Below are 230,686 nucleotides of genomic sequence, written 5' to 3' on the forward strand. Positions count from 1 at the left end.
AACGCCAGCGCCCTTTCCAGATGACCGGTACAGCTTCCATGTGAAGGTTTATTTCGGTCCCAAGTGCTCTACTTCGGCAGGTTGCCCAATCGCATCGTGCAGGGACTCAGGCTCGATGGTGGAGCCTATCAGACGGGCCGACCTCGACATGAAGGCAACGGTGGATGCCGGCGGGGTCGCGAAACAGGACACCGCGCTCCGGTATGCCGTCGGGCAGGCCTTCCACAACACCTCGCAATTCACGCTCCGCGACCTCCGGGCGCGGGCCGGAAGGCAACAACCCCAAGACCGACTTCGTAGACTACCTTGACGGTTTCTCGTCCAACGTTCAGGACATCCTCGACAACTTCCACTCCCGGAACCAGAGCCCGGTCCGATCCGTTCGGGTTCGCTGTTTCTGGAAGCTCGCGTCGCTGATCTCGTCGGGCACCAGAGAGCCAGACGGATGTGCAGGCACCATTGGCACCGCCGATTCGTCCTCGGTGCCCGGTCCAGCGGCCGGTTGTGGTCCGTCGGGCCACTGCCTTAGACTCGAATGGTGACCGTACGCATCGAGGACGCTGCGGTGAGGATCCTCTGGTTGACGGCTCTCGCCATAGGTTGGCTTGGCTGCGCGACGCAGACGATTGCACCCGACTCGACACCGTCGGCCAATGGATGGCGCGGCCTCGTGATAGCGCCCGAAGCCCGTTGCTCGCCATACGACCGGGGCGACTACGCCTACCCCGCCTCGGTTGAAGCCGAGATCGTCGCGCTCTTGGGCGGCATCTGGTCCCCCTACACGGGGGAGAGGTTCGCGTCCGACCGCGAGACGGACATCGAGCACATGGTCGCGCTCTCCGAAGCGCACGATTCCGGCGCATGTACATGGTCGATCGAGCGTCGACGGGCGTTTGCCCGAGACCTGGACAACCTCACGCTTGCCGACCCGGACACGAATCGCCGTGACAAGGGCGCGCTCGACGCGGCGGATTGGCTGCCGCCGCGCTCCCGGTGCTGGTTCGCCGCCCGCGTGCTGGCTGTCCGGCTCGAGTGGATGTTGTCGATTGATCGCCGCGAGGCGGCGTCTCTGGAGAGCGTCCTGTCAAGGTGCTCGGCCAGCTCTCAACGGCAGCCGGATCCACCCCTTCCGTAGGGTCATGCTGTCGGTGGCGGGAGGATCGGATGAAGGATACGGACGCGTTCGGTACCACGCGTATCGGGCGCGTGGTCTTGGCTGCGCTGTTCATCATCATGATTGCGATGATGATGCCAATGTTCATCCGGGTAGTGACCGGAGGAAGCTGAGGCAAGGCTGTCAGCCCCGTCTTTCGTGCGGGGCGAATCTCATGTCAATGGCGGGAGCATTACAGCAATCTCAGGGAGCGGGGGCAACCTCCGCAGGTAAGCTAGGCAAGCGTGGGTTTGCTTGCGTTCGATGTACCGGCCCCCGCATCGTTTCGGGTGTTTCCCCGCGAGGTGCGCGGGGGCGGGACGTTGGGACCGGAGGGAAGATTGCCTGGACACAAGACCGAGATACCCGAACGGATCGCGGCGGCGCTCCCCAAGGGCTGGCGCGACCGGATCGATCGAGCGGCGCGAGGGGCGGACACAAGCCCGGCCGATTGGCTGCGGGGCCTGATCCGGAAGGGGTTAGAGCCGAGCGAGCGGGCCGCGAGGCGGAAGGCGGGCGGGAAGGGGAAGGGGGAGGCGTGGGCCGTGATCGGCGCGGGAGTGGCGCTCGCGGCAACGATTCTCCCGGCCCCTCTCGCTGCCCAAGAAACCGACTTCGGGAGCGTCCCCATAAGAGAGTTGTCCAGCCTAGAAACGTTCGAGCGCTTTCAACTCCTGACGAATTGTGCGCCGGTGGCCGTCCTTGATTTGGGGCAAGCGGAGGTTGTGCGGCGGGCCATGACGAGCCGCCTGCGAGCAGCGCGAATCTATAATCCGGCAGAGGCCAACAATTCGTTGTTTTTCCTGTCCACCAAAGCTACGGAGGTGAGCGGCGGCGTCCACGTCGAGACAGAATTTTTTCAATCCGTCGTTACCAGCGCAGGAATTTTGGGGAAGGCTGTCACATGGAGAACTTCCGTGGTTGTCACGAACTTCGACGCCGCCGGGGTGGTGGCCCAGGCCGCCGAGCACGTGGCCCAGCATATGGACGAATTCATCGACGACTACCTACGGGTCAATGAATGCGGGCAGTGACGGCCGGGACGCTGGACGTTCGCGGGCTGTCGGGCTCTACCCTGTGGCCATCCCTCCGGACGTGCGGCGGGTGCGCTGGCGCGACGGTGACGACCGCGACCGCGAGGCGGACGTGTCCGGCCCCGAGGAAGCGGCGGACGTGCTCACGGCGCACGGGTTCGAGACACGGCGGCGGGTTCCGTGAGCACGAGGGAACCTGTACCGAATCCGACCGGCGCGCCCGGGACCGTGGAGGGACTTCTGGGGAAGACATCCGCGAGTGGCTGGCGTGACGGCGGACGGGCTGGGAGCCGCTCTAAGGAGCTTCGAGGGGCCGGGGGCTCCGACCCTATTACCCCCGGCGCGGGAAACGCGGAATCCCGCCCGGTTCTGGCCAGCGACAGCGATTCCGTGGCTTCCCCGGACCCCGAGGCGGCCCCCGAGGCGGCCCCGAAACCCGTTCTAAGGCCTCCGAACGGCGAAAACTCGCCGGATTCGGGAGGGGGCGTCGGAGGTTTTCGGCGGCGGCGGATCGGGCGTGGGATGCGATCCTCTTCGAGCTTGAGGCGGCCGACCCCGGTGCGATCCTGTTTCGGGTGGGCGATTGCGTCGCGGTGATCGAGCGCCAGGGGCGATGACCCCGTGACGCGCTGGCGTCCGCGAAAGAGGCGGGCATCGTCGCCCATGACGGTTGGGACCTGATCTGGATTGAGCGGTGCATCTGCGGGGTGGGCCGAGCCGGCCAGGAATCCGTTGCACGGGTGTCTCACGCCCACACGAATGACTATCCCAAGTGATCCACGGGATCGGCGACCCCCTTGAATCGCGTGCAACCACACGGATTTCCGGGATCGGTGGCCGGGGACGTACCGTATCAGAACACACGGCTCGTCGAGGAAGTGCCAATAGGCATTGAAAATGTCAGGGTCCGAGCGCTGCCCCGCGGAGGGAGTATCCATGTCAAGTGAACCGGACTTGATTCTCGATGGGTCCGCTCCCGCCCTCGGCTGCTCCGTGGCTTCATTATGCGTTATCGCTCCCCCCACTTGGCATGGCGTCGGGGAGGTGGGGCAGCAGTACTCTCGCGGAGGACACGGCGTCCAGATGCGGTCTTGCTGCACGAGGGCGTTGGCGAGCACGAGGAGCTTCCGCATTACGGCTGTCAGAGCGACCTTCGACGGCTTCCCGCGGGCCGCGAGCGCCTCGTACTTGCGCTTGAGGTCGGAATTGTGCTGACCGCAACCAGCGCGGGCATGTAGAGCAGTCGGCGGACGTGGTGCCTTCCGCCTTGGATGAAGCCGCGTCCCTTCCAGCGTCCAGACTCGCGGGTGACGGGGGCGAGCCCGGCGAGGCTGGCAGCACGCGGCCCTGTGAGCGAGCTCAGTTCCGGCATGTGGACGATCAGTCCTGCGGCTGTAATGTCCGAGATCCCTGGGATGGAGGTCAGGATCTCGGCCCGGCGCTCCAAGGTCTTCTCCTCCCCGGACCGACGCCGGAGTTCGGCGTCGATGAGCTTCAGCTGACGTTCGATCTGTCTCAGCTTCTGCCCGTTGAGCCGCTTACCCACTGGCATGCGCAAGTGCTTGCCGCGGTTGATAGTGGCAACCCGGTCCTCGCGGAGTCCGTCGCGGTTTTGCTGGAACTCGGCGAGGTCGCGCTGTCCCTCCGATCACGCCTCGGTCGGGCGCAGATCCTCGATGGCCGCCGCCATGGTCGCGAGCATACGGGCGTCGACGGCATCGGTCTTGGCGCGTCGGCCGAGCGAGCGGGCGAAGGACCGGACCTGGAAGGGGTTGATCGCGCATAGGTGGAGTCCGGCCTTCAGGAGGGTATCCTCAAAGTCGCGCTGGCCGGGTCCGGTCGGTTCGTACGCGATCCGATCCAAGCGATCAGGCCACGGAGGCCGGCCCCGTCGTTCGGGAACCGAGATGCTCGCCCCTCCGGCGCGGCGAAGGCGTCGAGCCAGTCCTTGGAAATGTCGATCCCCACGGTGCGAAGGATGGTGCTCATCTGTTCTTTCCTCTCCTGTGCTTGTCGTGCGAGCCTCGATGCTCGAGTATCCATTCAGGACGCGGGAAAGGACGGTGGTGACCAAACTCCCTACGGCCCCTCACGGCCAGCGAAGCGAACGGCCCGACCACCGCCACGAGGCGCTTCTGATCAGAAGCGCCTCGGCTGAGCCCTCCCAACAGGCCCAAGCCTGAACATCCTATCGACAGACAAGCGGAGCGACCGGAGCGGGGCAACCGCCGAACCGGGACATTTCTAATGCCGATAACCGGGACATTTTCCGTGCCGATTGACATAGCAAGGGGACAGCGCGTTGCGTTGCGGTACACGGCCCCGAGGGTGCATCTTCCCGGCATCCTCGGGACGGTGGGGGCAACGCGGAAAGGCGGTAGAGAGTGGCGAGCGGACAGAGTGGCGGCGGATCATACCCCGAGCGGCAACTCATCGCGGTTCCTGCTGGCTTCCGGGCTCCCATCGCGAAAGCGGCGGAACGGGCGTCGATGAGCCCGGCCGATTGGTGCAGACAAGCCCTACGGCGGGCGCTGAAATCGAGCGAGCGGGCCGCGAGGCGGAAGGCGGGCGGCAAGTGACCCCCCGGGCGGTGATCGGCGTTGGCGTGGCGCTCGCGGCAACGATTCTCCCGGCCCCTCTCGCTGCCCAAGAAACCGACCCCGTTAGCGAGTGGGACCGGCTTGAACCCGAGTTTAGGGAGACGGCGGCGGGGCCGGTGCACGTGATCGAGCGGGAGCGCTTCAATCTGTATACCGGCTGTGCGGCGGTGGGTCTCGTGGTCCATGCGTTCTACGACGACCCGGACGGCAGCTTGGGAGGGATTGACCATGCACTGAAAAACAAAACCGAAACCGCCGTCCGAAGCCGGTTGCGGGCCGCGAGAATCTATGACCCGGAAGAGGTGTTCGGCATCACGAGAGGCAACGGCGACCCGGAGGCATCCGACTATCTCTCCGTCACCGTGGACCGCGTCGACCCCGACCGACTGGCGGCTGCGGAGCTTGAGGGCCCCTACTCATTGAGGTTGGGTTTTAACAAGAGCGGGATTCAGGACCCGCGTTCGGGGATAGCGCAAAGAATCAACACGTGGGAGTTATCTCTTATCGGTAGCTTTGAAGACTTTCGTGAGATGCTGGACCGATTCATGGACAGCTACCTACGGGTCAATGAATGCGGGCCGTGACCGGGCGGGTGAAGCGGCGGAACCGGCGGCGACGGGAGCGGTACCACGAGCGGAAGGGCGGCAAGACCCCCTTGGCCGTGATCGGCGTTGGGGTGGCGCTCCCGGCAACGATTCTCCCGGCCCCTCTCGCTGCCCAAGAAACCGACTCCGTTACCGTTACAGCGGAGGTGTTTGCGGAGGCGTTGGCGGAGGGGGAGGCGCGCGCGGACCGCTTCCGCCTGTATACCGGCTGTGCGGTGGACCTCGTGGTCGAAGGTCTTGAAGGTGATGGTGAGGAGATCGGCCTTACCGAATCGCAAATCACTACGGCCGTCCGGAGTCCGTTGCGCGCCGCACGCATCTACGACCCGGAGGCATCCGACTATCTCTACGTCAACGTGAACGTATTAGGGGGAACCGGGCGAAGTACCCCCTACAGCCTCCGTATCGAACTCGGAAAATGGCTATACGACCTTCTCCCCGACGGAGTAGGTGTTGGCATTGCCGGGACGTGGAGTCAAGGCGGGGTCGGCGAAGGCGATGGGAGCTTCATCCTTACAGGGTTGGCCCAGCAAATGGACGCATTCATCGACCAATACCTAAGGGTCAATGAATGCGGGCAGTAACGGCCGGGACTTTAGAGGGCGTTCAACTCAGGGAACGGGGATCTCTGCCCGCGCATTCCTTGATTCCGTTCTTTCGTCGTGCCCTCGTTACCCTGTATAATGTCCGCCATCCAGCTTGCGACGTGCCAAGGTCGCGGCTCGAAGGACGAAAACATTGGGAGCCCTCACGCGAGGGCCGGGACCACTTGTAATGACAACATCACGCTGGACCGAACTCAGCATTCAGAACTTCCGCGGGCTCTCGGAGCTGCGGCTCGAAGGCTTCGGGACTTTCAACGTTCTGTTGGGTGCCAACGACGTCGGCAAGACGTCCGTCCTAGAGGCCATCTTCCTGCTGACTGGTCTTGGTAATCTGCAACTTCCGATCCGGATCCAGAATTTTCGCAACTTCATCGTTCCCGATATCGAAGGGTTCGGTTTTCTCCTTCATGGCCTCGATTCCGACTCGCACGCGACTCTGGCGGCCCACTCCGCGGACGGGTCCCGCCGGACCTTAGAGCTTTCCACGCCCCGGGACGCTTCGATCGGCGATCCTGATCCCCACCCCAGTGGCGATCGGCGGCTGAGTCAGTCTGCCTTCTCCACCCCCATGGGCCGTCGTGCCTTGGGATACACCGCCTCTGTCAAGCCGACCACCTCTGACGACCCGATCGAATTCTCGGGCACCCTGACGATGAACAGCGATGGGCTCGAACAGAAAATAGATCCTGGGCACGCGTCAGAGCACATCCTACCGTCAAGGTATCTCACCCCTAACGCCAGTTACGACGCGAAGCTCATTTCAGACGTAGCTGTCCACAAGAAGACTGCCGAGTTGGTCGAGTACCTTCAAACCATCAATCCAGCTGTCACGGACCTTACTTCCGATGGAAATCTCGCGTATGCTGACATTGGGCTCCCAACGATGCTGCCGCTAAACATGCTCGGTACCGGTATGAGTCGGGCAACGGCAATGATCGCACCCTGCCTATTAGACGACAGCCGCATTCTGATGATTGATGAAGTCGAAAACGGGCTTCATTATCGCGCAATCCCATCGCTGTTAGAGATCCTCTTGCGCATCTCGTACGAGCGGAACATACAAATGTTTATTACGACCCATAGTCGCACGGTTCTCGAGGATCTGTATGCGGTGTTGCAACGTGAGGAGTGTGAGCTGTATAGGGAGAAAAGTTCCAGCTACGCGCTTCAACGTGAACAGAACGACATTGTCGGCGTCTACCGCTACGGATACTCAGATCTTGAGTATGCATTGAAACACGATATCGAAATCAGATGATGCCGCCGACGTGGAAAGTGTTTGTGGAGGGGAAGGCGGATCGAAGATTCGTGTCGACGTTGTTGACGGTACTGGGGATCGCGAACGTCGAAGCGGAGCAGATTGGTGGAGGCGTATCACATCTTAAGTTCGATACGGTTCGGAATCTGCTTCAGCGGAGCATACGAGAGGGTTGTCGCGTTGCGACGGTGCTCGATGCGGATGAGAGCGTTGCGGCACGGAGGGCGGAACTTGAGGAGATCAAGAGTGACTTGGGGTTGACGATCGAGCAATCGTTCTGGTTGCCAAACGACGTGGATCCCGGATGCTTGGAGACGCTGCTGGAAGGAGTGGCCGTTGAAGGGCACCATGGAGTGTTCAGTTGTTTGGATCAGTACGTAGAGTGTCTCGACGGGTTCGGTCGTGGATACGAGGGGCCGACGGGAAAGGGACGAATCTACGCGTATTGCGAAGCGGTTGATGCGGAGCGAAGGGAAGAACAACGCGACTACATGAATGACGAACATTGGGATCTCAATGCGAGTGTTCTGGAGCCCTTGCGAGCGTTCTTGGGTGGGCTGACCTGACAGAAAGCGACGGACGGGCGCTGGATTGTGTAAGTGTGACATGTACAAATACGGTAATCGCCTAACACCCGGCTACGCTTGGACGTGTGCCGTCGGAGACGCGTACGACAACGCCATGTGCGAGAGCTTCTGGCTCCTCGCTGTTTCAAGTGGGTAGTTTGAAGTCGAGTTTGCCGCACACGAGATAGGCGATGGTGATGAAGTGCTCGGTGGTCCGGTAGCCTCGGGCCCTGGCCTTGGCGGCCTGGACGAGCGAGTTGATGCCCTCGATCATGCCGTTGGTGATCCTCGATCGGAACCAGAGGAGGATGCCGTCCCAGTGTTTCCGGATCGTCTTCGCCGCGTCGGTGACGGGCTGGAGGCCGCTGCCGGCGGCCCAGGAGCACCACTTCTCGAGGTAGATCTCCGCCAGCCGGGGCGGCAGGTCCCAGAACGCCTCGAAGGCGAGCTTGATCCGGTAGGCGAAGGCCGTCTTCAGGCCCTGGCCCGCCGGATCGAGGAGTGCGTCGAGCCGCTCGCGCTGGGAGGCGGTGAGCCGGTCGCGCCTCTTGAGCCACAGATAGCGGGTGCGGTTCAACTCGGGGCGCTCCTTGCGCTCGGCCCGCCTCACCTCGTCCACCGCCCGGTTCATGAGCCGCTGGACGTGGAAGCGGTCGAAGGTGATCCCGGCCTCCGGGAACGCCTCCCGCGCCCCCTTCATGTAGGCCGCCGACATGTCCATGCAGAGATCCCGGATCCTCCCGGCGCGCCCCCCGTGCGCCTCGAGGTCCTCCCGGAACAGGCTCACGACCGAAGCGGTGCGGCCCGGCGTCGCATACAGAAGCCGCGAACGGTCCAGGTCGGCGAACAGCGTGATGTAGTCGTGGCCCCGCCGGCACGCCGTCTCGTCCACGGCCACCGCGCGCACCGACGAGAAGTCCGCCTCCGCCCGCGCCCGGCCCACGCGGCGCTTCAGAAGCCGCCACAGCCGCGTGTCGTGCTCGCCCGTCAGGCGGGCCACCGCCCTGACCGGCATCTCCCGCGCCAGGGCCACCACCAGCGCCTCGAACCACAGCGTGAAGCCCGAGCCCGGCTCCGCCCACGGCACCTTCGCCTGCTTCACCCCGCACGCCGGACACCTCAACCGCGGCACCCGCGCGTGCAGGTAGGCCCGGTGCTGAAAGAAGTCCAGGTGCCGCCAGCGCTTCGGGCTCGCGTCGTGCGCCTTGCAGCCCCCGCGCCCGCACGAGGGACAGTCGAACGTCCCGCCCGGCTCGAAGTCCAGATGCAGGTCCAAGCGGCACTCCGCCGCGTCGAACTCCGTCCGCTTCACCCGCCACGGCCACTGAAGCCCCAGCGCCCGCTCGAACAGTCCCCGCTCCGCCATGCCGCCGTCCCGCCCGGCCGCTCCGAGTTCCCCCAACCGCATCGACCGGTCCCGGAGGCCACCGAGCGCGTCACGGACCAGCACGGGCACCGGCGGCCACCACCGCCGGCCCCGCCACTCTACCGAACCTCATCCATCCCGAACAGCGAGGAGCCGAGCTTCTTCGCCACGCTGGAGTGCGAACTCATCAAGCGGACCTCGTTCCGGACCCGAGGCGAGGCCCGGCGCGCGGTGTTCCGCTTCATCGAGGGCTGGTACAACCCGCGCCGGCGGCACTCGAGCCTCGGCTACGAGAGTCGCCGGCGAGCTTCGAGGCGCGCGATCGGGGAGCGGCGTCATGACCCACGAGCCGTCCTCCGCTCCCGGGGGACCGGATCGGAAAGGAGGAAACCACCACTGTTAACCGTCCACCAAGACGGGGTAAGTCCACTTCGCGTACTCGGCCAGCGGACGGCGCTCGACCTCGACGGTCTTCGGCGGTGTCGCTTCACGGGTCGTGGAGTCCTCCGGCTCCGGCGGCGCGGCCAGCGGCTGGTAGGGCTGCGCGGCTAGGGGAGCTAGGTGGGGCCGCTCCCGCTCGAAGCGGTCGGTGGGCCGCTCCTCCGGCGTGCCGTGGATCGGCACGTCGCGGTCTCCCTGAAGCGAGACCAGCGAATGGCGTCCTGATCGGGAGCAAAGATTGGCCCCTCGATGGGCTTCCCGGTGCGTGCGGCCTTGTTCTCCTTCAGCGTGTCCAGCTCATCGAGCCGCTTGATGAAGAGGAGGTAGTGTCAGTCTGCTCGATGACTGAGAGCGGGTTCGAAATGCCCCCGGACCACATCTTGTTCCAGATGCTGTCTACTTTGGCCTTGAGTTCGCCTGTGATCATGGTCTTGAATGGCCTTGGCGGCGGGTCGGTCTCTGCGGGCTCCGGGTCAGCCCCGTCGCCGGAAGTAGGAGACTTGGGACCGTGACCCACGCGCGTTCCTTAGGCATCGGTCGAGGGCGCTCATGGCGTGCGCTGTGTGCTGCCGTCGGCGTTGAGGACGATATGCCCCTGACCTTCGGGCACCGGGTCGAAGGCCTTCGGGAGTTGCGTTACGTCGGAGATCGTGCGGACGACGGCGAAGCCTGCGACCTGCGCGGATGGGAACGCTTCCTCCATTCGGCGAACACACGCGTGGAGGGTGGCGCCGCTGGTTATTACGTCGTCCACAACCGTAATTCTGCCGACGGGGTCGAACCCCAGCCCAGGCGGCGGTGCGGAGAGGACAATCGTTGTATGGTGGCGTTCCTCCGTCGGTCGGTCTCCGCGGGACCATGCGGACTTCGGCACCTTCTCCAGCCGGTGAAGCCATTCCCTTCGTCTTCCAAGCCCTACCGATTCCATCGACCGCACCAGTTCGATAGTCGTCGAACGCGGTTCGCCTTCCTTCGCCCGGGGGGCGTGACCGGGTGCGGGAACGAGGACGACGCCGGAGCCGAAGTAGGTCGGGAACAGATCTCGACCGTGATCGGACGCCATCCACGACGCGATGTTCCGGATTCTCTCGGGATCGGAGAACTTGAGGTCCATGACGAGCTCCCAACCTTGGCGGGGTCATGGCCGTGTCGCCGGAGCGAGGCCGACCGGGGCGGTACGCGGCCACCGATCCAAACGGAACACCTTCAGAACGGTAGGTCATCCGCACGCGACGCCGACCCGACGCATCGGGAGGGGAGATCGTCGAGGACCAGCGGAAGCGTCCTTGCATCGAAACTGAAGGCCCCGTAGCGAATCATCTCGTCGGCCCAGTCCGGTGACTGCCTCTCGAGCGACCGTTTGGGAAAGAGCACCGGCCGCCCAAGCCTGATCGCCTCCCAGCCTTGGCGCTTCGTCCCGCTGTTGGTGGCCGCCTCGACGATCAGCGTGGCATCCGACAGAAGAGCCATGGTCTTGTTGCGCAGGGGGAAGTTCGACCGGTGTGTAGGATGACCGCCGGGAAACTGCGACACCAGCAGATGCCGCTCTCCGATCGCATCTTGGAGGCCCCGGTTTCGCGGTACCGCGTACCGATCCAGCGACGTTCCAAGTACGCCCACCGTCCTGCCGCCATTGATCATCGCCGTCTCATGGGCCACGGTGTCGATCCCCAAGGCGAGCCCACTCACCACCGTGACACCGCGCGACACCAGCATCTCGGTGATCCGCTGGGCCAATTCCAGGCCTTCGGACGACGCGCGCCGCGATCCAACCACGGCAATTCGGGGGCCGCCCTCCAGAAGCGACGCATCGCCCCGCAGGAACAACTGGCGCGGGGCGGCCTTCAGCTCAAACTCGTTGAGAGGTCCGAGCACGTCGTCGGGCACCACAGTCCTTGGCTGCTTCACTGTCGCCGCTCCCATTTCAAGCTCCGCCCGCTGCTGAATCGGCTCGGCGGCCGTCCACGAGCTGGATCTTCATGGCTTCGCTCTCCGCGTCAGGAATCAATGATGCAATATAGCGTCCTCCCGCTCGCGCCGAATCCTACGAGGGACGCCCACCAGCCCCTACAACCGTTTCGACATCCAGACCGCCCGTCCGACGACGCGGACCTCCTCGGCCGACCGCTCGTAGCTGTCGTACTCGGGGTTGACGGATTTGAGGACCACGCGTGCCGGGTCGGAGTGCGGCACGTGCTCGATCCGCGTGGCGACGAGCGCGATGCCGTCCCAGATCACGAAGATCCCCGGCGGCGCGGGTACCGTCCGGCTCGCGTCGATCATGATGTGGTCACCGCTTGAGAGCAGCGGCTCCATCGAGCCCCCGTCCACCTCGACCATCCACAGGTCGCCGGGATCGGCCCGGAGCCGGTGGGGATGAACGAATCGGCGAACATCCACGCATCTCCGGTCACCCGCAGCTCGCCGTTCCAGGCTTCCTCCGCGTCCGGCTCCTCTCTGAGATTCGCCTCCGGCACGGCGCCGTAGCCGATCGGCGCGGCGTAGGCGTCGTCGGGCGGCGAAGGCCGTGTGGCGTTCGTCGAGAGCCGGAAACTTCGGCCGTGCTTGAGTAGCTCGGGCCGGCAGCCCAACGGCTCCGCGAGGATCTCGCGGTCGTCCTCGGCGAGAACCTTCGGCGTGCCCCGGTAGATGAACTGTTGCAGGTAGGCGTCGTTGCGGCCCATGGTGACCGAGGCGGTGCGCAGGTTCGAGCCCTTCGCCGTCAGCAGCCGGAGTAGCCGCCTTGCGCACCGGATCCAGCTGGATGGAATCCCTCTTCTTTCTTCGTCCCATGGGGCTGAATAACCCCGCTTCCGGCCGGTTCCGCCAGTCGGGCGGGATATCGATGGACCGGCTGCGCTGGGTAGCGGATTGCTAACGGCAAACATCACGGCAAAAAATCACATAACATCATACAGGACTACATGATTCGCCCTTCCTGCTGTTGTGCTGGACCCTGCTCGATCATGCCGGAATGACCGAAAAACCGGAATCGTTTGACGGGAAATCGAGGGAGCCCGACTGACACGGATCCGAGAGGGTTCGAGGCGTTGGCGACGCGGGCGACGCCCTCGGGGCTTTCCGGGATGAACGGCACCATTCATGCTGCGCAGGAGTTGCCCGGGACCTTCAAAGCCGAAACCGGGACATACTCCGTGCCGATGGACAAAGGTCGCCGAGGCGGCGCTGGGCCACTCGCCCAAGCAAAGACGCCGCCCCGATTCCCGAGCGCCCTCTTCGCCGGAACCTTGCCCGGTCAACCACGGAGTTCGCTCGTGGTGAACGGTCGGTTTTTTCTTGAGCTTGAGGAGCCGACCGGATCGGAGGGAGTTGGCATGGCCAGGGGTATCGATTAGCCGACACCGTTCACGGTACGCGATGGCGTACTCGGCTCATACACGAGCGATCGTCGCGTTACCCAACGTGCCACCAAGATGGAGAGGAACGCGCGAATGACCAGCCCTGCGAACATTCCTACCTGAAGGCTCGCAACCGCGTCCGTTCGGTTTTCCGCAACAACGCCCAAGCACTCCATGACCGATCGGAGCTGTTCAGCGTCCACCGTTCTCAGATCCAGTAAGGCTTCCACTATCACAACAAACGCGGCAATCGAAGCGAGACCAACCGAACGCTTCTTGAAGAGCGTGGCGATCAGCCAGCCTCCGAGGACGAATCCGCCCCAATCCAAGGCGATAGCCGGAATGAGAACAACGGGGCGGCAGATATCCACATCCGCACCCAGTGCTCCGCCGAATAGGGCTAATCCAAGTCGACTACCGTAGAGGATGAGGGTCGAGGCCATTGCGGCGGCCAACCACGGGACCGACACGGTTGGGGCACCGAATCGAATCTCCTGATCTGGCTCGTACTCAAACTTGTCAAACATCTTCGTTGCTAGCACCCCCATCGCGGCCGCAGCCACGGTCGCGGCGGGGAGGCCGACAACGGCGTTTACACCTACCACGGCAACAACGACGAGTGCGAAGGCGAAGGACCAGGTGGTCAGAAACTTGGCGTCGATCTGGAGCTTCATCGAGTGAGCCCTTCCGCAACAGATCCGGTTGGAAGACTTGTGAGGGAGCTGTGCATCAGCCCTCGTACAGCGCGCATGCGATTGCTTTGCTCGTCTTGCCCGCGCCCGTGACCATGACGAGCAGGATGCGGTCCTGCCCCTTGGCGATGGCCTCGATCGCCGCGTTTACGGCGTTGACCTGATAGTAACGCGGTGTCTTGCCGCCGCCGTCCTCGAAGTAGTCCTGAAGAACGATGCTCTCGGCTTGGGGCGTCAGCCCCTTCCACGGCCTGTAGCGCGCCCACAGATCGGCCGCAGACGGAAACGCGGGCAGCGCCAGGTCCGTCTCGCGGGGATGGCTGCTTCCCGTTCGGTCGTGGAACACGAAGCCGTCGCCGTTCGACGAGAACGCGAAGGGGATGTTCAGGGTCTCGGCGTAGTCCAGCGCCTGCTGCATGCCGTCGCCGACGCCGTGGGTGTTGTCCTTCTCCTCGATCACCGCGACCGGGATGTTCGGCTTGAACTCAAGGATGTAGTCGGCGCGCTTGCGCCAACCGCGCGCGACCAGCTTGCGCTGCACGATGATGCGGCCAGCGGTGCACGTCACCTCCTCGCGAAGCTGCGATATCTCGTCCCATCCGGCCCCGCGCAGGGCGGGGGTGATGAGTTTCGTGCAGATGTCGCGCTCCGATAGGCTCCGCTTGTCCATCGGTCTCAGCGGCCTCCCGCCTGGGCTCGCTTCCGCGCCGCCGTTCCGGGACGCGTCGTTTTCCTGTCGAGCGCCTTCAGCCGTTCGTACTCCTCCACCGCGAGCACCACGACCACCGGCCGCCCGTACTTGGCGACCGTCACGGGCGCGGCGCGGGCGAGGTCGATCAATCGACCGAAGCCGTACTTCGCGTCTTTCGCGCTCAGCGTCCGCATGCGATCCCTCCGACTAGGTGGCAGTCTAAGTTTTGGCCAATTTGGCCGACTCCGCAAGCCCGGACGGCCACCCCTAGACCGCTCCACCACGGAGACTCCACGGGGGTCGCTCGGCAAGCCGCTGGCGGCGGCATCCGAAGGCTGTGACACCCTATGACACGTCATGACCCGTCATGAGACAATGGGACATTTCCCACCGGTTGACTTCCTCGCGAACGGTCCTTCACCGTTCGGGCATGGAGAGGTTGCAACACAGGTTCGGCCTGCAGATGCGGGCGCTCCCCAAGCGGGATGGAGAACCCGCGTCGAGCCGTCAGTGGCGACGGGTGGCCGAACCCGGATCCGGCAACCCGTTGCCCCGCCGAGACGTGGGAAATGGCCTATTTCCCACTCACTTGCGCGGCTTGCCGACACCGTGTTCGGGTTGATGTGCATGGAGATCGTGACGAAGCATTTCGAGGTCTCGTCGAGGAGCGCCCCGCGGCGTCGGTGCGTTCCCCGTCGCGGCGGCTCCCCGAGCCGAAATGGCTCGCAAGAGGGGAACCGACGATGATCACCCACGTGAAGGGACGCGAACGGGCGCTTGAGCCCTTCGGCCTGACGGGCCGCCGGGCCGAGTGGGTCGCGCTGGCGAGCCTGCACGGCGGCGTGTTCATCCGCGCGCAGCTTTCGGACTGGCTCAGTGCCAGCCGCTTCAAGGTGCTCCGGCTCATTCAGGCCTTGGCGGAGCGAAGGCTGGTGACCGAGGAGACGGTCCGGGGCCTGAAGGTCTGTCGGGTCTGCGCGCGCGGCATCTACCGGGTGCTCGGTGCCGAGGATGTCCGCCACCGCAGAATCACCTCGACCGAGGTCGTCGTGCGCCGCCTGCTCTCGTTCGACTACGTGATCGAGCATCCGGGCCTGTCCCTGGCTCCCGACCGAGTCGGAGAAGGTGGACGCGTTCGAGGCGCTCGGCATCGACCGCTCCCCGCTGCCCGTCCGGGTCTACCTGGGCGCGACCGGTGGCGCGCGGCGGTACTTCCCGCGCGGGATGCCCGTGGCGCTGGACTCCCGCCGCGCCGTGTTCGTCCACGCCGATTCCGGCTACGACACTTCGACGGCGCTACATTACGTGGCGGGATCGGCACCGGAGGCTCTGGGAGGCGCTGCGGGAGGATGGATTGTCAGTCGAGGCCGTCGGGGTCGCGGGCACCCGGAGACCGCTTGACCGAGCGCGGACGATCCTCGGGAACTGGACCATTGCGGACGCGGCCCTGCGTCCCGTGCATCCGTCCGGGACCATCGCCGCGGCCCGGCGCGAGGCCGCGCGGGTCGAGAACGCCATCCGGGGCATGGACGACCCGACGGTCGAGGAACTGGGCGGTCTCAACGGCTACCTTCGCCGCCTCGTCGAGATGCGGAATCTGCTCCGGTCGGCCCATCCAGAAGGCGTGATCGACGGCCATTCGGTGTGGCGGTCGAGCCGTCTTTCCGGGGTCCAGACTTGAGCGCCGTGGAGCGGAGCCCGTTGCCGATCGGGAGGTGTGAAAACGACATCGGGGTGCTTGTGCAGGGGAATGCCGCCGTGTTGTGCGGAACCCGGGTTACGCAAGTTGCTGGAAGGCTTGGGGTTGTGCCACGGCCCGCGGATCGCCGGTGCCGATCCGGGTCTCCGGGCCGTGGACGGGAGCGACCCGGCCCTTTGGGATGCCTGGTGCGGCATCGGGGCGGTTCGGCATGTGCAGGCCCATGCCGCCCGCCCCGCCGGGTCGCTCCCGTACCAACGATCCCTCCAGGAAGGGGGCTTCGCCGATGAGGAACTCGACGGTCGCCGTCATCGGTGCCGCCATCGGAACGGCGGGCGCGCACGCGCTCGAACTGCCGTTCCCCGCCGTCGGCGACAACCCCTATCTCGACCTGATCGCCTACAACGATCCGGGCATCCACGCCGCCATCCGCATCTGGTACTACGCCGCGCCCGGCGTCGCGGTCATCCTCGCGGGCGCGCTCGTCCTTTCGGTCTGGCGCGTCTGGTTGCAGCCGCTCTTCAGGTTCCGCCGCAGGGGCAGGTTGCCCAAGTGGCCCACCTCGCCGAACGACGACGCGCCCTCGCTGGTGATCGGCGAGACGCACCATCCGACCGTGGCGCGGGAGAGCGAGCGGCCCTCGTGGCTCGTCGTCCCCGAGAAGGGGCTCTACACCGGCGTGCTTGTCGTCGGGGCCGTCGGCACCGGCAAGACCACGGCCTGCATGTACCCGTTCGCCAAGCAGCTTCTCTCGTGGCGGGCCGACGATGCGCGCAAGCGCGCGGGCGCACTCGTGCTGGAGGTCAAGGGAGACTTTTGCCATCAGGTTCGGAGCATCCTCGACGATGCCGGGCGCGGTGACGACTACCTCGAAATCGGGCTCGGAGGGTCTTGGCAGTGGAACCCGCTCGACGACCCGCTGCTCGACTCCTACTCGGCGGCCTACGGCGTCGCGTCGCTCATCAACCAGCTCTTCGGCAAGAGCGGGGAACCGTTCTGGCAACAGGCGTACACGAACCTCGTGCGGTGGATCATCGAGCTGCACCGGCTCCTGCCGGGCGGCTGGGTCACGCTCCGGGACATCTACCGCTGCACCGTGGACGCCGAACTCCTGGGGCGGAGGATCGCCGAGGCGCGGGAGCTCGCGGACCGGCTCCGTCCGAAGCGCGCCGTCATCTCTCATGAGGACATGATCGCCCACCCGCAGGCGCTGGAGGCATGGGCGTGGGAGCGCGTGCCCGGCACCGGCAACGTGGGGTGCCGTCTGGACCCGGAACTGGGATCCCGGCTCGACGAACTTGGCGTCGCCTTCGAGACCGAGGAGGCCGGCGGAGGCGCGGGCCGGGAGGTCGCCGAACAGGTCGAGGCCATCGAGCGGTGGTACTCACACGACTGGATGGCGTTGGACGCCAAGCTCCGCACCTCGATCGTCGAGGGCATCAGCGTGTTCCTGTCGCTCTTCGACCTGCCGGAGGTGGCCAGGGTGTTCTGCCCGCCGCCGCCCGCCGAGTCCGCACCCGCCGGGAATCACGATGCCGATGGTGCCGCCCATGCCATGCCGGGACTTCGCCGGAGGCTGCCGCCGCTCGCGCAGCTGATCGACGAAGGCAAGGTGCTCGCCCTGAACATGCCCGCCGGAGCGAACCCCGCCCTTGCCCGCGCCATTGGCGTGCTGCTCAAGAATGCGTGGATGCAGGCGCTGCTCCGGCGTCCGGCCGAGGCCGCGCGCCGCCCCGACCGCTACATGCGGCCCGCCGTGTTTATCTGCGACGAATATCAGGCCTTCGCCACCGTGGGGCAGGACGACCCCTCCGGCGACGAAAAGGCGTTCGCGCTCACCCGGCAGTGCCGCTGCATCCCGATCGTCGCGACGCAGTCGATCTCCTCGCTCCGCTCCGTGCTGCCCTCGGGCGAGGCGTGGCGCACGCTCGTCCAGACGCTCCGCACCCGGATCTTCCTGTCCCTGTCCGACGAGGCGTCGGCCCGGATCGCGTCGGAAATGTGCGGCTCCGTCATGAAGACGCGGGCCTCCCACACGTTCACCGAGACCACGGGCAGGCCCGAGTTCTCGCTTCTGTCCGGCCGCGCCGGAGGGGGACGGGGCACCATCGGCGCGAGCAGGTCGTTCCGGCAGCAGAGGGAGCCGGTGTTCACGCCGCGCGAGTTCGGGCTGCTCGCCAACTACCAGGCCATCTGCCTCCCCTACGACGGCGTGAAATCGCTTCCGGCCCGGCGCGTCTACCTGAAGCCCCACTACCTGCCGAGGGAGACGGGCTACTGGCGGCTCCGCGAGAAGGGGCGGATATGAAGCGCGCGACGGAACTGCCCGATGACGCCCGTGCCGATCAGGCGACTGGCGGACATGCCGCTTCCTCGCGAGCTTTCGAGCAGGCGGATCGTGCAGTCCATCTTCGGAGGAATCGAATGATGGCACGCACGAAACGAGGCCGGCGCAGCTACAGCGCTGGCGAATGGGGCCGGAACCGGGTCCGGGTGTTTCCCGATCCAAAAACTGGCCTGCTTCAGATCGAGTGGCGGGAGAACGGGCGCAGGCTGAGTCGGTCGCTGAAGCACCGCGACTGGGCTCGCGCGAAGCGGCAGGCCGACGAGGCCGCCGCGGGCTTCGCGGTGCACGAACCCAACGGCAAGGCCGAAGCCGAGCCCGAGATGCTCACGCTGGAGCGGCTCTTTGACATCTACGGTGAAGAGGTGACGCCCACCAAAACGGACAAATCGCGGCGATACGACCGGACTGCGATGAGGATGTTCCTCGGGTTCTTCGGGAGGGACCGCTACCCGGCCACGCTCTCGCAGCGGGACTGGGATCGCTTCATCCAGGCACGGAGGTCGGGGCGCGTCGGACCCAGCGGCAAGCCCGTGTCCGACCGGACCACCGAGTACGACCTGCGGTTCCTGATCGCGGTCCTCAACTGGGCGGCGAAATCCCGGGACGAGAAAGGGAGGCTCCTTCTCGACTCGAATCCGCTCAGGGGCCTGAAGACGCCCAAGGAGAAGAACCCCACCCGGGTCGTCCTCTCCGAGGGGGAGTACCAGGCGATGCTCGGGGTATCCCGGCAGGTCGACTGGCGGTTCCATGTCGCCCTCGTGCTTGCCCACGAGACCGGACAGCGGGTGCCGGTCCGCGTGAATCACGACAGGGAATCGTCTAAAGTATTACAGGACTGCACGATCTGCGTTTCCTGCCGTTGACCGCCGGTCTGACTGCATCGGACCGCACCAGCGGGAACACGGGCGCGATTGGCGGGACTCCCGGTCGTCTCAGATTCCCGGGTTTAGTTAGTCCCCCGTCTCCGCCTTTGTCCGCCAGGCCGCCTGCTGGCCAGCCGAGCCTCTGTCCGGCCCGGCTCCCTCGCGGTGGCATTTGACTCCTCCGACAGCGAAACCGGGGTGGACCTTCACGTCGTTTGTCGGGCACCATCCAAGAAACTACCGTTCCCCGGTGAGCCCCTCGTCTGGGACCCCTCAGCCGTGGTAGGTGGGCCGTTGGCCCAGGGAGCCCTGCGCCACTCGCGAGCTGAAGGAAGTGTCATGTATTTTTCTTGATGGATGCTTCGATTCGGAGGTCGAACCCGGACCGGCCGTGACGATGGCAGACAGCCGACCCTTCAAACCAATCTGTGGGAATCGACCCGTGAGGCTCGAACACTGGAACGCGAACACGGGGTTCTACCGTGAGTCGGATGGCTCCGGGTATCCCGACAGCATGACGCGCACATACGGACGGCTGATCGCGGCGGCGGGTGGGCTCGCAACCCCCGCGCCATTGCGGGGGCCGGACGATCCGTGGCGGCTGCACGTGCTCGCGCATCCGCACGGCCCGCGAGTCCTGAGAGCGCGCATCGTCGCCCCGGACGAGCAGCCCATCGCGGAGCTGGCGGTGGCGGAAGGCGGTGGTGCCGGCCCGCGGCGCGCATGGCGCGAGACGGTGGCGGCGGCCCATTGGTTGATCGACGGATGTGACCCAGGCGATTTCCGCGACCACCTTCCAGATGCCCCGTGGGTCATCATGGCCTTACTCCCGGCGCTGGCCGTCCATGGGGAGGCTGTCGAATGGCTGGGGGAAGTTGAGCAGCTTATCGCGTGGGCTTTCCTCGAGAGCCTCCAGCCGATGGCGAGCGCATGAATCCGTGGGCCGGGGGTCGATGTGTTCCGAAACGGCGGCGTGAGCGCAGCGAGGCGTTATTCCCTCGGCAGTGCCGCGATCATCTTCCGGTCCCGGTCCATGCCATCTCCGCTGGAAGGCGCGGAATAGCCTGCCGTGATTTCAAGCCACCGACAGTCCGCTGCCCTACCACCGAGGTTGACTACCTTCTACAGCGTGTACCAACTCCTTGGCAAGGTCGATGGCCTTATCCAGAGTGCTCAGGCGCAGATCTGGATCTTGAAGCCGGATGAGCAGATCTTCGCAGCCCGCGGCAGCATAATGGTTGGCGACTTCGATGATTCGTGCAGGATCCTCAACCCGTTCGTCATCGGGACCTAGCGCCCCAAGCGCTAGGACCGCGAGCAGTTCGCATAGCTCGTTAGACATCTCAACCGACCGAGTGTCGGCGAACTTGTGGCCCCCTTGACTGGGTTTCGACGCAACGGGCGGCACGCCTCTCGCCACCGCCGAAGCGAGCGCCAACGCCCAGAAGTCTAGCTGTCGCTCGAAGGGTGCAGCCTCCGGGTTGCCAGCAGCGCCCGGTTGGTGCTGTCGGACGTAACGCTGTATGGAATCCTTCCATTTCCTAGGCAGAAACAGGGAATGTGCCCGGCTGGTGAGGAGTGCTTTGAAGTAGTTCATCGTCGATCTCCACCTTCACGCCTGCTCCACCCCGGTGACCCACTCTGGCCGATCCGCTCGCAGACATCGCAGAACTGCCTCGGACCGCACTCGCAGATGACCGCGATCGGTCGCTTCACAGTGTAGTTCAAGACATCTCCACCAGCGCTGCCCTCTCCGATTACGTCCCATTGCCCGGTAAGTGTGAAGGTTGCTCCACCGTAACGGCTCGCGATGTCGGCCTCTTGTTGTCCTTCGAGATCCGAGCCGGTCAGAAGGAGAATCGGCTGGCTTGAGTTCTCGGCAGTAGCTAGCAATGTGTTTCTCCGAACTGCACCTGACATGAAGTTCAGCAGAGAGTCCGCAATTAGCGGGGCGTATGTGCGGGATTCCTTGCATAGTGCCAACACGAAAGACAGAGCAAGCACTCTTCTCGAAGCCCCATTGATCTCTATGGGCGGCATCAAGCGACCCCTTCTGTTGAACGCAACGATCTCGTATTCCTGAGCTTCGTCGTCGACAGGTCGCAAGCCGACTCTTGCAATCATCCTGAGAGTGGCCTTGTTAGCCTCCGCATTCGCTACGTCCTCATCGGACACGTTGGCGGCCATTTGCGAAAACAGCAGATTCATACTCTGGGACAGTTCGCCCACCTGTTCGCTTTCTATGGTCTTGTACGCGCGCGCGAGAATCGTTGCGACGACTCCCGCCAATTCCTCAGCCGCTCTCTTGTCCGTTGCGATTCTCTCCTTCCTCGTGCGCTGGCGGATTTGCCTATCCAGAGATCGTATCTCCTTTTCAAGCGGTGGCAACGCGGTCTCATTATCGGCGAGCTTTCGCCTCACGATGTCTAACTGAGTTTCTAGGGCTCCGATCTCGTCCCGTATCAATTGAATCTTGTCTTCATCAATCATCTTCAGGTCGGCATCGATCTCGCGCTCTGCCTGTCCCAATTCGACCAAGTCGTCACTGAGCGATGCTGCATCCTGATTGAGGCGTCCGGTGCGCTCCAGCCATTCAGGGCCTTGGCCTTCGCGAACCAAGGCATGAGCCGCGTCGTACAGTCGTCCGAGGTACTCGGCGCGGCTCTCTTGATCGGCAGTCTTAGCGACCCGTGCCTCCAGGTGCTCACGTCGAGCGCCGTCTCCGGCGAGGTCTTGGCCGCACACGCATACTCCTTCCTCCAAGAGTCCTCGGACGAACTGAAGGTGCCTGAGCGGAATCGCTCCAGAGTCGTGCAGGGGTTTGAGATGAGTATGAGCCTTCTTAGCCAACGGTCCTGCCAAGGTCCCAAGAAGACCTATTTCCTCCAGCTGGCCAGCGAGACGGAGCATGGTCCTTCGGTACCGATCTGATGCTTGGCGTTTTCGCCGCCGCGTCTCACTAAGCCGCTCCGCCAACTGCTCAGCGGCGCCGACACCCTTAACCTCGGTCTCGAGGTCGTCACGCGCCCGCCGCAATTCGTCGGCCAACTCCTCGCGTTCCCGCCTGTGATCAACTAAGTCTCGACGCAAACGGCTACGCTGCCGTCTATGTTCCTCCAACGCCTCTTGAAGGGCATTGAGATCCTCGTCTCCGATCGCCTTCGCGGCCGCCGAGCCGAACATACGCTCAAGACGCCTCACTCTTCGCGTCGCATCCTTGAAGACACCGATTCCAAGGAGGCTCTGGACTGCTTTGGTAGTCTTCGCAACGACATCTCGGCGGGCAATCGCCTTGTTCTCGCTTCCGCCGACGAAGTCGGCTGCTTCGTCGGCGTCCATGGCAAAAAAGTCCCTGAGACCCCAAGGGAGAAGCTCTTCAATCACCACCTTTGGGTTCGGAAACGGCGCCCACTCCCCGTCCGGCCCCTTCCTCATGAGCCGCACTGTCTCCTGCATCCGTCGGTAGTCTGGCTCGTCATCTCGCGCCGCTGCGTTACGAATAGTCCTCACCCGCCTCGTAAGGTTGTATACCGTTAGTTGGCTGCCCGCACCGGAATAAACTCGGGTCGACCCGTCTGTCTCGAACTCGATTTCAACCGTCGTGGCGATTCCCTCCTCGGCCGGCCGCCAGTCCGCTGGGTGAAGCGAGAACCGCTTCGTGTTTGCTCCCGGCAGCCCCCGCTCACCATACATGCCCCACCTAATCGCGCGCAGGAACGTGGTCTTCCCGGAACCGTTCTCAGCCCTGATGATTGTGAGCCGCTGCTCTGGGTCTACGGAAGGTGTAACGACGATGTCATCGAAGCATGCAAAGTTCCGAATGGCGATCCGACGCAATCTAATCACGTTGACGAGGCCTCCCCCGCTGCGGTGATCGCTGTGTTCTCGATCATAGCTTGAACCTGCTTTGCAATATCGTAAACGCGTGAAATCCGATGCCGATCCTCAAAATCCACGATCTCCAGAGTCAAGCGTTCGAGAATCTCATGATCCACATCCAAATCCTCACCGATTCGTCGGGCTTCGATCTGGATTTCCCTGTATATGCGATCGTAGTTGCTTATCATATTGACCCTCTCGGTGTGCCAGACGACACGAAGGAGTCGCCTGAACGTTGAAGGAGTGTCGCCGTGCCTCTCTCTGGCTGAAATGCGGACCGAATGCGCCCTAGGTCAGCGAACACGCTGTCTCCACCGGTGGCATTACGTGCGAACTTGGCGAACGTGTAGGCGCGATTGAATTCCGTGCGGACAATCTTCTGAACGCTCGTCCAATCCTGGGCGACCAGTTGTGTTGGTGGCAGCGCCAAGAAATCGTGGACGACTGCAAACGGTTTGTCGCGATGTCGTCGGAGCACACGCCCTCTTCGTTGGATCCATTCTCGTTCTACCGTGGATGACGCGACAATAAACGCTTCTCGGATTCGAGGGATATCGACGCCTTCGTCGAGGACCTTCTTGGCCAAGAGTACTTGGTAACCCCCATCGGAGAACGCTTCAAGGCGGCTCGCGAGCAGGCTTGGCTTTGCGGTGGTTTCCTGCGTGACAGGTGCCCATCGAATGCCAAGGTTGTTCAGAAGGACACCGATTTTGTCGAATTGTTCGGGATCCTTGGCTGTCGCGTATATTAGGGCACCGTCCAAGAAACGCGGACCACGCTGCTTCAGGACCTGCCGGAGCAACGAGAGTTTGCCTGTCGCTCTCTCGATGATCTTACGCCGTTGGATTAGCAGGCGCCTTTCCAGCGTGTCATCGCCGTTTCCGACATCCTCTCGTTCCACTGCCATGGCGATCCTAATCCGCTGACTGAGTTGTTCGAACTGCGTTACCTCATCCTCTTCCAGGGTAGTGGCATGGACACAATAGTCGTAGGGAGTCAGACAGAACCCGATCGCGCGGTCGAGGCCGTATTCGTATACGGGATTGCCGAAGAACGTGAAGATCTCCTCGGTACCGTCTGGGTCATACTGGCGTTCCGGTGTCGCCGACAGACCGAGTCGTCGGGTGAAGAACTCGGGCTTGTTTGTCACGAACTTGGCGGCACCCAACGTATGGACCTCGTCTCCGATGAAAAGAGTATCAGTCAGTCGATGGGATTGGGTCTTCTCTGCGACGGTGGCCTGGAAGCTTGGGGAGGAGATCAAATGATTGGTGACGATCAGAATGTGGGTGCCGCCGCCATGCAACCTGCGGAAGAGGTTCGTGATCGACATATCGGTACTCGGCTCGAGAGTTGGTGCGACAGCGCGCACCCCGAACCTATTCGCCTCCTTGCACCACTGTTGAATCAGTGGGATCGACGGTGCCGAGACAACAACGAGGAGTGGTCGACCTTCAAGGCGATCTTGAAGGCGAGTCGCACAAATCAGGGCGGTGATGGTCTTGCCAGCGCCGGTGGCCATCGAAATCGTACCGAGTTCGGGGTCGGGGCCGGATTCCCAAGCCGCGACAGCCTCTCCCTGATGACGATAGGGGCCATCCTCCCAGATCAACTCCGGCGGTATCTCCAAGCGAGGTTGCGTTCGGACGGGCGCTCGCCCGAATCGCTTCGCCAATCGGGCAGCGCGGTCAACCGCCCACGCAGGGTTGTCGTCTTCATCGGCTGCCCGAGAGTAATCGGCTGGGCCAGGTGGCCTGTCTGGCGCGGTCTGGATGACTTCCTCCCTAAGAGCTTGGGGCAATTCGACGACCCGCTCGATACCGCGACTCTTCCCCCAAGACCAGTCGTTGAGGATCGCCATGCCATCGTGGACGCGCTGCCGACTGTATCCAACCCAAGTGACATCTACATCGAAGTGCTCCACACCGCTACCAATTCCGCGAGCTGTAGCATTACCCGATCCTCGAACCAGCATCTGGTCTGCGCCATCGTCGAAAAGCCATACCTTCGGATGGTAGTTTGAGTCAGCAGTTGGTATCGCGATGCGAAGCCGTAGTGTCCCTGTGGCAATCATCCACGCGAGGCAATCCAAGGCGTGCTGCGCCAGCGCGGACGCATCGGCCTTGCCGCTCCGGAATACATCGACAACCCTCTGGCTTGCCTCTTCCGGGGTCAGACATACCGCCTGCTCCACCGTCTGCCGCTCCGCCCGAAAGAATACTGGCGCCACAACAAAATCGATCGGGAGTACACCGTCTCGACTGATGTACTGAGCCAACCCAGGAGAAAGCCGCCCAATCCAACCTGCGGAGAACCACCCGAAGGCTCCACGAACGGAAGTGGCCGAAACGAAGCCCGGGATCAGGACGCTCGGTCCCACCGGGTCCTCTGGAAGCCGATACAAGCCCGGCCTAATCCGGGCATCTTCCGCGAGCATGACTAGAGGACTCTCCGTCGTTGTTTTAGTCTCTCCAACAGGGCGGAAGACCCCAAATCCCTCTTATCTGCCCGAGTCCTTTCGGCACCGCGCCCAACCAGTCGTCTCGTCTTCGAGCCTTCGTCTGTCGCACCTGCCACTTGGCGTCGAAACTCAAGGACACCAGCTTCGACGACAACCAAGGAAACTCGGTCACCTTCGGCGACACCCAGTCGCCCCAGCGCACTTGAGATATAACCAACACTCGCCCCAGAAACAGATGTCAATCGCCAGTTCACCGAGACCCGCCTACACCCCGTTGGCCGGGACACGACCGCCTTGATGCTGCCATTCCTCGGGCACCCAAGCGCGTCGGCGATCTCTGGGGGGACGCCGGAAAGGCTGTATCCTTCAAAGTATCTGTCTTCAACGCGGAAAGTCCAATACGGCCATCCCTCTTCTGTCACACCGTCAACAACGTCATAGATATCGCGGAGTACAACCTCCGACTCCTCCGCCAAGCGAACGTTACCGTCATGCACCACGAATTGGGGAGTCGCCACAAGCGTTCGAACGCTGGTTTCCTTGACTTCGAACTTCCTCGGCAACTCGCTTAATAGGCGAGCCAGCGTGGTGGTACCACCATCCTCTTCTACTCGCTGCATGATTTCGGCCGCGATGCCTTCGTACTCGTCGTCGACCCATTCACTGATGCCCCACTTGGTCTTGCTTGCTCTCACAATGCCTGAGATGTTGGACAACAAACCTCCTAACTGTACCCGTGGAAGCCCTGATTCCGCCGCGATCTCGTCAAGTGTGGCTAACCGCCCAATAGCGAGGATGGCGGCTTTAGCGCGAGCCTTTTTCGTGAGACGAAGTGCCAATCGGTCACTTACCCACGCGAGACCGCACCGCTTGGTCATTAGTCGAAGTAGCCCGTGCCACCGCTCATCGGGGAGGACCGCCCGGATAGCATCCTCATCAATGAGCCCCACGTCATCTGCAAGCTCTCTTACGTGCCCCTTGAATTCGCCGAGGACTTCGCGGGCGGATTCGCTGGCGCATACGCCGCGAACGCAGTCGTATTCCAGCGCCGCCTCCACGATCCGGCGAGTAAGGTCGACTGCCGGATCGTCGAGAGACTTACCCGAAAATAGATCGTCCACAAGCAATTTCAGGTCGGCTTGATCCAGAAGAGGGCCGGCCCTCCGGCGAGCGGTCGTCGCGATGATCTCTATCTCTGGACCTACACATTCCTCGAGCTCTTCGGCGACGCGGTTCTTTATCTGCCTGGTTCTTTCTCGGCTGACACCAAAGGCCTGTCCGAGCGTCTCGAGCGTCACGCGGTCTCGGGCGAATAAGTACCGCTCAAGGATTGCGATCTTACGTTCCGGCATTGATGCGCGGAGATCCCTGACCGCATCAATCGCCGAATGTAGAATCCGAATGTCAGTCAAGTCTCGGATCCTGTACGACTCCAGCGTCCGCATGATCTTTAGATCCGACGCGAGTTCCGTCAGATCAAGACGTAACGCGTCCGCCACCGAAATCGCTCCATGGAATTCACCAGCGGCGGCCAGAAGGAGTTCCACCGCATCCGATAGTTCGCCCGGGGTAGGTGAACTGCCCCACGGTGCCACGTCGAGGGACACCATCGAGGAGTGGATCCCGTCGGCCACGTCGCTCACAGGGCACACACGGTGCAAGGGGCTGTATCGTCTTCCTCTTCGAGGGCATCGGCGAGGGCCTCGATAAGAGGGAGGTTGGCTTGGCGAGTTGCCGCGCGCGACATGGCGGCTTCGTGGCGAGTCAAGATCTCGTCACGACGGGACCGCAGCTGGACGAGTGTTTCGCCACCCGACCAAGTGTACTGCCTCCCTCGCATTGCACGATCGCTGAAGTCAGCCTCGCCATCTGCGCCAGCTTCGAGTAGGACCTTCTGCTCGATCGCTACGGCCCGCTCGAAAAGCTCCGGATGACGCTCGGCGAGGCCGATCCACTCCGCCTTGCGCTGGTAGAAACAGAAGTAGCAGCCGGAGCGCGTCCGCCATTCGTAGTACTCGGGAAGACCGATGCCTGCATCCTCAAGGATCCGCATCACGCCGGCGCGGTCGATCCCGTCTTCGATGAAGGGAAACCGAGTCTCGATGTTCTTCTTGGTCGAGATGTATCCCTTCCGGTTAGACTCGTCGGCTCGGATCGCGACATAGGACAGCGCAGCGTCATGGCCGATCCATTCCTCGATCGGCTTAATCTTCATGTTCTTGGTGCACCATCGCATTTGCGGCGAGGGCAGGGTGCCGCGAAAGAGCTCGAACCAGTGGTCAAACCCGCGTCGGGCATTCAGCCGGGTGATGGGCTTTCCGAGGATCACCTCGAGTCTCGTGAGGTATTCGTACGTCTCCGGGAGTTCAGCGCCTGTATCGCAGAAGAAGTACTCCATATCCGGAACGCGCTCACGCATGTGGACCGCGAGGGCACTTGAGTCCTTGCCCCCGGAAATCCCGCAAATGTGCCGGACGGGTTCAGGCATGTTTCTCGCTCCTGATTTTCGAGTCGGTTGCTGGTTCTGGATCGTTTTGTTTCGTTCGCGGGAGCAGTCGGTCTCCGAGGCACGCGAGGAGTGATTTCTCAGCTTGCCCCAACGAGCCCAGATTGCGCTCGAGGGTGGCAAGAGCATCTGCGAGTGCCTGCTCGGCGATGGGACGGTCGGCGTCGTCCACCGCTACGAGGCGGTCGTGCTCACGACCGTCCGGTCGAGTGATCGTGATGCGAAGCGACTGGAACGACCCACTGCCCCGAGCACGACCCGCGGCATGCAGCGCCACAAGGCGCTGGAATGCGGCGATCTGTACGTGGAGTTCGTGTCCGAAACGGGCTAAATCCTGGTCCGTCCATTCCGTCGGTGCCTTCTTCGACAGGACCGTTGCGATTGTGCTCACCCACTCGGCGTCACTTTTGGCGGGATCTCCCCGGAGAGCCAGCACGAAGGCCCGTACGACGGGATCGAGAACTTCGCCGTCCAGGGCGGCGGCCTGACCGCTGACCGCCAGGCGAGTCTTCTCCGCAGCGGTAAGAAGAAGGTTCGACAGAAGCTCTTCTTGCAGCTTGGCGTACCTTCCGCCCAATTCATCCATTGCGGCGCCAAGGCGCTCGGCGTAGGCGGACTCCTCCTGATATTGCCGTGCGTCTGCCGCGATGATCGGCAGACCGAACGATCCGGGAAGGTGATCGAACAAGAGTTCGTCCGGTTCCACGGCGTCCACAATGGCCGCCCGTGCCGCCTGGGCATCAGGGCTGATCGTACGCGTTCGCAGCGTGAAATTGTCGAGACGCCGGACGAGGGAAACGAGGTGCCCTGCGATTTCCAAGACGTTTGCGACTCTGTACTTACGGAATACCGGACGAACCCCGAGCCGCCGTGCCAGAGCGTTGATCAAGCGCCTTCGGGCTCCAGAGGTGTTCGCGAAGTGCTTGATGTCGAAGTGGTAGGGATTGCGCACCATCCGCTCGGACACCTCTGGAGCCAGCAACGGCCTGAAGGTGCCGTGCTCATAGATGGCAATCTCATTCCGATGGGCCAGGAGCGCAGCTGTCAAGAAGACCGGAATAACCCCGTCCTTCATTCCGATCGGACTCGACAAGAGCGCCGCATGGATATGCTTGAGATTTACGCGACGAGCCTTAGCATGTGCGAACTGCTCTTCTACCACTTCCCATGCGTGCGCGAGTGAATCCGTTGCGGCCGGCGCTCCGAATGAGGGACGATTTCCTCTCCTTGTGAGACGGTGGATGCCCGTTCGCTGAAGGAATGCCCGGTACATCGCAACTTCGGGGCCATACCCGTCGAGTCCCAAGCCGGGCTCGTTTCCCCGCTTGATCATCGCACTGACAAGGATGCGTCGCGCCTTGGCACCCTGTGACGTAAGCTGTGTGCGATTCAGCACTTCGTTTCCGATGATCGGTGTGAACTCGAAGGCCACGTCGGCTGCATGCGAAAGCGCGTGGCTACCGCGCCCCGCAGGCAACGGCCTCGCACCCGCGGGCTCCAAGAGGATCCAGCGGCACGCATCGGCCCGAAACGTCTCATGCACCTCCGCCTCAAGATTGTTCTCGGCCTGGGCGAGCCACTCGGCCAGTTCGCGGCGAGCCACCCAGTCCTCCGCTACGAGCGGCTCCTTTAGACTCGTCCTCACCGCCAGTACCTCCCGCGCCGCCTGATCCAGTCCTGCCACATCCTTCGGGATTGCGGCAACGATTGGCTTGGCCGTCCGCGAGCCGTTGGAAAGGTTCGGAGTCGCATGAATCGAATCAACGATCAGTAGCGCCTCACCGTCATAATGGGAGAAAGGGTCGACGGGGTCGACGGGGTCCGCTGCATCCGCGTACCGTCTCTTGAAAACCCTCAGCACGTCGTTCTCGGCGCTGTGCCGAGCCGCGACCACGGGATCCAACGGACTAGATGCCGAAAGGACCTCTACTAGCGGCCTCCGCTGGATCCGTGCGCGCGCGCCTTCAACCAGACGACGTACGTCCACGTCGGAGCCCTGCCAAATCCGGTACTCGTCGGCAAAGTCCCGGTACGTCGCGATCCCGCCCGCTTCGAGGTCCCTCAAGACCATGTCCGCGTTGGAATCCGTTGCCGACAGCACGGCCCGGGAGGCACGAAGGACGCCCGTCGTGGAGATCAGGTTTAGTACGGCGATCCGCTTGGCCATGCGGCTCTGTTGTCCTGACAAGCCGACGGCGTCCCTCAGTCGCGTTGCGATTTCAGACCATCGGCTGGCTTGGCGGCCAGACAGCGGACCGAGTACGCTGTTGCCGACGAAATAGTCGTAAACGGACTCGAGGCCGAGCGACGGCAGCAGGCCGCGTGGAGGTACGCTGGTCGTTTCCAAGAACCGCATGGCACTTGCGGGGTCTTGACTCGTCAGGAACGAGAACAGCGTCCGCTCGTGTTGCCCGTACCGGCTACACAGTTCGGGCAACACCATTGCGGTCAAGGGGTGTAGTGGGTAGCAGGACTCCACCGCCTCCGCCTCCGCGAGTTCCCGGATGCCGATGGAACGCATCATCGTCGCTTGGTGCGAGGCCCAACGGGCGATGCGACGCGTAATCGCGCTGTCTCTCCTCTTGAACACGCTCCCGATGAGTGCGCGAAGTTGGCCGGCGGATTCAACGAACGGCACGTCTTCGAAGCGGCCTTGGACCTTCGCCCATTCGCGCCTCTCCGCCCTGTCGCTCCCCTCCAAGTAGTCCTCGAACGAAAGGTGTTGCAGGGTCACTAGAAAAATCGGTCGTCCCGATCCCTGACCCGCCTCCGCAAGTTGCTGCAATAGGTAGGGATCTCCGTGACCGTCACGGACCGCCTCAAGGCTTTTCCCGAACTCGTCGATTACGAGTAGAAGCGGTGTATCCTTCGCCAGTGCGCACGCAGTCCGGACGATGGAGGTAGGAGCTGGTCCGACACCCGTCTCATTGTGGGCATTTTCGTACCGCAAGACGGCAGCGGCTTCACTGTTCCGTAGGGCGCGTGCTTGCGCTGCCCGCAGGGCACGAAGGATTGTGAAGGCGATCGGCTCGCGGCTGGCCGTCACCAATCCACGACGGAAACCCGTCTCCCAAGTCCCGTGGCGCTTGTGCGCCGCCGTGATCGCGTCCTTCACGTCCGAAGAGGCGTTGCCGATCAACCGGAGCGCTGTGACCCGCGCCGGCGTCGGCGGACCGAATGCCGCATCGATCAGAAGGGCGAACGAGGATTTTCCCGATCCGTAAGGACCAGTCAATGACCACGCGCCACCGGCTTCGCCTTTTCCGGCGGTGACGGCAATCCGTCCCAGCACGTCAAGGACCCGCGCCGTGACCACATATCCTTCGAGTGGTTCAGGCCGCGCAAGATCCCGCTCAACGTTGGTCGAACGGGCGAAGCGGCCTCGGATGGAGATGCGATCCGCCAGCACGCCACTCACGCGGGCACCTTCCCGTTGGTCGAAGGAAAATCCGATTGGGTATAGTAGTCGTCCATAATCGCGATGGCGATGTCGCGCGGATTGCCCGACCAGCCAAGCTGAACTGCGCCCGATACAGCAGTCAGCGTGATCCTCGCCGAGTTCCTCGCCGAGTCTGCGGCGACCGAAGCCAGCGCCATGTGCAGATCGTTCTCCAACAGCTTGAACACTCTCCCAGGCCCACCCGGCTCCTGCGCGAGGTGGCTGAGCGTGACCGTGTTGCTCCCCGATTTCACGCGCGCGACATAGTCCATGGCCGCGAAGGCGACGACAGCCGCCGGTAACGTGGGCTTCGCGCCGGTGGCGAACCGATACCGTTTCGTCGCCTCCGAGCGTCCGATGAGACCGAGTTCGCGGAATGGGCAGTTCAGCATATCATCGATCCCCACGCGGGCAGAGCGGTCGGCCGGTGTGTAGGTGCGCAACAGAGCGCTTACGTCCTTGAGAATCGATGATCGGTGCGGTGCCTTCCACTCCGAGGCGAACTCAAGCTGCGCCAAGACGATCCTCTCCAAATCGTCCTCGTCGAACTCGATCGCATGAAACTCGTTGAAGGCCACCCACCAGACGGGCAGCAAGCACGGTGGGGCCAGCAGCAGCCAGTGCAGCAGCCATAGAGTCGCTGGTTCCTCCATATACGGGTCCCAGCCCTCGCTGCCGAACAGTTGGATGCCCAGTTGCGTCTGCTCCATGCTGCCTGAACGCTTCCGGGAGTCGCGTTTCTCCGCTATCAGCTTGGCCGCCGTCCCCCAGAACCGGATCGCTCGCACCATGTTCTTGCCCACTCCCATTCGGATCGGCGCGTCCCGGAGCACGAAAATCTTCGAGTCATCTCCGACAAAAGTGTAGGCCTTGCGGAACCACCCGTACCGGGGATGGAAAGTCTCGTGCCGTGCGAAGACTCGTTCGGCGGCCTCGACCAACCGCATCAGGTGGCCTTCACGGTCGTCTTGCGGACGTACCGGACCGCTTCAACAGTGCGCGCCACGGCGACTTCGATGTCGGCATCCGTCGTGAAGCGACCGAGACTGAAGCGTACACACTCGAAGGCGGCGGATGGGGACATACCCATCGCCAGCAGAACCCGTGAGGGCTCGATGGTGCCGGCGCTGCACGCGCTTCCCGTCGAGGCTGCGACCGGCTCCATATTGACGGTCACTGCTTCGGCATCGGCATTCCTGAAGCGGAGACAGGCGGTGTTCGGGAGCCTCCGTTCGACATCTCCGATTTGGATGACCCCGGACAGTGAGTCCTCCAGGCCGGCGGTCAGGCGGTCCCTGAGGTTGGTTACCAGGATCGACTCGTGGGCTCGCTCGGCGGTCGCAATGGCCGCAGCCTGTCCAAACCCCACGATACCAGGCACGTTCAAGGAACCCGAACGCAGGCCTCGCTCGTGTCCGCCTCCGTGGATTACCGGCTCGAGACAGGCCAGGGCCCGTTGGGTGCCGATGAGCGCCCCAACCCCCATCGGTCCGCCTAGCTTGTGGGCGCTGACAGAGACCAGATCCGTGCCAACATCTTCTGCGTTCAGGGGCATGCGGCCGACGAACTGCGTGGCGTCACAGTGGAATAGTGAGCCATGGGCGTGAGCGAGTTCCGCGACTTTCGCGATGGGGTTCAGCACGCCAGTCTCGCCGTTGGCGGCCATGACGGACACGAGGAGGACATCGGGGCCGAGCAGCCGCGTTAGAGCGTTCAGGTCAACAAAACCACTGCGGGTAACGGGGACGAAATCGACTCTCGCAAGGCCGCGAGCCCCGAGCCATTCGGCGGTCTTGAAAACCGAATCGTGCTCTACGGCGGAGACAAGGATCCGGGGTCGGCCCGCGCTCGTATGCTGCACGGCTCCGTGGACCGCAAGATTGTTCGCTTCGGTCGCGCTCGCAGTGAATACGACTTTCGATGCAGAGCTTCCGACGAGTCCCGCGACGTGCTCCCGGGCGTCTTCGACCAAGTGGGCCTGTCGACGACCAGCGGTGTGAATCGACGCAGCGTTGCCAACCTCTCTCAGCGTGGAAACCATGACCTCTGCAACGCGCGGGTCGAGCGGGGAGGAGGCATTACAATCCAGGTAGACTGGACGTAGCGCCCCGGCGGCCGAATGCACTCGATCCTCCGGGGCTGTGCTGGCCGCAGCGCTGGCGACGACCCAATTCTCCGCTTGGGTACTCATGGCACTCAAGATAGCGATACCTTCCCCTCGCGCGCTCAAATCGCTTGGCGCTTGGACTCGCCACGGACGTCCAAGGCGCGGAGTTCGAGTCGCCGCGGCTTCGCACGATGCGGCCGCTTGGTCGGCCCTGTTCTACACGTGCGCGTTGGCCCTCGCCTCGATCCCGGCACACCGCTTCATGACCGTGCCGAACGGTTCGTCCACGTCCAGCAGCATCCCCGTTGAGAGCATGCTGGCGTAGTCGGCGGCAAGCGCCTCCTGAGCGGCTCCAGAGGGAACGAGCCTGAGGTTGCCCGAGACCGCGGCTTGGTAGTCGATCCGCTGGCGGTTGGAATCGTTCTCGCGGAAGAACATCGCCTTGTGGCGGGCAACCGACAGCGCGAGGTCGCGATCCCCCAAGGCCCGTTCGGCGATTCCGGCGTCGTCAAGTCGAACGAGGTCGTGCCAATGCCTCGACCATCGCTCACCCCGGACGCGCCCTTGGAGGCAGTAGACGTGCATGGAGGTCGCCTTCTCCCAGAACGTGCGCTCGGCCAGCATGACGGCCGGCCGCGCTTCCGGAAACGCAAGGTCGGGAAGGTAGGCGGCGGCATCGCACACCACGGGATGAATAGCGTGGGGCTCTCCCGTGGAGCGCGCGCCAAAATCCACCTGGACCTCCGGCCTCACGATGCCGCGTGGCTCGAACAGCGGTTCGTAGCCGATGTACAGCCGCTCCGCTTCCGCCCGCACCTGCGCCGAAAACCCGGCGCGCGAGAGCTCTTCCCGGACGAGCGGATCGGCGGTGTCGCGTACCCAGTCGGCGAGGCGCGGTCGGATCGCCCGTGTCCAGCGCCTCTCCTGGCTGCGTGTGGGCGGCAGCGCCTCCTCGTCGCCGCCCAGGACGAGATCGGGGGCGAAGCCGCGAATGTCATAGGTGATGTCGATGTCCTCGGAGAACCGGCGGATCGCGCGCCACACCTTGGAAAGCGACGTGCCGCCCTTGAACACGAGGTGTCGTCCGAACGGCGCCTCGAACAGCACCCCGAGCGTCGCGACGATCCAGGTGTCCTTCTCCAGCAGGAAGGTCTCCTGTCCTCGGTGCCGCGCCGCCACATTCAGCGCGTCTCGCCTCTCGACCGCCGAGAGGTGCTGAAACCAAGTCTCAGCCATGGACGAGCCGTCTGTTCAGCGGTTCCGCCATCCACGCGGGCACTACGTCCCGGGCGGCGGCGAGGTCGCTCAGGTCCTCACCGGTGAGCTGCGGAATCACGGCATCGAGGCTCTCTTCGACCTCGTCGGGGCCGAGCCACGCGAGCGCGCGAATAACCACACCGGCGGTCCGATGCGGCGCTGTCAATTGCCACGCCGGGGCATGACGCAACTCGACTCGGTGAGCCCCGAAATGCAGGAGGCGGTCGGCACCGGAGGTGAGGTAGACCGAGCGCACGGTGTTCTGCGTTGTCAGCCCGAGCCAGTTGGCCGCGCCGCCACCGTTCGGAACGATGATCTCGCCCCAGAGCGCGGAAAGGGAAGCAAGCGCCTTCTCCAGACGCGGCGCCCTGAGGCCAAATCTGGTTTGGATCGGGCGCATGTAGACGCCACGGCAGATCCGCATGAGTCGCTCGGAACGCACGAGGCGGGATAGCGCCCGGACCACCGCGGCGCGGTCGCCGATGTGCAGAAGGTCGTCCGCCCTAACCGGCGTGGCCTCAGGCTTGGCCTCGGCGTACTCCATGATCCTCTCCGGCAGGCTGTTCATCCCGTGTCCTCCATCGTGAGTCGGTCCGTTCCATCCAATATAGGGTGAGGCCGCGCGGTAGCGACTCTCCGAGCGAACGGCAGAGACTTCGCGACGCCGTCCGCGACGTGCGATGGACCTTGCCCGAGGACCCGCCTCCCCCCGTCCTCCGTTCCGGCCATCACGGCCATGTCGCGCCTCACGGGGGCCGCCCACGGCCGAGCCTCGCATCGCCGCTTCGCAAGCCCCAACGGGGGTGCTTTGCCGCCCCGCTGGCGGAGCCGTCCGCAGAGCCTGACCCACCATGACCCATCATGATACAGCATAACCACTTAGGCGATTTACGAGCGGTTGACGCTCTTGAAAACACGTCATCAACGTTATGGGCATCGATGCGGCTGGAACGGCAGTCATGGCAACGCTGGAGGAACTATTCAACTCGTGGGTGAGCGCGTTTCTGGGATGCATGGGCGTCAGGCCCACGACGCTGGGCATGAGGGCGCGGGGCGATCCGGGTCCGCTGCGCCAGATCGGGGCCGGACGCTCGCCGTCGCCCAGGACGGTGGACCGGGTTCCGGCGTTCATCGGCAACTACCACGGGGACTCGGGCGGCATCCGGGATCCGCCCCAGTTCTCTCCGCAGAGCAAGCCATCGACGAGTACGGGGAGCACGAACAGGAGCAGAGCCATGACCGAGAACCCCGAGCAGCAAAACGGACCGCCGATCCGCCTCCTGCGGATGTCGCAGGTACGGGACCGGACCGGCCTTTCGCGGAGCACGATCCGAAGGTGGGTCGCCCAAGGGTTCTTCCCTCAGCCGATCAAGCTGGGCGAGAACGTTGTGGGCTGGATCGAGGCCGAGATCGACGCGTGGATCCGCGAGCGGATCGCGGACACCCGGGGCGGCGGATAGACCGTCGCCACTGACCCTTCAGGGAAAGGAAAGAAATGATGAGAACGTTGCTGACTACGATGCGGGGAGCTGTGTGGGCCGTGCTGCTCATGCTGACGCCCGGCGCGCTCCACGCGCAGGGCACGAGCCCGTGGGTGGACGCGGTGAACGAGCTTCAGACACAGTTCACGGGACCGATCGCGCGCGGGCTGTCGCTGATTGCGATCGTGGTCGGCGGGCTGATGTTCGCGTTCGGGGAGGGCGGCAGCAAGCGCACGCTGGCCGGGATCATCTTCGGGATCGGGATGGCGGTCGGCGCGGTCAACTTCCTGGCCTGGCTCTTCTGATGCGAGGCCTCAGACGCTGGCCGGGCTACGCGGCGCTCAACCGTCCGTTGACGGTGCTGGGCGTCGAGCGGCGGCTGTTCCTGCTGGGCGCGACGCTCGCGGTCGCGGTGTGGAACGCGACGGCGTCGCTCGTTGCGGGTGGCCTGGTGTTCGCCGTCTGCTACGGCGCGGGGTGGCTTGCTGGCCGCAGGGACCCGGCGATGCTGGCGGTGCTCCGGGCCGCGGCGCGCTGCCCGGCCCGATACGATCCGGGCAAGTGGGCGGACGAGCCTTGGCACGTCATGGTCCGTGGGGGTTCCCGGTGAGGGTCGCCGACGAACTCCGGGCCTACGAGGCGGCGGGCTCGCTGGCCGAGGAGCTGCCTTACTGGGGCTGGCTCGACGACGGCCAGAGCTGCCTGACCCGCTCGGGCGAGCTGATTGCGGCGGGCCGGGTCCGGTCCGCCGTGACCGACGGGAAGACGCCCGAACAGATCGACCGCGTGCTGGGGCTCTGGCAGAGGTTGCTCTCGGGCCTCGGTCCCGGTACGCGGCTTCAGTTTCACCTGCTCCGCCGTCCGGCGCCCGTGATGGGCGCGAGTGTGGAAGGCGGTTCCGACGTGGCGGCCGTCTCGGCGTGCAAGAGGCGTGCCTTCTTGGCCGAACGCGTGCAGCGCCTCGACGCATACGTCGTCTGGTCTCAGGATCCCGGCCTGCGCTCCGTCGCCGAGGGTTCGCGGCGGGGACCGCTGTCGCGGCTCACCGGTTGGCGGAAGCGGCACCGTAGAGGCGCGCCGACCTACCTCGCTGCGGAGATCGAGGCGGCCGCTGACCGGTTCCGGGCGATGATCGACGCGGGCCGCTCGCTCGTGGCCGAGCACACGCCTATCGAGCTGCTCGGAGCGCACGACGCGTCCCGCCTCCTCTCCGACCTGATCAACAAGCCCGGCACGTTCTGGGACGGCGCGACGGGGAGCGGCATGAACTGGCGGCTCGCGCTATCGGAGCTTGAGGCGGAGCGCTCCCACCTGCAGCTCGACGGCGAGCCCCTGATCCTCTACTCGCTTCTGTCGCCGCCGGGGCAGGCGCACGCGAACCTGCTCCAAGACCTCTACTGCCTGGACGCGGTGACGACGGTTTCACTCGAATGGCGACCGTGGACAGTGGAAGCGGCGCGGCGCCGGATCCGCAGCGCGCAGCGCCACTACTTCGCCCGCCGCTACTCGATGATGGCGCACGCGCAGGACGCGCAGGGCACGGCTGCGGCAATGGTCGATTCCGCGGCGGCCGCCGAGTCCGACCGGCTTGGGAGCGCGCTGGTCGAACTCGAAGCGGACGGGGTGGCCTACGGCGAGGCGTCGCTCACCGTCGCGCTTCACGGCGAACTCGAAGGGATCGAGCGCTTGGACGGCGACGTGCGCCGCCTGTTCGCCGCGCACGACGCGAAGGTCATTCGCGAAGGCTATGGTCAGCTTCCCGCGTGGTTCGCCCGGCTCCCGGCCCAGCCGAGACGCCGGCAGGTGCGCAGGGTGTTCGTATCGGCAGGCGTCGCGGCCTGCCTCGCGCCCGTGTTCGGGCCGCCGAGGGGAGAGAGGAACAGCCGCCACCTCGGTCGTGAATCGCTGGCGGTCTTCGAGACGCCGTGGCACACGGGCTACGACTACGACCTGTTCGCAGGCGATGTCGGCCACACGCTGATCCTGGGGGCGACGGGTTCGGGCAAGAGTTTCGCGCTCAACTTCCTGCTGGTCGAGTCACTCAAGTACGATCCGCGCATCCTGGTCCTCGATCTGGGCGGCTCCTACCGCTGGCTGACCCGGTTCCTCGGTGGCCGGTATCTCGAACTCGCGCCGGGCGAGACGGAACCGACGCTCCGGCTACAGCCCTTCGCGCTACCCCCGACCACGAGGACGTTTCAGTTCCTCACCGGCTGGGTGCTCCGGCTCCTCAACCTCGGAGGCTACGAGGCCGACGGGTCGGACACGAGCGAGATCCGCGCGCGCATCGAGGACCTGTACGCGCTCGGGACGAAGCGCCGGACGCTCAGTGTGCTGGCCGGTTCACTCCCGGTTGCAATGTGGCCCGCCCTGAGCCGCTGGACCGAGGGCGGCGCGTGGGGCGCGTTCTTCGATAACGCGCCGGCGGACGCGGCGGACATCGAGTTCCGCGACTGGCAGGTGATCGACCTGGCGGGCGCGGCGGAGCACGCGGATCTCTGCGAGGCAGCGCTCGCCTACCTGCTGGAGCGCATGCGCCTGGAGATCGAGGACCCGGCGGAGACCGCGCGTCTCAAGCTGATGGTCGTGGACGAGGCGTGGCGGTACATGCAGGACCCCGCCGTGCTGAACTACCTGGCCGAGGCGGCCAAGACGTGGCGGAAGAAGAACGCCGCGCTCGTGCTCGCCACCCAGTCCGCCGTAGACGTGACGGGGACGCCCGGAGCTTCGGCTCTTCTCGAATCGATCCCCACCAAGCTGTTCCTCGCCAACCCCGAGTTGCCGAACGAAGCCGGAGCCTTGTTCCGGCTGAACGAGTCGGAGGTGGCCCGGATCCGGGAGCTGACGCCGAAGCGCGAGCTATACCTCCGCCGCCCGGACGAGGCGGCGGTGCTCCGTCTCGAAGTCGATCCGGAGAGCTACTGGCTCTACACCTCCTCGCCCCTCGACGCCGAGAGACGAGCCGAAGCTGTGGCGCGACACGGACTGGTCCGGGCGCTCGAAACGCTCGCGGGCCGAACCAATACCACCTCACTAACCGAGAGGACGTGACACCATGAAAACACCAACCGCAGCGATCCTGCTCGGGATCGTCGTTGTCCTGCTCACGCTGCTTCTGCTGGCGCTGCCCGGCGAGGCCTGCGCGCAGCAGCCGAGCACCGATGCCGCCTACCTGCGCGTGCCGGTGCCGGAAGAGGGCGATGAGCGGATCCCCCGGCTTCGCGCGCGCGTTCGCCATACGACGGTAATCGTGCTTCCGGCCGAAGAGCGGATCCTCGACTTCGTGGCCGGCGACTCCGAGTACTGGCACCTGACCGGCGCGGCGAACGTCGCGTACCTTAAACCGCTGGCCGAGGACGCGGCCACCAACGTCGCGCTCGTGTGCGAGTCGGGCCGCATCTACTCGTTCCTCGTCTCCGAGAGCGGCGAGAAGCCGCCGCATCTCGTGGTGCGCGTCGAGACGGGCGCGGAGGCGGCGGCCATGTCTGGCGCTCCCGGGTTCGTGGCCCGGAGCGAGGTCGCGGCCTACCGGCAGATGGCGGCCCAAGCCGTCGAGTCCGCGGGCCTGGCGCGCGAGGAGGCCGAGGCCGGGATCGCAGAGGCGCGTGAGCGGTCGGCCGCCGAGATCGAGGCGTTCCGCGCCTCCTACCCGGAACGGCTGCGGTTCGAGTACCGGCTGGACCGGAGGGCGTCCGAACGACCGTTCCGGGTCGAGGCGATGTGGCACGACGGTCTCTTCACCTACATCCGTTCGCGCGCGCAGGAAGCCCCGGCCCTCTACGAGCTGAAGGACGGCGAGCCGAGCCTTGTCGCGTTCGATCTGACCGAGGACGGCCTCTACATCGCCCGCCGCGTCCTGGGCGACGGATGGCTTCAGATCGGCGACAAGCGGCTGCACTGGCGGTTCGAGCCCGGGGAGGATCCCCGATGAGCCGCTGGAAGCAGTGGTTCAAGGAGCCGAAGGGCGCGCTGCCGGGTGGCATGGTCACGAAGGTCGGGATCGCTCTGATCACCGTGCTTGTGGCGGGGTTGCTGTTCTCCTCGACGCTGTCGCGTCCCGACGAGACGGCCGGGGGAGTCGCCCCCACTGAGGCGCGACCGGTGGACGACCGCACGGGCCGCTCGCTCGACGGGCGCCTCAGCGCCGAGACGGACCGCCAGAGCCAGCAGGCGGCGGTCGATGCGGACAGTGAGCGGCAACAGACCGATGCCGCCGGGCAGGAGAGAGCCGGACAAGACGCGGGGGCGGATGCCGGCAACTCCGGTGCCCATGCCAGCCTCGGCCAGGCCGAATTCGAGCTTCGCGAGGCGCTCCGGCTCGAAGAGGTCGAGCGCAGGACGCGCTCGCTCCGCTCGCTACCGGTCGCGCAGTCCCACCGGAATGCGAACCGAGTCCGGGATGGGGCCGCGGTGTCTTCGCCCGAATCCGAGTCTCCCGACGCGGCACTCGACGGCGCACTCGCGTCCCTCCGGCAGTCCCTCGCCACCCTTGAGGCCGAGATGGCCGCCGGGTTGGCAACCGGAGAGTTCGCGCCCGGCGAAGGAGGCCCTGCGTCATGGGCCGACCCTTCTCCGTCCCGCACCTCCGAGCCCGGCCGTTTGGTCGGGCCGCTTGACCCGGCCGGCTGGGAACGCATCCCCGAGGGCTCGTTCCTGGAAGCGGTGCTGCTCACCCAACTCTCCGGCGAGTTCCTCGGCCCGGTGCTCGCCATGGTGTCGGTGCCGCTGTATTCGGCCGACCGGCAGCGCGTTTTGATCCCGCGCGGCGCCCGCGTCGTCGGCACCGCGAGCGCCGTCCAGAACCGGGACCAGAGCCGCCTCGCCGTGGCGTTCCACCGGCTTCTGCTCCCCGACGGAAGCTGGGTGGACCTCAAGTTCGCCGGACTGAACCAAGCGGGCGAGAGCGCGCTCCGGGACCAGGTCAACCGGCGCTACCTCTCGACATTCGCGGCCGCCGGAGCGGTCGGCGCGCTGAGCGGGCTGACGCTTGCCGGGGCCTCGCCCTACGGACTGCAAGCGGGGGTCGGCCAGGGACTCGGAGGCAGCGCCGCCTCGTTACTCGACCGTTATCTGAACCGCCTTCCCGAGATCACGATCCGCGCCGGCCACCGGCTCCGCATCTGGCTCACCGCGGATGTGCTGGTCCCAACCCCCCTCCGCACCACACACCGATGACACGAAAGGATTCCACCATGCTGCACCGCATCCTCGCTCCGGCACTTCTCGTCCCCGTTCTGCTGCTGGCGAATGCCACCCCCGCGAGCGCGCAGTTCGACTTCGGGAGCTGGTTCCAGCGGGCCACGATCATCGCGAACCAGATCACGCAGATCTCGCACCAGGTCAGCCAGATCCGGTCGATGGCCCGCCAGCTCACGGAACTCGAGGACCAGCTCGACCACATGGAGCGCGCCGCGCGCGGCGAGATCGACGCGCTTCTGCAACCGTTCTCCGACCTCGCCGCCGACCCCGTAGGCCTCGTGCGCGACGGACTCGGTTGGCGATCCGACTTCACGGGACAGGCCCGCGGCACGGTGGACGCCGTCCGGCGCTTCGGCAACGGCCGCTCGTTCACCAACCTCTGGCGCACCGCCCACGGCACGGCCGACCGGGTGACCGAAGCCGATATACTTGGTCTCTTCCGGGATCTCCCGCCCCAAGCCGCACTCCGAGCAGCCGAGGACTACCGCCGCGCCCGGGAGACCGCCGACCGCCAGCGGGTCCTAGACTACGCGGCGCTGGACGCGGCCGCCGCGCTCGCCGGGACCATAGAGAGCGCGCAGGGCTCGTTCGCGGACATCACCTCGAACCGGAACTTGTCCAACACCGCGCTTCAACAGGCACGGGTCGCCGCCGCCCTGAGCCAGGGGCGGATCAACGCGGCCGCCGGACAGGTGCTCGCCCACCAGGCCGCCGCCGAGGCAAGCCGGGCAAGGCAGGTCGAACTCGCCCGCCTCGAATGGCTCAGTCGTTGGCATGACGACCACGCCCGCGCGAACACGCTCGCCGAGACGATGCGGAACGCGGCTTCGTTGAACCGCACGACGCTCCGCGACGGGCTGCTGTTCCGCATTCCCTCGTTCTACCGGTAGGGGCGGGCCGGCCATGCAACTGCCTCCGCAGTCCATCGACCCGAGCGTCCCCACGCAGATCCCGGAGAACCAACTCCAGGACTTCAAGAGCTTCCTGGACATCGTGCTCGACACCGTCGTCGGCGGGGCCGCGCCCGACGTGCACACGCTCGGGCTCCAACTCTGGGGCGGGCTCGCCGCCGTGATGGTCGCGTGGACGGGTCTCAAGATCGCGTTCAGCGGCACCTTCCAGCCCTGGGATCTCGTCAAGCTCGTGATCGGGATCGCGATCCCCCGCACGCTGCTCCACTACTACACGATCCCGATCCCCGGCGTCGGGTTCACCTTCCCGGCCATGGTCGCCGGGGGCGGGATCTGGCTCCAGAACCTGTTCCTCTCCGACGTGGTCGCGGCGGGCCACACCGAGATGACCGCGCTCGTGCAGGCGTACAGCGCGCATCTGAGCGCGGCGTGGTCCACCGGCAATCTGCTCTCGATCGTGACGGCGGGAACGACCGTGATCTTCTCCTCGCTGGTCACGCTCGTGATGGGCGCGTCGCTCGTGTTCTGCCTGCTGGCGCTGTTCTGCGTCACCTACGCGCAGGTGATCTGGGCGCAGGTCGCGATCGCCATCGCGATTCTGCTCGGTCCCGTGTTCATCGCGTTCCTGCTCTTCGAGCCGCTGTCGTTCCTGTTCTGGGGATGGTTCCGGACGCTGATGGTCTACACGCTCTACGGCGTCGTGGCCGGTGCGGTGCTGCGGGTCTTCATGGGCGTCGGGCTCGGCTACATCACGACCTACGCCGATGCGCTGATGGGCACCGGCACGGCGGACCCGTTCGAGCTCTGGCTCTGGGCCGTCGTCCTCATGCCGCTCGTCGTCTGCGGCCTCATGGCCGGACTCAAGGTCGGCGAACTCGCCTCGATGCTCGTCTCCGGCTCTGGCTCAGCAGGGTCCGGGTTCGTCGCGCTCGTCATGCAGGGCGCCAGCAAGGCCGCCGCCCCCGCCAAGCCCCCCGTCTGAGTTCAGGAGATGCCAATGATGAAACGAGACCGTGACGCGGGCCGCGAGTACGCCGAGATCTGGGGCGAGGCGGTCGAGGCGAACCGGAAGCTGCGGAGGATCCTGATTCTGCTCTCGGCGAGCATGGTGCTGGGCGTGGTGGTCCTGCTCAGGATCGCGGGCGCGGAGTCGCCCAAACCCATCGTGATCCGCGTGGACGAGGTGGGCCGCGCCGAGGCGCTGGACTACGAGGCCGCGACCGCGCAGGCCGATCCGCTTGATCCAACAACGAAGTACTTCCTGAACCGGTTCGTCCACGACTTCCACTCGCGCCGCCGGGCGACGGCGCAAGAGAACTGGACCCGGAGCCTCCGGTTCCTGAGCACCGATCTCGCGAACGCGGCGTTCCAGAGGGACGGCGCGGAGGTCGCGAGCGTCGCGGCGGGGACCGCCGACACCGAACTCGAAGTCGACCAGGTCGTGCTCCGCATCCACCCGGCGCCCGAGCCGCCGCACGGCGCGACGGCGGACTTCGACCTCGTGCATCTCAGGGGCGAACAGGAGCTGAGGCGGGAGCGCTGGACGCTTTCGCTTCGCTTCGAGTTTCTCGACTCGATACCCCCCGAGCTCGTCGTCCACAACCCGATGGGGCTGCTCGTCACCTACATGCGCGCCGACCGGGCGCTCGTGACCGGGGGCGACCGATGATCGCGCATCTGAAGGGGCGCGAGAAGGCGCTGGAGTCGTTCGGCTGGACGGGCCGCGAGGCTGAGTGGATCGCTCTGGTCTGCCTCCACAGCGGCGTGTTCACGCGCGCGCAGTGGGCGCGGTTCATGGACGCGCATCCGGAACAGGTCCGGCGCGGCGTCCACGCGTTGATCGCCGAGCGCGTCGCGAGCGAAGAGACGGAGCCCGGCGTTGCCGGCATGGGCCGGGTCGGCCGGATCTTCGCCCGCCCGGTCTACCGGGCGCTCGGAGCCGAGCACATCCGCCATCGCCGCGGCGCTTCGACCGAGGTGCTTCTGCGCCGCCTGCTCTCGCTCGACTACGTCATCGAGCACACCGACCTGCCCTGGCTCCCCACCGAGCAGGAGAAGGTCTCGGCGTTCGAGGCGCTCGGGATCGAGCGCTCGATCCTGCCCGTGCGCGTGTACCGGGGAGCCGCACGGATCACCAGGCGCCATTTCCCCGTCAAGCTGCCGGTCGCGCTCGACTCGGTGCGCGCCCTGTTCGTGTACGCCGACCCCGGCCACGAGACCGCGACGGCTCTACGCTCGTGGGGCAAGGCGCACCGCGGGCTCTGGCGCGCGCTCCGGCGACTTGGCCGGTCGGTCGAGGTCGTGGCCGTTGCCCGCACCGGTCGCGAACTCGAGCGGGCGCGGCGGGTGACGCGCGGCTGGGCCGAGCCCGGCGGTCCCGCCGAGCCCGAAGCCGGTACGGCCGAGGAACTGGCCCGGATCGAACGGGCGATCCTCCAGGGCGCGGTCCACATCCTTGAGGAGTTCGGCGGCCTTCAGGCCGCCCTGAAGCGCAGCGTCGCGCTGGAGAGGCAGACGCGCCGGCGGGGCGGGCGCGGATCCATCGACCGCGGGGCCGCTTGGCGGACCGAGCGCCTCGCAAGGGTCCGCTACCGATGAGCGGCGTGCCCGCTATGCCGCACCGCGGCGTGAAAACGACGCGGGGGGTCGTTTCACGAATCGGCCCTCCGGCGATTCACATGCGGACTTCCGTCCATCCGCTTGCGCGGTGGCGTCTTGCGGCCTCGCGGCCCGCCCGCCCGCTGCCGGACGGGACGCATCGGTCGTGGCTGGAGCGACCCCCCTCGCCGAGGGCTCGGTGCGGCGTAGGGACGAGTGTGTTTTCACAACTCGGCCCCCCGCCTCCCGGGGTCGCTCCAGCACCAGAGATCCCTCCGGGAAGGGTGTCCGGCCGATGAGGCCGTGGACGCTCGTCCTCATCGGGGCCGCCCTGACGACGGCGACCGTGCGCGCGATCCTCGCGCCGTTCCCGCCCATCGGCGGCAACCCGTATCTGGACCTGATCGCCCACAACGATCCGGGCATCCATACGGCGATCCGCGCGTGGTATTACCTCGCACCCGGCGTCGCCGTGCTGCTGGCCGGCTCGATCATGCTCTCCGTCTCGCGTGTCTGGCTTCAGCCGCTCACCCGCCGCCGCAACCGGGGCAGGCTCCCGGCCTGGCCCACTTCGCCGAAGGACGAAGCGCCCTCGCTCGTCGTCGGCGAGTTGCACCACCCGACCGTGGCGCGGGAGAGCGAGCGGCCCTCCTGGCTCGTCGTACCCGAGAAGGGACTCTACACCGGCCTGCTGGTCGTCGGGGCCGTCGGCACGGGCAAGACGACCGCCTGCATGTACCCGTTCGCGCGGCAGTTGCTCCGCTGGCAGGCCGGCGATGCCGACCGCCGCGCGGGAGCGCTCGTGCTCGAAGTAAAGGGGGATTTCTGCCACCAGGTCCGGCGCATCCTCGGCGAGGCGGGCCGGGAGGACGACTACCTCGAGATCGGGCTCGGCGGGTCGATCCAGTGGAACCCGCTCGACGATTCGCTGCTCGACTCCTATTCGATGGCCTACGGCGTGGCGTCGCTCATCAACCAGCTCTTCGGCAAGTCGCGCGAACCCTTCTGGCAACAGGCGTACACGAACCTCGTCCGGTGGATCATCGAGCTGCACCGGCTCCTGCCGGGGGGGTGGGTCACGCTCCGGGACGTGTACCGCTGCACGGTCGAAGCGGAGCTGTTCGCCCAGAAGATCGGGGAAGCGAAGGCGGAGGCCCTGCGGCGGTGCCCCATGCGGGCCGTCATCGCCGCCAAGGATCTCAACGCCCACCGGAAGGCTCTCGAAGACTGGGACTGGGACATGGCGCCCGGCAGCGCCACGGTGGCGTGCCGGCTCGACCTGGAACGCGGGGCGCTGCTCGAGGAGCTGAAGGTCGAGTACCGGACCGAGCCGGAGGGAAGCGGCGCGGGACGCGAGTACGCCGAGCAGGTCGAGGCCATCGAACGATGGTACCGGCACGACTGGATGGCGCTGGACGCCAAGCTCCGCACCTCGATCGTCGAGGGGATCAGCGTCTTCCTCTCGCTCTTCGACCAACCGGACGTGGCGGGTGTGTTCTGCCCGCCGCCGCCGGAGGCTCTCAAGCCGGAACCCAAGGGCGGCGGTGAGGCCGACGAAGACGACGGGGACGACGGCCCGAAGGGTCCGCCCATGCAAGGGCTCCGCCGGAGGCTGCCCCCGCTCGCCGACCTGATCGAGGGCGGCAAGGTGCTCGCGCTCAACATGCCCGCCGGGGCGAACCCGGCGCTCGCCCGCGCCATCGGTGTCTTCCTCAAGAACGCGTGGATGCAGGCGCTGCTCCGAAGGCCCGCCGACGCCGCCCGCCGCCCGGACCGCTACATGCGGCCCGCCGTGTTCATCTGTGACGAGTATCAAGCGTTTGCCACGGTCGGACAGGACGATCCCTCCGGCGACGAGAAGGCGTTCGCCCTCACGCGGCAGTGCCGCTGCATCCCGATCGTCGCCACGCAGTCGATCTCCTCGCTCCGCTCCGTGCTCCCCTCGGGCGAGGCGTGGCGCACGCTCGTCCAGACGCTACGCACCCGGATCTTCCTGTCGCTCTCCGACGACGCGTCGGCCAAGATCGCGTCCGACATGTGCGGCTCCGTCATGAAGACGCAGGCGTCCTACTCGTTCACCGAGACCACGAACAAGCCCGAGTTCTCGCTGCTCTCGGGCCGGGCCGGAGGCGGCGACGGCCAGATCGGCGCGACCAAGTCGTTCCGGCAACAGAGGGAGCCTGTGTTCGACCCGCGCCAGTTCGGGCTGCTCGCCAACTACCAGGCGATCTGTCTCCCCTACGACGGGGTCAAGTCGCTCCCGGCCCGGCGCGTCTACCTGAAGCCCCACTACCTGCCACGGACCCAAGGCTACTGGCGGCAGCGCGAGGAGGGCCGGATATGAAGCGCGCGAGCGGCGTCGGCCACCTCACTCCGTTCCTTCCGGGCCTCGAGAAGCTGCTCGGGGACCCGGAGGTCTCCGAGATCATGATCAACGGACCCGAGAACGTCTGGGTCGAACGGGGCGGGAGGTTGGAACCCCACCCGGCACCGGACCTCACGTCCGCGTGGCTGCACCGCGCGGCGATCCATATCGCACGACCGCTCGGGCTCGATCCCGCCGTGCGGCCGATCCTGGACGCCCGGCTCGAAGACGGATCGCGGGTCGCGATCTGCACGCCGCCCGCATCTCCCGAGGTCGCGATCACCATACGCCGGTTCGGGGGCCGCGCGTTCACGGCGGACGACCTGGTGCGCCTGGGCTCGCTGCCCGAAGACATCCTCGAAGCCGCCCGGAGCACGCTTGCGTCCCGCCGGAACATCCTGGTCTCCGGCGGCACGGGCTCGGGCAAGACCACGCTCCTGAACGCGTTGATCGAACTGCTGCCCACCGACGAGCGGATCGTCGCCATCGAGGACACGCTCGAACTCAGAATCGACCGGGCGAACTGCCTCCGGTTCGAGGCCGGGGCCACGCTTTCGGATACCCCCGTCGAGATCCGTGACTTGGTGCGCCACGCGCTGCGCCACCGGCCCGACCACATCGTCGTCGGCGAGGTGAGGGGCGGCGAGGCCGCCGACCTGCTGCAGGCGCTCAACACCGGACACGGCGGGTCGCTCACGACCATCCACGCCAACAACGCGCGCTCCGCGCTGTCGCGGCTCGCGAGCTGCGCCATGCAGGCCGGAGACGCGCTTCCCTGGGAGGTCACCTGTAGGGGCGTCGTGGACGGGATATCGCTCGTCCTGCACGTGGCCCGCCGCGGCGGCCGGCGGTTCGTCGAGGACGCGCTCGAGGTCTGCGGCTACGACGCGACCGCCGGCCACTGGATCACTGTCCCGTCTGGAGCGCGGCCCGGGACGCAGCGGGAGACCGGAACCCACACCCACCCACCGAAGGAGGTGAACGCATGAGTTGGAACGCCAGAACCATCCCCATCATCCCCGTCAACACCTTCGAGGACTTCGACCGTGAACTCGCCCGCGACGGCGGCGAGACGCTCGAGGTCGAGGCCGAACTGGCCGGGGAGTACGGCCTCTTCGCCGAGGAGGTCGGGACCGAGGACGAGATCGCGGCCGCCTGGAACGACCCGCACGGCGTCGCCGGGGAGGAGGTGGACGGATGAAGCACGACGAGTATCACCGCCAGTTCGCCGACGCGATCATCGAGCAGATCAGGCGAGGCACCGCGCCCTGGCAGAAGCCGTGGCAGCCGGGCGAGCGCGTCATGCCAAGGAACGTGGACACCGACCGCTCCTACCGGGGCGGCAACAGCCTCCACCTCGCCGCCATGCAGCAGGAGCACGGCTACGGCGATGTGCGCTGGGGCACCTACCGCCAGATCCAGAACCGGGGCGGTCAGGTCCGGAAGGGCGAGCGCGGAACGCGCATCCTCTCCTTCCAGGACAAGAAGCGCATCGCCGTGACCGACGAGCGCGGGCGGCCCAGGAGGAACGCCGAGGGCAAGCGCGTCTACCGCTACGAGAAGCTCAAGACGCCCTACGTCCGGCAGTACACCGTGTTCAACGCCGAGCAGGCCAACGGGCTGCCCGAGCGCGCCAACCCGACGCCCGAACCGCTCTGGAAGACCCACCAGGAGGCCGAGCGGGTCATGGAGGACGGTGGGGTTCCGGTCCGCCACGTTCAGGGCGACCGCGCCTACTACCACCTGAAGCGGGACGAGATCGTGCTGCCCGAGCGCGGACAGTTCCCCTCCGCGAACCACTACTACCAGACCGCGCTCCACGAGCTGGGCCACAGCACCGGCCATGAGGACCGGATGAACCGCGAGACCCTCATCCAGGGCATCGACGGCGGGTTCGGCTCGCCCCAGTACGCGAGGGAGGAACTCCGGGCCGAGATCAGCGCCATGATGACCGGCGAGCGCGTCGGCGTCGGCCACGACCCGAGCCGGGGCGCGGCCTACGTCGAGGGCTGGATCCAGGCGCTTGAAGAGGACCCGCGCGAGATCCGGCGCGCCGCAGCGGACGCGCAGAAGATCTCCGACTTCGTGCTCGTCCGTCACCGCGAGCGCATCGCGGCACGCGATCCCGTCGCCGTCGCGGCGGTCCGCACGCCCGCACAGGGACCGCAGAGAATCGTCGTTCCCGTGCCGCAGATGCCCACGCCCGGACGCAGCACGGGGCCGAGCCGCTGAGGGATCGATGAGAGGGAGAGGAATGTTCGACCGCACGGTCGAACCGGACCCGCGCCCCGCCGCGCCACCCAGCCGCAATCGCCAAGGCATGCGGAAAGGCCACCGCCGAGAATACGCCGCGGATCGGGCGCGCGGGTCCACCATCTCCTTCCCCGAACGCTGCGCCGGGGCGCTGACCGACATCGGCGTCCACGGCGCGGTCTCGTTCCGCGACCTCGCCGAGGCCCGCTTCGGCGGGCACCCCTACACCACGCGGCGCGCCGTCGACACGTGGATCCGGGACGGGCTCGTGCAGGAGACCACGGCCACCGGCCCGAACGGCAACGCGTTCAAGATCCTCACCCTCACCCCCGCGGGCGTGGCCGAGGCACGGGAACTCGCCGACAGGCGGGGAATGGACCAGGGACAGCGCATCGAAATCCCCCGGATCCGGGACGCGCAGGCCAGCCACGACACCGCCGTCTACCGCGCTTGTGCTTGGGAACGGGAGCGGCTCCGCAGGCGGGACGCGCGGGTGCGCCGCGTCCGCCTCGACGCCGAACTCAAGAGCGCCGTCGCGCGGGCGAGCGAGGCGGAGCGGAAGAGGAACGGCAAGCGGGCCGCCGACGCCGAGCGCCACCGAACGGCCCAAGAACTCGGCCTGCCCATCGACGAGGCGGGCCAGGTCATCTACCCGGACGCCCAGGTCGAGTACGAGGACGCCGAGGGGCGCACCGGCCGCGTCAACATCGAGGTCGCGTCCGACAACTACAGCCGCGAGACCGTCAAGGCGAAAGCCGCCGCCGGGTTCGCCATGCACGCCAGCGGACCGGCCGCCGCGGGCATGCTCCAAAAGCTGGGCCTCGGCGGGCGCGACGGCGGCTCCTGGCTCAAGGGACCCGCCGACCGCGATCCCGCCTCAGTCGAACTCTGACCGAAAAGGAGAACCTCGCCCATGCAACCTTGGAAGATCAGCGCGGGACTCACCGCCGCGCTCGCCGGTTCCGTCCTGCTCCTCGGCGGAGCCCGCCTCGAATACCTGAGCCCCCACTGGCCGCTCATCCTCGCACGCCACGGCTTGCCCGTCGGGCTGCACGCGGCGTTCGCCGTCATGACCGTCGCCGCGGGCATCTACGGCGTCGGCCGCGCCACCGGCCTCGCAGACCTCGGCAGCCGCGTCGATCTCGCCGAACGGTCCGTCCGGCGGGGAGAAGGAGACCGGGACCTCGCAGACGCGCTCCGCAGGGACGCCGAAGGAGACTGGGAATGAAGCGCCGCATGAAGGACCCGCCGACCGTCGAGGCCCTGCCCGCCGACTGGCGCAAGAAAGCCAAGTCGCTCCGCCGCTACGGCGGCGAGACCCCCGCCACCGCGATCGAACGCTGCGCCGACGATCTCGAAGCCACCCTCGTCGAAAGGGACGAAACCACGTTCTCGCTCGTCGAAGCCTCCCGTGAGAGCGGATACACCGCCACCCACCTCGGACGCCTCGTCCGAGACGGCAAGATCCCCAACGCCGGGAGGCCCGGCGCGCCCAGGATCGCCCTCAAGGACCTCCCCCGGAAAGCCCATGTGCCAGCCGAGCCGCAACCGCGACTGGCGGAGAAGTCTCGCCGTAGCCACCTTTCAAACGCGCAGATCGTGCAGTCCATCATCCGGAAAGGAATCGAATGATGGCACGCACGAAACGTAGTCGGCGCTCATACAGCGCCGGTGAATGGGGCCGGAACCGGGTCAGGATCTTTCCCGACCCGAAGACCGGCATCCTCCAGATCGAGTGGCGCGAGAACGGGCGCAGGCTCACGCGGTCCCTCAAGCACCGCGACTGGTCGCGGGCGAAGCGGCAGGCCGACGAGGCCGCCGCTGGGTTCGAGGGGCCGGAGCCCAACGGCAAGAAGGACGCCGAGCCCGAGCCGCTCACCCTGGAGAGGCTTTTTGACATCTACCGGGAAGAGGTGACGGTCACCAAGGGCAGGCGATCGCGAATGCATGACAGGGTCGCGATGAGGATGTTCCTCGGCTGCTTCGGAAGGGACCGGAAGCCCGAAACACTCTGCCAGCGCGACTGGGACCGGTTCATCCGGGACCGCAGGGCGGGTAGGGTCGGCCCGAGCGGAAGGCCCGTGGGCAACCAGATGATTCGGCACGACCTGGTGTTCCTGCTCACCGTTCTCAACTGGGCCGCGAGGTCGAGGGACGAGAGTGGGCGGCTGCTCTTGCAAGCGAATCCCCTGAGGGGTTTCAAGACGCCCAAGGAGAAGAACCCGGTCCGCGTCGTCCTCTCCGAGGAGGAATACCGGGCGCTGCTGAAGGTGTCCCGCCGGGTCGGCTGGAAGTTCCATGTCGCGCTCGTGCTCGCGCACGAAACAGGCCACAGGATCGGGGCCATTCGGCAGCTTCGGTGGCCCGAAATCGATCTCGACGGCGGCATGGTGCAATGGCGCGCCGAACACCAGAAGAACGGCTACGCACACCGGACGCCGCTGACCGACGAAGCGGTCGCCGCCCTGGCACTCGCATGGCGGAGGAACTCCGGGGACGAAAACGCTCCGGTGCTGCCCTCCTCGAAGGATCCCACTTCGTGTGTTAGCCGCTGGATGGCCCGTGCTTGGTGGGAGAAGGCCGAAAAGCTCGCCGGGATCAAGCCCAAGCGTGGGCGCGGCTGGCACTCGCTCAGGCGGAAGTTCGCTTCCGACCTCATGGACCAGCCCCTCAAGGTGCTCTGCGAGCTCGGCGGATGGAGAACCACCAAGACCATCCTTCAGTGCTACCAGCGGGCCAGTGACGATCGGCTCCGGGAGGCGCTCGCGAACCGCCGTAAGGTCGGCACCTGATCGAATCGGCGGGAATCAATCGGCGGGAATCCGCGCGAACAACCTCGTAATCTCAACGCGCACAGGCATATACGGTGATCCGCGCATCAGACCGGACACCGAATCGGTGCGATCCGCCAGCTTCGGTGGGTGGACATCAACTTCGAGGACAGGACCTTCGTGTGGCGCGCGGAGCACGAGAAGACGGGCTACGAGCACTGCACGCCGATGACCGACGAGGCGGTCGCGGTGTTGGAGGAGGAGGCGCAACGCGGGGATCCAGAAACCGGAAACGCTCCGGTGTTGCCCGCCCCCGGGGACACCTCGAAGTGCGCGGGCCGGTCGCTGGTCCGGAGTTGGTGGAACAGAGCCGAAAAGCTTGCGGGGCTGGAACCCCGGCGCGGGAGGGGCTGGCACTCGCTGAGGCGGAAGTTCGCTTCCGACCTCATGGACCTTCCGCTGAAGGTGCTTTGCGAACTCGGTGGCTGGAAGGAGGCCCAGACGGTGCTGCGCTGCTATCAGCAGGCCGATGCTGGACAACTCAGGAAAGCGCTGGAGAGCCGCCGGAGGGTTCGCGCCTGACCCAGATCGACTGGCGGGAGTCGAACAGCGGGAGCACGGTGTTTGAGTTCCGTAAGAGCAACGTTCACAATAGAATGTGAACCCGACAGCGTCCGCCGAGGTAGCGGGAGAGGTCGAGCTGGGCCCCTTCGAGTTCGAGGTCGAAGGCGGCCAGATCTCGTCGTGAGGCCTCCGCGGCGGTGTCGGAGGTTGCGTAGACGATGCGGCCGAGACGCTGATCCTGGAGCTTCAGCCGGCGCCGCATGAGTTCCGCCTCGACGAAGGTCTCGCGTATCGCCGGGAAACGATACGTGAACCCTTCGTCCTCCGCCTCCACTTCCGCGTCGAACTCGGCCGCCAGGCGCTCCAGCTCCGTCAGGATCATCTTCGGCGGCACCTGCTGGCCGTCGAGCGCGCGCGTCACGTGGCGGATCGCGTCGCCAGCCGCGACCCACTGATCGGTCCCGACGCTACGGGAGTAGACCAGGCCCACGAGCAAGCGCCGCACGTTGCGCCGCATACGCGCGCGGTTCTTCCCGGCCAGGGTCAACGCGCGGACGAAGGGGATTGCGAAGAAGAGGCTGCTGTAGGTGAACGGCACGACGCCCAGCCCGTAGAAGGTGACCGGATCGAACGAGGAGGGCAGCCCGATCACGCTCGCCATCGCCAGGTTGAAGCCGTTCATGGCGCCGATGCCGACGTTGGCCCCGCCGCTGTTGCCCGTCAGCTTTTTCGGGTACTCCAACCGCATCCATGCCGGTTCGGGCTCTCGCGCGCGGACCTCCCCGTGGGCGCTTCTCATCAGCTCGGGGAAGGCGTACACGACCTCGCCCGCGTCCGACACCCGCGGGTCGCCTCCGTAGGCGCCGGTGAGGCGTCCCATTTCTTCGACGGCGTCGTCGATCGGCAGACCGGTGTGCTCGATCAACTCCGACGACGTCAGGACGCCCTTCCGCGCCCGGATCAACTGGACAACCGTACGATCCTTCTGGACCTGCGTCGGCCTGGGCTCCTCGGGGCCGAAGATGAAGGCGAAGACCTTCTTGTAGAAGGGCGGCCGGGCGTCCTTCGGGAGCCGCCTGGCGTGGCGGTCGCCGTAGTAGAGGCCCCTCCGGTCCCACCCGCGGCCCCCGAGAAGCCAGTGGAGGATGAAGAAGTCCCCCAGGCTGAAGCCCCTGCGCCCGCCGGAGCCGCGGCCGTCGCGGTTGGCGGTCATCAGCGCGATCAGAATCAGGACGAAGACGACGAAGTAGACGACCAGCATGACGGCCGTCCAGATCTTGAAGCCGACCTTGAAGGCCGACCAGGCGACTCTGCGGAAGCGCGCCCGGAACCGTTCCGCGTCCCGTTCGATGAGCGTGGGATCGAACCGGTAGAGGAGGTCGCCCGAATCGGAGACCTCGAGGTGGCCGCGGTGCGTCTCCAGGAGGGACCTCAGGGCGACCTCGGCCTCGTGGTCCGGCAATCCGGTGGCGGAGACGACATCGCCTACGGTGGCGCGTCCCTGAAGGCCACGGAGGGCGGCGATGACCGTATCGTCGGGGCGGCGGGCGGCGGTTGTGACGGGGTCGAGCACGTGTGATGTCCTGGAAGAATGAGATGGATGCCGTCTACCATAGCCCATAGGCGGGAGTCCTGCGGTTATTGCGCGGGTTCCCGTCGCCGTGTGCCGGGTCTTGAGCGGCGGCCTGCGGGGCGTCTAGGATCAGAGTCTGCGATCCCCCCTGCCCAGGAGCCGTCCCATGAGACGCCGAGACTTCCTCGCCACCTCCGCCGCCGTCGCCGCCGGATCCAGTCTCATCGGATGTCGGCCTCCCGAGACCGCAGGCGCGGCCACCGCCGCCAGCGGGCAATGGGGCCCGGCCGGAGACTCGAACGTCCCGGGCCTGCTCGGACCCGCGCACCGGGCCGTGTGGGGGGCGCGGGGCGTAACGGCCGCCGCCGACTACTACGCCTCGCTCGCCGGCACGACGATCATGATGCAGGGCGGGAATGCGGTGGACGCCATCGTGGCCGCGTCCGCCATGCTCAACGTCTCGGAACCCTACATGTCCGGGATCGGGGGCTTCGGCGGCTTCATGCTCATCTACCTCGCCGAGGAGAACCGGGTCGTCGGACTCGACGCGCTCGGCAAGTCGCCGGCCGCGTCCTCTCCGGAGACGATGACGCTCGACGACTTCGCCGCGGGCTACAAGGCTCCCATCGTGCCCGGCGCATTCAAGGGCTGGGCCGCCGTCCTCGAACGCTACGGGACGATGAGCCTGGGCGACGTGTTCGAGCCCGCGATCCAGCTCGCCGAGGACGGGTTCGTCGTCTCGCGCTTCGACGAGATCCACACGAACGGCGCCGCGGCCGAGAAGCTGGGACAGTTCCCGTCGACGACCCGGGTCATGTTCCCGAACGGCCGTCCCCCGCGCATGGGCGAGATCATCAGGCAGCCCGACCTCGCCGCCAGCATGCGCCGCCTCGCCCGCGAAGGGGCCGACGACTTCTACAGGGGGGAGATCGGCGAGCGCGTCGTGTCCTTCCTCGCCGAGAACGGCGGCCACATGACGATGGCCGACCTGGAGGCGTACGACGTCACCTGGAAGGAACCGATCACGACGACCTTCCAGGGGCACGACCTGTACGCGATGCCGCCCGGCTCGTGCGGCATGTCGATGTTCCAGGCGCTCAACATCATGGACGGCTTCGACCTCGCGAACATGGACCTCTACAGCTCCGAGTTCGCCCACCTCTGGCTCGAGGCGTACCGGCTCGCCCTCATCGACGACGACCGCTACAACACGGGGAAGGAAGATGTCGAGATTCCCGTCGACATGATCATCTCGAAGGAGTATGCAGACGAGCAGCGGGCGACGATCGACCCCGCCCGCATCGCCTCCTTCTCCGGGGCCCCGCTCCCCTTCTTCGGCACGACGAGCCTCTCGTCCGCCGATCGCTGGGGGAACGCGGTCGCCTTCACGCAGTCGCTCGTGAGCGGCTACGGGAGCGGAGTGATCGCCGGCGACACGGGGATCTTCCTCAACAACGGCCACACCTTCGGCTTCGTCCTCGAGGAAGGGCACGTCAATCACCTCGAGGGCGGCCAGAAGGCGAAGGGCGTGATGACGCCGTGCGTCGTGATGAAGGACGGAAACCTCGTCGCCGCGGTGGGTGCGGCGGGCGGCTACACGATCCCGCAGACGGTGGGGCAGGTGATCACGAAGCTGACGACGGGCGGAATGGACATACAGCTCGCGATCGCGTCTCCGCGCATGTGCCTCAACCGGGGTGGGGGGCGCACGCCGATCCCGGAGGACTCGGTCACGTACCTGGAGGCGGGCTTTCCGCCCGAGGTGTACGGCGAACTCGAGGACCGCGGCCACTACCTGGCCGAGCCCGGAAACCCGGGGGGCGTGCAGGGCGTGTACCGCGATGCCGAGACCGGCGCCCTCGCCGGCGGATCCGACCCACGTCGGGACGGTCACGCCATCGCCTGGTAGGGCTCCCGCCCGATGCATCGGCGGCGCGCTCGGGAGGGTGTGCCGCCGATGCGCCGGCCGGGCGTCGACGAAGGTCTTGAGCGGTGGGCAACTCGGAGTCTAGGATGAGGGTTGCGCGATCCCCCCTGCCCAGGAGCCGTCCCATGAGACGCCGAGACTTCCTCGCCACCTCCGCCGCTGCGGCCGCCGGATCCAGTCTGATCGGCTGTCGCGCCCCCGAGACGGCCGCCGCGCCCCCGGACGGGATTGGACAATGGGGCCCGGCGGGCGATTCGAACGTACCCGGCCTGCTCGGCCCCGCGCACGGCACCGTGTGGGGCCGCCGCGGCGTGACGGCCGCCGCCGACTACTACGCCTCGCTCGCCGGCACGACGATCATGATGCAGGGCGGGAACGCGATCGACGCCATCGTCGCCGCGTCCGCCACGCTCAACGTCTCCGAGCCCTACATGTCCGGGCTCGGCGGCTTCGGCGGCTTCATGCTCATCTACCTGGCGGAGGAGAACCGGGTCGTCGGACTGGACGCGCTCGGACGGGCGCCCGCGGCCTCCTCGGCGAGCACGATCACGCCCGATGACGTCGAGATGGGCTACAGGGCACCGATCGTGCCCGGCGCCTTCAAGGGCTGGGCCGCCGTTCTCGAGCGCTACGGGACGATGAGCCTCGGCGACGTGTTCGAGCCCGCCATCCAGCTCGCCGAGGACGGCTTCGTCATCTCGAAGTTCGATGAACTACACACCACCGGGAGCGCCGATAAGCTCGGGAATTACCCATCGAGCACGCGGATCATGTTCCCGAACGGCCGTCCACCGCGCATGGGCGAGATCATCAAGCAGCCCGAACTCGCCGCCAGCATGCGTCGGCTCGCGCGCGAAGGCGCCGACGACCTCTACAAGGGCGAGATCGGAGACCGCATCGTCGCCTTCCTCGCCGAGAACGGCGGCCACATGACAAAGGCCGATCTCGAGGGATACGAGGTCGCGTGGCGAGAGCCCATCACGACGACCTTCCAGGGCCACGATCTCTACGCCATGCCGCCGGGATCGTGCGGCATGACGATGTTCCAGGCGCTCAACATCATGGACGGCTTCGATCTCGCGAACATGGACCTCTACGGCTCCGAGTTCGCCCACCTGTGGCTCGAGGCGAACCGGCTCGCCCTCATCGATGACGAACGGTACAACACGGGGAACGAAGACGCGGAGATCCCGGTCGACAGGATCATCTCGAAGGAATACGCGGACGAGCAGCGGGGGACGATCGATCGCGGCCGCATCGCCTCCTTCTCGGGCGCCCCGCTCCCGTTCTTCGGGACGACGAGCCTCTCCTCCGCGGACCGCTGGGGGAACGCCGTCGCCTTCACGCAGTCGCTCGTCGCCCTCTACGGGAGCGGGGTGGTCGCGGGCGACACGGGCATCTTCCTGAACAACGGCCACATGTTCGGCTTCTCCCTCGAGGAAGGGCACGCCAACTACATCGTGGGAGGGCAGAAAGCGAAGGGCGTGATGACGCCGTGCGTGGTCATGAAGGACGGGAATCTTGTCGCGGCTGTCGGCGCCGCCGGCGGCTACACGATCCCGCAGACCGTGGGTCAGGTGATCACGAAGCTGACGGCGGGCGGGATGGACATGCAGCTTGCGATCGCGTCGCCCCGCATGTGCCTCAACCGGGGCGGCGGCCTGACGCCGATTCCGGAGGACTCCGTCACGTACCTGGAGGCGGGCTTCCCACCGGAGGTGTACGGAGAGCTCGCCGATCGAGGGCACAACCTGGTGGAGCCCGGCAATCTCGGCGGCGTACAGGGGGTGTACCGGGACGCGGAGACGGGCGCTCTGGCGGGCGGGTCCGATCCGCGCCGCGACGGCCACGCGATCGCCTGGTGAGTCGAGGGCGGCCCGCCTCGGTGGCGGCGGGGCTGGCGGCACTGGCCGGGCTGGCCTGTGGGGACGGTGCTTCCACTCCCGACGATAGCGCGGGTGAGGCCCCCGTGAGCGCGCTCACGCGCAATCAGGCGCTCCACGTCCCCATGCGGGACGGCGTCCGCATCGCGGTCGACGTGTGGCTGCCCGACGGCATCCAGCCCGGGGACCGGTTTCCGGCCATGATGCGGGCGACCCGTTACTGGCGCGCCCGCGGCGAGGTCGGCGTCCCTCTCGAGGAGACCTCGAACTTCGCCGAGGCGGAACGCTGGAACCGCGCGGGGTACGCCCTCATCCTCGTGGACGGGCGGGGCAGCGGGGCCTCGTTCGGGATCCGCCGCTTCGAACTGGCCGAAGACGAGGTCACGGACTACGGGGAGGTCGCCGACTGGATCGCGGAGCAGCCGTGGTCGAACGGACGCGTGGGCGCTTACGGGGTCTCCTATGCCGGGAACACAGCGGAGATGCTGGCCGTGAACCGCAGCCCCGCCGTGAAGGCGGTGGCGCCCCTCTTCAACGATTTCGACAACTTCGGCCACCTCATCTTCCCCGGCGGCGTGCTCACGGTCGGCTTCCTCGAGGACTGGTCGAACCGCACGCGCATGCAGGACCTGAACGACATCTGCGGCCTGTCCGACGCGATGGGGGCGGCCTGCGACGAGGTGCAGAGCCGGGTTACCGGCGTGAAGCCCGTCGACGCGGACGTTGACGGATCGCTGCTCGCGGCCGCGGTGGCTGAGCACCGGGCCAATACCGCGCCCTTCGAGGCGGCGCTGGAGTACGAGTTCCGGGACGACCCCTTCGGCCCCTACGGCGAGACGAACGTCGGGCACCGGCGTAGCCCCTCCGGCCACCTGCCGCAGATCGAGGAGTCCAGCGTGTCGATGTTCATCCGTGTCGGCTGGCAGGATGCCGGCACTGTGAACGGGACGCTGGGCCGCTACAACACGATCTCAAACGCGCAGCAGGTCTTCATCGGCCCGTGGGACCACGGAGCCCGCAACGACACCGACCCCTTCAAGGCGGGCGACACCCCCGTCGACCCCGATGCCGACTCCAGGTTCGCCGAGCTCGTTGCCTTCTTCGATGCACACCTCAAGGAGGACGGGTCCGGAGAGACGCCGACGGAGATCCACTACTACACGATGGGCGCCGACCGCTGGACACGGACGGAGCGCTGGCCGCCGGAGGGCTTCGACGACGTGACGTGGCATTTCCGCGACGGAGGGGCGCTATCGACGGAGGCTCCCGCCTCGGAAGCGGGGGAGGATCCGTACACTGTCGATTTCAGCGCCACGACAGGGACCCGCAACCGCTGGTACACGAACGGCGGGGGCGGCGACGTGGTGTATGGCGACCGCCGGGCCGAGGACGGGAAGCTGCTCACCTACACGAGTCCGCCCCTCGAAGCCGACACCGAGGTCACGGGCCACCCCGTCGTCACGCTGCACCTGGCATCCACCGAGACGGACGGCGCCTTCATCGTCTATCTGGAAGACGTCGCTCCGGATGGAACGGTGAGGTACATCACCGAAGGACAGCTCCGCGGGGTCGTGCGCGCGGTCACAGAGGTTCCCCCGCTGTACAGGAAGTACGGCCCGCACCGCAGCGAATCACGCGCGGACGCGCTCCCGCTCGTGCCGGGAGAGGTCGCGGAGCTGAGCTTCGACCTGTGGGCGACCTCCGTGCTGTTCCGGGCCGGCCATCGCATCCGGGTCGCCCTCGCCGGCGCGGACGCGGACACGTTTCTCCGCTATCCTCGCGACGGGAGCGTCCCGGAATGGATGGTGCAGCGGAACGCGATCCACGCGTCCCGCGTCGTGTTGCCGATGAGGCCTGCTAACTCGGCTCGCTAACGAGTTCGAGCGCCGTGGTCAAGTCCATCGGCACGGCCATGCCCGCCACCACCATCTCCAGGCTCATCCGGTTGTCCTGACGGACATACCTGCCTTCGGCGAGATCCACGACCATCGATCCGGTCAGCTCCCCGCTGATGTTTGCCGGCATGCCGCCCATGTCGAGTGTGGAAGCGACCGGCCCCGTAAACGTGATTGTGGCCTCACTGTCTTCCAGCCCGGCGAAGGTGTACGTGAATTCCACTTCCACCGTCTGCGCGGCCCCCCCCAGAGAGAGATCGACAGGCACGGACTCCGTCCAGGAATCCTCCGCGGCGACCTCGGTCTCGGGGAGTCGAAAATAATCCAAGCCTTCGAATATGCCCGTCGCCACCTCGGCGGCCATCTCATCCGCGTCGCCGTCCGCCGCGACGTTCCACACCTGGCCGCGCGGGCCCATCTCGAACGTGAGGGTCGTCCCGGAGAGATCCGGTGCCGGCCCCGCCCCGGGGATACCCATTGTCATTTCGGACGAGTCGATGACGACACCCGCCTGGATGCCCTCGGCCGCCGCGCTCAGGATGGTCTGCGTCTGATGCGCGCGAAGCGTCATCGCGGGACCGCTGGACGGCATCATCGGATTCTCGACGTTCAACTCCATGGAGTAGACGTAGCGGCTCACCTGACCCTCGGGGGGGGGTGAGTCGCAGAAGCGTCTGCCCGCTCAACGGCGGTGCGACGGCGAGAGCGATCATTGTGGCGGTGCACGCACCGCGCAGAGTTGCAGTCATGGTTCCTCCCATCTTCTTTTCTCTCACGCCTGGATCGGGTGTCAGGAATCCGGCATGAGTTCAAGTGTGGTTGTGGAGTTCATCTTCATCGTCATCCCGGCGATCGTCATTTCGGCGTCCATCCGGCTTGTCTGGCTCACGTGCCGTCCCTCGACCAGGTCCACGACCATCGTTCCGGTGATGGTTCCGCTGCCGCCCATCGCCATGCCCTCCATCTCCATGTTCATCTCCATCGGACCCTCGAACGAAAGGGTCGCGAGGCCGTCCTCGAGACCAACGAACGTGTAGGTGAAGGCCATGTCCATCGACACGCCGCCGGGCCCGAGGGCGAGATCGACCGGCGTCTCGAACGTCCATGTGTCGCCGGTGTCGACTTCCTCCTCGGGCAGCACGAAGTAACTCGCCCCCTCTACGAGGCTCTCGATACTCATCCCCGGAACATCAGGTGCGCCTTCGCTCTCGATGATGCGAAGCACTCTTCCGCGCGGGTCCATTTCGCTGGTGAAGGACATCTCGGTAAGCTCCGGCAACAGGTCCATCCCCGGCATGTTCATGCCCATATCCATGCTGACCGAATCGACCGCTCCGCGGATTCGAATGACGTCGCCCTCCACGCTCAGGACGGTCTGCGTCTGGAGCCAGCGCATCGTCACGAGCGGGCCGTCCGATGGCATCATCGGACTATCAACGCTCGTTTCCATGGAGTAGGCGTATCGCGATACCTGGCCGTCTGGTGGTACCAGGCGCAGCGCGAGGGGTCCTTCCGTGGGAATGACCCGGACCGGGGGAGACTGCCCGCAGGAAGTGAGCGCGGTGGCGAGAGAAAGCGTCGTCGCGGCGGCGAGGCCGCGCCATCGTGATTGCATTAGATCCTCCTGACGGTGTTGAAGCCGGGACCCGGGAGCCCTGCGTCATCGAGTGTGCGATTCCTGCCCCGGCTCGGGCGTTCACTGCCAGGCCGCCAAGGTGCCCGCAACCTGCGCGATCGGGCACGGGCGTGCCAGCGACCCCGAGGGCGACATACCCGGCATTACCCGGCTGTTGAGATTGCATTCAGAGTCCACTGGAATAATGGCGTATGGCTCCGAAGATACTGGAACTCCCGGCGAGCGAACGTCCGCGGGAGCGGCTGCGCCGCTTCAGCCCGGATGCGCTCTCGACGACCGAACTGCTCGCGGTCGTCCTGGGGGCGGGTGCGACCGGACGCTCGGCCGTGGACGTGGCGGGGCGGCTGCTGGCGGATTTCGATGGCTCGCTGCGGAACATGGGGCGGGCAGAGCCCGCCGAACTTGAACGAACCGGAGGCGTCGGCCCCGCACGCTCGGCCGCCGTAGCCGCGGCGCTGGCGCTTGGTCGACGGCAGGCAGCCGAACCCGCTCGCGAAACCGCACGCATCCGGAGTCCGGCCGATGTGTTCGGACGGCTCGGCCCCCTGCTGCGGGACCGTCGCCAGGAAGAGTTCTGGGTCATCTACCTGGACACGCAGAGCCAGGTCCTGCTCGAACGACGCCTAACGGTGGGGCTCCTGAACAGCTCGCTCGTCCACCCGCGGGAGGTGTTCGCGCCGGCGATCGCCACGGCCTCGGCCTCCGTCATCCTCGCCCACAATCACCCGAGCGGCGAACCCGAACCGTCGCCCGAGGACATCGCGGTGACCTGCCAACTCGTCGAGAGCGGCAGGCTTCTCGGGATCCCCGTCCGCGACCACGTGATCCTCGGCGACAAGGCCTATGTGAGCTTGCGCGAACGAGGCGTCTGCTAGCGTCGTGTCTCGGACACAAGACTCGCTCCCGGCCCGGCCCGCGCCGAACTCGCGCGCTACCGCTATCTTTACAGGTTGCCCGGGCCATTGGATTGTGGCCGTTCGGGCGTTGACGTCTCGGGGACGGAGCGCGAAGCGTGGAGAGCAGCCTCAAGCGGGAAGTCGGCCGGGCCGCGCCGGGAGCGGGCCCGCGCTCGCTGCTGCCCGTCGATTTCATGAAGGCGATCGAGGGCTACGAGGATCGCCTCGACCTCGATCTGCTCGCGCTTGCGTTCCAGTACAGCCTGGAGAAGCACGAGGGCCAGAAGCGACGCTCCGGCGAGGACTACATCCGCCACTGCGTCGAGGTCGCCAAGATCCTCATCGAGATCCGGCTCGACACGGTGAGCATCGCCGCTTCGCTCCTCCACGATGTGGTGGAGGACACGGACACCAGCGTGGCCGAGATCCGGACCGAGTTCGGCGAGGAAATCGCCCTCATCGTGGACGGCCTCACGAAGATCGCGCTGTTTGCGTTCGGCTCCATGGCGGAACGGCAGGTCGAGACCTACCGGAAGCTCCTTCTCTCCATGGCGCGCGACGCGCGGGTGATCATGGTCAAGCTCGCGGACCGTCTCCACAACATGCGGACGCTGGAGCACATGCCGGCCGGCGCCCGGGAGCGAATCGCGCTCGAGACCCGGGAGATCTACGCACCCCTGGCCCACCGCCTCGGCGTGGCTCGCCTCAAGTGGGAACTCGAGGACCTCGCCTTCAAGTTCCTGGAGCCCGAGGGGTACCGGAAGCTCGTGAAGGAGGTCAACGCCACACGGGGTGAACGCGAAGAGCTGATCCGACGCATGGAGGAGCCTCTGCGGGCTGAACTGAACGCCGCGGGGATCGAGGGCGAGGTCACGGGTCGGCCGAAGCACCTGTGGTCCATCTACGGGAAGATGGTCAAGCGCGACACGCCTTACGAGGAGGTGTACGACACGCTCGCGATGCGAATCCTGGTGGACTCGGTGCGCGACTGCTACCACGCGCTCGGGATCGTGCACAACAAGTGGACGCCGCTCACGGAACGCTTTCACGACTTCATCGCCACGCCGAAGTCGAACATGTACCAGAGCCTGCACACGACGATCTTCGGTCCCGGCGGGGCGCTGTACGAGATCCAGATCCGAACCCGTGAAATGCATCGCACGGCCGAGTACGGGATCGCGGCGCACTGGCGCTACAAGGAGGGCCGGTCCGGGGACGAGGTCGACGACGAACTCGCGTGGTTCCGCCAGGTACTCGAGTGGCAGCAGGAGACGCGCGAGCCGGAGGAGTTCATGGAGTTCCTCCGCATCGACCTCTTCCAGGACGAGATCTTCGTCTTCACGCCGGCGGGGGACGTCAAGCAGCTGCCGAAGGGGGCCACGCCCATCGACTTCGCCTTTGCAGTGCACACCGAGGTCGGGCTGCGCTGCAAGGGCGCGAAGGTGAACGAGCGGATCGCCCCGCTCAGCCGCCCCCTCCGCAACGGGGACACCGTACATGTCCTGACCTCCGATTCGCAGACGCCGAGCCGGGACTGGCTGGGCTTTGTGCGGAGCAGCAAGGCCCGCCACGAGATCCGGCAGTGGATTCGCGATGAAGAACAGGAGTCCGCGCTCCAGCTGGGGAAGGACATCGTTCAGCGGGAGTGGCGGCGCCGCCGTCGCGGGAAGGTGGACGAGAAGGCCCTCAAGGTTGCATGCGATACGCTGGGATATGACGGACCCGACTCCCTCTATGCGGCCACCGGCCGCGGAGACGTGGGGCTCACGCGCGTGATGCGGGCCATCCTCCCCGAGGTCATCCCGGAAGTGCCGCAGAAGAGCCCCAGCCCGCTCCACAAGCTCGTGGACAAGGTCTGGGGCGGAGGCGGCCAGGGGATCCGGATCCAGGGGATGGAGAACCTGATGGTCCGGTACTCCCAGTGTTGCCAGCCGGTCCCCGGAGACAGGGTCATCGGCTATATCACCCGGGGCCGCGGCGTCTCGATCCACAGGCAGGATTGCCCGAACGTCCTGAACCTCTCCGACGCTCCCGAGCGCCGGGTGGAGATCGAGTGGGAGACGCACGGCGAGCGCCGGTTCCTGGTCCGCATCGTGATGGAAGGGACGGATCGCCACGGTCTGTTCGCGGACATCGCGCGTGCTGTCAGCGACACGGGCACGAACATCCAGTCGGCCGACATCAAGGGAATCGAGGGGGGAATGCGCGGGCAGTTCGTCGTCGAAGTCGAGAACCTGAACCACCTGCAGAAGGTCATGCGCAAGGTGCAGGGCGTGAAGGGCGTGATCTCCGTCGAACGGAAGGAGTCCTTCGGGGAGAGCGGGCTCACGATCGAGTGACCGGCTGACCCGTGACCATGCCCCGCTTCGACCTCCAGCTTCCGTTCGAGCCGATGGGTGACCAGCCCACCGCGATCCGCGAGTTGGCCGAGGGTTTGCGCCGCGGCGACAAGTGGCAGACGCTCCTCGGCGTGACCGGCAGCGGCAAGACCGTGACGCTGGCGGCGATGATTGCGGAGGTAAACCGTCCCACGCTGGTCATGAGTCACAACAAGACGCTCGCCGCCCAGTTGTATGGAGAATTGCGACAGTTCTTTCCCCGCAATGCCGTCGAATTTTTCATCTCTTACTATGATTACTATCAGCCCGAAGCCTATGTCCCTTCGACGGACACTTTCATAGAGAAAGATGCGTCCATAAACGAGGACATAGACCGACTGCGGCTTCGTGCCACCTCCGCACTCATGGAACGCCGGGATGTGATTGTCGTAGCCTCCGTGTCCGCGATCTACGGACTCGGAGATCCGGCCGGCTACCGCGAACTCATGCTCACGCTGCGCGAAGGGCAGGAGATCTCTCGCCGCGAGATCCTCTCCGGGCTCGTCCAGATCCAGTATTCCCGCAACGATCTCGACTTCGTCCGCGGCACCTTCCGGGTGCGGGGCGATGTGATCGAGATCCTGCCCGCATACGAGGAGCAGGGAGTACGGATCGAGATGTGGGGCGACGTCGTCGAGCGCATCTCGAAAATCGATCCCATGACCGGCGTCACGATCACACGCCTGCCGGAGAGTTCGATCTTCCCGGCTACGCACTACGCGACGCTCGGCCACCGGTTGGAGGAGGCCCGGCACGCGATCTACGTGGAAATGGAGGAGCGGCTCCTGCACCTGCGGGGGGAGGGGCGGCTGCTGGAGGCGCAACGGCTGGAGCAGCGCACGCGGTTCGATCTCGAGATGCTGACGGAGGTGGGTTTCTGTCCGGGGATCGAGAACTACAGCCGGCACCTCGACGGTCGGGAGCCCGGCAGCCGTCCGTACTGTCTCCTCGACTATTTTCCGGACGACTATGTCGTGGTCGTGGATGAGTCTCACGTATCGATCCCCCAGATCGGCGGGATGTACGAGGGGGACCGCAGTCGTAAGACGACCCTCGTCGAGTTCGGGTTCCGACTCCCCTCGGCGCTGGACAATCGCCCGCTCTCGTTCGGCGAGTGGGAGGATCTCGTGCCCAACGCGATCTTCGTCAGCGCAACGCCGGGCGAGTACGAGTTGCGGAAGAGCGAGGGCGTTGTCGTCGAGCAGTTGATTCGGCCGACGGGGCTGCTGGATCCCGAGGTGGAGGTGCGGCCGGTTCGGGGGCAGGTGGACGACCTGCTGGGCGAGATTCGCCGCCGGACGGAACGGCGCGAGCGCGTGCTCGTGACGACGCTCACGAAGCGAATGGCGGAAGACCTGTCCGAGTTCCTCGCGGTGCGGGGCGTGCGGGTGCGCTACATGCACTCGGACATTGCCGCGATCGACCGGGTGAAGATCCTCCGCGATCTGCGACTGGGGACGTTCGACGTCCTGGTCGGGATCAACCTCCTGCGAGAGGGCCTCGATCTGCCGGAGGTTTCCCTTGTCGCGATTCTCGACGCGGACAAGGAGGGCTTCCTTCGTTCGGATCGGTCGCTCGTGCAGACGATCGGACGTGCGGCCCGGAACCTGGCGGGGAAGGCGATTCTGTATGCGGACAAGGTGACGGATTCGATGCGGCGCGCGATGGATGAGACGTCGCGGCGACGCGAGGTCCAGGCGGAATACAACCGGGAGCACGGCATCGAGCCGCGTTCGATCGTGAAGTCGGTGCGGGAGATCCGGTTCTCGACCGCGGTGGCCGACGCGCGGGAGGCGCAGCCCGCCGTGCACGAACGGGAAGGCCCCTACGAGGAACTGTCGCCGGAGGCGCTGGCCGAGGTCATCGAGAAGGACATGCGCGCCGCGGCGGCCGCGCTCGATTTCGAGTCGGCGGCCCGGCTGAGAGATGAGCTGTTCGAGATCCGGGCCCGGATCGGCGACGGGAAGGGGGCCCGGCCGCCGGGGTTGCCGATCTCCGCGGGGGACCCGCCATGAGGAGCGCCGTGCTGGACGAGGCGGGGCTCGTGCGCTGGGGGCGAGAGATCGGTGCGGTCGCGGATCGGCAGGAGGTGTTCGTCGCGCTCAGCGGGCCGCTCGGAGCCGGCAAGACGCGGCTCACACAGGCGGCGTGTGACGGGGCGGGCGTGAAAGAAGCCGTGACGAGCCCGACGTACACGCTGGTCCACTGGTACGCAGGCGACCGCGGTCCCATCGGGCACGCGGATCTGTACCGGATCCGCGACCCGTCCGAACTGCTCGCCCTGGGGTGGGAGGAACTCGAAGCCCACGCGGGGGCGGTCTTCGTCGAGTGGGCCGAGCGCGCCGGGGAGGAACTCCCGACGGACCGGTGGGAGGTTCGGCTCGAGTTCGCCGCTGGTGCGGACGCGGCCGACGGAGTTGCCGGGAACCCCGCGGGCATGGTGCGGCGGGTCACGGCGCGCGGGCTGGGGCGCGTGCCACCGGTGCCCGATCCGGGCCTCCACGCCGAGGGGGCGGAGGCGTCCGCGTGCTGAGCCTGGCCCTGGAGACGAGCACGAAGCTCGGCAGCATCGCCCTGGGCCGCGGCGACACCCTGATTGCGGAGTGCGCGCTGGCCGTCCGCGCGACGCATTCGGAAACGGTGCTCGACGAGGTGGAGCGCATGCTGGCGCGGGCCCGGATCGGCGTCGGCGACATCGAACGTGTGGTCGTCGGGGCGGGGCCGGGTTCCTTCACCGGCGTGCGGATCGCGGCTGCGCTCGCGAAGGGCTGGTGTCACGCGAGGCATGTACCGCTCCACGCGTACTCGAGCCTGCGCTCCGTTGCCGCCTCGGCGGGGCGGGAACGCGTCTGCGCGCTGTTCGACGCCCGGCGAGGCGAAGTCTACGCGGCTGCCTACGCCGACGGCCCGCTGGAGGCCCCGCTCCGCGGGCCGGTGGCGTGCGACATCGATGCCTGGATCGAAGGGCTCGAGGATCCCGCGTCCTGGTCCTTCGCCGGGGAAGGCGCGATCCGGCACCGCGACCGGATCGAGGGGCGTGGGGGAAGCGTGCTCCCCGCGTTTCTCGGCGTGCCGCGCGCGGGCGTGCTGTTGTGGCTGGCCGAGAGGCTTCCCGCCGGCCGTGTCGCCGACATCGATGCGTGGGAACCCCGGTACGTCCGGAGTTCCGGGGCCGAACGCCAAGCCGGGCGCCGTGGCGGACGCCGGTAGGCCGGCGCTTCGGATCCGGCCGCTCCTCGAGTCGGATCTCGGGCAGGTGATGGCGATAGAGGAGGCGTGTTTCGCCACCCCGTGGTCCGAGCGAACGTTCAGGAACCTGCTCCGGCGCCCCGACGCCGTGCTGCTCTCCGCCGTGGACGATGAGGAGCGCGTCGCCGGGTACGCCGCGGTGTGGTTCGTCGGACGAGAGGCGGAATTGGGGGACCTCGCGGTGGCCCCGGAGGAGCGCCGACGCGGTATCGGCGGCGAATTGGTGGAAGCGGTTCTCGAGGAGGCGCGGAACCGGGGCGTCGTCCAGATCTTCCTCGAGGTGCGGGAGGGGAACCGGAGTGCACAGGGCCTCTACCGAAGCCGGGGATTCGAGATCGTCGGCCGGCGCCACCGATACTACGCAGGCCCTGCGGAAGACGCCCTCATCATGCGTCGATTGCTGGTCCGTTGATCGTTTTCTGTTACCTTGATCCTCTTCAACATCATCACCACCATGAGCGTTCTGAATCGATCATCGGGAGGCGGGAATGGCGCGCAGTCTGAACAAGGCGACACTCATCGGAAACATGGGCGCAGACCCGGAGGTGCGGTCGACGAACGCCGGGACGCGGGTGGCGACGCTTTCGGTCGCGACCAGCCGCCGATGGACGACGCGCGCCGGGGACCAGCAGGAGAAGACGGAGTGGCACCGCGTGGTCTGCTGGGATCGTCTCGCCGAGATCTGCGAGCAATACCTGCGCAAGGGCGACCGCGTCTACGTGGAAGGCCGGATCGAGTACCGGCAGTGGGAAGGGCAGGACGGTCAGACGCGGTATACGACGGAGATCCGCGCGCTCGAGATGATCATGCTCGGGAGCAGCGGCGGTGGCGGAGAAAGTTTTTCGGCACCGGAACCTCGCCAGGAGCGTTCGGATTTCTCGGAGTTCTCCAACCGGGCCGTCGCGGGCGAGGACGACCTCCCCTTCTGATCTGATGCCGCATTCGCACGCCGACGCGCTCGTCATGGTTGGCCTCAGCCACCGGACGGCCCCCATCGACATCCGGGAGCGTTTCGCACTCGGGGATGGGCGGCGCGCCGAGTGGATCGACGGCCTCACGGCCGGCCCGGACGTTTCGGAGGGCGTCGTGCTCTCCACCTGCAACCGGACAGAATGCTACCTGGCGGGACGTAACGCGGAAGCGCTGGACCGCCTTGGGCGCGAGGCGCTGTGCAGGGTTTCGGGTCTGGGGGTCGCGGGAGACTCCTACCTGACCACGGTCGAGGGAGCGAGCGCCGTCCGCCACCTGTTCCGCGTTACCGGCGGACTGGAATCGCTCATCGTCGGCGAGCCGCAGATTCAGGGTCAGGTCCGAGGCGCCTATCGGGAGGGGCGTCCCACGGTAGGGCCCGTGCTGCATCGCCTCTTCCAGTCGGCCCTCGATGTCGGCGGACGCGTGAGGGCCCGCACGTCGATTGCGAGCGGCGTGACCTCGATCCCCGGTGCGGCCCTCGGTCTGGCCCGAAGGGTGTTCGGTTCACTCGACGACTGCGGCATACTCGTGCTTGGAACCGGCGAGATGGGGAGGCTCACGGTGCAGTGTCTGATGCGAGCGGGCGCGCGGCATGTGTTCCTTGCGAGCCGTGACCAGGCCCGGGCCGAACGGGTGGCCCGGCCGCTCGATGCGCGCCCCATGAAACGGAGTGCGGCCCTCGCTGTGCTGGATCGAGTGGACCTTGTCGTCACCTGCACGGAGTCGGAGTCGGCCTTCCTCCGGCCCGGGCACGCCCGGAAGCCGCGACAGGGGCGCGCGCCGCTGGTGATCCTCGACATCGCCGTACCTCGCAACGTCGATCCACGAGTGGCGGATGTCGCCGAGGCGTTCCTGTACAACATCGACGACCTGCGGCGTGTGGTGGAACGGGCCCGCGCGGCGCGCGAGTCCGAGCGCCAGCGCGCAGAGGCGATCATCGAACGGCAGGTCGAAAAATACCGGGGTTGGCACCGAAGCCGTCGCGCAGACCCGGCCGTGCGGGCGCTGAGATACACCGCCCGGCGGCACGTGTCGGACGCCCTCGAAGCGCGTGCATGCGCGCCGCGCGACACGGACCAGGAGGAGGCGCTCCGGCTGGCGAGTCGCGCCGCGCTCAACAAGCTTCTGCACGGGCCGACGCGCGCGATCCGGTGGCTTGCGGAGCAACCCGGGGGCGAGGCGCGCCTCCATGCCCTCGAACCGTGGCTGTCGGCTGGTAGCGGCGCCCCTCCACGTCCTGCTAGTGTAGACGCCGTGGCCGCCCCGGTGGCCGCGCGGCAGCGGGCGGGCCAAGGCCCGGATCGAGGCTGAAACTCCGGGGGGCAGTGGAACGGGTGGGGACGTCAGGAGAGAGCGGATGAGGCAGTTCATTCCCCTGGAGGCTGGGTGATGGCAAGCGGCGCACCGGGCGTCGTCGTGGCCGTCGGTTCCGGAGTCCTGGAGGTCGCGCAGCAGTTGCCGGCACGCGTGATCGAGTCCCCCATCGACATGATTCTGGGCGCGACCCTGCCCACGAAGATCATCCTCACCGTGCTCGCCGCCTTCTCGCTCGTGTCCTGGGTCCTCATCATCTGGAAATTCCGTGAGTTGCGCGCCGTGAACGCGCGCGCGGATGACTTCGTGTTCGCGATGGCCGGGGCCAACGGTCTGATCGACCTCAACGACGCGCTGGCGGAACTCGAGGATTCCCCCTTCAGAAGGGTCTTCCGGGAGGGGATCGCCTTCTTCTCCGAGCTGCGCCCGGGCGCGCTCGCGACCACGCAGGTCGGGAACGGGTTGAGCCCCACGCAGCTCGAAGCGCTGTGGCTGGTGCTCGAGAAGAGTCTCTCGGAGGAGAAGGATGAACTTGCGCACGGGCTTCCCTGGCTCGCGATCATCGGCTCCGTGAGCCCCCTCCTCGGCCTCATGGGGACCGTCGTGGGCGTGATGAACTCGTTCATCGGCATCACATCGCAGGGTTCCGCCAACATCGCGGCCGTCGCGCCGGGCATCGCCGAAGCCCTGACGACCACGGTCGCGGGACTGGCCGTCGCGATTCCCGCCGTCATCGCGTACAACCACTATGCCTCCCGGCTGCGTCTCTTCGTAGGGGAACTGGAAGGATTCGCGAGCGAGTTCGTGGGGACGCTGGCGCGCGAGGGTCGCCTGTGAGCCGGGGCCCGGACGGTTGGAGGACGAGGAAGAACGCGGGATGAAGAAACGTTTTACAGAGCAGGACGACGGCATCGGCGTCGTGGCGGAGATCAACGTCACCAGCCTCGTCGATGTCGCCTTCACCCTCCTCATCATCTTCATGATCACGGCGCCCATTCTGCAGGGCGGCATCGAGATCGATCTGCCGGAGGGCGCCTCCGCGCCTCTAAGCGCCTCCGATGCGCTGGTGGTCTCGATCGATGCGGACGGGCAGATCTACCTGGATGACGCGCCGGTGACGTGGGAAGAGTTCGATGCCTCGCTCTCGCTGGCGCTCGAACGCTTCGAGTCCGAGCAGGTGTTTCTGAAGGCGGATGGCGACCTCGCCCTGCGGCAGGCGACCCGGGTGATGGGCCGCATTTTCGACGCCGGAGGCCTACTGAACATCATCACCGATCCGGACCCCGGCCGTCGGCGTCCATGAACCGGTATGGAGCGGAGGAGACCGGCGGTGGCGGACGTTGGCGCGCATGGCGGCGCGGAGGGCCGCAGCGCCACGGGCGTCCGACCCAGCGGGCCGTCTACGGCTCACTTGGCGTGCACGGTGGTCTCATCGCTCTCGCGGTGCTCGGGGACGCGGTATTCCGCCCGGCCGAGATGCCCAGGACGATACGGGTGAACATGGTCGCGGCCGCTCCGGAGGATGCGCCGATCCGCCTCGATCCGTCTCCGCCCGAGGTCGCGGAGGAGGAGAACCGGCCGCCGCCCCCGGAACCGACGCCCGATCCGGTGCCTCAGGTGGAGACGCCGACGGTGGAGGCCGAGGTCGAGATCGAGCGCGAGGAGGAGCCGGAGCCGGCACGCACCGAGGAGGTGGGCGAGGAAGTCGTCAACATCCGGATCGCCGGCGATGCCTCGGCCTGGCCCGAATACAGCGAGAACATCATCCGGCAGATCCAGCGCCGCTGGCGGCCCCCCGTCGGCGCGCGCGACCTTCGGGCCGAGGTCTACTTCATCATCCACCGGGACGGGCGCGTGACGGGATTCGAGTGGGTGGCACGCTCCGGGAACCTGATCTTCGATACCGAGGCGATGGGAGCCGTGGAATCGGCGGGCCGTGACCGGGCTTTCGGTCCGCTCCCGGACGACTTTGGCGCCGATGCGCTCGCCGTCTCCTTCTTCTTCGACCCGAGCGTTCGCTGAATGGGCCCCTTTCCGATCTTTCGTTCCCCTCGCGCCGCGGCGGGTCTGCTCGTCATCGCCGCGGGCGCCGCGCAGACGCCCCTGGTGGGTCAGGAGAGCGGAGCGCTCCGTCTGGGTCTCACCTACGAGGCCGGCTACGTCCCCGGCCTGGTCTTCGCGCCCGTCTCCGCGAGCGCCGGGTTCGAGGAACTGGGCGCAGCCATCGGCGAGATCCTCCGCACCGACCTCGAGTATTCCGACCGCTTCGACATCCTCGCGGTGCCCGACACGACGCTGAACGATCCCCCGAACTATGCGCTCTGGAACGAGCTCGGAGCCGTCTGGTACGTTACCTCCGAGATCTCGGTCGCGCCCGGGACGCAGACCCCGCTTCTGAGAGTCAGCCTGCACGATGTCCTGTTCGAGAGACTTGAGAACGTCCAGGCCTTCAGCCTCCCGGCCATGGATGCGGCCGGGTTCCGCATGGCGGTCCACCGGGCCTCGGACCAGGTCGTGTCCTGGGCAACGGGAGGCCAGCGCGGGATCGCCGCCACCCGCATCGCCCTGCGCCGGAGAGACGGCGCCGGATCGTCCCACCTGCTGCTCATCGACAGCGACGGCCGGAATCCGCAACGGATCGAAACCGGAGGGCGCAACGTCTTTTCGCCCGCTTTTTCGCCGGACGCCTCGCGCATCGCCTTCACGACTCAGGAAGAGACCGGCTACTTCTCGCTCGTCGAAATGAACCTGATCACGGGGAGCCGCCGAACCGTAAGGTCGGGCAGACTCGTTCTGACGCCGAGCTGGACGCCGGACGGGCGGCTCGTGTACGCCGAAGGAAACGGCGGCACCACCCGTATCATGATCGAGGGTGGCAGAGCGCTGACCGAGGGAGGCGGACAGTCTCTGAACCCCAGCTTCTCTCCGGATGGCGTCCGGTTCGCGTACGAAGCCGATCCCACGGGCGAACCCCAGATCTACGTCCGCCGCGTTGCCGGCGGTCCCGCGCGGCGGATCAGCATCTACCACCCTCGTGAGCGGACGAACGCGGCCGGGGCGGACTGGTCGCCCAACGGGGACCGGCTCGTGTATTCAGCGCTGAGTAACCGTCGTTGGCAGATCTTCACGGTGAACCCCGATGGCACGGATCGGCGGATGCTTACCCGCCGGGGCGAAAGCGAGGATCCGAGTTGGGCGCCCGATGGCCGTCATCTGGTCTTCTCATCGGTCGATTCGCAGGGATCGACCGTCTGGATTCTCGACATCTTCACGGGACGTGCCCGGCCGCTGACTTCGGGACGACTCGACGGCCTTCCGGACTGGTCGCCGCCGATTCCACCCGGCTCGTGAAAACGGCGACCGGCGGGGCCTTCGGCGGGTTGCGACTTGACGGGGCTTCGATAGGTTACGAATCCGTGTTGAAACCGGGATCAGGGCGGCGCGGAGCCATGTCGGCGTCCGCCCGTCCCCGCTGAAATCTCGTCCCGCGACTGGTAAACAAGGAGACCTCGATGCGGCTGAGCCACCGATTCGCTCCCATTCTTCTCGTTGCACTTCTGGCGAGTGCCTGTAGCGGCAATCCGGAGCCGGAGCCGGTGCCCCCACCTCCGCCTCCGCCGGCGGCTCCGCCCCCGGACGACAGCGAGCGCCGAGAGGCGGCCGCAGCGCGGATCTGCGAGCGCGCTGCAGCGGCCATGGAGGCGGGCGACTACACGACCGCGCGCGAGCTGCTCGAGCAGGTCGTAAACGACTACCCCGGCACGACGTGCGCGGAGTCCGCGCCGGCGCAGATCGAGCGCGCGGTTGCGGGCGAAGCGATTGTGGCGCGGATTCACTTCGACTACAACGAGTCCGACATCACCGCCGCCGCCGCTGCGATCCTTCAGAGCAAGGCCGATGCGCTCCGGGGTCGCCCCGCCATCCGTCTCCGGATCGAGGGCCATTGTGACGAACGGGGCTCGCTCGAGTACAACCAGGCGCTGGGTCTGAGGAGGGCCCAGGCCGCGGTCGACTATCTCTCCAGCCTGGGGCTGGATGCCGGCCGCTTCGATGTCGTGACCTTCGGGGAGGAGGTGCCGCTGGCCCGGGGGAGCAACGAGTCGGCGTGGCGGCAGAATCGCCGCGGCGAGTTCGTCATCACGGACGGAGACATCTAGATGCAGAGAGCGGCGGTCGCCGTGCTGTTGGGCGTTGCGGCCGCCGCCTGCGCGTCCAGGGGCGATGTCGAGACGATGGGAGACGCCCTGCGGGACGAGATGGCGATACTCGCCGAAGGGCAGCGCCAGCTGGTCGAGGCGATTCGCGCGGAGCTGGAGACGATCGAGAGTTCGAGCGAGCGCCGGGAGACGACGGGTCGGGGCGAACTCGAACGGCTGGTGGGACAGTTGGAGCGCGCCATCCAGCAGCAGAACGACCACGCCGTGCAGAACAACCAGTTGCTCAACGACATCTACGAGATTCTCAGCCGGTCGGGCCCTCCCTCGCCGATGGGTCCCATCGGATCGTCCGACACGGGTCCGCCGGCCCTGGGGGCGGTGGACCCGGAGGACGGAACTGCGGTCACGTCCGGATCCGAAGAGGCGACCCAATTCTACGGACTGGCGCTCGAAATGTACCAGCGAGGCAACCTGGAGACCGCGCGCGACGCCTTCGAGAATTTCCTCGCCAGGTACGGCGGGCACGAACTGGCGCCCGATGCCCAGTACTGGGTGGCACGCACCTATGAGGACGCGGAGGATCCGGGGAATGCTCTCGAGGAGTACCGTCGACTGACGGAACTCTATCCGGATTCGGGCCGGGCTCCGGCGGCGCTCTTTCAGCGGGCGATGATCGAGGCGTCACGGGATAACACGGCGGTGGCGAGGCGGCTGTTCGCTCAGATCGAGAGCGGCTATCCGAACAGCCCCGAGGCGGAAGAGGCCCGTCGGGAACGAGAGAAGCTGGGCGGTTAGCCGTCCGGTGACCGCAGGCTACCATGCAGTGTCCCCGCTGTAACCACCCGGAGGCGCGGGTCGTCGACTCCCGCACGAGTCGCGGCGGCCGTGCCATTCGCCGCCGGCGCGAGTGTCTCTCCTGCGGAGAACGATTCACGACCTACGAGCAGGTCGAAGCAGAGCCTCTACTCGTCATGAAGAAGGACGGCGGGTCGGAGACCTACGACCGGGGGAAGCTCCTCGCCTCCATTCGCGTGGCCTGCGCCAAGCGTCCAGTATCGAACAGCAGCATCGAATCCCTCGTGGACGAGGTGGAGGCACAGCTGGCGGCGGAGGACCAGCGGGATATCGCCAGCCTGCGCCTGGGCGAACTCGTCATGGAGAGGCTCCGAGCCATGGACCAGGTCGCATACGTGCGCTTCGCCAGCGTATACCGGAACTTCCAGGACACGACGGAGTTCATGGAAGAGGTGCGGCAGCTGCTGCGACGCGCCGGGCACAGCGCGGCCGGGCAGGTCGACCTGTTCCTATCAGGAGGTGACCAGAGCCGATGAGGCCCCGGAGACAGATCACAGGTGCGACCGATCAGGCGGAGATGCCCTTCCTCGACCATCTCGATGAGCTGCGCTCCCGGCTGATCCGCGCGCTCCTCGCGCTTCTTGTCGGGCTCGTCATCGGGCTCGTGGCGGTCACGCAGTTCGACGTGCTCGGCATCATCGAGCGGCCCATCGTGGAACTCCTCCCGGGCGAGAACCTGAACTTTTCGAGTCCCACCACTCCCTTCGTCATGATCCTCAAGCTCGGCTTCATCGTGGGACTCCTCGCCGCCTTGCCCTACCTCGGTTGGCAGGCGTGGGCCTTCCTCTCCCCGGCCCTGTACGCGAACGAACGCAAGTTCGCCGTCCCGGCAATCGCCTCCGGGACCCTCCTGTTCGCCGCCGGCATCTCGATGGCGTACTTCCTGGTCCTGCCGCTGGGACTCAGGATCCTGCTGAACTTCTTCGACGGACAACTCAACCCCGTCATCATGATTGGCGAGTATCTGAACTTCGCCGTCAAGCTGATTCTGGCGTTCGGGCTCATCTTCGAACTTCCGGTCATTCTCGTGTTCCTGTCGCTGGTCGGGATCGTGACGCCTGAGGGGCTCGCGAAGTACCGGCGGCACGCAATCGTCGCCATGGCGGTCGTCTCGGCATTCCTCACGCCGGCCGACCCCTACACGATGCTCGCGATGATGCTGCCCATGATGCTGCTCTACGAGGTGTCCGTGATCATGACCCGCGTGCTCCGGCGCCGTCGGCAGGAGCGGGAGGCGGAGCGGACCTCCGGGGAAGGAAGTTCCGACTGAGACTTCGCGCGCTCCTGGGGCTGGCGGCCCTGCTCGGCGGCCTCGGCGCGGTCGAAACGGCGCGCGCCGCGCCCGCGGGCGCCCGACCCCTTCAGTTCACCGCTCGTGCGGATACCGACACGGTCGTGGTCGCGGGGCGGGACTCCCTGCCGCAAGACTCCACCGCCCGGGATACACTCGAGATTCCGGTGACGGACTCGACCGTTACCGGCGATCCGGTGGCGTCCGATGACTCCGTTGCGGTCGGCGATTCGATTCCGGCTGGCGACGCGGCACCGGCGGACACCCTCGATGCGGCACCGGCGGACACCCTCGATGCCGCGGTAGCGGACACCGTCGATGCGGGCCCGACCGACCCGCCCTTCCCGCAACAGGATGACATCTTCGGCCAACTCCTCGGGGAGCCGGGCTATCAGACCATCCGGTACCAGGGTCGCGGCGTCCAGCTGGATGTCGACCGGCAGCGGGTACAACTCAATCGAGAAGCACAGGTGACCTACGAGCAGTCCACGATCGATGCGGACACGATCACCTACGAGGCGGGCCTGCAGTTCGTCCGCGGGTGCGGAAACATCTCCCTGGAGGGGCAGGGGGAGAACGTCATCTCGGACGAGTGTTTGAACTACGATGTCTCGTCCACCAAGGGCACCGTCCTGGATGCGCGAACCTCGTTCGCCCAGCAGGGGGCTGACTGGTTCATCCTCGGCGACATGACGCTCCGGGGCTCCGGCACAGCCTTCGTCGAGACCGGGAACTTCACCTCGTGCGAAGCCGACGAGCCGCACTACTACTTCCGCGCCGGGCAGATCAAGGTCGTTTCGGACGACATCGTCGTGGCGTGGCCCGTGACCCTCTACATCCAGAACGTGCCGGTCGCCTGGCTCCCGTTCTTCGCGCAGGACATTCGCGAGGACCGAAGGAGTGGTTTCCTGCCCCCCCGCTTCGGCTTCAACGACGTTGTCGCGTCCTCCAGCAATGCCCGGCGGAGCATCACCGACTTCGGGTACTACTTCGCGCTCAACGACTTCATGGATGCGCAGGCGACGGCCGACTGGTTCAGCGGACGCTTCACCCGCCTCAACGGGGCCGTCCGCTACCGGTCGATCAAGAAGTTCTTCCGGGGCAACGTTCTCGCGAGCTACAGCTTCGGGAACGAGAAGACGCTGCAGTTCCAGATGCGGCACCGGCACGAACTGACTCCCGTCACGGATATCCGCGTCAACGCGAACTTCATCTCGAACACTACCGTCTTCGAGCGTCAGACCTTCGATCCGACAATACAGACGCAGCGGATCGCGTCGGATGTCGGTGTGCAGCACCGCTTCCCCTTCGCGTCCGTCAACCTGAGCGGGAGCCGGCGCCAGGATCTGGGAGCGCAGAGGGGGAAGACCGACCTCACGCTGCCCAAACTTCAGATGACCTTCTCGCCCCTGACCCTTTTCCGCGCCCCCCGCAACCGCAGCGGGCCGTTCAACAATATGGTCGTCAACGGTGCTTTTTCGGCTTCGCGCCTCGACCGGACTCAGGAAGAGAAAGACGGCAAGAGAACCGAAATTGCGTCCGCGAACAGCGCCCTTCGCATCGGCTCCTTCGGGGTCAGCGGAAGAACGAACTTCAACCGGGCCACCGTACTTCCGTTCCAGCCGATGCCAGGCGCCGACACGACGATGTCCGCAGCGTCCGGGAGCGTTTCGAAACTGGACTACGGAGCGCAGGCGGACTACCAGATCGACCTCGTCGGGAGCACGACGCTGCGCCCCACGTTGAGCGTGGACGCGAGCCGGTTTCAGTCGGACGACACGGGCGGAGAGTTCATCACGGCGCCGACGCGCCTGCGCTTCGGAGCCGCAGTGTCCACCGACCTCTACGGGTTTCTTCCCGGCGTCGGTCCGTTCGAGCGGATCCGGCACAAGGTCTCGCCCCGCTTTCACTACGACTATTCGCCTGCGGTGGAAGCCTCCGATTCGCTGCTTGCGATCCCGGGCTTCCCGGTGTCGAACTCGAAGCAGGAGAACCGGCTCCGCCTTACGCTGAACCAGACCTTCGAGGCCAAGCTGCGGGAGGAAGTCGAGCTTGACCCCGAAGCGACGGCACTGCTGGAGGGCCGCTCGCTCGAAGCCGATTCGACCGGCCAGGAGACGGACGCGGCCGCGCCCGAAGCGGACTCGCTCGCGGTGCTCGGCGATTCGGCGGGCGTACAGGCCCCGGAGGAGGGCGACGCCGCCGAAGGGGACCCGCTCGCCGCGGAGCGCGGACTGGCCGAGAGCGGGCAGCAGACGGCACCGGGTACCGAAGGGGACACGGGCGACCCTAATGCTCCGCGCCGCGCGCAGCCGCGCCGGAACGTCGTCCTCCTGGGGATCAACTCGAGTCCTCTCACCTTCGATTGGTCTCGCGAGGACGAATCACCGCTGACCACCGACCGCTGGTCGCACCGCGTCAACTCGGATCTGCTGCGGGGACTGTCTCTGAACATGTCTCTGGACCTGTTCGAAGGTACCGGTCAGGAGCGGATGTTCGCCCCCATCCTCTCGAGCCTTACGGGCAGTTTCACGTTCAGCTCGGCCAGCGGTCTCGGCGGCCTCCTCGGATTGGGCGGGGGCGGGGGTGGGGGGGGCGGCGCCGATCCCCGCAACCGCCTGCGCAATGCGGCCGACTCCCGATACCGGCTGCAGAGTTTCGACGAGAACCCGGACCCGGTGGACCCGGGCCTGCGGGCCGGCGGCCCGTGGACGCTTGCGCTGACCTACTCGCTGCAGCGCGGGCGGGAAGAGCAGAGTTCGCAGGACCGACAGTCGCTCAACGCGGTCTTGTCGCTGAACCCGACGCCGAACTGGCGCCTAGCCTGGCGGACGACGTACAACCTCACCCAGAAGGAATTCGGAGAACACCTGATCACGCTTGACCGCGCCCTCCACCGCTGGATGGCGACCTTCATGTTCGCCCGCTCACCGAACGGGAACTTCATCTTCCAGATGAGCGTCAGCCTGCGGGATGCCCCCGACCTCAAGTTCGACTACGACCAGCAGACGCAGGATGGACAGGGTGGTTTCGGCAGCGGTATCGGCGGCGGCATCGGCCCCGGGCGCTTTTGACATTCTCCTTCACCGCCCCGACATTCCCGGGCACTTCATGCGCGGTTCGCGCGCCGAGGAGAGTATGCTCCCGACCACCTCCATCGATCTGGAACACGTCCGCCTGCCCGTAGCGGCCCGCCTCGTCGCCGTCGAGCGTGAGTTGCTCGGGATGGTGCCATCGGGATTCGAGGCCCTCGACGAAGTCGGCGACTATCTGTTCGCGCGGTCCGGCAAGCTGCTTCGGCCGACCCTTCTCCTTCTTGCCAACGGTGTTGGGGGGCGCCCCTCCCCGGAGGCCGTGAAGCTGGGGGCCATCGTCGAACTGCTGCACGTCGCGACCCTCGTGCATGACGATGCGGTCGATCACTCCGCGAGGCGCAGAGGTCGGCCCACCGTCAATCACCGCTGGACACACCAGGTCGCGATCATCGCGGGAGACTACCTCTATTCGCGCGCGGTCATCGAGGTCGTAGCGCTCGGCAAGCTGGGGCAGGTAGCACTCCTCGCCCACACTGCGAACCGCATGACGATCGGCGAGATGCGGCAGCTCGTGCTCCACGACGGCCTCGACTTCACGCGCGAGGACTACGAGAGACTGTGCGAGCACAAGACGGCGTCTCTCATGTCCGCGGCTTGCGAACTCGGGACGCTTTCGGGGGCCCCCCAATACCGGGACGCCCTGCGCGCGTACGGCCATCATTTGGGTATGGCGTTCCAGATCGTCGACGATCTGCTCGACTACTCATCGTCGACTCGCGTCATGGGCAAGCCGCGCGGCCAGGACCTGCAGGAACACAAGGTGACGTTGCCCCTGATCGCCGCTCTGCCCAAGATGGAGTGGGAGGAACGACGCGCCGTGGAAGCGCTCTTTGCGGACCCGGAGCCCTCCGCTGATGCCGTCCAGGAGATCGTGGATCTCGTGGAAGGGCATGGAGGTGTGGAGGCGGCTCGGGAGGAAGCCCGGTCGCGGGCAAGCCGGGCCCGGGATCAGCTTCAGTGTCTACCGCCGGGTCGGTGCCTCGAGGCATTGAGCCTCGCAGTGGATTACGTAGTGGAGAGGGTACGGTAGCGTGTGAACTTCGGAAGCAGACGCAATCGTTCCCCGATACGCATGGTCCTCGTCATCGCGGGGGGATTTGTGCTCGGGGGGCTGCTCACCGAACTTATGGCGGTTACGTTGCCCCCGTCGGCAGCACGTCAGTTCTTCATTACAACGGTCGCGGCTTCACTGCAGCCGCTCGCGTTCGATCTCAAGGTGCTCGCAGTCACGCTGGGGCCGATCGTCCTGCGCCTGAACGTGTTGAGCGTCGTCGGGGTCGTGCTCGTCGCCTGGTTCACCCGGTCGCTTCTCTGACCGGGACACCGGAGATGAGCCACAACCAAGGAGTATGAGATGTTTGGTCTGAGCCCATGGGAGTTGTTGCTCGTTTTCCTCGCTATCCTTCTCCTCTTCGGCGCGAAGCGGCTTCCCGAGATCGGGAGTTCCCTGGGCCGGGGGATCCGTGAGTTCAAGGGTTCGATCAAGGAGGTCGAGGGCGACGTGAGGGCCGAGATCACCGGGGACACCGCGTCTCCGTCGGCTGCCTCCGCCTCCCAGGAGACCGCAAAGGCCCGCTCCTCGAACACGGAAGCCTAGCGGCGCCGCCGGCGGGACCGGGGGCAGGTCTCGTCTCAGGGGCGCCGGATCAGAAGCCCGGGATCATGGGCTGAGCCTCCTGCTGCAGGAGGAGCCTCGCGCGGTGGTCCTCGATGACCGTGTCTTCGCGAAGCGCGGTCAGCCACTTCTGCACGTACTGCTGGGACCGCTCGAATCCCAGTTGCCCCAGCACGGCGTCCCTGACCTCCTCGAATCCTTCACGCGTGGCCTCTTCGAGCTCCAGGACCTCCAGGACGACCACGGCATCCCCGGCGTCGAGGACGCCGCTGACCGCACCGACGGTGGTTCCGAATCCGAAGCCGACCGCTTCCGTGCCCTGACCGAGTCCCGGCACGAAGTCGCCCCGGCGAAATGAGTCTGTCTCCGCGGCCGACCAACCGAGTTCTTCCGCCGCCTGCTCGAGGGAACTCCCCGCCGCGACCGCGTCGAGCAGGCCGCCGACCAGCTCGGCGGCCTGTTCCTTCTTCTTCTCCACGAGCAGCTCCGCGCGGATTCCGATCTCGGCCTCCTCGAACGGAATCGTGCTCTCGTCCCGGCGCCCCAGGAGTTCGAACAGATGGAAGCCCGTCGGGTTCTCGAACGAGTCGGACAGGTCTCCGATCTCACTCTCCGGGCCCAGGGCCCACTCCCTCGCAACCCCCAGTTGGCCGGCGCCCGGAATGAAGTCCACGCCGTCCAGCAGTTGCACGTCGGTGCGGACCGTCACCCCCAGCGAGTCGGCGGCCGTCGTGAGATCCGTCCGCAGAGCGACATCCTCGAGGTCGTCGAGGAGCGTGAACACCGAATCCTCGGTGGCGCCGGAGATCTCGAACGGAACGTAGATCTGGCGCAGCGCCAGGGAGTCCGTGGTCCGATCGTCGACCTGCAGGACGTGCAGTCCGAACGGCGTCTCGACCGGATCCGTGACCTGCCCGAGCGGGGCAGCCGCGGCGGCCTCGGCGAGGCGCGGGTCGTAGGCGCTCGTCGGCCGCATGCCCATGAAACCACCCTCGGCGCCGGAGATGGAGTCCGCGGACTCCGCGGCCGCCACTTCGGCGAAGTCCTCGCCGTCTCGTACACGGTCCGCGAGGGTGGCAGCCCGTTCCCGGGCAGCCAGGGAATCGGCGGTGGAGGGCCGGAGCGAGATGCTGACCATGTTCACCCGGGCACTGGCCGGCCGCATGAGTTCGTCCACGCGCTCGTCATAGACCTGCCGGACCTCATCCTCGGCAACGCTGACCTGGGAGTCCGCCACCGTCAGGGCCGGGTCGACCCGCACGAAACGGACGCGGGCCCGCTCGTTGGTGTCCCGATAGAAGCGCCATGCCTCTTCCTCGGATACGTAGATCCCGCTCTGGACGAGCGTCTGGAGCTTCGCACGCGGCAGAATAGAGCGGTAGTAATTCTCGATCTGCAACAGCTGCATCTCGTCGGTCGCCGGGTCCGTGAAGAAACGGCGGTACTTGTCGATGTCGAACTGCCCGTCCGTCTGGAATCCGGGGTAGCTCAGCATTTCCTGCGGCGGCTGCGTGAAGAACGCCTGCCGGACCTCTGCGTCCGTCACGCTGACGCCGAGGCGGTCCAACTCTGCCTGGATCAGCGTTGCGCTGACCAGACTCTCCCAGGCCTGTTCGGTCACGACGCGGACGTCTTCGTCCGTCATGCCACGATCGACCGCACGGCTCACCGCGAGCTGGTTCTGGAGGAAGACATTCCACTCGTTGTAGCGGATGTCCTGTCCCCCGACCTGCCCCACGACGGGATTGACCTGCCCGCCGAGGTTCCCTCCCTGCATTGCGTTGATTCCGTCGAACACCAGCCAGCCCACGAAGGCCGCGGCCATGATGCCCATCACCAGGCTTGCGCTGCCGCGCATCTTCCGCATGAACATGAGACGCCGAACCCACCCTGTCGTCTTGAATCAGGTCGCCCGAACGCGGCCGCGCCGGGGCCGAAACGCGAGCGATCGTCCGCGACGCCGCCGGTTCCGTGATTGGCCGAAAACGTACGCCGGCCCCGCCTTCCGGGCAACGAAAGGCGGCGGCCCCGCGGCATTCCGGCGACGTTCGTTGACAACGAAAAAATGCCGTCGGTATGTTGCCGGGGACTGGGTCGGAAGGCCCGAACCTGCCGCTTTCCTCCTTGCGACGCCCGTGGCCACCGACGACCAGACCGCCGAAATCGACCAACTCCTGAGCCGAGCCGAATTGGAGCCGCGGACGCACACGTTCGCGCGTCTCGCCGATCTGCACCGTGAAGCGGGAGAGCCGGAGCGCGCCCTGGGCGTGATTCGGGATGGTCTGAAGGATCACCCGTACTATCTCGACGCGCGTCTGCTTCACGCCCGTGTACTGCTCGAACTCGGTAACGAGGAGGCGGCGCGGACCGAGTTCGAGCACATCCTGACCATCGACCCGGGGAACCCCCTCGCCTGTATGGCGCTCGGTGTCGAGCGGACGGAGACGGACGCGGGCCGTACCGGCCGGGGAGCTCTCGCGGACTGGCTGGGGCAACTCGAGGAAGCGTGGCAGAGCGACGAAGCCGACGCCCGGCCCGTGCCCGGGAGCGACGCGAGCGGCACCGCAGCCGTTCGCCAGAAAGCGATCGAGACCGCCACGCTGGCTGGGCTGTACGAGAGTCAGGGCCTCTTCGACCGCGCCATCGGCGTGTACGAGCACATGCTGTCGAGCGACCCGGACAATGCGGATCTCATCGCCGCGCTCACAGCGATGCGCCGCCGAGCGGCGGCGGCGGCGGACGGGCCGGGCACGAGCGGCGCCGCGGTCGCGGGGCAACGGCCGGGGGAGGGGAGTGCCGGTCGGCAAGAGGCGGCAGCTCCGGCGTCGGCACCCGCCCCGGAGTCGATCGGCGAGCAACTCCGCCGGATCCTCGACGGCGAAGCTCCCGCCGGTTCCGACTGAGCGGGTGCCCGAGGCGATGCGCATCGGCGTCCTGAACGGACCGAACCTCAACCTCCTCGGGCAGCGCGAACCCCGCCATTACGGAACGCGGACACTGGCCGAGATCGAGGCGCTCCTGCACGAGCGCGCGGGGGCCAGCGGTGTATCGCTCACGTTCTACCAGTCCAATGACGAAGGCGAGATCGTGGACTGGGTGCAGGCGACAACCGGAGCGGTGGATGCGTGGCTCGTGAATGCCGCGGCCCTGACCCACACGAGCGTAGCGCTCCGCGACGCCCTCGCCGGCTCCGGCCGTCCCTTCGTCGAGGTCCACCTCTCCAACGTGTTCGCCCGCGAGCCGTTCCGGCATACATCACTCCTGTCCGACCTCGCGATCGGCGTCATCACCGGATTCCGGGCTTCCAGCTACCTGTTCGGCCTCGAGGCGCTCATCCAGCATCTGCGCGGGGGCACCGAAGCGGGAGCGGAGTGACGCCGGCGGGAGCGCGCCGCCTTCGGCTTGCAGCGACGACGAGGGCCGCGGGGCACCGGTCCGTCCTCGTCACCGCCCGATCCAGCGTACGCTACCTGAGCGGGTTCACGGGTTCCGCTGGAGCCCTGTGGGTCCCCCTCGAGGGCCCGCCGCTGCTCGTTACGGACTCTCGCTACGAGGAGCAGGCGGGTTTCGAGGTGGCGGATCCGATCCGCATCCGGATCACCCGCGAGGGGTGGATTCGGGGCGTCGCCGCGGTGGCGGTCGACGGGGGCGGCCCCACCGCGTTCGAGGCCGAAGGACTCACGGTCGCCGACTACGAGTCCCTTCGCCGCGCGCTCCCCGACATGACGTTCATACCGCACCTCGATCTCGTCCGGACGTTGCGACAGGTGAAGACTCGCGACGAGGTGGACGCGATCGAACGGGCGGTCGCGGTGGCGGAGGCCGCGTTCGACCGGCTGCTGTCCACCATGGAGTGGTCCGCTGCCCCGAGCGAACGTGAGATCGCGGCCGCGCTCGAAATGGAGCTCCGCAGCGGCGGCTCGGACACGCTCCCGTTCGATCCCATCGTCGCGGCGGGAGAACACTCCGCTCTGCCCCATGCGACGCCCACGGACCGGCCTCTCGAGTCCGGCGATCTCCTCCTCATCGACTTCGGGGCCCGGATCGATGGGTACTGCAGCGACATCACGCGCACCTGCATACGCGGGACACCCGAAGCCTGGCAGGTGACCCTTCACGAGCAGGTCCTCGAAGCCCAGACGAGGGCGCGCGAAGCCATCCGGGGCGGCGTCGCGTGCCGCGACGTGGACGAAGCAGTGCGCGCCTCGTTCGCGCGCCACGAAATGGACGGCTTCTTCAGCCACAGCACGGGACACGGGATCGGACTCGACGTGCACGAGGGGCCCAGCCTCTCCTCCCGATCCGACGAGGTCCTGGAGCCGGGCAACGTGGTGACAGTGGAACCGGGCTTGTATCTTCCCGGGCGCGGCGGCGTGCGCATCGAAGACGATGTGCGAATCACGGAGGCCGGTGCCCGCACGCTGACCCGCCTTCCACGCGCCCTCGTCCGGCTCTAGCAGCAGATTCCACAAGGCAATCGGGGATCATGGCAGATACTTCGGATTTTCGTCGAGGGATGGTGATCGAACTCAAGGGCACCCTCTACTCGATCACCTATTTCCAGCACGTCAAGCCCGGGAAGGGCGGGGCTTTCGTGCGCACGAAGCTCAAGGACGTGATGGAGGGAGGGGTCATCGACAAGACCTTCCGGGCGGGCGAGAAGGTCAGGGAGGTGCGCCTGGAACGTCGGCCCGTGCAGTACTCCTACACGGACGGCCAACTGCACTACTTCATGAACATGGAAACCTTCGAGCAGATTCCGATGTCGGAAGATCAGATCGGAGAGGACCAGCTCCAGTATCTGGAGGAGAACATGGAGTGCCAGAGCCTCAACCGTGACGGCACCGTGCTCGCCATCGAACTGCCGCAGTTCGTGGAGATGGAGATCGTCGAGACGGACCCGGGAGTGAGGGGGGACACAGCTCAGGGCGGAACGAAGCCGGCCCGGCTGGCGGCTGGCGCCGTGATACAGGTACCGCTCTTCCTCGAGATCGGCGACGTCGTGCGCGTCGACAGAACCGAAAACAAGTACATCACGCGGGTGACCTGACCATGGATTTGGACTGGCTGAAGGGACTCATCGAGCTGGTCGAGGACTCCGGCGTGGATGGCCTCGACATCGAGCTCGTCGGCTCGGACACGGGAGACCCGACCCGGGTCAGGATACGCAAATCCCCGCGCATGGCGGCTGCGGCGGCCGTACCCGCGGCCGCTGTGGGCGGCGTCGAGCTCGCGCAGGCCCCGGTCGCGGCGCCCGCTCCCCCGCCGGCGGAGACGGCGCCCGCGTCAGGGCTGTTCGAGGTGCTCTCGCCCATGGTCGGCACCTTCTACCGCGCGCCGGCGGTCGGCGCCGACCCCTTCGTATCCGTCGGGGATCGCGTGGAGGCCGGCCAAACGCTCTGCATCCTCGAGGCGATGAAGCTCATGAACGAGCTTCAATCGGAGGTCGCGGGCGTCGTGCGGGAGGTCGCGGTCGAGAACGCCGAGCCCGTGGAGTACGGCGCGGTGCTCTTCCGCATCGAAGCCGACTAGCAGCCACGGCCGGGCGCATGTTCCGCAAGATCCTGATCGCCAACCGCGGCGAGATCGCGCTCCGCATCCTGCGCGCTTGCCGTGAACTCGATATCCGGACGGTCGCCGTATACTCGGAGGCCGACCACGACTCGCTCCATGTCCGCTTCTCCGACGAGGACATCTGCATCGGGCCACCGGTGGGGCGCGAGAGCTATCTGAACATCCCGCAAATCCTCGCGGCGGCGGAGATCACGGGCGCCGACGCCATACATCCCGGGTACGGATTCCTGGCGGAGAACGCGGAGTTCGCGGAGATCTGCGGACGGAGCGGTCTCGTGTTCATCGGGCCCACGCCCGAACAGATCCGCCGCATGGGGGACAAGGCCGAGGCGCGGAAGACGATGATCGAGGCGGGGGTTCCCGTGGTGCCGGGCTCGCCGGAGCCCGTCGACGATGAGGATGACGCGCTCGAGGAAGCCCGCGGCATCGGGTTCCCGGTCATGATCAAGGCGGCCGCCGGCGGAGGCGGGAAGGGCATGCGCGCCGCCTTCGAGGAAGCGGAGTTCCGCAACCACTTCGCCATGGCGCGGAACGAGGCCGAGGCCAACTTCGGCGACCCCACCGTGTACCTCGAGAAGCTGATCGAACGGCCGCGCCACGTGGAAGTCCAGATCGTGGGCGACCGTCACGGGCGCATCATGCACCTCGGCGAGCGCGACTGCTCGAGCCAGCGCCGGCACCAGAAGCTTGTCGAGGAAGCGCCCAGTCCGGCCGTGACGCCGGAACTCCGCGAAGCCATGGGACAGGCGGCGATCCTTGGCGCACAGGCCATCGGATACCAGAGCACCGGGACCGTGGAGTTCCTGCTCGCCCCGGATGGCCAGTTCTACTTCATGGAGATGAACACGCGGATCCAGGTCGAACATCCCGTCACCGAACTCGTGACCTCGGTCGATCTCATCAAGGAGCAGATCCGGATCGCGGCGGGCGAAAAGCTGGCGATCTCCGAACCGGTCGAGTTCCGGGGACACGCCATCGAGTGCCGGATCAACGCGGAGGACCCGGATCACGGGTTCCGTCCATCGCCCGGAACGATCACCGCCTTTCACGCGCCGGGCGGTCCCGGCGTACGCGTCGATACGCACATCTACGGCGGATACGTCGTACCCCCGTTCTACGACTCTCTGCTCGCAAAGCTGATCGTATGGGGCAGGACGCGTGAAGAGGCCCGGGTCCGAGCGTACCATGCCCTCGAGGAGTTCATCCTCGAGGGCGTCCATTCCACCGTACCCTTCCTTCGCAAGGTGCTCGCACATCCCGACTTCATCTCGGGGAAGATCGACACCGGGTTCGTCGAGCGGTTTCTGACGCGCTCGTGAACGGCGCTCGCCCGTGAGCGTGATCGATGTGCTGTGGCTTCCGGGAGAACTCAAGATCGCCCCTCCGTGTGGACGCGCGACGATCGTCATCGATGTGATCCGGGCCACGACGAGCATCACGACCGCGCTCGCGGCCGGAGCGGACCGGGTGATTCCGGTGCCGAGCGTCGAAGAGGCGCGCGAGGAAGCGGCGCGCGAGAGAGGGGCGCTCCTGTGCGGGGAACGCCGGGGCCTCCCGCCGCGTGGTTTCGATCTTGGGAACGCACCGAGCGAGTTCGAACCGGGGGTCGTGGCCGGCCGCGCCCTTGTGTTCACGACGACGAACGGGACGGCCGCGATCGAGGCGGCGCGCGGTGCCGGCGCCGGCTCCCTCCAGCTCGGTTGCTTCCGGAATGCCGGTGCCGTGGCCCGGCGGGTGTCGGCGGACGCGGCCGCGGACGGGCGCGGGGTCGCGATCGTGTGCGCCGGGAGGCAGGGCCGTGTGAGCATGGACGACGCGTGGTGCGCGGGCCATCTTGTAGGGCGGCTGGTCCAGACGGTCGCGGAGGCCGAACTGACCGATGGAGCACGGGCCGCGCAGGCTCTTTCCGCTCGGCTGGGACGGCCAACGGCGACCGGCCTCGCCCGCACCGCGGCCGGGCGGGCGCTGGGTGCGATCGGCCGGACCGCGGACCTGGCGGTTTGCGCGGGGCTGGATGATCTCGAGGTCGTGCCGGTCTGGAGAGACGGCGCCCTCGTTGGCAGTCGGGGCGGGGAGGACGCTGATGGTGGATGAACGGCAACGGCGCGAGGTGCTGGGCGTCGCGCTGATCGTGCTTGGCCTTTTGGTGGCGTTCGCGCTGCTCTCTCCCCTGTTCAGCGGTGGGTCCAACTGGATCGGTCCGGCCGGGGAACTGGTCCACGGCAACCTCCAGAAGGCCGTGGGGGCCCTCTCTCCCCTCCTTGCGGTCCCGGCGTTCATGTGGGGCCTGCATTTCTTCGGCTTGGGCGACCCGACCCGCGCCCTCCGCTGGTCGATCCTGTCGGTGGTTCTCCTCGCGGTGCTTCCGTCGCTGTACTGGATGATCGCGGGACTGGGACCCGAAGGCGTGGGCGATGTCGGCTGGCTGGGCGCGACCGCCGGGGCCGGCCTCGCGCAGGTGTTCGGGCGTCTCGGGGGTGTGCTCCTGGCCACAGGCGTCCTCGTGTTGACGCTGTTCGTCACCATGAGCTGGTCCCTGACCAGCGCCGTGACGGCGGGTGGGCGCTCGCTCGCTCGCGGATTTGCGGCTGCCGGCGGCGCAACCCTCGGACTCGGCCGCTCCCTCGCGGGCGGGGTGCGCGCCGCCCGTCCCTCCCGCACTCCGCGACCGCCCCTCAAACCGGATCCGCCGAGCGAAGCGAAGGCGAAGTCGTCCAGACGGGGCCCCGCCGCGAAGAAGCGAAAGCCGGCGAAACCGAAGAGTGCGCAGCCCGAGCCGGATGCGGAGCCCGAGGACGAGACGCCTCCCGTTCCGGAACTGGAGGAAGCCGGTGATCCCGGCTCCCCGGACGTCCCGCCGATCGACCTGTTCGATGAGCCGACAGGGCGGGGCAGCGGTCTCGGCGTGCGCGATCTCGACCGGCTCGGCGAGATCCTCATCGAGAAGCTCGCCACCTTCCGCGTGGCCGGGGAGATCGGAGGCTGGACCACGGGCCCCGTCGTGACGCAGTTCGAGGTCGTCCCGGCGCCCGGGGTGAAGGTTGGGCAGATCTCCGCCCGCGCGGACGACATCGCCCTCGCCCTCAAGGCGCCGTCCGTCCGCATCGTGGCGCCGATTCCCGGAAAGGGCGCCGTCGGCGTCGAGGTGCCCAACCCGGCGTCGGAGATGGTGCTCGTACGCGAGGTGCTCGAGAGCCCCGTGTATCGGCGGGGCCGCCAGGTGCTCCCGCTCGCGCTTGGCCGCGACCTCTCCGGAAAGCCGACGTGCGCGGACCTGACCCGGATGCCGCACCTCCTCATCGCGGGCCAGACCGGGTCCGGAAAATCGGTGTGCATCAACACGCTCATCACGAGCCTGGTGTGCCGGTACACCCCGGCCGAACTCCGCCTCCTGATGGTGGATCCGAAGATGGTGGAGTTGTCCGTCTACGGAGATCTCCCGCATCTCCGCCACCCCGTCATCACCGACAACGACGAAGCCGCGTCCGTCCTCAAGTGGGCCGTCTACGAGATGAAGCGCCGTTTCGGGCTGCTCTCCGCGAACGGGTGCCGCAACGTCGGCGAGTTCAACGGCCGGATAGACGGCGGGCGCGAGGTCTTCCTTCCCAAGCGCGGCGTCATGGACGACCCGGCGCTCTACGACGAGGGTCCGCTCCCTTACATCGTCCTCATCATCGACGAACTGGCGGACCTCATGATGACGGTCCAGTCCGAGGTCGAGACGCCGCTCGCGATGCTGGCGCAGAAGGCGCGGGCCGTCGGGATCCACCTCGTGCTCGCGACGCAGCGGCCCTCGGTCAACGTCCTCACCGGCCTCATCAAGGCGAACATCCCGAGCCGGATCGCCTTCCGCGTCGCGTCGAAGATCGACAGCCGCACGATCCTCGACCAGAACGGCGCCGAGAGCCTGCTCGGGAATGGCGACATGCTCTTCCTGCCGCCGGGTGAGTCCGATCCCGTCCGCATCCAGGGGGCCTACATCTCCTCGGAGGAGACGGAGCGTCTCCTCGACTGGTATCGGGAGCAGGCGCAGGCGCGGGCCGAGGCCGAGAAAGCCGAGGAAGAGGCCGCTGCCGAGCGTGACATCCTCGACCTGCTGAAGGAGTTGGAGGAGGAAGACGGGGGCTCGGCGGTGTCGGACGACGGCGCCGAGGATCGGGACAAGCTGTTCCGGCAGGCCGCCGAGATCGTGATCTCGCACGCAGCGGGTTCGACGAGCCTGCTTCAGCGTCGGCTCAAGATCGGATACGGACGGGCCGCGCGGATCATCGATCAGTTGCACGCGGCCGGGATCGTGGGACCCGCGGAGGGATCCAAGCCACGCGAGGTGCTCGCCACGCTCACGGATCTGGACGAGGGGGGCGTCGACGAGCCATGAGGCCCTTCCGCCCACAGCCGTCTCGTTCGCGGGGCATCGGACTTGTCGCGGCCGGCCTTCTTGCAGGCGGGCTCGTGCCGGCGTGCTCGGACGCGGATTCCGCCGAAGTCGCGGAAGAGCGGGCCCGCATCGATGCGGAGTTCGGGCCCCGGGACGATGCGGCGGGATCTGTGGCCGCGGGGGATGCTCCCGTCGAACAGAGCGAGCCCCGGGTCGAGCCATCGGGTGACGCCGCGGAAGACGCGTCTCCCGCCCCGGACGCGACGCGACCGGCCGGGGACCCACCGCGGAAGACCGAAGACGGAGACCCGCCTGCTGCGTCGACACCGGCCCCGGCGCTCCCCGATCAAGGCGAACCCGGGCCGGTGGACGTGGACTCGCTGCTCGCGCTCGCGAACTCGGCCTACGCCTCGCTCGACCGGCTCAGGGCGGCCTTCTCGCAGCGCATCGAGAACCCGCTTCTGGGCCGCACGCGGGAGGGTCGGGGGAGCTGGCATCAAGCCGGCCGGAACCGGTTCCGCATGGATTTCGAGGAACCGGCCGACGATGTCTATGTGGCCGACGGATCGTGTCTCTGGCTCTACGAACCCTCGCTCCACGACCAGGTGATGGTCTCGGCCCTGGAGGAGGGCGTTGAGATCGGCACGATCGACATCCTCGGGCGTCTGCTGTCCGAGGCGAGAACCCGCTATGACGGCGTCGATGACGGAGTCGAGGACATCGATGGGGTCGAGACACGGGTCGTATCGCTCACGCCGCGACAGCTCCCGGCCCGGTACGTGGAGGTCCGCCTCTGGATCGGGGTGTCCGACCACTACGTGCGCCGCTTCCGGATTCGCGAGGAGAACCAGACCCTCCGCACGGTCACGCTGACCCGGCTTGAACCCCAGGCACCGATCGATCCCTCCGTCTTCGACTACGCGCCCCCGGCGGGGGTGCCGGTCTTTCCTGACGACGTGCGATGCGACTAGGGCTCATCAGCCTCGGCTGCGACAAGAACACCGTCGACTCCGAGCGCATGCTCGCCGAACTCGTCGGCCACGGGGCCGAGCGTACGGATGTGGACGAGGCCGAGGTCATCCTCGTCAACACCTGCGGGTTCATCGACGCGGCCAAGGAAGAGTCGATCGAGACGATCCTCGAGGCGGGACGGCTGAAGCGCGAAGGGGCCTGCCGCAGCGTAGTGGCCGTCGGATGCATGGTGGAGCGGTATCGGGAGGAGATGGCGGAGGCGCTGCCCGAGGTCGATCTCTTCCTCGGCCTGCGCGACCTAGGCCGGCTGGTGCCGGAACTGCGGGGTCGCGGATTGCTCGGGGGTCCGGTGCCGGCCGGGGGCGTGCACCCGGGGGAACGGATCCCGGTCGGGGCGCGCCACGTCCGCTACCTGAAGGTGAGCGAGGGGTGCGACCACGGCTGCGCCTTCTGCGCGATCCCGCTCTGGCGGGGGAAGCACCGTTCCTTCGAACTGGAGCGTCTCGTCGCCGAGGCGCAGCGTCTCGAAGCGCAGGGCGCCGTGGAGGTGAACCTCGTGGCGCAGGACCTCGCGCACTGGGGGCGGGAACGGCGCGATGGGACGGACATCGCGACGCTCGTGGAGGCGCTCCTGCGCGAGACGGCGATCCCGTGGTTCCGCCTTCTGTACATCTACTCCGCGGGACTGCGCGAACCGCTCGTCGAACTGATGGCCTCGGAGCCGAGGCTTCTGTCGTATATCGACATGCCGATCCAGCACGCGAGCGACAGCGTCCTGTATCGCATGCGACGGCCCGAGCGGGCGGCGACGTTGCGCTCGAAGGTGGCCTGGCTGCGGGAAGCCATCCCGGGACTCACGCTGAGGACGACGGTGCTCGTGGGGTTTCCGGGCGAGACGGACGCGGAGTTCCGCGAACTGGTGGATTTCCTCGACGAGGTGCCGTTCGACCGGCTCGGGGCGTTCGCCTTCTCGCCGCAGGACGGGACGCGCGCGGCGGCGATGGAGGAGGGCCTCGTGCCCCCGGATCTGGCGCGCGACCGCCTCGAGGAAGTGCTGGAGGTCCAGCGCGCCGTAAGCCGCGAAAGGCTCGCCGAGGAGGTCGGCCGGGAACGCGTCGCCGTCGTGGATGGGCCGGCGGACGCCGATGAGCCGACGCTCGGGCTCCTCTACGGCGACGACGCCGAGGGTGCGGGCGCGGCGCACCTCGGCCGGGTGGAGAGCCAGGCCGACGACGTGGACGGAGTGACCGTGCTGTTGGGCGGCAACGGACTCGGCCCCGGCGCGATGGTGCGGGTCGGGATTGAGCGTGCCGCCGACTTCGACCTCGCGGGGCGCGTCCGGGAAGTCGTGCGCGCGACGCCCGGAGCGGCTGCATCGGTGGGCGCATCGGGGCGAGGGCTTCCCGTTCTGGGACTCGACAGCGCCTGGGGCCGGTGAGCCGCGAGCCTCGGCGGTCGCCCGTCGCCTCCGACTGGATCCGGCGGGCGCGTGACGTGATGCCGGGCGGCGTGAGTTCGCCCGTGCGGGCCTTCCGCTCCGTCGGGATGGAGCCCCTGTTCGCGGCCCGCGGCGAGGGCGCGCGGATCTTCAACGAGGCCGGGCGCGGCTATCTCGACTACGTCCTCTCCTGGGGTCCGCTCATCCTCGGCCACGCCGCCCCGCCCGTCGTCGAGGCCGTGGCGCGCGCGGCCCGGGACGGCATGAGCTTCGGGGCCTGCCATGCGCGCGAGGTCGAACTCGCGGAGCGCGTCGCCGCCTGGGTTCCGGGCGTGGAGATGGTGCGCTTCGTGAACAGCGGCACCGAGGCCACGATGTCCGCCGTGCGACTCGCGCGCGCGGCGACGGGCCGTGACCTGATCCTGAAATTCGAGGGTTGTTACCACGGCCACGCGGACCCCTTTCTCGTCGTTGCCGGATCGGGCGTCGCCACGCTGTCGCTCCCCGACTCGCCGGGTGTGCCGGCGGTCACCTCCGGCCTCACGCTGGCCGTGCCGTACAACGACCTCGAGGCGGTAGACACGGTGTTCGCGGAACACGGCTCGCGGCTCGGGGCCGTCATCGTGGAGCCGGTAGCGGGCAACGCCGGCCTCATCCCGCCTCGCGAGGGGTTCCTCGAGGGGCTGCGCGAACGCTGCGATCGTGCCGGGACGCTGCTCATCTTCGACGAGGTCATGACCGGTTTCCGGGTGGCGCGGGGCGGCGCTCAGGAGCGCTACGGGGTCGGAGCGGATCTCGTCACGCTCGGAAAGGTTCTCGGCGCAGGGCTGCCGGTCGCGGCGTACGCGGGCCGCGCGGACCTGATGCGGCGCGTGGCTCCGGAAGGAAGCGTGTACCAGGCGGGCACTCTGTCGGGGAACCCGCTCGGCATGGCGGCGGGCATCGCCCAACTCGATGAACTCGAGCGGACGGACCCCTTCGCCGACCTGGAGCGCCGCGCCGCGACGCTCGTGGACGGCATCCTGGCGGTTGCGAGCGCCCGCGGCCTCCCGGCCTGCGGGACGGCCGCGGGATCGATGTGGGGCGTCTTCTTCACGGAGGGGCCCGTGTTCGATTTCGAGGGCGCTCGGCGCGCGGACCCGGAGTTCTTCGCCCGCTACTACCGTGCGTGCTTCGAGCGTGGCGTATTCTTCGCCCCCTCGGCCTTCGAGGCGGGTTTCCTCTCCACCGCTCACACCGACGCGGACATCGCGAGGACGCTCGAGGTCGTGGGCGAGGCGCTCGATGAGGCGCAGGACGAGTCGTGGGACGCGAGGCCGGAGGGCGCGGGTTGAACTGGCGCGCGCGGTTCGTCCCCGAGAGGGCCGGTCCCCTCCTTCTCGGCGGGGTGTTGATGGGGTTGGCCCACCCACCCTTCCACCTGCTCGTCACCTCCTTCGTGGCGCTCGTCCCCTTCATCGTGTGGCTCGAGGGGCTCCCGGCGACGGCAGAGGGCCGGCGAGAGGCCCGCAAGGGAGGATTCCTCTTCGGGCTCGTCTACTTTTCGCTCGTCTACTACTGGCTGCTGGTGGCGCTCGTCTTCTATACGTGGTTCGCCTTTTTCGCCTTTCTTGCTCCGATCCTCATCCTATCCGCTTTCATGTCGTGGGTGGCGGGAGGCATCCACCTCGCTCGGACCCGATTTCGTTGGCCGCTCCAGGTGGCGTTCCCCGTTTTCTGGACTGCGGGGGAAGTGCTGCGAGCCCATCTTTTCGATGTCTCGTTTCCCTGGATGCAGTTCGGCGACACGCTCTCGGGCTACCCCATCCTCGTGGGCGCGGCCGACCTCGTGGGTTCCCGCGGGCTCTCCTTCTGGCTCGCGCTCGCGAACGCCCTCGCCGCCTCGGGGTTCCTTGCGTATCGGGCCGGGGGGTGGCGTGCGCTCCGGCGGCCGGCGGCCGGGCTCCTGCTCGTGCTCGCGCTCCCGATCGCCTATTCGGTGGCGCGCTGGAACACGCTGGAAGTGCATCCCGTGGCCCGTGTGGGGGTCGTCCAGCCCAGCGTCCCGCAGCACCTCCGCAACACGGATCGTACGGCGTCGACCGACAGCGCCTTCCGTTCAACGGCGACGCTGATCTCCACGTGGCCGGGTCGGGAACGCATGGATCTCGTCCTCTTCCCCGAAACGATGCTCGGGGCAGGGATCCTGGATCCGCTCCCCTCCTATCCCTATCCCGGATGGCCGGAGGCTCGCGCCTGGGCCGAGGGGATTGCCGAGGTACTCGATGCCGAGGTGGCGATTGGCGGTCGCGGCGCGGACGATCTGGGAGAACGCGAGTACCAGTCGTTCAACTCCGCCTTCCACTTCCGCCCCGGGGAGGGGGTCGTCAACCGCTATGACAAACGCTTCCTCGTTCCGTTTGTGGAACGGGTCCCGTTCGTGCCTCCCGAGTGGTTCGCGGCCATACCCTATGCGGGCGGCAACTTCGGCATCGGGGAGTGGCAGGCACCGATCGAGATCGCCACGGAGGATGGAAGCGCGGCGTACGGGACGATGATCTGCTACGAGTCGATCTTCTCGCCGCTGGCCCGACACTACAGGCGAAACGGCGCGGACTTTCTCGTCAACATCACGAACGACTCGTGGTTCGGTCGCGACGCGTGGTGGAGCCGTTCGAGCGCCCTCTGGCAGCATCCGGCGCACCTCGTCATGCGGTCGATCGAGACCCGCATGGGGGCGGCGCGCTCCGGCAACACGGGGGTCTCCAAGATCGTGGACCCGCTGGGGCGCGTCTCGCACCGCACCGAACTCTTCGAGCCCGCGGCCTTCGTGGCGGATGTGTCGACGACGGATGGGTTGACGGTCTACGTACGCTTCGGCGATGTGGTCGGGACTCTGTCGGCTCTGGTGGCCCTTCTTGCCCTTGGTACGTCTTTCCTGAAGGATCGCAACGTCCGCGTCCGGAGGCGGCGCGAGGGAGAGACGGCGGAGTCGGAGAGCGGGAGCGCATGAAACGACGGATTGAACGAGAGATCGAGCGGTGCCACACGCGGCGCTTCGGGGGGCGCCTCGCGTGGGGGCTCGTCGCGGCTTTCGCCTGTCTCGCCGGCGCGGAGACGGTCGCGGCGCAGGTGCCGGACTCGGTGTCCCGCGACACGGTCGAGTTCCGAATGCGGGAGCTCCGGATCGAGGCGCTACGGCCGGTCGCCAGCGTTTCCGGCGCGAGCGCGGTGCGCCTCAGCCTTCAGTCCCCGCGGGTGGCCGCCGTTCCGCTGCTCGAAGAGGCGCTGCGCCAGATCCCCTTCCTTCAGGTGCGGGAGAACTCGCGCGGCGAAGCCCAGCCGTCGCTGCGCGGAACCGAATCGCGCCAGCTCGCGGTCCTCGTCGACGGGGTGCCGCTCACACTCGGCTGGGACGCCCGCACCGACCTCTCGCTCATTCCAGTCGACGCGGCGAGCGAAATCCAGCTCTTTCGGGGCCTCTCGTCGGTCCTCCACGGCCCGAACGTCCTCGGCGGTGTGGTCTCGATCGAGATCGGACACGGAAGCGTGGACCCGGACCGGCGGCTCAACGGGATGCAGGGCGGCATGGACGCGACGGGCGCGGCCTTCGGAGGCGCGCGCCTCGGCCGGACCTGGAGTTCGGGGGAGGGTGGCGTGTCCGTACAGGCGGGCGGCGCCTATCGGACGCGTGATGGCGTCCCCCTGGCCGGGGGCGTCGTCCAGCCGTCGGCGCCCGATCCGAACCGGCGCCTGAACAGCGACCTCGATCACATGAGCGCCTTCTTCACGGGCCGCTACGAGGCGGAGTCGGGTGCGTGGCTCTCGACGTCCACCTTCGGCTACCGTGCCGAGAAGGGCGTACCTCCGGAGCTTCACGTCGCGAATCCGCGGCGCTGGCGGATTCCGGAGACGAAGCGGTTCGTGAGCACGGTCTCGGCGGGGACCGGGTGGAGGAGCACGCCCTTCGGAACGGGGGACTTCGAGGTCAGCCTCGGGATCGACGCGGGCGACGCGCAGGTCGACGAGTTCGAGACGCTGTCCTATGAGGACATCGCGGAGCAGGAGTTCGCGGACGACCGCACCCTCACCTTCCGGGGGCTGTCCGACCACGAACTTGGCGAGGGGGTCGTGCGGACGGCGCTCACCTTGGCCGAGACCCGCCACGTGGAGCGTATCGTGCCCGGTGGAGAGTCCGTCTTTCGGCAGCGCCTGTTCAGTTTCGGCGGCGAGGTGGAGGTGCCTCTCGCGCGGCAGGGGGCGGGATTCTGGTCCGGCGCCCGCATCAATGTGGGTGCGAGCTTCGATCGCGGCAGCACGCCGGAGACCGGTGGCCGGGAAGCGCGCGAGGCGATCGACGACTGGGGCGCGCGGGTCGGGGGGTCCGCGCAGGTCGGGCGCCGCGTCCGCCTCCACACGGGCGCTAGCCGCCGCGTCCGCTTTCCTTCGCTGCGGGAACTGTATTCGGGGGCCCTTGGGCGCTTCGTCCCCAATCCCGACCTCGCGCCCGAAGTTCTGCGCGCGGTGGAGGCCGGCCTCACCGGAACGGTGGAGGCCCTCGGGGCGGAGGTCGAGGCACAGGCCGTGCTCTTCGTCCAGAGCTTCTCCAACGCGATCGTACGCACGGGGCTCGGGGACGGACGGTTCCGGAGGGAGAACCGGCGCCGCGTCGATGCGGCGGGGCTCGAACTCCTCGGCGACGCTCGCTGGGGCGAAGTCTCCCTCGGCGGCGATCTGACGTGGCAGGACGTGAGCGTCACCGACCAGCGGCTCGCGGGCGGCGCGCTCCGGCCCGAATACCAGCCCGGAATCATGGCCGGGATGCACGTGGAGAGCCCGCTTCCGGCGGGTTTCAGGGCCAGGGCCGCCGTGGACGCGGTGGGTCGGCAGTACTGTGTCGACCCCGACCTCGGCGCGGATGTCGCGCTCGACCCGACGGCCCGGGTCGATCTCGTCGTGAGCCGGGAGTTCACGCTCGGCGGACCCTTCCGGACGCTCCAGACATCGCTGTCGCTGGACAACCTCGCGGACGCGACGGTCTTCGATCAGTGCGGACTGCCGCAGCCCGGCCGTCTGCTGCGGCTCCAGTTCCGGCTCTTCTAACCGACCGGGGACGATAGCCATGTCGGGACTTCGCGTCGCCTACAGCGCCGGGTATACGGTGCCGCTGCCCGAAGGCCATCGCTTCCCGATGGGAAAGTTCCTCGCGCTGAGGCGGATTCTGGAGCGCGATAGGATCATCGGCCCCAACGACGTTGTCGAGCCGGAGGAGGCCGCGTGGGAGGACTTGGCGCTCGTGCACACGCCGGAGTACCTCTACAGGCTCCGGCACGGCACCCTCGGGCCCGCGGCGGAGCGGCGCCTGGGGCTCCCGTGGTCGCCGGCACTCGTCCGTCGGTCGCGTCTTGCCGTCCGGGGCACGGTCAACGCGGGGTGGATGGCGCTCGAGGATGGAGTGGCTGCCAATCTGGCCGGAGGGACGCACCATGCGTTTCCGGATCACGGAGAGGGGTTCTGCGTCTTGAACGATGTAGGCGTCGCCGTCAGGGTGCTGCGCCGCGGCGGGTGGATCCGCCGCGCGCTCGTCGTGGATCTCGATGTCCATCAGGGCAACGGCACCGCCGCCGTGTTCGCCGACGATCCCGACACCTTCACTTTCTCCATGCACGGGGCGGGGAACTACCCGTTCCGGCCCACGCCATCGGATCTCGATGTGGCGCTCCCCGACGGTACGGGAGACGACGGATACGAGGAAGCGCTGCGGCGTTTCCTGCCCGAGGCCGTGTCGCGGTCGCGTCCGGACCTCGTCTTCTACCTGGCGGGCGTGGACGTGGTCCATGGCGACCGCTTCGGACGTCTCGCGCTCACCCCGGCCGGGCTGGAGCGAAGAGATCGGCGGGTCATCGGCACCATGCGCGGAGATGGGGTCCCGCTCACGCTCCTCCTGTCGGGCGGGTACGCGGCCACGCCGGAACAGACGGCGGAACTGCACGCCACCGCGCACCGGACGGCGCTCGATGTCGAGGCGCAGGGGGAGCGTGACGTCATTGAGGCGACGGCATGAGGGCGGTGCAGCCATCCCCCGGGACGCGAACGGTCGAGGCGGCAGCCGCCGAGCCTGAAGCTGCCTATTTCGCCAGCCTCACGCTGCGCCTGCCGAGCATCGAGCCCGAGGCGGTCCTTGCCGCACCAACCGTCGGCATGCGCGGCTTCTGGCAGAGCGGCCCGCACTGGATCGCGCACGCGGGCTCCGTAGCGGAGATCGACAGCCGGGAGGGTGCCCCGGGGTCCGCGCCCGGCGACCTCGCATCCTGGACGCGGGAGCGCGCGGCGAGACTGTTCTCGGAACCGTGGGTTCTCGATCTGGATGGCGAAGTGCGACGGCCACGCCTGCATGGTGGCTTCGCCTTCGACCCCGCCCGCGGCGCCGACCGCGAGCCGGGTTTCTGGGAGGCGTTCCCGAGCGCCCGCTTCGTGCTGCCGGCCTATGAGGTCGAGGCGGACGGCCGAGGGGCGTGGCTGACGGTGACACGCCGCTTCGCGTCCGACATTTCCCGCGACAAGGCCATTGACCGGCTCCGCCGCCGCGCGACGCGTACCCGCGAACAACTCGCCAGGCTCGAGCGCCGGGGGGCGGCGCCGGGGCCCGTCCCGACCGCGACGGCCTTCGAGGAACTCGTGGACCGTCGACAATGGCAACGCGCCGTCGACAAGGTCCTCGACGAGATCCGGTCCGGCCGGGTCCGAAAGGCCGTGCTCGCCCGTCACAGCGACATCACGCTCGGGGAGCTGCCGGACTCCGGTGCCGTTCTCACCGCTTTACGGACGGCGAATCCGCTCGCACACCTCTACCTCATGCAGTTCGCGCGCGACCGCTTCCTCGTCGGCGCCGCCCCGGAGTTGATCGGCTCCCTGCGCGGCCGGCGGTTCCGCACGATGGCGGTCGGGGGGTCGACGCCCCGCGGAGCGGACCCGGCAGCGGACGCCTGGCTCGGCCGCCAGTTGATCGACAGCCGCAAGAACCGGGAGGAACACCTCGTCGTCGTCGAGGACATCGTCGAACGGCTGCGTCAGGCCGGCGTCGAGGTCGACGCGGTTCCCGAGCCCGCCCTCCTGCGCCTCCCGCGCATCCAGCACCTGCGCACGGACCTCGAGGCGGTGACCCGGCCCGGGACACACATTCTCTCTCTTGTGGAGACGCTTCACCCCTCCGCCGCCGTGTGCGGCGATCCACGCCACGCCGCGCTCGACCTGATCCGGGCGCACGAGCCGGAGAGCCGCGGCTGGTATGCGGGTCCCGTCGGCTGGTTCGACGAAGAGGGGGACGGTGAGTTTGCGCCAGCGCTGCGGTGCGGGGTGGCCCGGGGGCCGCTCCTCCGGCTCTACGCCGGTGCCGGGCTCGTGAGCGACTCCTGGGCACCGGCGGAATGGGATGAAACCCGGGTCAAGCTGCAGACGATGCTCGCGGCGCTCGGTGTCGCGCGGATGCAGTGAACCAGCCGCCTCCGGGCGCGCCCAACCGCAACACATTGTGGGCGCGGGCCCTCGTTGACGGGCTCGCCCGCCGGGGCGTGACGCACGCTTGCATCGGTTCGGGCTCCCGTTCGGCTCCCCTCGTGGCAGCGCTCGCAGCGGACGACCGCTTCACCCTTCACCCGCATGTGGATGAGCGGAGCGCCGCATTCTTCGCCCTCGGCGTGGGCGCGGCGAGCGGATGCCCGGCCGTGGTCGTCACGACCTCGGGCACCGCCGCGGCCAATCTCTTTCCGGCGGTCGTGGAAGCGAGCCAGAGCGAGATTCCCCTCCTCGCGCTCACCGCGGACCGGCCGGCGTCGCTGCGGGGCACGGACGCGAACCAGACGATCGACCAGGAGGATCTCTTCGGCCGCTATCCCCGGACATGCATCGACCTCGCCCTCCCGGAGCCGACGGCCGCCGGGCTCGGCCGCCTGGGTGCCGCCGTGGAGGCGGCGTGGCGCGCGGCGCTGGGGCCTCCCGCGGGACCGGTCCACGTGAACGTGCAGCTCGCCAAGCCGCTGGAGCCGGTTCACGTGCCGGGCGATGTCCCCGCCGGCCTGGCGCCGCGCCTTCCCGACCTCGAGGCGCCCGCCCGCGCACCCGACGCGCCGGATCCGGACGCGGGCCCGAAGCTTGCGGACCTGCTGCGAGGCTCGCGGAGACCGCTCATCGTCTGCGGCCCCAACCATCAGCCCGAGATCGGTCGCGCCGCCCTGACGTTGGCGGCACGCGTCGGGGCCCCGTTGGTGGCCGACCCGCTCTCCGGCTCCCGCTTCGCGCCCGGTGCCCGGCGCTGGGCGATGGGGAGCGCGGATCTTGCCCTTCGCTCCGGCGACGTCGCCGCGGCCCTCCGACCGGATCTCGTCGTGCGCGTCGGACGGGCGCCGACCTCCGCTGCCGTGTGCCGCTATTTGGAGCGGCATCGCGACGTCCCGCAGGTCGTTCTCGACGCGGCGCACCGCTGGCAGGATCACCTCGCCACGGACGCGATCCCGCTGACCGGCGATCCCGCCGCGACCCTCGAGGGTGCTGCCGGCACGAGCGCCGGCGAGGTGGAGGACGCCTGGGTCGAGCGCTGGCGGGCCGTCGATCGCGCGGCCCGATCCGCGGTCGAGCCAGCGCTCGCGGAGGTGTGGTTCGAGGGCGCGATCGCCGCTGCGCTGGCCGAGGGGCTTCCGGAAGAGACGCCCTGGTTCATCGGCAACTCGATGCCGATCCGCGATGTGGACGCGTTCGCGCACTCCGCCGACCGCCCGCTGCGCCCCCTCGGGCTGCGGGGTGCGAGCGGCATCGACGGCAACGTGAGCGCCGCGCTCGGCGCCGCGGCCGCGTCCGGCCGCCCCGCGGCCGCGCTCATCGGCGACCTGACGCTGCTCCACGATGTGGGGGCGTTGCTGGCCGATCGCCCGGCCGCGATCTCGCTTCACCTCGTCGTGATCCAGAACCGAGGCGGCGGCATCTTCCACATGTTGCCGATCCGCGAGCACGATCCGCCCTTCACGCCCTACGTGGTCATGCCCCAGTCCGTCGATCCGGGCGCGGTTGCCGCCGCCGCCGGAATCCCGCACCGTCTCGTCGCGTCGGTCGCCGAACTGCGGGAAGCACTGCAGCCGCCGGACGCGGGATCGGAGGGCCGGGGTCTGCGCCTCACGGAGGCGCGCGTGGAGCGTGAACACAACTGGAAGCAGCGCACCGCCGTGATCGAAAGCGCGAAGGAGGCGGCGCGCCAGGAGATCTGAGGGAGAACCCGCCATGGCAGAGACCTTTTCGCCCCCGGAAAGTGGCGTCGACTGGAAGCCGGTCGGCGAATACCACGACATCACCTATCACAAGAGCGACGGGATCGCCCGCATCGCCTTCAACCGTCCCGAGGTCCGCAACGCGTTCCGCCCGGATACGCTGTTCGAGATGTACGAGGCGTTCCTGGACGCGAGGGACGACGAAGAGATCGGCGTCGTCCTCCTCACGGGCAACGGTCCCTCCAGAGACGGGAAGTGGGCGTTCTGCTCCGGCGGCGATCAGCGGGTGCGGGGGACGGCCGGGTACGTGGGGAAGGACGGGGTCGCGCGCCTCAACGTCCTCGAGCTCCAGCGCCTCATCCGCTCGATGCCGAAGCCGGTCATCGCGCTCGTGGCCGGATACGCGATCGGCGGCGGGCATGTGCTGCACGTCGTGTGCGACCTCACGATCGCGGCGGACAACGCCGTGTTCGGCCAGACGGGGCCGAAGGTCGGGAGCTTCGACGGCGGGTTCGGTTCGTCCTACCTCGCCCGCTCGGTGGGTCAGAAGAAGGCGCGGGAGATCTGGTATCTGTGCCGGCAGTACGGGGCGGACGAGGCCGAACGCATGGGACTCGTGAACAAGGTCGTCCCGCTGGCGCGGATGGAGGCGGAGGGCGTCGACTGGGCGCGGGAGATCCTCGGGAAGAGTCCGCTCGCGATCCGGTGCCTCAAGGCCGCCATGAACGCGGACTGCGACGGCCAGGCCGGCCTGCAGGAACTCGCGGGCCATGCGACGATGCTCTTCTACATGACCGAGGAGGGCCAGGAAGGGAAGAACGCGTTTCTCGAGAAGCGCCCGCCGAACTTCAGACAGTACCCCTGGCGCCCCTGACCTCCGGCCCGGCGAGGCCCCGCCCGCCAACGCCCGAAACGCTGCACGCCTGGATCGCCGGGGCGCGGCTCCGGACGCTGCCCGCGGCGATGGGACCCGTGCTCGCGGGCGGAGGGCTCGCCTGGAAGAGCGCCGGGTTCTCTCCGGGACCCTTCCTTGCCGCGCTAGCCGGGGCGCTCCTGATCCAGGTCGGCACGAACTTCTCGAACGACTATTCCGACTTCGTGCGCGGCGCCGACACGGCGGACCGGCTCGGTACGCCGCGCGTGACCCAGTCGGGGCTGCTGTCTCCGCGGGCTGTGCGGTTCGGGGCGGGCGTCAGCTTCGCGCTCGCGGTCGGGGTGGGCGCGTACCTCGTCGCGGTCGGAGGGTGGCCGATCGTGTGGATCGGCGTCGCGGGGATCCTGGCGGGCATCTGTTACACGGGAGGACCGTGGCCCTTCGGGTACCACGGGCTCGGGGATCTCTTCACCTTCACCTTCTTCGGCCCCATCGCGGTGGCCGGCACCTGCTACGTGCAGATGGGGCGCTGGCCGTCCGAGGCGATCCTCGCCGGGGTCGGCGCCGGCGCGCTCGTGACGGCGATTCTGGTCGTGAACAACCTCCGCGACCGGGCGACGGACGCCGCGGCCGGAAAGCGGACGCTCGCGGTCCGGCTCGGGCGCACCGGGACGTGCGTGGAGTACTCGCTGCTGCTCGTTGTCGCGGCGGCGATCCCGCCGGCGGGCGCGGTCGCGGGGCTGTGGCCGGCCGGCGCGCTCCTCGCCTGCGCGGCCGTGCTCCTCGCCGCGCCTGCGCTCCATACCGTCTGGCGTCATGAAGACCCGAGGGCGCTGAACCCGGCGCTCGCGGGCACCGCCCGGGCAGCGGGCGCGTACGGCCTCCTCTTTGCGGTCGGCTGTCTGCTGTGAGCGGCTCCGCGACCCGCGCGTCGGCGTCGTCCTTCGCGCTCCTGTCGCGCGACCGGGCATGGTCTGCCGCGGAGGTCCGCGCCGCGGGCGACACGGTGGCCGCGGCTCTGGAGGCGGAGGGGGTGGGGGAGGGGGCTGTCGTCGCTCACCAGTTCCGGCTGGATCCCGGCAGCGCGGCCGCCATTACCGCCGTGGCCATGGAGGCTGACCCCGAACGCGCCCAAGTGCTGGCGCCCGCGCACGCGGAGTGGACGTCGCACGAGCGGGACGCCTTCATCGCCGCAGTCCAGCCGGTCGCAGCCCTTACGGGAGAGGACACTACGTGGCCCGCCGACGGGTGGACATCACGAAGCGTCGCCGTGCCCGGGATGGGAGACATCGGGCTTCATCTTCGCTGCGCCTCGGCCCCGGGCAGCGGGCGGAGGTGGGCCGGCGTCGGGGCCGGCGCCATCATCGCCACTTCCGGAACCGACGGCCGGCCCCGTTTCGCGGCTCACGAATGGCGGTCGCTGCGCGCGAACGCGATCGCCTCGAACGAGCGCCTCGACTACGGGGCGGACGACCGGTGGCTCGCGACGCTGGCCTGGGCGCACGTCGGGGGGCTTGCCGTGCCGCTGAGGGCCGCGGCTGCCGGCGCCACGGTGGCGCTGGCGGGCCCGCGGTTCGACGCCGCCTCGGTCGCCCGGGCGCTCGGCGAACTCGCCATGACGCACCTCTCGCTCGTGCCGGCCATGCTGCACGGGCTGCTCGCTGCCGACGCCCGGCCGCCGGGCTCTCTGCGTGTCGTCCTGCTGGGCGGCGCGGCGACCCCGCCGGACCTGACGGACCGAGCCCTGGAGGCCGGTTGGCCGATCGCGCTGACGTACGGATTGACCGAGGCGGGGTCGCAGGTCACCACGTCCACGCCGTCCGAGGTGCGCGCCGGCGACCGGTCGACCGGCGTCCCGCTGACCGGCGTCGAAGTGCGGATCCGCCCGCCCGGCCACGCGCCCGCCGGGCCGGCCGAAGCGCCCGCCCCGGGCCACATCGAGGTGCGCGGCGACACGCTGTTCCGGGGATATGTCGGAGAAGCCGCCCGGCCCGCAGCCGCCTGGTTCGCGACCGGCGACCTCGGGCGCCTCGATGAGCAGGGCCGCCTCGAGGTGACCGGGCGCCTGCGCGACCGGATCGTGAGCGGAGGAGCGAACGTCGACCCGGCGCAGGTCGAGGCCGTGCTCGCCACCCACCCCGAGGTCGGCGAAGCCGCCGTCATCGGCCTAACGGATGAACGCTGGGGGCAGGTTGTGGTCGCCGTGGTCGCCGGGGACGATCCCGATCTCCCCGCCCGTCTCGATCCGTGGTGTCGCGAACGGCTGTCAGGTCCGCGGCTGCCGCGCCGCTGGGAGATGCTGGACCGCCTCCCCCGGACGGTGACGGGCAAGGTGGATCGCGCCCGCCTGAGAGACCTCCTGCGCGGCGATCTTTGACACGGAGGGGCAGCATTCCGGTATCTTGGCTCGCCATGCGTTCGCCAACACTGCCCGGGAGGAACCGTTGAGCACCGTCGTCGAGCCCATGCTCGCCTGCCGGAAGAGTCACTTCGACCTCGATGAGGACGCGCACTTTCTCAATTGCGCCTACCTCGGGCCCCTGCCGCGCTCGGTCGCGGAGGCCGGGGTGGAGGGGATCCGCCGCAAGTGCTCGCCGACCCCCTTCGCCAGCGAGGAGTTCTTCACCGGCTGCGATCGCGCGCGGGAGCGCTTCGGACGTCTCGTCAACGCTCCGCCGGAGCGGATCGCGCTCGCACCATCGGCGTCCTATGGCATTGAAGTCGCGGCCCGGAATCTCCCGCTCGAGCCCGGGCAGAACATCGTCGTCCTCGGTGAGCAGTTCCCGAGCAACGTCTACGCCTGGCGGCGCCAGGCCAGCGTCAACGGGTGCGAGGTCCGGACCGTCGACCGGCCCGGCCCGCCCCCGTCCGCCGCGCTCTGGAACGAGCGCCTGCTCGAGGCGATCGGACCGGAGACCGCCGTCGTCTCCCTCCCGCACTGCCACTGGACGGACGGCACCCGGATCGACCTCGAGGCGGCGGGGCAGCGGGCGCGCGAGGTCGGCGCCGCGCTTGTCATAGATGGTTCACAGTCGATCGGCGCCGTCCCATTCGACGTCGAGCGCGTCCGGCCCGATGCGCTGATCACCGTCGGGTACAAGTGGCTCCTGGGGCCCTATTCGACCGCGTTCGGCTACTACGGTCCCCGCTTCGACGACGGCACGCCGCTCGAGGAAACGTGGATCTCACGCCGCGGTTCCAAGGACTTTCAGGGTCTCATCGACTATACCGACGACTATCGGGCGGGGGCCGCGCGCTATGACGTGGGACAGACGTCCAACTTCATCCTCGTTCCCATGCTCATCGAGGCGCTCGACCTGATTCTCGAATGGGACCCCGCCCGCATCCTCGACTATTGCCGGGACCTGCTTTCCGGCTTCGCCGAGGAACTGCGTCTCCGGGGATGGGCGATCGAGGACGACGAATGGCGCACCGGGAACATCCTCGGCGTCCGTCTGCCCGCGGGTTGTGACCTCGCCGAAGTGAATGCCCGCCTCACCGAGGCGCGCGTCTACGCCTCCTTGCGGGGCGATGCCCTGCGCGTCTCGCCGAACGTCTACAACGAGCCGCGCGACATCGAGGCGTTGAGGCAGGTCCTGGCCACCTTCGGGTAGCCGGGTTAGGGGGGCGGAGGTGGGCTGGTCCCGTCGTGTCGGCGTCGCGTTGTTCGCGGGCGGGATGTTCCTGATCCCGGGCTGCGGCTCCGAGTCCGGCGAACGCGTGACCGCAGACGCGGCGGGGCCGACTCTCACTCCCGTCGACAGCATTCCACTGCCGGAAGGCGACACGCTGTACATCGGCAACCCATACGCTCTGGTCGTCGACCCCCTTGACGGGTCCTTCTACATATCGGACATCTTTTTGGCACGGGTCCTCAGGTTCCGTAGAGATGGCAGTCTGATGCTCGTGTACGGACGGCCGGGAGAGGGGCCGGGAGAGTTTCGCGGCGGGCCCAGAACTCCGATGCTCATCGACGATTCGACCGTAGCCGCCCAGACCACAGGCTCGCGGCGAGCGAACGTCTTCGACCGAAACACCGGAGAGACCATTCGGGTTGTGGACTTTCCCGCGCTGGGCGGAATCACTCCCCCGGTGGTGATTGGCGAAGACGTCTGGATGACCGATTTCGAGCTCCAGCGCGAAACATCGCTGACTCGTTGGCGGCCGGCCACGGACGAATTCACGAGCATGGGCACACTCCCCCAGGAATACGTCGCGTCGCTCAGCACCGACAACTGGTCCTATGCGAGCCTTTTTCGGATCGGTTCTCTTGCGTACGCCGACGGACGGTTCGTGCAGGGCTGGTCCGGACTGGACGAGATGTTCGTCCTGAACCTGAGGGGCGAGGTGGTGGACACGGCGGCCATCCCGGTGGCGAGGAGAAAGGGGGTCCCGGCCGACCTCCGGGAACGCATCGACATCGAGCACATCCCGTACCGCGAGCAACTGGAGGGCAGTTCGCAACTGCGCCAGCTTTTTCCGCGGCCGGGCGGCGGTTTCCTGTTCACACACCACGATCAGACGGCCCTGAAGATGGAACCGATGCCGGTGCTCACCGCGAAGACGTGGGTCGGGATCCTCTCGCCGGACCTCTCACAAGCGTGTGTGGACACCCTCGTGCCGCACGACTTCGAGATTCGGCCGATGGAGACCTTCCGGGGCGATACGCTGTTTGTCCTGGACCGGCGCATCGAGGATTCGCAGAAACTTCGGACCTGGATTCTGATGTTCCTGGTCTCCGACGAGCAGTGCGACTGGATGAGCACACGGCCCGGAGCCTAAGGATACGATGACACCCCCGGCTTTGGTGGAGCGTTGGTCTCGCCGCCGGAGGGGAACGACCAACTCCGCCGGAGTATGGACCTCGTGCCGTTGCTTCAGCCCGGATGGCGCGGAAGCCCGCGTACGGCTCGGACCCTGGTCCCGTCCGTCGCCTGCGCCGACGGTGCTGTGCCGGGCCAGTGTCGATCGATGCTGCGGACGTGCCCGGTTACGGGGTCCACGAATAGCGCTGCGCGGCTGCCCGCGGCCCGGTCCACCGATGTCGTGCCCTCGGGGCCGCTGAGCGTGAGGACGTCCAGCATCTCCGCCCAGGCGGGCTCGAAGGGGATCGCGAACGCGAACGCCCTGTTTTGGTCGTCGATCACGTGAGCGATCGGCGTCGGCGAGAAGTTGAGCGAGAACAGGATTCGCCCCGCCGCGTCGCGGCCTGACAGGCGGTACGGGCCCGGCCGCGATGGACGGCGTGCGGCCGTCGGGTATACGAAGGCGGGTTCCAGCCGCAGTTCGCCATCGTCGACCCCGCCCCACAGAAGGAGCATGTCGCCCCGCATGGTTCGGCGATCCGCCGCCTGTGCGGACGCCGAGATCCCGACACTGCCGGTGCCCTCGAGACGGTACTCCAGCATCTTCGTGAAGCTGTAGTCGCTGATCCATTGGGGATAGCAGTAGGACATCAGATCGCGGTATTGCTCCGGGTTGAACAGATGCCCCAGGCTCTGCCCGCCCCCGCCACCGTCCTCGTCAGCATCGCCGAAGTCGTGTCCCCACACTCCGACCTGGCCATCGGTCCACGGATAGTCGGCATCGACCCTTCCGGGGTCGGTGACGGGCTCGTCACAGGGTGTATGGGGGCGACCCAGGTTGTGGCCCAACTCGTGAGAGAACACGAGTCGAAGGCGGCCCGTCCGCTGCAGCAAGCGATCCGGACCGTGGGAGCCCGTGAGAGAGCTTTGCCCGCCCAGCATCCCGAGACCATCGATCCAGTACGCGTCGGAGTGCCGCGACAACGGCTCCGGGACTCCGAAGATCCCGCTGTAGTACTCCCGGGGGCCTTCCGCTTCCATCACGCGGAGTAGCTCGATCTCGCGAATCAGGCCGACGATCCCCGCCTCCGAAGTGTCCGCCCATGTATGGTAGGGTTCGCGGAGCGTCACCTGCATTTCGCCGACGGGCAACACCGTGTGGGCGTACCGCAGTACGCTGCGCGCGACGGCTGAGCCACCCCCCGAAGCTGCCGCGGCAAGCTCGCCCGCGAACGCCGCCACGCCCGGATTCACGGCCCGGTTTTCCTCCGAGTGATACTGCACGGGAACGAGCGTCACGCGCAGCGGGGGCATCTGCCGCACGTCCAGATCGTACCGGCCCTCGGCCGGGAACCGGGACCGGCTCGAGGAGGTCAGAGGGAGCACGTCCTCCGGATCGAGTTCCACGACCATGCTCACGCCCGGCTGCAGCACATGGCCCGGGATGGCCGCGTTGAAAGATCTCTCGAGCCGGCTCTCGTCGACCGCGAGCGAGATCCCTCCGGCGGGGGGCTCCAGCTCTGTCCGGTACGCCTCGGCTCCGCCGCGGAAGAAGGTCGCGGTGGCCCCCGGCCGGAACCCGTTCACCTCGTCGGCGGTGGCGAAGACGCGAAGGAGGGCGCGCCGTCCGGCGACCAGCGGTACGCCCCCCTCCCGGTCCTGGGCCGCCTGCGTGAGGTACGCGACGGGCACCGACAGCGTGACCGCTCCGGGGTTGGACACGACGAGCGGATCCCCGGCGACGAGATCGAAACCGTCGCAACGATCCGCGCACGCTTCGGCGAACGCCTCCTCGCTGCCGACGGCCACCGAGATCGGGGAATCGGAACCGGCGTCGGGGGTGAGTGTTACGCTCGCACTCGCGGTAGTCCCCGCCCGTATCAGGATCGAGTCGGCCGAAAGCGTCCCTCCATGCGCGGAGAGAGGGAGGCGGACATCGAACGGCGCCCCCTCCACGATGCGGGCCTCGACCGCGGCCGGACCCGGGGCCATCGAATCCTCGCTGTCCGTTCGGGCGAGCCGCACCGGGAAGGCGAAGGCGATCTCGTTCCCCCCCAGCGTGAGTCGTTCCAGGCTCCGAAGGCCCGACAGCGCGCCCGGAGGGAGGGTGCTCAATTCATTGTCCTGCAGATACAGCTCCCGCAGGCCGGCGAGGTCGCCGAATACGCCCGCCGGGAGCGCCTGCAGCCGATTGTCGACCAGAGAGAGCCATTCGAGCCTGCGGAGGCCGGCGAACACGTCCGGCGGCAGGTCGGTGATCAGGTTCCCCGAAAGATTGAGCACCTCCAGACTGGAGAGATCGGAGAAGGCACGGGGAGGAAGGGTCCCGAGCCTGTAGTCCTGGAGAGAGAGCCATTCCAGGCCGGAGAGAGCGCTCAGGTCGCGCGGGCGCAGTACGCCGAGGACAGCTCCATTCCCCACATCGACGCCCGCTTCCCGCGCCTCGACCCTCAGCGAGCGCAGTCCCGCCAGCGCCTGGCCGTCGGGAGCGCTGCAGTCGTCGGCCCGGAGCCCGCGCACGATCGCGTCGCGCACGGCTGCCGTCCGGTCGCACACTCCCTCCCGAATGACGACCACGGCGCTCGAGGGAGGGGCGAGCACGAAGCCGCTTCCGGTCCCCGGCCGTACCAGCGTCACGGTAAGGACCTCCCGCGGCGGCTCGATCTCATCGTCGTCGGCGATGCCGATCTGGATGACCGCTCCGCTCGCTCCCGCGGGGACTTCGACCACGCCCTCGCCCGCCGTCAGCACGTCCGCCGAGTCCGCGTCATCCGTAAGCCGGTTCTCGTCCGCGCCCAGCGCGTAGCGCACCGTCAGCGGGGACCGTGCCGGCTCGTCGAGCACGACGTCGACTCTGGCGCTGCCGCCCTCCCGCGCCTGCGCCACACCCAGGGTGAGTGCGATCCCGAACCCGACCGTCGCCTCGAAGCGCTGGGTGACCGAGAGACCGCCGCCATCGCGGGCCGCCACTTCCACCGTCGCGGACCCCGGCGCGACACCTTCCACCGTCACCTGACCCCCGCCGGCGGCCACCCGGGCCACGCCGGCGTCGAGGGAGATCGCGGCGAACGTCAGCGCATCGCCGTCCGGATCCCGGAACCAGGGGGCCACGTCGATGACCTCCGGCTGCCCGAGCCGCACGTCGAGGTCGGGGAGGGCGTCCACAGCCACCGGGGCCCGGTTCTCGCGCGGCTGCGGAGGCGTGACCTCCGTTCTGCAGGCGCCGATCCCCGCAGCAGCGCCTGCGAGCGCGACCATCGCCCGGCGGGTGCCGACTGGAGGCCGGGAACGAGCCACGGGTCCGAGCCCTAGCTTGCTCTGGGCGGAGGCTCCGGTCGGGGGCCGGGCCCCTCCTGGCGTCGCACCATCACCCGGCCGCCGCTATCGCTCCGGGCTATGAAACCGAGGAGGTGGAGGTATCCGATCACGTACCGGTTGCGCGCCCACCGCGCCAGGGTGACGGCGTCTCCCCGGTCGGAGTGCGGCCGGACCCCCGGGAGCCAGCCGGCCATGCGATCCGCGCCGATCGTCCGCAGAACCCGGGACACCGTCAGCCAGAGGCGCGCCCGCTGCCGGACGATGAAGAACCCGTCGTCTCCCTGTCGCTGGTAGAGCGGGAGGAACACGCGGCCCGCAAACGCCGTGCGCACCGGCCCGCGCCGATCCGTGGCGAGTTCCTGCCCCGCCTCGACCAATTCGAAATTCCTGAACCCCGGGTGCATCCGGAATTCGTCCTCTTCCGACACGACGTGGCGATAGCGCACATCGAGCACGCGCGGCAGACCCTCCGCCCGGCGGGCGAGACGAGCCCTCCGGTCCCCGCCTCCCGGGGCGCTGCCTGCTTCGATCAGCCCGAGGGCCTCAAGCAGGATCCACACGGCCTCTTCGTGCACCTCGATGGACGACGCGGCCGCGTGTTGGCCCGCCTCGATGCCGATGTTCGCCCAGCCCAGCCGGTCGAAGTAGTGCAGCATGGCTCCGTCGATCTGCTCTTCCAGTCCGAGGACCACGGGGACGGGAAGCCGGAGCGCGAGTGCCCGGTTCTGAAGCGTGTCCCCCAGCGTCGTGAAGGGCGCGCTTTCCGACGACGTGGTATGCAGGTCGAGTACATGGATGGGCCCGCGCGCGCGCCGGTGTTCCGACTGGAAAGCCGCCAGCAGCTCCCGTTGTTCCGCCAACTCGGCGCTCCCCACCATGGGCGCTCCGTCGCCGTCCCGCACCGCCCCTCCGGCACGCAGCGACTCCAGCACGGCGTCCACCCGGTCGTGCTGCCACACGCGGTTGAGATCCTCATCGATGAACCGCGTGCCCGCACTGCGCGCTTGCAGGTTGCCGCAGAGACCCACCAGATCCCCGCGCATCCGAACCCGGTTCTCGGAGAGAACGTCCAGTACCCGTGCCAGCGCCTCGATACCTGCCGGCTCGTTCCCGTGCAGAGTAGCGATACATATGACGAGCGGCCCGGGATCGGAGCCCCTGTACGCGCCGATCCGCCGTCCGTGGTCGCCGGGCTCTTCAATGGCCGTCGGGGATGTCGTGTGCTTCACGCGCCGGGTCGGTACAGCGTTTCCGTCTTCGCCGCGAACACGAAATCACTCTCAGTCAGGCCGTCGATCTTGTGCGTCCAGATCCGGACGACGGCCCGTCCCCAGGCGAGGAACAGGTCGGGGTGATGGTTCTGCTCCTCCGCAAGCTCGCCGACGCGATTCACGAATCCGAGCGCCGTCACGAAGTCCGGGAAGCGATATTCCTTCTCGAGGTGGTGGCCGTCCACGACCCGCCACTCGGCCCCCAGTTCGTGCCCCAGCGCTTCGAGGGCCTCCCCCTCGAGGGGCGGAACCCCGCCTCGACAGGGGATGCACTGCTGCTGCGCGAGCGGTATCGACATTGGCTGGTCTCCGTGGCTGCTGTCGTCTCCGCAGGCGTGGGGGAGACGGATGAAGAGAATCGCCGCATCGGTGAAGCGGCGCAACGCTGCGGGAGGGGTGTGAAGCGCGCTCAGGGCGCGCCGGCAACCGCTTGCAGGAGTTCCTCGTAGTCCGGCTCCACGCCCGCATCCTCAGACACCCATGCGTACGCCACCTTGCCGTCCGTTCCGATCACGAACGCCGACCGCTTGGAGACGCCCCGGAGCCCGTGAAATTCCTCGTACAACACGCCCCAGTCACCCGAAACCGTGCGGTTGAAGTCGGAGAGGATGGGGAAGGGGATTCTCTCCTCGGCCCGAAAACGGGAGGTGACGAACGGGCTGTCGACGGAGATCGCGAACACCGCGGCGTCGAGCGACGCATAGGCGCTCCACTCATCCCGGACCCGGCACATCTCCGCCGTGCACACCGAGGTGAAGGCGAGAGGGAAGAAGAGGAGCACGATCCGGTCGCGGCCGAGATAGTCCCCCAGATCGATCGCTCCCCCGGCCTCGTAGGGCAGGGTGAACGGCTCCACGCGGTCACCGATCGAAATCTTCATATTGGACGTCATGTCAGAACGCGCCTCCTCCACCTCCGCCGAATCCGCCGCCCGAGAATCCGCCGCCCCCCGAGATCCCGCCGCCCGAGAAGCTCGAGCCCTGGGCGCTGCGGGGCGCGGATTGCATCACGCTGTGCGTCTCCGCGGACATGCTGTTCAGGTTCGAGACCAGGATGTGAGAGTTGAACGTCGATAGGGCATGCCCATGGTACCAGTCCGGGGGCTCCCGATACAGGTCCTGGAAGGCCCTGGCCCACTGCGCCGCGACGCCGAGCGCAATGGCGTACGGAAGACACTTCTCGAACATCTCCGGGCCCGTGATCTTCCGCTTGTATCGATCGGATTCGACGCGCGTGAGGAACTCCTCGAACCCCTTCACCTGCCGCAGCAGTTCGGTGCCTCTTTTCGTGCGGGCCGGCATGAAGAGTCCGAACACCATGATGACCAGCGCGGAGGCGATGGCCGCCCACAGGACGGCCATCGTCGCCAGCGGGAGCACCGCCTGGGCGAGCAGCCCGCCGAAGAAGATCGCGATTCCGACGAGGAACCCCAGCCCCAGGTATTTCCCGGCGACCATGGTCGGCGACTCCGTGTACACACCGTGCTCGATGAGCGTCGCCAGCAACCTCGACTTCAGTTCCGGGAGATCCCTGTAGAAGCGGTCCTTGAGCTCCGAAAGCCGTCGGGTCCGCCGCCCGCCGAAGACCGCCCGCAGGAGCGCGCTCTCGTGCGGGGCCAGATCGGTATCCGAGACCGCGCTCCGCTCGAACACGTAGTCCTTCCCAGTAACGAGCCCCAGGAGTTGCCTGTCCTCGCGTTCCTCGATGGTCAGGTGTCCCCGGACGGCGAGATCGATCAGCGTCGCCGTGATGTCGCGCAGGTCGGCCCGGTTGTCGACGATGACGCCGACCTCGGCGGGCGTCAGATCGGCGGGCGGCTCGTAGCGCGGCTCGATCGACCCGATTTCGGGGTCGCGCCCCCGCTCGTTCCAGCGGCGGTACATGAAGGCGAGGGCGAAGAAGGGCAGGAAGAGCGGCCAGTTCGCGAACAGGTACATGGCGGCGAGATCGATGGCCGTAGGCCGTTGCACGATCCCGGCATCCCACCCGACCCCGATCGTCAGACCCTCCCGGAAGCCGAGCGGCTGGTCTGTCCGCACGTCGACCCGCGTGCCGGCGACATCGACCACCGCGTCCCCGCCCGTTGCGCCGTAACCCCCGGTGAAGGCGTGGGCGCGCACGCCTTCGATCCCCTGCGGGAGCCTCACCGCCGCGCTCGCCGCCTCGATGGGGACCGGCCATTCGGTCCCCGTCACATTCCAGTACAGCTCGTCGTACGCCTCGACGATGCCGTCTTCTCCTTCATCCGCCTCGAAGAAACGGAGGGCGTTCGTCACGCCGTAGGAGAGTTGGACCGTGCGCACGGCGTCGACCGCGCCGGGCACCCAGATCTTCGTGTTGAGGTAGTCCCCGTCACGCTCCGTTTCGTAGCGCAGGGGGTTCCCCTCCGCGTCCGTCACGCCCTCCACCGAAACGTAGAGCTTGTAGCGGAATCCGTTGGTCCGGTACTCGACGGGAATCGTTCGGTAGATGCCGTTGTAGCTTCCTTCGAAGCGGGGCCGGATCGTCTCGGTCACCTCGATGGACCCGCTCTCCGACACCCGGATGTCGGCGTGGAAGTCTTCGATGCGCCAGGAGCGCTCCTGTGCGGCCGCGGGGGAGAGGGGAGGACAGACGATACCGACCAGGACGCCCGCCAGGACGGCGGCCCGGGCGCCGGCTCCCATCGCTCGTTCCGGACGGAGCCGCATCACGGGAACGCCACCGTCGGTCCCTCGCGCTGCCCCTCGTCGTCGATCGAGAAGAACTCCCGACGCGTGTGCCCGAACAGCCCGGCGAGCAGATTCGTCGGGAAGACCTGGGTTTTGGTGTTGTAGTCCCGGACGACCGCGTTGTAGTAGCGCCTCGCGTTCTGAACGGCCTCCTCGATCTCGTCGAGGGAGTCCTGAAGGTCCGTGAATGCTTCGACGGCCCGCAGTTGGGGATAGGCCTCCGAGAGGGCGAAGAGCCTCCCGAGTGCGCCCGCGAGGGTTCCCTCCGCCGCCCCTGCCGCGGCCGGTCCCTGTGCGCCCATGGCCCGGTTCCTCGCCTCGATCACGGCCTCGAGCGTTTCACGTTCGTGTCCCGCGGATCCCTTCACCGTCTTCATGAGGTTGGGGATGAGGTCCCAGCGGCGCTTGAGCTGCACGTCGATGTCGGCCCAGGCGCTGTTCACGCGCACGCGCAGCCGCACCAGGCCGTTGTACATCCCGATGAAGACGAATGCGATCACCGCGAGTACGATCAGAAACCACAACATGACTTGCCCCTGTTTCCCCTATTCTCCGCGTCCGAGGCGGAGGATGATCTCGAACTCCTTCTTCGTCACCGGCATGACCGACAGCCGCATGCCGCGTTTCATGACATTGATAGTCTCGAGGCCGGCCGTTTCTTTCATCATCTGCCGGGTCACCGGCGTGGTGAACGTCTCCAGGTAGCGGAAATCGGGGCACCACCAGCGGGGATCCTCCCTGCTAGACTTCGCATCGAAGTAGTTGCTATCGGGATCGAACTGGGTGGAATCGGGGTGCGCCGGACCCGCGACCTCCGCCACGCCGTACACGCCGAGCACTTTGGTGTTGGAGTGATAGATGAGGATCTTCTCCCCCGGATTCATCCGGTCGCGCATGAAGTTCCGGACCTGGTAGTTGCGCACGCCGTCCCATTCGGTCTCGCCATCCTGCGCGAAGTCGTCGATCGAATACACATGGGGCTCGGTCTTGGCCAGCCAGTATCCGGTGATTTCAACCGGCATCTCACGCCTTCCTTGCTCGTGGTGTTCTCGCGCCCTGGCGGCGCGCGGACCTTCCACCCGGACACGGCGAATCTACCGGCCGGGCCCCGGGCGGTGAACCCCGGCGCCGAACAGACGGATCCGGGCCGGGAAGCCTGCGGATCGTCGCAACCGCCCGCGCAGTGCTAGGTTGAAACGCATGAAGATTCCGATTTATCAGCTCGACGCGTTCTCGGACCGGCCATTTGCGGGCAACCCGGCCGCCGTGTGTCCGCTCGAGGCCTGGCTCGAGGACGACGTCCTGCAGAAGATCGCGGCGGAGAACAACCTCTCGGAGACGGCCTTCTTCGTGCGCGACGTTGCGTCCGACGACGTTGCGTCCGACGAAACAGGGTTCGAACTGCGATGGTTCACGCCGGTGTCCGAGGTCGACCTGTGCGGACACGCGACGCTGGCCTCCGCCTGGGTCATCCTCAACCTGCTTGAGCCGGACCGCGAGAGCGTGAGCTTCGAGACGAGGAGCGGCGAACTCATCGTGCGGCGGGGGGAAGGTGACCACCTGGTGATGGATTTCCCGGCTCGCCCGGCGGCACCCCGGGATGCCCCCCGCGCTCTGGTGGAGGGGTTGGGAGCGGCGCCGGTGGAAGTCCGGGCTTCGGACCGGGACTATCTCGTCATCCTGGACGCCGAGGACGACGTGCGGAAGCTGAAGCCGGATTTCGCCCGGCTGCGCGGACTGGATCGGCTCGGGATCATCGCCAGTGCCCCGGGCGTGAGTGCCGACTTCGTGTCCCGCTTCTTTGCGCCCAGCGTCGGCGTGCCGGAAGATCCGGTCACGGGTTCGGCGCACTGCACGCTCGTGCCCTACTGGGCAGAGCGGCTGGGACGGGGCGACGCGCCTCTCGAGGCACGGCAGATCAGCGCCCGCGGGGGTACCCTCATCTGTCGCCACCTCGGCGACCGCGTGACGATCGCCGGCCGTGCGGCGCTCTATCTTTCCGGCGAGATTACGCTGTGACGGATTCCGGCGTGCAGCCGTCTACGGGGCGGCGGACAACAACAGGCGGGGGCCGGGCGACCGGCCGGACCGCAGGGAGACCCGGGAGGGAGCGGGACAGATGATGCGTACGCGGATACGGCGCCGGAGCAGGCGCGGGCTGGGGATCGGCTTTTCCTTACTGGTGACTCTGGGGGCGTTGGGGCCCGCGAACATGATGGGGCAGGTACCCGGTGGACCCTTCCGCGGCCAACCGGGCGGGGATCCGGCTTCACGCGGCAGCGGCACGCAGTGGGATCTGGGCGGCACCTTCTCCGTGATGGCGCCGCAGGGGCAGTTCGGTTCGTTCGTCGGAGAGGGTTTCGGGGCGGCGTTCACCGCTCTGCTCGGTTTCGCGGATTCCCCCGCCTTCCGGATCCGGCTCGATGCCGGCTACGTGAACTACGGGGCGGAGACGCTCGGCGTCCCCGTTTTCGCGGCGACGGACCGGATCCTGACCGACATCGTCACGCGCAACAACGTGGGCTATCTGGGACTCGGCCCCGAGATCCGGCTTCCGTACGGCCCCGTCCAGCCCTTCGTGAACGGCTTCGCGGGGCTCGGCTATTTCTTCACGGTGAGCAGCGTCGAACATGGCTGGCAGCCTCACGAGTCCTACGATTACGGGACGACGGTGAACTTCGACGATGTCCGTCCCGCGTACGGGTTCGGCGGCGGGCTCGCCATTCCGATCAAGCGATCCGCCAAGCTCGTAATGCTGAGGCTGGAAGCCCAGTACCGGAGGCACGGCCGAACGGAGTATCTCGTGCCCGGGAGCATCGTCGAGGACGGCTTCGGCGGCAGTTCGTTTTCGCCCATCGCCTCCGATGTCGACTTCGTGCTCTTCCAGGTGGGAGTGACGTTCGGGGTCTGAGCCGGCTACGGTTGGTGGCGCTCCAGACGGGCCACGGACCCCGTCAGGTCGACGACATAAAGTTCCCCGGAGCCGTCGACGCCGAAGGAGGACACAGCCCCGAGACTCCCCACGCTCCAGCGTCTCTCGTCCGTCGCCTGACCGCCGTCGAATCGGAAGCTCCGCAGGAAGCCGGTACAGAAATCCGAGTAGAAGTAGTGCCCCGCGATCTCGGGGATTTGTGAGCCGCGATACACGTATCCCCCCGTCACGGAGCAGACGCTGCCGTCGTGGACGTACTCGACGACGGGCAGCGTGAGCCCTGACATGTCGCACCCGGAACTCTGGTAGCAGGCGGACCCTTCCATCGTGTTCCAGCCGTAGTTCACGCCCGCTTCACCGGCCGGTACCGCGTTGATCTCCTCACGTTCGTTCTGGCCGACGTCGGCGACGTAGAGCACGTTGTCCGCGAAGTCGAAGGTCGAACGCCACGGGTTCCTGACGCCGATGGCCCAGATCTCGCCCCGCGCGCCCTCCTCTCCGACGAAGGGGTTGTCATCCGGGATCGCGTACGGGTCGCCTCCGTCCACGTCGATGCGGAGGATCGCACCGTGCAGCGTCTCGAGATTCTGCCCGTTGCCGAACGGATCGCCCGCGCCCCCCTCGTCGCCGAGGAAGATGTAGAGCATCCCGTCCGGCCCGAACTGAAGCATCCCGCCGTTGTGGTTCTGGCGACGCTGGGTGAGCGCGAGGATCCGCTTCGCCGAGCCCGGGTCGAGGCGGTCGGGGTCGCCCGATACGGTGTAGCGCTCCACGACCGTGTCGTCCCCCGTATCGGTGTAGTAGACGAAGACCTGGCCGTTGTCCGCGTACCGCGGGTGGAAGGCCATCGTGAGCAGGCCGCCCTCCGGCGCGCTGCCTACGCGGCCCGAGAGGTCGAGGAAGGGATCGTCGAGAAGTTGCCCGTCCGCGTTCGCGATGCGGATGCGGCCCACCTGCTCGACGACGAAGAGTCGTTGATCGCCCGGCGGGGCAGCGAGGAAGACCGGCTGCGAGAGCCCGGCCAGCACCTCGTTCGCCGTCAGTTCGAAGGCGACGGGTTCCGGCGGCGGGGGTGGCGGTGGCGGAGCCGGGGACGGACCCGTGCCATCCGAGCATCCCCAGCTCGCCACTCCCGCCAGGAGCGCAAGTGCCTGCGCCGTCAGCGGCCGGACGGCCGCCGCGGGCGGGCGCCCCGAGCGGGTCAGGGCACCAGTTCCGGCCGGCGGTACCTGAGGAAGAACACGCCTTCCTTGCCGCTCGAGACGACGATCGTCCCGCTCGCGAAGAACGGGTAGTTCGACCACGAGCCGTCGAAGGTCACGGATTCGTCCCACGGTACGGTGTCGAAAAAGCCGACTTCGCGCGGGTTCTCGCGGTCGCTGATGTCGAGCACGCGCAGGCCGCTCACGTAGTTCGACTGGTACATGAGATCGCCCACGATGTAGAGGTTGTGGTCGATCGTGAACGTCTCTCCGAAGTGCTCCTTGACGAGGATCGGGTCGTCCAGGTCCGACACGTCCCAGATGAGCGTGCGACTGGCCGTCATGTCGGGTTCGGTTCCCATCTGCTGAGCCTGGCCGACGGAGGCCATCTCGTCGAGTTCGTCGTTCTGGTAGAAGTAGCGGTGGTCCTCCGTGAGCCAACCCTGGTGCGTGTAGGCGACCGCCGGATAGTCCGCCGTCGAGAGGGTGACGGGGTTGTCCCGATCCGTGACGTCGGCGATCACGACCGCGGTCTCGTTCGCATTCAGGCAGATCTCCTTGCCGGCGTGCTCGGCATCCGGGCCGTGATAGTTGACGCACTGCGCGTCGTGCGTGTACCCGGTCTGCCCCCGTCCGGTGCCGGCCTCAGCGTGGCAACCGAGGAAACTCGGCGCCATGGGATCGCTGATGTCGATCATGTGCAGCCCGCCGCCGCACGTCTCGCCGCCACCGCTCGAGCCCACCGCGTAGGCGGTCGCGGTCTCCTCGTTGATCACCACGTTGTGGGCGCTCGCGATCCCCTCGTAGATCGTGTCGGGGTCGAACTCGACCGGCGAGTCCCCGACATCTCGAAGCCGCGTGAGATCGAACACCTGCATCCCGTGGTCGCCCGCGTTGTCCGCCACCACGAAGGCATGGTTCGCGTAGACCTTGATGTCCCGCCACGACTGCGTGAGCGAGCCGGGCGTCTTGGGCAGGTTGCCCAGATAGGCGGGCGCCGCGGGGTCGGAGATGTCGATGAACGCCGTGCCGTCCGTGCGCCCGACGATCGCGTATTCGCGCCCCGTCTGCGGGTCCGCCCAGCCCCACACGTCGTTCGTCTCGATGCCGCGGTCGGAGCCGCCGATCGCGGCCAGCGGCAGGAACGAGAGGACGTCCACCTGGTCGCAGGTGAACTGGTCCGCCATCCCGTCCTCGCCGCAGTCGACCTCGGCGAGCGCCGTCAGCGGGCGCCGTTCCTCGGGGATGAAGATCTTGGCCGACTCGGTCCACGCCCCATCCCGGCGCTCGAACACCACGGCCGAGCCGAGAGACGCATCGTCCCACGGCTGACCGATGACCGCGAGGTCGCCGCCGGCTGAAATCGAGAGGCCGAAGCCGTCCCCCGCGTCCGTACCCGGGCCGGCTCCGATCCGGGTCGCGGCGCCGAAGCCTCCGGCCGCGGCATCCCACGTGAAGGCGTAGATCGCCCCGAACAGACCCGCGCCGGGAGCCGCGATCCACAGTTCGTCGTCCCGGGCCGTGATGGTGGCGCCGAAGTTGTCACCGGGCTCACGGTGGAAGGCAGACAACGACCCCTGCCGCACCCAGTCTCCGGATGGGCGGCGAACGTAGTTCAGTACCGTCCCCGTGCCGTCGTACGCGCCCGGCAACCCGAGCAGCGCATGGGCACCGTTGATGCCAACCGTAACGGATGCGGCACGATTGCCCACGACGGCCGCCCCCGGCTGGATCTCGTCTCCCTCGAAGCCGAGCCGCGCCTCCTGTGCCCAGGCGCCGTCCGCGTCGCGACCGAACACGTAGGCGGCGCCGGGAAGCTGGGGGCCGCCGAACGCGCCGACGATCACGCGCTCGCCGTCGGTGTGGGCGCCCCAGCCGAAGAATTCCTGCTGCGGATCCGGATCGGCGGAGGTCAGGATACCGTCCTCGACCCATTCACCATCGTCGCCGCGCTGGAAGACCCACGCGCCGCCGGTCCCCTGGTAGCCGAGCGCGGTGACGACCAGGAGGTCGCCCCCGATGGAGGCGAAGCGGCCGAAGGACGATCCGAGCGGCGCGCTCTCGGGCCGGAGGTGACCCTCGAACTCCCATCCGTCTCCGGCGCGCCGGTAGATGAGGACACTCCCGTCGCTCTGGCCGTCGCCGTCCTGGTCGAGGGCCGTGGCGCCGACGAGCAACCGGTCGCCGTCGGCGAGGATGAAACGGCCGAAGAAGTCCGCCCCGTCATGCTCCGGGGCGCGCAGCGTTGCGGTGCGCTCCCAGTCGTCGCCGCTCCGCTCGTACACGTAGAGGCTGCGGGGAGCCGACGTCACCGGATCCTGCGGATTCGCGTCCGGGTCGACCGCTTCGCTGACGATGATTCGGCCCTCGTGAAGCACGACGGTGCCACCGAACTCCTGCGCTTCCGCGCCACCGGCCGTGAGGAAGCCGCAAGCGACCGCGGCGAAAAAAGCCCGTGTTCTGTTCATCGTTCCGTTCATCAGATTCATCAATGTCTCTCGATCAGTGTCTCTCGAAGTAATAGAGGCCGCCGCCGGCGCTGCCGACGACGAGATCCAGGTCCCCGTCCCCATCCAGGTCTCCGAACTCGGGTGTGGCGAAGAGCGGGAGTTCCTCCGGGGCGGGGAAGAAACCATCCGCCTCGACAAAGCTGGGGGACCCGGATCCTCCGTCATTCCTGAAATAGCGGATCCCGTCGGACTCGGTGCCCACGATGAGGTCGAGGTCTCCGTCCCCATCGTGGTCGAGGAGCTTGGGGAAGCTCCGGCGGCCGATGTCGATGTCTCCGTACTCGTCGCTCACAAACTCGAAGCTGGGATTCGATGCCGACCCGGTGTTCTCGTAATAGTTCAGCGCCCCCGACGACTCTCCGATCATGAGGTCGAGGTCTCCGTCCCCGTCGAGGTCGCCGAGGGTCGGCGTCGCGTTGCTGCCGCGCGTGATCTCGACGAAGGCGGAATCGATGAGCGTGAAGCTCGGCGCCGTGGCCGATCCGTCGTTTCGCACGTAGCGGATCTCGTCGCGCCAGGTACCGAGGAGCATGTCGAGGTCGCCGTCCCCGTCGAGGTCGCCGAACGCGGGAGCGTTGTGGTAGGCGCCCGGGATCTCGAAGCGACCCGTCCGGCGGAAGGCCGGCTCCGTCCCGTTCCCCTCGTTCTCGAACAGGAAGACGTACGAGTCCGACAGGTCCGTGGGGTCGATCTTGTTGCCGAGGAGCATGTCGAGGTCGCCGTCCCCGTCGAGGTCCACGAGCGAGGCCACGCTCTCGCTGCCCACATCGATCTGGGAGATGAAGCGGCGTGTCCGCAGCTCAAAGCCTCCGTCGGACTCCTGGGAGAAGAGCATGAGGTTGTCGGCGGTCGTCGTATTCGCGTTGTACGCGCCGCCGAGCACGCCCATGAGCAGGTCGAGGTCCCCGTCCCCGTCGTAGTCGCCGAAGGTGGGCGCGTTGTAGCCGCTCGTCCGGATCGGGTCGTCGAGGGGGAAGGGCCGCGGCTCCACGCGCAGGTTCGGGGCCTCGCACGAGCCGGCGTTCTCGATCAACAGGAGTCCGGCCTCGAAGAAGTCGCCCCAGAACATGTCGGTGTCGCCGTCTGCGTCGTAGTCGGCGAGCGCCATCGTGTTCGCGCCGTGCAGGGTGGGGAAGGGCCCGCCGGAGCCTGGGCCATCGAAGGGCGGCACACCCCCGGCCGCCGCGGGGTCGGCGACGATCTCGATGTCCTCGAAGCGGTCCGTGATATGCCGGAAGGGCGACGCGTCCTCGCCGATCGCGCCCGTCGCCTCGTAGCGGGTCACGGTGCCGACGAGACGCCCGATCAGGAGGTCCAGCCGGCCGTCGCAGTCCATGTCCGCCGCGTTCGGGATGTTCTGGCGGTCCGAGAAGATCGCCTCTCCGCGCGTGTCCCTGAGCGTGTCGGCGATCAGTTCGAAGACGGCGCCGCCCGCCGTCCCGGTGTTGCGGTACAGCTTCATGTAGCTGAAGGGGGATTCCGCCAGCAGGTCCCGGTCCCCGTCCGCGTCGACGTCCACGAAGCGGAACCACTCTCCGACCTCGAGGTCCGAGTACGCCTCCGGCCGCCAGGTGTGGCGCTGTCCTTCCGCCGTATCCTCGCGCTCGAAGAACATCAGTCGGTTCGTCGACTCCTGCACGAAAAGGTCGAGGTCGCCATCGGCGTCGATATCCACCCACTGCGGGCGGGGCACGTTGAAGCCGCCGAGGAAGGGGATTTCGTACGGGTTTCCGGACTCGTCGAACACGGGAAACGGCGCGACGGACCGCACGAAGCCCGTCTCGGTAGCCTCGGCCGCACGGTCGGGCGTCACTGCCGCGGGCGCCACGGCCCCCGAGGCGCAGCCCGCCGCGAGGGTGGCGACAACCAGCGTTCCAAGCGTTCCCGGCGTTCCCCGGCCGCGTCGGCCTCTGCCCATGCGGGTCACGTAGCCGGGGCCCTCAGCGCGGGTTGGTGGCGAGACCGATACCGGACGCGTAGGGCGGCGTCTCGATCACGTCGATGATCTCGCGGGTGGCCGTGTCGATGACGACGATCGTGCCGCCGGGCGCGTCGTATCCCATCCGATCCGACGACTGGTAGGAGCCGGTCTCGTTCCGGTTTGCCACGTACAGTCGGGAGCCGTCCGGCGAGAGCACGCTGCCGTGCGGTTCGGCGAGGCCTTCACCCCGAATCACGGCGGCGACGGACCAGTCGGAGGTGTCGACGAGCGTGACCTCGTTCGCGCCCAGGTTGCCGAACCAGATCCAGCGCCCGTCCGCCGACCAGCTCGGGTGCCACGGCCTGGCGCCCACGTCCACCTCGCCCTCGAGCTTCGGCGATTTCGGGTCGGAGAGGTCGAACACGAGAAGCTTCGCCGTCATCTCGGCCGTTGCGACGAGCGTCATTCCGTCCGGAGAGATCGCATACTGCACGAGGACGTGGGGCATCGCCCCGGAGCCGGGAAGCCGCAGCAACTCGGCGTCTCCAGTCTCGGCCTCCACGGTGACGACGGAGTTCTCGCCCAGGCTGCCCGCGTAAACCCACTCGCCGTCGGGGCTCGCCAGCAGCGCGTGCGGCCGCGGGATGAAGACGTCGTATTCCTCGACTTCCATCGACACCCGGTCGATGCGGCCGATGCGCTGGGGCGGGTTCACCGCCGCCATCGATCGCCCGACGAAGAGCCACGGCTGCCAAGGGTGGAGTGCGAGGAGTCCCGGCCGCTCGAACTCGATGGAGGCGACGAGTTCGTTGTCACGGTCGAACTTGAGTACCTGGTTGGCCGCAATGAGCGACACGTACCAGAACGATCCGTCCGGCTCGACCGCGATGTGGTGCGGCTTCGCGTTCGCGCCGTACCCCATCGCCTCCAGATCGATGACCTCGACGACCTCGTGCGTCTCGAGGTCGATCACCGTCACCGCCGCCGCCTCCTGGTTCGCAACGTAGAGAAACGGACCCTCGGCGGGCGAAGCGGCCACGACCCCCGTCGCGGCTGCCCGAACCGCCACGAGGCCGGCCATCCCCAGCGCGAGGAGGCCGGCCCGCAGATTGCTCGCCATCTTTTTCACCATCCGATTCCGATTCGACTCTCCTGCGTCAGGGAACGAGTTCCGGCTTCTGGTACTTCACCATGAACAGGCCTTCGCTCCCGCTCGTCACGATGATCGTGCCGCTCGCGAAGTACGGATAGTTGCTCCACGACCCGCCCATCGCAGGGCCCTCGGCATGGGGCACCGTGTCGAGGAAGCCGACCTCGGTCGGATTCTCCGGGTCGCTCACGTTCAGGATCCGCAGTCCGCTGTTGTAGTTCGACTGATAGAGCAGGTCGCCGAGCACGTACATGTTGTGGTCGCTCGCCGTGGACTCGCCGAAATGCTCCTTGACGAGTACCGGGTCGTCGAGGTCCGTAATGTCGAAGATCATCGTGCGCGTGCCCGAGAACTGCGTCCTCAGCTCGTCGAGTTCGTCCCCGAGGTAGAAGTAGCGGTGATCCTCCGTGACCCAGCCCTGGTGGGCGTAGGCGACGTTGGCGTAGGTGGCCGTCGACAGCGGGATCGGGTTCTCCTTGTCCGTGACGTCCGCGATCGAGACATCGGTCTCGTTCGAGCCGAAGCAGATCTCCTTGCCGGCGTGCTCGCGGTCAGGGCCGTCATAGATCAGGCAGAGCGCGTCGTGCGAGTACCCGGTTCCGCGGCGCCCCGTGCCCTCGTGACCGAAGCAGCCCGCGAAGCTCGGCTCCGTCGGCTCGTTGATGTCGATCATGTGGAGGCCGCCGCCGCACGTCTCGCCCCCGCCGCTCGATCCGACGCTGTAGGCGAAGCCCGTCTCTTCGTTGATCACGATGTTGTGCGCAGAGGCGATCCCGTCGTAGTGGGCGTCCACCTCGAAAGTGACAGGCTCCGTCCCCACATCGCGGAGGCGGGTGAGGTCGAACACCTGCATTCCGTGATCGCCCGCTCCATCGGAGACGATGAACGCGTGATCCTGAAACACCTTGATGTCGCGCCACACGCTGCCGCGGGCGCCCTCCGTCATCAGGAGCCGGCCGACGAGGCGCGGGTTCTGGGCATCCGTGATGTCGACGAACGAAGCCTGGTCGGTGAGCCCCACGAGGGCGTATTCGCGCCCGGTCTGCGGGTCGGTCCAGCCCCACACGTCGTTGACGCGAACCCCCCGATTCGCCCCGAGCGATTGCACCGGCAGGAAGGAGAGGATGTTCACTTCGCTGCAGTCGAAGTCGGCCGAGACGCCTTCCTCGCAGCCCACCTCGTGCCCGTTGATCGCCGCGTAGTTCGTTGCGTCGCTCCACACCTCGGCGGCTTCGATCCACTCGTCGCCCTGTCGCTCGAAGATGTAGGCGGTGCCCATGCGGTAGTCCTTGCTGCCGGCCACGACGACCGTGATGTCGCCATCTGTCGCCATGTTCGACCCGAAGCCGTCTCCGCCCGCCCGGTTCGAGGCGTTGAGCGCGCCCGTGAGCGCGAGTCCGGCATCCACGTCGCCCGAATAACGCAGGACCTGGCCCTCGCGTCCCGCACCGACGCCGGAACCGCCGATCCACAGTTCGCCGCCGACGGACGCGAAGGCTGTGGCGAACCCGCCCGCTCCGAACCGTCCGCCACCGCCGCCGGCCACCACCGGCGGGAAGAACCGGCCGGCCGGCGTCCAGCCATCGCCCGCCGCCGTGAAGGCGTATGCGACGCCCACTCCGCCCGCGCCGCCGGACCCCACGAGGAGCTGGAAGCCGTCCGGCGTGTCCTGACCGTGGAGCGTGCGCCCGAAGCCCGCGTTCTCGCTCGCGTCCGGTGCCGTGAGGGATTCCGGCGCGGCCGTCCACCCACCGTCATCGCCGCGTGTGAAGAAATAGACCGCGCCCGCCCGACTGGCCGATCCGGCCGAGGCGCCCGGGGCGCCGATCGCCGCCGACCGACCGTCGGTCACGATCGCCGCGCCGAACCCGTCACCCTGCGCGGTGTCGGGCGATTCGATGGAACCGACCTCGTTCCAGCCGGCCCCGGCACGCTCGAAGACGTACACGCGGCCCGCCGCGGCGGGACCACGGCCGAAACCGCCGCCGCCCCCGGCCCCGACGAGCGCCAGGTCACCCGCGATCGTGCCGCGGCCGCCGAACGACATTCCCGCCGGCAGGTCGGCTGGCCGAAGCGTGGCGACTTCCTCCCAGACGCCGCCGTTCCGCTCAAAGATGTGGGCTGCGCCCGGCGCGCCGACCAGCATCCGATCGCCATCGACTGAGAGGGAAGTGCCGAAGCGGCCCCCCTCTTCAGCTCCGTAAGGTGAGAGTTCCGCCGAGACGGTCCAGCCATCCGGACCCTTCTCGTAGACGTAGACAACTCCCGTGGACGTCGGGCCGCCGGCCTCGGCGATGAGCACCTGGCCGGACGAGACGGCGACGCCGCCTCCGAAGCCCTGTCCCGCGACCGGCGAGGCCAGGCAGGCGAAGACGGCCGCAAGGGCCGCGACTCGAATGAATCCGCGCATGACGATACTCCCATCCTGAAGACTGCAGACATTAGTCGCACAAACCATTTAAAACACTCGGAAATCGCGATGTGTTGTCTGGTGCGTTGCCCGCGAGATGTAGCGGGACACGGTGCCCTCCAACCAGCCCCTTCGTGCGCCGGCCAACCCACCTCGCTGCTGGCGAGCCACGAACCCGAGATGCCCTCCCCGCTCCGTCAGTGCGAGGGACAGACGCGGGCGCCGCCGGATCGCTTCGACAGGCACCGAAATCCCCGGGGCCAGCGGGTCATCCTGTGCGTGTATGAGGAGCATGGGAAGGTCCACCGAACCCACGAAGCGCTTGGCGCTGCAGCGCGCGTAGTAGTCCGCGGCGTCGCGAAAGCCGTGAATCGGTGCCGTGAGCCGGTCGTCGAACTCGCGGATCGTGCGGGCCGTCGCCGCCTCGGGCGCCACTACGCCGGGGAATCGCCGCGCCTTCTCGCGCGCTTTCTCCCGCAGGCTGCGCAGGAAGCGATGGCCGTACACGCGCCCCATCCCCCGGTCGAGGGCGTCGGCGCTGGCCTCGAGGTCGTATGGCACGGAGACTGCGGCCGCGGCGACGAGGCCGTTTCCGCCGTCCTCGCGCCCGAGCAGGTTGAGGAGCGCGTTCCCCCCTAGCGAGAATCCGATCGCGGTCTGCGGCAGCCCCGGGAAACGCGCCGCCATCCAGGCCAGCGCGCGCTCGACATCGTCGGTCCGACCCGAGTGGTAGGCACCCGGCAGCCGATTCGGCTCACCGCTGCAGGAACGGAAGTTGAGCGCGACCGGCTGGATACGGGCAGCCGCCAGCGCTTCGCTCGTCGTCACCATGTAGCCGGAGCGGGCGCTTCCCTCGAGTCCGTGGAGCAGGAGGCACACACCCGCCGGGTCTTCCGGCCCTCTCCACAGATCGAGATCGATGAAGTCGCCGTCGGCCGTGTCGAGCCGCACCCGGTCGTACCGTGGCTCGAAGCGCCGGCGCGCGATCCGCCCAACAACGGTCTGCAGGTGGGGATTACGGAGCCCGGGTGCCGCTTCGAAGCCGGGGGTGTTCTGCAACGTACGGGCCCTACGCTGCGACATGCAGGGGGAGCGTGGCGACCCCTCGGATCATCGGCCCGTCCGTCTCGCGAACGGCTCGTTGAGGAATATTGCCCCCCTTACTTTCTCGTGGTGAGGGTTCCGGTCGCCGCGTCGCGCCGCACAACCGACCCCTGTGGAGAGAAGAGATCCCGTGTCACGACCACAATTGCACCAGTACACCGTCGCGAAAGCAAGTTCCAGGCGCTGGCTCTACGTGCTGCACGGCATCTACGGCACGGGCCGCAACTGGGCTTCGTTTGCCCGCCGGCTCATCGCCGCGCGTCCCGAATGGGGCGCGGTGCTCGTGGATCTGCGGCTGCACGGGCACTCCCCGGGCTTCGAGCCGCCGCACACACTTCCGGCGTGCGTGCGCGACGTGCTCGAACTCTCCGAGTCGCTGGGACGGCCCGTGGACGCAATCCTGGGGCACTCCTTCGGCGGCAAGGTGTCGCTGATGGTGGCGGCGGCCGTGGCGCCGACCCAGGCGTGGGTGATCGACGCGACACCCTCCCGCCGCTCGCCCGGCGGCGGGGCGGCTCGACTGCTGCACGTGCTGCGCCGACACCCAGGCCCCTTCGATGCGAGGCGCGATGCCGTCTCCGCGGTGGAGGCCGAAGGTTTCGCCTCGCCCGTCGCGCGCTGGCTGGCGACCAACCTCGTTTTCGTCGACGCCGGTTACCGGTGGAGCCTGAACCCCGACGCGCTCGGGGAACTGCTCGCCGACTACTTCCGGCGCGACCTGTGGGACGTCATCGAGACCCCCGTCCCCGCGTCGGAAGTCCATGTCGTGCGGGCCGCCCGGTCGGACATCCTCTCCGCGGACGATATTCGGCGATTGCGGGCGGCCGGCGTGAACGGTCGCGTGCACCTTCATGAACTCGCGGGCGGCCACTGGCTGCATGTGGACAACCCGGATGGACTGCTGGACCTCGTCCGCGACCACCTGTAACAGCCCGCCCGCATCGGGCCGGGTTCGGCGTTTACCACACTTCGTACCAGGTGCCCGGGATCTCCGCCGCCGGCGCGGTCAGCCCCTCCGCGGCCGCCGCCACCGCGCAGGCGTCGAAACGCAGATCGATACGGTGTCCGCCGAAGTCCGCCGCCACACCCAGACCCCCCGTGAGCCCGCTCGCCAACGTCCCGCGAATCGAAACGTTTCCGTTCAGCCGCAGGGCTCCCCCCACGAGGATAAGGCCGCTCCATGCGAAGCCGCCGTCGAGCGTCAGGTCGCCCTCGACGACGAGAGCGCCGCGTCCGCTGGAACCGGCATCGAGCGTCTCCGATCCCGGGATCCGGATGTAGGATGAGCTTCCGAGACTCGGCCACGGATCGGGGGGCACGGTCGCGTCGGGGCGCGGGCCCCAGGAGGCGAGGAGTTCCGCCCAACGCAGTCCCGTCTCCGCCGCCACCGACACGTTCGCCGTCATCCGGCGATCCGGCGGGAGCCCCGAGATCGTAAGCATGGAATCGGGCGTCGGCGGCGGGCCGCCCCAGTATGCGACGCCTGCGACGGGTGACGGCTGTTGGGGACAGGCGCCCCCGAACGGATCGAGGCCGCTGATCGTCCCCTGGGGTCCGGTGCCGCTCGTCCCCCCCACGAGGACGAGCGCCCCGGGGAGCTGCGGAGGGCCCGCGACCCAGAGGAGTTGGCCCACCGACCGTTCGAAGACTGCGCCGCCCGCCACGATCTGTCCCAGCGACTCGACCCGGTAGACCGTCTCGGTGGGCCCGAGCTCCATCAGCCTCTCAAACGACACCGTTGCCGTCCCGCCGCCCACCGAGACGGGCGGGACGGATGGATTGGGGGCCTCGGCGGTCGCGAGCGCTGTCGCGAGTCCGCTTTCGGCCACGTAGAAGGCCTCCGTGGAGCGCGCGAAGGCACGGGCGGACTGTCCGTCGACCCAGGTCAGCAGAAAGCCGCCCGCCGCCATGAGCGAGACGAGCAGCAGGGTGAGCATCGCCGAGGGAAGCGCGAAACCGCGACGGTCCGCTTCAGGAGGCACGAGGGCCCGTTGCCGCGAGATCTTGCCGGGGGAACACATGCCCTGAAGGTGCGGCGCCGGATCAACGCTCCATCAAGGCGCCAACCGCACGGACTACTGGCCGTCGGACTCCGCGAGCCAGCTCTCGATCGCGACGTTGAGCGCCGGAAGGCTGAGCGCGCCGTTCTCCAGCACCCGGTCGTGGAACTCCGCGATGGAGAACGCCTCCCCGAGCCTGGTCTCCGCCTTCGATCGCAGCCGCGAGATCTCGAGTTGCCCGAGCTTGTAGGTGAGCGCCTGGGCCGGTGACGTGATGTAGCGGTCCACCTCGTTCTCGATGTTGACCTCGGCGAGAAGCGTGTTCTCGCGCAGGAAGTCGATCGCCTCCTCGCGCGTCCATCCGAAGGCGTGGATCCCCGTGTCGACGACGAGCCGGCTCGCGCGCCACGCGTCGTACGAGGCGAGCCCGATGCGGCTCAAGTCGTCCGTGTAGAGGCCCATCTCGTCGGCGAGCCTTTCCGCGTACAGCGCCCAGCCCTCGACGAACGCGACGGAGCCGAGGTGCTTGCGGAACTCCGGGAGCCCCTCGACCTCCTGGGCGATCGCCGTCTGGAGGTGATGCCCCGGGATCGCCTCGTGGAAGCTCAGGACATCAGCCTGGTAGCGGGGCCGGATATCGGGCCGGTACGTGTTCACGTAGTACGTCCCCGGGCGCGATCCATCCGGTGCCGGCTCCCGGTAGTAGGCGAGCACGCTCTGCGGTGCCTCGTACAGCGGAATGGGCCGGATCACCATCTCCGACATCGGCGGCGTACCGAACCAGTTGGGCATCACGAGCGCGGCCCGCGCGTAGGCCTCCTCGGCCAGCTGCACGAGCTCTCCCGGCCACCGGAAGTACATCTCCGGGTCCGACCGCAGCCGCTCCTGAATCTCTTTCAGGTCGGAGGTGCCCAGGACTTCGCCCCCCAGCGCGCCGAGTTCGTCGTGGATCCTCGCCAGCTCCGCCAGGCCCTGCTCATGGATCTCCGCGGGTGTGAGATCGAGCGTCGTGAGGTTGCGGATCATCGCCTCGTAGCAGGCGCTGCCCCCCGGCAGGCTGGAGAGCCCGATTTCCGGCCCCGTGCGCGAATGCGGATAGAGTTCGTCGCGCAGGAAGTCCCGGAGTCTCGCGTAGGCGGGACGGATTCGCTCCGTGGCGGCTTCCCGGATCCCCGCCCGAAAGTCGTGGCGCGTCCCCTCGGGCCAGGCATCGAGTCGCGTCCCCGCCGGGGCGTAGATCGGCCACTCCTGCACCGGTCGTTCGAGGAGGGCGTCGAGCTGCACGATCGTCAGGTTCACGGAAGCACGCGCAGCCACGCGGCCCGTCTCCAGTCCCGTTCGCAGGTTCGAGATGTAGTCGTCGATGTAGTCCGCGTACGCGTTCCAGCGCCGGATCATGCGCTCGCCGTCGACCGGCGTCTCGAGCGGCTGGGCGCCCACCACGTTGAGGAAGTCGAGCTGGAAGCCCTCGCGGTGATCCACGACCCACACCTCGAGGTCGCACAGTTGCTCCGCCACTTCGGCTGAAAGCTGATGGTCGAGCGCGAGGTACGTCAGCCGGTCCGCGGGCGGTAGCGAGGCGAAGTCGATGGCGGCGAGCGCGTCCATGAGAGCGCGCACCTCGCGGCGGCGATTGTTGCGTCCGGAAGACGAGATATCCCGCACTCGATCGTCGAGGCGGTGCTCTCCCAGGTAGGTCGCCTGCAGCGGGTTCCAGGAGAGGTAGCCATCCCAGAAGCGGTCGCCGAGCGCCGAGAGGTCGCTGGTTGGGGGCGACTCCGGCGTGTCGGCCGACCCCGGGTCGCATGCCGTGATCCCGCCCGCCAGCAGAATCAGCGCCGCGGCAGCGCGCAACGGTGCGGGGGAACGGGTTGACGTCATGCTGGCGGCTCTCGATCGTTGGGTTCGTTTAGCACCCGGCCTTGCCGCACGAAGATGCGACGGGGCAGGGAGCGCCCGCAAAGGAGGCCCCTGTGCCAGACACGGTCACCGACACCGTATCCGATTCGTTCTACACGGCCCGCGCGCGGTTGGAAAAGGTCGAGGGCGTCCACCGCCGGGGCCATCTCGAGGACGGAACCGAACTGGAGTTCGGCGTCCACGGACCCATCAAGTCGCACTATCGGATCGACGCGAAGAACCTCCCGCTTCCCGTGGACTACCAGGTGGCCGCGACCGGCGCCTGAATGCTGGGCACGCTAAACGGCGCACTGGAAGTGCGCGGCATCCGCCTGGACCCCGAAGACATCAGCGCCGAAGCGGAGGGCATCACGCGCCTCCGCGACCGCATGCCGCTGCTGGAGGAGATCATCGTCCACTACCGGCTCCGCGTGCCTGCCGAGGCACGGGAGACGGTGGACCGGGCGCTCGCCAGCCACGGCCCGAAGTGCCCCACCGCCCGTTCGCTGGAGGGCGCGATCAAGGTCAGCTGGACCGCCGAGGTCGAGGAGAAACCTGCATGAGCAGGACCCGGAGCGGGGATCTGGTGCGCGTGTTTGCGGCCTGGGACGAGAGTGAATTCCTTGCCGCGAGGCTCGCCCTCGAGGCGCACGATATCCCCTTCAAGGTCGAGGGCGAGTTCGCGCCGGTGTCCTGGGGCCCGACGGCCGCCGCGAAGATCCTGCGCGTCCCGGCGAACCGACACGACGAAGCGAAGCAGGCACTTCGCGACGCCCTCCGAGAGTAACGCCTGGGAGTCTTGCCCTCGCGTTCACGCATGACTAGTCTGATGCCTAGTCAGACTAGGGGTCCGGAGAGAAGAATGAGCAACACCTGGCAGGTTCAAGAGGCGAAGGCACGCTTCAGCGCCCTCCTTGAGACCGCGTTGACGCAGGGGCCTCAAGTTGTCACGAAACGCGGCGTCGAGGCCGCAGTTCTTGTGCCCATCGACCACTGGCGCCGACTGGAGAAGATGGCCAGACCAACGCTGAAGGAGTTGCTGCTTGCGCCCGAGGCCCGGACGGACACGCTTGTTCCGCCCCGCCACGAGCTCCCGCAGCGGGCGCCGCCGCGCTTCGATTAAGAGAGTGTTCCTTCTCGATACCAACGTCGTCTCGGAACTGAGACGCCCGAATCCGCACAGCGGGGTTCTCGCATGGTTTCAAGAGATACCCGACGCTCATTTCTGTCTTTCCGCCGTGACCATTGGTGAGATCCAGGCCGGGATCGAGACTTCGCGCGGGCGGGATCCGGTGAAGGCCGAAGAACTGGAGGCGTGGCTCGGCCTGGTCCTTGAGACGTACGACGTACTGCCGGTAGATGCGGCCGCCTTCCGGGAGTGGGCTCGACCGATGCACGGGCAGTCGAACACGCTGCTCCAGGATGCCATGATCGGCGCTGTTGCCATCGTACACGGCTTGACGGTAGCGACTCGCAACGTCCGCGACTTCGAGCGCCTCGGCGTGAAGACAGTTAATCCCTTCGCGCACCCGGGAGGCTGACCGTTAGCCGCTTGGCGTCCGTTGTAGGTCATCCCGCCGAGACCACCACCTGGAGTCGCGCAAATGACCTTTCAGCCGCTTGACGTCGCGGCGTTCGCGGGGTTCCTCCTCCTCGTGGTTGGCGTGTCGCTGTATGCGTCGCGCGGGCGGCGCGACGCGGCCGGGTACTTCCTCGCCGGGCGCAACCTGCCGTGGTGACAAGGTGCATCGAATTTACAACTGTTTGCACCCGATGAACTTAGGAGTTTCGTGGGGCGGGTTCCCGTCGAGTTATTCCCGCCGGTTGGGGTTCAGCCGCGACCCCCCCCGGCGGCCTTCCAGTGCCGTCCTGAGTTGTCCAGCGTCCGGCCTCTGGTAGCACCTGAGCACCGTCTGGGCATCCCGCCAGCCGCCAAGCTCGCAGAGTACCTTGAGCGGCAAGTCCATAAGGTCCGATGCGAACTTCCGCCTCAGCGAGTGCCAGCCCCGCCGCGGCTTCGGCTCCAGCCCCGCGAGCGTCTCGGCCTTCCTCCACCACTGAAAGACGGAAGCGCGCTGCACGCCGCGCGTGGCGTCCCTCGACGAGGGCAGCACCGGGGCATTACCGGTCCCGGCACCGCTCCCGCGCGCCTTTTCCAAGGTCGCGACCGCCTCGTCCGTCATCGGCGTGACGTGCTCGTAGCCGGTCTTCTCGTGCTCGGCGCGCCAGCGCACCTCGCGACCCTCGAAGTCGATGTCCCCCCAACGAAGGTTGCGGATGGCCCCGATTCGGTGCCCCGTCTCGTGGGCGAGCACGAACGCGACGTGAAACCGCCAATCGACCTGCCGCGACACTCCGAGCATCGCGTGGTACTCCTCCTCGGAGAGGACGACCCGGGAGGGGTTCTTCTCCTTGGGCGTCCTAAGTCCCCTCAGCGGATTCGAGACGAGAAGGAGTCTCCCCTCCTCGTCTCTGGACTTCGTTGCCCAGTTGAGGACCGCGATGAGGAACCGCAGGTCCAACTCGATGGTCCGGTTGGACACGGGCTTCCCGCTAGGTCCGATCCTACCCGCCCGGCGCTCCCGGATGAAGCGGTCCCAATCGCGCTGCGACAGGGTCTCGGGCCTTCGGTCCCGCCCGAGGAAGTCGAGGAACATCCTCGTCCCGACTCTGTCCCGGTGCCGGACCCGCTTCGTCTTGGAGGGCGTCACCTCCTCACCGTAGATGTCAAAGAGCTTTTCCAGCGTGAGCGGCGCGGGTGCGGCTTCCGCCTCGCCGTTCAGGTCCGGGCTTGCGAACCCGGCGGCGAACTCGTCCGCCTGCCGTTTGGCTCGGGTCCAGTCACGGTGACCCAAGGACCTCGTGAGCCTGCGCCCGTTCTCGCGCCACTCGATCTGGAAGAGGCCGGTTTTCGGATCAGGAAACACCCGGACCCGGTTCCGGCCCCATTCTCCGGCGCTGTAGGAGCGCCGGCTTCGTTTCGTGCGTGCCATCGTTCGATTCCTCTCTCGATGGACTGCACGATCTGCGCCATTGAAACCTCGCGCCGCTCGGGCGCGTCGTCCAGAGTTGGCGGCCCGGTGCGCTTTCGCGCGGGTGCGCGACGGGGCCGTTTGTTTCTGCGGGTTACCGGGGAGCCAGATGTGTTTTCGCTTCACGAAAACCTCTGGCCGGGGGATGCCCCCGGTCCCCCGAACGACATTCCGCCCGCCACCAGAGGAGGTCGCCCGACATGGCTCGTCCCCGGAAGCCCGAGGCCGAACGCAGGACCCGCACGATCGGCGTGCGCGTCACGACCGCGGAAGCCGCCGAGATCGCCGAGCGGGCCGGGGCGGCCCGCATGACGAAGGGCGGCTATATGCGCCGCAGGGCGCTGGGGCAGCCGGTTCGCGAGGCGGCCGTTCACCGTCTCGGCGCTCGGGAGCGGGTCGAACTCCACCGGATCGGCGTCAATCTCAACCAGATCGCCCGCGCCCTGAACTCCGGGGTTTCTGCGCCGCCGGGGACTCTGGAGGCGATCGAGCGGGTGGGCGAGCTTGCGGCCGATCTCCTGAGCGGGGAGGCGCTGGACCGATGATCCCGAAGATCAACAGTCTGGGGCGCTCGTTCGCCGGTGCCGCGGCGTACTGCCTGCACGATTCCCCGACGCCGGACGACCGGAGTCCGGAGACCCGGAGCGGGTCGCGTGGGCCGACACCCGCAACCTCGCGACGTTTCGGCCGGAGCGGGCCGCGCGGCTGATGGCCGCGACCGCGAAGGCGGCCCCCGACCTCAAACGGCTGGCGGGCGCGGCGCGAGGCGGGCGGAAGCTGGCGAAGCCGGTGCTGCACTACTCGCTCAGTTGGGCGCAGGACGAGACGCCGGACAAGCATGAGATGAGCCGCGCGGTGGACGGGAGTCTGGAGGCGCTGGGGCTGGAGGGCCACGAGGCGCTGATCGTCGCGCACCGGCGCGGTCCGGGGCCGGGAGGATCTGGTCGAGGGCTGGCGCGAGGATCTCGCCCGGAATCATCGGGAAGATCGCGCCGCGCTGGGCAAGGAACACGGCGGGCGCGCCCGGGAGCTCGAGCGCGGTGTGCGCGAGTCCTATCGAAGGGGGTTGGTGGACGCGGAGCGGCGCGCATGGGCAGTGCGGGAAAGGATGAGGGAGCGCCAAGAGACGAGGGAGCGGGAGAGCGGCCAGAGCATCATCATCCCCATTCCCCGGCCTCGCCGGCCCAGAGGCCCCGAGCGCGGCGGCGGGTTCGAGCGATGAGCCTCGACTCTTCGTTTCATCGCCCAGCGGGCCGGGAGCGCGGTGGTCATGACTGACCCTCTCCGGACGCCGGAGATTCGGCGTCTATTCGACTCGCCAGCGGATGGATCGCATTCGACGCCGGGGCGCCACGCTGGCGGTGCTGGACGGGGGAGGCGCGGCGGATGGTGGGTGGAAATTGGAGGCTCGGCATGGAAGGCAGACTCCAACTGATCGTGTCTCCCGCAACGGCTGCGGCGATCTCGGCGATTCGCGATGTTCTTGGTCACTCCTGCGGTCGCGCCGGCATATGCGCAGCAGGAAGACACGCCGCTCGTCCACGAAATTACCCCGGATAGCCTCGGCATCGCTGATCTCCGCCGCCGAACAGGGCGACGCCGATGCTCAGTACAACCTCGGGGTCATGTATGACAACGGGGGAGGGCGTGCCGGAGAACGACGCCGAAGCCGTCCGCTGGGACGGCGACACTGCGACCATGCTGCCCCCTTCCGGCCGGACGTGCGCGAGCACGATTCCAGGGCCGGGCGACCATGCGCGCCACTGCCCCCCGTCCGGAGCGGCCATCGCGCCCCAGCCCCCGGGATCAGCCAGCCGTTCGGCAAGGTCGCGGCCCACAACCCACGCCAAGGCCGGGAGCACGTCGCCGGGGGCATGGTCGGCCCGATGCCCGCCGGGGCTTGTCACGTGTGCCAGAGTCTTGCACGCCGCCTCGGATTCCTCGCTCACCGAGCGGAAGGGCGGGGGCCAGGGAGTCCGAATCGAGCGCCGGGAAGCCGTCGCGGGGAAGGATCACCGCCCCGCCCTCGGGGTCTTCCAGCGTGAGCCCCTCGAACGGGGCTTCCAGTTCCACGGCCACCCCCCGTTGATGCACGCCATAGGTGTTTCACGGGTCCCGGAAGCCGTCCGGAGCGCGGGAGAGGACCCAAACTCGGCACCGATCCCGGAAACTCGTATGGTTCCAAGCGATTCCTGTGGTCGCCGGTTCCGTGGATCACTTGGAATAGTTCCGGCCCGTCATGGGCGACGATGCCCGCCGCGCTCGCGTCCGCCAGCGCGTCACGGGTCAACGCCTTGCGCTCGATCACCGCGACGCAATCGCCGCCCCGGTAACAGGATCGCGCCGGGGTCGGCCGCCTCAAGCTCGAAGAGGATCGCATCCCACGCCCGATCAGTCTGCCGCCGAAAACTCTGGGCGGCCCCCGAGTCCGGGGGGAGTCTCGCCGTTCGGAGACCTTAGAGCGGGTTTCGGGGCCACCTCGGATTCCTGATTCACCGAGCGGAGAGGCGGGGCCGCTATTGACAAGCTTGTGTCTGTTGGTATCTTACCCGAACGGCGCCCCGAACGGCGCCCCGAACGGCGCCCCGAACGGCGCCCCGAACGGCGCCCCGAACGGCGCCCCGAACGGCGCCCCGAACGGGACGGTAAAACATGACTCGCAACTTTGCCACCGTAGCCCTAGCACTTCTGTTGGGGTGTGGGGGTCCAGAATCCGATCCTGTTGGCCTCTCCAATCGGACACCCGGAGAGGCGGCCGTGTTGATCGCAGCAGACGCATCGTGCGTCACGAATGATGTATGGCGATTGGCCGTGTTCGGCCTGAACAACACGGGCAAACGGTACTACGCCGTCGCGTACTACCGCGCGTTGATCCGGTTCTCCGAAGCCAGCGGTCGATCGCTGCCCCACTGGCCGGCACGCCACGGCGCGAAGCCTGACACCGGCATCACGGCCGACGGGCTCCGGGAGGCGCGGTATTCGCATGGCCAGAAAGGCGGATGGCATGGATGGGATCCGATCATCGCAGCCGTCCAGTGTCTCGACGATGCGGAGGGAACGACGGTCACGCCGCCGCCACCCCCAACAGTTCCCCAGACGACACAAGAGGTCTGGCTGGTCCTCCACAGCTTCGACGACTACGACGGCGCACGGGCGACCTACGGATCTGGACCGGACAGGCTGACGGTCGAGGAGGGCAGCCACGTGATCGGGAGGTGGCGCGCTCATCGTACAGGCACCGATGAGGTCTGCGTAACGGCACCGGACTGGCTGAAGCTCAGGGGGCTCGACAACGGCTGCATCCCGGAATCCGCGTGGGTTACGGACAACACGTCGTCGTACGCTGATCTGTGGAACACCGTCGCGAGTCGAGACGACAACATCGTCGATCCGGACAAGGTCTACGAGATCGTGCTCGACGGCACGGCCCGGGACGGAACCCACAAGGAGGCCCGGGTGGTGGTGACCGAGGACGATATCGGACGGATCAGCCTCCACTCCGTTAACGGGTCCTCCTGCGGCAGCACCACGTGCGTCCAGTACTTCAACTTCCGGCAGGTCACGGCCGGCTACACCGCGACGTTCACGCTGTCTGGCGGCAACGGCCACTTCGCCGACGGCCAGCGGTCTGTGGCCCGGTCCGTCTCCGGAACCGCCTACGAGACGGTCGGCATGGTCGGCATCGACTGCGGCACAGCGGGATCAATGCGCCTGCATGTGAGTGCCGACCATCCGCGTGTCATTCCTTGGAACGCGCTCACGGTCTGCCGATCCTGACCGACTGAGAACGAGCGGTAGCACCTCGGGGAAGCCCGTCGCGGAGGAGGACCATCGGGCCGCGCTCGCCCGATTTTCGACGCCGCGGAAAACCTCCAGAGCGGCCCCCGAGTCCGGGGGAGTTTCAGCCTTCGGAGGCCGCAGGGAGCGTTTCGCGCCCCTTTGCGGGGGCCGGGGAGGCCACGGAATCGCGCTCCGCAGCCGGAACCGTGCTGGATTCGCGTTTTCTAGGCTCGGGGATACCCCCTGCCCCCGAGCCCTTGAAGCGCTTAGAGCGCCTCTGAGCGCTTCAAGGCGGATCCGCCGCGAGGCCGAAGCTCGCGCCCGTGTGCAAAACGCCTCACGCCCGCCGCCGTGTCTCGAGCCCGTGCGCCGTGAGCACGGCCGCCGCTTCCTCGGGGCCGGACACGTCCGCCTCCCGCTCGTGGCCGTCGCCGTCGCACCAGCGCGCCCGTCGCACGTCCGGAGGGACGGCCACGGGGTAGAGCATCGACAGCCCGCGCACGTCCAGCGTCTCCCGCCCGTCACTGCCCGCATTCATTGACGCGTAGGTATTCGTCCAAGAAGCGGTCCAGCATCATACGAAGCTCTTCAAAACGGCCGTTCGCCACGTCCGCCCACGTTACGGCTGTTCCGCTCGTCCCCGTCCGCCGGTCATGAAACCGCTTCGCAAGCTCCATCTTGAAGACGTAGTGGACTTCGCCCCCAATCTTCGCCCCGCCCACGGCGACGCTGAGAATGTCGGGGGCTTTCGGGTCATAGATTCTCGCGGCCCGCAACCGGCTTCGGCCGGCGGTTTCAGTTTCAGCTTGGACCCCTGCCTCCATTTTGAACCCGTCCACGTCCAGCGCGTGGACGAAGAAATCCACCGCACAGCCGGTATCCAGGCGGAAGCGGTCGAAGTCGGAAGCTTGGGCGGCAACTGGGCCGGGGAGTAGTGACGCTACCGCAATGAGAACGAGCGGCCACCCCGTGCGCCCCCTCACCGCTTCCCCCCGTCGCGATCCGCGAGCCCTTCCCAACGCCGCCAACGCCCGGCTTCCGCCTTCCGCTTCCGTCACTGTCCCGCCTTCCGTGTCTTGGCCCGCCGTGCGGCCCGCTCGCTCGATTCCAGCGCCCGCAGCCAATAGGCCGGGGCCGTGTCCGCCCGTTCGGCCGTCCGCTCGATCCGGTCGCGCCAGCCTGTTCTGATACGGTAATCACCTGACAGCTGCCCCTGAAAAAAGGGACGGTGGCCACCCGGCCTCCAACGAGGTTAGTTGAGAAGTGCTCTAAACAACTCGACAACCACGGAGGAGAGAAGAATGACCACCGTCCAGGCCGAGAAGATAGATCGGCGCAAGCTGTCGCTGCTAGAACTCGCTCAGGAACTGGGCAACGTCTCCAAGGCGTGCCGGATCGTGGGCTACAGCCGACAGCAGTTCTACGAGATCCGAAGGAACTTCCAGGTGTACGGGGCCGAGGGGCTGCTGGACCGCATGCCGGGGGCTCGAGGCCCTCACCCGAACCGGGTCGCGTCGGAGCCGGGTGCAAGCGATCCGGGTCCCATCGACGTGCTCGCACCGGACGGGCGCTACGTCGGAACCTTCCCCGCCGGGAGGCGCGAAATGCCGGACGCCTTTGGTCCCGACGGTCTGGCAGCTTTCCTCGGCACGGACGAGTTTGATGTTCCGGTCATCACCGTGAGGCGATTGCCGCAAGATGTCCGGTAGACTCCCGGCCCCGTGTCGATGAGCGCGTCACGGAGCAGGGCCACGGGTCATCGGTGGTGGTGAAGCGGCTGCGGCGGTTGGAGCGACAAGACAACCTCCCGGAGCCGCCGACGGGTTGACGCATCCCACGGGGACTGTCAGATTTTCTGTGTAAATGGCCCTCGCACTCATACGGGCACTCGGCCCTCGAACACGATCGACAGGTGGTTCAGGGCGCCGGTCCAGTCCTGAACGGGCCGGGTCCAGCGCTGTGACGCCCTCTCGATCGCAAGGTACAGCACTTTCCTGACCGCCTCCGGGGTTGGGAACGCGCCGCGCTTCCTCGTCACCTTCGTGAGCTGCGCGTTCAGGGCCTCGATCGCGTTCGTCGTGTACATGACCTTGCGGATCTCGGGCGGATAATCGAAGAACGGGGTCAGGTTCGCCCAGTTCGCCCGCCACTTCCGGCTGATCATGGGGAAGCGCTCGTCCCAGCGCTGAGAAAAGGCCTCCAGCGCCGTCTCGGCCGCCTCCAGGCTCGGAGCCCTGTAGATGGCCCGCAAGTCCCTGGCGACCGCCTTGCGCTCCTTCCAGGCGACGAACCGGAGCGAGCCGCGCACCAGATGCACGATGCAGAGCTGGACCTGCGTCTTCGGGAACACCGACTCGATCGCCTCGGGAAAGCCCTTGAGGCCGTCGATCGCTGCGATCAGGATGTCCTCGACCCCCCGGTTCTTGAGTTCGGTGAGGACCGAGAGCCAGAACTTCGCCCCCTCCGCTTCGCCCACCCACAGCCCCAACAGCTCCTTGTTGCCCTCGAGCGTCAGGGCCAGGGCAAGGTAGACCGCGTGCGTCCGGACGTGGCCCCGGGAACGCACCTTCACGTGGATCGCGTCCAGATACACGATCGGGTACACCGTATCCAACGGCCGGCCCTGCCACGCCTTCACGTCCTCCAGGACCGCGTCGGTCACCGCCGAGATCAGCGACGGTGAGACCTCCACCTTGTACAGCTCCTTCAGGTGACCCTGGATCTCCCGCGTCGTCATGCCCCGCGCGTACAGCGCGATCACCTTCTCGTCGAACCCGCCCAGCCGACGCTGGCCCTTCCTGACGAACTTCGGGTCGAACGTCGAATCACGGTCCCGAGGCACCTCGATCTCGAACTCCGACGTGTCCGTCTTCACTCGCTTCCGCGTACGGCCGTTGCGCGAGTTGCCGCCGTTGCGGCCCTCTCTCGCGTGCTTCTCGTAGCCCAGGTGGTCGGTGAGCTCTCCCTCCAGCGCCCGCTCCACCACCCGCTTCGTCAGCGCCTCCAGAAGACCGCCTCCGCCCATGATCTCTTCCGGGCTGCGGCCCTCCAGCAGGCTGTCGAGAAGCTCGTCTACCTCCCGCTCCGTCGCATCCTTCTTCCTCGCCATGGTCTCCTCCCGCTTCCAGAGTCTACTCCATGGCCATTTACACAGAAATCAGCACACTCCCTCCCGAGCCACCACTCGGCCTGCGCGTTCAGGTCCGCGTCGCCGGCGAAGCTGCGACCGTAGGTGAAGCTCTTGCGAACGTAGCCGATGGGGCGCTCGACCTTCCCCTTCGTCTTCGCCCGGTAGGGCCGGCAGGCCCTGGGCCGGAAGCCCCAGTGTGCGGCGAAGCGGAGGAACTCGGCGTTCTCGGTCACGCGGCCGCCCTCGCCCCTCAGATCCCGGATGATCACGCTCTTCATCTGGTCGAACAGGAGCTCCCGCGGCACGCCTCCGAAGAAGCCGAAGGCCGCCTCCAGACCCTTGAGCAGCGTCGACATGTCCTGCCGCGGGTAGAACCGGAGCCACAACAGCCGCGAGTAGCCGAGCACGACCAGAAGCAGGTAGCGGCGGCCCCACGGGAAGCGGAAGTGGGCGAAGTCCACCTGGCCCCTGCACTCCCGGGTCCGTCTCGAACCGCACGAGAGGGTCGGCCGGAGCACGGGGCCGGACCTTCCGGACGTACTCCCTGAGCTGCGTGTAGCCGCCGGGGTATCCCGCTGCACGGATCTCCGCCAGCAGCCGGACCGCCGTCAGTTCCGGATACTCCTCAAGCCGCTCCCGCACGATCGCCTTGTACGGATCCAGCTTCGTGGGCACCGGGGGCCGCGGACCGTAGCGGACCTCCTCGAGGTCCCGGTCCAGCTCCCCCTCGTTGATCCAGCGATAGATCGTCTGACGGCTGATCCCCAGTTCGCGGGAGATCTCCGTCACCGTCAGTCCTTCGTCCAGGTAGTGTCGCAAAAGCACGCGTCGCTCCCATCCGATCACCGGCGCCTCCCTCTCGAAGTGGAAGACGCCAAGTTCTGCGTTCCCGGACGGAGCGGCTGCTCCACCCGGCCTTACGGGAACGACCGATGTGTCACTTTTTCGGCCGCCATACCTGTCACTTTTTCACCCGCTACCGACACACGATGCGTACGATCACCATTCGAGTCTAAAGCAGTGGCCCGACGGACCACAACCGGCCGCTGGACCGGGCACCGACGACGAATCGGCGGTGCGCATGGTGCCTGCTACATCCGTCTGGCTCTCTGGTGCCCGACGAGATCAGCGAAGCTCGGTCTTGGGTTGTTGCCTTCCGGCCCGCGCCCGGAGGTCGCGGAGCGTGAATTGCGAGGTGTTGTGGAAGGCCTGCCCGACCGCCTACCGGAGCGCGGAGTCCTGTTTCGCGACCCCGGCGGCATCCACCGTTGCCTTCATGTCGAGGTCGGCCCGTCTGATGGGCTCCAGCATCGTTGCCTTAGTCCCTGTACGATAACGTACCGGCCACGAGGGCCGCGCGGCGTATGCGGGTGCCGTACCTGCGCGGGGCAGCCGGATGCGATTCGATTGGGCAACCTGCCGAAGTAGAGCACTTGGGACGGAAACAAGCCTTCACATGGAAAGCTGTACCGGTCATCCGGAAAGGGCGCTGGCGTTTGTCGCGTCCCAGCAATACTGTCAGCAGGTCTTTGGCGTGAGCGGACGGAGCCAACCCGTTCGCGCGACGCTTCAGACTGCCGGTCGGAGGCGGTCAGGGGACCACGGGGATGGGGAGGGGATGGTGACCGACGAAGCCAAGCGCGTACTGCATGCTTTCTGGGACGGGCGCAGATTCAACTTCGGCATGGTGCAGGAGGCAGCTGCGAGCGACCCGCGCCGGGCTCGCATCGCGCTTGAACAGGCGACTCGATTGGGCTACGTCGTGCGGGTACCGTTCGAGGCGGCGGACCTCTATCGACTCACCGTGACGGGACGCGACCTCGGCCAGCATCTCGCCGACACCGCATCTGCTCATACCGGGATTTCGGGTATGAACTTGCCCCCACCAGCCGAGAAACATGAGATGAGCATCAACGTCTGACCCCCCCGAGTGGGGAGCAAGGGAGAACGCGGCCCAAAACGTATGTCCCGATGGGTGGGGCCGGTTGGATTCTCGCCAATCAGTTACGGTTTTCCCGCTTTCGCGGCTCGGTCCAGCAAGGTCCAGTAGCACGGCAGAAAACGCAGATCGTGCAGCCCTGTAAGTAGTTAGACGATTCTCTGCCGCGATTCTGGCCTCAGGCGATCCGCCGTGGTGGCTGATCGGCTTCTCGCTCATCGCGTCCAACATCTCCACCGAGCACTTCGTCGGCATGGCGGGGCGGGGCTACGACCTCGGCCTCGCGATCGCGAGCTACGAGTGGATGGCGGCCGTCACCCTCGTCCTCGTCGCCCTCTTCTTCCTCCCCCGGTTCCTCGCGGCGGGGATCTACACCATCCCCGAGTACCTCGAGTTCCGCTACGACGTTCGCACGCGCACCCTGATGGCGGCTTTCATCCTCGCGGCGTATGTGCTGGTGGCCCTCGCGACCGTGCTGTATTCGGGGGCGCTCGCGCTGGAGTCGATCTTCGGCCTCGACATGGGGACGGGGATCTGGCTCATCGGGATCCTCGCGGGCGGCTACACGATCTACGGCGGACTCAAGGCGGTGGTGTGGTCGGACCTCATCCAGGGAGTCGCGCTCCTCCTCGGCGGCGTGCTCGTCACCGTGCTCGGCTTCCGCGCCATGGGCGGCATCGGGCCCTTCCTCGAGGCGGCCGACGGCAAGCTCCACACCGTGCTCCCTCTGAACCATCCGGAGATGCCGTGGCTGGCCGTGTTCATCGGCGGCCTGTGGATCCCCAACATCTTCTACTGGGGTCTGAACCAGTTCATCACGCAGCGGACGCTGGCGGCGCGCAGCCTGGCGGACGGACAGCGCGGGCTCTTCCTGGCGGGCTTCATCAAACTCTTCATCCCGTTCATCATCATCTTTCCGGGGATCATGGCGGCCGAACTGTTCGCCGATCAGGTGACGAACCCGGACCAGGCCTACCCGGTGATGATGCGCGAACTGCTTCCGGTCGGGCTCACGGGCATCATGTTCGCGGCGCTGTTCGGGGCCGTCATGAGTTCGCTCGACTCGATGCTCAACTCGGCGGCGACGATCTTCAGCGTGGACCTCTACAAGCGTCACCTGCGGCCGGAGGCATCGTCGCGGCGGCTGATGGTCGTAGGGCGCGTGACGACGGGCGTACTGGTGGTCGTCGCCTGTCTGTGGGCGCCGGTCGTGGCGCGGGCGCCGAGCGTGTTCGAGTACATCCAGATGTTCTGGGGGTTCATCTCGCCGGGGATCGTGGCCGCGTTCCTGTTCGGCATCTTCGCGCCGCGCACGCCGCCGGCCGCCGCCTTCGGGGGGATGGTGCTCGGGGTCCCGGTCTACGGGCTCCTCCTGTGGCTCCTGCCGGAGGTCGCCTTCCTGCACCACATGGCGATCACTTTCCTGGTGATTTCCGCCTGGATCGCGGTCGTGACGCGCGCGCGGCCGCTCTCGGCGCCGCGCCGGTTGCCGCGCGCCGCGGAGGGCGTGGATCTGACGCCGGCCCCGCGCGCCGGGTTCTGGGCCGGCTGCGTCATCGCGGGGGCGGCCGTCCTCTACATCATCTTCTGGTGAGCTGGGGAGGGTCACCGCCGCCGAGTGATGTCGGTTTGACCCATCGCGCTGTCCCTGTAATACTATGTGTGTTAGTACGGTGTTACCCAGAAGCGTGATACTCACCGCGGAGGGCGGGCCAGGATGAGATCTGTATCGATGAAGATGCCGAGCCACCTGGCTCGGGAGGTCTCCGAGGCCGCGCGCCGGCGTGGCATCAGCAGGTCTGCCCTGATTCGAGAGGCCCTTGAGGCATTCCTGCGGAGGGAGAAGGCCGCGCCGAGCGTTTCGGCCCTGTCGCGGGCGGTCGACATCGTCGGCGCATTTTCCGGGCCCGAAGACCTCTCGGTGAATCCGGACCATATGCGCGACTTCGGCCGGTGAATCCGGAGATCCTTCTCGATACCGGCCCACTGATCGCCTTTCTAAACTCCCGGGATCGGTATCACCCCTGGGCGCGGGAACAATGGGCCAGGGTCGAACCCCCGTTCCTCACCTGCGAAGCCGTCATCGCCGAGGCGTGCTTTCTCGCTTACCGTCTCGCCTCCGGAGCACCGGAAGCGGTGGTCTCGCTGGTGGAGCGAGGCGTTCTCGATGTGTCGTTCGGGCTCGCAGACGAGGCCGCTGCCATCGCGCGGATGATGAAGAAGTACGACGACGTGCCCATGTCCCTGGCGGATGCGTGCCTGGTCCGAATGTCTGAACAGCGCCCGGGAAGCGTGGTCCTCACCCTGGACAGCGACTTCAGGATCTACCGGAGAAGCGGACGCCAACCCATTCCGACGCGGATGCCCGATGGGTGACGCGGGGCCCGATCGTCGCGGCCCGAAACGCCGTGATCAGCCGGCGCCGCCGCTGTGGGCCAGGAAGCGCTCGGCGTCCAGCGCGGCCATGCATCCCGTGCCTGCCGCCGAGACGGCCTGGCGGTAGTAGTCGTCCATGACGTCGCCCGCCGCGAACACGCCGGGGACGTTCGTCTCCGTGCGCCACGCCATCGGCATGTCCACGTAGCCGTTCTCCTTGAGATCGATCTGACCGCGCAGGAACTGGGTGTTGGGGATGTGGCCGATCGCCACGAACATCCCTCCCACCTCGACCTCCGAGACCTCTCCCGTTACCGTGTCCCGCAGGCGCAGGCCGGTGATCACGTCGTCGCCCAGCACCTCCTGCACCGTCGTGTTCCACAGGAAGCGCATCCTGTCGCTGGCGAACGCCCGCTCCTGCATGATCTGCGAGGCGCGGAGCTCGTCCCGGCGGTGGATGAGGAGCACCTCGCTGGCGAACTTGGTCATGTAGAGCGCTTCCTCCATGGCGCTGTCTCCACCCCCGACGACAGCCACGACCTGGCCGCGAAAGGCGGGCAGGGCGCCATCGCACACGGCGCACGCGGACACGCCGCCGCCGCTCTGGGCGAGCCGTTCCTCGCCCGGCACGCCCAGCCAGCGCGCGTTGGCGCCGGTGGCCACGATCGCGGTCTCCGCGAGGATCTCCTGCTTCCCGGATGAGCGCAGGCGGAAGGGCCGGCTTGAGAAGTCGACCTCGACGATGTCCTCGGTGAACACGCGCGTGTCGAAGCGCAGCGCTTGCTTCTTGAAGTCCAGCATCATGTCGATGCCGCTCACGCCGTCGGGAAAGCCCGGGTAGTTCTCCACGTCGGTGGTGAACATGAGCTGCCCGCCGGGGATCATGGTGCGGCTCCCCGCGCCCTCGAACACGAGGGGGTTGAGGTTCGCCCGGGCCGCGTAGATGGCAGCCGTCCAGGCCGCGGGGCCGGAGCCGATGATGACGACGTTCTCTGGTTTCATCGTTCTGTATGGGTTTCTCGGTCTTCGTTCTCAAGACCGGTCGTTGTTCGTTTGGCGAGATCCGTTTCGGGGGGAAGATATCACCCGCGCGCCCTCGGGCTCGGGACCGTTTCCGTTCCACCTCCATACCCCGTCGGGCAACGGGCGGTTCGGGCAAGCTGCGACGGGACTCGCGCCAGAGGGCGACGTTCCCGCGAGAACGTGTCCGGTCGACTCGGGCTAGGGCATGCGGTACTCGTGGACTCCGAAATCGTCTCTGAGGCCGAGGGCGTAGATGAAGGGTGGAGACGGGGCGTAGCCGCGAACCCAGGTCTCGGCGAACGCATGGCGCCCGGTGACGCGGCCGCTATGGTCGAGAACCCATAGCTCCCATGGATTCTCGTCGAGGTCCTCCGGGGTAGCGGTGACGAAGAACGAACCCTCGCCGAGGGGAACCGGGTTGGTCACCCACAACTTGCCTCCGATGATGCGACGTCCGTCGGCGTCGACAAGGCGGGCCTGCTCCATCTTCGCGGTGAACTCCTCCCTCCAGCCGGCCAAGACGTGATCCACGTCTGCGAACGTGACTTCCGCGTGCAGGGATCCGTCCAGGCGGTAGAGCCGCCCCTCGGGGATCGACGGTTTCAGGACGAGCATGAGTCCGTCGCCCACATAACCCAGCGACAGGCCCATATCGGCTGTTTCGCTGTAGCTCGCGTCACCGAAAGAGCCCTGACTCCGGCCGTCGATGTGGATGAGTTCGATCAGGGTCCCATTGGGTCCCGGCAGTACGGCGAGCACAGTGTCGGAGACGGCCGCCATTCCCCGCAACAACCGCTCAAACTTGATCTCGCGCAGCATCTCGCGAGTGTCGCGATCGAAGAGGACAAGCTTGCCGTTCCCCTGATCGAGGACGGTTATGTGCTCCGTGCCCACCGCGAAGCCCCGCAGGTTACCGATCTCGCCCGGGCCCTCGCCGCCACGGCCGAAATACCCCACGAACTCGCCGTCTGTCGTGAACTCCACGATCCTGTCATCGGCCCACTCGAGCCCAAACAGGTGCCCGCTGACGGGGTCGTACTGAAGCCCGGTAGGTCGATGCAGCCAGGTGGTGGCCGCGGTCGTGTCCTGCCGGACGACCGTCCGCACGCGCTCGAGCGTCATGGGTTCGTCGAGCGACGCCTGCACTCGAATCTCCCCGTCGGAACAGGCGACCAGGCTGGCCACGGTGAATGGAAGCGTCTGTCTGAAGCGGTTCACAAGCCTCATCTCCCCACCTCGATGCGGAAGCGGACGACGCGTTCGACGTCCAGCGCGTCGCGGGTCACGGCCCACGCGTGGTCGCCGTCGAAGACCGGCTGCGGGAATTCCGCGAAGCCTTCCGGCGCGTTGACGGCCCCGAGGTACGTGCCGTCGGGCTCGAACACATCGTAGCGGAGCGGGGAAGGCCAGGTCACGGGCTCGGAACGGGCGTTCTCGGGGTCATGGTCCTCGTTCGCCTCGGGGGACGCCTCGGTCCAGAGCCGGACCCAGATCCGCCCGTCCCGGCCGGTGACCAGGCCGCGGAAGGGAGGCTTCGACTCGGGGACCGGCGGCCCGTTCCACTCCCAGTCGGGCTGCGTGACGCGGAGTGCACGCGTCAGCCGCTCGCGATGGTAGCTGCGTTCGGCCTCCGATACGGCGACCGGCTCGTAGGCGCGCTCGATGCGCAGCACGCCGTCGTCTTGCTGCACGTCGATGCCGTAGTCGGTGGAGATGCCGGACACGAAGCGTCCGTCCGGGTTCAGGGTCCAATAGCGCCGCGCCGTCAGCGGTACCGGTTGCGATATGGTACGGGCGCGTCCGGCGCCCATCACGAGTTCCAGTTCAACCGAGGGCGGCTCGAAGTCCCCGCCGGGAGGGATGAGGGTGTCCCGAGGCGCGCCGCTGGCGTCGAAGGCGAGGAGGTGCGGTACGGAGCCGCCGCCGGGCGAGGCCTGTGGGGCGAGCACAAGGGCTCGGCCCTCCCGGTCGGCGTACAACTGCTGCAACCGGAGGATGACGCCGCCCGCGCTGTAGGTCCACGTCTCCGGCTCACGGCCTCCGGCGCCATACACCTGGATCCTGAAGCCGAGCAGGTCATTCACCGCCACCCGGCCGTCGGCCAGCGCCACGACCGACCCGGCGGTGCCCAACTCGCCCGGTCCCTCACCTGGTCCTCCCAGCGTCTCGATGTACGCTCCGGTCGGATCGAAGACGCGAACGTTGAGGGCCTGCCCGTCCAGGACGTAGATCCGTCCCGCGTCGTCCACCGCGATCGAGGCGATGCGCCCGAAGAGAAGCTCGTCGGGCCCCTCCACCTCCCCGATCGACACTTCCGGAACCAGCGTCGCGTCGGCGCCCCACACGCTTCCGGACAGGGTCCGCACGACGGTGGTGTCGCCCAGCGTCTCGGTCACGACTTCAGCCTCGGGCCCGTCGCCGGATCCTGGTGCTGCGTCGCAGCCGGCGAGAAAAACCGCGGCAATGACGATGGTCGAGATCCTGCGAAGCACGGGAGTCTCCTACGCTCTGGCGGCTCTACCTCGCCTGGGTCCCCCACGGGAGTCCAGTCCTCTCCGACACATGGATGAATATTATAAATGTAGTAGATCTGCGCGGAAACACCATCGGGACCTCCGCACGCCTCAGCGACCTGGCTCGTGCGCGGGAGACACAACAATGCAGGGTTTGTTGATCAGCCGGCTCGCCTCACGCCATCCGGCCGCAAGAGCCGCGGCCGCGACGAGAGAGAAGACATGGCCTTCGTCGATGATGTTCCCATACCACGGCTGCGGCATCCACTTGAGGAAGGCTTCGACGGCCGTCTCGGCGTCCTGTACATGTTGATTCCCGTCAAGACGAGTCGAGGCCGGTTTTCCTCTCCCCGCCACAAGAGCCTCCCAGACAAGGAGCCCGGAGTCAGCCTTCTCGAACTCCGATCCGCAGAGGAAGAGGGGTGGCTCGACAGACACCGTCTCGCGAAGGCGCGACAGGACCCAGGAGACCTGAACGAGGCCGGTAGCGAGCGATGCCGTGCCGGCGCCCGCAGACCACGGTCGAGAGCCTTCTCCGGGTCGCCCCGCTCGCGCCTTCAGCAGGTCTTTGGGCTCCGCACGAAGGGGGACGAAGAGCGGGCATTCGAACCCGAGAGCGACCTTGGCGCCCGCATCGAGGTCTTGGCGCACTCGCTCGGCGAATTCCTCGATGTCGGTGCCCCGGCACGGACGGGACCCGTCTTCCAGCGTCCCGGCCCAGCCGAAGCGTCCCTGCTTGATCGAGCCCACATCAGCACAGTAGACCGCCAAGTTCACGCCGCACCTCGCGGTCGATCCCGGGTCTTCGCCCGATCAGCCTTCACTGGCGGACGAGACCTTCTCGCCCCGTGCGCCCTCGGCATCGCGTCGCTGAACCGCCTCGGCACGGGCCAGCGCCACTTCCTGCGCTTTACGGAGGGCAATCATGACGTTCTCGACCGAAGGTTCTCCCTCCGGGAACCTGTCCGGGGCGCTAGGTGCTTCTTCCCTCATGGCGTTTCTCCGCGTGAGATGGTCTCGGTGTTCCAACCCGGGCGGTGCGTCCACAACAGCTGCAGTCGGAACCTCGCGGACGCGCCATCCGGGCGGAGGTATCGGGAGCATGTCCGCACGATCCGACTGGGCGATGAGGGTTGGGTGTCGGTTCGAAGTGTCGTAGACCTGCCATTCGTCTGCAACCGGCCGGTACAAGTCGACGAAATGGCGCCAGCTTCGTTCGAACCGGCGGCGGGCGACGGGCTCCGGGATGTCATGTCCCCCTTCGCTCACACGCTGGGCCACCCTCCGAACAACATGCTGTGCTGACGGCAGCCGGAGGTAGATCATACCGATCCGGTAGCCCTGCTCCCGCCACCTCATGAGGCGGCGCACGTAAGCTCTGCCGCTTAGCGTGGTCTCGAACGCGAAATCGCTGCCGTTCGCCGCGCACGACTCCATGCGGCGGAGTGCGATTCTGCCGGCTTCCCAGGCCGCCTCATCCGGCGCCTCCGGATTCAGCTGTGCCGCGATCAAGTCGCCGTTTATGAACGGTATCTCCGTCCCTATGAGGCGCAGGTATTCCGTTGCAAACGTTGTCTTGCCGGCCCCGTTCGGACCTGCGATGACCAGCACTCTCATGGACTCCTCCCGGTCGCCGCCGCACCTCCGGCAGAGGTGACGCGAGGGGACCCGACCTCCTGCGATGCGCGCACACCGCTGACCCCACCACAATCTATCGTGTCGGCTATCACCCGGTTCGTAACCCCCCTCCCGCCCCCGGTCTCGTGGCGGCCTGTCTCGGTTGCGCGGGCGCGGCGCTTGCGGTTTCGTTCGAGTCATGAATGGACGTGGACGGGAGACGGAGGAGGGAGCGCCGGACGCGGCCTCATCCGGCGCAGGGAATGACGCCGGAGTGGCGGGCGTCTCGCGTGCGGACGCCCGGCGAGGTCGGCCGGTGCTGCGCTCCATCCTCGGGACGGGGCTCCAGCGCTGGCTTCGTCTCGGGGTCGGGGTGGCCGTGTTCATGCTGGCGAATACGCTCTACCTGCTGGCAAATCGGCTCGCGGACGGACTCGGGCTGGAGTTCTTCGCGGTGGGGGAGAACTCGCTCCCCGAGCTGTTCCAGGCGATGGTGCTCACGCACACCGGCGTGGGGCTCCTGCTGGCCGCCATCATGTTCGGGTTCCTCGCCGCGCACCTCCCCACGGTGTGGAAGCGGAAGCACCGCGCCTCGATCCTCACGGGGATCGGGATGGGGCTCGTGGGCGGCGTCCTCGTCCTCACGGGGCTCTTCATCCTCACCGCGGCGGCGAGCCGCGAGAACAGCTGGGCGTGGTGGGCGCACGTGGGGAGCGCCGTCCTCATCGTTTCCGCCTACGCGGGCCACCGCCTCGTCAGCTACGCGCGTCCGCCGGGAGGGCGGGCCCGCCGCTTCGCGCTCGCGACCGGCGGCGTGCTCGTCGTCCTAGTCGCGTGGCACAGCCTTACCCACCGGGGGCTGCAGCTCACGCCGGAGGCCGAGGCCGCGCTCGCGCAGGGTCTGAACGAAGGTCCGGGGGGCCGCGACCGGGACGTATCGCGCTTCTTCGACACCGATTTCGTCCCGACCGGGCTCGTGCCGCCCGAGAGTCCGTTCTTCCCGGCCGCGACCACGACGAGCACGGGGAGCTATCTGCCCTCCCGTATCATCACCCGCACGGAAGCGGGAGAACTCGCGGCGCAGGCGGCTCGGGAGCGCGCCGAGCGTGTCAGGTCCGAGGTGGCGCGGCGGGGGTTCGCGGCCGACGAACTCATCGGCGCGACCCAGTGTGTGCGCTGCCACCCCGATGTGACGGCCCAGTGGGCGACCTCCGCGCACCGGTTCGCCTCCTTCAACAACCCCTTCTATACGGCGACGATCGAGGACATGCGGGCGGGGTCGCTGGAGGCGGGGCCGGAGGTCATCGCGCACCTCAGGGAGTTCGGGCTGGAGCCGGACGCGGCGGGCCGCGTGAGGAGCAAGTGGTGCAGCGGGTGCCACGACCCGGCGCTCATGCTCGCCGGGGCGATGGACGCGCCGATCGATCCCGCCACGATCGAGGCGCAGGCCGGTCTCACCTGTCTCGCCTGCCACGCGATCGACCGTATCCACGACAACACGGGCAACGGCAACTACAACATCGCCGACGAGCAGGAGGACCCGTACCTGTTCGCCGACGCGGAGGCGGGCACGCTGGGCGCGTTCCTGCACGACGCGGCGCTCAAGGCGAAGCCTTCCGTCCACATGGGACAGCTCCTCAAGCCGGTGCATTCGACGTCGGAGTTCTGCGCCACCTGCCACAAGGTGAGCCTCACGGAGCCCGTCAATAACTACCGCTGGCTGCGGGGGCAGAACGAGTACGACGCGTGGCACGACAGCGGCGTGGCGCGGAACGCCTCGCGCACCTTCTACCTCCCCGCGGCCGCGCGCGTGTGCCAGGACTGTCACATGCCGCCGGAGGAGGCGCCGCTCGGCGACGTGTCGGCCGAGAACGGACGCGTGCGCTCGCACCGCTTCGTCGCGGTGAACACGGCGCTCCCCTTCCTGCGCGGGGACACGGCGACCCTGCGCCGCATCGAGGAGTTTCTGCGGGACGAGAAGCTGCGCGTGGACATCTTCGCCATCCGCCGGAGCGATGACGAACCCGTGATGGGGCTGGATCTCTCACCGCCCAGCGTGTCCCCGGGCGAGACGGTCATGTTCGAGGTCGTGGTCCGGAACCAGGGCGTGGGCCACACCTTCCCAGGCGGGACGAACGACTCCAACGAGGGCTGGCTCGAGTTTGAACTGGAGGACGCCGAGGGACGGCGGATCGCGATCTCCGGCGAGATCGGAGCGGACGGGCACCTCGATCCGATGGCGCACGTGTTCAAGTCGGTGATCCTCGACCGCGAGGGGCGGCCGATCCAGAAGCGGAATGCGCAGGACATACACGTGACCGCGGCGGTGAACGTGATCGGCCCCGGGAGCGCGGACGTGGCCCACTACCGGATCACGCTTCCCGCTGACCTTCCCGAGGGATCGCTCACGGCGCGGGCGCGCCTCCTGTGGCGGAAGTTCGACCGCGCCTACACGGAGTTCGCGTTCGGCGCCAACCCGGCGGGGTTCGCGGAGTTCGATGACGTGCCGGACCTGCCGGTGACCGAGATCGCCCGCGACGAGGTCGTGATCGGGGTCGGCGGCCGCGTGGACCCCGTGTCGTCCGAGGAACAGGACGAGGAGATCTGGGTCCGCTACAACGACTACGGGATCGCGCTCCTCCGCGAGGGGAACGACCGGCTCGCCGAGCGCCCCTTCGAGCGGGTGGCGGAGTTCTTCCCGGACCGGGTGGACGGGCCGCTGAACCTGGCGCGCATGGCCCTGATCGCCGGCAACCTCGACGACGCGTTCGACAATCTGGAGCGGGCCGAGATCATCGACCCGGGCAACCCGCGCGTGGCGTGGGTGTGGGGCGGCGCGCACCAGGAGGACGGCGTGTATGATGCCTCCGAGGCGGCGTATCTTGCGGTGCTCGATGCCTTCCCCGAGGATCGCGAAGCCTGGTTCCAGTTGGGGCGCACGCGGTATCTGGCCCAGCGCTACGAGACGGCGGTCGAGGCGTTCGACCGTACGCTGGCCCTCGATCCCGAACACCGGCAGGCGCACTACAACCGCATGCTGAGTCTGCGGGCGCTGGGGCGCGACGAGGAGGCGGCGCGGGGCCAGGCGGCGTTCGAGCGCTACGGCATCGACGAGGCGGCGCAGGCGATCACGAGGGCCTACAGGGCGGAGAACCCGGGCGTGAACCTCATGGCACAGGACATCCACACGCACGAACTGCGGCCGATCGCGCGTCCGGCCGGCGGTGGAGGTCCATGAGCGCTCACAGGACAGTCGTATTCGCCGTCGGCGTGCTCGTTCCGGTGGCGACTGCCTGCGGCGGGGATCCGGAGACCGCGGAGGCGCCCTCGTACACGCAGACGCGCCCCGGCTTCACGGAGCGCGCCGGGAGCGACGCGACCACCTCCATTCGCTTCACCGACGTCACTGCCGCGGCGGGCATCGATTTCGTGCACGCGACGGGCGCCTTCGGCGAGAAGTGGATGCCGGAGACGATGGGGAGCGGGGTCATCGTCCTCGATTACAACGGAGATCGCTGGCCGGATCTCTTCTTCGTGAACAGTACGGGCTGGGAGGGCCGCGCCGAGGATCGGGGCGCCACTTCCAGGCTCCTCCGCAACCTGGGGGACGGAACGTTCCGCGACGTGACGGCCGAGGCCGGGCTGGGGCGACCCCTCTACGGGATGGGAGGGACGGCGGCCGACTACGACGCGGACGGGGACACGGACCTCTACGTCACGGCGGTCGGGGACAATCGACTGTACCGGAACGACGGAGGGCGCTTCACCGACGTGACGCGGGAGACGGGGACCGAGGGGAATGCCCCCGGCGCGGCGGATCCGGCCTGGTCGACGGCTTCGGCCTGGTTCGACGCGGACGGCGACGGCTGGCTCGACCTCCTCGCTTGCAACTACGTCGACTGGACGCCGGAGACCGACCTCTTCTTCACCCGCGACGGCGTGAACAAGTCCTACGCCACGCCCGAGGAATACAGCGGCGAGTCGTGCCGCCTGCTGCGGAACGAGCCGGCTCCCGGGGGCGGTTCGGGCGACGGCGCTCCGTCCGCGCGCCGGTTCCGGGACGTGACGGCGGAGTCCGGGCTCGAGAATCCGGAGGGGAAGTCGCTCGGCGTCGTCATCGATGATTTCACCGGGGACGGCTTCCCGGACATCGCGATCGCCAACGACACCTACCAGAACTTCCTGTACGAGAACCAGGGGGACGGGACGTTCGTCGACGTGGCGCTCGATGCGGGCGTCGCGTTCGATGAGTTCGGGCGGGCGCGCGCCGGGATGGGTGTGGACGTCGGGGACATCCTGAACCGGGGGCAGCTGTCGATCGCGATCGGCAACTTCTCGAACGAGCCGGTGTCGCTGTTCACGCAGATTCAGGAGGATCTGTTCCAGGACCTCGCGGGGGCGGCGCAACTCACGCGCTCGACACTCCTTCCGCTGACGTTCGGGCTGCGCTTCGCGGACCTCGATCTGGACCGGTACGTCGATCTCGTGCTGGGGAACGGCCACATCGAGCCGGAGATCGAGGCGATTCAGGGGGACGTGACCTTCGCCCAGCCGCCGCAGCTGTTCCGGAACAACGGGCGCGGGGGCTTCCTCGACGTCGGCGCGCTCGTGGGCGGCGGATTCGACGAGCCGATCGTGGCGCGGGGAGTGGTGACGTTCGACTACGACCGGGACGGAGATCTCGACCTGGTGATCTCGACAAACGGTGGGCCGGCGAAACTCTTCCGGAACGACCTCGAACCCGGTTCCGGGTGGGTGCGGTTGCGGCTGGAGGGGGCGGCGCCGAATCTCGGCGCGGTCGGCGCGACGGTGCAGGTGTTCGTCGGAGAGGTGGCCCAGCGGTTCGTGGTCTCGACCGCATCGTCGTATCTGTCGCAGTCGGAAGTGAACCCGGTGCTCGCGGGCCTGGGAGGTGCGCCGCGGGCCGACAGCGTCGTCGTGACGTGGCCGGGTGAAGACCGCACCGTCGTGGGGCCGGCCGAAGCCGGCGAGGAAGTCGTCATATCCCACCGGTAGCCGACGCATCGGCCGTTCAATGGTGCATTCAATCGAACGTGGAAGGAGAACGGGAGCCTTGATGAAACCGGATGGGCATCGCCCGGGCGGCGAGGTGTCGCGGCGGTACGGCGGGAGGTTTGCGATCGGCCTTTGCACTCTCGCGCTGTTTGGCGGGTGCGGGGAGGCGGGGCCTCCGGTGCCCGAAGCATCGCTGGCGGAGATCCTGGCCGCCCGGGGAATGGCGGACGCGGCGCTCCAGCAGGACCGGCTCGAGGACGCGCGGGCCGAGTACCAGCGCCTCGTCGAGATGGCCCCGGCCGAGGCGGCGGGATACGCGGGGCTCGGGCTGACGGCCCTCAAGGCGGCGGACTACGAGGCGGCGGAGGAGAACCTCCTGGAGGCGCGGGAGCGGGCGCCGGACGATCCGGAACTGGCGTTGGCGCTGGCCACGCTCGGGATCGAGACGGACGACTTCGGGGAGGCGCGGGGGCTGCTGGACGAGACGCTGGCGGCGGACCCGGGCCACGCGCGCAGCCTGTGGGGGCTGGCTGAGCTTGAGGCCCGGGCGGCGGGCCCGGACTCCGATGCCCGAGCGGACGCGCTCGCGCGCCTGGCAGCGGCCGCGCCGGGCAACCTGGCCGCCCTCGCCACGCTGGCCGATGCGCAACTCGCGCGCGGCGAACTCGATGCCGCCCTCGGCACCATGGAGAGTCTGCGCCAGGTCGCCCCGGACTTCCGGACCCGGCCGCGCGCGGCGTTCGAGGCCGCCGAAGATGCCCTCCTGGATGGCAGCGCATCGACGGCGATCAGCCAATTCGCCGACTTCCGCGCGGCATTCGAGGTCACCTCGCCCTACCAGGCGAGCCTCGAGGAGCTCAGGCAGCCGGGCGGCCCCCTCGCCGGCGTCGCCGCGCTCGACTTCAGCTTCCTCGTCTCGCTCCGCGTCCAGGAGCCGGAAGCCGTCCTCTCGGCGCTTCGCTACACGGAAGCGTCCGATCTGGCCGGGCTCGCGGTGCTTGCCCCCTCGTCCGAAGCGGACGCCGCGGAGGCCCCTGCGGCCGCCGCCATGGCGATCGGTGACTTCGACGGGGATGGCGACGAAGACCTGCTGTGGGCCCGGGGCGGGGAAGGGCGCGCCCTGCGCGTCGACCTCGGCCGCTACGTGGACGCCTCCGACGAGGTCGGGCCGATCGATGCGGGAGATGCGGAGACCGCGCTCTGGGTCGACTTCGACGACGACCGCCGGCTCGACATCTGGTTCGCCGGGAGTACCTCGCGCGCGTACCGGAACGAGCCGGCCGGAGGCTTCGGGGAGATCGCGCTCCCGTCGGTTGCCGGGGCGGGTTCGACCGGCGCCGGTTCGGGCGGCGTGGCGGGCGCGGCCCACGCAGTCTTCGCGGCGGACCTCGACCAGGACGGAGATCTCGACGTGTTCGAGGCGCACACCGGCGCCAACCGTCTCTTCCGCAACAACGGCGACCTCACCTTCGCCGAGCTGGCGGCGGACTTCGGACTCGCGGGCCCCGCGGACGGCAACACCCGCGACGCGGCCTTCGGCGACCTCGACAACGACCGCGATGTCGATGTCGTCCTCGCCGAAGGTGCGGGTGGTCTCCGCCTGTTGGACAACGAGCGCGCGGCCACCTTCGCCGACCGCACCGAGCGCCTCTCCGGGACGGAGACCGGCGCCGACGGCGGCGTGGCGGCCGAGGAAGCGCTGGCCGTGGCGATCGGCGACGTGAATGGGGACGGCTGGCTCGACATCGCGGTCGCCGGAGCCGACCGCGTCCGCCTGCTGCACGGCTCGGCCTCCGACGCCTTCACGCTCGCCGCGACGGCCCCCTTGAACGGGTTCGTGCCGCGCGACCTGCTCTTCGTCGACTTCGACAACGACGGCTGGCTGGACCTCGCTGTCGCCGGCACGCCGCCCGTGTCGGACGCCGGCGTCGCGTCCGGCTCCGGGCTGCGTCTCTTCCGCAACGAAGGCGACGGGCGCCTGTCGCCGGCCGATGAGTTCCTCCCCGATCTCCCCGGAGGGGTCCGCGACGTGCGTTCGTTCGACTACAACGAGGACGGCGACGCGGATCTCCTCGTCCTCGGTGACGACGGAAGCCCCAGGCTACTGCGGAACGACGGCGGCAACGCGAACCACTACTTCAGGCTCGATCTTGCCGGGTTGGGCGAGGGAAGCCGCAAGAACAACCGCTTCGGGATCGGCGCGCGCGTCGAGGTGCGAGCCGGGGATCTCTTCCAGGTCCACACCGTCACCGACCCGACCACGCTGATCGGCCTCGACGGACGCCTCAAGGCCGATGTCGTCCGCGTCTACTGGCCGAACGGCGTGCCTCAGGACCTCTACTTCCCGGGCACGGACCAGGATCTCGTCGAACAGCAGACGCTCAAGGGTTCCTGTCCCATGCTCTACGTGTGGGACGGCGACGGGTTCGAGTTCGTGGGCGACATGATGTGGAAGAGCGCCCTCGGCATGCCGCTCGGCATCCTCGGCGGCCAGCGTTCCTACGCGCCCGCCTTCCCCTCGCAGGAATACCGGCGCCTCCCCGACGGTGTGCTGCAGCCGCTGGACGGCGAGTACGTGATGCAGATCACCGAGGAACTGTGGGAGACGATCTACGTGGACGGCGTGAACCTCGTCGCCGTGGACCATCCCTCGGAGATTGACGTCTACGTGAACGAGGCCTTCATCCCGCCCGCCCCGATCGACCTGGAACTGTGGCGGGTCGGGGAGCGACACGCCCCGGTCTCGGCTACGGACGAAAACGGAAGGGATCACCGCAGGGCGCTCGCCGAGCGCGACTTCGACTACGTCTCATCGTTCCGCCCGGGCCGATTCCAGGGGATCGCCGAGCCGCACGAACTTATCCTCGACCTCGGCCCCGAGGCGGCCTCCGGCGACGTGACGCTCTTCCTCACGGGATGGATCTTCCCCACGGACGCGAGCATCAACGTCGCGATCGGGCAGTCGGACGCGCTGCAACCGCACTTCCCGGAATTGGACGTGATGGGTCGCGACGGCGGTTGGCAGCCCGCGATCCCCGGCCTCAGCTTCCCGTCGGGCAAGGACAAGACCGTCGTCGCCGACCTGCGCGGGCTGTTCCCGACGGAGGACCGCCGGGTGCGGATCCGCACGAACCTCATGGTCTACTGGGACGAGGCCTTCTTCACGACCGGTCCCGCCCACCCCGCGGAGGATGAGGCGCGCGTGACGTCCGTCATGCCCGCGGCGTCGGACATTCACCACCGGGGGTTCGCGCGCGAATTCAGAAAGGGCGGCCGCTACGGACCCCACTGGTTCGACTACAATTCCGTCACGGTCGAGCCGCGGTGGCACGACCTCTTCGGCCTCTACACCCGCTACGGGGACGTGACCGATCTCGTGGCCGAGGGCGACGACCGCTATGTGATCCAGAACGCGGGCGACGAGATCACGCTGCGTTTCGATGCGGAGGCATTCCCGACGCTGCCGGAAGGATGGACGCGGACCTTCCTCATCTACTCCGACGGCTGGGTGAAGGACGGCGACCTCAATACCGCCACCGGAGATCGGGTCGACCCACTCCCGTATCGGTCACTTCCTGGCTACCCGCCCGCTTCGCCCGTCGAGGGCGTGGACACGGATATGGATGCGGTGCTCGGAGAATACCTCACGCGGCCGGTTACGCCGGCGAGATCCGGTGGGAGATGATGGACGGCGCCGTCAACCTGCGGGAGAAGTTCCGGCTCGTCACCGAGCACTGGCAGCCGCGCGTCGTCGCCGAACTCAACGACTACCACTTCAAGATTGCGCGCGTGAAGGGCGAGTTCGTGTGGCACGACCACCCCGACACGGACGAGGCGTTCTTCGTCCTCGAGGGCACGCTGCGGATCGACCTTCCCGACGGCGCCGTCGAGATCGGCCCCGGCGAACTCTACGTGGTTCCGCGCGGCGTGAAGCACCGTCCGGTCGCCGAGGAGGAAGTGAAGCTCATGCTCGTCGAACCCCGCGGCGTCGTGAACACCGGCGACGAGCGCGGCGACCTCACAGCCGAATCGGACATCTGGATCTGAAGGGAGTGGGATGATGTCTCAGGCCACTGGGCCGTCGGTGGATCCTGCCGGCGCGGAGTACGCAGAGGAGGCGAGCGCACGCTGGGGGCACACGGACGCGTGGAGGGAGTCGGTCCGGCGCACGCAGGGCTACACGGAGGACGACTGGGCCCGGATCCGGGCCGAGAGCGACGGGGTGTTCGAGCGCATGGCCGCGCTGATGGCGGAAGGCACGAGCCCGACATCCGCGGCCGCCATGGATCTCGCCGAAGCGCACCGCCGCCACATCGACCGGTGGTTCTACGCTTGCAGTCCCGACATGCACCGTGGGCTGGCCTCCATGTACACGGAGGATCCCCGCTTCACGGAGTATTTCGAGGAACGACACGAGGGCCTCGCCGCCTTCGTCGCGGCCGCCATCGACGCTAACGCGGCGCGTCCCGCGGACCGGTCCGGGCAGGACGGATAGAGGTGACCTAACGCCGGGCCCGTATTCCGGCACGCCCTGCCGCAAATCCAACCCCACGGTCACCCAGACTCGCGACCCGCGCTCAACTCGCGCTTGCAATCACCTTCAGGTCACACCCTTGTAAGAGGTGAACACGGCCTCCAGGTCGATCACGCCCAGGTCTTCGGCTCCGAGCCTGACCGGGAGGGTTCCCGTGAAGCGTTCGTGCGCGGCTTCTTCCCCGAACCGCCACACATCGACTGTGTTCTCGTCCGGGTCGACGATCCAGTACTCGCGCACGCCTTGACGCTCGTAGAGGCGCAGCTTGAGCCCCCGGTCACGGCTCGCGGTGGACGGTGACAGGATCTCGACCGCGAGGTCGGGAGCGCCGGTGAGCCCGGCGTCCGTGATGATCCCGCGACGTTCAACTGACACGAACACCAGGTCCGGCTGGACGCCTTCTCCCGTGGCCGGAAACTCCACGCCGAACGGCGCCGGCACGACTACGCCGTGCCCGGGTTCTTCCAGGAGGCGGTCGAGCGCCTTCCCGAGCCGCCAGCTGACACGCTGGTGGCGAAAGGTCGGGGCGGGGGTCATGTAAGCGTCGCCCTCGATCGCCTCGTAGCGATTTCCATCGTCCGGCATCTGCTGGACTTCTTGCCAGGTGATCGAGGGAAGCGGCATGGTCGCCACATCATAGCTCGGGGCGGGAGTCGTCTCCAAGTCCGATTCCACCATCCCGGGCGTCCTCATCCTGCCTTCAACGCCCCCTGCCGCGCGGGGCTGATGGGTCTTGTCTGCCGGGCTCCCCCGGCGCACCGTGCTCGACGGCCTGAATCCGTGATCGTCTCATGCAATCGTCCAGTCTCAACCCGGCGAGGTTGCCATGCGCGTCCGACCTTTCTGCGCGTTCTTCGCGCTTCTCATCCTCTCGCTTCCGGCGGTCACCCCGCTCGCGGCGCAGAACGCTCCCGATCCGGCGGCCTACGAGACGCTGCGGTGGCGCAACATCGGCCCGGAGGGGAACCGCTTCAGCGCGGCGGCGGGGATCCCCGGCCAGCCATACACCTACTACGTGGGCGCGGCCTCGGGCGGGATCTACAAGACGACAGACGGCGGGGTGAACTGGGACGAGATGTTCGACGACCAGCCGGTGCAGTCGATCGGATCGCTCGCCGTCTCCGTCGCGGATCCCAACATCGTCTGGGCGGGGACCGGGGAAGGGAAGATCCGCAGCCACATTTCCGTCGGGCAGGGCGTCTACAAGTCGACGGACGCGGGGGAGACGTGGACCCTCATGGGGCTCGAACCCACGGGACGGATCCCGCGCCTCGTCATCCATCCCACGAACCCGGACATCGTCTATGCGTGCGCGCTGGGCCATTCCTACGGGCCGCAGCCGGAGCGGGGCGTGTTCCGGACGATGGACGGCGGCGAAAGCTGGGAGCACGTCCTCTTCATCGACGAGGACACGGGGTGCTCGGACATCGCGATGGATCCGTCGAACCCGCGCATCCTCTTCGCCGGCACATGGCAGCTCGAGATCCACACCTGGGGACGGACGAGCGGCGGTCCGGGCGGGGGACTGCACGTGTCGCGCGACGGCGGGGACACGTGGGAGAAGCTGAACGGCCCGGACAACATGATCGGCCTGCCGAAGAAGCCGGTCGGCAAGGTGGCCGTGGCGATCGCGCCCTCGAACCCGCAGCGGGTGTACGCGATGCTGGAGACGGGGGACGGGATTCCCTGGGACGGAGAGCCCACCGAGGACGGCCAGCTGTGGCGCTCCGAGGACGGAGGCCGGACGTGGTCGCTGATCACGCGCAACCGGAACGCGATGGGGCGGCCGCATTACTACTCGCGCGTCGTCATCTCGCCGGACGACGAGGACGAGGCCTACTTTCTGACCGCCTCGTTCACGGTGTCGACGGACGGGGGACGCACACTCGACGTGACGCCGCGCCCGCAGGCGCCGGGAGGCGATCACCACGACATGTGGATCGACCCCACGAACACGGACCGCATGATCGTGGCGCACGACCAGGGGCTCTCGATCTCGATCAACCGCGCGAAGACGTGGTTCCGGCAGCGGCTCACGAACGCGCAGATGTACCACGTGACGGTGGACAACGCGGTCCCCTACAACGTGCTCGGGAACAAGCAGGATGAGCCGACCTACCGCGGTCCCAGCAACAGCCGCATCCTCGGCACCCGGCGCATCAACCACATCCCGCGCGCCATGTGGCACCATGTCGGGGGAGGGGAGAGCGGCTTCGCCACGCCGGATCCGACCGATCCCAACATCGTGTGGTCCTCGGCCTCCGGGTCGGGGATGGTGGGCGGCATCGTCGTCCGCTACGAGGAGGAGCGGCGGCAGTACCGGCCCGTCGAGGTGTGGCCGGAGCAGAGCCGCGGGCCGGCCTCCGGCGTCCGCTACCGCTTCGTGTGGGACGCGCCGGTTCACATCTCTCCGCATGACAACGAGACGGTCTACGTGGGAAGTCAGCACGTGCACCGCACACGGAACCGGGGGCAGAGCTGGGAGGTGATCAGCCCGGACCTGACGCTGAATGACCAGAGCCGGATGGGGCTCTCGGGCGGACTCACGGGCGACAACATCGGCGTGGAGTACGCGGGCACCGTGTTCGGGATCGCCGAGTCGCCGATCGAGGCGGGCCTCATCTGGGCGGGCACGAACGACGGCAAGCTCCACATCACGCGCGACAACGGGGCGAACTGGACGGACGTGACGGGCAACGTCGAGGGGCTGCCGGAGTGGATCGCTGTGCGCAGCATCGCGCCCTCGCGCTACGACGCGGGCACCGCCTACATCGCGGCGGACGGCCACCAGGTGAACATCCGCGACCCGCACGTCTACCGGACGCGCGATTTCGGCGCCTCGTGGGAGAAGATCGTCGACGGGATCCCGCCCAGCATGCTGAGCTACACGAAGATCATCGTCGAGGACCCGGTGCGGCCGGGGATGCTCTACGTGGGCACGGAGAACGCGATCTACGTCTCCTTCAACGACGGGGACGACTGGCAGCCGCTGCAGAACAACCTGCCGGCGGCGCCGGTGTCGGGGATCGTCGTGCAGGAGCACTTCAACGACCTCGTGGTCGGCACATACGGACGCGGGTTCTGGATCCTGGATGACCTGTCGCCGATCCAGCAGATGACGCCGGAGGTGATGGCGTCGGCCTCGCACCTGTTCGCGCCGCGCGACGCGTACCGCTTCCGGCCCATCACGCCGCCCTCGATCCCCTACGACGATCCCACGATCGGCGAGGATCCGGAGTACGGGGCGTCGCTCAACTACTGGCTCGCGGCGGAGGCCTCGGAGGCGCCGATGATCGAGATCCTGGACGGCGACGGGGCGGTCGTGCGCACGCTGGAGGGGCCGAACCGCGCGGGCGTGAACCGGATCCACTGGGATCTGCGGGATGAGCCCAACGAGCCGATCCGGATGCTCACGCCCCCCAGGTACGCCGAGCACCTCGGGGTCGGTGAGGAGGGGAGGCCGGCGCCCGGTGGACAGCAGATTTCGATTCTCATGCCGCCGGGGCGGTACATGGTGCGGCTCACGGCGGATGGGGCGACGCACGAGCAGCCGCTCACCGTACGCAAGGATCCGCACTCCGCGGGGACGGAGGCGGACATCGCCGAGCAGTTGGCGTTCATCCGCGAGGTGCGGGAGGACGTGGTGCGGGCGGGCGAGGCGGTGCACCGGGTGGAGGCGATGCGGGTGCAGCTTCGCACGCTGGCGCGCTTCGCTGAGGATGAGGATCTCTCGGCGTCGGTCGCGGATCTGCGGCAGAAGCTGATCGAGCTGCAGGAGACGATGGTCGACCTGCGCCTCACGGGTCAGGGACAGGACGGGGTGCGGTTCGAGGCCCGGCTGCTGCAGAAGCTCGGTTATCTGACGGGCGCGCTCTCGATCGCGGACTTCCGGCCCACGGACCAGGAGATGGAGGTGAAGGTCATCCTCCACGAAGCGCTGGAGGCGCACCTGGCCGAGTTGGAAGAGTTGGTACGGACGGATGTCGCGGCGCTCAACGAGACGCTGCGCGGGCTCGGCATGCTCATCATCACGGACGACGCGCCCTGACGCGCGAGCCGGGGGAGTCGCTGAAGAGAGGAGGAGCGCCATGATCGACCGACGCCGCTTCATCGGAGCCAGCGTCGCCGGCGGACTCGGCGCGGTGGCGGCCACCACCGGCTGCGTGCCCGAAGACGGCTCCACGGCTGCCGGGGCAGGGGAGGCGGGCGGCGCGACGGACGTGCCGCCGTTCGAGTTGGACGAGGTCACGTTCGAGCAGCTTCAGGCGAGCATGGCGTCGGGCGAACGCACGGCCCGGTCGATCGCGGAGATGTACCTCGAACGCATCGAGACCCTGGACGGGCAGGGACCCGAACTGCGCTCGATCATCGAGACGAACCCCGACGCGCTCGCGATCGCCGAAGAGCTGGATGCCGAGCGCGCCGCCGGCAATGTCCGAGGACCTCTGCACGGGATTCCGGTCGCGCTCAAGGACAACATCGATACGCACGACCGGATGACGACCACGGCGGGCTCTCTGGCGCTCGAGGGGTCGATCCCGCCGCAGGATTCGTTCGTCGCCGCCCGGCTGCGCGAGGCGGGAGCCGTCATCCTCGCCAAGGCGAACCTGAGCGAGTGGGCCTACTTCCGGGGCGTGAGGGCGACCTCCGGCTGGAGCGCTCGCGGCGGACAGTGCCGGAACCCCTACGCGCTGGATCGGAACCCGTGCGGCTCGAGCTCGGGGTCGGGCGTCGCGGCGTCGGCCAACTTGTGCGCGCTCACCGTGGGCACGGAGACGGGCGGCTCCATCATGTGTCCGTCTTCGAGCAACGGGATCGTGGGGATCAAGCCCACGGTCGGACTCTGGAGCCGGGCCGGGGTCATCCCCATCTCACACTCCCAGGACACGGCGGGACCCATGTGCCGGACGGTCCGCGACGCGGCTGCCCTGCTCGGTGCGTGCACGGGCGTGGATCCGCGAGATCCCGCCACGGCCGCGAGCGAGGGCCGCGCGCACACCGACTACACGCAGTTCCTTGATCCGGCCGGATTACAGGGTGCTCGCATCGGCGTCGTGCGCAGCTTCCCCGGCTTCGATCCCCGCGTGCTCGAACTCTTCGATGAGGCGGTCGAGGCGATGCGGGCAGAGGGCGCCGTCATCATCGACCCCGCGAACATGGACGCGGCGGCCTGGAACGATCCGCTCTCGCTCGTCCTGCTCGAATACGAGTTCAAGGCCGACCTGAACGCCTATCTCGCCGCGCTGGGGCCGGATGCCCCGGTGAAGAGCCTCGCCGAAGTGATCGAGTTCAACGAGCGCAACGCCGACCGCGAGATGCCGTATTTCGGACAGGAGCGATTGATCGCCTCCCAGGCGCGCGGACCGCTCACGGACCCGGAGTACCTGAACGCGGTGGCCACGATTCAGCGCGCGAACCGGGAGGACGGGATCGACCGCCTCGCCCGGGAGCACAACCTCGACGCGATCGTCGCGCCGACGCGTGACCTCCCGTGGCCAACGGACCATATCAAGGGCGACCGCCTCGACGGGGGATCGTCAGCGGCACCTGCCGCCATCGCCGGCTACCCGGACATCACGGTGCCTATGGGGTTCGTGCGCGGACTCCCGACCGGAGTCTCGTTCTTCGGGCCGGCCTGGACGGAGCCCACATTGCTGCGGATCGCCTATGCCTACGAGCAGGCCACGCAAAAGCGCAGGGCGCCGACTTTCGCCTCAACGCTCGGCTGATAGCAGGCCGCGGAACCGAACAAGAGACGAACAGACCCGGCGGCGGAGGATGGCAGGAGTGCCGCTCAGCCTCCGCGGACGAGAGCGATGCTTCCGTTGACGGTGCGAAGTGCGATCTCGGGGCCACCGTCTCCGACCTCGCCCGAGGCGGACCTGGGTCCCCAGCGTCCGCGGATGGTGAGCGGGAACTCGGTGTCGATCGAGCCGTTCACCGTCCGGATGCTGACGTTCGCGTCGGCGGCGTCCGGCAGGACGAGCCGAATCCGGCCATTGACTGTCTCGAACGAGGACGGGTTGGCGGGTTGGCTAGTGAGCTGTGCGTCGATCGTGCCGTTGGTGGTCTCTGCGGACACCGCCCCTGCGCTCTCCACGGTAATGCTGCCGTTGACCGTTCTCGCCTTCACGTCGTGGGAGAGTTCCTCCGTACGGATGCTCCCGTTCACCGTTCGGGCCTCCAGTTCGATGCCGGCGGGAACCTCGACGGTGAAATGCACCTTCACGTCGTTGTTTCGGAAGCTCATCCGGTAGTCGTCTCCCCGCCCGCACCGGTTCGGCTCCCGCCCGCGCCTCGTCGGGTAGACCGCGCAGATCACCAGCCCCCTGTCGTCCTCGACGATTTCGATCCGGACCTCGGACGGATCGTCGTCGTCGGCCTCCTTCGTGGCCCCGACCCGGAGTTCGTTCCCGCTCGCCGCCCGCGCCGCGATCGAACCGTTCACATTCCGTATCGTCACGACATCCCCCGACTCCACGCGGCCCCGGTAGTGTTCCTCCTGGGCTTGCCACAGCCATTCCAGATCCTGGGCCTGTGCTTCCGCAGCCCCCAGGCACACCAGCGATGCCGCTGCCAGAGCGAGTCGTCGCGCCAAATTCCGCATCATGCTGCTCCCTGCTCTTGTGGGTTTGTGGCTACTTGAGATCGGGGGTGCGCTCCCCCGGCCGGATGAGGTGGATGTCTCCGTCGAACGACTTCAGCGCCACCGCGGCCGACCCGTCCCCGACCGTGAACTGTCCCCCCCGCAGGCGGCCTCCCCGGAACTGCACGGGGAACGACGGGACGAGTTCCCCGTCGAAGGTGGAGACGGAGATGCGGGCGCCCGCGTCCTCCGGAACGACGAACGTCACATCGCCGTCGTGACTGCTGAGCGCGTAACTGCCTTCCGCGTGAAGGGCGCCGTCGTACCAGACGTCGCCGTCCACGGTGGTGACCGAGAAGGCGCGTGTATCCGCGTTGGTGACGACGATGTCGGCGTCGATCCCGCTGATGCTCATGGCTCCCGAGACTTGATCGAGCCACACGTCGCCGTCCGTCACGCTGACCGTCGCGGCGCCGGTGTTCGAGATCCGCACCGCGCCGTCCAGGGTAGCGACGCTGACGCCTGCCGCTCCGCCGATCTCCACGTCTCCGTCGGCCGTCCTCACGTTCACCGTGCCGCGGAAGATGCCGGCGACCGTGATGTCTCCCTCGTGCCCGGCCACGCTGACGTGGACGTCCTCCGGAAGCCAGACGAGGAAGTCTGCGCCGTCCCCGCCCGGGCTCGCGCCGAGCCGAATCGTGCCGCCCGAGGACTGGACGCGGATCCTCCCGTCATCGTCGTCGAGCACGACCCGCGCCTCGCGGCCACCGGTGCCCATCACGCGGACATCTCCCTCGCGGTGTTCGATTTCGATCCGCGCCCCCTCGGGCACCGCGAAGGTCGTGTCGCGCGCGCCGGGGCCGGTCGCCAGAAGAGCCGCCAGGAAAACAGTCGCCGGCGTCATCAGTCGGTCCCTGCGAGCTGCACGGCCTGTGCAAGGAATTCCGACTTGCGCCGCATCGTGGTCTCCATGTGCTGCTGGAGGTAAGGATCCTCGGGTAGCTCAAGCAGCGCCGCCCGCGCGTCCTCGATGGCACGGTCGATGGTCACGAGGGCGCGGCGGATGCGTGCCACCGTCTCCGGGGGCAGCGGTCGCTCCGAGTCGAACAGCACCCGCTCGAGTTCGGAGATCAGGTCGGCGTATTCCTCAGCCCTCGATCCGCCGCCCTCCAGGGTCGAGGCGTTCTGTACGCCCGCGGGCATGAGCGACGGAGTGCCGAGTCCCGGGGTGGCGCCCGCGTTACCCGGCCCCCCCTCGATGTCGTCCCCCGCCACGGCCATCCACACGAGGGCGGCCGAGAGCCACACCAGGGCGACGCCCGCCGCGAGTTGCGGTGCGAAACGGGCGAAGCCGCGCGTGGTCTGGCGGCGCCGGGCCGGAGGCTCCGCGCTCTCGATCCCCGCGTCATTGACGGCGGGAACGCCGATACGCGCCGCGATGCCCGGCCACAGGTCCTCGACCGGTTCTCGCGGACTGACGCTCGCGGCACGGTCCACCACGTCCTCCAGTCGAAGGAGCGTCCGGGCGCATTCCTGGCAGCGGTCCAGGTGCCGCTCGATCAGGACCTCCTCCTCGGCTCCGAGGCTGCCGTCGAGATACTCCGACAGGCGATCCCGGAAACGATCCTTCCGCTGTTCTCGATCGGTCATCGGCTCAACTACCTGTCCAGGTGCCGTCTCAGAATCATCCGCGCCCGATGCAGCTGCGACTTCGAAGTGCCGGACGTGATCTCCATCAACTCCGCGATCTCTCGGTGCTTGTATCCCTCTACGTCGTGCAGGACGAAGACCTCGCGCGCCCCGTCCGGGAGTCGTTCGAGAGCGACCTCGAAGTCGAGGCGGATCTCGATCGTGTCTTGCCGCGCCCTGGCCGCATCCAGCGGGAACTCGCTGGCCACTTCCCGTTCCCTTTGCAGCTTCAGGGCCCGCAGCCGGCTGCACAGGAGGTTCACCGCCAGCCGGTACAGCCACGAACTGAAGGCCGACTCGCCGCGAAACGTCCCGAGCTTCTCCCAGACCCGCACGAACACATCCTGCGTGAGTTCGTCCGCCCGCTCGCTCCCGGCCATGCGGCACGCGAGCCCGTACACCCGCGCCACGTGGGCTCGGTAGAGCCGCTCGAACGCCGCGCCGTCCCCGAACGCCGCCGCCCGCACGTCCGCCGCGACGCCGACCAAGGCCGGTCCCGCTGCCGATTCGTCCGACCGGTGCTCCCGGGATTTTCCGTTCGGTTCGATCACATCCTGGCCTGCGTTTCTGTGTCGATCTTGAGACGCGCCCTGTGCCGGGAAGGTTGGAGTCGCGTTTGTGGCGCGTCCATCAGGGATGCCCTTCGACGATGGCGGACCGTGGCTCGAGCCGAAGCGCGATGACCCCGGCGAGGATGAGTGCGGCGCCCATCCACTGCCCGGCCGAGAGGCGGTCTCCGAGCACGGCGGCGGCGAGTGCGAGCGTTACGGCGGGCTCCATGGTGGCGGCGGTCGCGGCCCTGCCCGGGCCGATCCACTGGATGCCGATGAGGAAGGCCGTGATGGGGATTGCGGTCGAGAAGAGGCCGATCGCGCCCAGGAGGAGCAGCGGCGCGGGAGCGAGGGGCACGCCGATGCCCCCCGTGGCCAGCCCGGCGACCGAGATCGCGACGGCGGTGGAGGAAAGGACCGTGGCTGTGGCGGAGATGGGCGGCAGATCGGCGAAGACCCCGTGGCTCCGCACGATCCACGCCGCGAGAAACACGACCGCGAGCACGATGAGCCCCACCCCGAGCGGGTCACCCCCTCCCAGCCCCGTGCCGACGGTGAGCGCGCACCCGGCCGTGGTCAGCGCGAGGGCGGCGATGCGGCGGCGCGTCAGCTGTTCGCCGATCCAGAGGCGCGCCAGAAGCACGGTCATGGCCGGATAGCTGAACAGGACGAGCGTCGCGACCGAGGCCGGCAGGCGGTCGAGCCCGAGCATGTAGAATGTCGCGTTGGACGCGTAGATGAGCCCCAGAAGACCAAGGCTGAGCAGGCGCGCACGCGGCGGTCTGGGGCGTCCTGTGACCGCCACGAAGATCCACAGCAACCCGCTCCCGAGCAGAAAACGCCAGGCCAGCAACGGCAGCACGTCAACGCCCTCGGCGAGTGCGAGCTTGGCGAAGATCGGCAGAGCCCCATACCCGAGGCAGGCAAGGAAGACGACGAGGAGACCCCGAGTGACGTTGCGCATGTGCGAATCTCGCTTCGCCAACCGCGGGTCGCCACTTTCAGGTGCCGGGCGGCCCGATGGACGGTCGCTCGACAGCCCGGGAGAGAAGAGGAGAGGGACCATGACGAAATCGGACCTTTCGCGTTCGGCCGCCGCCGCCCTCATCGCGTGCGCCACGGCGGCTTGTTCGGTCTGGGTGGAGACACCCGGCGACACCCGGGCTGTCCCGGAAGAACCGGACGGAGAAGCTCCGGGAGCGCTCGATCTGGAGGGCTACAGCCTGGTCGACCTTAGCCACGCCTTTGGCGACGAGACGGTCTACTGGCCGACGGACACCGCGGGGTTCGCGCTGGAAGAGCTGGCCTTCGGCGAGACCGAGGGCGGTTACTTCTACTCTGCCTACGCCCTGGCCACGGCCGAACACGGCGGCACCCATATCGATGCCCCCATCCACTTCCTCGAGGGAGGGCCCGACGTCGCATCGATTCCGCTCAGGCGGCTCGTCGGCCCGGCGGTCGTGATCGACATGACCGCTCAGGCGGCGGCAGATGTCGACTATCGGCTGACCGTGGCGGATGTCGAAGCGCACGAGGCGGAGCACGGCCGGATCGAGCCCGGGAGCCTGGTCCTCCTGCGCACGGGGTGGAGCGCGCGCTGGCCCGACGCCCTTTCCTACCTCGGCGACGACACGCCCGGCGATGCCTCGCAACTCAACTTCCCGAGCTACGGCGAGGAGGCCGCACGCCTTCTTGTCGATGAGCGCGGGGCCGCCGCCCTCGGAGCCGATGTGGCCTCCATCGACTACGGAGCCTCCACCGATTTCATCGTGCACCAGATCGTCGCGGCGGCCACCGCGCCCGGTCTTGAGAATCTCACGAACCTGGACCGCCTGCCGGCCCGCGGCGCGACCGTCATCGCCCTGCCCATGAAGATCGCGGGCGGGTCGGGCGGCCCCCTGCGCGCGATAGCGCTCGTGCCGCCCTCGAATTGACCGCAGCCCTTCCGTGCCGCTCTGCCGGCCGCTCTTTCCGACCGCGCGGAGTCACCCGACATTGCGCACGATTGCGCGACATTGCCCGCGGAACCCGTAGAGGAGGCTCCCCGATGCCCCGGAAGCACGCGTTCGCCGCCCGGACCCTCGCCCTGTGCGTGTCCATCACCATGGCCGTCTTCGCGCCGCTCGCCGCCCAGTCGGGCCGCATGGCCGCGCCTTCGCGCGGGGGCATGGTCGTGAGCAGCCACTATCTCGGTTCGGAAGCGGGCCAGGAGATCCTGGCGAAGGGTGGAAATGCGGTCGACGCGGCCGTGGCCACCGCCTTCGCGCTCGCCGTGACCCTGCCATCCGCCGGGAACATCGGGGGCGGCGGCTTCCTCGTGTATCACGGGGCGGACGGCGAAGTGACGACGTTCAACTTCCGCGAGAAGGCGGCGCTCGCGGCCACCGAGCGCATGTACCTGGGCGAGAACGGCGAAGTCCGGGACAACTCGAACCACATCGGCCTGCTCGCGATCGGCGTTCCCGGCACGGTGGCCGGCATGTGGAAGGCGCACCAACGCCTGGGCCGCCTGCCGTGGGCGGATCTCGTCGAGCCGGCGATCCGGCTGGCCGAGGACGGCATGCCCTCCACGTGGGCGATGCGGAACTGGCTCGGCTCGCTGCCCGGCCGGGCAGGCCCGCTCTATGACGCCACCCGCGCGGCCTTCCTCAAGGATGGCGTCCGCATGTACGAGCCGGGGGAGACCTTCCGGCAGCCGGACCTTGCCCGGACGCTGCGCCGCATCCAGGCCGACGGACACGACGGCTTCTACCGCGGCGAGACGGCGAAGCTTTTGGCCGACTTCATGGCCGAGCACGGGGGTCTCATCACCGAGGAGGACCTGGCCCGTTACGAGGCGGACGAGTTGACCCCGATCCACGGGACGTACCGGGGCTACGACGTCTATTCGATGCCGCCGCCCAGTTCCGGGGGCACGGGACTCGTGGAGATGCTCAACATCCTCGAGGGATACGACCTGGCGGAGATCGGGCACAACTCGGCGCTCTACCTGCACCTGCTAACCGAGTCCATGCGGCGCTCGTACGCGGATCGGGCGCTCCATCTCGGCGACCCGAAGTTCAATCCGGACATGCCGATCGATCGCCTGACCTCCAAGGCCTATGCGGATCAGTTGAGGGCGAGCATCGACATGGAGCGCGCCTCCCGAAGCGATTCGGCGGCGTTCAACGGCGCCTTCCTGCGCGAGAGCGAGGAGACGACGCACTACTCGGTGGTGGACTCCGAGGGGAACGCGGTCTCGGTGACGTACACGCTCGAGTTCGGCTACGGGTCGAGCATCGTCGTGCCCGGCGCCGGCTTCCTGCTGAACAATGAACTCGGCGACTTCAACGCGATTCCGGGCCGCACCAATTCACGCGGTACGATCGGGACGCCGCCCAACCTCGTGGCGCCCGAGAAGCAGCCCCTGTCGAGCATGACGCCGACGATCGTCGCGCGCGACGGCCGGCCCGTGCTCGCGATCGGGAGTCCGGGCGGCCGCACCATCATCAATACGACGCTTCAGGTCGTGCTCAACGTCGTGGATCACGGGATGACCGGATCCGAGTTCGGCCGGGCCATCGAGTCGGCGCGGATTCACCACCAGTGGTTCCCCGACGTGACGTCCTTCGAGGAATGGGGATTCTCGCCGGACACAAAGCGCTTGTACGAAGCCATGGGACACGTCATGAGAACCCGCGGCGGGCAGGGGCAGGCGATGGGGATCTACATCGACTGGGACACGGGACTCCGCTGGGGGGCCTCCGACAGCCGGGCCTTCGACGGCGGCGCGAGAGGGAACTGACGCCCCGGGGCATTCATAGCCTGTCAGGACGGGTCGGCGGCGCCCTCCCAGCCGGGGCCCCTTACCACCTGTCCGGGCGTGGCGCCCGTCGGCTCGCCTTCCGACAGCACCTGTACGCCGTTCACGAACACGTCGCGCACACCGGTCGACAGTTGGTGCGGCTCCTCGAAGGTCGCGTGATCGGCGATCGTGGCGGGGTCGAAGATCACCACGTCGGCGAAGGTTCCCGGCGCGAGCCGGCCGCGCCCCTCGATCCGGAGGTTGGCGGCGGGCAGCGACGTGAGCTTGCGGACCGCTTCTTCCAGCGGGACGATTCCCTCGTCGCGCACGTACCGGCCCAGAAGCCGTGAGAAGTTTCCGTACGCGCGCGGGTGTGTGCTCGAGCGCACGAAGGGTTCCTCCGGGGCGAGCGACCCGGCGTCCGACCCGAAACTCACCCACGGCAGGGCGACCTGACGGCGCACGTTGTCCTCGGACATCATGAAGTAGACCGTCCCCACGCGGCTGTCGTCCTGCACGACGAGGTCCATCGCGGTCTCTTCGATGCCCGTGCCGCGCATCTCCGCGATATTGGCCAGCGTCCGGCCGGTCAGGTACTTGAGCGAGTCCTGCCGGAAGCCGACGAGGAGCGCGCGGTCGGGGGATCCGGCGGCGAGCAGCAGGTTCTCCCACTCGTCTGTGGGCGTCCGCATCTCCGCCGCGATCCGCTCGCGCGTCTCGGGATCGCGCAGCCGCTCGATCATGGCGGCGTGCCCGCCCTCGTGGATCCACGGCGGCATCGCCGCGTCGAGCCCGGTCGAGCCGGCCGTGTAAGTGTACATGTCGGCCGTGATCTCGAGTCCCGCGGCCCGGGACTCCTCCACGCGCTCGATGACCTCGTCCAGCTTCCCCCAGTTGTCGCTGCCGGCCGCCTTCAGGTGATAGATCTCGGCCCGTACGTCGGATTCCCGCGCAATCGTGATCAATTCGTCCACGGCTTCGAGGAGGCGGTTCCCCTCGCTCCGCAGGTGGGAGATGTAGCCGCCGCCGAATTCGCCCGCGGCGCTCGCGAGCGCGATGAGTTCATCGGTGTCGGCGTAGAAGGCCGGCGCGTAGATGAGCGACGATCCGACCCCGAGAGCGCCCTCGCGCATCGCGTCCCGCACGAGGTCCTGCATGCGGCCCAGCTCCTCGGTGGTCGGCGGGCGGTCCTCGTGGCCCAGTTCGTGGACGCGCACCGTCGTCGCCCCGATGTAGGAGGCCACGTTCGTCGCGACTCCGCGCTCCACCAGGTGGTCGAGGTATTCGCCGAGCGACGTCCACGGGACCTCGAAGCGCACGTCGCCCTGACGCGCGAGCATGTCCGCCTTCATCTCCGGATTCAGCGGCCCCATGGAGTTGCCCTCGCCGAAAACCTCGAGCGTGACGCCCTGCCGGATGTCGCTCAGCGAGCGGCCATCGACGATGAGCGATTCGGTGGCCCACGAAAGCATGTTGATGAAGCCGGGCGAGACCGCGAGTCCCGTCGCGTCGATCGTCGTGGCGGCAGAGGCCGAGGCGAAGTCGCCGATGCCCGCGACCCGGTCCCCGGCGATCGCCACGTCGGCGGTGCGAGGGGCGTCGCCGGACCCGTCGTAGACCGTCCCGCCGCGGATGATGATGTCGTAATCAGGCGCCGGAGCCGAACAGGCCGACGCAACGAGCGGCGCCATCAGCGCGGCACGCAACAGCTGTCGAATCACAAATGATCCTCCGGCCGGGAGTGTAGCAGCTTATGTTGCTGTGAACCCATGTACGATACCGTCCGTGTGGCCGCTCCGCCCACGGGCACAGTCTCAGTTTTTCGGAGGACGAGAAATGGCTCAGTCAGTGAAATCGCTTCGTATCGGCACGGTGGCCGCGGTCGCCGGTGCCCTGTTCGTACTCATCCTGCTCGTGTTCGGCTTCAATCGCATCGACGAGTACGAGGTGGCGGTCAAGCGGAACCCGGTCACCGGGGCCGTCGCGCCCCGCCCCTACACACAGGGGCTGCATCACAACATCCTGCGCTCGTGGACGAACTATCCGCTGCGGGAAGTCCAGTATCCCGCCGGGGGCCAGGCCGAACGTCTGGACGCCCTCACCTCCGACCAGCTCCAGATCGCGGTCGACGCGGCGTATCGCTACCGGATCAACGCGGACAGCGTCGTCCATCTCTACCTGACGGTGGGGAATGAAAACGCGGTCGCCTCGTTCGTCTACAACACCTACCGCTCCGCCATCCGCGACGCGATCGCGGAGATCGAGGCCTCGGACATCCTGTCCACAAACCGGACGGGCATCTCCGGCCGCATCGAGGCGCTGATGACGAGCCGCCTCAACCCGCGCGGGGTCGAAATCACCGACTTCTTCGTGCGCGAAGTCGTGCCGCCGGAAACGATCCGGGAGGCGATCGAGGCCAAGCTGTCGCGCGAGCAGCAGGTGCAGTCCGAGGAGTACCAGACCCAGGTCGTGGTCGAACAGGCGAACCAGCAGCGCGCCGAGGCCGAGGGCATCCGGGACGCGCAGGACATCATCGCCGAGAGCCTCGCCGGCATCTCGGGCCAGCGCTACCTGTACTGGCGCTACCTGGAGATGCTCGGGAAGATCGGCGAGGGGGAGAACAACATGGTCATCGCCCCGACCGAGGGCGGCATCCCCCTCTTCTTCGCGCCTGACCGGTAGCAATCACGGGCTGCCGGACTCGGGCAACCGACCTCCCTCCCCGGAGTGTCCGACCCCACAGGAAACGTAGTCAGTAGCTCACTGATTGGGGGATGATCCCGGGGAGGATACATGAAGGACTGGAAGGATTCGCTCGGCATCGGGCTAGCCGTGGCGTTGGTCGCCGGCCTGTACGCGGGCGTCGCGCCGGCCGCGGCCCAGGAGGACGAGGACGCGCGTCGCGCAGCGGTGCGAGTATCGTACCCGGGGAGCGGCGGATACCTGGGCGTGGACGTCACCGACGTCGACGACGAACGCGCCTCTGAACTCGGGATGCCGCAGCCCCGCGGGGTCTACATCTTCGATGTCGTCGACGGGGAACCGGCTGCCGAAGCCGGCCTCGAGAGCGGAGACGTGATCGTGGCCTGGAACGGCGAGCGTCTCGAGAGCGTCGCGCAGCTGCGGAGGCTGACGGGCGAGACGCCGCCGGGGCGCGCCGTGGATCTCACCGTGCTGCGCGACGGTGCGGAACGCGATGTGACCGTTGAGCTTGCCGGGCGGACGGGCTTCGCATCGAGGGGTGGGATGACCTTCATTTCCCCGCAGATCGACCTGTCGCGCGCCTACTCCCCGTCTTCGCGAGACGCGCGGGAACGGGCGCTCGAAGTGGAGGAACGGCTCCGGGATGCCCGGGAACGAGCCGCGGAGGGGTTGAACCGCGTCTTCTTCCTTGGGGGGCGCCCGCGGCTCGGCGCGAACACTCAGAGCCTCGGCGATCAGCTCGCGGAGTACTTCGGGGTGGAGGCCGGCGTGCTCGTGACCTCCGTGCACGAGGATACGCCGGCCGCGGAGGGCGGCCTGCGGGCGGGTGACGTCATCGTCGGAATCGGCGATGAGGATGTCAACGACCCCAACGACCTGCGGGAGGCTCTCGCCGATGTCGAACCGGGGGAGGTGTCGGTCCGCATCGTCCGCGACGGCGCGGCGCAAACGCTCACCGTCGAGTTGGAAGACCGGGAGGGTGCCTTCAGGTGGCGGCGGGGCGTAGACGACCCCGAAGGTTAGTCGAACAGGCCCAGTTGGGGGCCGGCCCTCGGCGGCCGGAAGTGTTCTGTCGAGAGGTCGTAGTCGCGCGGTTCGATTCCCTGTTTCGCGCGCGCAAGCGCGAAGAGCCGCGCGACCTGTTCGGCGAATGGGCCGCGCCCCCGCATCCGCTCCCCGTAGTTTGACGCGTACAGGCTCCCGCCTCTCAACTCCCGCATGCGGTTGAGCACCTTCTGCGCCCGGTCCGGACAGTTGCGCTGCAGCCAGTCCTCGAACAGGGCGGCGACCCCGAACGGAAGACGCAACATGATGTAGATCGCCCGCCCGGCTCCCGCCTTCGCCGCCGCTTCCACGATGGCCGGGATCTCATGATCCGTGAGCCCGGGAATCACGGGTGCCACGTTCACGCCGACCGGGATGCCCGCATCCGCCAGGCGCGCGATCGCGTCCAGCCGCCGCTCGGGCGTCGAAGCGCGCGGCTCGAGCCTTCGCTGTAGAGAGCGATCCAGCGTCGTGATGGAGAGTTGCACCTGCACGGCGTCGTAACGCGCGAGTTCACGTAGGAGGTCGATGTCCCGCGTCACCCGGTGGTGCTTGGTCACGATCCCCACCGGGTTCCGGGCCTCGGCCAGCACCTCGAGGCAGCGGCGCGTGATCCCGAGTCGGCGCTCCAGCGGCTGGTACGGGTCCGTCACGCCGCTGAGCACGAGTACCTGCGGCTCCCATCGCGGCGACGCCAGTTCGCGCCTCAGGAGCGCCGGTGCCTCCGGCTTCACCAGGATGCGGCTCTCGAAGTCGAGTCCGGCGGAGAGCCCGAGGTACTCGTGAGTGGGCCGCGCGTAGCAGTACGAGCACCCGGTCTCGCACCCGCGGTAGGGGTTCAGGCTGGCGTCGAAGCCGAGGTCCGGGCTGTCGTTCCAGGAGATGATCGAGCGGGAGCGGTCCTCCAAAATCTCCGTCTGCGGATCCGGGTCGGAAGCGAGCGTCCAGGCTTCCCGCTCGACCGCGAGAGGGAGGAAGCGGTTTGCCGGGTTGTGCGCGCTGCCGCGTCCCCGGATCGAGCGCCGTTTCTCCGAAACTCCGCGCATCCGTCAATCCAATGGGCGATATTCGGCATTTATTCGGTACATTGAACCCAAATGATCACAGGCACTTCGGTGAGTCAAGTCCGGGGGGTGACCAGGACCACCTTCGGTGGGGCGGGGCTCTCCGGGCTAGAAGCTGATGCCGAGGCGCAGGGTCAGCGTGTCGTGTCGGGGGTCTCCATCGCCCCTGAGTACGCCAGACCCGATGGGGACGGCGGATCCCATCAGCGAACCGAGTCCGAATCCATAGCGTACTTCGGGCCAGAGACGGAACCCGACGTCCGCTTCGAAGCCGATGCCGAACTCGGCGCGAACAGGCCGTGCCTCGAGCAGGTCGTCCACGCCCGAAAACGAGCTGGACGGGAAGGTCAGCACGGGCCCGGCGAATATGTAGGGTTGAACGAGCGGCATCGGGAGTCGGATACGGAAATCGAGCGGGAATTCCAGGAGGTCGACGTCGAACTCGATCTCCTCCTCGCCGGCCATCGCCACGAGATCGGGTATGCGGTGATAGATGACGGCCGGCCGGATGGAGAAGGCCGCCAGGTTGAAGTTCAGGAACACGCCGACGTGATAGCCGTCGGCAAGATCCGTGAGGCCGAACCCGTTCTCCGGCAGGAACTCGCCGAGAGTATCCCGGTTGTAGCCCGCGAGGACACCGATCTGGGCCTCGACCGCGGACGGAAGCGCGCAGGCGAGCCCCACCGCAAGGCCGGCTCCCCACCATCTGGCGCTGCGCTGTCTCCTCATCGCGACGGTCCTCAGTCTCCCGTTATTCCCATGAAGCCGCGCAGGTTACGCGGGCCTGGAAGGACTCCGTGAAGTTACCGGCACCGCATCCGGACGGGAAGCTGCCGTGGCTGTGGCGGCTTGCCTGCTGTGCGTCATCCGTGGCGGGCCGCTATGATCAACCTAACTGCTCCAGACCGAGGTCAGAACCATGATTCGACATCGTGAAGTGCCGTCCGCCTTCGTTCGATTGCTTCTCCTCTCAACGCTTGCAGCCTGCGCGCCAGATGCCGGGGATTCGGCGGACGCCGACGGGGGACTGCTGGAGGGAGAGGCCGAACTTGTACTGACCAACGGCAAGATCGCGACGCTCGCGGGCGAGGGCGGGGAGGTCGTCAGCGCCCTGGCTTCGAGGGACGGGCGAATCGTCGCGCTCGGCGCGGACGGCGACGTCTCCGGCTGGATCGGGGAGGGCACCGAGGTGATCGACCTCGGAGGCCGGCTCGCGATCCCCGGTTTCATCGAGGGGCATGGCCACTTCATGGGTCTGGGTAACGCCCAAATGATCCTCGACCTGACCGCCGCCGACACGTGGGGCGACATCGTCAGCCTCGTGGGGGAGGCGGCCTCCAGCGCAGAGCCGGGGGCCTGGATCAGTGGACGCGGGTGGCATCAGGAGAAGTGGAGCGAGCCGCCCGATCCGATGGTCGAGGGACAGCCGGTCCACGATGGTCTCAGCTCGGTGAGCCCCGAGAATCCCGTCATCCTCACGCACGCGAGCGGCCACGCTTCCTTCGTGAATGCAAAGGCGCTGGAGTTGGCGGGGATCGACGCCGACACGCCGAACCCGGCGGGCGGCGAGATCGTGCACGACGCGACAGGACGACCCACGGGCGTTCTGCGGGAGACCGCGCAGGGGTTGGCGCGGAGGGCATTCAGCGAGGAGGAGGCAAGCCGCTCGGAGGCGGAGCGCGATGCGCGTGCCCGCGAACAGGTGCGGCTCGCGAACCAAGACCTGCTCCGGAAGGGAATCACGAGCTTCCAGGACGCGGGGTCCGGCTTCGGGACGGTGGACCTGCTGAAGAGGCTCGCCGATGAGGGCGGCTTGCCGGTCCGGCTGTACGTGATGCTGCAGGGCGGGGCCGAAGCCCTCGAGGGGCGACTGGACGAGTACCACATGATCGGGTACGGCAGTGATCGGTTGACCGTGCGGTCGATCAAGCAGGTCGCGGACGGGGCGCTGGGCTCGCACGGGGCATGGCTGCTCCAGCCCTACTCGGACATGCCGTCGACCACGGGGCTCGCCACGAACCCCCCGGAGGCGATCGAGCGCGTGGCGCGGCTGGCCATTGAGCACGGCTACCAGGTCAACACTCATGCGATCGGGGACCGGGCGAACCGCGAGGTGCTGGACCTGTACGAGCGCACCTTCGCGGACCATGCGGACATGAGCGACCTGCGCTGGAGGATCGAGCACGCGCAGCACATCGATCCGGCGGACATCCCGCGCTTCGCCGAACTCGGGGTCATCGCCTCGATGCAGGGCGTCCACGCCTGCTCCGACGGCCCCTGGGTCGCCCTCCGCCTCGGCGAGGGCCGGGCGCGCTCGGGCGCGTACGTGTGGCAGGATCTGATGAGGGCCGGGGCCATCGTTACGAACGGCACCGATGTTCCGGTCGAGGACGCGGACCCGCTCGCGAGCTTCCATTGCACGGTCACGCGCCTGGTCGACGGTGGGGCGACCTTCTACGAGGAACAGGCGATGACGCGTGAGGAGGCGCTCCGTTCGTACACGTGGGCGAACGCGTTCGCGGCGTTCGAGGAAGACCTCAAAGGGACGCTCGAGGTCGGGAAGCTGGCCGATGTCACCGTACTCTCGCGGGACATCCTCACGATTCCCGCTGACGAGATCCTGGAGACGGCGGTGGACTACACGATCATCGGCGGCCGCGTGGAGTACAGCCGGGAGAACTGAGTCGGGGAGACGGGCCGGAGGGCCCTAGCGTCCGCCTTCGCGGACCGCGCCGTGTTCGACCTGGCTTCGAAGGACCCAGTCGTAGTCGGCGGAGAAGAGCGCCGCCCGGGGATTCGCGGCGGGCAGGTCTTCCAGCGGGATGAAGGCGCCGGCGATGGACCCCATGCCGCCATCCTCGATCACCGAATCGAACGGGTTCAGGTACTCGACGGTGATCCGGTAGCGGTGCTCGGGAACGACGAGCACGCCGACGCCGCGCCCTCGGTACACGAGCGCCGGGATGTCGACCACGCGCCCCTCCTCATCGAGCCTGGGCTGGATGTCGTACAGCACCTCGCCCGTCGAGAGGTTCTCGAATCGGAGCCGGGACGCGTGCGCATGGAGATGACCGCCGAGCCCGATGATGAGCCCGCGGATCGCGGGACTCGCGTCCCACGTCTTGACCGAATGGCCGGGCGGAAGGTCCCAGGCCTTGGTCGTGGAGACCTCGGGGTACATCGCGTCGAGGTGGAACGGCGCGACCGGGTACACGGGCAGGTGGGCGAGGCGTTCGTACTCGAGCGTCAGATGCACCGTTACGTCCTCGTAGTCCACTTCCGTCGGATTGTGCAGCATGGTGAGAGCCAGGAATCTGGAGCCGCCCTTCATAGGGATGCCGAACAGCCATCCCGGGAGGCTCAGTGGCGGAGTCTCGTGGCTCGCCGCCAGCACCCTGAGCATGATCGGCAGGAACAGCTCGCGCCGTCCCGGATCGAGCAGGTTCATGTGATGCAGCACGAGGCGCGGCACCGGTCGGCCCTCACCGTCGATGATGTGCGTGCGGTAGCCCCGGATCGTCAGGTCGAAGGGGATTGAGCCTTCCTGCACGGGCAACTGGGCCATGTGATGTGAGGAGCGGGCGGGGAGGTCGATCGGACCCAGGATGACCGCTAGTTCCTTGCGTTCCGGGTCGTCCACGATACGGATGCTCGCCGTGGATGTCGTCGGTCGGCCGGCGTCCGCCGTCATGGTGTGCCCCGCGTGCGCCGCCTGCCCGGATGCAGAGGGCACAAGGCCGGCGAGCGAGACTGCGGCCAACACCGCGGCCGCGCCGGCCAGCGTGCTGCGGGGTGTCACGCGCCTCTCGAATCCGACCGCCGGTTAGCGACCGCCCTCAAAGTTATTGAGATCCTCGAGCAGATCGAGCAGCTTCTCGATCCGCTCCCGGAGCTTCTTCCGGTCGAGGTTCGCATCCACGTCCAGCCGGATCGCCGCCGCATCCAGCGCGGACCCGGCTTCCGCGGCCCTCAGCGACCATGTCTCCCCGTGACGCGCCGCGCGCAGCCTGATGTCCGCCTCGGCCGACCCGGCCGGGGCCTTCTCGATCTGATCGATCCACAATCCCCCGTGCGGCGCCGCTGATGGACTGCGCGAGGCCACACCCAGCGCATAGAGCTCCCCGAGCCGCGCGGATCGCGCGTCCACCGTGATCGTGACGCGAGGTCCGGCAGAGGGAGTCACGTGGATCGCCTGTTTGATGGTCATCGGGGCGGATTCGGACTGGACGTGCTGGCCGTGTGCGTCTCCGTGCCCCAGGCGGTCCACCCATGCGCCCACGGCGCGCTCGATACGACCGTTGATCCGCCCGGCCGTGTGGGCCGTCCGGCGAAGCTGGCTGGCGGCTAACCGTTGCGGTGCGCCGAGCGCCCCTGGCGGATCCGCCCGTTCGAGCGCCGTCGCGACGCGATCCAGCGTCGCCGTACTCGCCTGTGCCGGCCCGGGCAGACTCGTGAGGTGGGAAACTGCGGCCCAGGCCCCGATCGCCAGGGCCCAGAGGGTGAAGGCGGCGGCGACTCTTCGAATCAGCTTCACGTCGGCTCCAGGGGCAGGGGCGGTATCCGATCTCAAGACATACGCGCAAGCGCCGGGCAGGTTCCATCCCATGGGACAGCGGGGCGGCGTGAAGGGTTGGTCTCACCCATCGGAGCCGCTATCCCCCGGGCTGCTGCAGCGGGGAGTCCTCGGCGCGGATGAGCAGGAGCGTCCCGAATGCGCGGACGGTTCTCAGCTCCCCCTCCGGATCACGCATCCGCAGTTGCGTCACCTGGACACTGGCCGTCACGCCACCGCCGGAGGCATCGAGCCGGAGCGAATCCGACGGCAGTTGTACTCTTCCCGGCGAGGTCGCGGTTCCGGCGCGGCGGGCACGGGCGACCAACGCTTCGAACCGGACCGTGGCCAGTTCGCTGCCGCCAAGGCGAATCGTCGTCCCGAGGCTGTCCGCCGTTGCCTCGAAGGTGAGCGAATCGCCATGGACCGTGTACTGTCCTCCAAGCAGGTCGACATCGGGGACGGCCTCGTCGAACCCGGACACCGGGACGACGGCGTACCGTCCCCCCGGGGCGGAGATTTCGACGAATCCGGCGGGGTCTGCCACAAGTCCGCCGGAGGGTACGAGCCCGAAGTGTTCGGCGATGAGCGTCGCGCGGCGACCGGCCTCCGAGACTCTCACCGAGGCCTCGGTTCCATCGCCGATCGTATCCACGGTCGTCACCCCGCCCTCGAACCACTCGTCGATCCCGGATGTCCCGTGCCACGAGATGAGGTAGAGCAGGACATCGTTCACCTGCTGCCAGTCTTCGTTCGGGATCTCGAGCGCGGCCGGCGAAACCCTGCCGTCCGTCAGGACCCCGTGCGTTGAGAGAAGATCCTCGAGTCGTCCCACCTGGCTCCGCTCGGCCACGGCATAGGCGGACCAGGGCCCGACGAAAGTGATGGCGCCGATGATCGCGAGGGTGAGCGGGATCCACTTGATCTCGCGCGACCGCGTCACCGTATAGAAGATGGCCGCGCCCGCCAGCCAGACCCCGAGCAGGAGGAGGAGGTACCGCCGCTCGGTGATCCCGTACTGTCCGATGCGCTGCCCGATGGCGAGCAGAAGCATGACGATGGACGGGATGATCAGGATCCAGAAGAGGCGGGCGTAGGTGTCGATCCAGGCGTGGCCTTCCTGCCCGCGGCGGGGATGCACGAGGAGGAGCGAAAGGATCCCGAAGGCCGCCAGTGCCGAGACGAGAAGGCCGATCCACCCGCTGGGCCACGTCGTCGTGATCACGACACGTCCCAGGTAGGCGGTGAGGATGGTCAGGTATACGGCGACGAGCGGGAGGAGCACGTATTGGGCGAAGACGCGCAGACCCGCCGGATAGTCGTCGCGCCGCTCCAGCCGCTGGAAATCGTCCGGCACGCCCGCGAGCACGAACCACGTTTGGAAGACGAAGCCGAGGAAAAAGAAGAGTCGGCCGTAGTTCTCATCGGCGATGTCGATATTGAAGAGATTGTCGATGCCGAACATCGCGATCGAGAGTCCGCCGAAGAGAACGCCCGTGTAGATCGCTCCGAGGCCGAAGCGGAAGAAGAGCGTGCGATTGAAGTGCCAGAACCCGTTCGGCTCGCGGACACCCAGGTAGACGATGAACGCGACGAGCAGATGCAGGGTCGCGGTCAGGTGAAAGTGGCGGAGGCCGGCGATGTTCTCGCCCCAGTTCGGCCACTGCCAGTAGTAGAGGGCCAGCACGGCCAGCCCCAGTCCGCGCAGCGCCCAGTGCCGCGGCCAGGCGAGTTTCCAGCGCTCCGCGAACAGCGTGAGTCCCGTGAGCAGCGGAAGGCCGAGGGCCGCGGTGGCCACGAGGCGGAGTTCGGCCGCCGACTCCGCGTTGATGGCCCGCATGGCCGCGATGGCCGCGATGGCCGCGCACGCCAGAACCACGGGGAAACGCCGGGCCGTCGCCCACGCGGCGGCGGCGAGCCGCTCTACGGAGGGGAGCTTCACACGCGCGCCCTGATCGTCACGAGTCGCTCGGCGGCCTGCTCGAGCAGAGCCTCCGTCTTGCAGAAAGCAAATCTCACGAGCTTGCGTCCGTCCTCCGGATCGTGGAAGAAACTCGAACCCGGAACCGGGGCCACGCCGACCTCGCGCGTGAGCCAGAAGGCGAATTCATCATCCGGCAGCTCCGAGAGATCGGAGAAGTCCACCAGAACGTAGTACGCCCCTTCCGGCTGCCGGCAATCGAACCCGGCCTCGACCAGCGCCGGATAGAAGAGGTCCCGCTTCGCGCCGTAGAGATCGGCGAGCCCCTCATAGTACGAAGGCGGGAGCATCTCGAGGCCCGCGGCCACTCCCTCCTGAAGGGGCGCGGCGGCTCCCACGGTGAGGAAGTCGTGGACCTTGCGGATCGCGTCCGACAACTCGGGGTGCGCGACGATCGTCCCCATCCGCCACCCCGTGACCGCGAAGGTCTTCGAGGCCGCGCTGATGGTGATCGTCCGGTCCCGCATGCCGGGGAGCGTCGCCATCGGGATGTGGCGGGCGCCGTCGTACAGGATGTGCTCGTAGACCTCGTCGGTGATCGCGTACGCGTCGAACTCCTGGCACAGGATCGCGATCTTCTCGAGTTCATCGCGGCTGAAGACGCGGCCGGTGGGGTTGTTCGGCGTGTTGACGATGATCGCGCGCGTGCGGTGACTGAACGCCGTCCGCAGCCGGTCGAAGTCGATCCGCCACTCCGGAGTCAGCGGCACGAAGACTGGGGTCGCGTCGCAGAGCGTGGTGTCCGGACCGTAGTTCTCGTAGAAAGGCTCAAAGACGATGACTTCCTCGCCCGGGTCCACGACCGCGAGGAGGACGGCCATCATCGCCTCGGTCGCGCCGCACGTGATCGTGAGGTGCGCCTCGGGGTCGACATCCATGTCGTACCAGTCGCGATAGCGGGCGGAAAGCGCGTCGCGGTAGCGCTTGCTCCCCCACGTGATCGCGTACTGGTTCACGTCGTCGTAGATGGCGCGGGCGGCCGCGATCTTGAGCGTGTCGGGCGACTCGAAGTCGGGGAAGCCCTGCGAGAGGTTGATCGCACCGTGCTCGTTCGAGAGCCGGGTCATCATCCGAATCACGGATTCCGTGAAGCCGTGCGTGCGCCGGGCGGTATGAATTCTCATGGGCTCGAATCTGGCCCGTCACCCGGAGGCGTGCCACCGGGGTCGGCCGCCCCATCCTCTTCGGCCACCCCTCCGTCCTCGCCGGCCTCGGCTTCCGGTCGGCGGAATCCGGCCCGGGCGAGGCGCGGTTCCACGAGTTCCGTCTGTGCGCGCAGCCAGCCGAACCAGACCACGTCGCCGGGCTTCAGCGTCGTGCCGCTGGACACCGGCTGTTCGCGCCTGCCGCGCCGGTGCACGAGCGCGAGAGCGGGCGACCGGCGGTCGGCCAGGGCCTCGATCTGGGTGACGCGCAGACCGGCGACGCCCTCGAAGATGAGGGGTTCGATCTCCACTCGATCCCGCCGGAAATTGTGTGCCCAGCGCTCGAAGTCGACCCCGAACCCGAAGAGTACGGCCGCGCCGCTCTCGTCGACCTGTTCCGGTCCTACTCCGGGTGAGAGCGGGTCGATGGCCACGATCCGGCTCACGCCCGGGGAGCTCTCCTCGATTCGTTTCGCGATGAGAAGGTTCACGCCTTCGTTCGGCGTGAGTGCCACGACAGCGCGGCGCGCGTCGACCCCGGCCTTGATGAGCGCGCGCGACTCGTTCGCGTTGCCGAGCACGACGCGGAATCCGTCGCCTTCCGCGGCCCCGGCTTCCGTCGGGTTCGTGTCGATGAGGACGATGGGGGCGTTCCCGCTGCGTGCGGCGCGCAGAGTGCGGGCGAGCGCGCGCCCGATGGGGTTGGCTCCGACGATGGCAAACCCGTAGTTGGACGGCTTTCGGACCCGCAGCAGGCGCGCCATGAGGCCGCCCGTGCCGCCGAGTACGATGACCGTGACCGCGATGACGAGGAAGACCATCGCGCGCAGTTCGTTTCCTTCCGCCTCCATCCCGCTGTGCGCGAGTTCCGATGCGAACAGCGAAGACACGGCAAACGCGACGATGCCGCGTGGGGCGAGCCAGGCGAGGAACGCCTGCTCGTTCCGGCGCAGGCCCGCGCCCCAGGTGCAGAAGAGGACACAGAGGGGACGAACGATGGCGACGAGCACGATCACGGTCACGATCCCACCGGCGCCCAGCGCGACGACATCGCCGAGGTCCACGGCCGCCGAGAGAAGGACGAAGAGAAGTCCCACGAGCAGGAAGGTGAGTTGCTCCTTGAACTCGACGAGTTCGCGTGCGTGACGGGGCCCCATGTTGCCGACGACGAGTCCGGCGATGGCGACGGTCATGATGCCGCTCTCGGGCAGGATGGCGTGCGAGGCCTGGTAGAGCGCGAGCACGCTCGCGAGCGTGAAGATGTTCCGGAGGTCGGACGGGATCGCGCGGCGCATCCTGAGCAGCCCGCCGATGATGAAGCCGCCCGCGACGCCGATCACCGAGCCGAGGCCCAGCCGCGTGAGGAGTCCGAGGAAGCCCGCCCCCACGTCGCCCGCCGTCGACGAGAGCGCGATCTCGAACGCGACGACCGCGAGGATCGCCCCGACCGGGTCGATGAGCACGCCCTCCGCCTCGAGGATCGTCCGCAGGTTTCTGCGCAGGCGGATCCGCCTCGTGAGCGGGTTGATCACCGTCGGACCGGTGACCGAGACGAGCGCGCCGAAGAGAAGCGCAATCCGGAAGTCCCAGCCCAGCGCGAGCATCGCCGTGACGGTGGCCCCGGCGATCGTGATCACCGCCCCCAGGGTGATCAGCCGGCGGATCGTGAGCGCTTCGCGCCGCAGCCGGTCGATGTTGAGTTGCAGCGCCCCCTCGAACAGGATCACGGCGACCGCGAGTCCGACGATCGGATTGAGCCCTTCGCCCAGCGTGTCCGGCCGCACGATGTTCGCGAACTCGGGCCCAAGGAGGATGCCGGTCGCGAGCAGGAAGAGGATGCCGGGGATGCGGGCATGCCGCGCGACGGACTGCGCGACGACGCCCGCGGTGATGGCGAGGGCGAAGGTGAGCGCCGGATCCTGCAGGTTCACGAGTCGGCGTTCCGCTCGGTCGCGAGAAGGAAGTCCGTGAAGCCTTCGTCGTAGTCGGAGAGGCCGTTCTGCCCCGTGAGCTTCATGCGGGCGTTGTAGGCGTTCTTCATCATCGGACCCACCACGCCGCCGACCGGGCCCTCCGCGGGGTGGCGCACCGCGAACGCGTCCTTCAGCTCCTCCCGGAGACCCAGGTCGTCGAGGAGGCCGTTGTATGCGGCGGCGTCCCGCTCCGCCAGCACCCACAATTGGCGGTCCAGGCGCTCGCAGTGGGCCGACTGCTCGAGCACGGGTTCACCCGAATCCACCAGCGCGAGATAGCCCAGGATCTGCGCTTCGACCTCCTTCATGTATCCCTTGCGGTGGCAGAACTCGTGCGCGATCACATGGGGTTCGAACACGCCGGTGCTCCTGAAGATCGCGACATCGCCGGTCAACGGGTCCGCCGCCCCGAGCGCGAACGGGAACACGATCTGCGCGAGCATGAAATCCCGGACCTGTGCACTCGTTTCCAGCCGCTGCCCGGTGAGTTCCGCGAGGAAATCGGTGAGGTGCAGGTCGACCTGCTCCGCCAGTTCCTTCCGCGGCGTCCGCATCGGCACGTAGTTGGCGTTCAGCCGCTCGACCAGACCCTCGACATCCCGTCTCCGCTCCTCCTCGGAGGCCGGGGGCGGGGAGAGCGGGTCGAAGCCGAACGCGTCCTCGAAGTCCACGCGGCGCGCGTCCGCCCGGATCGCCCAGTCGACGAGGGCGCTGCCCGCGTACACGCTGAGAGCTGCCGCCTGTACGACCCGGCCGGCCGGACTCAAACCGAAGAGGAGTCTGGCCGCGATGGGGGCGGCCACCAGCAGATCGGAAGGCGCGATCGGGAGGTACGTCGCTATGTTGGGAATGCGGAGTCTGTCCATGGGCCCTCGTACGCGGGTCGGTGGACGAAAGTCCGGGATCGGCGGACGGGGTGCAACCGTCCGGGCCCCGGCGACGTCCCACTCCTGTCGGTAAGCGGGGCGGGACCGACGATGAGTCCGGGAACGCGCATCCGGGAAACGGCGACTGAGAAACAGAGAGGGATACATGCGTCGAAGCACGTCGGGAGCGCTCATCGTCCTGCTCGCGGCCGTTGTGGGCGGGCCGCCCCTCGCCGCGCAGGAAATCAAGGTCGGGGGCCAGGTCACCTTCGGCGACGACGCGGACTTCGGCATCGGCCCGCGCGCCCAGGTATCCCTGCCCTGGATCGACCCCGGAATCCGGGTCGCTGCGTCCTACGACTACTTTTTCCCCGACTCGGGCCTGACCGACATCGGTGGTGACTTCGACTACCGCGAACTGAACTTCAACGTCCTCGGAGACATCTCGGTCCCGAGCGTGACGAACCTCATCCCCTATATCGGCGGCGGGGTGAACGTGGCGTGGGAATCGGTTCCGTCCGGCGGCATGGAGCGCACCGAAGAGCGACTCTTCGGGATGAACCTCGTTGCGGGCTTCCGCTTTCCGCTCGTCGGGTTCACACCCTTCGTCGAGGCGAGGTACGAACTCGAGGGGGGACAGCAACTCCTCGTGGCCGGCGGCATCCTCTTGCCCTGAGAGGCGCTAGAAACGTAAGCCGCCGCCGGCGCTGAAGGCCCACCTCGATCCTTCGCTGTCGGCGATCCCTCCGCCGAAGCGGTAACCGAGGTTGAGATTCGTCACCTGCGCGAACGAGGACAGCGGAGAACCTCCGAACACGGTCACGCCGATGTTGCCCCCGAGTCTCGGGTCCTGATCGGCATACCAGGCGCCTCCGTAGTCGACGAACGCACCTATGCCGATGCCGGTCAGATTGGCGAAATTGTCGACGAGATAGGAGCGATGTTCCACCGTGGCCTGGAGCGTCCGGGTACCTATGAAAGCGTGCGGCCCCCACAGGCGGGGGAGGATCTGGAAGCCGATGTCGTGCTCGGATCCCGGCCGGGGCGACTCCTGGACCCCGCCGATGGCGCGCAGGAAGGTCGTGTTGCGATCGGTCGCACGCACGGCCGCCGTTCCGCTGCCGTACACGTATCCGGAATCGAGGCCCGCGGAGTTGAACAGTCCGCTGCCATCGAGATAGCCCTTGAGGATCGCCGAGCCGGCCCGCCTTCCGGAAGCGAGGCGAAGGCGTGCGCCGACCCCCGTGGACTCGTACCCGAGTGCCTCGTGCGCGAGCTTCAAGGAAAGGAACACTTCGTCGCTCAGATCCTGGTCCTCCTCGGCGAAGCCGTTGAAGTGCTCCACGCGTTCGAACCGCGCGCGCCGCCACCGCACGAAGGCGCCGACCAGACCGTAAACCGAGTCCGGGACGGTCGCATAGAGGCTGTCGACATCCACGTCGGGATTCTCCAGCCGCAGGTGCTCCTCGTGGCGAACCTCCAGCGTGGCCCCAACGCGCAGGAACCCGCGTGGGCTGGCGATCGGTGCGATCGTGCCCGTGAAGCGGTTGATCAGCGCGCGCCGACGCCACTCGACCGTCTGGAGTTCGTCCGGGTTGTCCCGGCGATACTGCGGGATACGTCCCTGGAAACTCCGCCCCTCGTAGTAGAATGCCGAGCGATCCGAGAGGGAGCGGAACGGGTTGGCGACGGTCCACGAAACGACATCGCGGTCCGACAGGTTCTGCCACGTTCCGCTGGCCGACAGCCGGGTCGACCCCACCCGGTTGGACGTCAACCGCAGGTCCATCCCGTCGCGGTCCGTCTCCCGCACGTACCACACGCGCATCGCGTTCCCGGTGCCGGCGAGGTTGATCTCGGTGACGCCGAAGGTCCCGGTGATGGTGCCGTCCGCCGCGAGCCGGCCGGTGAATCGGGGCTGCAGGCTCCAGGCTTCGCGCGTGCGCACATCCAGAGCCAGCTTGCCGTCGTCCGTCCGTGCGGTATCCACTCGAACCCGGTGAAACAGGCCGAGGCGGCGGAGATTGCGCTCGCTCTCGGCGGTCAGCGACGAGTCGGCCGACGACCCAGCCCCGAGGAGGAGTTCGCGGCGGATCACCCAGGCATGCGTCATCGCGTGCAGCCCGTTTCCCAGACGGTAGATGAAGTTCCTTTCCGCGTCCTCGGGGAGAAACACGTCACGTCGGGTGATGATGACGGTGTCGATGATCGCGCCGCCGCCGGCGTCCGTCCCTTGGACGGATGAGGGCACCTGCGCCCACGCCTCGGGCGTCAGAAAGAGGCCCAGCATTGGAACGAGTCGGGCGACGTTCATGCCCCGGAACGGGGCGGGGCGAATCCCTCGGGTCCGAGGGGCCGCTGCTTGAATCATGGGGCGGGAAGGTATGGCCGCCCTGCGGTCACGGCCACCGGACATCGTCGCGCCGCGAGATCCCGGGTTCGTCGCGAAAACGGGTAGCGATCTCGCCCAGCGTGATCCCCAGCGCCGGATGCCGGAAACCCGGCGCGACATCCGCCAGCGGGAGGGCCAAGTGCGCCCGCGTCAGGATCTCGGGATCGGGCAGCCGCAGGTCTCCGCGGTCGACGACCAGCCCCTGCACGGCCGCGATGTCGACGTCGATCGTGCGGGGCGCGTTCGGATCCGCCGTGCGAACCCGGCCAAGACGGCGTTCCAGCGGGCGGATGACCTCGAACTTCAAATCCTCCGGCGAGAGGGCCGTCGTGACGCGCACGGCGGCGTTGAGGAAGCGGGGCATGTCGGGGCTCCCGACCGGAGTCGCTTCGTAGATGGGCGAGGCCCCCTCGATGCCGAGCAGTTCGTCGAGCGCGTCGAGTGCCGCGACCATGTGCCGCTCCGGGTCGATGTTCGAGCCCAGCGCGAGAAGAGTCGTTCGGGGAGTCGTGTTCACGCGAAGTCCGCCGCCGTCCGTTCAACTTCGATCCCCACCGAACGCGCGTAGCGCAAGGCGCCGGGCTTCTCGACGCGGACCCTCGCCTTCGCCGCGCCGAAGTCGACGATCGCGATCCGCGCGAGTTGGTGGGCGAGGGCTTCGACGAGATACGGCTCCGCGGTTTCGACGTGCGCGATGACGCGCTTCGTCAGCGTGCGGTAGTTCAGTACGTCCGCGACATCGTCGGACTCGCCCGCGGCCCGCGCGTCCACCGACAGGGACAGGTTGATCACGATGTCCTGTTTCTTCTCGCGTTCCCAGTCGTTGACTCCGATGATGCCCCTGATGAGGAGGTCGCGGATGAGGACCTTGTCCGAGGCCGCCATCAGACCCTTCCCCCCGTCAGCAGGTGTTCGCCGCCATCCACGTGTATCGTCGCTCCCGTCACATAGTCGTTTTCGGCCAGGAACCGCGCCGCGTGCGCTACTTCCTCCGCATCGCCCGTCCGCCCGAGCGGGACGCGACGGCCCTTCTCCCGCCAGGCGGGATCCTTCTCGGTCTCCCCGGGAGGCGGAAGAATCGGTCCGGGGACGATCGCGTTCGCGCGCACCTCCGGCCCCAGTTCACGGGCCGTCATCGCGGTCAGGTGCAGGAGTCCCGCCTTGCTGACCCCGTGCGGTGCAAATCCCTTCCAGGCCGCGATCGCGGACATGTCCGACATGTTGATTATGACACCGGGCGCCCAAGGTTCCCCTCGGCTTCCGCTCCGCTCGGTCACGGCGCGCATGCGGACCGCGGCTCGCTGCGTCATGAGGAAGGGAGCCCGCAGGTTGAGCGCCTGTGCCGCGTCCCACTCGGAGACGGTCGCCTCGTCGAACGGGGTGCGTTCGAAGCTCGCGGCGGAGTTCACCAGAATGTCGAGGCGCCCGAACGCCGCGTCGAACGCCTCGAACAGGCCGTCGATCTGCTTAGGGACCGTAAGATCCGCCGCGCCCGTTGCTGCCCGGCGCTCCACGGCCCGCACGTCCTCTGCGGTTCGCCCGGCAGCGTCGGGCGAACTCCGGTAGTGGATGAAGACGTCGCACCCGGCCTCCGCCAGACCCAGCGACAACGCACGACCCAGCCGGCGTGCCCCGCCCGTGACGAGTGCGACGGTCCCCTCGAGTCTCACTGCGCCTCTCCGTTCACTAGTGCTCCCGTGGTCTGCGAACACCGGCTGATGTCTCCGGGCGTGTGCTTCCCCGGCGCTCCGCCACCGGCGAAGCGGGAATGTACGAGGTTCGCGGGCGGATGGAGCATTGCACGCGGAGGCGGCGGGCGCCCGATTGCGGCGCACCCGCGACCGGCGCGGAGAGGAGATCCGGAGGAGGCGCGTGAAAGCGATCTGGTACGAGACGACCGGTCCCGCCCGGGACGTGCTCCGGTTCGGGGATCGGGACGCCCCGGTCCCCGCGGCGGGTGAGGTTCGGGTCAGGCTGGCCGCCTCCGGGGTGAATCCGTCGGATACGAAGCGGCGGGCCGGCTGGATCGGACTGTCGATGCCCCACCCCCGGATCATACCGCACTCCGACGGGGCGGGGACGATCGATGCGGCGGGCGAAGGCGTGGATCCGGAGCGGATCGGCGAGCGCGTCTGGGTGTGGAACGCACAGGGCGGCGAGCGCCCGTTCGGGACCGCCGCCGAGTACGCCACGGTGCCGGCGGCGCGGGCCGTGCCGTTGCCGGAGAGCGTCCCGTTCGCCGCCGGCGCCGGGCTTGGTGTGCCCGGCTGCACAGCGCACTACGCCGTCTACGGGGATGGTCCGGTCGGCGGGAAGCGGATCCTCGTGCAGGGGGGCGCCGGGGCGGTCGGCCACCTCGCGGTTCAACTGGCCACGCTGGGCGGGGCCAACGTGATTGCCACGGTGAGCAGCGCGGCCAAGGGCGAGGTGGCCCTCGAGGGCGGCGCCCGGTACGCGATCGACTACCGGAGCGAGGATGTCGCCGCCAGCGTCCTGGATCTCACGGACGGGAAGGGCGTGGATCGGGTCGTCGAGGTGGACCTGGCCGCGAATCTGGAGACGGATGTCGCCGTGCTGCGGGAGAACGGCGTCATCGCGTCGTACTCGTCAACCTCCGGCCCCGAACTGCAGCTCGCCTACTACCCGCTCGCCTTCAAGGACCTGCGCATCCACTTCGTGCAGGGCTACCTGCTGCCGGCCGCGGCCCGCCGCGCCGCCGTCCGCGATCTCACGACCTGGCTTGCGGCCGGGCAACTCGAAGTGCGAATCGCCGCGACGTTCCCTCTCGCGGAGACGGCGTCCGCGCACGAGGCCCTCGAGTCCGGCCACGCGGATGGGAAGGTCCTCGTGGAGATCTGATGCCGGCCGCAGGCTGCGTGGCTTACTCCACGCGCTCGAAGCGGAGATCCCAGACCCGGCCCTGGCTCAGACTCGCCTGCGTGACGCGGCCCATCCCGTCGCGGTGGAAGATGAAGGTGCTGCCGCCCTGCGTGAACGCGTCCGGATAGACCGGTGCGAGCGACTCGCCGTCGCCATAGCGGTCCTTCAGCACCAGCGCGCCGTCCTCCACTTCGACCCGGTACGTCACCTCCGCTTCGTCGCTGCGGTACGTACCGACATACGCCGCCAGATCGGCGGCCGTCGGTTCGAACGCGCCGACGGGTTCGATGCGCACCCCGTCGGCCACGGGTGTGTTCATGGTCGCCGCGGGCCGCGCTCCGCCGTCCGCCGTTCCCTCGAAGGTGATCGATACGCCCGCCGCCGAAGCGAACTCCGTGTCGCTGCGGGCCGCGAGTTGCATGCCGCCCAGCCCTCCGCCCAGGCGGAGCGAGGCGCCGTCCGCCGTCAGCTGCATGAACTGGCCGGTTCGCGTATCCCGGTATCCACCGGCCAGGGCGGCCACGGCGGAGGGGTCCACGTCGGCGCGCGCCGGATCTTCCGCCACCTCCTCGCTGACCGCGTCGGCGAGGTAGAGTTCGGCCACCGAGCGGGCGAGGCCGCCGGGGTTCGCCTGGGCCGCGTTGCACATCACGGACACGGCCAAGCCGTGGTCGGGGAAGCGCGTGAGAAAGCCGCGGTAGGCGGCCGTGCCGCCCGAATGCTGGACCTCCCGCACGCCCTTGTACTCGCCGACGAAGAGTCCGCCCGCGTAACTGATCTGCCGACCGGAGTCGAGCGTCCCCTGCTCGTGCATGAGACGGATGAACTCCGGTCCGCCGACTTCGCCGGTGTCGAGATTGTGGGTGAACTTCAGGAGGTCTGCTACGGTGGTGAGGAGGCCGCCGTTGCCGTGCACGTTCTCGAACGGCATCAGCATGTGCCATTCGTCGTCTTCTCCGCGCCGGTATCCCACCGAGCGTTCCTCCACGATCTCCGTAAAGTCGTCCCGCCACTGCGTCTTCGTCATGCCGAGAGGCTGGAAGATGCGTTCCTGCGAGAACTCGTCGAAGGTCTGGCCGGTCACCCGCTCCACGAGCATCGCCTGGAGGTTGTATCCCGTGTTCGTGTACGAGTAGTACTGACCCGGCTCGTAGTTGAGTGCGCGCTGCCGGCTGGCGATGTCGAGCGCGTGCTTGTGCGTATGGATGCGGGTTGTGCGCGCCCACCCTTCGATGCCGGCGACCGATCCCCAGTCCCGCAGTCCGCTCGTGTGGTGGATGAGCATGCGCACCGTGATCGGCTCACCGTAGTCGGGCATCTCGGGGAAGTACTCCCGGATGTCGTCGTCGAGGTCGATCCGTCCGTCGACGTGCAGGAGGATGGTCGCGGCCGCGGTGAACTGCTTCGAGACGGAACCCGGTTCGAACACGGTCTCGGGCGTGTTCGGAATGTCCCACTCGAGGTTCGCCATGCCGTATGCTCGGGTCATGACCTGCTGGCCATCCCTGGAGACGGCGAAGGCGCATCCGGGGCCGTCCGGAGCGCCGTGGTCCGCGAACACGGCGTCGAGGGCTGCCAGTTCCACGGTGCCCCCCGGCGAGTCTCCGGAGTCCGCGTTCGCGCAGGCGAGTCCTGCGGCAAGGGGAAGGATGAGCGTCCAGAGCGGTGTCTTCATCGTGCGACTCCTGACTGAATGACGGCACACACGGTCTCGTGGTCGGCCGAAACCGCCGGAACGGCCGAATCTGCAATGTCGGCTCGCGGACCCGTCCCGTCGAGATCCCCGGAGCGGTCTACTGCACTCGTTCGAAGCGGAGGTCACAGACGCGCCCCTCGCTCAGACCTGCCTGCGTGACCCGTCCCGTCGCGTCTCGCCGGTCTCAGCGCGCGATATCGATGACGCCGGCGTTCCCTTCGATGCGGAGTGTGGTGTCGAACTCGGCCGAGCGCGTCCGAATGTCCTCGAGCAGCGCGTGAGCGGCCTCGCCTTCGAGGAGATACGGCTGCGACAGGGCATCGCCGCGGCCGGCCACGGGGAGGACGTCCACGCGGGTGGCGCCTCCCGGCCCGATGTGAAAGCGGACCGCGATGTTGTCCATCCAATAATCGTGTCCGTGCCCGAAGATGAAGTTTCCCATCGAGTAGACGATCGGCTTGCCATCTCGAATCTCGATCCCGCGCGGAACATGGGGATGGTGTCCCAGGATCGCGTCGGCGCCGGCGTCGAGGACTTCGTACGCGGAAGCTCGCATCCCGGGATGCACCTCTTGGCTGTTCTCGATCCCCCAGTGGAAACTCACCGCGACGAAATCGACGCGGTCGCGTACGCGCGCGATGTCTTCCCGGATCAGGAGCGGATCCATGGGGACGACGCCCGACTGGCTTGGCGTGGCGAAGGAGGATCCCCCGTCGTTCACGAACTGGGCATAGGCGAGAAATGCGACCCGGAGCCCGCCGCGCTCGACGATGTACGGGCGGCGGGCGTCGGCAAGGTCCCTTCCGGTCCCGACGTGGCCGACACCCGCTCGGCGCAGATGGTGGATCGTGTCGATGAGCCCTTCTCCCTCTGCGTCGAGCGAGTGGTTGTTGGCCGTCGCCACGACATCGATCCCGGCCCACGCGAGGGCATCCGCGAAGGCCGAAGGCGTGCGGAAAGCACCGCTCCAGCGCGCGTCGTCCGAGAGCGGCGTCTCCAGGTTGCCGAAGGCGATGTCCGCGTTGCGCAGTACATCGGCCGCACCGAGAAACGGATAGCGCGCCTCTTCCTGGCCATCCTCGAAGGAGAGGCCGTAGTGGTGGGCCCGGAGGTGATGCGCGTCCTCCGTGATCAGGGTCGTGTCGAGCGACGCTTCGAGGAAGTCGCGGGAGGAGGGCGTGGCGGCGTATGGGACCCGGATCCAGCCATCTCCCCGGTGCCAGAGGACGTTGCTACGCCCCGAGGGCGGAGCGTCGTAGAACACCGATGGCGCTTTCGTGGCCCGCGACCACTCGATGTCTCCCACGGCGACGAGCGTGATCTCCTGGCCCGAAAGAGCGCGGGACGACACGGGGGCCACGGCGCAGCTCGCGGCGATGAGCGTGCCGACCACGGAGTTACGGAAGTGGGGCATGGGGGCCTCCGGTGTCTGAACTACTCTGTCGGTGCCACCGCCAGGATTTCGGCGGGATCGAGCGCGCGTCCGGCGCGCACCACGGTTCGGATGCGCCTCGTGTTGCGGATGTCCTCGAGAGGGTCCGCCTCGAGGAGTACGAGATCGGCCTCCAGCCCTGTCTCGACAGCGCCCCGGTTCCCCTCCTCCTTCAGAATTCGCGCGTTCTCCAGGGTCGCGGCAGACAGTACCTCCGCGGCTGGCATGCCGGCCTCGACGAGGAACTCCATCTCGTGGTGCAGGGAAGCCCCCGGCGCGACCTGCGGCTCCGGCGCGTCGGTTCCGACAAGGAGCTGCACGCCCGCCTCGTGGAGCATGCCGGTGAGCCGCAGGTATTTCTCCCACGTCCCCTCGCGCACGGAAACGGGCGCCGCGCCCCAGTCCAGGCTTCGGCGCTCCCGGTCCGCGTCCCAGAACGCCTTGAGGCGGGCCGGCATCGAATCGTGGTCGGGGTGCCCGTAGACCTCGGGCAGATCCATGAAGAGGAGCGTGCCCCAGAAGACCATGAGCGTCGGATCGACGCGCGTGCCGTGCTCGGCGATGAGGTCGACGAGGCGGCGCGCTTCGTCGGAGTCGAGGTTGATGGAATGGCGGTCGTCGGGGTCGTCGAGGAGGAAGTTGGACACCGTGTAGATGTGCTCGATGCAGTCGAGCCCGTCGCGGACGGCGTCCGCCGTGTGGTAGTCGAGGAGGTGTCCGCTGACGACGAGGTCGTGCTCGTGGCCGACTTCGATGACGCGGCGCCCGACCTCGCGCCCGGTGCCGACGTAGATCTTGAGCGTCTTCACGCCCCACGCCGCCATGTCCGCCACGAAGGGGTTCACGTCGGCGGGACTCGCCAGATACCAGCCGACGTCCGGGTGCCAGGGCGGGTTCTTGTCGATCAGGAAGCTGCAGCGGAAGACGTTCGGCGAGATCTCCGGGTGGTCGTCGGCGTAGCGCTCGATGAGACGCTGGGCCGGGACGTTGTCTCCCGTGCTGCGGATCGAGGTCACCCCGTGTCCGAGGTAGAAGGGCAGGACCTCGTCGCCGGTCATGTGCGACTGGTAGAGGATGTGGGTGACGTGCACGTGTGCGTCGATGAGCCCCGGAAGGACGAAGAGGCCGGACCCGTCGATGCGCGTGGCGCCCGCGGCGGCATCGCTGTTGGCGTTCAGGTCGGCGGCGGGGGCCAAGGCTTCGATGCGGCCGGCCCGGACGAGGACGCTCGTGTTGGGGACCATGGCGCCGGCCCGGGCGTCGAAGACGCTGGCCCCATCGATGAGCAGCGGGGGAGGCGGCGCGCCGCCCGCGCCGGCCGACAGGGCGCCGGCCGCGGCCGCGCGTTCCGCCCGCTGCAAGTCCCCGTCGCAGCCGAGAGCCAATCCGGCACCGGCCAGCGCGGCACCCTGCAGGAAGTCGCGGCGGTCGATCCCGGCCATGGACCGCTACGCCGAGATGAAGCGGAGAACGCCGCGTAACGGAAGTCTCATGGGCTCTGGTTCCTCCGGCCGTGGGGCCGTTGAAGTGGGCCGAACCTGGCGCCGGGTGCGATTCTGAGGATCGCCGACGGCCCTCCCGGGCGTCAAGCACGGCGAGGTTCGCTCGGAGTTGATGGCGTGTTGCGTTCGCGGCGATAGGTTGTGTCCATGTCCGTGCCTTTTGCCCACTTCATCGTCTCCCCGACCGCCGCCGTGCGCTTCGACGCGGCTCGATGTTGGCTCGGAGCGCAACCCGCCAACGAGAGCCTGACCGTCATCGGCGAGACGCTGTCGGGTCCTCACGAACTGCTACTGCGCGGAGCCCGAATGGTCGGGGCTGCGATGGGCTGGCGCCGCACCACTCTGCGCCTTCTGGCCGGCGAACTCGCGCGCTCCCGGCTCGCGTCCGATGGGAGGACGAGCGGGGATGCGACGGCCCGCGACGCCATCGTGGGACGGGCGCTGATGGGGCTGGATCCGAAGAAACTCGGACGCCTGGAAGCGGTGTCGGACACGCCCGGCTTCGTTCCCGCCATGGGAGGGGCCGTGGACGCCCTCCGCATGGCGGGAGTCGCCTCCGCCGAGATCGCCGCGAACGACCCGGATCTCGCCGCACTTGCCGAGGCCATCGAGGCGGAATGGCGGACGGCCGGGCTGGCCGATCGCGCCGGCGTGTACGAGGCCGCCGTGTCCGTGGTCGGCGATCCCGGCTCCCGGCACCCGGTCCTGGAGGGCCGCTTTCTCATTCTCGACGCCCGGATCTGGGCGGAACTGGAGGGGCGGTTCGTGGCCGCTCTCATCGGGCGAGGCTGCGAGTTGCTTGCGACCGTGCCCGAGGGAGACGACCGCACGCTGCGGGCGCTGGAGGGAGCGGGCGCCCGCCGTAGGGACCCCCCCCGGATGCATGAGGGCTCCACCGGTAACGCCGGCGCCAATGCCGCGCCCGCGGGGATCCAGCGCCTCCACACGCATCTCTTCGGCCCGGCGCCGTCCGTTTCCGGCGCCGACGACGCCGTCACGGTGTTCTCCGCCCCTGGCGAGGGCCGGGAAGCCGTGGAGATCGCCCGCAGGATCACCGCGCTCGCCGAGGCCGGAACGCCCTTCGACCGGTGCGCGGTCCTCCTCCGGCAGCCCGAAGATTATCGAGCCCATCTCGAGGAAGCCCTGGCACGCGCGGGGGTCCGGCCCTGGTTCGCGCGCGGAGTCAGGCGCCCGAACCCGGCGGGCCGGGCCTTTCTCTCCCTTCTCCGCTGCCGGGCCGAGGACTACTCGGCGCTTCGCTTTTCCGAGTACGTCTCGATCGGGGAGGTGCCGGCTGAGGGCGCGGAGGAAGAAGTGCCGCGCCGGTGGGAGCAGTTGCTCGTCGAGGCCGGGGTCGTCGTCGGCCTCGATCGCTGGGAGCGGCGACTCGATAGTCTCGCCGCGGAACTCGAACTCCGACGTGAAGCGATGCGGGCGGAGGACCCCGAAAACCCGCGCCTCGGCACGATCGACGGGAGGCGCGCCAATCTCGCCTGTCTCCGGGAGTTCGCCCTGCCGCTACTGTCGGAACTGTCCGCGCTGCCCGCGGAGGCCCTCTGGGAGGATTGGCTGACCGCGCTGACCGCTCTCGCGACCGGCTCGCTTCGGAGGCCGGACAACGTGCTCTCCGTGCTGTCCGGCCTGGCGCCCATGGGGCCGCTGGGCCCGGTGAAGCTGGAAGAGGTCCTGCGGGTGCTCACCCCGCGACTCTCGGGAGTCACCGAGCCTCCGCCCGCGAGCCGCTACGGCCGCGTCTTCGTAGGACCCATCGACGCGGCGCGCGGCCTGGCTTTCGACGTCGTGTTCGTCCCGGGCCTGGCCGAGCGCATGTTCCCTCCCAAGATCGGGGAAGACCCGATCCTGCTGGACGAGATGCGGGACCGGCTGGCTCCGGACCGCCTCGTGACGAACCGCGATCGCGTTCAGCATGAGCGGCTCGCCTTCAGGCTGGCGGTCGGGGCGGCACGGAAGCAGGTCGTCCTCTCCTACCCGCGCATCGACGCCATGAAGACCCGGCCCCGGGTCCCATCCTTCTACGCGCTCGAGGCGATGCAGGCATCGGAGGGCCGGCTGCCGGGCTTTGAGGAACTCGCGCAGCGGGCGGAGGAAGTCTCCGAAGCCCGAATCGGGTGGCCGGCGCCGAAGTCGCGCGAGCAGGCGATCGACGAAGCCGAGTATGACCTCGCGGTGCTCGATGAACTCGACAAGCACGATCTCCGCGGCGAGAGTGCGGTGAAGGCGGCGGGTCACCTCCTGCACTCGAACCCGCACCTCGCGCGTGCCCTCCGCTTCCGCGCCTACCGCTGGGAGGTGCCGCGCTGGACGTGGGCGGACGGGCTCGTGCAGCTGTCCGAGCGGGCAACGGAAGCGCTGGCGGAGCAGTCCCCCGGCGTCCGTCCCTACTCGGCCACGGCACTGCAGCACTTCGCGGCCTGCCCCTATCGCTTCTACCTGCAGGCGATCCAGGGTCTGCGTCCGCGCGAGGCGCCGGTCGCGATCGAGGCGCTCGACCCGCTGCAGCGCGGTTCGCTCGTACACCAGGTCCAGTTCGAACTCCTGACCCGACTCCAGGCCGAGAGCACGCGGGAGCGTCCCCTCCTTCCGGTTGGGCCGGAGAACGACGCGCGGGTCTCCGAACTCCTCGAGGAGGTGCTCGAGAAGGTGGCCGGGGACTTCAGGGACCGCCTCGTGCCGACGATCGACCGGGTCTGGGACGACGGCATCGAGGCGATCCGACAGGACCTGCGGGAGTGGCTGCAGCGCGAGAGCGACAGCAGATCGCCCTTCGAGCCGTGGCGCTTCGAACTCTCTTTCGGGCTCCCGCAGGATCCGAACCGGGACGTGCACTCCGTCGCGGAACCCGTGGATCTGGACATCGGACTGAAGCTTCGGGGCGCCATCGATCTCATCGAACGGACCCCCAGGGGCGTCCTTCGGGTCACGGACCACAAGACGGGCCGCAACCGCGCGAAGGCCGGCGCGACGATCCAGGGGGGTGAACTTCTGCAGCCGGTCCTCTATGCCCTCGCCGCCCAGTCGCTGTTCCCGGAGCAGCGCGTGGAATCGGGCCGGCTCTACTACTGCACGGCGGATGGCGAATTCCGGGATCACGTCGTGCCGCTCGACGACCGGGCGCTGGAGGCGGCGGGGGTCCTGAGCGAAATCGTGAGCGGGGCCTTCGAGGCCGGCAGTTTCCCGGCGCTTCCGCGGGAGGACGCCTGCCGCTGGTGCGACTACCGGCAGGTGTGCGGTCCCGACGAGGAACGCCGCACCCGCCGGAAGCCCCCGCCCGTCGAACTGCGGCGGCTGAGGGAGTACCCGTGACCCGGCCCCCCAGGCTCGCCGACCAGGAGGCCCGCGACGCGATCCGGAACGATCTCGATGACACGCTGTTCGTCGAGGCGGCCGCAGGGACGGGAAAGACGACTGCGCTCGTGGGCCGGATCGTCGAGGTGCTGAGACGTGGCCTGGGCAAGCTGGAGGACATCGTCGCCGTCACCTTCACGGAGAAGGCTGCCGGCGAAATGAAGCTCAGGCTGCGAGCGGAGATCGAGACGTCTCGGCTGGGCGAGGAGTCCGAGGAAGGCCGTGCGCATCTCTCCCTCGCACTCGAGAAGCTCGAACTCGCCCACATCGGCACGATCCACGGCTTCTGCGCCGACCTGCTGCGGGAGCGGCCGGTCGAGGCCGGCGTCGATCCGGCGTTCCGGGTCGCCGGCGAGGACGAAGCCGGACATCTCCTCGATGGGGCCTTCGAGGACTGGTTCGAGGGTGCGCTGGCGGACCCGGGTCCGGGCGTGAGGAGGGCGTTGCGCCGTCGCTACGCGCGAAATTCCGGCGGTCCCCGCGCGGCCCTGCGGGCGGCGGCCGGCAGTCTGGTGGATCAGCGCGACTTCGATGCGCGCTGGTCCAGGCCGGAGTGGGACCGGAAAGCGCAACTCGACCACGCCCTCGACCTCCTGCGCGAACTCGCCGCCTTCGCGCCACTGGCCTCCCGCCCGGACGATTATCTCACGCAGAACCTGCGCCACATCGAACGCGGCGTGCGCGAAATCGATCTGCGGGAGAAGACGCGCGGGCGCGACCACGATTACCTGGAGGCGTGGTTGCGTCCTTTCGTACGCGCGCGCTGGCGTGGCTGGTTCTGGCGCGGCTTTCGCTCGCGGGATTTCGGCGGCGGCCTCGCGAAGGCCGACGTTCTCGCGCGCCGCGACGAGGTCCGGGCACAAATCGAGGAAATCCTGCACACGGCGGATGCGGACCTGGCGGCGCACCTGCGCGACGAGGTCTGGCCCGTGACGGAGCGCTTCGAGAGGGCGAAGCGGCGCCAGGGGTGCCTCGACTTCGTGGACCTCCTGATCCGCGCGCGGGACCTCCTGCGGGACGATACGGAGATCCGGGCGCACTACCGGGAGCGATTTACGCGCTTTTTCGTCGATGAATTCCAGGATACGGACCCGCTGCAGGTCGAGATCCTTCTCCTCCTGTGCAGCGAGGACCCGGAAGAGACGCGTCCGGAGCGCCTCGTGCCCGCCAGAGGCAAGCTCTTCGTCGTCGGCGATCCGAAGCAGTCGATCTACCGTTTCCGCCGGGCGGACGTGACGCTGTACGAGCGGACCAAGAGCCGCCTGGAGGGGGTGGATGCCCGGGTGCTGCACCTGTCCACAAGCTTCCGGTCGCAGCCCCGTCTGCAGGCCGCCGTGAACGGGGCCTTCGCGACGCGCATGGAGGCGACCGAGGATGGCAGCCAGGCGGCATATGTGCCGCTCATGCCCTTTCGCGCAGACACGGAGAGCCAGCCCGCCGTCATCGCTCTGCCGGTCCCGAAACCCTACGGACGCTTCGGGAAGATCCGGGGAATCGAGATCGAGGCATCGCTCCCCGTCGCGGTCGGAGAGATGGTGCGCTGGCTCGTCGACGAGTCGGGCTGGGTCGTGACGGAACGGGAGCGGCCGGAGGATCCGGTCCTGGTCCAGGCGCGCCACATCTGCCTCCTCTTCCGGCGCTTTCAGAAGTGGGGACAGGACGTGACGCGCCCCTATGTGCGTGCGCTCGAAGACCGCGCCATTCCCCATGTGCTGGTCGGCGGCCGCTCGTACCACGATCGCGAGGAGGTACTCGCCGTCCGGAACGCGCTCACGGCCACCGAGTGGCCGGACGACCGGCTGGCGGTCTATGCCGCCCTCCGGGGTCCCCTCTTCTCGCTCGGTGACCGCGCGCTGTTCGAGTTCGGTGTCGACGTGGGTCCGCTGGATCCCCTCGACGGTTGGGAGCCGGACGGCGGCAACCGGAAGAACGGCGCGAACGGGGGCGGCACGGCGCTCAAGCCCGAACTGCGGGACGTGGCGACGGTCCTCGGGCTTCTCGGCGATCTCCACCGGCATCGGAACCGGCGCCCGATTCCGGAGACGATCCGGCGCCTGCTCTCGGCTGCGCGCGCCCACGCGGGGATTGCGATCTGGCCGACGGGCGAACAGGCGCTGGCCAACGTCCTGCGGCTGGTCGACCGGGCGCGTGCGTTCGAGCGCCGGGGCAGCCCTTCTTTCCGCGCGTTCCTCGACCGCCTCGAGGAGGAAGCCGAGCGCGGACAGTCCGAGGAGGCGCCGATCGTGGAGGAGGGGACCGAGGGCGTGCGGATGATGACGGTGCACAAGGCCAAGGGTCTCGAGTTCCCGGTCGTCATACTGGCGGATATGACCTGCCGCGCGGCGCACGATCCGCCGTCACGCCACATGGACGCCTCCCGACGCCTCTGGGCCCAGCGCCTCTGCGGTGCGACCCCGCGCGACATCCTGGATAACGCCGAACTCGAACGGCGCCGGGAGATGGCCGAGGCGGACCGGCTCGCCTACGTGGCGGCCACCCGGGCGCGCGATCTGCTCGTCGTGCCGGCCCTCGGGGACGGTCGCGACGGCAGCGGAGGGTTCCCCGAGGAAGAAGAGGAATGGTGGCTCGAGTCACTGAATCCGGCTGTCTATCCGCCGCCCGATGAGTGTCGCCAGCCGATGTCCGCCGAGGAACTGGGGATTCCGACCTTCGGCGAAGAGTCCGTGCTCGACCGCCCCGACGGAAGAGGCGGTCAGCGTCCTCGACCGCGCGACTCTGTGGCGCCCGGCCTCCACACCGCGAAGGCTGGTACGGAGGTCGTGTGGTGGGATCCCGTCGCGCTCGATCTCGACGTGGATCCGCGCGCGGGCGACCGCCAGCGCCGACTGCTCGAGGTCGAGCGGGAGGAACAGCCCACGCTGGATGTGGAGGCGGGGAGCGGCGCGCACCGGGAGTGGCAGGCGGCTCGGGCGGCGAGGTTGGAGGCGGGGGGACGCCGGACGATGTCGGTTACGACGGCCAGGGCGATCGCGCGTCGCGCCGCGGAAGCCGCCGAAACCGGCGACACGCCCCGCGCCGACACGCGCGTCACCTGGATCGAGGTGCCGCGGCCGGAAGCCGAAGGGCCAGCGGGGACAGGCCGCCCGGGAGGCGAGCGGTTCGGTGATCTCGTCCACCGCATACTCGCCGACGTCCCCCTCGACGCCGACTCAGAGGCGGTCGCGGGGCTGGCAGAGGCGCTGTGTCGCGCGCTGAGGAGTCCAGCCTCAGAAATCTCCGCAGCGGCGGCTCTGGTGGCTCGCGCGCTGGAACACGAAGTGCTCGACCGGGCGCGGGCCGCGCTGGCCTCCGATCGCGGCGCGGTGCGTCGCGAGATCCCGGTCTTCCACGTCGAGGACGCCGCGAGGCCGGATGGGGGGCAGGGCCGTGAACAGGACGCGGCCATCGTCGAGGGGGTCGCGGACCTCGCCTTCCGCGAGGTGACTGCCTCCGGCCCCTGCTGGACGGTCGTCGACTACAAGACGGATCGGCGGCCTGCAGAAGGGCGCGTAGAATACGAGGTGCAGGTAGCCTGTTACGTCGAAGCCATCGGGCGGGCCACCGGAGAGCCGGCGCGAGGCCTGGTGCTTGCTTTGTGAGGGACAGGTAAGGGGCACGGGTCAGGTCGGCGACCCGTACTTCTCGCGGTGGAGTTCGGCCGCCCGGTCGGACCACTCCTTGAGCCGAATCCGCGCCCCGAGCCCCTTGCCGAGTGCGTCGAGATCTTCGGAGGTCCACCGGGCAAGGTCGAGGTAGGTCCTGTAGCCCAGCTCGTGCAGCCGCGCCTCGAAGGTGGGGCCGATCCCCTTGATTCGCGTCAGGTCGTCACTCTCACCCGACGCCCCGGCGCCCACCGCTTCCGCTACCGCCGGGCGCGCACCTTCCGTGCGTCCCTTTCGCTTTGGCGCGCGCCCGTCGCGCCGCGACGGATCCACGCCTCCGCTCGCCTGGGGGTCCAGCTTCGAGAGGCGGGCGTACAGGGAGTCCCGCTCGGCCTTGATCTTTCGACGTGCCGCCTCGGATTCGAGCCGCGCCCGCTCGAGCGCCCGCCGCGCGTCCTCCTCGATGGCGGAGAGGCGGTTGTCGAATCGACGCTTGAGCGTCAGCTCTCTTCCCGCGATCTGTCGGCCGCGGGTCCACCAGCCGACCAAGAACCCGACCAGCGCGACCAACACCAGCCACAGAAAGACGATCGGGGTCAACACTTCCATCATCTCCGAGCGGACTCCGGGTTCCGGCGTACTCCTGCCGCGAGGTGACGCGGAGCGGGGACGCAATGTAGGGTCAAGGAGGACACTGCCCAACCCCGCCGCGTTCGCATAAGAGCCCGAACGCGCCGGCCGAAAGGAGAGCCCTGCTGACTGGACGATTCGACCGGATCATGTCCGGCCGTGACGTGCCCTCGACCTCGGAGTCCGTCCTCGGGTCGTCTCGCGAGGGATGTCCGATCCCCGGTTTCTGCTTCGGGAGAGGACCCGTAGCCGTGAGTCTGCTCGGCGGCTGCCACGCCGATGAACCGGTAGGCCCCCGTCTCCTGCGTCGTCTCGCCGGCTACCTGGCGGAACTCGACGCGGAGGACCCGATGCTCACGCGCTATCAGTGGTGGATCATCCCGCACATCAATCCCGATGGCGGGGCCCGGAACGCCGCGTGGCAGGATTCCGACGCGAACGCGTACGATCTCGGCCGCTACCTGGCGGGCAAGGTCCGGGAGCTGCCGGGCGACGACATTGAGTTCGGCTTCCCGCGCGGCGATGCAGATCCCGGAGCGCGGCCCGAGAACCGCGCGGCGTACGACTGGTGGCGCACCTGTGACCGACCGTTCGTGCTGCACGCCTCGCTGCACAGCATGGGGTTCGCCGCCGGCCCCTTCTTCCTCATCGATCGCGCCTGGGAAGATCGGTGCGAGGAGTTGAAGGCGTCATGCCGGGACCGTGCACGGGCCCTCGGCTACGTGCTGCACGATGTCGAGCGGCACGGCGAGAAAGGTTTCTTTCGCTTTCAGCGTGGGTTCGCCTCGCGGCCTGACTCAAGGCGCATGGCTGCGCACTTCGAAGCCCTCGGCGACACCGCGACCGCGTCCCGTTTCCGGCCGAGTTCGATGGAAACGCTGCGCTCCTTCGGCCACGACACGCTCACCCTTGTCTCCGAGATGCCGCTCTTCATCCTCCCCGGTGTGGGCGAAACGCCGGGGCCGCCGGATCCGGTCGCCGAACGTTGGAAGAGACGGCTCGAAGAGTGGAGGTCGGAGCTGTCTGCGGGAGCCGCTCCGGCCGCTGTTTCGCGTGCCGCGAGGCAGGAAGGACTCGTCCCCATGCCCGTGCGAGATCAGATGGCGCTGCAATGGACGTTCATCGCCGCGGGCTTGCGTCAGATCGGCGATCCGATGGCGTGAGGTCGCGGGGTGTCCGGGTTCTCAGCTTGCCCGCGATGCGGCCGATCAACAACGTGGTCAAGGTGAACAGACTTCTTCCAGTGACCATCCTCGCGGCCGTCGGCTGCAGCGACCTCGCTTCGCAGCCGGAGCGGGTTCCGAGCGCGCTCGAGCTTCTCCCCGCCGACGCCACCGTGCTCGAAGGCGAAACCGTCCGTTACCAGTTCCGGGTGCTGGATCAGAGCGGTGCGGCCTTCAGCAGGATCCCGGCCTGGGCGCCGCCGCGCTGGTCCGTGTTAGATCCGTCGATCGCCGCGGTCGAATCCGACGGAGAGGTCATCGGCCTCGAGGGCGGCCGTGAGACGCGGGTCGGCGTGGGGGTGGCGAGCATGCAGGCCGGAGCCTGGGTGAGGGTGAACCCCCTGAGCGTGAAGATCGGGGCGTCCGCCGTACACCTGACTCAGGCGGTCCAGACGCTTGGCGGGGAGGTGCCCCTGATCGCGGGCCGGTCCGCGCTCCTTCGAGTCTTCGTCACGGGCGACAGGGCGAGCTTCTATCGTCCCCGGCCGCTGGCGACGTTCTACGGTGACGGCGCCCCGATCCACACGATGCGGCTGGATCCCGCGGTGGATCGGATTCCCATGATGCCTGATGAGAGCAGTCTGGACCGGTCCTTCAACGGAGTGGTCCCCGGGTGGGTCCTCCAGCCCGGTGCCGAACTCGTCGTGGAACTCGATCCGGACGGCGTCGTGCCTGCCATCCCCGGCAGCGACCGGCGCGTGCCCGCAGACGGACGCCTGAGGCTGGATGTGCGTTCCGTCCCCCCGATGGATCTGACGGTGGTGCCGGTCTTGCACGCGGGTGACAGCCAGGCGGCGTTGGCCTGGGTCGAAGGAATGTCGCCGACCAGCCCCAAGATCACGTTCGTGCGTTCCGTTCTTCCGATCGGGGAACTGGAAGTGACGGTTCACGAGCCCTATCGGACGGAGGCGGACCTCGCGACCGTCGGCGGCTGGTTCAGCTTGCTGCGCGAAATACGCGTGCTGCGCCTTACGGAGGGAGGACGGGGCTACTACTACGGAGCCTTTGCGCCGCCTCCCGAATCCCCGTACAAGGGTCTGGGATACATCGGAAGGCCCCCCGGCGTGGGTATCCTCGACATCGACACCTTTGCTCACGAACTGGGTCACAACATGGGACTCAGGCACGCCCCCTGCGGCTCGGTGGTGAACCCCGACGCGAACTTCCCGTATGAAGACGGCTCGATCGGAGCGTTCGGATACGAGACCCGTGCCGGAAATACGCGGATCGTCGATCCGGCCGAGTATCGGGACCTGATGACTTACTGCGACCCGAGCTGGATCAGCGACTATCACTTCGTGAAAGCGATGGAGTACCGGCGCGAGCACGAATCGCTGATTCTTCGGAGTACCGACCCGGAGCCGACGCTCCTTCTCTGGGGGAACGCCGGCCCCGGGGACCTTCTGCTCGAGCCGGCATTCCTGATCGACGCGCCTCCGAAACGACCGACGAAGGCGGGTCCGTATCATCTTGCAGGGTTCGACGCGGTTGGCCGATCCCTGTTCTCGTATTCCTTCGCCCCGGATGAAGTAGAGCACGGAGGCGGACAGTTCGCCTTCGCCATTCCCTACGAAGACCGTTGGGGCGGTCCGGGGGGACTCGATCATGTCCGGCTTTCGGGCCCGGATGGCACCGTCAGCATCGAGCGGTCGGGGAGCCGCCGGGCGTCGCTGGTCATGGATCCGGGCACGGGTCGCCTGCGCGGTATTCTGCGAGGACGGGACATGGCTCCACCCTGGGTCGATGGCATGGAGATCGTCGCCAGCGACGGAGTGCCCGTGGTCGGGGTCTCGGGCCCCCGCCAGTGAGAATCCGGCTGTCCCGCGCCAGTCTCGCCTTGGCCTTGGGTGTGACCGGTGCGCTGCTCGCGGGCCACGGCGCTCGGGCCCAGACCTCCGTGGAGGTGCGGACCGGTCTCACGGTGGGGAACCACACGGCCACGGCGGCGGGACTCGACTGGGTTCCCGCGTTGTCGCACGAGATCCGGATCGCGAGGCGACTGCGCCCGCAGGTCGCCGTTACCGCGGCGTACGTCCGCACCGCGTTCGGGTGCAGGGAGGGTTTCTGTCGGGGGAGCGAGCCGACGGTCACGGGCAACCACGCCGCGCTGGGCGCCGAAGTGTCGTGGCGCCGGCTGTGGGGCCGCGTCGGTGTGCTCTACGGCGCCGCCCGCGTCGGGACGGAGGGCGAGACGCCGAACACGGGCCCCGGCCTGCAAGCGGGTGCCGGACTGCGCCTGCGCTTCGGCCGGCTGCGCGTCGGGCCGGGCCTCTCCTGGCGGCGCATGGCCGCGAACACGCCGTCGAGTGCCGATCACGCGGTCGCGCTGGGCTTCGATCTGGGCGTCGGCTTCGAATTCGACTAGTGTCGACACAGCTTCGAACGGATCAAACATACCGGAGGGTCGGATGTACTCCCCACGCCGCCGGAACTGCCTCAAGCGACGCCTGCTGCAGGGGTCGATGGCCTTCGGGGTCGTCTTCACCGCTGCCACCTCCCCGGTTGCCGCCCAATCGCTCGATGACTGGCTGACCGTCTCCCGCGTCGGAGAGTTCGCGTGGTCGGCGGACGGCGAGCACATCTTCTACACGTCCAATGCCGACGAGTCCGGCACGCGGGCCATCTTCCGCGTGGGGTCGGACGGCTCCGACCCGGAGCGCCTGGGCTGGCCACCGCCGGGTGTCCGCCCGGAGCCCGCCCAAAGCCTTCAGGTATCCCCTTCGGGCGAAGAACTCATCTTCGTCTCGGCGAGGTACTATCAGGGCTACGACAACCTCTGGCGGCTGTCCGCCTCGCCATCGGGAGGCGAACCGAGGCCGATCACCTTCAACGACGCCGTGATCGAGACCGCGCCGACGCTCTCGGCGGACGGCCGCACCGTGGCCTACCAGGTCCGCACGCCGGCGGGCCCCCGGATCTTCCTCCGTGACCTCGACGATGTGACGGCCTGGCCCCGACTCTTCACGCCGGGCGATGTGAACGAGACGTCGCCCCGCTTCTCGCCGGACGGTCGTTCGATCGCCTTCTCGAGCGCGGGCGACATCCGGATCCGGGGACTCGACGGCACCGAGCGTCGCGTCGTGGTGGACCCCGCGGTCGGGGGCGGAAACGGCGGCTTCGCATGGTCTCCGGACGGGACGCGGCTCGCGTTCACGAATGCGCGCAGCGGTTGGGCCCAGGTCGCCGTCGTCGAGATCGCGAGCGGGGACGTCACGCCAGTTACGTACGAGGAGCGTGAGCACGGAGGCGTCTCCTGGTCTCCCGACGCACGCTGGCTCGCTTTCACCCGCTCCGACGCATCGGGTTTCTCGAACCAGGTCGTCGTCGCCCCCGCGGACGGGACGGGGACGGCCCGTGAGATCACGGCTGGGAAGGGGCGGCGCTCGCAGCCTCGTTTCTCGCCCGACGGCGACGAACTTGCGTGGATCGAGCAGTCGGGTACCCGCACCCCGGACATCTGGAAGACCGCGTGGAACGATGGCGCGGGGGGCGAACGCCCGGTCCAGGTCACGAACTTGATGGGACGCATCGACCCGTCACGGCTGAGCGAGGCGGAGGAGGTCTATTATCCGGGGCCCGACAACCTGCCCATCCCGACGCTCCTCTACCGTCCCCACGACTTCGATCCGGCACGCACCTACCCGGTGATCGTCCGCCTGCACGGCCACCCTGGGCAATGGAACCACTCGTTCGAGATGATGCGGCAGTACTGGGTCCAGCGCGGCTTCATCGTCGTGGCCCCGAACCCGCGCGGGAGCCGCGGCTTCGGCCAGGGATTCCACGACCTCCACATCGCCGACTACGGCGGGGTCGAGTTCCAGGACGTGATGAACGTCATCCCCTTCCTCGAGGGACTCGGCTACGTCGACATGACACGGAAGGCGACATGGGGCGGGTCGGGCGGCGGCTACATGAGCCTCGTGATCGCGACCGAGGCGCCGGACGCCTTCCAGGCGCAGGTGATCCGGGCGCCGGTCTCCGAGTGGCGTCTCCTGGCCAATGACCGCTTCGCCGCCTCGGGCCGCCACTGGACGGCGGGCCGTACCCCGCGCCGTGAGCGCTCGGAGTTCGGCGGGCCGTACGAGGAGATTCCGGAGGAATACGAGGAGAGATCACCCGTCAACTTCGTCGACAACGTGCAGGTCCCGCAGTTGCTCCTGCAGGGACTCAGGGATGCCGCGGTCCCTCCGCGTCAGTCGCAGGTGTGGGCCGAGCGCATGCGGGACGCGGGGAAGGGAGACCTCCTCACCTACATCGAGTATCCGGATGAGGATCACAGCCTGAGACGCTACAAGACGACGGTACGGGACATCCTCGAGCGCATGGACGCGCTCTTCACACGCCATCTGAGGCTCGACAGGGAGTCCGCGCCATGAGATTCCGAATGCCGGTCCTGACCGCCGTCGCCGTTCTCCTTGCGGCCTTCCCGGCGTCCGCGCAGACGTACGATGTCCTCATCCGGGATGGGCGCGTGCTCGACGGCTCGGGGAACCCGTGGTTCCTCGCCGACATCGGGATCCGGGGCGACGAGATCGTTGCAGTCGGCGACCTGAGCGGCGCGACGGCGGATCGGGTCGTGAACGCGGCGGGAAAATACGTCACGCCCGGCTTCATCGCGCTCCACGAGCACATCGAGCCGGATATTCTGGACGGCTACGGCACCGTCCCGAATTACACAACCCAGGGCTTCACGACGGCCGTCATCAACACGGATGGCTTCAACTTCGGCGCGAGCGAGCCGCTTTGGCCGCTCGAGCGGGAGCGCGAACTCCTCGAGGCCGCGGGCACGGCGCTCAACCTGGCCCTTCTCGTCCCGCACGGGATCATCCGCAACATGGTGATGGGGACGGCGCCGGAAGAGGTGATGCGCTATGCCACGCCTGCGGAGATCGACCGCATGCGGGCGCTCGTCCGACAGGGGATGGAGGAGGGCGCGTTCGGACTATCGACCGGACTCGAGTACACCCCGATGCGGTATTCCTCCGAGGAGGAGGTGCTCGAACTGGCGAAGGAGGTTGCGCCCTATGGTGGTCACTTCCAGGCCCACATGAGGAGTCAGGGCCGGTATCCGAAGTGGCAGCTGCCGAGCCACATGGACCACCCCACGCAGCGTCATGTCTCGTGGATGGACGCGATCATGGAGATCCTCACCATCGGCCGCGAGGCGGGGATACCGGTGATGGTCGACCACATCCACCCCAAGGGCCCGCGGGAATGGGGGATGAGCAAAGTCACGACCCAGCTCATCGACGACATGTGGGAGGACGGCCACCCGGTCTACCTCAACATGCACTCCTATGAGGGATACTCCGCCTACGTCACGCTCATGCCGCGCTGGGCGCTCATCGAGGGAGAGGTGCTGGGGCAGAGCATGGCGGACGACTTTCCACCCGTCGAGTACGGGGACATGCGGGCCAACCTCCGGGACCGGCTCGCGGATCCCGCCACTAGGGAGATGATCCGGCGCGACGCGGAGTACGAGATGATCCGCCAGGGGGGGCCGGAGAACCTCCTGATCACGGACTTCCCCGACAGATCGCTGATCGGGAAGACGCTGGCGGAATTGGCCTCGGAGCGCGGGGAGACGCCGTTCGAGACGGCGATCTGGCTGCAGATGAACGGGTTCGACCGGCCGGGAGGCGTCTTGTGGATGGCGCAGGCGGTGGGGACGGAGGACATCGTCGAGTGGATGGTGCAGGACTACACGGCGGTCACGCTGGACCGCGGCGGAGACCGGCCCGACATCCGTGACAACCCGGCCGTGCACCCCGGCCAGTACGGCACCTCCGGGCGTCTGATCCGCGAGCATGTGATGACGCGGGGGACGATCACGCTCCCGCACGCGATCCGCTCGCTGACGGGTCTCGCGGCCCAGATCCTTCGTTTGCCCGACCGCGGCCGGCTCGCGGCGGGCATGAAGGCGGATGTCGTCGTCTTCGACCCTGAAACCATCCGAACCGAGGCCACCTACCTGGACCCGTTCGTCTTCCAGGAGGGGATGACGCACGTCCTCGTGAACGGCGAGTTCGTCGTGGACGGCGGGGCGCCGACGGACGCGCTTCCGGGCGAGGTACTGCGCCGCCTCGGGATCGAAGGCGGCGGCCACGAGCGAACAGATGCCGGACTGACAGGACCCGAAACAACGGCGAAGGGGGCGGCGTGAAGGACGCGAATCGGCTTGTCGGTACTTCGTGGATCGTTTCTCTGATCCTGGTCGCGGCGGCGTGCGGGGCGCTCGGCGATGCGGGGCCCGGAGGTGGCGCGCCGGCGGCACTCGACCTCACGCTCGACAACATCCACCGCAACAACGCGGGCGTGCGGGGCGTCTCCATCTCGCCGGACGGCCGTCACCTCGCGGTCTCCGGCTCGGGGCCGGACGGTTCGGGGCTGTTTCTCGCGGCTCGTGGCGAGGGAGGCGGCTTCGGGACGCTGCGCTTCTGGCTTCAGGGTTCAAGCCCGGCCTGGGCCCCCGGTAGCGGCCGGATCGCCTTCGCGTCCGGGGGTGAGATCCGGGTGGCGGACGTCGGCGACGTCGAAGCGCGCCCCGTGATGGAAGCAATGGAGGGCGTGCGGACGCCCGCCTTCTCGCCGGATGGGCGGACGATCGCGTTCTACTCGACGGCGAGCGGCCACCAGGACATCTGGCTCGTGCCGGCCGACGGCTCGGCCCCGCCGCGCCAGCTGACCGAGGCCGCCATGGCCCTGGACGATCCGCGCTTCGCGCCCGCGTGGCGTCCGGACGGCCGAGAGATCCTCTACGTGTCGAACGCCTCCGACTATTGGCACGACGACCTGTGGCTCGTCGATGTCGAAACCGGAGACCGGCGGCAACTCACGCGGTCGCTGATGGCGATGTCCATCCCCGTTTGGTCTCCGGACGGCGACCGGATCGCCGTGTTCGGCACCGCGAAGGATGAGTACTGGTACGAGGATCTCTCCTACATCTACGTGCTCGAGGATCTGGAGGCGGACGCCGGGGCTTCGGAGCGCATCGTGGACATGCAGGTCTACGCCACCGATGCGGCCATGCGGCACGCCCCGTCGTGGTCAGCGGACGGCGCGTTCATCTACTTCCCCTACCTCGAACGCGGAACCATGAACGTGTGGACGGTTCCCGCCTCGGGCGGCGTGGCCACGCGCGTCACGCACATGGACGGGACGATCTCCAGCGTCAGCCACACGGCGGGCGCCGGGGCACTCGCCTTCGTCCACTCCTCGCCGACGCGGGGCGGGGAGGCGTTCTCTCTGGACCTGATCGGCGGCATCGCGCAGCGGCTGACCTCCTTCTCGCCGGCGTGGCGGTCCGTCGGGGCGCCGCAGGAGATCGCCTTCCCGAGCTTCGATGGGCTCCGGATCCAGGGCTTCCTCTACCGCCCCCCGCAGCTAGCCGAAGGCGCCACCTGCCCGGCGCTCGTCCAGGTACATGGAGGTGGCACGAACTCATACCGACAGGGTCTGAACCTCACCGAGCAGTACCTCGCCTCGAAGGGGTTCGTGGTGCTCGCGATCAACTACCGCGGGGGGTCCGGGTTCGGGCGCGAGTTCCAGGATCTGTCGGTCGAGGACTGGCTGTGGGACCAGGCGCGGGACGCGGGAGCAGCGGCCGATTTCCTGCGCACGCTGCCCGAAGTGAACGGGAAGGTGGGGATCTACGGCGGCAGCTACGGCGGGAGCATGTCGCTGTCGGCGATCAGTCTGACGCCGGACAAGTTCGACGCGGCCGTCCCCATGCGCGGCGCCTACTCGAAGCTGAACACGCTCGAGTACACGGATCGGCTCGGGAAGATCTTCTCCGTCACCGGACACGGCGGCACGCCCGAGGAGCGGCCCGACACGTACGCCAAGAGCAATGTCGTGTCGCGCATCGCCGACATCACCGCTCCCGTTCTCCTCATGCACGGAGAACTCGACCGCCGCGTGCCGATCCAGAACTTCGAGAACGCAGTGGCCGAATTCGAGCGGCTCGGCAAGAGCGTGGAGGTGAAGACGTACCCGGATGAAGCACACGGTTTCCGGGACCCCGACAACCGCGTCGACACGTACTCGCGCCTGGAGGAGTTCTTCACCCGGCACCTCGGCGGCTGCGCCAGGGGCTGAGCGCCGCCGGTCTGGAAACCGCTATCGCCGGCCGTCCGTACGAAGTGACGGCGCGGGCGTGGCCCCGCCGGTCGAGAAATCCGGACGATGGTTTGGAGGAGACAGGTGAAGAACCCATTGACAGCCGCCGTACTGAGCTTCCTGGTACCCGGCGTCGGGCAGTGGTACAACGGCAAGTTCCTGCGCGGACTCTTCTGGTTAGTCGTGACCCCGGGCCTGTGGCTCGGAACCGGCGGCACGCTGGGCTGGATCTGCCATATCGTGTCGGCGGTCACGGCGTACAGCTACGCGAACCGGCTGTACGTCCGCTGACGCGTCAGGGCACACGCTCGAAGCGGCCGTAGTAGTCCATCTCGACGCCCGTCACGCGGGCGGTGTCGTCGAGCATGAACGAGACGCCGATCCTGACGTCGCCGAACCACATGTCGAAGCGGTCGACGTGCCAGTGTTCGAGAGGCATCCGCACCGACCGCTCCCGGCCATCGAACTCGGCTACGAGCCGGAGTTCGCCGGCCGACTCGCCAACTCCGTTCGCCGACCCATTACCCGCCCCGTTGCGTTCGGCTTCTGCCGAGGCGCTCGCGGCCGGACGTTCGTGCACGCCCGGAGTCGCGTCCCAGCGTCCCAGCCGGCCCTCGGCGGGCATGAGCGGCGGGATCGCTTCGTCCGTCAGCCGGATGCGCAGCTCGCCGGCGTAGCCGTTGTGGTAGGTGCCGACGTAGGCCTCGAGTGGCACCGAAGGACCCTGGTCGAGCCGGGCCGCCTGCCGCGCCTCCTCCGCCTCGAAGGTCCGCCGGTTCCCCTCGGCGACGCTCTGCTCGAATTCCGCATGCCAGTCGCGGTTCCGCAGTTCCTCCGTCCCCACGAAACGTGCCATCGCCCACTTCGTGAGCACCCACGGAAGCTCCGAGTTGCGGTTCGTCGTCGCCCACACGCCGAAGCCCTGTTCCGGCGCCAGCGCGATCGAGCAGTTGAACCCCAGGGCGTTGCCTCCGTGGCCCACGCCGGTGACGTCCCCGAATCTGCCCGTCGACCAGCCCATCGCGTACGCACCCGGCCCCTCGAAGGGCATCCAGCTGCTCGGGTTCCGGATTACGGTGTGCGGCGTGTGCATGAGTTCGACGGACGACCGGGAGAGCGGCGGGTCGGGGTGGGTGCCGACGTGGAACCGCATCCACTCGGTGATCTCGTCAGCCGACGTGATCACGCCGCCGGAGGGCACGGTGACGTCCTCGGCGTACTGCCAGGGCACGGGCTCCAGCGGCATCCCCGTGGTTGCCGCGTTCCCGATGAACCTCCGCTCTATGATCGCATGCGGCTCGGCGTGGTTCGGGCTCGCGTTCGCCGGCGCCATGCGCGCCGTGGTGGTCGTCATGCCCAGCGGAGTCCAGAGCTTCTCCCTCGCGTATGAATCCCAGTCCGTTCCCGAGACGGTCTCCACCAGATGTCCAGTGAGAACGAGCATGTCGTTCGTGTATCCGTAGCGGTCACGGAAAGCGTGGTCCGGATCGGTGTGAGGGATCCGCATGAGATAATCCCGCCTGTCCGTGACGAGCGGGCGCAGCGGCTGATTGCTCCCGGTCCCCACGCGGTGCGTTACGATGTCACGCACGCGGATCTCGCGCGTCGTCCACGGGTCGTGGAGGCGGAACCACGGGATGTGGTCCGTGATGCGGTCGTCCCAGCGCAGTTTTCCCTCTTCGACCAGGGAGGCGATCGTGGCGGCCCCGAACGCCTTCGAGCAGGAGCCGATGCTGAACAGCGTCCCACCGTCCACTGGCGTGTCCCGACCCAGTTCGCGCACGCCGTAGCCGGTGGACAGATAGCTCTTGCCTTCATGCACGATGGCCAGACCCAGTCCCGGTACTTCCCAACGCGCCATGGCGTCCTCGACCCACGCGTCGATCTCCTCGACGCTCGGCGGAGGCGGGAAGGGTGACTGACCTTGGGCGGCGGGGGCCGCGAGCAGGATAGCTGCTCCCAGAAGGGCCGCGGTCCGCGCAAAGCAGCGGTGTAGTCGCGGCATGGAAAAACGGCTCGGGAATGTCATTACGTCCTCCTGCTCAGTGTCACCGGCTGTTCGATCCATGTCTGTGCTATGGGAGCCCGAATACCCAAAGGACGCCGCCCGCGGCGGTCACGATGCGCTGCTCACCGTCCACCTCGAACGACATGGGGTTGGTACGGACGCCGGCGCCGGCCTGGAAGTCCCACAACGCCTCTCCCGTCTCGGCGTCGAGCGCGAAGATGTTGCCCTCGTTGCTTCCGCCGAAGACGAGACCGCCTCGCGTGGCCATCACGCCGGCCCAGGGCGGAGAGAGCAGGGGGAACTCCCACTGCAGTTCTCCCGTCAGCACGTCGAGCGCCTTGACCGCCCCGCTCGCGTCGTCTCCCGAGAGGGCCTGCTCGCCGCCGCCGAGAAACGGCTGCCCCGGCTCGTATTCGACCTCGGCCTTGTAGTAGACGGCCCCCATGATCCGGGTCGCCTGGTAGAAGAGGCCGGTGTCCGGGCTGTACGAAGGGCTGAACCAGTTCGCGGCCCCCTGAAGGCTGGGCCAGACGAGGTTCCCCTCCTCCGTCGGCTCCGTCCCCGGGATCACGATCGGCCGACCGTTCTCGTCGAGGCCCTCGGCCCAGGTCTGCTTCGAGTACTCCACGCCGTGCAGGAACTCGCCGGTTTCGCGGTCGAGCACGTAGTAGAAGGCGTTCCGGTTCGCCGTTACGAGAAGCTTGCGCGGCTCTCCCTCCCACTCCGCGTCGACAAGCACCTGGATCTCGGTCGCGTCCCAGTCGTGCGTGTCGTGCGGCGTGTACTGGAAGTACCACTGCATCTCGCCCGTGTCGGGGTCGAGGGCGAGAATGCAGTTCGTGTACAGGTTGTCGCCGGGCCGCGCGTCCCCGTTCCAGTCGGGGGCGGGGTTGCCGGTCGGCCAGTACAGGAGGTCGAGTTCCGGGTCGTAGGAGCCGGTGAGCCACGTCGAGCCGCCGCCGTGCTCCCAGCTGTCGCCGCCCCACGTCTCGCTGCCCGGCTCGCCCGGGCTCGGGATCGTGTAGGTCCGCCACAGGAGTTCCCCGGTCTCGGCGTCATAGGCGTCGATGAACCCGTTGGCGCCGGCCTCCGCGCCGGACATGCCCACGATCACCTTTCCGTCGAGGGCGAGCGGGGCGAGCGTGATCGAGAAGCCGAGGTCGTTGTCCGCCACGTCCACCTCCCAGCGGACGGCGCCGGACCGGGCATCGAGCGCCACGAGCCGGGCGTCGAGCGTACCCACGAACACCGTCTCGCCAAGGATCGCGACGCCACGGTTCACGCGCGGGAAACAGATGTTCTTCGTCGAGGCCGGGACGTTGGCGGACCAGTGCCAGAGGCGGCGCCCGGTGCGCGCGTCGAGCGCGCTCACGTTGCTCGGCGGTTCCGTCATGTACATCACGCCGTCGACCACGACCGGCGTCGTCTCGATGAGCCCGCCGCTCATCTGGTAGGCCCAGATCACCTTGAGGTCCCCGACATTGCCGCGGTGGACTTGGTCGAGCGCGGAGAAACGGTGCGACGCGTAGTTGCCCGAATACGTGAACCAGTTATGCGGCTCGGCGTCCGCGTTCGCGAGGCGTTCGAACGGTACCTGCGCGGAGGTCCCGGCGAAGGCGGCGCTCCACATCAGGATGCCGGCCACCAGAGCCGGGATCCACGGCAATCGACGGATCATGATCCCTCTCCGAGGTCGGCCAGGAAGGCGACGAGGTCATCGATGTCCGCTCCCGTCATCTCCTCCACGGCGGGCATCAGTGAGTGATCGAACTGTTTCTCGAGTTCCACGAGGTCTTCCTTGCGAAGCGAGACCGTGCGGCCGGAGATCGACCGCAACTGGATCGTGAACGCGTCCTCGTTCACGCGCATGCCCGTGATGACGCGGCCCTCGCGCGTGACCGCGCGGATCGGCAGGTATCCCCTGAATCCCCGCAAAATGCCTCGCCGGGAGACCGGCAACTCGGACTCAGGCGTCTGCAGGGCCGCGTAGAGGTATTCGACGCCGCGCCGGAGCCCGATGCCCGTCAGTTCGGGGCCGACCCCCGTCCCCCGTCCGTCGACGACGTGGCAGGAGTAGCAGTCGCCGCCGGCGGCGAACACTTCCTGCCCGCGGGCGGCGTCCCCCGCGACCTCCACGACGGCGTCCTGCGCCAGCGTGCGGACGTATGCGGCGATGAGGTCGACCTCCAGATCCGACACCAGGTTGGATCTCGTCCCGGGCATGCCGGTACCGGGGATCCCGCGCCGAATCACCCGGACCAGCGACCCGTGGTCCGGTGCGCGGGGCAGTGTGGGGCGCGCCAGGTTCGGTCCCTCGCCTCCCTGACCGAGCATGCCGTGGCACCGGCCGCAGTGCGCCTGGTAGAACATCTCGCCGCGCGCGAGGCCGGCTTCGGTGACCTCGGGCGTATGCTGGGCCCCGACCGGGCCGGCCGCGGCCAGCACGAGCGCGCTCGCCACCAACGGGCTAAAGCGCAGACTCGGACCGGGCCGTTGCATGAACATCCTCCTCCGCGGGCGTCTTCTGGTGCCGTGTTTCAACGTAGCGGCCCGGCAGCCCGTCACGGAACCAGCGCCTCCGGCTCCAGAATCCAGCGCGTGAGCCATTCGACGTTTCTGGACATGAGATCTCGCTGGAGACGAGGAGATCTAACACCGTGCGGTTGGTCGGGATACAATACGAGGGTCGTCGGCGCTTTACCGATGGCGCGCACGGCCTCGAAGAACTGTATGCTCTGTTCGGCCGGCACCCTTTCGTCCCTCTCCCCCACCTGGATGAGAAGCGGTGTCGTCACGTTTTGAACATGCCGGTACGCGGAACGCTCCTCGTAGAGATCCCAGTCCTCCCACGGCTTCGGACCCAGGTAGGTGTGGTAGAACTCGGGGATGTCCGTCTGCGAATACATCGAGATCAGGTCGTTCGCGCCCGCGCCCGCGCTCGCCGCCCTGAACCGGTCGGTCTGCGTGATCCCCCAATAGGTGTGGTGTCCCCCGAAGCTCCACCCACTGACGGCGAGTCGCTCCGGATCGGCGATCCCTCGCTCGACCATGGCGTCCACGCCGGAGTCGATGTCGATCCAGTCCCGGCCCGAGATGTCGCCGCGGTTGAGGCCGCGGAAGCGCTCCCCGTAGCCGCTCGAGCCACGATAGTTCGGCTGCAGGACGGCGAACCCCATGCCTGCGTATACCTGAACCGGGTAGGCCCCGCGCGTCGCGTTGAAGCGGTCCGAAGAGATGCCGGACGGGCCGCCATGGATCACGAGGACCATCGGGACGCGGTCGCCGGCCTCGTACCCGACGGGGAGCGTGAGGACGCCTTCGATCTCCTCGCCCCCGGCCCGCGAAAGCCACGACTCGACGCGCTGCTCGCCGAGCGCGAGGTCGGCCACCTGCGGGTTCAGGTCGGTCAGGCGCTCGGGCCGGAAGTCGGCCGTCGAGGTGACGAAGATGTCGGGAGGCGCGCCGCCGTCCTCGGCCGTGAACGCGATCGTGCTTCCGTCGGCCGAGACGGAGGCACCCGAGTAGTAGTGCCTGCCATCGGTGAGATCGCTCGGGGGACCCGACGCGGCGCCCTCGGCGAGCGGGATGCGGTACACGGTGGCTCCGGTGCGCCGGGCCGCGGAGACGATGAGCCGCAAGCCATCGCTATGGACAAGGTTCGCGTTCGCGTCCAGCTCGGCCGTGAGCGAAACAGGGTCCAGCGCCGTGCCGTCCGCGTCGAACGGCACGCGCCAGAGCTGTCGATTGAAGGTTCCGAGAAGCTGTCCCGTTCCCGACACGATGAGACCGGCCTCGTCGTCCCACGCCACCGGATTCTCGCCGCCCGGCATGGATGTGACGCTCCGGGTCTCCGCCTCCGCTCCTTCCTGGACGTACGTCGCCCCGTAGTAGGTCGTCCTCAGCACGGGCGACGAGCGCGCGCCGAACGCGACGGCTCGCGAGTCGGGGGACCACACGAAGGACACGACATGCAGACCGTCCGGCGACCATCTCTCTGCCTCGGCGGCCGCATCGTCGTCGAGTTCGGCGACGTAGAGATGGGACCACTGATCGGTGTAGACGGAGTCCCAGACCATCGGGCGACCCCGGAGTTCCTCGAGTTCGCGGTCCGCCTCCGTCGCGGGCGGACTCGCCACGAACCCGAGCCGCCGGCCATCGGGCGCGAAGCGGAAGCTCCCGACCGAGGTTTCGTGGGACGTCACCTGCCACGCCTCGCCGCCGTTGGGCCGGATGCCGTGGACCTGCCTCACCCCTTCGCGGTCCGAGGAGAAAGCGAGCCACTCTCCCGATGGGTGCCAGACCGGTGAATCGTCCGAACCGGAACGAAAGGTGAGCTGCCGGGCATCGGCGGGGCTGCCCGCAGACGGGACGACCCACACGTCGGTTTCCTGGCGGTCCTCCTCCATGTCGCGTGCGGTGACGACGTAGGCCACCCACTCCCCATCCGGACTCACGGAGATCCCGGACAGGCTCCTGAGCGCAAGGACATCCTCAACCGTCATCGGCCGGCCCTCCTGGGCGGACAACCCGGTGGAGAAGAGGAGCAGGAGGGCGAACCCCGTGGCGGAAATCCGGGAGCCGGCGGAGGACAAGGCACGCATGGCAAACCTCTGACGTTGGGGACTCGCTCTCACTCTTCGCCGCTCACGCCCTGGTAGAGCAGGATGAATGCGGCCGCCTGCACCACATGGTACAGCGCGTTGTGGTCGAACCAGACCGGGTGGATCGGAATCTGAAGCAGCTGGATGGCCGCCGCCGCGAAGGTGAGCCCGAGGCCGATCAGCGCCCGCCGCCGGCTCACGGTGGGCCGGCGCCTGTACGCCTGCGCGAAGCGCACCGTCAGATAGATGACGGCGGGCAGATAGAACGCCACCGCGACGGCGAAAGCCTGCCACCCCGCGAGCACGATGGCGACATAGGCGACGTAGGCGAGGCCGGCGATTCGCGTGATCCACCGCGTACGCGCCGGTTGTCCATCGACTCGAGCGCCCAGGCCCCAGGCAGCGAGTCCCGTAGCCCCGACGGTGAGGATGGTGGCTGGCCAGAGGACGCGGTAACCCAGCGTCGCGGCGTCCCCGAAGAAGCCGTGCACCGTGCCGCCGAAAAGGGCCGCGGCGCCGGAGCCGGCGAAGAGTCCCATCGCCCATGGGCGCAGGTCGGCCCTCACGTGCGAGCGAGCGTGCCAGACCAGCACGGCGCAGAGCAGCGTGAGCCCGTAGTCGGTCAGGGTGACGGCAGGTTCGGTCAAGGCCTCGACCTCCGATCGCGGAAGCGCGGAAACGTTTTTCGGTCTCTGATCGGTATTGTCGGACCATCTGCCGGGGCAATACTCATGCGGAGCCGTCCCCGGCGGGCGGACCGGGCGGAAGCCCCTTCCCGGAAGCGTCCCGAGAGCCAGGAGGAGCCGTGTCTCGATCCACGCGACCAGCCCGAAAGCGGCGCGCGTATGGAGTGATCTTCGGGCTCCTCGCCGCGGGCTGCGCAACTGCTGAGGGCGATTTGGACGAAGGTCCGATCCCGCTCACGCTCGAGAACATCTTTACGGCCGGGGGAGGGGCGGGACGCGTTGCGCTCTCCCCCGACGGATCCGCGCTGGCCGTGGCGGGACCCGCCGAGGGGTCGGGCGGAAGGGGGATCCATCTCCTCCCGACCCTCGCGACAGCTGAGGTCTCGGGCCCCGCCGGTGGAGACGCGGGAACCTTCTGGACGGCCGGCGGCTCGCAGGTGTGGTCCCCGGACGGAGAGAGGCTGGCCTTCATCCGCGGAGGAACTCTCTTCGTCGCCGCACCCGGCGCGGCGGGCCGCGCGGTGGCGGAGGGATCGGGCGGCCTGCGGGCCCCCTCGTGGTCACCCGACGGAGAGACCCTCGCCTATTACTCCACCGACTCGGGGTCGCAGGACATCTGGCTCGTCGACGCCGGGGGAGCGACGCCACCGCGACAGCTGACGACCGCGGCGGCGGAGGCGGATGACAGCCGTTTCAGCCCGAGTTGGTCGCCGGACGGCCGCTGGATCGCCTACATCTCGAACCGGGCCGACTGGTGGCACGACGACGTGTGGCTCATCGACGTAGCTTCGGGCGACGCGCGGCAGCTCTCGGCCTCCCTCATGGCCTCCTCGAGTCCGGTCTGGTCTCCGGACGGCGCGAGCCTCGTCCTCATGGGGACGGCCAAGGACGAATACTGGTACGAGGATCTTGCCTACCTGTACCGGATCGACCTGGACCTCTCGGCGGGTGCCCCGCGAGTTGTGCGGGAGGCGCCCATCGAGATGCAGGTCTACGCCACCGACGCGATCATGCGCTTCGACCCGTTCTGGTCCGGAGACGGCGAGCGCGTCTACTTCCCATACCAGCAGCGCGGCGCCTTCGATCTCTGGTCGGTGCCGGCCGAGGGCGGAGTGGCCACCCGCGTCACGAGCGTCGGCGGTGCCTGGTCGTCGTTGCATGCGACGGCGGACGGCACGCGCGCCGTGTTCACGCGCGATGCGGCGACGGAGGGCAGGGAAGTCTGGCTCCTCGACCTCGAGGGCGGGACCCCCGCACGACTCACGAGCTTCTCGCCCGCCTTCGAAGGGATCCAGCGGCCGATGGAGATTTCCTTCAGGTCCTTTGACGGTCTCTACATCCAGGGATTCCTGTACCTGCCGCCCGCGATCCGGGACGCGCTTTCGGGCGGCTCCGACCCGCCCGCCTGCCCGGCGCTCGTGCAAGTTCACGGGGGAGGAACGAACTCCTACACGCAGGGGACGAACCTCATCGAGCAGTACCTCGCGAACGAAGGATTCGTCGTTCTGGCGATCAACTACCGCGGCGGATCCGGCTTCGGGCGCGAGTTCCAGGATCTGTCGGTCGAAGACTGGCTCAACGACCAGTCGAAGGATCCCGGCGGAGCGGCCGACTGGCTGCGCCGTCAGCCGTACGTCAACGGGCGCGTGGGGATATACGGCGGGAGCTACGGAGGCATGCAGTCGATGTCCGCGATCACCCGGACGCCCGACAAGTTCGATGCGGCGGTGCCGATGCGCGGCATCTACTCCGAGTCCCTGACCCTGCCGTATGCCGACCGCCTGGGAAAGATCTTTACGATCACGGGGCACGGCGGGACGCCGGAAGAGCGTCCCGAGATCTACGCCAAGAGCGAGACGCTCGACCGAATGGACCGCATTACCGCACCCGTGCTCATCATGCACGGAGAGTTCGATGTCCGCGCGCCGTTCGAGAACTTCGAACTCGCGGTCGAGAGACTCGATGCGCTCGGCAAGGAGTTCGACTCGAAGACGTATCCGGAAGGTCACGGCTTCCGCGATCCCGCCAACTCGATCGACATGTACACCCGACTGCAAGCCTTCTTCGACAAACATCTCGGAGGCTGTTGACCCGGGGTACGCCTCCAGATCAGGTCGGGAGAACACCGGGGGCGTCGTTCCGGTAGTAACTTGATCCTCAACCCCTTACGGCGCCCCCAAGAGATGCGAGGCGCCGAGAGACCGCGGGGGCGCCCCCCCCAAATGGGAGGCGCGAAAGATCTCACTTGGGCTTCGGATAGACGTTAGTCCTCGACCGTTGAGGGCATACCTGAGACCCAAGGTAGACCCATGGCAATCCGCACCTCTGCGACCTCCCAGCCCATCAGTCTTCCCCGCTCCTCGCGCGCATGTGCCGCGCGTTCGGCCGTACTCGGCTTTCTCGGTCTCGTGATTCTCTCCTGCGGCGGGGAGGAAACGGCGGGGCCGCGGCCCGGGCCGCCCCCTCCTCCGCCGACCGCGACGGTGCCGGCGCGGATCACACTGGAACCGGAGAGGGTGGCCGTTGTAGCGGGGGATACGATCCGGGTGCGTGCGCGCGTCCTGAACGATCGGGCGCAGCCGATCTCCGACGCGGTGGTGACGTGGACCAGCACCGATCCCGCGACCGCGACCGTGGATGCGGCGGGGCTCGTAACCGGTCTGAAGGAGGGCAACGCGAGCCTGACCGCCACGTCGGGCCCCGTCTCGAATGCCGCCCCGGTAGCGGTGCAGAGCCAGGATCGCGCGATCCTCATGGACCTCTACGCGGGCACGTTCGGCTCCGGCTGGACCAACAACACCAACTGGGGAACGGACGAGCCGGTCGAGAGCTGGCACGGTGTGACGGCGAACGCGAACGCCCGCGTGACGGCGCTCAACCTGAGCGAGAACAACCTGAAGGGTCAGTTGCCGGCGAACCTCGGCGACATGGCCTTCCTCACCGAGGTGGTCGTAAACGGAAACGCGGAACTCGAGGGGCCGATCCCGCACTCGCTCACCGAACTCGGCATCCAGCAACTCCAGTACGGCGGGACGATGTTGTGCACGGTAAGGGACGAGGACTTTCAGGCATGGCTGAACGCGATTCCGACGCGTGACGGCGCGTTCCTCGCATGCAACGAGGAACGCGCCGACCTCATGAAGCTCTACGAAGCCATGGGCGGAGAGAGCTGGACGCAGTCGGCCAACTGGGGGACCGATGCCGCGTTGGAGAACTGGTTCGGCATCGCGGTCGATTCAGCGGGGCGGGTCACTCAGATCGCGATGCGGGCCAACAACCTCCGGGGCGAGATCCCTCCGGAGATCCAGTACTTCCCGTACCTGCGGCGTTTGCGCCTGGATTACAACCAACTGGAGGGCGAGGTCCCGCCGGAAATCGGCGAACTCACCGAACTGCGGCGGATGGACATCGACGGGAACAACTTCACCGGCCCGATTCCTCCGGAGATCGGGAACCTCGTCAACCTCGATACGCTTTGGATGGGCGGAAACCAGATGAGCGGCCCGATCCCGCCGGAGCTGGGCAATCTCGCCAGCCTCCTGGAACTCCACCTGTACGAGGCCCGTTTCGACGGTACGATTCCCGAGGAGTTCGGGAAGCTCACCGAACTGAGAGTCCTTCGCATTACGGACACCAACATCGAGGGCGGTTTGCCCGAAAGCCTGGCGGCGCTCGGTAAGCTCCGCGCGACCCGCCTCTACGAGAACGAGTTGACCGACCCGCTCCCCTCCGGGCTCGGGCAGCTCGACAGCCTGCGGTCACTCTTTATCTCCGACAACATGATCGAGGGACCGCTGCCTGCGGACCTCGGACAGATCGACAGCCTCAGGTTTCTCCTGGCAAACAACAACAGGTTGTCCGGCCCCCTGCCGCCGGACCTCGGCGACGCCAGCGAACTCTACCGCATATGGGTCCAGGGCAATCCCGACATGTCGGGTCCATTGCCCGAAGGCCTGACGCAGCTTGACGAACTCTGGGAACTGATGGCGGAGGACACGGGGCTGTGCATGCCCCGGACACCGGCTTTCCGCAACTGGACGGAGTCCGTGTATTTCAAGTACCGGATCCGCCTGTGTGGGGGGGAGGCCCACGCCGAGGCCTACCTGATTCAGGCGGCGCAGTCGCGCGAGTTTCCCGTCCCTCTGGTGGCCGGCAGGGAGGCACTCCTGCGCGTGTTCGTGACGTCCGAAGAGGACACGGGGGCGATGATCCCTCCTGTGCGGGCCACCTTCTTCGTGGACGGTGCGGAGGTGCGCGTGGAGGACATCCCGGCGGGTTCGTCCGTGATTCCGACGGAAGTGCAGGAGGGCGAACTCGATCTTTCGCCCCACGCGGTGATCCCCGCCGAGGTGATCCAGGAGGGGCTGGAGATGGTCGTCGAAATCGATCCCGATGGCACGCTCGATCCGAATCTGGGCGTGTCGAGGCGCATCCCCGAGAGCGGGCGGATAACGGTGGATGTGAGGTCCGTTCCCCCACTGCTGCTGACTCTGCTCCCCTTCATCTGGACGGGGGACGACGACCGCGAAGCCTCGACGTTCGTGAGCACTGCCGATCCGGAAGACGAGTTCTTCTTTCAGACACATACATACTTGCCTGTGCAGGACATCGAGATCACACGGTACGAGAGCGTGACGGTCGATGCGAACGCCGGCCCCGACCTCCTGGCCGATGTCGGACGCATCCGCGTCATGGAGCAGGGAATCGGACACTGGCATGGTCTGATCCCGGAGATTGCGGGCGCCACCAGCGGCATTGCATGGCTCCCGTTTCTTCCCGACAGCCTTGCGTACCACGGGAAGACCGCCGTCTCGGAGATCGACGGGGAGACGTTCGCGCACGAACTCGGACACAACATGAGCCTGCGGCATGCGACCTGCTCGGGGGACGAAGGAGGCCCGGATGTTAGCTATCCGCACGAGGGCGGGCGGATCGGCGTCTGGGGATGGGACCCCCGCGATGGCGGGTCGCTCGTGGACCCGACGGTCCGGGACTTCATGAGCTACTGTGATCCCACCTGGGTCAGCGACTACTACTTCGCGAACGCGCTCCGCTTCCGGCTTCAGGATGCACTCGAGGTCTGGGAAGCCCCCGCCGCCACCCGGACGCTGCTCGTGTCAGGCGGGGCCGACGCGGACGGCGCCCTCCGCCTCGATCCGGCCTTCGTGGTCGACGCGCAGCCGCTCCTCCCGCTCGCTCCCGGCCCCTACACCATGACCGGAAGGCGCGCCGATGGAAGCGAGCTGTTTTCGCTGCGCTTCGGGATGGCGGAGACCTGGGACGGGGACGGGGGTTCGGGATTCACCTTCGCGCTTCCCGTGGAGCCGGTGTGGTAGACGGAGTTGGCGAGTCTTTCGGTGTCCGGGCCCGGTGGCAGCGTGGAGATCGCCGAGGGGACCGCGCCTCCCATGGCGATTCTGCGCGATCCGCAGACGGGACAGGTCCGAGCCATCTTCCGCGACCTGCCTTCCGGTCCGCTCGCCCAGAGCGCGGCGGACGCCCGTGCTCCGGTGCCGGGGCTCGAGGTGATGGTCAGCAGCGGGCTCCCCGCCCCGGCGGCCTGGCGGCGCTGACTCGAGCCCGCACCTCTCGGCCGAGACCATCGACTCTCGGCCGAGAGGAAGCTCCCGCGCGGTAGAAAGCGGGCGCTCGCGTCCGGTTGTACTTTGGGCGTCGATGCGCAGTGTCGACCGTAGTCCTCCGGCGTCGAGGGATCCCGCCGTGAAGCCAACCCGAAGAGCTCGCGAACGACTCTCCGGCCTCCCGCGCGCAAGTGCCTTGCGTTGGGCAGGGGCCTTCGCGGTCTTCCTCGCAGTCCTCTCCTGCGGCGAGGATGCGACGTCACCGCCGCCGCCTCCGCCGGCCACGCCGCAGCCGGCGCGGGTGACGCTGGAACCGGATTCGGTCGTCGTGGTCGCGGGCGATACGGTCCGCATGAGGGCGCGCGTGCTGGATGACCGCGCGCGGCCGATCTCGGACGCCCCCGTCACGTGGATGAGCGGCGATCCCTCGATTGCGACCGTCGACGCCACCGGGCTCGTGACGGGCCTCAAGGAGGGACAGGCGAGCATCACGGCGACCTCCGGGCCCGTGTCTGCGTCCGCTCCGCTCACAGTCCAGAGCCAGGATCGCTCGACGCTC

Annotated in this window: 198 protein-coding genes and 6 pseudogenes (1 of these 204 only partly in view); 122 read left to right on the plus strand and 82 right to left on the minus strand. The window is 67.8% G+C overall.

Features of this window, described 5'->3' with window-relative positions; translation table 11 throughout:
* Nucleotides 1-670 precede the first annotated feature (670 nt).
* The 4 genes from ACOOGH_RS03250 (at nt 671) to ACOOGH_RS03265 (ending at nt 2,371) form a co-directional block, all read left to right on the plus strand.
* Nucleotides 671-1,135, plus strand: a complete 465-nt coding sequence (locus ACOOGH_RS03250) for an HNH endonuclease family protein (protein WP_420447547.1) — start codon at nt 671-673, stop codon at nt 1,133-1,135.
* 29 nt (nt 1,136-1,164) lie between these two features.
* Nucleotides 1,165-1,287: a hypothetical protein gene (locus ACOOGH_RS03255; RefSeq protein ID WP_420447548.1), complete on the plus strand. Its 123-nt coding sequence runs from the start codon at nt 1,165-1,167 to the stop codon at nt 1,285-1,287.
* Between the two features lie 207 nt (nt 1,288-1,494).
* Nucleotides 1,495-2,187 carry a hypothetical protein gene (locus ACOOGH_RS03260; RefSeq protein WP_420447549.1) on the plus strand — a complete coding sequence of 231 codons (693 nt, stop codon included), beginning with the start codon at nt 1,495-1,497 and terminating at the stop codon, nt 2,185-2,187.
* 43 nt (nt 2,188-2,230) lie between these two features.
* Nucleotides 2,231-2,371, plus strand: coding sequence for a hypothetical protein (locus ACOOGH_RS03265; protein WP_420447550.1), 141 nt, complete (start codon nt 2,231-2,233; stop codon nt 2,369-2,371).
* Between the two features lie 957 nt (nt 2,372-3,328).
* On the opposite strand, the gene ACOOGH_RS03270 is transcribed toward ACOOGH_RS03265, so the two are convergent.
* Complete coding sequence (locus ACOOGH_RS03270; RefSeq protein WP_420447551.1) at nt 3,329-3,739, minus strand: transposase; 411 nt, start codon at nt 3,737-3,739, stop codon at nt 3,329-3,331.
* 96 nt (nt 3,740-3,835) lie between these two features.
* Complete coding sequence (locus ACOOGH_RS03275; protein ID WP_420447552.1) at nt 3,836-4,051, minus strand: IS110 family transposase; 216 nt, start codon at nt 4,049-4,051, stop codon at nt 3,836-3,838.
* A 639-nt stretch (nt 4,052-4,690) separates the two neighbouring features.
* Here ACOOGH_RS03275 and ACOOGH_RS03280 point away from each other — a divergent pair.
* From ACOOGH_RS03280 to ACOOGH_RS03295, 4 genes are all read left to right on the plus strand, one after another.
* Entirely contained in the window at nt 4,691-5,371 is a 681-nt protein-coding gene (locus ACOOGH_RS03280; protein ID WP_420447553.1) for a hypothetical protein, read from the plus strand.
* Nucleotides 5,368-5,976: a hypothetical protein gene (locus tag ACOOGH_RS03285; protein WP_420447554.1), complete on the plus strand. Its 609-nt coding sequence runs from the start codon at nt 5,368-5,370 to the stop codon at nt 5,974-5,976. The genes ACOOGH_RS03280 and ACOOGH_RS03285 overlap by 4 nt, the downstream gene beginning before the upstream one ends.
* Nucleotides 5,977-6,166: 190 nt before the next feature.
* Entirely contained in the window at nt 6,167-7,255 is a 1,089-nt protein-coding gene (locus ACOOGH_RS03290; protein WP_420447555.1) for an AAA family ATPase, read from the plus strand.
* Entirely contained in the window at nt 7,252-7,821 is a 570-nt protein-coding gene (locus tag ACOOGH_RS03295; RefSeq protein WP_420447556.1) for a DUF3226 domain-containing protein, read from the plus strand. The genes ACOOGH_RS03290 and ACOOGH_RS03295 overlap by 4 nt, the downstream gene beginning before the upstream one ends.
* A 145-nt stretch (nt 7,822-7,966) precedes the next feature.
* Here the strand turns inward: ACOOGH_RS03295 and ACOOGH_RS03300 are convergent, their stop codons facing one another.
* Nucleotides 7,967-9,187, minus strand: a complete 1,221-nt coding sequence (locus ACOOGH_RS03300; RefSeq protein ID WP_420447557.1) for an ISL3 family transposase — start codon at nt 9,185-9,187, stop codon at nt 7,967-7,969.
* A 156-nt stretch (nt 9,188-9,343) separates the two neighbouring features.
* Between ACOOGH_RS03300 and ACOOGH_RS03305 the strand changes: the two are divergent.
* Nucleotides 9,344-9,528, plus strand: a pseudogene (locus tag ACOOGH_RS03305) (IS3 family transposase); the annotation flags it as partial.
* Between the two features lie 58 nt (nt 9,529-9,586).
* Here the strand turns inward: ACOOGH_RS03305 and ACOOGH_RS03310 are convergent.
* The 9 genes and pseudogenes from ACOOGH_RS03310 to ACOOGH_RS03350 all read right to left on the minus strand — a co-directional run bounded on the left by ACOOGH_RS03310 (nt 9,587) and on the right by ACOOGH_RS03350 (nt 14,564).
* Nucleotides 9,587-9,811: a hypothetical protein gene (locus ACOOGH_RS03310; RefSeq protein ID WP_420450159.1), complete on the minus strand. Its 225-nt coding sequence runs from the start codon at nt 9,809-9,811 to the stop codon at nt 9,587-9,589.
* Nucleotides 9,812-9,825: 14 nt separating this feature from the next.
* Nucleotides 9,826-10,055, minus strand: a pseudogene (locus ACOOGH_RS03315) (type I restriction-modification system subunit M N-terminal domain-containing protein); the annotation flags it as partial.
* Nucleotides 10,056-10,175: 120 nt separating this feature from the next.
* A complete protein-coding gene (locus ACOOGH_RS03320; protein ID WP_420447558.1) occupies nt 10,176-10,742 on the minus strand; it encodes a hypothetical protein in 567 nt (188 codons plus the stop codon).
* A 92-nt stretch (nt 10,743-10,834) separates the two neighbouring features.
* A complete protein-coding gene (locus tag ACOOGH_RS03325) occupies nt 10,835-11,515 on the minus strand; it encodes a DNA-processing protein DprA (protein WP_420447559.1) in 681 nt (226 codons plus the stop codon).
* A gap of 180 nt (nt 11,516-11,695) precedes the next feature.
* On the minus strand, nt 11,696-11,968 hold the full coding sequence (locus ACOOGH_RS03330; protein ID WP_420447560.1) for a S24 family peptidase: 273 nt from the start codon (nt 11,966-11,968) through the stop codon (nt 11,696-11,698).
* Nucleotides 11,908-12,312: a hypothetical protein gene (locus ACOOGH_RS03335; protein WP_420447561.1), complete on the minus strand. Its 405-nt coding sequence runs from the start codon at nt 12,310-12,312 to the stop codon at nt 11,908-11,910. Before ACOOGH_RS03335 ends, ACOOGH_RS03330 begins: the two co-directional genes overlap by 61 nt.
* Before the next feature lie 668 nt (nt 12,313-12,980).
* Complete coding sequence (locus ACOOGH_RS03340; RefSeq protein ID WP_420447562.1) at nt 12,981-13,661, minus strand: hypothetical protein; 681 nt, start codon at nt 13,659-13,661, stop codon at nt 12,981-12,983.
* 82 nt (nt 13,662-13,743) lie between these two features.
* Nucleotides 13,744-14,349, minus strand: a pseudogene (locus ACOOGH_RS03345) (DEAD/DEAH box helicase family protein); the annotation flags it as partial.
* A gap of 5 nt (nt 14,350-14,354) precedes the next feature.
* Entirely contained in the window at nt 14,355-14,564 is a 210-nt protein-coding gene (locus ACOOGH_RS03350) for a type II toxin-antitoxin system Phd/YefM family antitoxin (RefSeq protein ID WP_420447563.1), read from the minus strand.
* Between the two features lie 931 nt (nt 14,565-15,495).
* On the opposite strand from ACOOGH_RS03350, the gene ACOOGH_RS03355 reads away from it, so the two are divergent.
* Together ACOOGH_RS03355 and ACOOGH_RS03360 are read left to right on the plus strand one after the other, a co-directional pair.
* Nucleotides 15,496-15,771 (plus strand): hypothetical protein, encoded by a 276-nt coding sequence (locus tag ACOOGH_RS03355; protein ID WP_420447564.1) that lies wholly within the window; start codon nt 15,496-15,498, stop codon nt 15,769-15,771.
* Complete coding sequence (locus ACOOGH_RS03360) at nt 15,725-16,051, plus strand: hypothetical protein (protein WP_420447565.1); 327 nt, start codon at nt 15,725-15,727, stop codon at nt 16,049-16,051. Before ACOOGH_RS03355 ends, ACOOGH_RS03360 begins: the two co-directional genes overlap by 47 nt.
* A 96-nt stretch (nt 16,052-16,147) precedes the next feature.
* Here the strand turns inward: ACOOGH_RS03360 and ACOOGH_RS03365 are convergent, their stop codons facing one another.
* Nucleotides 16,148-16,381 (minus strand): hypothetical protein, encoded by a 234-nt coding sequence (locus tag ACOOGH_RS03365; RefSeq protein WP_420447566.1) that lies wholly within the window; start codon nt 16,379-16,381, stop codon nt 16,148-16,150.
* Here ACOOGH_RS03365 and ACOOGH_RS03370 point away from each other — a divergent pair.
* The 3 genes from ACOOGH_RS03370 (at nt 16,356) to ACOOGH_RS03380 (ending at nt 20,213) form a co-directional block, all read left to right on the plus strand.
* Nucleotides 16,356-18,377: a type IV secretory system conjugative DNA transfer family protein gene (locus ACOOGH_RS03370; protein WP_420447567.1), complete on the plus strand. Its 2,022-nt coding sequence runs from the start codon at nt 16,356-16,358 to the stop codon at nt 18,375-18,377. The genes ACOOGH_RS03365 and ACOOGH_RS03370 overlap by 26 nt on opposite strands.
* Before the next feature lie 116 nt (nt 18,378-18,493).
* Nucleotides 18,494-19,279, plus strand: a complete 786-nt coding sequence (locus tag ACOOGH_RS03375; protein ID WP_420447568.1) for a hypothetical protein — start codon at nt 18,494-18,496, stop codon at nt 19,277-19,279.
* 442 nt (nt 19,280-19,721) lie between these two features.
* Nucleotides 19,722-20,213, plus strand: a complete 492-nt coding sequence (locus ACOOGH_RS03380) for a hypothetical protein (RefSeq protein WP_420447569.1) — start codon at nt 19,722-19,724, stop codon at nt 20,211-20,213.
* Between the two features lie 165 nt (nt 20,214-20,378).
* Here ACOOGH_RS03380 and ACOOGH_RS03385 read toward each other — a convergent pair whose 3' ends face one another.
* The 11 genes from ACOOGH_RS03385 to ACOOGH_RS03435 form a co-directional block, all read right to left on the minus strand.
* Complete coding sequence (locus ACOOGH_RS03385) at nt 20,379-20,876, minus strand: hypothetical protein (RefSeq protein WP_420447570.1); 498 nt, start codon at nt 20,874-20,876, stop codon at nt 20,379-20,381.
* A complete protein-coding gene (locus ACOOGH_RS03390; RefSeq protein ID WP_420447571.1) occupies nt 20,873-23,116 on the minus strand; it encodes an AAA family ATPase in 2,244 nt (747 codons plus the stop codon). The genes ACOOGH_RS03385 and ACOOGH_RS03390 overlap by 4 nt, the downstream gene beginning before the upstream one ends.
* Before the next feature lie 5 nt (nt 23,117-23,121).
* Entirely contained in the window at nt 23,122-23,346 is a 225-nt protein-coding gene (locus ACOOGH_RS03395) for a hypothetical protein (protein ID WP_420447572.1), read from the minus strand.
* Complete coding sequence (locus ACOOGH_RS03400; protein ID WP_420447573.1) at nt 23,343-25,352, minus strand: DEAD/DEAH box helicase family protein; 2,010 nt, start codon at nt 25,350-25,352, stop codon at nt 23,343-23,345. The genes ACOOGH_RS03395 and ACOOGH_RS03400 overlap by 4 nt, the downstream gene beginning before the upstream one ends.
* Before the next feature lie 245 nt (nt 25,353-25,597).
* Nucleotides 25,598-27,262, minus strand: coding sequence for a hypothetical protein (locus ACOOGH_RS03405; RefSeq protein WP_420447574.1), 1,665 nt, complete (start codon nt 27,260-27,262; stop codon nt 25,598-25,600).
* Complete coding sequence (locus ACOOGH_RS03410) at nt 27,259-28,107, minus strand: phosphoadenosine phosphosulfate reductase family protein (RefSeq protein ID WP_420447575.1); 849 nt, start codon at nt 28,105-28,107, stop codon at nt 27,259-27,261. The genes ACOOGH_RS03405 and ACOOGH_RS03410 overlap by 4 nt, the downstream gene beginning before the upstream one ends.
* Complete coding sequence (locus ACOOGH_RS03415; protein ID WP_420447576.1) at nt 28,100-31,543, minus strand: hypothetical protein; 3,444 nt, start codon at nt 31,541-31,543, stop codon at nt 28,100-28,102. Before ACOOGH_RS03415 ends, ACOOGH_RS03410 begins: the two co-directional genes overlap by 8 nt.
* Nucleotides 31,540-32,505 (minus strand): DUF4007 family protein, encoded by a 966-nt coding sequence (locus tag ACOOGH_RS03420; protein WP_420447577.1) that lies wholly within the window; start codon nt 32,503-32,505, stop codon nt 31,540-31,542. The genes ACOOGH_RS03415 and ACOOGH_RS03420 overlap by 4 nt, the downstream gene beginning before the upstream one ends.
* A 5-nt stretch (nt 32,506-32,510) precedes the next feature.
* The gene (locus tag ACOOGH_RS03425) at nt 32,511-33,755 is read right to left on the minus strand and encodes a cysteine desulfurase family protein (protein ID WP_420450054.1); all 1,245 of its coding nucleotides are present in this window, start codon (nt 33,753-33,755) and stop codon (nt 32,511-32,513) included.
* Between the two features lie 132 nt (nt 33,756-33,887).
* Nucleotides 33,888-34,907: a nucleotidyl transferase AbiEii/AbiGii toxin family protein gene (locus tag ACOOGH_RS03430; RefSeq protein WP_420447578.1), complete on the minus strand. Its 1,020-nt coding sequence runs from the start codon at nt 34,905-34,907 to the stop codon at nt 33,888-33,890.
* Nucleotides 34,900-35,496 carry a DUF6088 family protein gene (locus ACOOGH_RS03435; RefSeq protein ID WP_420447579.1) on the minus strand — a complete coding sequence of 199 codons (597 nt, stop codon included), beginning with the start codon at nt 35,494-35,496 and terminating at the stop codon, nt 34,900-34,902. Before ACOOGH_RS03435 ends, ACOOGH_RS03430 begins: the two co-directional genes overlap by 8 nt.
* A 391-nt stretch (nt 35,497-35,887) precedes the next feature.
* Here ACOOGH_RS03435 and ACOOGH_RS03440 point away from each other — a divergent pair, with 391 nt between their 5' ends.
* From ACOOGH_RS03440 to ACOOGH_RS03530, 19 genes and pseudogenes are all read left to right on the plus strand, one after another.
* A complete protein-coding gene (locus ACOOGH_RS03440) occupies nt 35,888-36,388 on the plus strand; it encodes a helix-turn-helix transcriptional regulator (RefSeq protein ID WP_420447580.1) in 501 nt (166 codons plus the stop codon).
* Between the two features lie 35 nt (nt 36,389-36,423).
* Nucleotides 36,424-36,714 (plus strand): TrbC/VirB2 family protein, encoded by a 291-nt coding sequence (locus ACOOGH_RS03445; RefSeq protein ID WP_420447581.1) that lies wholly within the window; start codon nt 36,424-36,426, stop codon nt 36,712-36,714.
* Nucleotides 36,714-37,019, plus strand: a complete 306-nt coding sequence (locus ACOOGH_RS03450) for a VirB3 family type IV secretion system protein (protein ID WP_420447582.1) — start codon at nt 36,714-36,716, stop codon at nt 37,017-37,019. The genes ACOOGH_RS03445 and ACOOGH_RS03450 overlap by 1 nt, the downstream gene beginning before the upstream one ends.
* Nucleotides 37,016-39,460 carry a VirB4 family type IV secretion system protein gene (locus ACOOGH_RS03455; RefSeq protein ID WP_420447583.1) on the plus strand — a complete coding sequence of 815 codons (2,445 nt, stop codon included), beginning with the start codon at nt 37,016-37,018 and terminating at the stop codon, nt 39,458-39,460. The genes ACOOGH_RS03450 and ACOOGH_RS03455 overlap by 4 nt, the downstream gene beginning before the upstream one ends.
* A gap of 4 nt (nt 39,461-39,464) precedes the next feature.
* A complete protein-coding gene (locus ACOOGH_RS03460; RefSeq protein WP_420447584.1) occupies nt 39,465-40,340 on the plus strand; it encodes a TrbG/VirB9 family P-type conjugative transfer protein in 876 nt (291 codons plus the stop codon).
* Complete coding sequence (locus ACOOGH_RS03465) at nt 40,337-41,584, plus strand: TrbI/VirB10 family protein (protein WP_420447585.1); 1,248 nt, start codon at nt 40,337-40,339, stop codon at nt 41,582-41,584. The genes ACOOGH_RS03460 and ACOOGH_RS03465 overlap by 4 nt, the downstream gene beginning before the upstream one ends.
* Nucleotides 41,585-41,601: 17 nt before the next feature.
* Nucleotides 41,602-42,498, plus strand: a complete 897-nt coding sequence (locus ACOOGH_RS03470; RefSeq protein ID WP_420447586.1) for a hypothetical protein — start codon at nt 41,602-41,604, stop codon at nt 42,496-42,498.
* Between the two features lie 13 nt (nt 42,499-42,511).
* A complete protein-coding gene (locus tag ACOOGH_RS03475) occupies nt 42,512-43,501 on the plus strand; it encodes a type IV secretion system protein (protein WP_420447587.1) in 990 nt (329 codons plus the stop codon).
* Nucleotides 43,502-43,516: 15 nt separating this feature from the next.
* Entirely contained in the window at nt 43,517-44,188 is a 672-nt protein-coding gene (locus tag ACOOGH_RS03480) for a VirB8/TrbF family protein (RefSeq protein ID WP_420447588.1), read from the plus strand.
* Nucleotides 44,185-45,117, plus strand: a complete 933-nt coding sequence (locus tag ACOOGH_RS03485) for a hypothetical protein (RefSeq protein ID WP_420447589.1) — start codon at nt 44,185-44,187, stop codon at nt 45,115-45,117. Before ACOOGH_RS03480 ends, ACOOGH_RS03485 begins: the two co-directional genes overlap by 4 nt.
* Before the next feature lie 295 nt (nt 45,118-45,412).
* Nucleotides 45,413-47,461 (plus strand): type IV secretory system conjugative DNA transfer family protein, encoded by a 2,049-nt coding sequence (locus ACOOGH_RS03490; protein WP_420447590.1) that lies wholly within the window; start codon nt 45,413-45,415, stop codon nt 47,459-47,461.
* Complete coding sequence (locus tag ACOOGH_RS03495; protein WP_420447591.1) at nt 47,458-48,471, plus strand: CpaF family protein; 1,014 nt, start codon at nt 47,458-47,460, stop codon at nt 48,469-48,471. Before ACOOGH_RS03490 ends, ACOOGH_RS03495 begins: the two co-directional genes overlap by 4 nt.
* Nucleotides 48,468-48,683: a hypothetical protein gene (locus tag ACOOGH_RS03500; RefSeq protein ID WP_420447592.1), complete on the plus strand. Its 216-nt coding sequence runs from the start codon at nt 48,468-48,470 to the stop codon at nt 48,681-48,683. The genes ACOOGH_RS03495 and ACOOGH_RS03500 overlap by 4 nt, the downstream gene beginning before the upstream one ends.
* Nucleotides 48,680-49,714, plus strand: coding sequence for an ArdC family protein (locus ACOOGH_RS03505; protein WP_420447593.1), 1,035 nt, complete (start codon nt 48,680-48,682; stop codon nt 49,712-49,714). The genes ACOOGH_RS03500 and ACOOGH_RS03505 overlap by 4 nt, the downstream gene beginning before the upstream one ends.
* 7 nt (nt 49,715-49,721) lie before the next feature.
* Complete coding sequence (locus tag ACOOGH_RS03510; RefSeq protein ID WP_420447594.1) at nt 49,722-50,627, plus strand: hypothetical protein; 906 nt, start codon at nt 49,722-49,724, stop codon at nt 50,625-50,627.
* A 21-nt stretch (nt 50,628-50,648) separates the two neighbouring features.
* A complete protein-coding gene (locus tag ACOOGH_RS03515) occupies nt 50,649-50,963 on the plus strand; it encodes a hypothetical protein (RefSeq protein ID WP_420447595.1) in 315 nt (104 codons plus the stop codon).
* Entirely contained in the window at nt 50,960-51,367 is a 408-nt protein-coding gene (locus ACOOGH_RS03520; protein WP_420447596.1) for a hypothetical protein, read from the plus strand. The genes ACOOGH_RS03515 and ACOOGH_RS03520 overlap by 4 nt, the downstream gene beginning before the upstream one ends.
* Nucleotides 51,364-52,527: a tyrosine-type recombinase/integrase gene (locus ACOOGH_RS03525; protein ID WP_420447597.1), complete on the plus strand. Its 1,164-nt coding sequence runs from the start codon at nt 51,364-51,366 to the stop codon at nt 52,525-52,527. The genes ACOOGH_RS03520 and ACOOGH_RS03525 overlap by 4 nt, the downstream gene beginning before the upstream one ends.
* Before the next feature lie 99 nt (nt 52,528-52,626).
* A pseudogene (locus tag ACOOGH_RS03530) lies at nt 52,627-53,088 on the plus strand (tyrosine-type recombinase/integrase); the annotation flags it as partial.
* 64 nt (nt 53,089-53,152) lie between these two features.
* Here the strand turns inward: ACOOGH_RS03530 and ACOOGH_RS03535 are convergent.
* Nucleotides 53,153-54,643, minus strand: a complete 1,491-nt coding sequence (locus ACOOGH_RS03535; RefSeq protein ID WP_420447598.1) for a hypothetical protein — start codon at nt 54,641-54,643, stop codon at nt 53,153-53,155.
* Between the two features lie 166 nt (nt 54,644-54,809).
* Between ACOOGH_RS03535 and ggt (ACOOGH_RS03540) the strand changes: the two genes are divergently transcribed.
* The 3 genes from ggt (ACOOGH_RS03540) (at nt 54,810) to ACOOGH_RS03550 (ending at nt 60,327) form a co-directional block, all read left to right on the plus strand.
* On the plus strand, nt 54,810-56,552 hold the full coding sequence (gene ggt, locus ACOOGH_RS03540) for a gamma-glutamyltransferase (protein WP_420447599.1): 1,743 nt from the start codon (nt 54,810-54,812) through the stop codon (nt 56,550-56,552).
* 143 nt (nt 56,553-56,695) lie between these two features.
* Nucleotides 56,696-58,435, plus strand: a complete 1,740-nt coding sequence (ggt, locus tag ACOOGH_RS03545) for a gamma-glutamyltransferase (RefSeq protein WP_420447600.1) — start codon at nt 56,696-56,698, stop codon at nt 58,433-58,435.
* On the plus strand, nt 58,432-60,327 hold the full coding sequence (locus tag ACOOGH_RS03550; RefSeq protein WP_420447601.1) for a CocE/NonD family hydrolase: 1,896 nt from the start codon (nt 58,432-58,434) through the stop codon (nt 60,325-60,327). Before ggt (ACOOGH_RS03545) ends, ACOOGH_RS03550 begins: the two co-directional genes overlap by 4 nt.
* On the opposite strand, the gene ACOOGH_RS03555 is transcribed toward ACOOGH_RS03550, so the two are convergent.
* Both ACOOGH_RS03555 and ACOOGH_RS03560 read right to left on the minus strand, forming a co-directional pair.
* The gene (locus tag ACOOGH_RS03555; protein WP_420447602.1) at nt 60,311-60,988 is read right to left on the minus strand and encodes a DUF6263 family protein; all 678 of its coding nucleotides are present in this window, start codon (nt 60,986-60,988) and stop codon (nt 60,311-60,313) included. The two genes, ACOOGH_RS03550 and ACOOGH_RS03555, sit on opposite strands and share 17 nt — an antisense overlap.
* Nucleotides 60,989-61,138: 150 nt before the next feature.
* Complete coding sequence (locus ACOOGH_RS03560; protein WP_420447603.1) at nt 61,139-61,963, minus strand: DUF6263 family protein; 825 nt, start codon at nt 61,961-61,963, stop codon at nt 61,139-61,141.
* Between the two features lie 212 nt (nt 61,964-62,175).
* Here ACOOGH_RS03560 and radC point away from each other — a divergent pair, with 212 nt between their 5' ends.
* The 20 genes from radC to ACOOGH_RS03660 all read left to right on the plus strand — a co-directional run bounded on the left by radC (nt 62,176) and on the right by ACOOGH_RS03660 (nt 81,788).
* Nucleotides 62,176-62,859 carry a RadC family protein gene (gene radC / locus ACOOGH_RS03565; RefSeq protein ID WP_420447604.1) on the plus strand — a complete coding sequence of 228 codons (684 nt, stop codon included), beginning with the start codon at nt 62,176-62,178 and terminating at the stop codon, nt 62,857-62,859.
* A gap of 137 nt (nt 62,860-62,996) precedes the next feature.
* A complete protein-coding gene (locus ACOOGH_RS03570) occupies nt 62,997-65,219 on the plus strand; it encodes a RelA/SpoT family protein (protein ID WP_420447605.1) in 2,223 nt (740 codons plus the stop codon).
* A gap of 17 nt (nt 65,220-65,236) precedes the next feature.
* Nucleotides 65,237-67,273, plus strand: coding sequence for an excinuclease ABC subunit UvrB (gene uvrB, locus ACOOGH_RS03575; RefSeq protein ID WP_420450055.1), 2,037 nt, complete (start codon nt 65,237-65,239; stop codon nt 67,271-67,273).
* Nucleotides 67,270-67,791, plus strand: a complete 522-nt coding sequence (gene tsaE / locus ACOOGH_RS03580) for a tRNA (adenosine(37)-N6)-threonylcarbamoyltransferase complex ATPase subunit type 1 TsaE (protein ID WP_420447606.1) — start codon at nt 67,270-67,272, stop codon at nt 67,789-67,791. Before uvrB ends, tsaE begins: the two co-directional genes overlap by 4 nt.
* Complete coding sequence (gene tsaB, locus ACOOGH_RS03585) at nt 67,785-68,468, plus strand: tRNA (adenosine(37)-N6)-threonylcarbamoyltransferase complex dimerization subunit type 1 TsaB (RefSeq protein ID WP_420447607.1); 684 nt, start codon at nt 67,785-67,787, stop codon at nt 68,466-68,468. The genes tsaE and tsaB overlap by 7 nt, the downstream gene beginning before the upstream one ends.
* A complete protein-coding gene (rimI, locus tag ACOOGH_RS03590) occupies nt 68,395-68,919 on the plus strand; it encodes a ribosomal protein S18-alanine N-acetyltransferase (RefSeq protein WP_420447608.1) in 525 nt (174 codons plus the stop codon). Before tsaB ends, rimI begins: the two co-directional genes overlap by 74 nt.
* Before the next feature lie 76 nt (nt 68,920-68,995).
* Nucleotides 68,996-69,436, plus strand: a complete 441-nt coding sequence (locus tag ACOOGH_RS03595; protein WP_420447609.1) for a single-stranded DNA-binding protein — start codon at nt 68,996-68,998, stop codon at nt 69,434-69,436.
* A gap of 4 nt (nt 69,437-69,440) precedes the next feature.
* A complete protein-coding gene (gene hemA / locus ACOOGH_RS03600) occupies nt 69,441-70,790 on the plus strand; it encodes a glutamyl-tRNA reductase (protein ID WP_420447610.1) in 1,350 nt (449 codons plus the stop codon).
* Between the two features lie 78 nt (nt 70,791-70,868).
* Nucleotides 70,869-71,630: a MotA/TolQ/ExbB proton channel family protein gene (locus ACOOGH_RS03605; RefSeq protein WP_420447611.1), complete on the plus strand. Its 762-nt coding sequence runs from the start codon at nt 70,869-70,871 to the stop codon at nt 71,628-71,630.
* 40 nt (nt 71,631-71,670) lie between these two features.
* Nucleotides 71,671-72,096 (plus strand): ExbD/TolR family protein, encoded by a 426-nt coding sequence (locus ACOOGH_RS03610; protein ID WP_420447612.1) that lies wholly within the window; start codon nt 71,671-71,673, stop codon nt 72,094-72,096.
* The gene (locus ACOOGH_RS03615) at nt 72,093-72,815 is read left to right on the plus strand and encodes a TonB C-terminal domain-containing protein (RefSeq protein ID WP_420447613.1); all 723 of its coding nucleotides are present in this window, start codon (nt 72,093-72,095) and stop codon (nt 72,813-72,815) included. The genes ACOOGH_RS03610 and ACOOGH_RS03615 overlap by 4 nt, the downstream gene beginning before the upstream one ends.
* Nucleotides 72,816-74,144 (plus strand): hypothetical protein, encoded by a 1,329-nt coding sequence (locus ACOOGH_RS03620; protein ID WP_420447614.1) that lies wholly within the window; start codon nt 72,816-72,818, stop codon nt 74,142-74,144.
* Nucleotides 74,145-74,389: 245 nt separating this feature from the next.
* Entirely contained in the window at nt 74,390-74,950 is a 561-nt protein-coding gene (locus tag ACOOGH_RS03625; protein ID WP_420447615.1) for an OmpA family protein, read from the plus strand.
* Entirely contained in the window at nt 74,951-75,745 is a 795-nt protein-coding gene (locus ACOOGH_RS03630) for a tetratricopeptide repeat protein (protein ID WP_420447616.1), read from the plus strand.
* Between the two features lie 23 nt (nt 75,746-75,768).
* Nucleotides 75,769-76,281 carry a transcriptional regulator NrdR gene (gene nrdR / locus ACOOGH_RS03635; protein ID WP_420447617.1) on the plus strand — a complete coding sequence of 171 codons (513 nt, stop codon included), beginning with the start codon at nt 75,769-75,771 and terminating at the stop codon, nt 76,279-76,281.
* On the plus strand, nt 76,278-77,075 hold the full coding sequence (gene tatC / locus ACOOGH_RS03640) for a twin-arginine translocase subunit TatC (RefSeq protein WP_420447618.1): 798 nt from the start codon (nt 76,278-76,280) through the stop codon (nt 77,073-77,075). Before nrdR ends, tatC begins: the two co-directional genes overlap by 4 nt.
* A gap of 188 nt (nt 77,076-77,263) precedes the next feature.
* Nucleotides 77,264-80,170, plus strand: a complete 2,907-nt coding sequence (locus ACOOGH_RS03645; RefSeq protein ID WP_420447619.1) for an LPS-assembly protein LptD — start codon at nt 77,264-77,266, stop codon at nt 80,168-80,170.
* Nucleotides 80,171-80,234: 64 nt separating this feature from the next.
* Nucleotides 80,235-81,221 carry a polyprenyl synthetase family protein gene (locus ACOOGH_RS03650; protein ID WP_420447620.1) on the plus strand — a complete coding sequence of 329 codons (987 nt, stop codon included), beginning with the start codon at nt 80,235-80,237 and terminating at the stop codon, nt 81,219-81,221.
* Between the two features lie 42 nt (nt 81,222-81,263).
* On the plus strand, nt 81,264-81,506 hold the full coding sequence (locus ACOOGH_RS03655; protein WP_420447621.1) for a DUF4321 domain-containing protein: 243 nt from the start codon (nt 81,264-81,266) through the stop codon (nt 81,504-81,506).
* 39 nt (nt 81,507-81,545) lie between these two features.
* A complete protein-coding gene (locus tag ACOOGH_RS03660; RefSeq protein ID WP_420447622.1) occupies nt 81,546-81,788 on the plus strand; it encodes a Sec-independent protein translocase subunit TatA/TatB in 243 nt (80 codons plus the stop codon).
* Nucleotides 81,789-81,837: 49 nt separating this feature from the next.
* Here ACOOGH_RS03660 and ACOOGH_RS03665 read toward each other — a convergent pair whose 3' ends face one another.
* Nucleotides 81,838-83,679 (minus strand): peptidylprolyl isomerase, encoded by a 1,842-nt coding sequence (locus tag ACOOGH_RS03665; RefSeq protein ID WP_420447623.1) that lies wholly within the window; start codon nt 83,677-83,679, stop codon nt 81,838-81,840.
* Nucleotides 83,680-83,941: 262 nt separating this feature from the next.
* On the opposite strand from ACOOGH_RS03665, the gene ACOOGH_RS03670 reads away from it, so the two are divergent.
* The 21 genes from ACOOGH_RS03670 to ACOOGH_RS03770 all read left to right on the plus strand — a co-directional run bounded on the left by ACOOGH_RS03670 (nt 83,942) and on the right by ACOOGH_RS03770 (nt 109,060).
* Nucleotides 83,942-84,709, plus strand: a complete 768-nt coding sequence (locus ACOOGH_RS03670; RefSeq protein ID WP_420447624.1) for a tetratricopeptide repeat protein — start codon at nt 83,942-83,944, stop codon at nt 84,707-84,709.
* 16 nt (nt 84,710-84,725) lie between these two features.
* The gene (gene aroQ, locus ACOOGH_RS03675) at nt 84,726-85,181 is read left to right on the plus strand and encodes a type II 3-dehydroquinate dehydratase (protein ID WP_420447625.1); all 456 of its coding nucleotides are present in this window, start codon (nt 84,726-84,728) and stop codon (nt 85,179-85,181) included.
* Nucleotides 85,178-86,263, plus strand: coding sequence for a M24 family metallopeptidase (locus tag ACOOGH_RS03680; RefSeq protein ID WP_420447626.1), 1,086 nt, complete (start codon nt 85,178-85,180; stop codon nt 86,261-86,263). Before aroQ ends, ACOOGH_RS03680 begins: the two co-directional genes overlap by 4 nt.
* Nucleotides 86,264-86,292: 29 nt before the next feature.
* Nucleotides 86,293-86,856 (plus strand): elongation factor P, encoded by a 564-nt coding sequence (efp, locus tag ACOOGH_RS03685; RefSeq protein WP_420447627.1) that lies wholly within the window; start codon nt 86,293-86,295, stop codon nt 86,854-86,856.
* A 2-nt stretch (nt 86,857-86,858) separates the two neighbouring features.
* Nucleotides 86,859-87,338, plus strand: coding sequence for an acetyl-CoA carboxylase biotin carboxyl carrier protein (accB, locus tag ACOOGH_RS03690; protein WP_420447628.1), 480 nt, complete (start codon nt 86,859-86,861; stop codon nt 87,336-87,338).
* Nucleotides 87,339-87,355: 17 nt separating this feature from the next.
* On the plus strand, nt 87,356-88,699 hold the full coding sequence (gene accC / locus ACOOGH_RS03695; RefSeq protein WP_420447629.1) for an acetyl-CoA carboxylase biotin carboxylase subunit: 1,344 nt from the start codon (nt 87,356-87,358) through the stop codon (nt 88,697-88,699).
* A gap of 13 nt (nt 88,700-88,712) precedes the next feature.
* Nucleotides 88,713-89,474, plus strand: coding sequence for a 2-phosphosulfolactate phosphatase (locus ACOOGH_RS03700; protein ID WP_420447630.1), 762 nt, complete (start codon nt 88,713-88,715; stop codon nt 89,472-89,474).
* Complete coding sequence (locus ACOOGH_RS03705) at nt 89,464-91,758, plus strand: DNA translocase FtsK (RefSeq protein ID WP_420447631.1); 2,295 nt, start codon at nt 89,464-89,466, stop codon at nt 91,756-91,758. The genes ACOOGH_RS03700 and ACOOGH_RS03705 overlap by 11 nt, the downstream gene beginning before the upstream one ends.
* Before the next feature lie 74 nt (nt 91,759-91,832).
* On the plus strand, nt 91,833-92,729 hold the full coding sequence (locus ACOOGH_RS03710; RefSeq protein WP_420447632.1) for a LolA family protein: 897 nt from the start codon (nt 91,833-91,835) through the stop codon (nt 92,727-92,729).
* Nucleotides 92,720-94,168, plus strand: a complete 1,449-nt coding sequence (rimO, locus tag ACOOGH_RS03715) for a 30S ribosomal protein S12 methylthiotransferase RimO (RefSeq protein ID WP_420447633.1) — start codon at nt 92,720-92,722, stop codon at nt 94,166-94,168. Before ACOOGH_RS03710 ends, rimO begins: the two co-directional genes overlap by 10 nt.
* A complete protein-coding gene (gene hemL, locus ACOOGH_RS03720) occupies nt 94,165-95,502 on the plus strand; it encodes a glutamate-1-semialdehyde 2,1-aminomutase (RefSeq protein WP_420447634.1) in 1,338 nt (445 codons plus the stop codon). Before rimO ends, hemL begins: the two co-directional genes overlap by 4 nt.
* Nucleotides 95,499-97,160, plus strand: coding sequence for an apolipoprotein N-acyltransferase (lnt, locus tag ACOOGH_RS03725; protein ID WP_420447635.1), 1,662 nt, complete (start codon nt 95,499-95,501; stop codon nt 97,158-97,160). The genes hemL and lnt overlap by 4 nt, the downstream gene beginning before the upstream one ends.
* Nucleotides 97,157-99,250 carry a TonB-dependent receptor plug domain-containing protein gene (locus tag ACOOGH_RS03730; protein ID WP_420447636.1) on the plus strand — a complete coding sequence of 698 codons (2,094 nt, stop codon included), beginning with the start codon at nt 97,157-97,159 and terminating at the stop codon, nt 99,248-99,250. The genes lnt and ACOOGH_RS03730 overlap by 4 nt, the downstream gene beginning before the upstream one ends.
* A 19-nt stretch (nt 99,251-99,269) precedes the next feature.
* On the plus strand, nt 99,270-100,211 hold the full coding sequence (locus ACOOGH_RS03735; protein WP_420447637.1) for a histone deacetylase: 942 nt from the start codon (nt 99,270-99,272) through the stop codon (nt 100,209-100,211).
* Nucleotides 100,208-101,641: an isochorismate synthase gene (locus ACOOGH_RS03740; protein WP_420447638.1), complete on the plus strand. Its 1,434-nt coding sequence runs from the start codon at nt 100,208-100,210 to the stop codon at nt 101,639-101,641. The genes ACOOGH_RS03735 and ACOOGH_RS03740 overlap by 4 nt, the downstream gene beginning before the upstream one ends.
* Nucleotides 101,638-103,404 carry a 2-succinyl-5-enolpyruvyl-6-hydroxy-3-cyclohexene-1-carboxylic-acid synthase gene (menD, locus tag ACOOGH_RS03745; RefSeq protein ID WP_420447639.1) on the plus strand — a complete coding sequence of 589 codons (1,767 nt, stop codon included), beginning with the start codon at nt 101,638-101,640 and terminating at the stop codon, nt 103,402-103,404. Before ACOOGH_RS03740 ends, menD begins: the two co-directional genes overlap by 4 nt.
* Before the next feature lie 13 nt (nt 103,405-103,417).
* Nucleotides 103,418-104,278 carry a 1,4-dihydroxy-2-naphthoyl-CoA synthase gene (gene menB / locus ACOOGH_RS03750; RefSeq protein ID WP_420447640.1) on the plus strand — a complete coding sequence of 287 codons (861 nt, stop codon included), beginning with the start codon at nt 103,418-103,420 and terminating at the stop codon, nt 104,276-104,278.
* 41 nt (nt 104,279-104,319) lie between these two features.
* Entirely contained in the window at nt 104,320-105,189 is an 870-nt protein-coding gene (locus ACOOGH_RS03755) for a 1,4-dihydroxy-2-naphthoate polyprenyltransferase (protein WP_420450056.1), read from the plus strand.
* Entirely contained in the window at nt 105,186-106,655 is a 1,470-nt protein-coding gene (locus ACOOGH_RS03760) for a class I adenylate-forming enzyme family protein (RefSeq protein ID WP_420447641.1), read from the plus strand. The genes ACOOGH_RS03755 and ACOOGH_RS03760 overlap by 4 nt, the downstream gene beginning before the upstream one ends.
* A 67-nt stretch (nt 106,656-106,722) precedes the next feature.
* A complete protein-coding gene (locus ACOOGH_RS03765; RefSeq protein WP_420447642.1) occupies nt 106,723-107,892 on the plus strand; it encodes an aminotransferase class V-fold PLP-dependent enzyme in 1,170 nt (389 codons plus the stop codon).
* A gap of 19 nt (nt 107,893-107,911) precedes the next feature.
* A complete protein-coding gene (locus ACOOGH_RS03770) occupies nt 107,912-109,060 on the plus strand; it encodes a hypothetical protein (protein ID WP_420447643.1) in 1,149 nt (382 codons plus the stop codon).
* Between the two features lie 95 nt (nt 109,061-109,155).
* Here ACOOGH_RS03770 and ACOOGH_RS03775 read toward each other — a convergent pair whose 3' ends face one another.
* From ACOOGH_RS03775 to ACOOGH_RS03805, 7 genes are all read right to left on the minus strand, one after another.
* Nucleotides 109,156-112,254: a hypothetical protein gene (locus ACOOGH_RS03775; RefSeq protein ID WP_420447644.1), complete on the minus strand. Its 3,099-nt coding sequence runs from the start codon at nt 112,252-112,254 to the stop codon at nt 109,156-109,158.
* Between the two features lie 137 nt (nt 112,255-112,391).
* A complete protein-coding gene (locus ACOOGH_RS03780; RefSeq protein WP_420447645.1) occupies nt 112,392-113,630 on the minus strand; it encodes a succinylglutamate desuccinylase/aspartoacylase family protein in 1,239 nt (412 codons plus the stop codon).
* Nucleotides 113,627-113,971, minus strand: a complete 345-nt coding sequence (locus ACOOGH_RS03785) for a 4a-hydroxytetrahydrobiopterin dehydratase (RefSeq protein WP_420447646.1) — start codon at nt 113,969-113,971, stop codon at nt 113,627-113,629. Before ACOOGH_RS03785 ends, ACOOGH_RS03780 begins: the two co-directional genes overlap by 4 nt.
* A gap of 110 nt (nt 113,972-114,081) precedes the next feature.
* Nucleotides 114,082-114,564, minus strand: coding sequence for a redoxin domain-containing protein (locus ACOOGH_RS03790; protein WP_420447647.1), 483 nt, complete (start codon nt 114,562-114,564; stop codon nt 114,082-114,084).
* Nucleotide 114,565: 1 nt separating this feature from the next.
* Entirely contained in the window at nt 114,566-116,338 is a 1,773-nt protein-coding gene (locus ACOOGH_RS03795; protein ID WP_420447648.1) for a DUF2207 domain-containing protein, read from the minus strand.
* Nucleotides 116,339-116,361: 23 nt separating this feature from the next.
* On the minus strand, nt 116,362-116,910 hold the full coding sequence (locus ACOOGH_RS03800) for a LemA family protein (RefSeq protein WP_420447649.1): 549 nt from the start codon (nt 116,908-116,910) through the stop codon (nt 116,362-116,364).
* Nucleotides 116,911-116,928: 18 nt separating this feature from the next.
* On the minus strand, nt 116,929-117,405 hold the full coding sequence (locus ACOOGH_RS03805) for an EVE domain-containing protein (RefSeq protein ID WP_420447650.1): 477 nt from the start codon (nt 117,403-117,405) through the stop codon (nt 116,929-116,931).
* Between the two features lie 178 nt (nt 117,406-117,583).
* On the opposite strand from ACOOGH_RS03805, the gene ACOOGH_RS03810 reads away from it, so the two are divergent.
* On the plus strand, nt 117,584-118,402 hold the full coding sequence (locus ACOOGH_RS03810) for a PhzF family phenazine biosynthesis protein (protein ID WP_420447651.1): 819 nt from the start codon (nt 117,584-117,586) through the stop codon (nt 118,400-118,402).
* Between the two features lie 100 nt (nt 118,403-118,502).
* Nucleotides 118,503-119,294, plus strand: a complete 792-nt coding sequence (locus ACOOGH_RS03815; RefSeq protein WP_420447652.1) for a hypothetical protein — start codon at nt 118,503-118,505, stop codon at nt 119,292-119,294.
* A 5-nt stretch (nt 119,295-119,299) separates the two neighbouring features.
* Here the strand turns inward: ACOOGH_RS03815 and ACOOGH_RS03820 are convergent, their stop codons facing one another.
* The 6 genes from ACOOGH_RS03820 to ACOOGH_RS03845 form a co-directional block, all read right to left on the minus strand.
* Nucleotides 119,300-120,445 carry a PQQ-dependent sugar dehydrogenase gene (locus ACOOGH_RS03820; protein ID WP_420447653.1) on the minus strand — a complete coding sequence of 382 codons (1,146 nt, stop codon included), beginning with the start codon at nt 120,443-120,445 and terminating at the stop codon, nt 119,300-119,302.
* A 71-nt stretch (nt 120,446-120,516) separates the two neighbouring features.
* A complete protein-coding gene (locus ACOOGH_RS03825; RefSeq protein WP_420447654.1) occupies nt 120,517-122,985 on the minus strand; it encodes a choice-of-anchor B family protein in 2,469 nt (822 codons plus the stop codon).
* Between the two features lie 34 nt (nt 122,986-123,019).
* Nucleotides 123,020-124,945, minus strand: coding sequence for an FG-GAP repeat domain-containing protein (locus ACOOGH_RS03830; protein WP_420447655.1), 1,926 nt, complete (start codon nt 124,943-124,945; stop codon nt 123,020-123,022).
* Between the two features lie 22 nt (nt 124,946-124,967).
* On the minus strand, nt 124,968-126,068 hold the full coding sequence (locus ACOOGH_RS03835; protein ID WP_420447656.1) for a YncE family protein: 1,101 nt from the start codon (nt 126,066-126,068) through the stop codon (nt 124,968-124,970).
* Nucleotides 126,069-126,105: 37 nt separating this feature from the next.
* Nucleotides 126,106-128,508, minus strand: coding sequence for a choice-of-anchor B family protein (locus ACOOGH_RS03840; protein WP_420447657.1), 2,403 nt, complete (start codon nt 128,506-128,508; stop codon nt 126,106-126,108).
* Nucleotides 128,509-128,556: 48 nt separating this feature from the next.
* Complete coding sequence (locus ACOOGH_RS03845) at nt 128,557-129,567, minus strand: YheT family hydrolase (RefSeq protein ID WP_420447658.1); 1,011 nt, start codon at nt 129,565-129,567, stop codon at nt 128,557-128,559.
* Between the two features lie 175 nt (nt 129,568-129,742).
* On the opposite strand from ACOOGH_RS03845, the gene ACOOGH_RS03850 reads away from it, so the two are divergent.
* Nucleotides 129,743-130,540, plus strand: a complete 798-nt coding sequence (locus ACOOGH_RS03850) for an alpha/beta fold hydrolase (protein WP_420447659.1) — start codon at nt 129,743-129,745, stop codon at nt 130,538-130,540.
* Nucleotides 130,541-130,571: 31 nt separating this feature from the next.
* Here ACOOGH_RS03850 and ACOOGH_RS03855 read toward each other — a convergent pair whose 3' ends face one another.
* Together ACOOGH_RS03855 and ACOOGH_RS03860 are read right to left on the minus strand one after the other, a co-directional pair.
* Nucleotides 130,572-131,594, minus strand: coding sequence for a hypothetical protein (locus ACOOGH_RS03855; protein ID WP_420447660.1), 1,023 nt, complete (start codon nt 131,592-131,594; stop codon nt 130,572-130,574).
* A gap of 93 nt (nt 131,595-131,687) precedes the next feature.
* Nucleotides 131,688-133,493 (minus strand): DUF885 domain-containing protein, encoded by a 1,806-nt coding sequence (locus ACOOGH_RS03860; RefSeq protein ID WP_420447661.1) that lies wholly within the window; start codon nt 133,491-133,493, stop codon nt 131,688-131,690.
* Nucleotides 133,494-133,585: 92 nt separating this feature from the next.
* Between ACOOGH_RS03860 and ACOOGH_RS03865 the strand changes: the two genes are divergently transcribed.
* The 6 genes from ACOOGH_RS03865 to ACOOGH_RS03890 all read left to right on the plus strand — a co-directional run bounded on the left by ACOOGH_RS03865 (nt 133,586) and on the right by ACOOGH_RS03890 (nt 135,250).
* Complete coding sequence (locus tag ACOOGH_RS03865) at nt 133,586-133,798, plus strand: hypothetical protein (protein ID WP_420447662.1); 213 nt, start codon at nt 133,586-133,588, stop codon at nt 133,796-133,798.
* Entirely contained in the window at nt 133,799-134,074 is a 276-nt protein-coding gene (locus ACOOGH_RS03870) for a hypothetical protein (protein WP_420447663.1), read from the plus strand.
* Nucleotides 134,071-134,298 (plus strand): hypothetical protein, encoded by a 228-nt coding sequence (locus ACOOGH_RS03875; RefSeq protein ID WP_420447664.1) that lies wholly within the window; start codon nt 134,071-134,073, stop codon nt 134,296-134,298. The genes ACOOGH_RS03870 and ACOOGH_RS03875 overlap by 4 nt, the downstream gene beginning before the upstream one ends.
* 75 nt (nt 134,299-134,373) lie before the next feature.
* Complete coding sequence (locus tag ACOOGH_RS03880; protein ID WP_420447665.1) at nt 134,374-134,634, plus strand: type II toxin-antitoxin system Phd/YefM family antitoxin; 261 nt, start codon at nt 134,374-134,376, stop codon at nt 134,632-134,634.
* A 4-nt stretch (nt 134,635-134,638) separates the two neighbouring features.
* Nucleotides 134,639-135,052 carry a type II toxin-antitoxin system VapC family toxin gene (locus tag ACOOGH_RS03885; RefSeq protein WP_420447666.1) on the plus strand — a complete coding sequence of 138 codons (414 nt, stop codon included), beginning with the start codon at nt 134,639-134,641 and terminating at the stop codon, nt 135,050-135,052.
* Between the two features lie 63 nt (nt 135,053-135,115).
* Complete coding sequence (locus ACOOGH_RS03890) at nt 135,116-135,250, plus strand: hypothetical protein (RefSeq protein ID WP_420447667.1); 135 nt, start codon at nt 135,116-135,118, stop codon at nt 135,248-135,250.
* 72 nt (nt 135,251-135,322) lie between these two features.
* Here ACOOGH_RS03890 and ACOOGH_RS03895 read toward each other — a convergent pair whose 3' ends face one another.
* Nucleotides 135,323-136,504 (minus strand): tyrosine-type recombinase/integrase, encoded by a 1,182-nt coding sequence (locus ACOOGH_RS03895; protein WP_420447668.1) that lies wholly within the window; start codon nt 136,502-136,504, stop codon nt 135,323-135,325.
* Between the two features lie 239 nt (nt 136,505-136,743).
* Here ACOOGH_RS03895 and ACOOGH_RS03900 point away from each other — a divergent pair, with 239 nt between their 5' ends.
* The 4 genes from ACOOGH_RS03900 (at nt 136,744) to ACOOGH_RS03915 (ending at nt 140,320) form a co-directional block, all read left to right on the plus strand.
* Nucleotides 136,744-137,088 (plus strand): plasmid mobilization protein, encoded by a 345-nt coding sequence (locus tag ACOOGH_RS03900; protein WP_420447669.1) that lies wholly within the window; start codon nt 136,744-136,746, stop codon nt 137,086-137,088.
* Nucleotides 137,085-137,252 carry a hypothetical protein gene (locus ACOOGH_RS03905; RefSeq protein WP_420447670.1) on the plus strand — a complete coding sequence of 56 codons (168 nt, stop codon included), beginning with the start codon at nt 137,085-137,087 and terminating at the stop codon, nt 137,250-137,252. Before ACOOGH_RS03900 ends, ACOOGH_RS03905 begins: the two co-directional genes overlap by 4 nt.
* Nucleotides 137,252-137,821 (plus strand): relaxase/mobilization nuclease domain-containing protein, encoded by a 570-nt coding sequence (locus ACOOGH_RS03910; protein WP_420447671.1) that lies wholly within the window; start codon nt 137,252-137,254, stop codon nt 137,819-137,821. Before ACOOGH_RS03905 ends, ACOOGH_RS03910 begins: the two co-directional genes overlap by 1 nt.
* Nucleotides 137,822-139,354: 1,533 nt before the next feature.
* Entirely contained in the window at nt 139,355-140,320 is a 966-nt protein-coding gene (locus ACOOGH_RS03915; RefSeq protein WP_420447672.1) for a hypothetical protein, read from the plus strand.
* Nucleotides 140,321-140,660: 340 nt separating this feature from the next.
* Here ACOOGH_RS03915 and ACOOGH_RS03920 read toward each other — a convergent pair whose 3' ends face one another.
* Nucleotides 140,661-140,861, minus strand: coding sequence for a hypothetical protein (locus ACOOGH_RS03920; protein WP_420447673.1), 201 nt, complete (start codon nt 140,859-140,861; stop codon nt 140,661-140,663).
* Entirely contained in the window at nt 140,845-141,306 is a 462-nt protein-coding gene (locus tag ACOOGH_RS03925) for a hypothetical protein (RefSeq protein WP_420447674.1), read from the minus strand. Before ACOOGH_RS03925 ends, ACOOGH_RS03920 begins: the two co-directional genes overlap by 17 nt.
* Before the next feature lie 318 nt (nt 141,307-141,624).
* Between ACOOGH_RS03925 and ACOOGH_RS03930 the strand changes: the two are divergent.
* A pseudogene (locus tag ACOOGH_RS03930) lies at nt 141,625-141,843 on the plus strand (helix-turn-helix domain-containing protein); the annotation flags it as partial.
* A 356-nt stretch (nt 141,844-142,199) separates the two neighbouring features.
* On the opposite strand, the gene ACOOGH_RS03935 reads toward ACOOGH_RS03930, so the two are convergent.
* The 3 genes and pseudogenes from ACOOGH_RS03935 to ACOOGH_RS03945 form a co-directional block, all read right to left on the minus strand.
* A complete protein-coding gene (locus ACOOGH_RS03935) occupies nt 142,200-143,432 on the minus strand; it encodes an IS256 family transposase (RefSeq protein WP_420438216.1) in 1,233 nt (410 codons plus the stop codon).
* A complete protein-coding gene (locus tag ACOOGH_RS03940) occupies nt 143,396-143,914 on the minus strand; it encodes a DDE-type integrase/transposase/recombinase (RefSeq protein WP_420447675.1) in 519 nt (172 codons plus the stop codon). Before ACOOGH_RS03940 ends, ACOOGH_RS03935 begins: the two co-directional genes overlap by 37 nt.
* Nucleotides 143,915-144,161: 247 nt before the next feature.
* Nucleotides 144,162-144,299, minus strand: a pseudogene (locus ACOOGH_RS03945) (helix-turn-helix domain-containing protein); the annotation flags it as partial.
* Nucleotides 144,300-145,071: 772 nt separating this feature from the next.
* On the opposite strand from ACOOGH_RS03945, the gene ACOOGH_RS03950 reads away from it, so the two are divergent.
* The 4 genes from ACOOGH_RS03950 (at nt 145,072) to ACOOGH_RS03965 (ending at nt 147,768) form a co-directional block, all read left to right on the plus strand.
* Nucleotides 145,072-145,374, plus strand: coding sequence for a hypothetical protein (locus ACOOGH_RS03950; protein ID WP_420447676.1), 303 nt, complete (start codon nt 145,072-145,074; stop codon nt 145,372-145,374).
* A gap of 190 nt (nt 145,375-145,564) precedes the next feature.
* Nucleotides 145,565-146,986, plus strand: a complete 1,422-nt coding sequence (locus tag ACOOGH_RS03955; RefSeq protein WP_420450057.1) for an SLC5 family protein — start codon at nt 145,565-145,567, stop codon at nt 146,984-146,986.
* 138 nt (nt 146,987-147,124) lie between these two features.
* A complete protein-coding gene (locus ACOOGH_RS03960; protein WP_420447677.1) occupies nt 147,125-147,349 on the plus strand; it encodes a CopG family transcriptional regulator in 225 nt (74 codons plus the stop codon).
* Nucleotides 147,346-147,768: a type II toxin-antitoxin system VapC family toxin gene (locus ACOOGH_RS03965; RefSeq protein WP_420447678.1), complete on the plus strand. Its 423-nt coding sequence runs from the start codon at nt 147,346-147,348 to the stop codon at nt 147,766-147,768. The genes ACOOGH_RS03960 and ACOOGH_RS03965 overlap by 4 nt, the downstream gene beginning before the upstream one ends.
* Nucleotides 147,769-147,804: 36 nt before the next feature.
* On the opposite strand, the gene trxB is transcribed toward ACOOGH_RS03965, so the two are convergent.
* The 5 genes from trxB to ACOOGH_RS03990 all read right to left on the minus strand — a co-directional run bounded on the left by trxB (nt 147,805) and on the right by ACOOGH_RS03990 (nt 152,921).
* Nucleotides 147,805-148,770 carry a thioredoxin-disulfide reductase gene (gene trxB, locus ACOOGH_RS03970; RefSeq protein ID WP_420447679.1) on the minus strand — a complete coding sequence of 322 codons (966 nt, stop codon included), beginning with the start codon at nt 148,768-148,770 and terminating at the stop codon, nt 147,805-147,807.
* Between the two features lie 219 nt (nt 148,771-148,989).
* Nucleotides 148,990-150,009 (minus strand): 6-bladed beta-propeller, encoded by a 1,020-nt coding sequence (locus ACOOGH_RS03975; protein ID WP_420447680.1) that lies wholly within the window; start codon nt 150,007-150,009, stop codon nt 148,990-148,992.
* A 5-nt stretch (nt 150,010-150,014) separates the two neighbouring features.
* Nucleotides 150,015-151,283, minus strand: coding sequence for a 6-bladed beta-propeller (locus ACOOGH_RS03980; protein ID WP_420447681.1), 1,269 nt, complete (start codon nt 151,281-151,283; stop codon nt 150,015-150,017).
* A 132-nt stretch (nt 151,284-151,415) separates the two neighbouring features.
* Nucleotides 151,416-152,081 (minus strand): hypothetical protein, encoded by a 666-nt coding sequence (locus ACOOGH_RS03985; RefSeq protein ID WP_420447682.1) that lies wholly within the window; start codon nt 152,079-152,081, stop codon nt 151,416-151,418.
* Nucleotides 152,082-152,117: 36 nt separating this feature from the next.
* Nucleotides 152,118-152,921, minus strand: coding sequence for an AAA family ATPase (locus ACOOGH_RS03990; RefSeq protein WP_420447683.1), 804 nt, complete (start codon nt 152,919-152,921; stop codon nt 152,118-152,120).
* A 316-nt stretch (nt 152,922-153,237) separates the two neighbouring features.
* Here ACOOGH_RS03990 and ACOOGH_RS03995 point away from each other — a divergent pair, with 316 nt between their 5' ends.
* The 5 genes from ACOOGH_RS03995 (at nt 153,238) to ACOOGH_RS04015 (ending at nt 162,432) form a co-directional block, all read left to right on the plus strand.
* Entirely contained in the window at nt 153,238-156,159 is a 2,922-nt protein-coding gene (locus ACOOGH_RS03995) for a tetratricopeptide repeat protein (RefSeq protein WP_420447684.1), read from the plus strand.
* Nucleotides 156,156-157,937, plus strand: a complete 1,782-nt coding sequence (locus ACOOGH_RS04000; protein WP_420447685.1) for a CRTAC1 family protein — start codon at nt 156,156-156,158, stop codon at nt 157,935-157,937. The genes ACOOGH_RS03995 and ACOOGH_RS04000 overlap by 4 nt, the downstream gene beginning before the upstream one ends.
* Before the next feature lie 61 nt (nt 157,938-157,998).
* Nucleotides 157,999-161,622, plus strand: a complete 3,624-nt coding sequence (locus ACOOGH_RS04005) for an FG-GAP-like repeat-containing protein (RefSeq protein WP_420450058.1) — start codon at nt 157,999-158,001, stop codon at nt 161,620-161,622.
* Nucleotides 161,619-161,984: a cupin domain-containing protein gene (locus ACOOGH_RS04010; RefSeq protein WP_420447686.1), complete on the plus strand. Its 366-nt coding sequence runs from the start codon at nt 161,619-161,621 to the stop codon at nt 161,982-161,984. The genes ACOOGH_RS04005 and ACOOGH_RS04010 overlap by 4 nt, the downstream gene beginning before the upstream one ends.
* A gap of 13 nt (nt 161,985-161,997) precedes the next feature.
* Nucleotides 161,998-162,432, plus strand: coding sequence for a TipAS antibiotic-recognition domain-containing protein (locus tag ACOOGH_RS04015; protein ID WP_420447687.1), 435 nt, complete (start codon nt 161,998-162,000; stop codon nt 162,430-162,432).
* A gap of 105 nt (nt 162,433-162,537) precedes the next feature.
* Here ACOOGH_RS04015 and ACOOGH_RS04020 read toward each other — a convergent pair whose 3' ends face one another.
* On the minus strand, nt 162,538-163,164 hold the full coding sequence (locus ACOOGH_RS04020) for a Uma2 family endonuclease (protein WP_420447688.1): 627 nt from the start codon (nt 163,162-163,164) through the stop codon (nt 162,538-162,540).
* Nucleotides 163,165-163,297: 133 nt separating this feature from the next.
* Between ACOOGH_RS04020 and ACOOGH_RS04025 the strand changes: the two genes are divergently transcribed.
* The gene (locus ACOOGH_RS04025; RefSeq protein ID WP_420447689.1) at nt 163,298-166,519 is read left to right on the plus strand and encodes a sialidase; all 3,222 of its coding nucleotides are present in this window, start codon (nt 163,298-163,300) and stop codon (nt 166,517-166,519) included.
* Between the two features lie 40 nt (nt 166,520-166,559).
* Entirely contained in the window at nt 166,560-168,200 is a 1,641-nt protein-coding gene (locus ACOOGH_RS04030; RefSeq protein WP_420447690.1) for an amidase, read from the plus strand.
* A gap of 65 nt (nt 168,201-168,265) precedes the next feature.
* On the opposite strand, the gene ACOOGH_RS04035 is transcribed toward ACOOGH_RS04030, so the two are convergent.
* From ACOOGH_RS04035 to ACOOGH_RS04055, 5 genes are all read right to left on the minus strand, one after another.
* Nucleotides 168,266-169,081, minus strand: coding sequence for a DUF4097 family beta strand repeat-containing protein (locus ACOOGH_RS04035; protein WP_420447691.1), 816 nt, complete (start codon nt 169,079-169,081; stop codon nt 168,266-168,268).
* Between the two features lie 28 nt (nt 169,082-169,109).
* Entirely contained in the window at nt 169,110-169,961 is an 852-nt protein-coding gene (locus ACOOGH_RS04040; protein WP_420447692.1) for a DUF4097 family beta strand repeat-containing protein, read from the minus strand.
* A complete protein-coding gene (locus ACOOGH_RS04045) occupies nt 169,961-170,707 on the minus strand; it encodes a zf-HC2 domain-containing protein (RefSeq protein WP_420447693.1) in 747 nt (248 codons plus the stop codon). Before ACOOGH_RS04045 ends, ACOOGH_RS04040 begins: the two co-directional genes overlap by 1 nt.
* 8 nt (nt 170,708-170,715) lie before the next feature.
* A complete protein-coding gene (locus tag ACOOGH_RS04050; RefSeq protein WP_420447694.1) occupies nt 170,716-171,297 on the minus strand; it encodes an RNA polymerase sigma factor in 582 nt (193 codons plus the stop codon).
* Nucleotides 171,298-171,376: 79 nt separating this feature from the next.
* Entirely contained in the window at nt 171,377-172,261 is an 885-nt protein-coding gene (locus tag ACOOGH_RS04055; protein ID WP_420447695.1) for a DMT family transporter, read from the minus strand.
* A gap of 100 nt (nt 172,262-172,361) precedes the next feature.
* Here ACOOGH_RS04055 and ACOOGH_RS04060 point away from each other — a divergent pair, with 100 nt between their 5' ends.
* Nucleotides 172,362-173,231, plus strand: a complete 870-nt coding sequence (locus tag ACOOGH_RS04060) for a cyclase family protein (protein WP_420447696.1) — start codon at nt 172,362-172,364, stop codon at nt 173,229-173,231.
* 113 nt (nt 173,232-173,344) lie between these two features.
* Nucleotides 173,345-175,081 (plus strand): gamma-glutamyltransferase, encoded by a 1,737-nt coding sequence (gene ggt, locus ACOOGH_RS04065; protein ID WP_420447697.1) that lies wholly within the window; start codon nt 173,345-173,347, stop codon nt 175,079-175,081.
* 23 nt (nt 175,082-175,104) lie between these two features.
* Here the strand turns inward: ggt (ACOOGH_RS04065) and ACOOGH_RS04070 are convergent, their stop codons facing one another.
* On the minus strand, nt 175,105-176,772 hold the full coding sequence (locus ACOOGH_RS04070) for an N-acyl-D-amino-acid deacylase family protein (RefSeq protein WP_420450059.1): 1,668 nt from the start codon (nt 176,770-176,772) through the stop codon (nt 175,105-175,107).
* Nucleotides 176,773-176,929: 157 nt separating this feature from the next.
* On the opposite strand from ACOOGH_RS04070, the gene ACOOGH_RS04075 reads away from it, so the two are divergent.
* Nucleotides 176,930-177,763 carry a prohibitin family protein gene (locus tag ACOOGH_RS04075; protein ID WP_420447698.1) on the plus strand — a complete coding sequence of 278 codons (834 nt, stop codon included), beginning with the start codon at nt 176,930-176,932 and terminating at the stop codon, nt 177,761-177,763.
* A 111-nt stretch (nt 177,764-177,874) separates the two neighbouring features.
* Nucleotides 177,875-178,807, plus strand: a complete 933-nt coding sequence (locus ACOOGH_RS04080) for a PDZ domain-containing protein (RefSeq protein WP_420447699.1) — start codon at nt 177,875-177,877, stop codon at nt 178,805-178,807.
* Here the strand turns inward: ACOOGH_RS04080 and ACOOGH_RS04085 are convergent.
* Both ACOOGH_RS04085 and ACOOGH_RS04090 read right to left on the minus strand, forming a co-directional pair.
* Nucleotides 178,804-179,874, minus strand: a complete 1,071-nt coding sequence (locus ACOOGH_RS04085; RefSeq protein ID WP_420447700.1) for a PA0069 family radical SAM protein — start codon at nt 179,872-179,874, stop codon at nt 178,804-178,806. The genes ACOOGH_RS04080 and ACOOGH_RS04085 overlap by 4 nt on opposite strands.
* 126 nt (nt 179,875-180,000) lie before the next feature.
* On the minus strand, nt 180,001-180,621 hold the full coding sequence (locus ACOOGH_RS04090) for a hypothetical protein (protein ID WP_420447701.1): 621 nt from the start codon (nt 180,619-180,621) through the stop codon (nt 180,001-180,003).
* A 190-nt stretch (nt 180,622-180,811) separates the two neighbouring features.
* Between ACOOGH_RS04090 and ACOOGH_RS04095 the strand changes: the two genes are divergently transcribed.
* Entirely contained in the window at nt 180,812-182,575 is a 1,764-nt protein-coding gene (locus ACOOGH_RS04095) for an amidohydrolase (protein ID WP_420447702.1), read from the plus strand.
* A gap of 24 nt (nt 182,576-182,599) precedes the next feature.
* Here ACOOGH_RS04095 and ACOOGH_RS04100 read toward each other — a convergent pair whose 3' ends face one another.
* The 6 genes from ACOOGH_RS04100 to ACOOGH_RS04125 form a co-directional block, all read right to left on the minus strand.
* Entirely contained in the window at nt 182,600-183,691 is a 1,092-nt protein-coding gene (locus tag ACOOGH_RS04100) for a hypothetical protein (protein ID WP_420447703.1), read from the minus strand.
* 24 nt (nt 183,692-183,715) lie between these two features.
* Complete coding sequence (locus ACOOGH_RS04105) at nt 183,716-184,426, minus strand: hypothetical protein (protein ID WP_420447704.1); 711 nt, start codon at nt 184,424-184,426, stop codon at nt 183,716-183,718.
* A gap of 118 nt (nt 184,427-184,544) precedes the next feature.
* Nucleotides 184,545-186,386 (minus strand): DUF4153 domain-containing protein, encoded by a 1,842-nt coding sequence (locus ACOOGH_RS04110; protein WP_420447705.1) that lies wholly within the window; start codon nt 186,384-186,386, stop codon nt 184,545-184,547.
* Nucleotides 186,383-187,549 (minus strand): pyridoxal phosphate-dependent aminotransferase, encoded by a 1,167-nt coding sequence (locus ACOOGH_RS04115; protein ID WP_420447706.1) that lies wholly within the window; start codon nt 187,547-187,549, stop codon nt 186,383-186,385. The genes ACOOGH_RS04110 and ACOOGH_RS04115 overlap by 4 nt, the downstream gene beginning before the upstream one ends.
* Nucleotides 187,546-189,501, minus strand: a complete 1,956-nt coding sequence (locus ACOOGH_RS04120; RefSeq protein WP_420447707.1) for a cation:proton antiporter — start codon at nt 189,499-189,501, stop codon at nt 187,546-187,548. Before ACOOGH_RS04120 ends, ACOOGH_RS04115 begins: the two co-directional genes overlap by 4 nt.
* Entirely contained in the window at nt 189,498-190,409 is a 912-nt protein-coding gene (locus tag ACOOGH_RS04125; RefSeq protein WP_420447708.1) for a DUF3810 family protein, read from the minus strand. The genes ACOOGH_RS04120 and ACOOGH_RS04125 overlap by 4 nt, the downstream gene beginning before the upstream one ends.
* Before the next feature lie 166 nt (nt 190,410-190,575).
* Between ACOOGH_RS04125 and ACOOGH_RS04130 the strand changes: the two genes are divergently transcribed.
* On the plus strand, nt 190,576-191,085 hold the full coding sequence (locus ACOOGH_RS04130) for a hypothetical protein (RefSeq protein WP_420447709.1): 510 nt from the start codon (nt 190,576-190,578) through the stop codon (nt 191,083-191,085).
* 6 nt (nt 191,086-191,091) lie between these two features.
* Here ACOOGH_RS04130 and ACOOGH_RS04135 read toward each other — a convergent pair whose 3' ends face one another.
* The 4 genes from ACOOGH_RS04135 to ACOOGH_RS04150 form a co-directional block, all read right to left on the minus strand.
* On the minus strand, nt 191,092-192,723 hold the full coding sequence (locus ACOOGH_RS04135; protein WP_420447710.1) for a hypothetical protein: 1,632 nt from the start codon (nt 192,721-192,723) through the stop codon (nt 191,092-191,094).
* Between the two features lie 85 nt (nt 192,724-192,808).
* Complete coding sequence (gene folK, locus ACOOGH_RS04140; protein WP_420447711.1) at nt 192,809-193,318, minus strand: 2-amino-4-hydroxy-6-hydroxymethyldihydropteridine diphosphokinase; 510 nt, start codon at nt 193,316-193,318, stop codon at nt 192,809-192,811.
* A complete protein-coding gene (folB, locus tag ACOOGH_RS04145; protein ID WP_420447712.1) occupies nt 193,315-193,686 on the minus strand; it encodes a dihydroneopterin aldolase in 372 nt (123 codons plus the stop codon). Before folB ends, folK begins: the two co-directional genes overlap by 4 nt.
* Complete coding sequence (locus ACOOGH_RS04150; protein ID WP_420447713.1) at nt 193,686-194,471, minus strand: SDR family NAD(P)-dependent oxidoreductase; 786 nt, start codon at nt 194,469-194,471, stop codon at nt 193,686-193,688. The genes folB and ACOOGH_RS04150 overlap by 1 nt, the downstream gene beginning before the upstream one ends.
* A 202-nt stretch (nt 194,472-194,673) precedes the next feature.
* Here ACOOGH_RS04150 and ACOOGH_RS04155 point away from each other — a divergent pair, with 202 nt between their 5' ends.
* On the plus strand, nt 194,674-195,660 hold the full coding sequence (locus ACOOGH_RS04155; RefSeq protein WP_420447714.1) for an NADPH:quinone reductase: 987 nt from the start codon (nt 194,674-194,676) through the stop codon (nt 195,658-195,660).
* Between the two features lie 22 nt (nt 195,661-195,682).
* Here the strand turns inward: ACOOGH_RS04155 and ACOOGH_RS04160 are convergent, their stop codons facing one another.
* The 3 genes from ACOOGH_RS04160 to ACOOGH_RS04170 form a co-directional block, all read right to left on the minus strand.
* Complete coding sequence (locus ACOOGH_RS04160; RefSeq protein ID WP_420447715.1) at nt 195,683-197,356, minus strand: serine hydrolase domain-containing protein; 1,674 nt, start codon at nt 197,354-197,356, stop codon at nt 195,683-195,685.
* A 205-nt stretch (nt 197,357-197,561) separates the two neighbouring features.
* Entirely contained in the window at nt 197,562-198,791 is a 1,230-nt protein-coding gene (locus ACOOGH_RS04165; protein WP_420447716.1) for a CapA family protein, read from the minus strand.
* A gap of 20 nt (nt 198,792-198,811) precedes the next feature.
* Nucleotides 198,812-200,251 carry an amidohydrolase family protein gene (locus tag ACOOGH_RS04170; RefSeq protein WP_420447717.1) on the minus strand — a complete coding sequence of 480 codons (1,440 nt, stop codon included), beginning with the start codon at nt 200,249-200,251 and terminating at the stop codon, nt 198,812-198,814.
* Between the two features lie 207 nt (nt 200,252-200,458).
* Here ACOOGH_RS04170 and ACOOGH_RS04175 point away from each other — a divergent pair, with 207 nt between their 5' ends.
* Both ACOOGH_RS04175 and ACOOGH_RS04180 read left to right on the plus strand, forming a co-directional pair.
* Nucleotides 200,459-203,635 carry a PD-(D/E)XK nuclease family protein gene (locus tag ACOOGH_RS04175; protein WP_420447718.1) on the plus strand — a complete coding sequence of 1,059 codons (3,177 nt, stop codon included), beginning with the start codon at nt 200,459-200,461 and terminating at the stop codon, nt 203,633-203,635.
* The gene (locus ACOOGH_RS04180) at nt 203,632-207,276 is read left to right on the plus strand and encodes a UvrD-helicase domain-containing protein (protein WP_420447719.1); all 3,645 of its coding nucleotides are present in this window, start codon (nt 203,632-203,634) and stop codon (nt 207,274-207,276) included. The genes ACOOGH_RS04175 and ACOOGH_RS04180 overlap by 4 nt, the downstream gene beginning before the upstream one ends.
* A gap of 21 nt (nt 207,277-207,297) precedes the next feature.
* Here ACOOGH_RS04180 and ACOOGH_RS04185 read toward each other — a convergent pair whose 3' ends face one another.
* Nucleotides 207,298-207,891 carry a hypothetical protein gene (locus ACOOGH_RS04185; protein ID WP_420447720.1) on the minus strand — a complete coding sequence of 198 codons (594 nt, stop codon included), beginning with the start codon at nt 207,889-207,891 and terminating at the stop codon, nt 207,298-207,300.
* Nucleotides 207,892-208,058: 167 nt separating this feature from the next.
* On the opposite strand from ACOOGH_RS04185, the gene ACOOGH_RS04190 reads away from it, so the two are divergent.
* The 7 genes from ACOOGH_RS04190 to ACOOGH_RS04220 all read left to right on the plus strand — a co-directional run bounded on the left by ACOOGH_RS04190 (nt 208,059) and on the right by ACOOGH_RS04220 (nt 217,541).
* Nucleotides 208,059-209,072 carry a M14 family zinc carboxypeptidase gene (locus ACOOGH_RS04190; RefSeq protein ID WP_420447721.1) on the plus strand — a complete coding sequence of 338 codons (1,014 nt, stop codon included), beginning with the start codon at nt 208,059-208,061 and terminating at the stop codon, nt 209,070-209,072.
* A gap of 62 nt (nt 209,073-209,134) precedes the next feature.
* On the plus strand, nt 209,135-210,940 hold the full coding sequence (locus ACOOGH_RS04195; RefSeq protein WP_420447722.1) for a M66 family metalloprotease: 1,806 nt from the start codon (nt 209,135-209,137) through the stop codon (nt 210,938-210,940).
* Between the two features lie 41 nt (nt 210,941-210,981).
* A complete protein-coding gene (locus ACOOGH_RS04200) occupies nt 210,982-211,497 on the plus strand; it encodes a hypothetical protein (RefSeq protein WP_420447723.1) in 516 nt (171 codons plus the stop codon).
* Nucleotides 211,498-211,540: 43 nt separating this feature from the next.
* Nucleotides 211,541-213,508 (plus strand): prolyl oligopeptidase family serine peptidase, encoded by a 1,968-nt coding sequence (locus tag ACOOGH_RS04205; RefSeq protein ID WP_420447724.1) that lies wholly within the window; start codon nt 211,541-211,543, stop codon nt 213,506-213,508.
* On the plus strand, nt 213,505-215,295 hold the full coding sequence (locus ACOOGH_RS04210) for an N-acyl-D-amino-acid deacylase family protein (RefSeq protein ID WP_420447725.1): 1,791 nt from the start codon (nt 213,505-213,507) through the stop codon (nt 215,293-215,295). The genes ACOOGH_RS04205 and ACOOGH_RS04210 overlap by 4 nt, the downstream gene beginning before the upstream one ends.
* Nucleotides 215,292-217,229, plus strand: a complete 1,938-nt coding sequence (locus ACOOGH_RS04215) for a prolyl oligopeptidase family serine peptidase (RefSeq protein ID WP_420447726.1) — start codon at nt 215,292-215,294, stop codon at nt 217,227-217,229. Before ACOOGH_RS04210 ends, ACOOGH_RS04215 begins: the two co-directional genes overlap by 4 nt.
* Before the next feature lie 87 nt (nt 217,230-217,316).
* Nucleotides 217,317-217,541 (plus strand): hypothetical protein, encoded by a 225-nt coding sequence (locus tag ACOOGH_RS04220; protein WP_420447727.1) that lies wholly within the window; start codon nt 217,317-217,319, stop codon nt 217,539-217,541.
* 4 nt (nt 217,542-217,545) lie between these two features.
* On the opposite strand, the gene ACOOGH_RS04225 is transcribed toward ACOOGH_RS04220, so the two are convergent.
* The 5 genes from ACOOGH_RS04225 to ACOOGH_RS04245 all read right to left on the minus strand — a co-directional run bounded on the left by ACOOGH_RS04225 (nt 217,546) and on the right by ACOOGH_RS04245 (nt 224,506).
* Entirely contained in the window at nt 217,546-219,279 is a 1,734-nt protein-coding gene (locus ACOOGH_RS04225) for a serine hydrolase (protein ID WP_420447728.1), read from the minus strand.
* 46 nt (nt 219,280-219,325) lie between these two features.
* Nucleotides 219,326-220,936, minus strand: a complete 1,611-nt coding sequence (locus ACOOGH_RS04230; protein ID WP_420447729.1) for a pyrroloquinoline quinone-dependent dehydrogenase — start codon at nt 220,934-220,936, stop codon at nt 219,326-219,328.
* Nucleotides 220,933-221,757: a c-type cytochrome gene (locus ACOOGH_RS04235; RefSeq protein ID WP_420447730.1), complete on the minus strand. Its 825-nt coding sequence runs from the start codon at nt 221,755-221,757 to the stop codon at nt 220,933-220,935. Before ACOOGH_RS04235 ends, ACOOGH_RS04230 begins: the two co-directional genes overlap by 4 nt.
* 62 nt (nt 221,758-221,819) lie before the next feature.
* Nucleotides 221,820-223,859 (minus strand): S9 family peptidase, encoded by a 2,040-nt coding sequence (locus ACOOGH_RS04240; protein ID WP_420447731.1) that lies wholly within the window; start codon nt 223,857-223,859, stop codon nt 221,820-221,822.
* A gap of 29 nt (nt 223,860-223,888) precedes the next feature.
* Nucleotides 223,889-224,506: a DUF6962 family protein gene (locus tag ACOOGH_RS04245; RefSeq protein ID WP_420447732.1), complete on the minus strand. Its 618-nt coding sequence runs from the start codon at nt 224,504-224,506 to the stop codon at nt 223,889-223,891.
* Nucleotides 224,507-224,757: 251 nt separating this feature from the next.
* On the opposite strand from ACOOGH_RS04245, the gene ACOOGH_RS04250 reads away from it, so the two are divergent.
* The 4 genes from ACOOGH_RS04250 to ACOOGH_RS04265 form a co-directional block, all read left to right on the plus strand.
* Nucleotides 224,758-226,635: a prolyl oligopeptidase family serine peptidase gene (locus ACOOGH_RS04250; protein WP_420447733.1), complete on the plus strand. Its 1,878-nt coding sequence runs from the start codon at nt 224,758-224,760 to the stop codon at nt 226,633-226,635.
* Between the two features lie 219 nt (nt 226,636-226,854).
* Nucleotides 226,855-229,881, plus strand: coding sequence for a leucine-rich repeat domain-containing protein (locus ACOOGH_RS04255; RefSeq protein ID WP_420447734.1), 3,027 nt, complete (start codon nt 226,855-226,857; stop codon nt 229,879-229,881).
* A gap of 21 nt (nt 229,882-229,902) precedes the next feature.
* Nucleotides 229,903-230,118 (plus strand): hypothetical protein, encoded by a 216-nt coding sequence (locus tag ACOOGH_RS04260; protein ID WP_420447735.1) that lies wholly within the window; start codon nt 229,903-229,905, stop codon nt 230,116-230,118.
* Between the two features lie 205 nt (nt 230,119-230,323).
* Nucleotides 230,324-230,686, plus strand: partial view of an Ig-like domain-containing protein gene (locus ACOOGH_RS04265; protein WP_420447736.1) — the start only. The gene runs 2,709 nt beyond the window's last position; 363 of the gene's 3,072 nt are visible here — the first part of the coding sequence; its start codon is at nt 230,324-230,326; its stop codon lies beyond the right edge, outside the window.

Origin of the sequence: Candidatus Palauibacter sp., assembly GCF_965213655.1 — a bacterium.
In the GTDB taxonomy this organism is placed as follows: domain Bacteria; phylum Gemmatimonadota; class Gemmatimonadetes; order Palauibacterales; family Palauibacteraceae; genus Palauibacter.

What these genes read in the sequence shown, in the direction of transcription:
- ACOOGH_RS03255 (WP_420447548.1), top strand. Translation starts at nt 1,165, where the DNA reads ATGAAGGATACGGACGCGTTCGGTACCACGCGTATCGGGCGCGTGGTC.
- ACOOGH_RS03810 (WP_420447651.1), top strand. Translation starts at nt 117,584, where the DNA reads ATGAAGATTCCGATTTATCAGCTCGACGCGTTCTCGGACCGGCCATTT.
- ACOOGH_RS04185 (WP_420447720.1), bottom strand. Translation starts at nt 207,891, where the DNA reads ATGATGGAAGTGTTGACCCCGATCGTCTTTCTGTGGCTGGTGTTGGTC.
- aroQ (WP_420447625.1), top strand. Translation starts at nt 84,726, where the DNA reads ATGCGCATCGGCGTCCTGAACGGACCGAACCTCAACCTCCTCGGGCAG.
- ACOOGH_RS03595 (WP_420447609.1), top strand. Translation starts at nt 68,996, where the DNA reads ATGGCGCGCAGTCTGAACAAGGCGACACTCATCGGAAACATGGGCGCA.
- ACOOGH_RS03560 (WP_420447603.1), bottom strand. Translation starts at nt 61,963, where the DNA reads ATGCAATCACGATGGCGCGGCCTCGCCGCCGCGACGACGCTTTCTCTC.
- ACOOGH_RS03505 (WP_420447593.1), top strand. Translation starts at nt 48,680, where the DNA reads ATGAAGCACGACGAGTATCACCGCCAGTTCGCCGACGCGATCATCGAG.
- ACOOGH_RS03785 (WP_420447646.1), bottom strand. Translation starts at nt 113,971, where the DNA reads ATGTCGATACCGCTCGCGCAGCAGCAGTGCATCCCCTGTCGAGGCGGG.
- ACOOGH_RS03790 (WP_420447647.1), bottom strand. Translation starts at nt 114,564, where the DNA reads ATGACGTCCAATATGAAGATTTCGATCGGTGACCGCGTGGAGCCGTTC.
- ACOOGH_RS03475 (WP_420447587.1), top strand. Translation starts at nt 42,512, where the DNA reads ATGCAACTGCCTCCGCAGTCCATCGACCCGAGCGTCCCCACGCAGATC.
- ACOOGH_RS03520 (WP_420447596.1), top strand. Translation starts at nt 50,960, where the DNA reads ATGAAGCGCCGCATGAAGGACCCGCCGACCGTCGAGGCCCTGCCCGCC.
- ACOOGH_RS04255 (WP_420447734.1), top strand. Translation starts at nt 226,855, where the DNA reads ATGGCAATCCGCACCTCTGCGACCTCCCAGCCCATCAGTCTTCCCCGC.
- ACOOGH_RS03365 (WP_420447566.1), bottom strand. Translation starts at nt 16,381, where the DNA reads ATGACGGCGACCGTCGAGTTCCTCATCGGCGAAGCCCCCTTCCTGGAG.
- ACOOGH_RS03860 (WP_420447661.1), bottom strand. Translation starts at nt 133,493, where the DNA reads ATGACGTCAACCCGTTCCCCCGCACCGTTGCGCGCTGCCGCGGCGCTG.
- ACOOGH_RS03440 (WP_420447580.1), top strand. Translation starts at nt 35,888, where the DNA reads ATGGCAACGCTGGAGGAACTATTCAACTCGTGGGTGAGCGCGTTTCTG.
- ACOOGH_RS03880 (WP_420447665.1), top strand. Translation starts at nt 134,374, where the DNA reads ATGAGCAACACCTGGCAGGTTCAAGAGGCGAAGGCACGCTTCAGCGCC.
- ACOOGH_RS03705 (WP_420447631.1), top strand. Translation starts at nt 89,464, where the DNA reads ATGGTGGATGAACGGCAACGGCGCGAGGTGCTGGGCGTCGCGCTGATC.
- nrdR (WP_420447617.1), top strand. Translation starts at nt 75,769, where the DNA reads ATGCAGTGTCCCCGCTGTAACCACCCGGAGGCGCGGGTCGTCGACTCC.
- tatC (WP_420447618.1), top strand. Translation starts at nt 76,278, where the DNA reads ATGAGGCCCCGGAGACAGATCACAGGTGCGACCGATCAGGCGGAGATG.
- ACOOGH_RS04115 (WP_420447706.1), bottom strand. Translation starts at nt 187,549, where the DNA reads ATGAGAATTCATACCGCCCGGCGCACGCACGGCTTCACGGAATCCGTG.
- ACOOGH_RS04005 (WP_420450058.1), top strand. Translation starts at nt 157,999, where the DNA reads ATGAAACCGGATGGGCATCGCCCGGGCGGCGAGGTGTCGCGGCGGTAC.
- ACOOGH_RS03935 (WP_420438216.1), bottom strand. Translation starts at nt 143,432, where the DNA reads ATGGCGAGGAAGAAGGATGCGACGGAGCGGGAGGTAGACGAGCTTCTC.
- ACOOGH_RS04235 (WP_420447730.1), bottom strand. Translation starts at nt 221,757, where the DNA reads ATGCAACGGCCCGGTCCGAGTCTGCGCTTTAGCCCGTTGGTGGCGAGC.
- ACOOGH_RS04175 (WP_420447718.1), top strand. Translation starts at nt 200,459, where the DNA reads ATGTCCGTGCCTTTTGCCCACTTCATCGTCTCCCCGACCGCCGCCGTG.
- efp (WP_420447627.1), top strand. Translation starts at nt 86,293, where the DNA reads ATGGCAGATACTTCGGATTTTCGTCGAGGGATGGTGATCGAACTCAAG.
- ACOOGH_RS03480 (WP_420447588.1), top strand. Translation starts at nt 43,517, where the DNA reads ATGATGAAACGAGACCGTGACGCGGGCCGCGAGTACGCCGAGATCTGG.
- ACOOGH_RS03485 (WP_420447589.1), top strand. Translation starts at nt 44,185, where the DNA reads ATGATCGCGCATCTGAAGGGGCGCGAGAAGGCGCTGGAGTCGTTCGGC.
- ACOOGH_RS03830 (WP_420447655.1), bottom strand. Translation starts at nt 124,945, where the DNA reads ATGGGCAGAGGCCGACGCGGCCGGGGAACGCCGGGAACGCTTGGAACG.
- ACOOGH_RS04070 (WP_420450059.1), bottom strand. Translation starts at nt 176,772, where the DNA reads ATGGCGCCGCTCGTTGCGTCGGCCTGTTCGGCTCCGGCGCCTGATTAC.
- ACOOGH_RS03465 (WP_420447585.1), top strand. Translation starts at nt 40,337, where the DNA reads ATGAGCCGCTGGAAGCAGTGGTTCAAGGAGCCGAAGGGCGCGCTGCCG.
- ACOOGH_RS03445 (WP_420447581.1), top strand. Translation starts at nt 36,424, where the DNA reads ATGATGAGAACGTTGCTGACTACGATGCGGGGAGCTGTGTGGGCCGTG.
- tsaE (WP_420447606.1), top strand. Translation starts at nt 67,270, where the DNA reads ATGAGGAGCGCCGTGCTGGACGAGGCGGGGCTCGTGCGCTGGGGGCGA.
- ACOOGH_RS03990 (WP_420447683.1), bottom strand. Translation starts at nt 152,921, where the DNA reads ATGAGAGTGCTGGTCATCGCAGGTCCGAACGGGGCCGGCAAGACAACG.
- ACOOGH_RS03605 (WP_420447611.1), top strand. Translation starts at nt 70,869, where the DNA reads ATGGCAAGCGGCGCACCGGGCGTCGTCGTGGCCGTCGGTTCCGGAGTC.
- trxB (WP_420447679.1), bottom strand. Translation starts at nt 148,770, where the DNA reads ATGAAACCAGAGAACGTCGTCATCATCGGCTCCGGCCCCGCGGCCTGG.
- ACOOGH_RS03630 (WP_420447616.1), top strand. Translation starts at nt 74,951, where the DNA reads ATGCAGAGAGCGGCGGTCGCCGTGCTGTTGGGCGTTGCGGCCGCCGCC.
- ACOOGH_RS03960 (WP_420447677.1), top strand. Translation starts at nt 147,125, where the DNA reads ATGAAGATGCCGAGCCACCTGGCTCGGGAGGTCTCCGAGGCCGCGCGC.
- ACOOGH_RS03800 (WP_420447649.1), bottom strand. Translation starts at nt 116,910, where the DNA reads ATGTTGTGGTTTCTGATCGTACTCGCGGTGATCGCATTCGTCTTCATC.
- ggt (WP_420447600.1), top strand. Translation starts at nt 56,696, where the DNA reads ATGAGACGCCGAGACTTCCTCGCCACCTCCGCCGCTGCGGCCGCCGGA.
- ACOOGH_RS03385 (WP_420447570.1), bottom strand. Translation starts at nt 20,876, where the DNA reads ATGAACTACTTCAAAGCACTCCTCACCAGCCGGGCACATTCCCTGTTT.
- ACOOGH_RS03835 (WP_420447656.1), bottom strand. Translation starts at nt 126,068, where the DNA reads ATGGCGAGCAATCTGCGGGCCGGCCTCCTCGCGCTGGGGATGGCCGGC.
- ACOOGH_RS03890 (WP_420447667.1), top strand. Translation starts at nt 135,116, where the DNA reads ATGACCTTTCAGCCGCTTGACGTCGCGGCGTTCGCGGGGTTCCTCCTC.
- ACOOGH_RS03410 (WP_420447575.1), bottom strand. Translation starts at nt 28,107, where the DNA reads ATGCCTGAACCCGTCCGGCACATTTGCGGGATTTCCGGGGGCAAGGAC.
- ACOOGH_RS03875 (WP_420447664.1), top strand. Translation starts at nt 134,071, where the DNA reads ATGAGCAGGACCCGGAGCGGGGATCTGGTGCGCGTGTTTGCGGCCTGG.
- ACOOGH_RS03500 (WP_420447592.1), top strand. Translation starts at nt 48,468, where the DNA reads ATGAGTTGGAACGCCAGAACCATCCCCATCATCCCCGTCAACACCTTC.
- ggt (WP_420447599.1), top strand. Translation starts at nt 54,810, where the DNA reads ATGAGACGCCGAGACTTCCTCGCCACCTCCGCCGCCGTCGCCGCCGGA.
- ACOOGH_RS03375 (WP_420447568.1), top strand. Translation starts at nt 18,494, where the DNA reads ATGATGGCACGCACGAAACGAGGCCGGCGCAGCTACAGCGCTGGCGAA.
- ACOOGH_RS04035 (WP_420447691.1), bottom strand. Translation starts at nt 169,081, where the DNA reads ATGATGCGGAATTTGGCGCGACGACTCGCTCTGGCAGCGGCATCGCTG.
- ACOOGH_RS03660 (WP_420447622.1), top strand. Translation starts at nt 81,546, where the DNA reads ATGTTTGGTCTGAGCCCATGGGAGTTGTTGCTCGTTTTCCTCGCTATC.
- ACOOGH_RS03920 (WP_420447673.1), bottom strand. Translation starts at nt 140,861, where the DNA reads ATGAATGCGGGCAGTGACGGGCGGGAGACGCTGGACGTGCGCGGGCTG.
- accC (WP_420447629.1), top strand. Translation starts at nt 87,356, where the DNA reads ATGTTCCGCAAGATCCTGATCGCCAACCGCGGCGAGATCGCGCTCCGC.
- ACOOGH_RS03510 (WP_420447594.1), top strand. Translation starts at nt 49,722, where the DNA reads ATGAGAGGGAGAGGAATGTTCGACCGCACGGTCGAACCGGACCCGCGC.
- rimI (WP_420447608.1), top strand. Translation starts at nt 68,395, where the DNA reads ATGCGTGGGAACCCCGGTACGTCCGGAGTTCCGGGGCCGAACGCCAAG.
- ACOOGH_RS03620 (WP_420447614.1), top strand. Translation starts at nt 72,816, where the DNA reads ATGGGCCCCTTTCCGATCTTTCGTTCCCCTCGCGCCGCGGCGGGTCTG.
- ACOOGH_RS03470 (WP_420447586.1), top strand. Translation starts at nt 41,602, where the DNA reads ATGCTGCACCGCATCCTCGCTCCGGCACTTCTCGTCCCCGTTCTGCTG.
- ACOOGH_RS03610 (WP_420447612.1), top strand. Translation starts at nt 71,671, where the DNA reads ATGAAGAAACGTTTTACAGAGCAGGACGACGGCATCGGCGTCGTGGCG.
- ACOOGH_RS03525 (WP_420447597.1), top strand. Translation starts at nt 51,364, where the DNA reads ATGATGGCACGCACGAAACGTAGTCGGCGCTCATACAGCGCCGGTGAA.
- ACOOGH_RS03395 (WP_420447572.1), bottom strand. Translation starts at nt 23,346, where the DNA reads ATGATAAGCAACTACGATCGCATATACAGGGAAATCCAGATCGAAGCC.
- ACOOGH_RS03300 (WP_420447557.1), bottom strand. Translation starts at nt 9,187, where the DNA reads ATGGCGGAGCGGGGACTGTTCGAGCGGGCGCTGGGGCTTCAGTGGCCG.
- ACOOGH_RS03805 (WP_420447650.1), bottom strand. Translation starts at nt 117,405, where the DNA reads ATGCCGGTTGAAATCACCGGATACTGGCTGGCCAAGACCGAGCCCCAT.
- ACOOGH_RS03735 (WP_420447637.1), top strand. Translation starts at nt 99,270, where the DNA reads ATGTCGGGACTTCGCGTCGCCTACAGCGCCGGGTATACGGTGCCGCTG.
- ACOOGH_RS04225 (WP_420447728.1), bottom strand. Translation starts at nt 219,279, where the DNA reads ATGACATTCCCGAGCCGTTTTTCCATGCCGCGACTACACCGCTGCTTT.
- ACOOGH_RS03320 (WP_420447558.1), bottom strand. Translation starts at nt 10,742, where the DNA reads ATGGACCTCAAGTTCTCCGATCCCGAGAGAATCCGGAACATCGCGTCG.
- hemA (WP_420447610.1), top strand. Translation starts at nt 69,441, where the DNA reads ATGCCGCATTCGCACGCCGACGCGCTCGTCATGGTTGGCCTCAGCCAC.
- ACOOGH_RS03950 (WP_420447676.1), top strand. Translation starts at nt 145,072, where the DNA reads ATGGTGACCGACGAAGCCAAGCGCGTACTGCATGCTTTCTGGGACGGG.
- ACOOGH_RS03825 (WP_420447654.1), bottom strand. Translation starts at nt 122,985, where the DNA reads ATGAACAGAACACGGGCTTTTTTCGCCGCGGTCGCTTGCGGCTTCCTC.
- ACOOGH_RS03340 (WP_420447562.1), bottom strand. Translation starts at nt 13,661, where the DNA reads ATGAAGCTCCAGATCGACGCCAAGTTTCTGACCACCTGGTCCTTCGCC.
- ACOOGH_RS03900 (WP_420447669.1), top strand. Translation starts at nt 136,744, where the DNA reads ATGGCTCGTCCCCGGAAGCCCGAGGCCGAACGCAGGACCCGCACGATC.
- ACOOGH_RS03815 (WP_420447652.1), top strand. Translation starts at nt 118,503, where the DNA reads ATGATGCGTACGCGGATACGGCGCCGGAGCAGGCGCGGGCTGGGGATC.
- ACOOGH_RS04040 (WP_420447692.1), bottom strand. Translation starts at nt 169,961, where the DNA reads ATGACGCCGGCGACTGTTTTCCTGGCGGCTCTTCTGGCGACCGGCCCC.
- ACOOGH_RS03490 (WP_420447590.1), top strand. Translation starts at nt 45,413, where the DNA reads ATGAGGCCGTGGACGCTCGTCCTCATCGGGGCCGCCCTGACGACGGCG.
- ACOOGH_RS04090 (WP_420447701.1), bottom strand. Translation starts at nt 180,621, where the DNA reads ATGAGGAGACAGCGCAGCGCCAGATGGTGGGGAGCCGGCCTTGCGGTG.
- ACOOGH_RS03295 (WP_420447556.1), top strand. Translation starts at nt 7,252, where the DNA reads ATGATGCCGCCGACGTGGAAAGTGTTTGTGGAGGGGAAGGCGGATCGA.
- ACOOGH_RS03905 (WP_420447670.1), top strand. Translation starts at nt 137,085, where the DNA reads ATGATCCCGAAGATCAACAGTCTGGGGCGCTCGTTCGCCGGTGCCGCG.
- ACOOGH_RS04015 (WP_420447687.1), top strand. Translation starts at nt 161,998, where the DNA reads ATGTCTCAGGCCACTGGGCCGTCGGTGGATCCTGCCGGCGCGGAGTAC.
- radC (WP_420447604.1), top strand. Translation starts at nt 62,176, where the DNA reads ATGGCTCCGAAGATACTGGAACTCCCGGCGAGCGAACGTCCGCGGGAG.
- ACOOGH_RS04190 (WP_420447721.1), top strand. Translation starts at nt 208,059, where the DNA reads ATGTCCGGCCGTGACGTGCCCTCGACCTCGGAGTCCGTCCTCGGGTCG.
- menB (WP_420447640.1), top strand. Translation starts at nt 103,418, where the DNA reads ATGGCAGAGACCTTTTCGCCCCCGGAAAGTGGCGTCGACTGGAAGCCG.
- ACOOGH_RS04210 (WP_420447725.1), top strand. Translation starts at nt 213,505, where the DNA reads ATGAGATTCCGAATGCCGGTCCTGACCGCCGTCGCCGTTCTCCTTGCG.
- ACOOGH_RS03370 (WP_420447567.1), top strand. Translation starts at nt 16,356, where the DNA reads ATGAGGAACTCGACGGTCGCCGTCATCGGTGCCGCCATCGGAACGGCG.
- folB (WP_420447712.1), bottom strand. Translation starts at nt 193,686, where the DNA reads ATGGCGGCCTCGGACAAGGTCCTCATCCGCGACCTCCTCATCAGGGGC.
- ACOOGH_RS03495 (WP_420447591.1), top strand. Translation starts at nt 47,458, where the DNA reads ATGAAGCGCGCGAGCGGCGTCGGCCACCTCACTCCGTTCCTTCCGGGC.
- ACOOGH_RS03335 (WP_420447561.1), bottom strand. Translation starts at nt 12,312, where the DNA reads ATGGGCCGCAACGACGCCTACCTGCAACAGTTCATCTACCGGGGCACG.
- ACOOGH_RS04030 (WP_420447690.1), top strand. Translation starts at nt 166,560, where the DNA reads ATGATCGACCGACGCCGCTTCATCGGAGCCAGCGTCGCCGGCGGACTC.
- ACOOGH_RS04080 (WP_420447699.1), top strand. Translation starts at nt 177,875, where the DNA reads ATGAAGGACTGGAAGGATTCGCTCGGCATCGGGCTAGCCGTGGCGTTG.
- ACOOGH_RS03795 (WP_420447648.1), bottom strand. Translation starts at nt 116,338, where the DNA reads ATGGGAGCCGGCGCCCGGGCCGCCGTCCTGGCGGGCGTCCTGGTCGGT.
- ACOOGH_RS03840 (WP_420447657.1), bottom strand. Translation starts at nt 128,508, where the DNA reads ATGCGCGGATTCATTCGAGTCGCGGCCCTTGCGGCCGTCTTCGCCTGC.
- ACOOGH_RS03450 (WP_420447582.1), top strand. Translation starts at nt 36,714, where the DNA reads ATGCGAGGCCTCAGACGCTGGCCGGGCTACGCGGCGCTCAACCGTCCG.
- rimO (WP_420447633.1), top strand. Translation starts at nt 92,720, where the DNA reads ATGCGACTAGGGCTCATCAGCCTCGGCTGCGACAAGAACACCGTCGAC.
- ACOOGH_RS03515 (WP_420447595.1), top strand. Translation starts at nt 50,649, where the DNA reads ATGCAACCTTGGAAGATCAGCGCGGGACTCACCGCCGCGCTCGCCGGT.
- ACOOGH_RS04125 (WP_420447708.1), bottom strand. Translation starts at nt 190,409, where the DNA reads ATGGACAGACTCCGCATTCCCAACATAGCGACGTACCTCCCGATCGCG.
- uvrB (WP_420450055.1), top strand. Translation starts at nt 65,237, where the DNA reads ATGCCCCGCTTCGACCTCCAGCTTCCGTTCGAGCCGATGGGTGACCAG.
- ACOOGH_RS04230 (WP_420447729.1), bottom strand. Translation starts at nt 220,936, where the DNA reads ATGATCCGTCGATTGCCGTGGATCCCGGCTCTGGTGGCCGGCATCCTG.
- ACOOGH_RS03460 (WP_420447584.1), top strand. Translation starts at nt 39,465, where the DNA reads ATGAAAACACCAACCGCAGCGATCCTGCTCGGGATCGTCGTTGTCCTG.
- ACOOGH_RS03870 (WP_420447663.1), top strand. Translation starts at nt 133,799, where the DNA reads ATGCTGGGCACGCTAAACGGCGCACTGGAAGTGCGCGGCATCCGCCTG.
- ACOOGH_RS03270 (WP_420447551.1), bottom strand. Translation starts at nt 3,739, where the DNA reads ATGCCAGTGGGTAAGCGGCTCAACGGGCAGAAGCTGAGACAGATCGAA.
- ACOOGH_RS04000 (WP_420447685.1), top strand. Translation starts at nt 156,156, where the DNA reads ATGAGCGCTCACAGGACAGTCGTATTCGCCGTCGGCGTGCTCGTTCCG.
- ACOOGH_RS03910 (WP_420447671.1), top strand. Translation starts at nt 137,252, where the DNA reads ATGGCCGCGACCGCGAAGGCGGCCCCCGACCTCAAACGGCTGGCGGGC.
- ACOOGH_RS04025 (WP_420447689.1), top strand. Translation starts at nt 163,298, where the DNA reads ATGCGCGTCCGACCTTTCTGCGCGTTCTTCGCGCTTCTCATCCTCTCG.
- ACOOGH_RS03650 (WP_420447620.1), top strand. Translation starts at nt 80,235, where the DNA reads ATGCTCCCGACCACCTCCATCGATCTGGAACACGTCCGCCTGCCCGTA.
- ACOOGH_RS04170 (WP_420447717.1), bottom strand. Translation starts at nt 200,251, where the DNA reads ATGGCCGGGATCGACCGCCGCGACTTCCTGCAGGGTGCCGCGCTGGCC.
- ACOOGH_RS04205 (WP_420447724.1), top strand. Translation starts at nt 211,541, where the DNA reads ATGTACTCCCCACGCCGCCGGAACTGCCTCAAGCGACGCCTGCTGCAG.
- ACOOGH_RS03665 (WP_420447623.1), bottom strand. Translation starts at nt 83,679, where the DNA reads ATGTTCATGCGGAAGATGCGCGGCAGCGCAAGCCTGGTGATGGGCATC.
- ACOOGH_RS04095 (WP_420447702.1), top strand. Translation starts at nt 180,812, where the DNA reads ATGATTCGACATCGTGAAGTGCCGTCCGCCTTCGTTCGATTGCTTCTC.
- ACOOGH_RS03425 (WP_420450054.1), bottom strand. Translation starts at nt 33,755, where the DNA reads ATGAGTACCCAAGCGGAGAATTGGGTCGTCGCCAGCGCTGCGGCCAGC.
- ACOOGH_RS04130 (WP_420447709.1), top strand. Translation starts at nt 190,576, where the DNA reads ATGCGTCGAAGCACGTCGGGAGCGCTCATCGTCCTGCTCGCGGCCGTT.
- ACOOGH_RS03615 (WP_420447613.1), top strand. Translation starts at nt 72,093, where the DNA reads ATGAACCGGTATGGAGCGGAGGAGACCGGCGGTGGCGGACGTTGGCGC.
- ACOOGH_RS04045 (WP_420447693.1), bottom strand. Translation starts at nt 170,707, where the DNA reads ATGACCGATCGAGAACAGCGGAAGGATCGTTTCCGGGATCGCCTGTCG.
- ACOOGH_RS03430 (WP_420447578.1), bottom strand. Translation starts at nt 34,907, where the DNA reads ATGGCTGAGACTTGGTTTCAGCACCTCTCGGCGGTCGAGAGGCGAGAC.
- ACOOGH_RS03740 (WP_420447638.1), top strand. Translation starts at nt 100,208, where the DNA reads ATGAGGGCGGTGCAGCCATCCCCCGGGACGCGAACGGTCGAGGCGGCA.
- ACOOGH_RS04055 (WP_420447695.1), bottom strand. Translation starts at nt 172,261, where the DNA reads ATGCGCAACGTCACTCGGGGTCTCCTCGTCGTCTTCCTTGCCTGCCTC.
- accB (WP_420447628.1), top strand. Translation starts at nt 86,859, where the DNA reads ATGGATTTGGACTGGCTGAAGGGACTCATCGAGCTGGTCGAGGACTCC.
- ACOOGH_RS04165 (WP_420447716.1), bottom strand. Translation starts at nt 198,791, where the DNA reads ATGCCCCACTTCCGTAACTCCGTGGTCGGCACGCTCATCGCCGCGAGC.
- ACOOGH_RS04085 (WP_420447700.1), bottom strand. Translation starts at nt 179,874, where the DNA reads ATGCGCGGAGTTTCGGAGAAACGGCGCTCGATCCGGGGACGCGGCAGC.
- ACOOGH_RS03730 (WP_420447636.1), top strand. Translation starts at nt 97,157, where the DNA reads ATGAAACGACGGATTGAACGAGAGATCGAGCGGTGCCACACGCGGCGC.
- ACOOGH_RS04060 (WP_420447696.1), top strand. Translation starts at nt 172,362, where the DNA reads ATGACGAAATCGGACCTTTCGCGTTCGGCCGCCGCCGCCCTCATCGCG.
- ACOOGH_RS03435 (WP_420447579.1), bottom strand. Translation starts at nt 35,496, where the DNA reads ATGAACAGCCTGCCGGAGAGGATCATGGAGTACGCCGAGGCCAAGCCT.
- ACOOGH_RS04135 (WP_420447710.1), bottom strand. Translation starts at nt 192,723, where the DNA reads ATGAACGTCGCCCGACTCGTTCCAATGCTGGGCCTCTTTCTGACGCCC.
- ACOOGH_RS04160 (WP_420447715.1), bottom strand. Translation starts at nt 197,356, where the DNA reads ATGAAGACACCGCTCTGGACGCTCATCCTTCCCCTTGCCGCAGGACTC.
- ACOOGH_RS03655 (WP_420447621.1), top strand. Translation starts at nt 81,264, where the DNA reads ATGGTCCTCGTCATCGCGGGGGGATTTGTGCTCGGGGGGCTGCTCACC.
- ACOOGH_RS03330 (WP_420447560.1), bottom strand. Translation starts at nt 11,968, where the DNA reads ATGGTCGAGGTGGACGGGGGCTCGATGGAGCCGCTGCTCTCAAGCGGT.
- ACOOGH_RS03350 (WP_420447563.1), bottom strand. Translation starts at nt 14,564, where the DNA reads ATGCGGACGCTGAGCGCGAAAGACGCGAAGTACGGCTTCGGTCGATTG.
- ACOOGH_RS04240 (WP_420447731.1), bottom strand. Translation starts at nt 223,859, where the DNA reads ATGCGTGCCTTGTCCTCCGCCGGCTCCCGGATTTCCGCCACGGGGTTC.
- ACOOGH_RS04020 (WP_420447688.1), bottom strand. Translation starts at nt 163,164, where the DNA reads ATGAGGACGCCCGGGATGGTGGAATCGGACTTGGAGACGACTCCCGCC.
- ACOOGH_RS03290 (WP_420447555.1), top strand. Translation starts at nt 6,167, where the DNA reads ATGACAACATCACGCTGGACCGAACTCAGCATTCAGAACTTCCGCGGG.
- ACOOGH_RS04220 (WP_420447727.1), top strand. Translation starts at nt 217,317, where the DNA reads ATGGTTTGGAGGAGACAGGTGAAGAACCCATTGACAGCCGCCGTACTG.
- ACOOGH_RS03895 (WP_420447668.1), bottom strand. Translation starts at nt 136,504, where the DNA reads ATGGCACGCACGAAACGAAGCCGGCGCTCCTACAGCGCCGGAGAATGG.
- ACOOGH_RS04010 (WP_420447686.1), top strand. Translation starts at nt 161,619, where the DNA reads ATGATGGACGGCGCCGTCAACCTGCGGGAGAAGTTCCGGCTCGTCACC.
- ggt (WP_420447697.1), top strand. Translation starts at nt 173,345, where the DNA reads ATGCCCCGGAAGCACGCGTTCGCCGCCCGGACCCTCGCCCTGTGCGTG.